Annotated in this window: 194 protein-coding genes, 1 tRNA gene and 1 riboswitch (2 of these 196 cut by a window edge); of the genes, 121 read left to right on the plus strand and 74 right to left on the minus strand. The window is 65.5% G+C overall.

Features of this window, described 5'->3' with window-relative positions:
• Positions 1 to 554, minus strand: partial view of a threonine ammonia-lyase, biosynthetic gene (gene ilvA, locus PXJ20_RS04545; protein ID WP_126877645.1) — the 5' portion only. Its footprint begins 970 nt before the window's first position; 554 of the gene's 1,524 nt are visible here — the first part of the coding sequence; its start codon is at positions 552 to 554; its stop codon lies off the left edge, out of view.
• A 465-nt stretch (positions 555 to 1,019) separates the two neighbouring features.
• On the opposite strand from ilvA, the gene PXJ20_RS04550 reads away from it, so the two are divergent.
• The 18 genes from PXJ20_RS04550 to PXJ20_RS04635 all read left to right on the plus strand — a co-directional run bounded on the left by PXJ20_RS04550 (position 1,020) and on the right by PXJ20_RS04635 (position 23,522).
• The gene (locus PXJ20_RS04550) at positions 1,020 to 5,132 is read left to right on the plus strand and encodes a DUF3683 domain-containing protein (protein WP_421030261.1); all 4,113 of its coding nucleotides are present in this window, start codon (positions 1,020 to 1,022) and stop codon (positions 5,130 to 5,132) included.
• A gap of 42 nt (positions 5,133 to 5,174) precedes the next feature.
• Positions 5,175 to 5,603, plus strand: a complete 429-nt coding sequence (locus tag PXJ20_RS04555; protein WP_017772686.1) for an HIT family protein — start codon at positions 5,175 to 5,177, stop codon at positions 5,601 to 5,603.
• Between the two features lie 8 nt (positions 5,604 to 5,611).
• The gene (locus PXJ20_RS04560; RefSeq protein ID WP_017772687.1) at positions 5,612 to 6,025 is read left to right on the plus strand and encodes a gamma-butyrobetaine hydroxylase-like domain-containing protein; all 414 of its coding nucleotides are present in this window, start codon (positions 5,612 to 5,614) and stop codon (positions 6,023 to 6,025) included.
• A gap of 88 nt (positions 6,026 to 6,113) precedes the next feature.
• On the plus strand, positions 6,114 to 6,845 hold the full coding sequence (gene ubiE / locus PXJ20_RS04565) for a bifunctional demethylmenaquinone methyltransferase/2-methoxy-6-polyprenyl-1,4-benzoquinol methylase UbiE (RefSeq protein ID WP_421030262.1): 732 nt from the start codon (positions 6,114 to 6,116) through the stop codon (positions 6,843 to 6,845).
• 36 nt (positions 6,846 to 6,881) lie between these two features.
• A complete protein-coding gene (locus PXJ20_RS04570; protein WP_126877641.1) occupies positions 6,882 to 7,922 on the plus strand; it encodes a Tim44 domain-containing protein in 1,041 nt (346 codons plus the stop codon).
• Positions 7,923 to 8,052: 130 nt separating this feature from the next.
• Positions 8,053 to 8,688 carry a ubiquinone biosynthesis accessory factor UbiJ gene (locus PXJ20_RS04575; protein ID WP_421030263.1) on the plus strand — a complete coding sequence of 212 codons (636 nt, stop codon included), beginning with the start codon at positions 8,053 to 8,055 and terminating at the stop codon, positions 8,686 to 8,688.
• Between the two features lie 15 nt (positions 8,689 to 8,703).
• A complete protein-coding gene (gene ubiB, locus PXJ20_RS04580; RefSeq protein WP_421030264.1) occupies positions 8,704 to 10,284 on the plus strand; it encodes a ubiquinone biosynthesis regulatory protein kinase UbiB in 1,581 nt (526 codons plus the stop codon).
• 52 nt (positions 10,285 to 10,336) lie between these two features.
• A complete protein-coding gene (locus PXJ20_RS04585) occupies positions 10,337 to 11,029 on the plus strand; it encodes a methyltransferase domain-containing protein (RefSeq protein ID WP_421030265.1) in 693 nt (230 codons plus the stop codon).
• Between the two features lie 141 nt (positions 11,030 to 11,170).
• Positions 11,171 to 11,536 (plus strand): FmdB family zinc ribbon protein, encoded by a 366-nt coding sequence (locus PXJ20_RS04590; protein ID WP_017772693.1) that lies wholly within the window; start codon positions 11,171 to 11,173, stop codon positions 11,534 to 11,536.
• A 76-nt stretch (positions 11,537 to 11,612) separates the two neighbouring features.
• Positions 11,613 to 12,272, plus strand: a complete 660-nt coding sequence (locus tag PXJ20_RS04595; RefSeq protein ID WP_017772694.1) for a DUF502 domain-containing protein — start codon at positions 11,613 to 11,615, stop codon at positions 12,270 to 12,272.
• A 66-nt stretch (positions 12,273 to 12,338) separates the two neighbouring features.
• Positions 12,339 to 14,141: an aspartate--tRNA ligase gene (aspS, locus tag PXJ20_RS04600; RefSeq protein ID WP_421030266.1), complete on the plus strand. Its 1,803-nt coding sequence runs from the start codon at positions 12,339 to 12,341 to the stop codon at positions 14,139 to 14,141.
• A 210-nt stretch (positions 14,142 to 14,351) separates the two neighbouring features.
• Positions 14,352 to 14,834: a dihydroneopterin triphosphate diphosphatase gene (nudB, locus tag PXJ20_RS04605; protein WP_277598179.1), complete on the plus strand. Its 483-nt coding sequence runs from the start codon at positions 14,352 to 14,354 to the stop codon at positions 14,832 to 14,834.
• Positions 14,831 to 16,126 carry a cardiolipin synthase ClsB gene (gene clsB, locus PXJ20_RS04610; RefSeq protein WP_421030267.1) on the plus strand — a complete coding sequence of 432 codons (1,296 nt, stop codon included), beginning with the start codon at positions 14,831 to 14,833 and terminating at the stop codon, positions 16,124 to 16,126. Before nudB ends, clsB begins: the two co-directional genes overlap by 4 nt.
• A 237-nt stretch (positions 16,127 to 16,363) precedes the next feature.
• Positions 16,364 to 16,963 carry a TetR/AcrR family transcriptional regulator gene (locus tag PXJ20_RS04615; RefSeq protein ID WP_017772698.1) on the plus strand — a complete coding sequence of 200 codons (600 nt, stop codon included), beginning with the start codon at positions 16,364 to 16,366 and terminating at the stop codon, positions 16,961 to 16,963.
• Positions 16,964 to 17,037: 74 nt separating this feature from the next.
• Entirely contained in the window at positions 17,038 to 18,825 is a 1,788-nt protein-coding gene (locus PXJ20_RS04620; protein ID WP_421030268.1) for an acyl-CoA dehydrogenase C-terminal domain-containing protein, read from the plus strand.
• A gap of 132 nt (positions 18,826 to 18,957) precedes the next feature.
• Positions 18,958 to 21,396, plus strand: a complete 2,439-nt coding sequence (locus PXJ20_RS04625; protein WP_413213015.1) for a 3-hydroxyacyl-CoA dehydrogenase/enoyl-CoA hydratase family protein — start codon at positions 18,958 to 18,960, stop codon at positions 21,394 to 21,396.
• Positions 21,397 to 21,426: 30 nt separating this feature from the next.
• On the plus strand, positions 21,427 to 22,626 hold the full coding sequence (locus PXJ20_RS04630) for an acetyl-CoA C-acyltransferase (protein ID WP_421030269.1): 1,200 nt from the start codon (positions 21,427 to 21,429) through the stop codon (positions 22,624 to 22,626).
• A gap of 122 nt (positions 22,627 to 22,748) precedes the next feature.
• Positions 22,749 to 23,522, plus strand: a complete 774-nt coding sequence (locus tag PXJ20_RS04635) for an enoyl-CoA hydratase (RefSeq protein WP_421030270.1) — start codon at positions 22,749 to 22,751, stop codon at positions 23,520 to 23,522.
• A gap of 97 nt (positions 23,523 to 23,619) precedes the next feature.
• Here the strand turns inward: PXJ20_RS04635 and fdhD are convergent, their stop codons facing one another.
• Complete coding sequence (gene fdhD, locus PXJ20_RS04640; protein ID WP_042299473.1) at positions 23,620 to 24,444, minus strand: formate dehydrogenase accessory sulfurtransferase FdhD; 825 nt, start codon at positions 24,442 to 24,444, stop codon at positions 23,620 to 23,622.
• 150 nt (positions 24,445 to 24,594) lie between these two features.
• Between fdhD and PXJ20_RS04645 the strand changes: the two genes are divergently transcribed.
• Together PXJ20_RS04645 and PXJ20_RS04650 are read left to right on the plus strand one after the other, a co-directional pair.
• Complete coding sequence (locus tag PXJ20_RS04645) at positions 24,595 to 25,077, plus strand: nitrate reductase associated protein (protein WP_199541712.1); 483 nt, start codon at positions 24,595 to 24,597, stop codon at positions 25,075 to 25,077.
• A 147-nt stretch (positions 25,078 to 25,224) separates the two neighbouring features.
• Positions 25,225 to 28,341 (plus strand): EAL and GGDEF domain-containing protein, encoded by a 3,117-nt coding sequence (locus PXJ20_RS04650; protein ID WP_421030271.1) that lies wholly within the window; start codon positions 25,225 to 25,227, stop codon positions 28,339 to 28,341.
• A gap of 37 nt (positions 28,342 to 28,378) precedes the next feature.
• On the opposite strand, the gene PXJ20_RS04655 is transcribed toward PXJ20_RS04650, so the two are convergent.
• On the minus strand, positions 28,379 to 28,774 hold the full coding sequence (locus PXJ20_RS04655; protein ID WP_017772706.1) for an acyl-CoA thioesterase: 396 nt from the start codon (positions 28,772 to 28,774) through the stop codon (positions 28,379 to 28,381).
• Between the two features lie 178 nt (positions 28,775 to 28,952).
• On the opposite strand from PXJ20_RS04655, the gene PXJ20_RS04660 reads away from it, so the two are divergent.
• Positions 28,953 to 30,887 carry an ABCB family ABC transporter ATP-binding protein/permease gene (locus PXJ20_RS04660; RefSeq protein ID WP_421030272.1) on the plus strand — a complete coding sequence of 645 codons (1,935 nt, stop codon included), beginning with the start codon at positions 28,953 to 28,955 and terminating at the stop codon, positions 30,885 to 30,887.
• Here the strand turns inward: PXJ20_RS04660 and murU are convergent.
• Positions 30,871 to 31,602 carry an N-acetylmuramate alpha-1-phosphate uridylyltransferase MurU gene (gene murU / locus PXJ20_RS04665; RefSeq protein WP_421030273.1) on the minus strand — a complete coding sequence of 244 codons (732 nt, stop codon included), beginning with the start codon at positions 31,600 to 31,602 and terminating at the stop codon, positions 30,871 to 30,873. The genes PXJ20_RS04660 and murU overlap by 17 nt on opposite strands.
• 16 nt (positions 31,603 to 31,618) lie before the next feature.
• A complete protein-coding gene (locus tag PXJ20_RS04670; protein WP_421030274.1) occupies positions 31,619 to 32,710 on the minus strand; it encodes an aminoglycoside phosphotransferase family protein in 1,092 nt (363 codons plus the stop codon).
• Between the two features lie 259 nt (positions 32,711 to 32,969).
• On the opposite strand from PXJ20_RS04670, the gene PXJ20_RS04675 reads away from it, so the two are divergent.
• From PXJ20_RS04675 to rsmA, 4 genes are all read left to right on the plus strand, one after another.
• Entirely contained in the window at positions 32,970 to 35,342 is a 2,373-nt protein-coding gene (locus PXJ20_RS04675; RefSeq protein ID WP_421030275.1) for an LPS-assembly protein LptD, read from the plus strand.
• 105 nt (positions 35,343 to 35,447) lie between these two features.
• Positions 35,448 to 36,806, plus strand: coding sequence for a peptidylprolyl isomerase (locus PXJ20_RS04680; protein ID WP_413213039.1), 1,359 nt, complete (start codon positions 35,448 to 35,450; stop codon positions 36,804 to 36,806).
• A 29-nt stretch (positions 36,807 to 36,835) separates the two neighbouring features.
• The gene (pdxA, locus tag PXJ20_RS04685) at positions 36,836 to 37,861 is read left to right on the plus strand and encodes a 4-hydroxythreonine-4-phosphate dehydrogenase PdxA (RefSeq protein WP_017772712.1); all 1,026 of its coding nucleotides are present in this window, start codon (positions 36,836 to 36,838) and stop codon (positions 37,859 to 37,861) included.
• Positions 37,862 to 37,920: 59 nt separating this feature from the next.
• On the plus strand, positions 37,921 to 38,766 hold the full coding sequence (gene rsmA, locus PXJ20_RS04690) for a 16S rRNA (adenine(1518)-N(6)/adenine(1519)-N(6))-dimethyltransferase RsmA (protein WP_277597289.1): 846 nt from the start codon (positions 37,921 to 37,923) through the stop codon (positions 38,764 to 38,766).
• Here rsmA and PXJ20_RS04695 read toward each other — a convergent pair.
• The 4 genes from PXJ20_RS04695 to PXJ20_RS04710 form a co-directional block, all read right to left on the minus strand.
• Positions 38,735 to 39,694 (minus strand): DMT family transporter, encoded by a 960-nt coding sequence (locus PXJ20_RS04695; RefSeq protein WP_421030276.1) that lies wholly within the window; start codon positions 39,692 to 39,694, stop codon positions 38,735 to 38,737. The two genes, rsmA and PXJ20_RS04695, sit on opposite strands and share 32 nt — an antisense overlap.
• Positions 39,695 to 39,849: 155 nt before the next feature.
• On the minus strand, positions 39,850 to 40,287 hold the full coding sequence (locus PXJ20_RS04700) for a MarR family winged helix-turn-helix transcriptional regulator (RefSeq protein WP_017772715.1): 438 nt from the start codon (positions 40,285 to 40,287) through the stop codon (positions 39,850 to 39,852).
• Positions 40,284 to 41,240, minus strand: a complete 957-nt coding sequence (gene panE, locus PXJ20_RS04705; protein ID WP_421030277.1) for a 2-dehydropantoate 2-reductase — start codon at positions 41,238 to 41,240, stop codon at positions 40,284 to 40,286. Before panE ends, PXJ20_RS04700 begins: the two co-directional genes overlap by 4 nt.
• 128 nt (positions 41,241 to 41,368) lie before the next feature.
• Positions 41,369 to 42,379 carry a LysR family transcriptional regulator gene (locus PXJ20_RS04710; protein ID WP_413213041.1) on the minus strand — a complete coding sequence of 337 codons (1,011 nt, stop codon included), beginning with the start codon at positions 42,377 to 42,379 and terminating at the stop codon, positions 41,369 to 41,371.
• A 214-nt stretch (positions 42,380 to 42,593) separates the two neighbouring features.
• Between PXJ20_RS04710 and gloA the strand changes: the two genes are divergently transcribed.
• The gene (gene gloA, locus PXJ20_RS04715; protein ID WP_017772718.1) at positions 42,594 to 42,980 is read left to right on the plus strand and encodes a lactoylglutathione lyase; all 387 of its coding nucleotides are present in this window, start codon (positions 42,594 to 42,596) and stop codon (positions 42,978 to 42,980) included.
• A 1-nt stretch (position 42,981) separates the two neighbouring features.
• On the opposite strand, the gene PXJ20_RS04720 is transcribed toward gloA, so the two are convergent.
• The 11 genes from PXJ20_RS04720 to miaB form a co-directional block, all read right to left on the minus strand.
• Positions 42,982 to 43,914: a M48 family metallopeptidase gene (locus tag PXJ20_RS04720; RefSeq protein WP_126877619.1), complete on the minus strand. Its 933-nt coding sequence runs from the start codon at positions 43,912 to 43,914 to the stop codon at positions 42,982 to 42,984.
• A gap of 82 nt (positions 43,915 to 43,996) precedes the next feature.
• Positions 43,997 to 44,758, minus strand: a complete 762-nt coding sequence (locus PXJ20_RS04725) for a lysophospholipid acyltransferase family protein (RefSeq protein ID WP_017772720.1) — start codon at positions 44,756 to 44,758, stop codon at positions 43,997 to 43,999.
• Positions 44,759 to 44,830: 72 nt separating this feature from the next.
• The gene (gene gmhB, locus PXJ20_RS04730; protein ID WP_421030278.1) at positions 44,831 to 45,394 is read right to left on the minus strand and encodes a D-glycero-beta-D-manno-heptose 1,7-bisphosphate 7-phosphatase; all 564 of its coding nucleotides are present in this window, start codon (positions 45,392 to 45,394) and stop codon (positions 44,831 to 44,833) included.
• Between the two features lie 7 nt (positions 45,395 to 45,401).
• Positions 45,402 to 47,507 carry a glycine--tRNA ligase subunit beta gene (gene glyS / locus PXJ20_RS04735; RefSeq protein ID WP_421030279.1) on the minus strand — a complete coding sequence of 702 codons (2,106 nt, stop codon included), beginning with the start codon at positions 47,505 to 47,507 and terminating at the stop codon, positions 45,402 to 45,404.
• Between the two features lie 16 nt (positions 47,508 to 47,523).
• Complete coding sequence (gene glyQ / locus PXJ20_RS04740) at positions 47,524 to 48,531, minus strand: glycine--tRNA ligase subunit alpha (RefSeq protein ID WP_081884822.1); 1,008 nt, start codon at positions 48,529 to 48,531, stop codon at positions 47,524 to 47,526.
• Positions 48,532 to 48,765: 234 nt separating this feature from the next.
• The gene (lnt, locus tag PXJ20_RS04745) at positions 48,766 to 50,490 is read right to left on the minus strand and encodes an apolipoprotein N-acyltransferase (protein WP_421030280.1); all 1,725 of its coding nucleotides are present in this window, start codon (positions 50,488 to 50,490) and stop codon (positions 48,766 to 48,768) included.
• 313 nt (positions 50,491 to 50,803) lie between these two features.
• Positions 50,804 to 51,697 carry an HlyC/CorC family transporter gene (locus PXJ20_RS04750; protein WP_026121025.1) on the minus strand — a complete coding sequence of 298 codons (894 nt, stop codon included), beginning with the start codon at positions 51,695 to 51,697 and terminating at the stop codon, positions 50,804 to 50,806.
• 342 nt (positions 51,698 to 52,039) lie between these two features.
• A complete protein-coding gene (locus PXJ20_RS04755; RefSeq protein WP_413213045.1) occupies positions 52,040 to 52,723 on the minus strand; it encodes a gamma-glutamylcyclotransferase in 684 nt (227 codons plus the stop codon).
• A 15-nt stretch (positions 52,724 to 52,738) separates the two neighbouring features.
• Positions 52,739 to 53,206 (minus strand): rRNA maturation RNase YbeY, encoded by a 468-nt coding sequence (ybeY, locus tag PXJ20_RS04760; protein WP_277597296.1) that lies wholly within the window; start codon positions 53,204 to 53,206, stop codon positions 52,739 to 52,741.
• Positions 53,203 to 54,249 carry a PhoH family protein gene (locus tag PXJ20_RS04765; protein ID WP_126877614.1) on the minus strand — a complete coding sequence of 349 codons (1,047 nt, stop codon included), beginning with the start codon at positions 54,247 to 54,249 and terminating at the stop codon, positions 53,203 to 53,205. The genes ybeY and PXJ20_RS04765 overlap by 4 nt, the downstream gene beginning before the upstream one ends.
• Positions 54,250 to 54,345: 96 nt before the next feature.
• A complete protein-coding gene (gene miaB, locus PXJ20_RS04770; RefSeq protein WP_421030281.1) occupies positions 54,346 to 55,779 on the minus strand; it encodes a tRNA (N6-isopentenyl adenosine(37)-C2)-methylthiotransferase MiaB in 1,434 nt (477 codons plus the stop codon).
• 482 nt (positions 55,780 to 56,261) lie between these two features.
• On the opposite strand from miaB, the gene PXJ20_RS04775 reads away from it, so the two are divergent.
• The 3 genes from PXJ20_RS04775 (at position 56,262) to ribB (ending at position 59,595) form a co-directional block, all read left to right on the plus strand.
• On the plus strand, positions 56,262 to 57,470 hold the full coding sequence (locus PXJ20_RS04775) for an MFS transporter (protein ID WP_017772730.1): 1,209 nt from the start codon (positions 56,262 to 56,264) through the stop codon (positions 57,468 to 57,470).
• Between the two features lie 248 nt (positions 57,471 to 57,718).
• Complete coding sequence (locus tag PXJ20_RS04780) at positions 57,719 to 58,390, plus strand: helix-turn-helix domain-containing protein (RefSeq protein WP_199541698.1); 672 nt, start codon at positions 57,719 to 57,721, stop codon at positions 58,388 to 58,390.
• Between the two features lie 89 nt (positions 58,391 to 58,479).
• A riboswitch (FMN riboswitch) is annotated at positions 58,480 to 58,672 on the plus strand.
• A 173-nt stretch (positions 58,673 to 58,845) separates the two neighbouring features.
• Entirely contained in the window at positions 58,846 to 59,595 is a 750-nt protein-coding gene (ribB, locus tag PXJ20_RS04785; RefSeq protein ID WP_421030282.1) for a 3,4-dihydroxy-2-butanone-4-phosphate synthase, read from the plus strand.
• Positions 59,596 to 59,692: 97 nt separating this feature from the next.
• Here ribB and PXJ20_RS04790 read toward each other — a convergent pair whose 3' ends face one another.
• The 4 genes from PXJ20_RS04790 to glpD form a co-directional block, all read right to left on the minus strand.
• A complete protein-coding gene (locus tag PXJ20_RS04790) occupies positions 59,693 to 60,379 on the minus strand; it encodes an HAD family hydrolase (protein WP_421030283.1) in 687 nt (228 codons plus the stop codon).
• Between the two features lie 249 nt (positions 60,380 to 60,628).
• The gene (locus PXJ20_RS04795; RefSeq protein ID WP_017772734.1) at positions 60,629 to 61,336 is read right to left on the minus strand and encodes an MIP/aquaporin family protein; all 708 of its coding nucleotides are present in this window, start codon (positions 61,334 to 61,336) and stop codon (positions 60,629 to 60,631) included.
• A 131-nt stretch (positions 61,337 to 61,467) separates the two neighbouring features.
• Positions 61,468 to 62,967: a glycerol kinase GlpK gene (gene glpK, locus PXJ20_RS04800; protein WP_421030973.1), complete on the minus strand. Its 1,500-nt coding sequence runs from the start codon at positions 62,965 to 62,967 to the stop codon at positions 61,468 to 61,470.
• 152 nt (positions 62,968 to 63,119) lie between these two features.
• On the minus strand, positions 63,120 to 64,649 hold the full coding sequence (glpD, locus tag PXJ20_RS04805; protein WP_421030284.1) for a glycerol-3-phosphate dehydrogenase: 1,530 nt from the start codon (positions 64,647 to 64,649) through the stop codon (positions 63,120 to 63,122).
• A gap of 293 nt (positions 64,650 to 64,942) precedes the next feature.
• On the opposite strand from glpD, the gene PXJ20_RS04810 reads away from it, so the two are divergent.
• Positions 64,943 to 65,305 carry a hypothetical protein gene (locus PXJ20_RS04810; protein WP_421030974.1) on the plus strand — a complete coding sequence of 121 codons (363 nt, stop codon included), beginning with the start codon at positions 64,943 to 64,945 and terminating at the stop codon, positions 65,303 to 65,305.
• A gap of 260 nt (positions 65,306 to 65,565) precedes the next feature.
• On the opposite strand, the gene PXJ20_RS04815 is transcribed toward PXJ20_RS04810, so the two are convergent.
• Positions 65,566 to 65,763, minus strand: coding sequence for a hypothetical protein (locus PXJ20_RS04815; RefSeq protein WP_017772738.1), 198 nt, complete (start codon positions 65,761 to 65,763; stop codon positions 65,566 to 65,568).
• 127 nt (positions 65,764 to 65,890) lie between these two features.
• Here PXJ20_RS04815 and PXJ20_RS04820 point away from each other — a divergent pair, with 127 nt between their 5' ends.
• Positions 65,891 to 66,076, plus strand: coding sequence for a hypothetical protein (locus tag PXJ20_RS04820; RefSeq protein ID WP_126877607.1), 186 nt, complete (start codon positions 65,891 to 65,893; stop codon positions 66,074 to 66,076).
• Between the two features lie 71 nt (positions 66,077 to 66,147).
• Here PXJ20_RS04820 and PXJ20_RS04825 read toward each other — a convergent pair whose 3' ends face one another.
• Complete coding sequence (locus PXJ20_RS04825) at positions 66,148 to 66,927, minus strand: DeoR/GlpR family DNA-binding transcription regulator (RefSeq protein ID WP_017772739.1); 780 nt, start codon at positions 66,925 to 66,927, stop codon at positions 66,148 to 66,150.
• A gap of 203 nt (positions 66,928 to 67,130) precedes the next feature.
• Between PXJ20_RS04825 and PXJ20_RS04830 the strand changes: the two genes are divergently transcribed.
• From PXJ20_RS04830 to PXJ20_RS04840, 3 genes are all read left to right on the plus strand, one after another.
• Positions 67,131 to 68,768, plus strand: coding sequence for a gamma-glutamyltransferase family protein (locus tag PXJ20_RS04830; protein WP_421030285.1), 1,638 nt, complete (start codon positions 67,131 to 67,133; stop codon positions 68,766 to 68,768).
• Positions 68,769 to 69,050: 282 nt separating this feature from the next.
• Positions 69,051 to 69,884, plus strand: a complete 834-nt coding sequence (locus PXJ20_RS04835; RefSeq protein ID WP_026121029.1) for a ferritin-like domain-containing protein — start codon at positions 69,051 to 69,053, stop codon at positions 69,882 to 69,884.
• Between the two features lie 58 nt (positions 69,885 to 69,942).
• Positions 69,943 to 70,461: a hypothetical protein gene (locus PXJ20_RS04840; RefSeq protein ID WP_421030286.1), complete on the plus strand. Its 519-nt coding sequence runs from the start codon at positions 69,943 to 69,945 to the stop codon at positions 70,459 to 70,461.
• An 85-nt stretch (positions 70,462 to 70,546) separates the two neighbouring features.
• On the opposite strand, the gene PXJ20_RS04845 is transcribed toward PXJ20_RS04840, so the two are convergent.
• From PXJ20_RS04845 to PXJ20_RS04860, 4 genes are all read right to left on the minus strand, one after another.
• A complete protein-coding gene (locus PXJ20_RS04845) occupies positions 70,547 to 72,169 on the minus strand; it encodes a DEAD/DEAH box helicase (RefSeq protein WP_421030287.1) in 1,623 nt (540 codons plus the stop codon).
• A gap of 304 nt (positions 72,170 to 72,473) precedes the next feature.
• Positions 72,474 to 73,094 carry a PAQR family membrane homeostasis protein TrhA gene (trhA, locus tag PXJ20_RS04850; protein WP_017772744.1) on the minus strand — a complete coding sequence of 207 codons (621 nt, stop codon included), beginning with the start codon at positions 73,092 to 73,094 and terminating at the stop codon, positions 72,474 to 72,476.
• A 180-nt stretch (positions 73,095 to 73,274) separates the two neighbouring features.
• Positions 73,275 to 74,570 carry a c-type cytochrome gene (locus tag PXJ20_RS04855; RefSeq protein WP_017772745.1) on the minus strand — a complete coding sequence of 432 codons (1,296 nt, stop codon included), beginning with the start codon at positions 74,568 to 74,570 and terminating at the stop codon, positions 73,275 to 73,277.
• A 21-nt stretch (positions 74,571 to 74,591) separates the two neighbouring features.
• Complete coding sequence (locus tag PXJ20_RS04860; protein WP_042299509.1) at positions 74,592 to 75,326, minus strand: c-type cytochrome; 735 nt, start codon at positions 75,324 to 75,326, stop codon at positions 74,592 to 74,594.
• Between the two features lie 450 nt (positions 75,327 to 75,776).
• On the opposite strand from PXJ20_RS04860, the gene PXJ20_RS04865 reads away from it, so the two are divergent.
• The gene (locus PXJ20_RS04865) at positions 75,777 to 76,706 is read left to right on the plus strand and encodes a CopD family protein (protein ID WP_421030288.1); all 930 of its coding nucleotides are present in this window, start codon (positions 75,777 to 75,779) and stop codon (positions 76,704 to 76,706) included.
• 30 nt (positions 76,707 to 76,736) lie between these two features.
• On the opposite strand, the gene PXJ20_RS04870 is transcribed toward PXJ20_RS04865, so the two are convergent.
• The 3 genes from PXJ20_RS04870 to dgoD form a co-directional block, all read right to left on the minus strand.
• Positions 76,737 to 76,964: a YodC family protein gene (locus PXJ20_RS04870; RefSeq protein ID WP_413213056.1), complete on the minus strand. Its 228-nt coding sequence runs from the start codon at positions 76,962 to 76,964 to the stop codon at positions 76,737 to 76,739.
• Positions 76,965 to 77,035: 71 nt separating this feature from the next.
• On the minus strand, positions 77,036 to 77,338 hold the full coding sequence (locus tag PXJ20_RS04875; RefSeq protein ID WP_017772749.1) for a hypothetical protein: 303 nt from the start codon (positions 77,336 to 77,338) through the stop codon (positions 77,036 to 77,038).
• Positions 77,339 to 77,589: 251 nt separating this feature from the next.
• The gene (gene dgoD, locus PXJ20_RS04880) at positions 77,590 to 78,738 is read right to left on the minus strand and encodes a galactonate dehydratase (protein WP_017772750.1); all 1,149 of its coding nucleotides are present in this window, start codon (positions 78,736 to 78,738) and stop codon (positions 77,590 to 77,592) included.
• Between the two features lie 310 nt (positions 78,739 to 79,048).
• On the opposite strand from dgoD, the gene PXJ20_RS04885 reads away from it, so the two are divergent.
• On the plus strand, positions 79,049 to 79,726 hold the full coding sequence (locus PXJ20_RS04885; protein WP_277598033.1) for a FadR/GntR family transcriptional regulator: 678 nt from the start codon (positions 79,049 to 79,051) through the stop codon (positions 79,724 to 79,726).
• Positions 79,727 to 79,741: 15 nt separating this feature from the next.
• Here PXJ20_RS04885 and PXJ20_RS04890 read toward each other — a convergent pair whose 3' ends face one another.
• Complete coding sequence (locus PXJ20_RS04890) at positions 79,742 to 81,040, minus strand: MFS transporter (protein WP_421030289.1); 1,299 nt, start codon at positions 81,038 to 81,040, stop codon at positions 79,742 to 79,744.
• Positions 81,041 to 81,164: 124 nt separating this feature from the next.
• Positions 81,165 to 82,259: a tartrate dehydrogenase gene (locus PXJ20_RS04895; RefSeq protein ID WP_017772753.1), complete on the minus strand. Its 1,095-nt coding sequence runs from the start codon at positions 82,257 to 82,259 to the stop codon at positions 81,165 to 81,167.
• Between the two features lie 150 nt (positions 82,260 to 82,409).
• Between PXJ20_RS04895 and PXJ20_RS04900 the strand changes: the two genes are divergently transcribed.
• Entirely contained in the window at positions 82,410 to 83,348 is a 939-nt protein-coding gene (locus PXJ20_RS04900; RefSeq protein WP_421030290.1) for a LysR family transcriptional regulator, read from the plus strand.
• A 106-nt stretch (positions 83,349 to 83,454) separates the two neighbouring features.
• Here PXJ20_RS04900 and PXJ20_RS04905 read toward each other — a convergent pair whose 3' ends face one another.
• Complete coding sequence (locus PXJ20_RS04905) at positions 83,455 to 84,018, minus strand: arsenate reductase ArsC (RefSeq protein ID WP_421030291.1); 564 nt, start codon at positions 84,016 to 84,018, stop codon at positions 83,455 to 83,457.
• A gap of 501 nt (positions 84,019 to 84,519) precedes the next feature.
• Between PXJ20_RS04905 and PXJ20_RS04910 the strand changes: the two genes are divergently transcribed.
• Positions 84,520 to 85,758, plus strand: a complete 1,239-nt coding sequence (locus tag PXJ20_RS04910; protein WP_421030292.1) for a GGDEF domain-containing protein — start codon at positions 84,520 to 84,522, stop codon at positions 85,756 to 85,758.
• A gap of 179 nt (positions 85,759 to 85,937) precedes the next feature.
• On the opposite strand, the gene PXJ20_RS04915 is transcribed toward PXJ20_RS04910, so the two are convergent.
• The gene (locus PXJ20_RS04915; RefSeq protein ID WP_421030293.1) at positions 85,938 to 87,032 is read right to left on the minus strand and encodes a type VI immunity family protein; all 1,095 of its coding nucleotides are present in this window, start codon (positions 87,030 to 87,032) and stop codon (positions 85,938 to 85,940) included.
• 149 nt (positions 87,033 to 87,181) lie between these two features.
• Between PXJ20_RS04915 and PXJ20_RS04920 the strand changes: the two genes are divergently transcribed.
• The 4 genes from PXJ20_RS04920 (at position 87,182) to PXJ20_RS04935 (ending at position 89,086) form a co-directional block, all read left to right on the plus strand.
• On the plus strand, positions 87,182 to 87,367 hold the full coding sequence (locus tag PXJ20_RS04920) for a hypothetical protein (protein ID WP_421030294.1): 186 nt from the start codon (positions 87,182 to 87,184) through the stop codon (positions 87,365 to 87,367).
• 361 nt (positions 87,368 to 87,728) lie between these two features.
• Complete coding sequence (locus tag PXJ20_RS04925) at positions 87,729 to 87,872, plus strand: hypothetical protein (protein WP_017772759.1); 144 nt, start codon at positions 87,729 to 87,731, stop codon at positions 87,870 to 87,872.
• 40 nt (positions 87,873 to 87,912) lie between these two features.
• Positions 87,913 to 88,221, plus strand: coding sequence for a helix-turn-helix domain-containing protein (locus tag PXJ20_RS04930; RefSeq protein WP_017772760.1), 309 nt, complete (start codon positions 87,913 to 87,915; stop codon positions 88,219 to 88,221).
• Positions 88,199 to 89,086: a reverse transcriptase family protein gene (locus tag PXJ20_RS04935; RefSeq protein WP_421030295.1), complete on the plus strand. Its 888-nt coding sequence runs from the start codon at positions 88,199 to 88,201 to the stop codon at positions 89,084 to 89,086. Before PXJ20_RS04930 ends, PXJ20_RS04935 begins: the two co-directional genes overlap by 23 nt.
• Positions 89,087 to 89,170: 84 nt before the next feature.
• Here the strand turns inward: PXJ20_RS04935 and PXJ20_RS04940 are convergent.
• The 4 genes from PXJ20_RS04940 to PXJ20_RS04955 all read right to left on the minus strand — a co-directional run bounded on the left by PXJ20_RS04940 (position 89,171) and on the right by PXJ20_RS04955 (position 93,924).
• A tRNA-Met gene (locus PXJ20_RS04940) sits at positions 89,171 to 89,247 on the minus strand.
• Between the two features lie 215 nt (positions 89,248 to 89,462).
• Entirely contained in the window at positions 89,463 to 91,121 is a 1,659-nt protein-coding gene (locus PXJ20_RS04945; protein ID WP_026121035.1) for an MFS transporter, read from the minus strand.
• A 291-nt stretch (positions 91,122 to 91,412) separates the two neighbouring features.
• Positions 91,413 to 92,993 carry a sensor histidine kinase gene (locus tag PXJ20_RS04950; protein WP_126876746.1) on the minus strand — a complete coding sequence of 527 codons (1,581 nt, stop codon included), beginning with the start codon at positions 92,991 to 92,993 and terminating at the stop codon, positions 91,413 to 91,415.
• A gap of 7 nt (positions 92,994 to 93,000) precedes the next feature.
• Complete coding sequence (locus tag PXJ20_RS04955) at positions 93,001 to 93,924, minus strand: response regulator (protein ID WP_421030296.1); 924 nt, start codon at positions 93,922 to 93,924, stop codon at positions 93,001 to 93,003.
• Between the two features lie 263 nt (positions 93,925 to 94,187).
• Here PXJ20_RS04955 and recA point away from each other — a divergent pair, with 263 nt between their 5' ends.
• The 8 genes from recA to PXJ20_RS04995 all read left to right on the plus strand — a co-directional run bounded on the left by recA (position 94,188) and on the right by PXJ20_RS04995 (position 102,594).
• Positions 94,188 to 95,267, plus strand: a complete 1,080-nt coding sequence (recA, locus tag PXJ20_RS04960) for a recombinase RecA (protein ID WP_199541685.1) — start codon at positions 94,188 to 94,190, stop codon at positions 95,265 to 95,267.
• Positions 95,221 to 95,901, plus strand: coding sequence for a recombination regulator RecX (recX, locus tag PXJ20_RS04965; RefSeq protein ID WP_421030975.1), 681 nt, complete (start codon positions 95,221 to 95,223; stop codon positions 95,899 to 95,901). Before recA ends, recX begins: the two co-directional genes overlap by 47 nt.
• 184 nt (positions 95,902 to 96,085) lie before the next feature.
• Positions 96,086 to 96,835 (plus strand): DUF2889 domain-containing protein, encoded by a 750-nt coding sequence (locus PXJ20_RS04970; RefSeq protein ID WP_421030297.1) that lies wholly within the window; start codon positions 96,086 to 96,088, stop codon positions 96,833 to 96,835.
• The gene (sucC, locus tag PXJ20_RS04975; protein WP_017772797.1) at positions 96,832 to 97,998 is read left to right on the plus strand and encodes an ADP-forming succinate--CoA ligase subunit beta; all 1,167 of its coding nucleotides are present in this window, start codon (positions 96,832 to 96,834) and stop codon (positions 97,996 to 97,998) included. Before PXJ20_RS04970 ends, sucC begins: the two co-directional genes overlap by 4 nt.
• Before the next feature lie 119 nt (positions 97,999 to 98,117).
• Positions 98,118 to 98,999 carry a succinate--CoA ligase subunit alpha gene (gene sucD, locus PXJ20_RS04980; protein WP_017772798.1) on the plus strand — a complete coding sequence of 294 codons (882 nt, stop codon included), beginning with the start codon at positions 98,118 to 98,120 and terminating at the stop codon, positions 98,997 to 98,999.
• 161 nt (positions 99,000 to 99,160) lie between these two features.
• Positions 99,161 to 99,883 carry a TerC family protein gene (locus PXJ20_RS04985; RefSeq protein ID WP_017772799.1) on the plus strand — a complete coding sequence of 241 codons (723 nt, stop codon included), beginning with the start codon at positions 99,161 to 99,163 and terminating at the stop codon, positions 99,881 to 99,883.
• A gap of 239 nt (positions 99,884 to 100,122) precedes the next feature.
• Positions 100,123 to 100,683 (plus strand): pilin, encoded by a 561-nt coding sequence (locus PXJ20_RS04990; protein ID WP_421030976.1) that lies wholly within the window; start codon positions 100,123 to 100,125, stop codon positions 100,681 to 100,683.
• 126 nt (positions 100,684 to 100,809) lie between these two features.
• Positions 100,810 to 102,594, plus strand: a complete 1,785-nt coding sequence (locus tag PXJ20_RS04995) for a PglL family O-oligosaccharyltransferase (protein ID WP_421030298.1) — start codon at positions 100,810 to 100,812, stop codon at positions 102,592 to 102,594.
• 97 nt (positions 102,595 to 102,691) lie between these two features.
• Here the strand turns inward: PXJ20_RS04995 and moaC are convergent, their stop codons facing one another.
• Positions 102,692 to 103,168 (minus strand): cyclic pyranopterin monophosphate synthase MoaC, encoded by a 477-nt coding sequence (gene moaC, locus PXJ20_RS05000; protein ID WP_421030299.1) that lies wholly within the window; start codon positions 103,166 to 103,168, stop codon positions 102,692 to 102,694.
• A 293-nt stretch (positions 103,169 to 103,461) separates the two neighbouring features.
• Here moaC and PXJ20_RS05005 point away from each other — a divergent pair, with 293 nt between their 5' ends.
• The gene (locus PXJ20_RS05005; RefSeq protein ID WP_421030300.1) at positions 103,462 to 105,342 is read left to right on the plus strand and encodes a M48 family metallopeptidase; all 1,881 of its coding nucleotides are present in this window, start codon (positions 103,462 to 103,464) and stop codon (positions 105,340 to 105,342) included.
• A gap of 158 nt (positions 105,343 to 105,500) precedes the next feature.
• Here PXJ20_RS05005 and PXJ20_RS05010 read toward each other — a convergent pair whose 3' ends face one another.
• The 6 genes from PXJ20_RS05010 to PXJ20_RS05035 form a co-directional block, all read right to left on the minus strand.
• Positions 105,501 to 106,088, minus strand: coding sequence for a DUF2946 family protein (locus PXJ20_RS05010; RefSeq protein WP_421030301.1), 588 nt, complete (start codon positions 106,086 to 106,088; stop codon positions 105,501 to 105,503).
• The gene (locus tag PXJ20_RS05015) at positions 106,081 to 107,157 is read right to left on the minus strand and encodes a YheT family hydrolase (protein ID WP_421030302.1); all 1,077 of its coding nucleotides are present in this window, start codon (positions 107,155 to 107,157) and stop codon (positions 106,081 to 106,083) included. The genes PXJ20_RS05010 and PXJ20_RS05015 overlap by 8 nt, the downstream gene beginning before the upstream one ends.
• Before the next feature lie 62 nt (positions 107,158 to 107,219).
• Positions 107,220 to 107,666 (minus strand): nuclear transport factor 2 family protein, encoded by a 447-nt coding sequence (locus tag PXJ20_RS05020; protein WP_017772806.1) that lies wholly within the window; start codon positions 107,664 to 107,666, stop codon positions 107,220 to 107,222.
• 170 nt (positions 107,667 to 107,836) lie between these two features.
• Positions 107,837 to 108,862 carry a lipopolysaccharide heptosyltransferase II gene (gene waaF, locus PXJ20_RS05025; protein ID WP_017772807.1) on the minus strand — a complete coding sequence of 342 codons (1,026 nt, stop codon included), beginning with the start codon at positions 108,860 to 108,862 and terminating at the stop codon, positions 107,837 to 107,839.
• A gap of 233 nt (positions 108,863 to 109,095) precedes the next feature.
• Positions 109,096 to 109,290, minus strand: coding sequence for a zinc-finger domain-containing protein (locus PXJ20_RS05030; protein ID WP_017772808.1), 195 nt, complete (start codon positions 109,288 to 109,290; stop codon positions 109,096 to 109,098).
• Positions 109,291 to 109,370: 80 nt separating this feature from the next.
• A complete protein-coding gene (locus tag PXJ20_RS05035; protein ID WP_114809197.1) occupies positions 109,371 to 110,294 on the minus strand; it encodes a branched-chain amino acid transaminase in 924 nt (307 codons plus the stop codon).
• A gap of 336 nt (positions 110,295 to 110,630) precedes the next feature.
• Between PXJ20_RS05035 and PXJ20_RS05040 the strand changes: the two genes are divergently transcribed.
• From PXJ20_RS05040 to PXJ20_RS05050, 3 genes are all read left to right on the plus strand, one after another.
• A complete protein-coding gene (locus PXJ20_RS05040; RefSeq protein ID WP_017772810.1) occupies positions 110,631 to 111,380 on the plus strand; it encodes an AzlC family ABC transporter permease in 750 nt (249 codons plus the stop codon).
• Positions 111,377 to 111,700, plus strand: a complete 324-nt coding sequence (locus PXJ20_RS05045) for an AzlD domain-containing protein (protein WP_017772811.1) — start codon at positions 111,377 to 111,379, stop codon at positions 111,698 to 111,700. The genes PXJ20_RS05040 and PXJ20_RS05045 overlap by 4 nt, the downstream gene beginning before the upstream one ends.
• A gap of 307 nt (positions 111,701 to 112,007) precedes the next feature.
• Positions 112,008 to 113,207, plus strand: a complete 1,200-nt coding sequence (locus tag PXJ20_RS05050; RefSeq protein WP_017772812.1) for a phosphoglycerate kinase — start codon at positions 112,008 to 112,010, stop codon at positions 113,205 to 113,207.
• Between the two features lie 69 nt (positions 113,208 to 113,276).
• On the opposite strand, the gene PXJ20_RS05055 is transcribed toward PXJ20_RS05050, so the two are convergent.
• Positions 113,277 to 113,546 carry a hypothetical protein gene (locus PXJ20_RS05055; RefSeq protein ID WP_421030303.1) on the minus strand — a complete coding sequence of 90 codons (270 nt, stop codon included), beginning with the start codon at positions 113,544 to 113,546 and terminating at the stop codon, positions 113,277 to 113,279.
• Here PXJ20_RS05055 and pyk point away from each other — a divergent pair.
• The 6 genes from pyk (at position 113,545) to PXJ20_RS05085 (ending at position 120,400) form a co-directional block, all read left to right on the plus strand.
• On the plus strand, positions 113,545 to 114,981 hold the full coding sequence (pyk, locus tag PXJ20_RS05060; protein ID WP_017772813.1) for a pyruvate kinase: 1,437 nt from the start codon (positions 113,545 to 113,547) through the stop codon (positions 114,979 to 114,981). The genes PXJ20_RS05055 and pyk overlap by 2 nt on opposite strands.
• A gap of 310 nt (positions 114,982 to 115,291) precedes the next feature.
• Positions 115,292 to 116,356, plus strand: coding sequence for a class II fructose-bisphosphate aldolase (gene fba / locus PXJ20_RS05065; protein ID WP_026121040.1), 1,065 nt, complete (start codon positions 115,292 to 115,294; stop codon positions 116,354 to 116,356).
• Positions 116,357 to 116,595: 239 nt separating this feature from the next.
• Entirely contained in the window at positions 116,596 to 117,486 is an 891-nt protein-coding gene (locus PXJ20_RS05070; RefSeq protein WP_413213071.1) for a phosphoribosylaminoimidazolesuccinocarboxamide synthase, read from the plus strand.
• Positions 117,487 to 117,518: 32 nt separating this feature from the next.
• The gene (gene purE, locus PXJ20_RS05075; protein ID WP_026121041.1) at positions 117,519 to 118,058 is read left to right on the plus strand and encodes a 5-(carboxyamino)imidazole ribonucleotide mutase; all 540 of its coding nucleotides are present in this window, start codon (positions 117,519 to 117,521) and stop codon (positions 118,056 to 118,058) included.
• 54 nt (positions 118,059 to 118,112) lie between these two features.
• Positions 118,113 to 119,324, plus strand: a complete 1,212-nt coding sequence (locus PXJ20_RS05080; protein WP_421030304.1) for a 5-(carboxyamino)imidazole ribonucleotide synthase — start codon at positions 118,113 to 118,115, stop codon at positions 119,322 to 119,324.
• A 14-nt stretch (positions 119,325 to 119,338) separates the two neighbouring features.
• Positions 119,339 to 120,400: an L-threonylcarbamoyladenylate synthase gene (locus tag PXJ20_RS05085; RefSeq protein WP_421030305.1), complete on the plus strand. Its 1,062-nt coding sequence runs from the start codon at positions 119,339 to 119,341 to the stop codon at positions 120,398 to 120,400.
• 182 nt (positions 120,401 to 120,582) lie between these two features.
• Here the strand turns inward: PXJ20_RS05085 and PXJ20_RS05090 are convergent, their stop codons facing one another.
• The 3 genes from PXJ20_RS05090 to dacB form a co-directional block, all read right to left on the minus strand.
• Positions 120,583 to 121,731 (minus strand): SGNH/GDSL hydrolase family protein, encoded by a 1,149-nt coding sequence (locus PXJ20_RS05090; RefSeq protein WP_199541676.1) that lies wholly within the window; start codon positions 121,729 to 121,731, stop codon positions 120,583 to 120,585.
• A 143-nt stretch (positions 121,732 to 121,874) separates the two neighbouring features.
• Entirely contained in the window at positions 121,875 to 122,822 is a 948-nt protein-coding gene (locus PXJ20_RS05095) for a sterol desaturase family protein (RefSeq protein ID WP_277597336.1), read from the minus strand.
• 239 nt (positions 122,823 to 123,061) lie between these two features.
• The gene (gene dacB, locus PXJ20_RS05100) at positions 123,062 to 124,771 is read right to left on the minus strand and encodes a D-alanyl-D-alanine carboxypeptidase/D-alanyl-D-alanine endopeptidase (protein WP_421030306.1); all 1,710 of its coding nucleotides are present in this window, start codon (positions 124,769 to 124,771) and stop codon (positions 123,062 to 123,064) included.
• Positions 124,772 to 125,031: 260 nt separating this feature from the next.
• On the opposite strand from dacB, the gene PXJ20_RS05105 reads away from it, so the two are divergent.
• From PXJ20_RS05105 to PXJ20_RS05135, 7 genes are all read left to right on the plus strand, one after another.
• Entirely contained in the window at positions 125,032 to 125,691 is a 660-nt protein-coding gene (locus tag PXJ20_RS05105) for a response regulator (RefSeq protein ID WP_042299729.1), read from the plus strand.
• A gap of 60 nt (positions 125,692 to 125,751) precedes the next feature.
• The gene (locus tag PXJ20_RS05110; protein ID WP_421030307.1) at positions 125,752 to 127,056 is read left to right on the plus strand and encodes an ATP-binding protein; all 1,305 of its coding nucleotides are present in this window, start codon (positions 125,752 to 125,754) and stop codon (positions 127,054 to 127,056) included.
• A 184-nt stretch (positions 127,057 to 127,240) separates the two neighbouring features.
• Positions 127,241 to 128,743, plus strand: coding sequence for a DegQ family serine endoprotease (locus PXJ20_RS05115; protein WP_017772825.1), 1,503 nt, complete (start codon positions 127,241 to 127,243; stop codon positions 128,741 to 128,743).
• A 205-nt stretch (positions 128,744 to 128,948) separates the two neighbouring features.
• Positions 128,949 to 129,455: a carboxypeptidase-like regulatory domain-containing protein gene (locus PXJ20_RS05120; RefSeq protein WP_421030308.1), complete on the plus strand. Its 507-nt coding sequence runs from the start codon at positions 128,949 to 128,951 to the stop codon at positions 129,453 to 129,455.
• 238 nt (positions 129,456 to 129,693) lie between these two features.
• Positions 129,694 to 130,059 (plus strand): DUF427 domain-containing protein, encoded by a 366-nt coding sequence (locus tag PXJ20_RS05125; RefSeq protein WP_033350233.1) that lies wholly within the window; start codon positions 129,694 to 129,696, stop codon positions 130,057 to 130,059.
• Positions 130,060 to 130,104: 45 nt separating this feature from the next.
• Entirely contained in the window at positions 130,105 to 130,842 is a 738-nt protein-coding gene (locus PXJ20_RS05130) for a CoxG family protein (RefSeq protein ID WP_199541672.1), read from the plus strand.
• A gap of 109 nt (positions 130,843 to 130,951) precedes the next feature.
• Positions 130,952 to 131,587 (plus strand): cysteine hydrolase family protein, encoded by a 636-nt coding sequence (locus tag PXJ20_RS05135; protein WP_421030309.1) that lies wholly within the window; start codon positions 130,952 to 130,954, stop codon positions 131,585 to 131,587.
• 54 nt (positions 131,588 to 131,641) lie between these two features.
• Here the strand turns inward: PXJ20_RS05135 and PXJ20_RS05140 are convergent, their stop codons facing one another.
• Entirely contained in the window at positions 131,642 to 132,307 is a 666-nt protein-coding gene (locus PXJ20_RS05140; RefSeq protein ID WP_421030310.1) for a TetR family transcriptional regulator, read from the minus strand.
• 426 nt (positions 132,308 to 132,733) lie between these two features.
• Here PXJ20_RS05140 and PXJ20_RS05145 point away from each other — a divergent pair, with 426 nt between their 5' ends.
• The 5 genes from PXJ20_RS05145 to PXJ20_RS05165 all read left to right on the plus strand — a co-directional run bounded on the left by PXJ20_RS05145 (position 132,734) and on the right by PXJ20_RS05165 (position 140,013).
• Complete coding sequence (locus PXJ20_RS05145) at positions 132,734 to 134,026, plus strand: efflux RND transporter periplasmic adaptor subunit (protein ID WP_277597340.1); 1,293 nt, start codon at positions 132,734 to 132,736, stop codon at positions 134,024 to 134,026.
• 18 nt (positions 134,027 to 134,044) lie between these two features.
• Complete coding sequence (locus PXJ20_RS05150) at positions 134,045 to 137,257, plus strand: efflux RND transporter permease subunit (RefSeq protein ID WP_413213081.1); 3,213 nt, start codon at positions 134,045 to 134,047, stop codon at positions 137,255 to 137,257.
• A gap of 1 nt (position 137,258) precedes the next feature.
• On the plus strand, positions 137,259 to 138,785 hold the full coding sequence (locus tag PXJ20_RS05155; protein WP_033350235.1) for an efflux transporter outer membrane subunit: 1,527 nt from the start codon (positions 137,259 to 137,261) through the stop codon (positions 138,783 to 138,785).
• Positions 138,786 to 139,192: 407 nt separating this feature from the next.
• Positions 139,193 to 139,486, plus strand: a complete 294-nt coding sequence (locus PXJ20_RS05160; RefSeq protein WP_421030311.1) for a hypothetical protein — start codon at positions 139,193 to 139,195, stop codon at positions 139,484 to 139,486.
• 2 nt (positions 139,487 to 139,488) lie between these two features.
• Positions 139,489 to 140,013 (plus strand): helix-turn-helix transcriptional regulator, encoded by a 525-nt coding sequence (locus tag PXJ20_RS05165; RefSeq protein ID WP_421030312.1) that lies wholly within the window; start codon positions 139,489 to 139,491, stop codon positions 140,011 to 140,013.
• 14 nt (positions 140,014 to 140,027) lie between these two features.
• Here PXJ20_RS05165 and PXJ20_RS05170 read toward each other — a convergent pair whose 3' ends face one another.
• Complete coding sequence (locus PXJ20_RS05170; protein WP_413213083.1) at positions 140,028 to 141,401, minus strand: nucleobase:cation symporter-2 family protein; 1,374 nt, start codon at positions 141,399 to 141,401, stop codon at positions 140,028 to 140,030.
• Positions 141,402 to 141,831: 430 nt separating this feature from the next.
• Here PXJ20_RS05170 and PXJ20_RS05175 point away from each other — a divergent pair, with 430 nt between their 5' ends.
• From PXJ20_RS05175 to fghA, 3 genes are all read left to right on the plus strand, one after another.
• Entirely contained in the window at positions 141,832 to 143,274 is a 1,443-nt protein-coding gene (locus PXJ20_RS05175; protein WP_421030313.1) for a xylulokinase, read from the plus strand.
• A gap of 87 nt (positions 143,275 to 143,361) precedes the next feature.
• Positions 143,362 to 144,468 (plus strand): S-(hydroxymethyl)glutathione dehydrogenase/class III alcohol dehydrogenase, encoded by a 1,107-nt coding sequence (locus PXJ20_RS05180; RefSeq protein WP_413213085.1) that lies wholly within the window; start codon positions 143,362 to 143,364, stop codon positions 144,466 to 144,468.
• 12 nt (positions 144,469 to 144,480) lie between these two features.
• The gene (gene fghA, locus PXJ20_RS05185; protein ID WP_421030314.1) at positions 144,481 to 145,335 is read left to right on the plus strand and encodes an S-formylglutathione hydrolase; all 855 of its coding nucleotides are present in this window, start codon (positions 144,481 to 144,483) and stop codon (positions 145,333 to 145,335) included.
• An 83-nt stretch (positions 145,336 to 145,418) separates the two neighbouring features.
• Here fghA and PXJ20_RS05190 read toward each other — a convergent pair whose 3' ends face one another.
• The 3 genes from PXJ20_RS05190 to PXJ20_RS05200 form a co-directional block, all read right to left on the minus strand.
• Entirely contained in the window at positions 145,419 to 146,201 is a 783-nt protein-coding gene (locus tag PXJ20_RS05190; RefSeq protein WP_026121045.1) for a metal ABC transporter permease, read from the minus strand.
• Positions 146,194 to 147,135: an ABC transporter ATP-binding protein gene (locus PXJ20_RS05195; protein ID WP_421030315.1), complete on the minus strand. Its 942-nt coding sequence runs from the start codon at positions 147,133 to 147,135 to the stop codon at positions 146,194 to 146,196. Before PXJ20_RS05195 ends, PXJ20_RS05190 begins: the two co-directional genes overlap by 8 nt.
• Before the next feature lie 80 nt (positions 147,136 to 147,215).
• Positions 147,216 to 148,142, minus strand: coding sequence for a metal ABC transporter solute-binding protein (locus tag PXJ20_RS05200; protein ID WP_421030316.1), 927 nt, complete (start codon positions 148,140 to 148,142; stop codon positions 147,216 to 147,218).
• Positions 148,143 to 148,465: 323 nt separating this feature from the next.
• Between PXJ20_RS05200 and PXJ20_RS05205 the strand changes: the two genes are divergently transcribed.
• The 6 genes from PXJ20_RS05205 (at position 148,466) to PXJ20_RS05230 (ending at position 154,584) form a co-directional block, all read left to right on the plus strand.
• Positions 148,466 to 149,248, plus strand: a complete 783-nt coding sequence (locus PXJ20_RS05205; RefSeq protein WP_421030317.1) for an L-iditol 2-dehydrogenase — start codon at positions 148,466 to 148,468, stop codon at positions 149,246 to 149,248.
• A gap of 137 nt (positions 149,249 to 149,385) precedes the next feature.
• A complete protein-coding gene (locus PXJ20_RS05210; protein ID WP_126876771.1) occupies positions 149,386 to 150,711 on the plus strand; it encodes an ABC transporter substrate-binding protein in 1,326 nt (441 codons plus the stop codon).
• A 133-nt stretch (positions 150,712 to 150,844) separates the two neighbouring features.
• A complete protein-coding gene (locus PXJ20_RS05215; RefSeq protein ID WP_420873211.1) occupies positions 150,845 to 151,795 on the plus strand; it encodes a carbohydrate ABC transporter permease in 951 nt (316 codons plus the stop codon).
• Positions 151,792 to 152,667, plus strand: coding sequence for a carbohydrate ABC transporter permease (locus tag PXJ20_RS05220; protein WP_421030318.1), 876 nt, complete (start codon positions 151,792 to 151,794; stop codon positions 152,665 to 152,667). Before PXJ20_RS05215 ends, PXJ20_RS05220 begins: the two co-directional genes overlap by 4 nt.
• Positions 152,664 to 153,380 (plus strand): HAD family hydrolase, encoded by a 717-nt coding sequence (locus PXJ20_RS05225; RefSeq protein ID WP_017772846.1) that lies wholly within the window; start codon positions 152,664 to 152,666, stop codon positions 153,378 to 153,380. Before PXJ20_RS05220 ends, PXJ20_RS05225 begins: the two co-directional genes overlap by 4 nt.
• Positions 153,381 to 153,474: 94 nt before the next feature.
• A complete protein-coding gene (locus PXJ20_RS05230) occupies positions 153,475 to 154,584 on the plus strand; it encodes an ABC transporter ATP-binding protein (protein WP_421030319.1) in 1,110 nt (369 codons plus the stop codon).
• 79 nt (positions 154,585 to 154,663) lie between these two features.
• On the opposite strand, the gene PXJ20_RS05235 is transcribed toward PXJ20_RS05230, so the two are convergent.
• The 3 genes from PXJ20_RS05235 to dalD form a co-directional block, all read right to left on the minus strand.
• Positions 154,664 to 155,617 carry a sugar-binding transcriptional regulator gene (locus tag PXJ20_RS05235; RefSeq protein WP_277597348.1) on the minus strand — a complete coding sequence of 318 codons (954 nt, stop codon included), beginning with the start codon at positions 155,615 to 155,617 and terminating at the stop codon, positions 154,664 to 154,666.
• 142 nt (positions 155,618 to 155,759) lie between these two features.
• Positions 155,760 to 157,241: a xylulokinase gene (xylB, locus tag PXJ20_RS05240; protein ID WP_421030320.1), complete on the minus strand. Its 1,482-nt coding sequence runs from the start codon at positions 157,239 to 157,241 to the stop codon at positions 155,760 to 155,762.
• Positions 157,242 to 157,330: 89 nt separating this feature from the next.
• A complete protein-coding gene (dalD, locus tag PXJ20_RS05245) occupies positions 157,331 to 158,758 on the minus strand; it encodes a D-arabinitol 4-dehydrogenase (RefSeq protein ID WP_421030321.1) in 1,428 nt (475 codons plus the stop codon).
• 136 nt (positions 158,759 to 158,894) lie between these two features.
• On the opposite strand from dalD, the gene PXJ20_RS05250 reads away from it, so the two are divergent.
• From PXJ20_RS05250 to PXJ20_RS05285, 8 genes are all read left to right on the plus strand, one after another.
• Entirely contained in the window at positions 158,895 to 159,167 is a 273-nt protein-coding gene (locus tag PXJ20_RS05250; RefSeq protein WP_421030322.1) for a hypothetical protein, read from the plus strand.
• Positions 159,168 to 159,225: 58 nt separating this feature from the next.
• The gene (locus PXJ20_RS05255; RefSeq protein WP_421030323.1) at positions 159,226 to 160,260 is read left to right on the plus strand and encodes an AraC family transcriptional regulator; all 1,035 of its coding nucleotides are present in this window, start codon (positions 159,226 to 159,228) and stop codon (positions 160,258 to 160,260) included.
• 99 nt (positions 160,261 to 160,359) lie between these two features.
• Positions 160,360 to 161,331, plus strand: coding sequence for an ABC transporter substrate-binding protein (locus PXJ20_RS05260; protein WP_421030324.1), 972 nt, complete (start codon positions 160,360 to 160,362; stop codon positions 161,329 to 161,331).
• 66 nt (positions 161,332 to 161,397) lie between these two features.
• Positions 161,398 to 162,927, plus strand: coding sequence for a sugar ABC transporter ATP-binding protein (locus tag PXJ20_RS05265; RefSeq protein ID WP_421030325.1), 1,530 nt, complete (start codon positions 161,398 to 161,400; stop codon positions 162,925 to 162,927).
• Positions 162,914 to 163,945: an ABC transporter permease gene (locus PXJ20_RS05270; RefSeq protein ID WP_421030326.1), complete on the plus strand. Its 1,032-nt coding sequence runs from the start codon at positions 162,914 to 162,916 to the stop codon at positions 163,943 to 163,945. The genes PXJ20_RS05265 and PXJ20_RS05270 overlap by 14 nt, the downstream gene beginning before the upstream one ends.
• 61 nt (positions 163,946 to 164,006) lie before the next feature.
• A complete protein-coding gene (locus PXJ20_RS05275) occupies positions 164,007 to 165,095 on the plus strand; it encodes an alcohol dehydrogenase catalytic domain-containing protein (RefSeq protein WP_421030327.1) in 1,089 nt (362 codons plus the stop codon).
• A gap of 18 nt (positions 165,096 to 165,113) precedes the next feature.
• Positions 165,114 to 166,658, plus strand: a complete 1,545-nt coding sequence (locus tag PXJ20_RS05280) for an FGGY-family carbohydrate kinase (RefSeq protein ID WP_421030328.1) — start codon at positions 165,114 to 165,116, stop codon at positions 166,656 to 166,658.
• Entirely contained in the window at positions 166,655 to 167,392 is a 738-nt protein-coding gene (locus PXJ20_RS05285) for an SDR family oxidoreductase (protein ID WP_421030329.1), read from the plus strand. The genes PXJ20_RS05280 and PXJ20_RS05285 overlap by 4 nt, the downstream gene beginning before the upstream one ends.
• A gap of 37 nt (positions 167,393 to 167,429) precedes the next feature.
• Here PXJ20_RS05285 and miaA read toward each other — a convergent pair whose 3' ends face one another.
• Entirely contained in the window at positions 167,430 to 168,413 is a 984-nt protein-coding gene (gene miaA, locus PXJ20_RS05290; protein ID WP_421030330.1) for a tRNA (adenosine(37)-N6)-dimethylallyltransferase MiaA, read from the minus strand.
• The gene (mutL, locus tag PXJ20_RS05295) at positions 168,410 to 170,470 is read right to left on the minus strand and encodes a DNA mismatch repair endonuclease MutL (RefSeq protein ID WP_421030331.1); all 2,061 of its coding nucleotides are present in this window, start codon (positions 170,468 to 170,470) and stop codon (positions 168,410 to 168,412) included. The genes miaA and mutL overlap by 4 nt, the downstream gene beginning before the upstream one ends.
• 479 nt (positions 170,471 to 170,949) lie before the next feature.
• Here mutL and PXJ20_RS05300 point away from each other — a divergent pair, with 479 nt between their 5' ends.
• A complete protein-coding gene (locus PXJ20_RS05300; RefSeq protein ID WP_017772861.1) occupies positions 170,950 to 171,639 on the plus strand; it encodes a VTT domain-containing protein in 690 nt (229 codons plus the stop codon).
• Between the two features lie 103 nt (positions 171,640 to 171,742).
• On the plus strand, positions 171,743 to 173,458 hold the full coding sequence (locus tag PXJ20_RS05305) for a SulP family inorganic anion transporter (protein ID WP_421030332.1): 1,716 nt from the start codon (positions 171,743 to 171,745) through the stop codon (positions 173,456 to 173,458).
• A 90-nt stretch (positions 173,459 to 173,548) separates the two neighbouring features.
• Here the strand turns inward: PXJ20_RS05305 and PXJ20_RS05310 are convergent, their stop codons facing one another.
• Positions 173,549 to 174,487 (minus strand): LysR family transcriptional regulator, encoded by a 939-nt coding sequence (locus PXJ20_RS05310; RefSeq protein ID WP_017772863.1) that lies wholly within the window; start codon positions 174,485 to 174,487, stop codon positions 173,549 to 173,551.
• A 106-nt stretch (positions 174,488 to 174,593) separates the two neighbouring features.
• Here PXJ20_RS05310 and PXJ20_RS05315 point away from each other — a divergent pair, with 106 nt between their 5' ends.
• The 3 genes from PXJ20_RS05315 (at position 174,594) to PXJ20_RS05325 (ending at position 176,475) form a co-directional block, all read left to right on the plus strand.
• Positions 174,594 to 175,202: a cytochrome b gene (locus PXJ20_RS05315; RefSeq protein ID WP_421030333.1), complete on the plus strand. Its 609-nt coding sequence runs from the start codon at positions 174,594 to 174,596 to the stop codon at positions 175,200 to 175,202.
• A 70-nt stretch (positions 175,203 to 175,272) separates the two neighbouring features.
• Complete coding sequence (locus tag PXJ20_RS05320) at positions 175,273 to 175,848, plus strand: YceI family protein (RefSeq protein WP_017772865.1); 576 nt, start codon at positions 175,273 to 175,275, stop codon at positions 175,846 to 175,848.
• A gap of 51 nt (positions 175,849 to 175,899) precedes the next feature.
• Complete coding sequence (locus tag PXJ20_RS05325; RefSeq protein ID WP_199541645.1) at positions 175,900 to 176,475, plus strand: YceI family protein; 576 nt, start codon at positions 175,900 to 175,902, stop codon at positions 176,473 to 176,475.
• Positions 176,476 to 176,654: 179 nt separating this feature from the next.
• On the opposite strand, the gene PXJ20_RS05330 is transcribed toward PXJ20_RS05325, so the two are convergent.
• Positions 176,655 to 177,371: a GntR family transcriptional regulator gene (locus PXJ20_RS05330; RefSeq protein WP_017772867.1), complete on the minus strand. Its 717-nt coding sequence runs from the start codon at positions 177,369 to 177,371 to the stop codon at positions 176,655 to 176,657.
• A 223-nt stretch (positions 177,372 to 177,594) separates the two neighbouring features.
• On the opposite strand from PXJ20_RS05330, the gene PXJ20_RS05335 reads away from it, so the two are divergent.
• The 7 genes from PXJ20_RS05335 (at position 177,595) to PXJ20_RS05365 (ending at position 187,044) form a co-directional block, all read left to right on the plus strand.
• Positions 177,595 to 178,815, plus strand: a complete 1,221-nt coding sequence (locus PXJ20_RS05335; RefSeq protein WP_421030334.1) for a pyridoxal-phosphate-dependent aminotransferase family protein — start codon at positions 177,595 to 177,597, stop codon at positions 178,813 to 178,815.
• A gap of 10 nt (positions 178,816 to 178,825) precedes the next feature.
• Entirely contained in the window at positions 178,826 to 179,638 is an 813-nt protein-coding gene (locus PXJ20_RS05340; protein ID WP_421030335.1) for a 2-keto-4-pentenoate hydratase, read from the plus strand.
• Positions 179,635 to 182,724 carry an FAD-binding and (Fe-S)-binding domain-containing protein gene (locus PXJ20_RS05345; RefSeq protein WP_421030336.1) on the plus strand — a complete coding sequence of 1,030 codons (3,090 nt, stop codon included), beginning with the start codon at positions 179,635 to 179,637 and terminating at the stop codon, positions 182,722 to 182,724. The genes PXJ20_RS05340 and PXJ20_RS05345 overlap by 4 nt, the downstream gene beginning before the upstream one ends.
• A 98-nt stretch (positions 182,725 to 182,822) precedes the next feature.
• A complete protein-coding gene (locus PXJ20_RS05350) occupies positions 182,823 to 184,106 on the plus strand; it encodes an MFS transporter (RefSeq protein ID WP_017772871.1) in 1,284 nt (427 codons plus the stop codon).
• Between the two features lie 40 nt (positions 184,107 to 184,146).
• Positions 184,147 to 184,929, plus strand: coding sequence for an enoyl-CoA hydratase/isomerase family protein (locus PXJ20_RS05355; protein WP_421030337.1), 783 nt, complete (start codon positions 184,147 to 184,149; stop codon positions 184,927 to 184,929).
• 56 nt (positions 184,930 to 184,985) lie between these two features.
• The gene (locus PXJ20_RS05360) at positions 184,986 to 186,245 is read left to right on the plus strand and encodes a CaiB/BaiF CoA transferase family protein (RefSeq protein WP_421030338.1); all 1,260 of its coding nucleotides are present in this window, start codon (positions 184,986 to 184,988) and stop codon (positions 186,243 to 186,245) included.
• A gap of 196 nt (positions 186,246 to 186,441) precedes the next feature.
• Positions 186,442 to 187,044, plus strand: a complete 603-nt coding sequence (locus PXJ20_RS05365) for a thioesterase family protein (RefSeq protein ID WP_421030339.1) — start codon at positions 186,442 to 186,444, stop codon at positions 187,042 to 187,044.
• A 54-nt stretch (positions 187,045 to 187,098) separates the two neighbouring features.
• On the opposite strand, the gene PXJ20_RS05370 is transcribed toward PXJ20_RS05365, so the two are convergent.
• Positions 187,099 to 187,452 carry a hypothetical protein gene (locus tag PXJ20_RS05370; RefSeq protein ID WP_421057410.1) on the minus strand — a complete coding sequence of 118 codons (354 nt, stop codon included), beginning with the start codon at positions 187,450 to 187,452 and terminating at the stop codon, positions 187,099 to 187,101.
• 417 nt (positions 187,453 to 187,869) lie between these two features.
• Between PXJ20_RS05370 and PXJ20_RS05375 the strand changes: the two genes are divergently transcribed.
• The 5 genes from PXJ20_RS05375 to PXJ20_RS05395 are packed head-to-tail and all read left to right on the plus strand — an operon-like array spanning position 187,870 to position 193,197.
• Positions 187,870 to 188,586 carry an acyltransferase gene (locus tag PXJ20_RS05375; RefSeq protein WP_233411565.1) on the plus strand — a complete coding sequence of 239 codons (717 nt, stop codon included), beginning with the start codon at positions 187,870 to 187,872 and terminating at the stop codon, positions 188,584 to 188,586.
• On the plus strand, positions 188,573 to 189,403 hold the full coding sequence (locus PXJ20_RS05380) for a hypothetical protein (RefSeq protein WP_421030341.1): 831 nt from the start codon (positions 188,573 to 188,575) through the stop codon (positions 189,401 to 189,403). The genes PXJ20_RS05375 and PXJ20_RS05380 overlap by 14 nt, the downstream gene beginning before the upstream one ends.
• Positions 189,400 to 190,563, plus strand: a complete 1,164-nt coding sequence (locus PXJ20_RS05385) for a glycosyltransferase (RefSeq protein WP_421030342.1) — start codon at positions 189,400 to 189,402, stop codon at positions 190,561 to 190,563. The genes PXJ20_RS05380 and PXJ20_RS05385 overlap by 4 nt, the downstream gene beginning before the upstream one ends.
• 16 nt (positions 190,564 to 190,579) lie before the next feature.
• Entirely contained in the window at positions 190,580 to 191,701 is a 1,122-nt protein-coding gene (locus PXJ20_RS05390) for a glycosyltransferase family 4 protein (protein ID WP_421030343.1), read from the plus strand.
• The gene (locus tag PXJ20_RS05395; RefSeq protein WP_421030344.1) at positions 191,698 to 193,197 is read left to right on the plus strand and encodes a lipopolysaccharide biosynthesis protein; all 1,500 of its coding nucleotides are present in this window, start codon (positions 191,698 to 191,700) and stop codon (positions 193,195 to 193,197) included. The genes PXJ20_RS05390 and PXJ20_RS05395 overlap by 4 nt, the downstream gene beginning before the upstream one ends.
• A gap of 95 nt (positions 193,198 to 193,292) precedes the next feature.
• On the opposite strand, the gene PXJ20_RS05400 is transcribed toward PXJ20_RS05395, so the two are convergent.
• Positions 193,293 to 194,582, minus strand: coding sequence for a DUF1972 domain-containing protein (locus PXJ20_RS05400; protein ID WP_421030345.1), 1,290 nt, complete (start codon positions 194,580 to 194,582; stop codon positions 193,293 to 193,295).
• A gap of 396 nt (positions 194,583 to 194,978) precedes the next feature.
• Here PXJ20_RS05400 and rfbB point away from each other — a divergent pair, with 396 nt between their 5' ends.
• The 7 genes from rfbB to PXJ20_RS05435 all read left to right on the plus strand — a co-directional run bounded on the left by rfbB (position 194,979) and on the right by PXJ20_RS05435 (position 202,288).
• A complete protein-coding gene (gene rfbB / locus PXJ20_RS05405; protein WP_421030346.1) occupies positions 194,979 to 196,040 on the plus strand; it encodes a dTDP-glucose 4,6-dehydratase in 1,062 nt (353 codons plus the stop codon).
• A gap of 3 nt (positions 196,041 to 196,043) precedes the next feature.
• Complete coding sequence (gene rfbA, locus PXJ20_RS05410; protein ID WP_421030347.1) at positions 196,044 to 196,955, plus strand: glucose-1-phosphate thymidylyltransferase RfbA; 912 nt, start codon at positions 196,044 to 196,046, stop codon at positions 196,953 to 196,955.
• A complete protein-coding gene (gene rfbC, locus PXJ20_RS05415) occupies positions 196,952 to 197,500 on the plus strand; it encodes a dTDP-4-dehydrorhamnose 3,5-epimerase (RefSeq protein ID WP_421030348.1) in 549 nt (182 codons plus the stop codon). The genes rfbA and rfbC overlap by 4 nt, the downstream gene beginning before the upstream one ends.
• A gap of 111 nt (positions 197,501 to 197,611) precedes the next feature.
• Entirely contained in the window at positions 197,612 to 198,796 is a 1,185-nt protein-coding gene (locus tag PXJ20_RS05420) for a polysaccharide biosynthesis/export family protein (protein WP_421030349.1), read from the plus strand.
• Positions 198,793 to 199,257, plus strand: a complete 465-nt coding sequence (locus tag PXJ20_RS05425; protein WP_421030350.1) for a low molecular weight phosphotyrosine protein phosphatase — start codon at positions 198,793 to 198,795, stop codon at positions 199,255 to 199,257. Before PXJ20_RS05420 ends, PXJ20_RS05425 begins: the two co-directional genes overlap by 4 nt.
• A 13-nt stretch (positions 199,258 to 199,270) precedes the next feature.
• Positions 199,271 to 201,532 carry a polysaccharide biosynthesis tyrosine autokinase gene (locus tag PXJ20_RS05430; protein WP_421057411.1) on the plus strand — a complete coding sequence of 754 codons (2,262 nt, stop codon included), beginning with the start codon at positions 199,271 to 199,273 and terminating at the stop codon, positions 201,530 to 201,532.
• Between the two features lie 177 nt (positions 201,533 to 201,709).
• Entirely contained in the window at positions 201,710 to 202,288 is a 579-nt protein-coding gene (locus PXJ20_RS05435; RefSeq protein WP_421030352.1) for a hypothetical protein, read from the plus strand.
• Between the two features lie 105 nt (positions 202,289 to 202,393).
• Here PXJ20_RS05435 and PXJ20_RS05440 read toward each other — a convergent pair whose 3' ends face one another.
• From PXJ20_RS05440 to PXJ20_RS05450, 3 genes are all read right to left on the minus strand, one after another.
• Positions 202,394 to 203,785 (minus strand): O-antigen ligase family protein, encoded by a 1,392-nt coding sequence (locus PXJ20_RS05440; RefSeq protein ID WP_421030353.1) that lies wholly within the window; start codon positions 203,783 to 203,785, stop codon positions 202,394 to 202,396.
• A 2,495-nt stretch (positions 203,786 to 206,280) separates the two neighbouring features.
• Positions 206,281 to 207,651 carry a UDP-glucose dehydrogenase family protein gene (locus PXJ20_RS05445; protein ID WP_421030355.1) on the minus strand — a complete coding sequence of 457 codons (1,371 nt, stop codon included), beginning with the start codon at positions 207,649 to 207,651 and terminating at the stop codon, positions 206,281 to 206,283.
• A 215-nt stretch (positions 207,652 to 207,866) separates the two neighbouring features.
• Positions 207,867 to 208,379 carry a hypothetical protein gene (locus PXJ20_RS05450; RefSeq protein ID WP_421030356.1) on the minus strand — a complete coding sequence of 171 codons (513 nt, stop codon included), beginning with the start codon at positions 208,377 to 208,379 and terminating at the stop codon, positions 207,867 to 207,869.
• 530 nt (positions 208,380 to 208,909) lie between these two features.
• Here PXJ20_RS05450 and PXJ20_RS05455 point away from each other — a divergent pair.
• The 8 genes from PXJ20_RS05455 to PXJ20_RS05490 all read left to right on the plus strand — a co-directional run bounded on the left by PXJ20_RS05455 (position 208,910) and on the right by PXJ20_RS05490 (position 226,694).
• A complete protein-coding gene (locus PXJ20_RS05455; protein WP_421030357.1) occupies positions 208,910 to 209,227 on the plus strand; it encodes a hypothetical protein in 318 nt (105 codons plus the stop codon).
• A 564-nt stretch (positions 209,228 to 209,791) separates the two neighbouring features.
• Positions 209,792 to 217,465, plus strand: a complete 7,674-nt coding sequence (locus PXJ20_RS05460) for a beta strand repeat-containing protein (protein ID WP_421030358.1) — start codon at positions 209,792 to 209,794, stop codon at positions 217,463 to 217,465.
• A 5-nt stretch (positions 217,466 to 217,470) separates the two neighbouring features.
• Positions 217,471 to 218,079, plus strand: coding sequence for a tetratricopeptide repeat protein (locus tag PXJ20_RS05465; protein ID WP_421030359.1), 609 nt, complete (start codon positions 217,471 to 217,473; stop codon positions 218,077 to 218,079).
• Positions 218,080 to 218,330: 251 nt separating this feature from the next.
• Positions 218,331 to 220,376, plus strand: coding sequence for a filamentous hemagglutinin N-terminal domain-containing protein (locus tag PXJ20_RS05470; RefSeq protein ID WP_421030360.1), 2,046 nt, complete (start codon positions 218,331 to 218,333; stop codon positions 220,374 to 220,376).
• A gap of 71 nt (positions 220,377 to 220,447) precedes the next feature.
• On the plus strand, positions 220,448 to 222,220 hold the full coding sequence (locus tag PXJ20_RS05475) for a ShlB/FhaC/HecB family hemolysin secretion/activation protein (RefSeq protein WP_421030977.1): 1,773 nt from the start codon (positions 220,448 to 220,450) through the stop codon (positions 222,218 to 222,220).
• Between the two features lie 10 nt (positions 222,221 to 222,230).
• Complete coding sequence (locus PXJ20_RS05480; protein ID WP_421030361.1) at positions 222,231 to 223,100, plus strand: peptidyl-prolyl cis-trans isomerase; 870 nt, start codon at positions 222,231 to 222,233, stop codon at positions 223,098 to 223,100.
• 81 nt (positions 223,101 to 223,181) lie between these two features.
• Entirely contained in the window at positions 223,182 to 224,612 is a 1,431-nt protein-coding gene (locus PXJ20_RS05485) for a hypothetical protein (RefSeq protein ID WP_421030362.1), read from the plus strand.
• A gap of 117 nt (positions 224,613 to 224,729) precedes the next feature.
• Positions 224,730 to 226,694, plus strand: coding sequence for an SPFH domain-containing protein (locus PXJ20_RS05490; protein WP_421030363.1), 1,965 nt, complete (start codon positions 224,730 to 224,732; stop codon positions 226,692 to 226,694).
• A gap of 382 nt (positions 226,695 to 227,076) precedes the next feature.
• Here PXJ20_RS05490 and PXJ20_RS05495 read toward each other — a convergent pair whose 3' ends face one another.
• From PXJ20_RS05495 to PXJ20_RS05515, 5 genes are all read right to left on the minus strand, one after another.
• Positions 227,077 to 227,925, minus strand: a complete 849-nt coding sequence (locus PXJ20_RS05495; protein WP_421030364.1) for an amino acid ABC transporter ATP-binding protein — start codon at positions 227,923 to 227,925, stop codon at positions 227,077 to 227,079.
• Complete coding sequence (locus PXJ20_RS05500; protein WP_421030365.1) at positions 227,922 to 228,575, minus strand: amino acid ABC transporter permease; 654 nt, start codon at positions 228,573 to 228,575, stop codon at positions 227,922 to 227,924. The genes PXJ20_RS05495 and PXJ20_RS05500 overlap by 4 nt, the downstream gene beginning before the upstream one ends.
• Before the next feature lie 21 nt (positions 228,576 to 228,596).
• Complete coding sequence (locus PXJ20_RS05505; RefSeq protein WP_413213138.1) at positions 228,597 to 229,259, minus strand: amino acid ABC transporter permease; 663 nt, start codon at positions 229,257 to 229,259, stop codon at positions 228,597 to 228,599.
• 56 nt (positions 229,260 to 229,315) lie between these two features.
• Positions 229,316 to 230,173 carry a transporter substrate-binding domain-containing protein gene (locus PXJ20_RS05510; RefSeq protein ID WP_421030366.1) on the minus strand — a complete coding sequence of 286 codons (858 nt, stop codon included), beginning with the start codon at positions 230,171 to 230,173 and terminating at the stop codon, positions 229,316 to 229,318.
• A gap of 346 nt (positions 230,174 to 230,519) precedes the next feature.
• Positions 230,520 to 230,686, minus strand: the 3' portion of a protein-coding gene (locus PXJ20_RS05515) for a LysR family transcriptional regulator (protein ID WP_421057412.1). 709 nt of this gene lie beyond the right edge of the window; the window shows 167 of its 876 coding nt (coding positions 710-876); the start codon falls outside the window, past its right edge; its stop codon occupies positions 230,520 to 230,522.

Here is a 230,686-nt window from a genome sequence, read left to right on the forward strand (position 1 = left end):
CCGCCGCCGCCGATCGGCACGAAGATCGCGTGGATGGGGCCCTGGTGCTGGCTCAACATTTCCATCGCGATCGTGCCCTGGCCGGCGATGACGTCGGGGTCGTCGAACGGGTGCACGAAGGCGAGCTGGCGCTCCTCCTGAATCTTCAGGGCATGCGCGTAGGCGTCGCTATACGATTCGCCGGCCTGCACCACCTCCACCGTCGGGCCGCCGTGGGCGCGCACCGCGTCAACCTTCACCTGCGGCGTGGTGACCGGCACCACGATGACCGCCTTCACGCCGAGCCGCGCGGCCGAGTAGGCGACGCCCTGCGCGTGGTTGCCCGCCGACGCCGTGATGACGCCGCGCGCCCGCACGTCGGCCGGCAGATTGATCATCTTGTTGTAGGCGCCGCGCAGCTTGAACGAGAACACCGGCTGGTTGTCTTCGCGCTTCAGGTAAATGGCGTTGCGCATCCGTGCCGAGAGGTTCGGCGCATGTTCGAGTTCGGTCTCGCGGGCCACGTCGTAGACGCGTGCGGTGAGGATCTTCTTGAGATAGTCGTGGGGAGCCATGCTGGGGACGCGCGCCGCGTTCGGTGAGGAAGGGAAAAGGTCAATGATAGCGCCATTGAGCACCGCTCAGGCCGCCGCCAGACGCCCCGCAAAGCCCTTGGCGGGGCAGGGTGGCGGTCGGCGCCGGCCTGGATCATGGGTTAGAATCGCGTTTTGGAACAAGGACCGAAAGATGCGCTGGCAGCCTCGGATCGCCCATTTGATGCCCGCGCGGCGCGAGACCCGCCCCGCGGCGCAGCGGCACGCCCGCCACGCACGATCGTGTAGCGGAATCTGAGCCAGCGAAGTCCCCGGCCAGTGCGGCAGCGTTCATCGCTCCAGCATGGCCGGCGCGGGCTTCACATCACGGTCGTCCGTAAATAGCAGACTATTTCGGACACGCTTCCCCAGAATGCGCCCCACGCGCACTGCCAGCCGGCGCTTACTGCACAGGTCCGCCGCGCTAGCCCACCGAGTCGTCCTAACATGAACGCACCTCAAGTTTTCGATCCCCACGGGGCCGCCGCGGCGGTGGCCGCCGATGCCGAGCCGCGCCTGCGCGAAATTCCCTATAACTACACGTCGTTCTCCGACCGCGAAATCGTCATCCGGCTACTCGGGGAAGACGCGTGGACGGCGCTCTCGGAACTGCGCGAGGAGCGCCGCACCGGCCGCTCGGCGCGCATGCTCTACGAGGTGCTGGGCGACATCTGGGTAGTGAGGCGTAACCCGTATCTGCAGGACGATCTGCTCGACAACCCGAAGCGGCGCGACCTGCTGATCGGGGCGCTCAATCACCGGCTCGCGGAAATCGAAAAGCGCCGCCGCGCCGATCTGCAGGAGCACAGCGACGAGGCGGGCATCGACCGCGCCGCGCGCGTCGAAACGCTGGTGGGCGCTACGCGTCGCGCCATTGACGACTTCGCCGCCGAATTCGCCCGGATGGCCGAGTTGCGCCGCCGCGCAACGAAGGTGCTGGGCCGCCGCACGCAGAAGGACAACATCCGCTTTGACGGCCTCGCGCGCGTGTCGCACGTGACGGACGCCACCGACTGGCGCGTCGAGTATCCGTTCGTCGTGCTCACGCCCGACACCGAAGCGGAGATCGCCGGCCTCGTGAAGGCCTGCTTCGAACTCGGTCTCACCGTGATTCCGCGCGGAGGCGGCACGGGCTACACGGGCGGCGCGGTGCCGCTCACGCCGTTCTCGGCCGTCATCAATACCGAAAAGCTGGAGCAGCTGGGCGCCGTCGAACTGACGGAACTGCCGGGCGTGGCCCGCAAGGTGCCCACCATCTATTCCGGCGCGGGCGTGGTCACGCGCCGCGTGACCGAGGCGGCCGAGCAGGCCGGCTACGTCTTCGCCGTGGACCCGACTTCGCTCGACGCGTCGTGCATCGGCGGCAACATTGCGATGAACGCGGGCGGCAAGAAGGCCGTGCTGTGGGGCACCGCGCTCGACAACCTGGCCTGGTGGCGCATGGTGGACCCGGAGGGCAACTGGCTCGAAGTCACGCGCCTCGAGCACAACCTCGGCAAGATCCACGACATCCCTGTGGCGCGCTTCGAACTGAAGTGGTTCGACGGCGAACACGCGCCGGGCGAAAAGCTGTTGCGCACGGAGACGCTCGACATCGAAGGCCGGCGTTTCCGCAAGGAAGGGCTTGGCAAGGACGTCACCGACAAGTTCCTCGCCGGCCTGCCCGGCATCCAGAAGGAAGGCTGCGACGGGCTCATCACGTCCGGGCGCTGGGTGCTGCACAAGATGCCCGCGCACACGCGCACCGTCTGCCTCGAATTCTTCGGCCAGGCGCGCGAGGCGATTCCGAGCATCGTCGAAATCAAGGACTACCTGTTCGAGACGTCGAAGCAGGGCGGCGCGATTCTGGCCGGCCTCGAACACCTCGACGAGCGCTATCTGCGCGCCGTCGGCTACGCGACCAAGTCGAAGCGCAACGCGTTTCCGAAGATGGTGCTGATCGGCGACATCGTGGGCGACGACGCCGACGCGGTGGCCGCCGCCACCTCGGAAGTGGTGCGCATGGCCAACGGCAAGAGCGGCGAAGGCTTCGTCGCCGTAAGCGCCGAGGCGCGCAAGCGCTTCTGGCTCGACCGCAGCCGCACGGCCGCCATCGCGAAGCACACCAACGCGTTCAAGATCAACGAAGACGTCGTGATTCCGCTCGACCGCATGGGCGAGTACACGGACGGCATCGAGCGCATCAACATCGAGCTGTCGATCAAGAACAAGCTGCAACTGCTGGGCGCGCTGGAAGCGTTCTTCAAGGCGGGCAAACTGCCGCTCGGCAAGAGCGACGACGCCAACGAGATTCCGAGCGCCGAGCTGCTGGAAGACCGCGTGCAGCAGGCGCTCGACCTGCTGCGGCACGTGCGCGCGCGCTGGGAATTCCTGCGCGATCACCTCGACATGCCGCTTGCCGAGGCGCAGCACCATCTGGTGCAACTGGGCTACGAGGCGCTGGCCGAAAAATTCGCCGACCGCGTGGACGTGCAGACCGACGCGAACGTCTTCCACGTCACCCAGGACCGGACGATCCGCGTGTCGTGGAAGCAGGAGATTCGCGCGGAACTGCGCCAGATCTTCAACGGCGGCGCGTTCAAGCCGATCCTCGACGAGGCTCAGGCCATCCACAAGCGGGTGCTGCGCGGCCGCGTGTTCGTCGCGCTGCACATGCACGCGGGCGACGGTAACGTCCACACGAACATCCCGGTCAACTCCGACAACTACGAGATGCTCCAGGACGCGCACGCCGCCGTGGCGCGCATCATGAAGCTCGCGCGTTCGCTGGATGGCGTGATTTCGGGCGAGCACGGCATCGGCATCACCAAGCTGGAATTCCTCACCGACGACGAGATCGCTGAATTCCGCGCGTACAAGCAGCGCGTCGATCCGCAAGGCCGCTTCAACGCGGGCAAGCTGCTCGACGGCGCGGACCTGCGCAACGCCTACACGCCGAGCTTCGGGCTCATGGGCTACGAGTCGCTCATCATGCAGCAGTCCGACATCGGCGCGATCTCCGCTTCGATCAAGGACTGCCTGCGCTGCGGCAAGTGCAAGCCGGTGTGCGCCACCCACGTGCCGCGCGCGAACCTGCTGTACAGCCCGCGCAACAAGATTCTCGCGACGTCGCTGCTGGTGGAGGCGTTCCTGTACGAGGAGCAGACGCGCCGCGGCGTGTCGATCAAGCATTGGGACGAGTTCAACGACGTGGCCGACCACTGCACGGTCTGCCACAAGTGCGTCACGCCCTGCCCGGTGAAGATCGACTTCGGCGATGTGTCCATGAACATGCGCAACCTGCTGCGCAAGATGGGCAAGAAGAAGTTCAACGCGGGCAGCGCGGCGGGCATGTTCTTCCTGAACGCCACCAACCCGCAGACCATCAACCTCGCGCGTACCGCGATGATGGGCTTCGGCTACAAGGCGCAGCGCCTCGGCAACGACCTGCTCAAGAAGGTCGTGAAGAAGCAGACGGCGCATCCGCCCGCCACCACCGGCAAGCCGCCCGTGGTGGAGCAGGTGATCCACTTCGTCAACAAGAAGATGCCGGGCAACCTGCCGAAGAAGACGGCGCGCGCGCTGCTCGACATCGAAGACAACAAGATCGTGCCGATCATCCGCAACCCGAAGACGACCACGGTCGATTCGGAAGCGGTGTTCTACTTCCCGGGCTGCGGCTCCGAGCGGCTGTTCTCGCAGGTGGGACTCGCCACCCAGGCCATGCTGTGGGAAGCGGGCGTGCAGACGGTGCTGCCGCCGGGCTACCTGTGCTGCGGTTACCCGCAGCGCGGCGCGGGCCAGTACGACAAGGCCGAGAAGATCGTCACCGACAACCGCGTGCTGTTCCACCGCGTGGCGAATACGCTGAACTATCTCGACATCAAGACCGTGGTGGTGTCGTGCGGCACCTGCTACGACCAGCTCGCGGGCTATGAATTCGAGAAGATCTTCCCGGGCTGCCGGATCATCGACATTCACGAGTTCCTGCTCGAAAAGGGCATCAAGCTCGACGGCGTGACGGGCACGCGCTACATGTACCACGACCCCTGCCACACGCCGATCAAGACGATCGACCCGGTGAAGCTCGTCAACGAACTCATGGGTTCGGAGAAGGACGGCTACCGCATCGAGAAGAACGACCGGTGCTGCGGCGAGTCGGGCACGCTGGCCGTCACGCGCCCGGACATTTCGACGCAGGTGCGCTTTCGCAAGGAAGAGGAAATCCGCAAGGGCGCGGCGAAGCTGCGCGGCATTCCGCTCGTGGCGCAAGCGGGCGCCAACGCGATCAACCCGGCCAACGCCGCAGCGGGGGCGGCCGGTGCCGCCGCGGGTTCGGTGCTCAAGGCCGGCGACGGTCCACAGCCGGCCGCGCCGCAAGCCAACAACGCCGCGGCGGACGTGAAGATCCTCACGAGCTGCCCGTCGTGTCTGCAAGGTCTCTCGCGCTACAACGAGGACGCCGGCATCGAGGCGGATTACATCGTCGTCGAAATCGCCCGCCATGTGCTGGGCGAAAACTGGATGGCGGATTATGTCGCGCGTGCGAACAATGGCGGAATCGAGCGCGTGCTGGTCTAATGGCACCGTTGCGGCATCCTGCCGATCTGCCTGAGGACAACGATGGATTGCGTATTCTGCCGTGAGGACGGCGGCGAGGTGCTTTGGCAGGACGACACCTTGCGTGTCGTCCTCGCCGACGAACTGGATTATCCCGGCTTTTGCCGGGTGATCTGGAACGCGCACGTTGCGGAGTTCTCCGATCTGGACGGCGGCGCGCGGGAACGGATCATGCACGCGGTGTACGCGGTCGAGCGCGCACTGCGCCGCGTGATGCAGCCCGTCAAGGTGAATCTCGCGAGCCTCGGCAACCAGGTGCCGCATGTGCACTGGCACGTCATTCCGCGCTATTCGAACGACGCCCATTTCCCCATGCCGGTGTGGGCGCCGCGCCAGCGCACCGTGTCCGAAAAACTTCTCGCCGCACGGCGCGCCCAAGCCACGTTGCTGCGCGACGCCGTGCGTAACGAAATCGAGCAGGCGCTCGCCTGAGGTCAATCATGAGTGGACTGAAACCCGATACGCCGGTGCCCACCGGCGTCGTCGTGCACGCGGTATCGCGCGTGCTGGAACTCCAATACGCCGATGGACGCAGCTACCGCGTGCCGTTCGAACTGATGCGCGTGTATTCGCCGTCGGCGGAAGTGCGCGGCCACGGGCCCGGCCAGGAGACGCTCCAGACCGGCAAGCGCGAAGTCACGATCACGGCGCTCGAAGGTGTGGGCAACTACGCGTTGCAGCCGACCTTCTCGGACGGTCACGCCACGGGCATCTATTCGTGGGACCTGCTCTATGACCTGGCCACGCGCCAGGACGAGCTGTGGGCCGAGTACTTCGCAAAACTGAAAGCAGCAGGCGTGGAGCGTGACGCGCCCATGCCCGCGCCCGCAGCCGCACACGGCCACTGTCATTAATACCGATCCGGCCGCGCCCTGATACGATGGCGCCTGCCGCGTATGGCGCGGCGCAACAATTCCGAACCCGCGACAAAGGACCAGCGCGATGAGCAAAACCCACTTCGGCTATCAGACCGTCGACGAACAGGAAAAAGCGAAGAAGGTGGCGGGCGTGTTCCACTCGGTCGCCTCGAACTACGACCTGATGAACGACCTGATGTCGGGCGGGCTGCATCGCGCCTGGAAGGCCTTCACGATCGCTCAGGCGAAGGTGCGCCCCGGCGCGAAGGTGCTCGACATCGCAGGCGGCACGGGCGATTTGTCGAAAGCATTCGCGAAACAGGCCGGCCCGACGGGCGAAGTCTGGCACACCGACATCAACGAATCGATGCTGCGCGTGGGCCGCGACCGGCTGCTGGACAAGGGGGTCATCACGCCGGCGCTGCTTTGCGACGCCGAGAAGATTCCCTTTCCGGACAACTACTTCGACGTGGTGACCGTCGCGTTCGGGCTGCGCAACATGACCCACAAGGACATGGCGCTTGCCGAAATGCGCCGCGTGCTGAAGCCGGGCGGCCGCGTGCTCGTGCTGGAGTTCTCGAAGGTATGGGAGCCGCTGCGCAAGTTCTACGACGTCTATTCGTTCAAGGTGCTGCCCTGGCTGGGCGACCGCTTCGCGAAAGACGCCGACAGCTACCGCTACCTGGCGGAATCGATCCGCATGCATCCGGACCAGGAAACTTTGAAGACGATGATGGAACAAGTCGGCCTCGATGCCGTCAAATATTACAATTTGTCAGCTGGCGTGGTAGCCTTGCATGTCGCGACAAAGTATTAGCGTTCTCAACTCGTTGTCTTAAAAGGAATTTCAGTCATGTCTGATGCGCGCTCGAAGTCTTTCAAAAGTCTTTCTCCCTCGTGGGCGGCGCGGATCGGACGGTTCGCGGTAGTCGGTCTGGTGGTCGTGGCGACATTCGCATCGCTCGATGCCGAAGCTCGGCGCATGGGTGGCGGTCGCACCATTGGCCGGCAGTCGTCTACCGTGACCCAGCGCCAGACTACGCCGCCGGCGCAGCAACCGGGGCAACCCTTGCAGCAGTCGGGCCAGACCGCTCAGGCGCAGCGGGCGCCCGCACCCACTCCCACGCCGGCCGCGGCGCCTTCGCGTTCGCGCTGGCTCGGCCCGCTCGCGGGGCTCGCCGCGGGTCTCGGCATTGCCGCGCTGCTGTCCCACTTTGGCCTGGGTGAAGCGTTCGCCGGCATGATGGCGAACATCATCGTGATCGCGCTCATCGCCATGATCGCGATCTGGCTGATCCGCAAGTTCATGGGCCGTCGCCGCGACGCGAACCAGCCCGCTTACGGCGCAGCGGGTGCCGGTCGTGCGGACGCTTATGCGGACGCCCATCGCGCCGGCGATTTCAATTCGGCGCGTGATGCAGCGGAGCCGCGATTCTCGGGCATGTCGTCGCTGCCTGCGGCTGCGAGCCCGGCCGCTGCGGCTGCAACGGCGTTCGAGCCGGCCTCTCGGGTCGCTGTGCCGGCCGGTTTCGACACCGAGGCGTTCCTGCGCAATGCAAAGGTCCACTTCGTGCGCCTCCAGGCCGCTTGGGACGCTGGCAACATGGACGACATTCGTGAATTCACCACGCCGGAAATGTTCGCCGAAGTGAAGATCGATCTCGACTCGCGCGGCGCGCAGGCGAACCAGACGGACGTGGTGCAACTCAACGCAGAACTGCTCGGCGTTGAAGACCGTGGCGGCGAGTATCTGGCCAGCGTGCAGTTCTCGGGCCTCATTCGCGAGACGGCGGGCGCGCCTGCCGAGCCGTTCCTCGAGGTATGGAACCTCTCGAAGTCGGCGCGTCGCGACGAAGGGTGGCTCCTCGCCGGCATCCAGCAGCTGACCCACTGAGCGCACTGACGCACGTCGTATCGTCCGTCTGGCCGACCCTCGGTACGGCCCGGTTCGGACGTGACGGACGTTACAATAGGAACCCGCGCGTGGCCTTCGCCCGCGCGGGTTTTTATTCCTCCACGTGCCGATGACCCTCGCCGCCAAGCCCTTTGCCGCTGCCGTCAATCACCTGCTCGCCCGCGAAACGTGGGCGCTCGAGCGTCTCGCTCCCTACGCCGGCAAGACAGCCCGGCTTGCCTGCCCGCCCGTCGTTCTCACCCTGCTCGTGAAGCCGGACGGCTACCTGGCGGCCGTGGACGAGAGCGACGCACATGCGTTCGACGTCACTGTTTCCGTGCCCGCTGATGCCGTGCCTGCGTTCCTGCAGGGCGGTCAGGCGGCCGTCATGAAGCACGTGAAAATCGAGGGCGATGCCGAATTCGCGACGACGATCGCGAAGCTGGCCGAACATCTGCGCTGGGAGCCGGAAGAAGATCTGGCGCAGTTGATCGGCGATGGTCCGGCGTGGCGCGTCTCGTCGTTGGTGCGCACAGCGGGCGAACACGCGCGCCGCGCGGGGCGCAATCTGCTCGACTCGGTGGCCGAATACCTGCTCGATGAAGACCCGCAACTGGTGCGCCGCGAGGCGCTTCAGGATTTCAGCGAGGAACTGGCGCGCGCGCGCGACACGCTTGCGCGCGTCGAGAAGCGCGTGGAGCGTCTGGAGCAGAAAATCGCTGGCGAGCGCTCGCGCACGACAGCTACATCGCGCCCGGCGCACTAGGTGATCGGGCCCGACATGCGTGTTCCGCGAGTTCTAAAGATCTTTTTCACCGTCATCCGTTTCGGACTCGACGAGATGATGCTCTCGCGCATCAACGACCGCCGCGTGCGGCTGTTGCTGCGTATCACCACTATCGGCCGGCGTTTCGACCAGCCGCCAGGGGTGCGGCTGCGGCTCGCGCTGGAAAGCCTGGGGCCGATCTTCGTCAAGTTCGGCCAGGTGCTGTCCACGCGCCGCGACCTGTTGCCCCTCGACATTGCCGATGAGCTGGCGCGCCTCCAGGACCAGGTGCCGCCGTTCGATTCGGACGTCGCCATCGGGCTCATCGAGAAGTCGCTGGGCGCGCCGGTGGGCGTGCTGTTCGACGACTTCGAGCGCGTGCCGGTGGCCAGCGCCTCGATCGCCCAGGTGCACTTCGCGAAGCTCAAGACCGGCGACCACGCGGGCAAGCCCGTGGCCATCAAGGTGCTGCGTCCCAACATGCGGCCCGTTATCGATTCCGACCTGGCGCTGCTGCGCGACCTCGCCGTGTGGGCCGAGCGGCTGTGGGCGGACGGCAAGCGGCTCAAGCCGCGCGAAGTGGTGGCCGAGTTCGACAAGTACCTGCACGACGAACTCGACCTCATGCGCGAGGCGGCCAACGGCAGCCAGTTGCGGCGCAATTTCGCGGGGCTCGACCTCCTGCTCGTTCCCGAGATGTACTGGGAGTTCTGCACGCCCACCGTGCTCGTCATGGAGCGCATGGTCGGGGTGCCCATCAGCCAGGTGGAGACGTTGCGCGCAGCCGGCGTGGACATTCCCAAGCTCGCCCGCGAAGGCGTGGAGATCTTCTTCACGCAGGTGTTTCGCGACGGCTTCTTCCACGCGGACATGCACCCCGGCAACATCCAGGTGAGCCTCGATCCGGCACACTTCGGCCGCTACATCGCGCTCGACTTCGGGATCATTGGCGCGCTTTCGGACTTCGACAAGAACTACCTCGCGCAAAACTTCCTCGCCTTCTTCAAGCGCGATTACCACCGCGTCGCGACGTTGCACCTGGAGTCGGGCTGGGTGCCGCCCAATACGCGCGTGGAAGAACTGGAAAGCGCCATTCGCGCCGTTTGCGAGCCGTACTTCGACCGGGCGCTGAAAGACATTTCACTCGGCCAGGTGCTGATGCGTCTCTTCTCGACCTCGCGCCGCTTCAACGTTGAAATCCAGCCGCAACTGGTACTGCTGCAAAAGACCATGCTCAACGTGGAAGGTCTGGGCCGCTCGCTCGATCCCGATCTCGACTTGTGGAAGACCGCGAAGCCGTACCTCGAACGCTGGATGAACGAGCAGATCGGCTTGCGGGGCTGGTACGAACGACTGAGAATCGAAGCGCCGCAGTGGAGCAAGACGCTGCCGCAGTTGCCGCGCCTGATTCATCACGTGCTGGCGCAGCGCCACGACAATCCCCATGCAGGCACGAGCGACGAAGCGATGCGGTTGATCCTGCTGGAGCAGAAGCGGACCAACCGGCTGCTTCAAGGGCTGCTCATGTTCGGCCTCGCCGTGGGCGCCGGTGCCGTGGCCGCCCGCTTGTGGCTCGCGCTCGCGTACGGCGGCTGAACGGGCGGCGCGGCTGCTCCAGATCCGACAGCACCGAGGGAACCAACACGCCATGACCGATCCGACCCATCCGGCTGTGCCACCCGGTGAACCGGGCAGTGCAGGAAAGACCGCCGCGCCAGCAGCTGCGCCGTCGGTCCCCGAATTCGAATCCCGCGATCCGCGCAACCCCGCGTTCTGGAACGAGCGCTTCGAGCAGGGCTTTACTCCTTGGGACCAGGCTGGCGTGCCGCCTGCGTTCGAAGCCTTCGCCGCGCGGCATCCGGGCGAGGCGATCGTGATCCCCGGCTGCGGCAGTGCCTGGGAAGCGTTGTGGCTCGCTCAACGTGGCCGCCAGGTGCGCGCCATCGATTTCTCACCGGCCGCCGTGGCCACGGCGCGCGCGCAGTTGGGCCCGCAGTACGCCCATGTCGTGGAGAAAGCGGACTTCTTCGCCTGGCAACCACCGTTTACGCCGGGTTGGGTCTACGAGCGCGCCTTTTTGTGCGCCCTGCCGCGGGATTTTTGGGCGCGTTACGCTGCGCGCATGGCCGACATCCTGCCGGAAGGCGGCTTGCTCGCGGGTTTCTTCTTCATTGGGGCTACACCTAAAGGGCCGCCGTTCGGCATCGACCGCGCCGAGCTCGAGGCTCTGCTCGAACCCAATTTCATGCTCGTGGAAGACGAGCCAGTGTCCGGCTCGATACCGGTCTTTGCCGGCCGCGAGCGCTGGATGACCTGGCAACGCCGCGCCGGCCGCTCTTGATCCGCGCGGTCTTCGCCCCCATCTGAAGCGCCGGTGGCCGCGCAACGCGCCGGCCGGTGAAATCGCCGGGCCGGCAGGCGTTTGCGGCTATAATTCAAGGCTTTGCAAGCGTTTATCAGATTTTCATCAGGGAACAGGATCATGCCGATCTACGCTTATCGTTGCGAATCGTGCGGCTTCCAGAAGGACGTGCTGCAAAAGATGAGCGATTCGCCTTTGACGCAGTGCCCCGAGTGCCAGAAGGACACCTTCCGCAAGCAGGTCACGGCGGCAGGCTTCCAGCTGAAAGGCTCCGGCTGGTACGTCACCGATTTTCGCGGCGGCAACAGTGGCGCCAGTGGCGCGAGCACGGGTGCGAAGAAGGAAACCGCGGCGGGGTCGTCGGAAACCGCTTCGGCCAGCAGCGACAGCGCGAGCGGCAGCAAGTCGGCCAGCGGTTCGGAAGGCACATCGGGCGCCGCACCGGCGACGACGTCCACCGCAGCCAGCACGACGGGCAGTCCCTGATACCCGAGCCGTCCCGTTCTGACCGAGGGGCGGCGCCCTCGCCGCGGCGCTTCGCCACGGCTCTCCGGCGGTACACATGACGACCAAGAAAGCGACGCTCAAATCGGTTTTCCTGACTGGCCTGCTCGTGCTGGTGCCTCTGGCCATCACGCTGTGGGTGCTCAATCTGATCATCGGCACGATGGATCAGACGTTGCTGCTGTTGCCGACAGCGTGGCAGCCGGAGCGCCTGTTCGGGTTCCATCTGCCGGGGCTCGGTGCGCTGCTTACGCTCGCGTTCGTCTTCGTCGTCGGCCTGCTGACCCAGAACCTCGTCGGGCAGAAGCTCGTGGAGGCGTGGAACGCCGTGGTGCGCCGCATTCCGGTGGTCGGTCCCATCTATACGAGCGTCAAGCAGGTGTCCGACACGCTGCTTTCCAGCAGTGGCAACGCGTTCCGCAAGGCGCTCCTGATCGAATACCCGCGCAAAGGTTCGTATACGATTGCGTTCTTGACCGGCATTCCCGGCGGCGACGTCGTGAATCACCTGAAGGAAGAATGCGTGAGCGTGTACGTGCCCACCACGCCTAATCCGACGTCGGGCTTTTTTCTCATGATCCCGCGCAGCGAGGTCGTCGAACTCGACATGACGGTCGACGCCGCGCTCAAGTACATCGTTTCGATGGGCGTCGTCGCGCCGTCGGCGCCGCATGTGGCGCCCGCGCCGCAGCGGCGCACCGTCGAGCCTCCGCTGTAACACCGGCTGGCGCCCGCCGTTGTGGGGCGCAGCCGTTCAATTCCTGAATAACGAAAGACGAACATCATGTCGATGAGATCTGAATACTGCGGTCTGGTGACCGAACACCTGCTGGGCCAAACCGTGTCGCTGTGCGGCTGGGTGAGCCGGCGCCGCGACCACGGCGGCGTTATCTTCATCGACCTGCGCGACCGGGAAGGCCTCGTTCAGGTTGTCTGCGACCCGGACCGCGCCGAGATGTTCAAGACGGCCGAAGGCGTGCGCAACGAGTTCTGCGTACAGGTGAAGGGCGTGGTGCGCAACCGTCCGGAAGGCACCACGAACGCGAACCTCACGAGCGGCAAGATCGAAGTGCTGTGCCACGAGCTGACCGTGCTGAATCCGTCGGTCACGCCCCCGTTCCAGCTCGATGACGACAACCTCTCGGAAACCACGCGCCTCACGCACCGCGTGCTCGACCTGCGCCGTCCGCAGATGCAGCACAACCTGCGCCTGCGCTACCGCGTGGCGATGGAAGTGCGCAAGTACCTCGACGCGAAGGGCTTCATCGACATCGAAACGCCGATGCTCACCAAGAGCACCCCGGAAGGTGCGCGCGACTACCTCGTGCCGTCGCGCGTGAACGCAGGCCAGTTCTTCGCGCTGCCGCAGTCGCCCCAGCTCTTCAAGCAGCTCCTGATGGTGGCGAACTTCGACCGCTATTACCAGATCGTGAAGTGCTTCCGCGACGAAGACCTGCGTGCCGACCGCCAGCCCGAGTTCACGCAGATCGACTGCGAAACGTCGTTCCTCGGCGAGCAGGAGATTCGCGACCTGTTCGAAGAGATGGCGCGCCACGTGTTCAAGGAAACGATCGGCGTGGAACTGGACACGAAGTTCCCGGTGATGCAGTACTCGGAAGCCATGAGCCGCTTCGGCTCGGACAAGCCCGACCTGCGCGTGAAGCTCGAATTCACCGAACTCACGGACGCCATGAAGGACGTCGACTTCAAGGTGTTCAGCACGCCGGCCAATACCAAGGACGGGCGCGTTGCAGCCCTGCGCGTGCCGAAGGGCGGTGAGCTCTCGCGTGGCGATATCGACAGCTACACGGAATTCGTGCGCATCTATGGCGCGAAGGGCCTGGCGTGGATCAAGGTCAACGAGGCTGCGAAGGGCCGCGACGGCCTGCAAAGCCCGATCGTGAAGAACCTGCATGATGCGGCCATCGCGGCGATCATCGAGCGCACTGGTGCTCAGGACGGCGACATCATCTTCTTTGCCGCGGACCGCGCGAAGGTGGTGAACGATAGCCTCGGCGCACTGCGCCTGAAGATCGGCCATTCGGAGTTCGGCAAGGCGAACGGTCTCGTCGAGGCCGGCTGGAAGCCGCTGTGGGTGATCGACTTCCCGATGTTCGAGTACGACGAGGAAGAGAACCGCTTCGTCGCTGCGCACCATCCGTTCACAAGCCCGAAGGACGAGCACATCGAGTATCTGGAAACGGATCCAGCCCGCTGCCTCGCGAAGGCCTACGACATGGTGCTGAACGGTTGGGAAATCGGCGGCGGTTCGGTGCGTATCCACCGCGAGGAAGTGCAGAGCAAGGTGTTCCGCGCGCTCAAGATCGGTCCGGAGGAAGCGCGCGCCAAGTTCGGCTTCCTGCTCGACGCGCTCCAGTATGGCGCGCCCCCGCACGGTGGCATTGCGTTCGGCCTCGACCGTATCGTCACGATGATGGCCGGCGCCGATTCGATCCGCGACGTGATCGCGTTCCCGAAGACGCAGCGTGCGCAGTGCCTGCTCACCCAGGCGCCGAGCGAAGTGGACGAGCGTCAGTTGCGCGAACTCCACATCCGCCTGCGCACGCCGGAACAGAAGGCGCAGTAAGCCGCTGGCGTGGCCGCACGCAAGCGGCACACCGTTTCCGCACAGCACAGAAAAGGCGCGTCACGCGCCTTTTCTGCTTTTTGCGCTACATTCGTACTGGCCGGCTGCCAGGCGCCGCAAGCATCGAATGCATGGCGCCGATAGACAGCCGGCTTTCCCCGATTTCACCGCCGACATGCCCGCGCGCGGTTCGCGCTGCGCCTCGCCACCATGCCGAAGAAGATTCCGGAATCCGTTCTCGTCGTCATTCACACTCCGCAGCTCGACGTGCTCATCATCGAGCGCGCCGATCGGCCGGGCTTCTGGCAATCCGTCACGGGTTCGAAAGACCGGCTCGACGAGCCGCTCACCGAAACCGCCGTGCGCGAGGTCGCCGAGGAAACGGGCATCGTCGTAGGATCGGCGGACGTGCCGTATACGTCGCTGTTCGACTGGCAGCATCAGATCGAGTACGAGATCTACCCCGTGTGGCGGCACCGCTATGAAGAGGGCGTGACGCGCAACGTCGAGCACTGGTTCAGCCTCGAAGTGCCGCAGCGGCTCGAAGTCACGCTCGCGCCGCGCGAACACACCGCATTCCTCTGGTTGCCGTGGCAGGAAGCCGCGAGCCGTTGCTTCTCGTCATCGAACCGGGACGCCATTCTCCAGTTGCCCGCGCGACTCGATGCGCGCCGCCAGGCGCCCGCCCGATGACGGCGACGCGCGAATCGTCGGTGCCCGCGCGCCTGCCGCGGCTCGAGCGGCTGGGCCGCACGTTGCTTGGCCGCCGCTACTGGTCGCGCTACCGCTTCACGGCGGGCAATACCGTGAAGCTCTTTTGCTCCGGGGACGAATACTTCGACGCGCTCGTTCAGCGTATCGACGCCGCCACGCGCGACGTCATGCTGGAAACCTACATCTTCTGCGACGACATGGCAGGCCGAGCCGTCTCGGACGCCCTGCTGCGCGCCGTGGGCCGCGGCGTGCGGGTGCGCGTCATTACCGACGGCATCGGCACCGGCCGGCTGCCGTTCTTCGACACCTGGGTGGCCGCGGGCATCGAGCATCGCATCTTCAATCCGCATCTATTCGGCCGCTTCGGCTTTGCGCGCACGCACCGCAAGCTCGCGGTGGTGGACGGCACGTTCGCCTGGTGCGGCGGCATCAATATCGTCGACGACTTCGACAACAATGGCACCCGTCTGCCGCACGCGCGCTGGGACTTCGCCGTCGAGTTGCGCGGCCCCGTGGTGGCGGACGTGCGCGAGGCGTTCGAACTGCAATGGCAGCGCATCGTGCTCGGCCACCGGCCACCCGTTCGGGCCGACGACGAGGGCGCGGCGATAGGCCCCGCATCGCACAGGCGATCCTCCTTTCTGCGCAACGCGTTCAGTGGCCGTTTCCGCGCGAGGCGCGTTCGTCCGAGAGGCGAGCCCTGCGTGGCCTTCGTCGCACGCGACAACGTCGTGAACCGGCGGGCCATCGAAAAGGCCTACCTCGCCGCGATCGGCCAGGCGCGCAAGGAAGTGCTGCTCGCGAATCCCTACTTCATGCCGGGGCGGCGCCTGCGACGGGCGTTGATCCACGCGGCGCGGCGCGGCGTGGAGGTGCGGCTCCTGATCGGCCGAAAGGAGTTCGCCGCGCTCGACTACGCGGTGCCGTTCCTGTACCACTCGCTGTTGAAGGCGGGCGTGCGCATTGCCGAGTATGAAAAGACGATGCTGCACGGAAAGGTGGCCGTGGTGGATTCGAACTGGGCCACGGTGGGTTCCTCGAACCTCGACGCGCTGAGCCTCGTGCTCAACAACGAGGCCAATGTGATGCTGGTGCTGCATCCGGAAATCGATGCATTACGCCATGCCATCCTCACCGCCTTCAACGAGTCGCGCCTGATCGACGAGGCCCGCTACGAAGCGCGGCCGGCCGCCGAGCGGCTGCTCAACTGGCTGGCCTACACGGCCTATCGGGCCACCATGAAGCTCCTGACGGTGGGCGGCTACGACTAGGCCGCGTCTAGATCAAACCCCTTTCCCCGCACTCATCCGACCCTGCACGCTGCCACACGCGACCCGGCACGCGCAATCGAGGAAATATCGGCTTCTGCTCGCCACCCCATGCGGCGCAGAATTAGAGTGCCTGTTAGACCCCGGTTTCTAATAAAGTCCTTGTTCAGCGGGCGGTCGTACCCAACAATAGTACGGCCGTTCGATTTTATTTCGGTCACATCGTAACGGTATAAAGCTATGCGAAAAGGCGAACAGACGCGAGCCGCAATTCTTGATGCAGCACTCGACCTGGCCAGCCGGGATGGACTCGAAGGTCTGACCATCGGTTTGCTGGCCGAGCGTATGCAGATGAGCAAGAGCGGGGTGTTCGCGCATTTCGGGTCGCGCGAAGACTTGCAGGTGGAAGTGGTGCGTGAGTATCACCGCCGTTTCGAGGAGGAAGTGTTCTTCCCGAGCCTGCGCGAACCACGCGGTCTGCCGCGTTTGCGCGCCATGCTGTCGCGCTGGATGGAGAAGCGCATTCAGGAAGTCACCACTGGATGCATCTACATCAGCGGTGCGGTCGAGTACGACGACCGTGCAGACAGCGCTGTGCGCGAGCAGTTGGTGGCCAGCGTCACGATGTGGCGCGCCGCGCTCATGCGGGCCATTTCGCAGGCAATGGAAGAAGGGCATCTGCGCGCCGATACCGATCCGCAGTTGATGCTCTTCGAGTTGTACAGCTTCACGCTCGGCCTGCATCACGACGCACGCTTCCTGCATCTGCCCGATGCCGTGCGCCTGACGTGGGCCGCGCTGGAAAAGCTGATCGTTTCGTATCAGAGCGAAAGCCGCTAGCGGGACACGGCGCGGTCGGCACCGCGCCGCAAGCAGCGGCGAGCTTGTCAGTCCTCATCCTTGGAGAAGAAGTCATGGGACAGTACGCCCCGCCGCTGCGCGATATGCAATTCGTGCTGCATGAACTGCTGAACGTCGAAGCCGAAGTGAAGCAAATGCCGAAGCACGCGGACCTCGACGCCGACACCGTCAACCAGGTGCTCGAAGAGGCCGGCAAGTTCTGCTCCGAAGTGCTGTTCCCGCTGAACCAGGTCGGCGACCGCGAAGGGTGCACCTACGCCGGCGACGGCGTGGTGACCACGCCTACAGGGTTCAAGGAGGCGTACCAGCAGTACGTCGAGGCCGGGTGGCCCGCGCTCGGTTGCGATCCCGAATTCGGCGGCCAGGGCCTGCCCGCGTTCGTGAACAACGCGCTCTACGAGATGCTGAACTCGTCCAACCAGGCGTGGACGATGTACCCCGGCCTCTCGCACGGCGCCTACGAATGCCTGCATGCGCACGGCACGCCGGAGCAGCAGAAGACCTATCTGCCGAAGATCGTCTCCGGCGTCTGGACCGGCACCATGTGCCTCACCGAGCCGCACTGCGGCACCGACCTCGGCATTCTGCGCACGAAGGCGGAGCCGAACGGCGACGGCTCGTATGCCATCACCGGCACCAAGATCTTCATCTCCGCGGGCGAACACGACCTCGCCGAGAACATCATTCACCTCGTGCTGGCCCGTCTGCCCGATGCGCCGGCCGGCACGAAGGGCATCTCGCTTTTCATCGTGCCGAAGTTCATTCCCGATGCAGCGGGCGAACCCGGCGAGCGCAACGGCGTGAAGTGCGGCTCCATCGAACACAAGATGGGCATTCACGGCAACGCCACGGCCGTAATCAATCTCGACAACGCAAAGGGCTGGCTCGTCGGCGAGCCGAACAAGGGCCTCAACGCGATGTTCGTGATGATGAACGCGGCGCGTCTTGGCGTCGGCATGCAAGGCCTCGGCCTCACCGAGGTCGCGTACCAGAACGCGCTGGTCTACGCGAAGGAACGCCTGCAGATGCGCTCGCTCACCGGCCCGAAGGCACCGGACAAGCCTGCGGATCCCATCATCGTGCACCCCGACGTGCGCCGCATTCTGCTCACGCAAAAGGCCTACCTGGAAGCGGGCCGCGCCTTCTCCTACTGGACCGCGCTGCAGATCGACCGCGAGCTGTCGCACAGCGACGAGTCCGTGCGCAAGGAAGCCGCCGACCTCGTCGCGCTCCTCACGCCGATCATCAAGGCGTTCCTCACCGACAACGCATTCGAGTGCACCAACCACGCGCTGCAGGTGTACGGCGGCCACGGCTTCATCTCCGAATGGGGCATGGAGCAATACGTGCGCGACGCCCGCATCAACATGATCTACGAAGGCACCAACGCCGTTCAGTCGCTGGACCTGCTCGGTCGCAAGGTGCTGGGCGACATGGGCGCCAAGCTGAAGAAGTTCGGCAAGCTCGTGAGCGACTTCGTGGAAGAGGAAGGCGTGAAGCCCGAGATGCAGGAATTCGTGAACCCGCTCGCCGACATCGGCGACAAGGTGCAGAAGCTCACCATGGAAATCGGCATGAAGGCGATGCAGAACCCCGACGAAGTGGGCGCCGCCGCCGTGCCGTATCTGCGCACCGTGGGCCACCTGGTGTTCTCGTACTTCTGGGCGCGCATGGCGCGCATCGCGCTGGACAAGGAAGCGTCCGGCGACCCGTTCTACAAGTCCAAGCTGGCTACCGCACGCTTCTACTTCGCGAAGCTGCTGCCTGAAACGGCGACCACGATCCGCCAGGCGCGCGCGGGCGCGAAGCCGCTGATGGATATCGACGAAGCGCTGTTCTAAGCGCTCGCTGGCCTGCCTCGCGTGTCCGACGGCGTGATCGCCGCGCCGCACGCGAGGCCGCCACGGTCCCGACATACCCCCGCACATTCCATTCAATTCGCTCGACATTGCACATTCCGCTGGAGGAACAACGTGAGCAATCTGATCATTCGCAAGGTGGCCGTGCTCGGCGCCGGCGTGATGGGCGCGCAGATCGCCGCGCACCTGATCAACGCCCGGGTGCCCGTGCTGCTGTTCGACCTGCCCGCCAAGGAAGGTCCGAAGAACGCGATCGCGCTGAAGGCGATCGAGAACCTCAAAAAGCTGTCGCCCGCGCCGTTCGGCGTGAAGGATGACGCGCAGTACATCGAGCCCGCCAACTACGAGGACGACCTCGCGAAGCTGGCCGAGTGCGACGTCGTGATCGAGGCCATTGCCGAGCGCATGGACTGGAAGCACGACCTCTACAAGAAGGTGGCGCCGCACATCGGCGCGAACGCGATCTTCGCGTCCAATACGTCGGGCCTCTCGATCACGGCGCTTTCCGACGGTTTTTCGGATGAATTGAAGGCGCGCTTCTGTGGTGTGCACTTCTTCAATCCGCCGCGCTACATGCATCTCGTGGAGTTGATCCCCACGGCGCACACGCGGCCCGAGATTCTCGACCAGCTCGAAACGTTCCTCACGAGCGCCGTGGGCAAGGGCGTGGTGCGGGCGAAAGACACGCCCAACTTCATCGCGAACCGCGTCGGCATCTTTTCGATTCTCGCGGTGGTGGCGGAAGCCCAGAAGTTCGGCCTGCGCTTCGACGAAGTGGACGACCTGACCGGCAGCCGGCTGGGCCGCGCGAAGTCGGCCACGTTCCGCACCGCAGACGTGGTGGGCCTCGACACCATGGCCCACGTCATCAAGACGATGCAGGACAACCTCGCAGACGACCCGTTCTATCCCGTCTACGAGACGCCCGCGGTGCTCGCCGCGCTCGTGCAGAAGGGCGCGCTCGGACAGAAGAGCGGCGCGGGCTTCTATCGCAAGGAAGGCAAGGCGATCAAGGTGCTCGACGCCAAAACGGGCGAGTACGTGGAAGCCGGCGCCAAAGCCGACGAACTGGTGGGCCGCATCCTCAAGCGCCCGCCGGCCGAACGCCTGAAGCTGCTGCGTGAATCCACGCATCCGCAGGCGCAGTTCCTGTGGTCGATTTTCCGCGACGTGTTCCACTACATCGCCGTGCATCTCGAATCCATTGCGGACAACGCGCGCGACGTCGATCTCGCTATCCGCTGGGGCTTCGGATGGAACGAAGGTCCGTTCGAAGGCTGGCAGACGGCGGGCTGGAAGCAGGTGGCCGAATGGGTGCAGGACGACATCACCGCGGGCAAGGCGCTCGCGAACGTGCCGCTGCCTGCGTGGGTGTTCGAAGGAGCAGTCGCCGAGAAGGGCGGCGTGCATACGGCCGAAGGCTCATGGTCGCCCGCGGCGAAGCGCTTCGTGCCGCGCTCGTCGCTTTCCGTCTACGAACGCCAGGTATTCCGCGCGCCGCTGCAAGGCGAAACGGGCGCGGACCCGAAGACCTTCGGCAAGACGCTCTTCGAGACCGACCACGTGCGTGCCTGGGTGGACGACCGCGCGGGCGAAGACGACGTCGTGATCGTTTCGTTCAAGAGCAAGATGAACACCATCGGCCCGGGCGTAATCGACGGGCTCACGCAGGCCATCGAACTCGCGGAGCAGTCGTATCGCGCGGTGGTGGTGTGGCAGCCCACCTCGCTCAAGCTCGGCGCGCCGGGCGGCCCGTTCTCGGCGGGTGCGAACCTCGAAGAAGCGATGCCGGCGTTCATGATGGGCGGCGCGAAAGGCATCGAGCCGTTCGTCAAAAAATTCCAGCAAGGCATGCTGCGCGTGAAGTACGCGAACGTGCCCGTGGTGTCCGCCGTGTCGGGCATCGCGCTCGGCGGTGGCTGCGAGTTGCTGCTGCATAGTGCGAAGCGCGTGGCGCACATCGAGAGCTACGTCGGCCTCGTCGAGGTGGGCGTGGGTCTCGTGCCCGCAGGCGGCGGCTTGAAGGAAGCGGCGCTGCGCGCGGCGCAAGCCGCAGACGCGGTGGGCGCGAACCCGAGCGATCTGCTGCGCTTCGTGCAGAAGTCGTTCGAAAACGCGGCGATGGCGAAGGTCTCGGCTTCCGCGCTCGAAGCGCGTGCGATGGGCTACCTGAAGCCTTCGGACACCATCGTCTTCAACGTGTTCGAGCTGCTCGACACGGCGAAGAAGGAAGCGCGTGCGCTCGCCGCCGCAGGCTATCGTGCGCCGCTGCGTGCGACGCAGGTGCCGGTGGCCGGCCGCTCGGCGATTGCGACCATCAAGGCGTCGCTCGTCAACATGCGCGACGGCCGCTTCATCAGCGATCACGATTTCCTGATTGCGAGCCGTATTGCCGAAGCGGTGTGCGGCGGCGACGTCGAAGCCGGCAGCCTTGTCGACGAAGAATGGCTGCTCGCGCTGGAGCGTCGCGCGTTCGTCGACCTGCTCGGCACGCAGAAGACGCAGGAACGGATCATGGGCATGTTGCAGACCGGCAAGCCGGTGCGCAACTGAAGCGGCGAGTCATTCGGATCGGAGTCTCACATGAGCAAACAGTTACAGGATGCATATATCGTCGCCGCGAGCCGCACGCCCATTGGCAAGGCGCCGCGCGGGGTGTTCCGGAACACGCGGCCTGACGAGCTGCTGGTGCACGCGATCAAGTCCGCGGTTGCGCAGGTGCCGGGGCTCGACACGAAGGTGATCGAAGACGCGATCATCGGCTGCGCCATTCCCGAAGCGGAGCAAGGCCTCAACGTGGCGCGTATGGGCGCGCTGCTCGCGGGCTTGCCGAACACGGTGGGCGGCGTCACGGTGAACCGCTTCTGCGCCTCCGGCGTAACGGCGCTCGCCATGGCGGCGGACCGCATTCGCGTGGGCGAGGCGGACGCGATGATCGCGGGCGGCTGCGAGTCGATGAGCATGGTGCCGATGATGGGCAACAAGCCTTCGATGTCGCCGCACATTTTCGACGCCAACGAGAACATCGGCATCGCCTACGGCATGGGCCTCACGGCCGAGCGCGTGGCCGAGCGCTGGAAGGTGAGCCGCGAAGCGCAGGATGCGTTCTCGCTCGAATCGCATCGCCGGGCGATTGCTGCGCAACAGGCGGGCGAGTTCAAGGACGAGATCGCGCCGTACACCGTGACCGAACGCGTGCCGGATCTCGCGAGCGGAGAGGTGAAGGTGAAGACGCGTGAAGTTGCGCTCGACGAAGGTCCGCGCGCCGACACGTCGCTGGAAGGCCTTGCGAAGCTGCGCACCGTGTTCGCCAACAAGGGATCGGTGACGGCGGGCAACAGCTCGCAGACCTCGGACGGCGCGGGCGCGCTCATCGTTGTCTCCGAGAAGATCCTGAAGCAGTTCAACCTCACGCCGCTCGCGCGCTTCGTGAGCTTTGCGGTGCGCGGCGTGCCGCCGGAGATCATGGGCATCGGGCCGAAGGAAGCCATTCCGGCGGCGCTGAAGGCCGCAGGCCTTACGCAGGACGACATCGACTGGATCGAGCTGAACGAGGCGTTCGCTGCGCAGTCGCTCGCCGTGATCCAGGACCTGGGCCTCGATCCCGCGAAGGTGAACCCGATGGGCGGCGCGATTGCGCTGGGCCACCCGCTCGGCGCCACGGGCGCGATTCGTGCGGCGACGGTCGTGCACGCGCTGCGCCGTCGCAACCTGCGCTACGGCATGGTGACGATGTGCGTGGGCACCGGCATGGGCGCGGCCGGCATCATCGAGCGCCTGTAAGGTGCAGGCCGCTTCTTCGCTTGCTCGCTTGTCCGGGCAGCGAGGAGGCGCCGTAAAGGCATGAACGGTTCGCAGGTCGCGAGGCTTGCGAACCGTTTTCGTTCAACGGAGGAGATCCGCGAATGACCACCGACATCCTGACCAGCCAGACCGACGACGGCGTGCTCGCCATCACCTTCAACCGGCCGGCGCGCAAGAACGCGATTACGGCCGCGATGTACCAGGCGATGGCCGACGCGCTCGTTGCCGCGCAGCGCGACAAGGCCGTGCGCGTCGTGCTGTTTCGCGGCAGCGAGGGCACGTTCTGCGCCGGCAACGACCTCGAAGACTTCATGAAGGCGCCGCCCGCAGGCGAGGACGCGCCAGTGTTCCAGTTCCTGCGCGCCATCAGCACGGCAGAGAAACCTGTGGTCGCGGCGGTGGCGGGCGCGGCCGTGGGCATCGGCACGACGCTGCTGTTGCATTGCGACCTTGTCTACGCAGCCGACACAGCGAAGTTCTCGCTGCCGTTCGCGCAGCTGGGGCTGTGCCCGGAGGCGGCATCGTCGCTGCTGTTGCCGCGCATAGCGGGCTATCCGCTCGCGGCCGAAAAGCTGCTGCTGGGCGACGCGTTCGACGCCCAGGAGGCGCTGCGCATGGGCTTCGTGAATCGCGTGCTGCCTGCCGGGGAGGTGGAGGCGTTTGCGCTGGCTCAGGCGAGCAAGCTGGCGGCGCTGCCGGCGTCGTCGCTGCGTGTGACCAAGGCGCTGATGAAGGGCGCGGCGCAGCACGAAGTCCATACGCGCATGACGGAAGAGGCCGTGCACTTCGGCAAGATGCTGCTCGCGCCCGAGGCGCGGGAGGCATTCAAGGCGTTTTTCGAGAAGCGGAAGCCGGATTTCAGGCAGTTCGATTGAGCGTGGGCGACGAGGCAAAAGGACGGCGCGTTATGCGCCGTTTTTTGTCCACACACCTTGCGTACACAACGCAGGTAACGCGTAGTAGCCCCTCCACTCACGCCGTCCCATACTCCACATACCCCGACTCCCGGCAAAAACTCACGAGCCGCAAGCCCGCTTTCCTCGCGATGGCAATGGCCAGCGACGACGGCGCCGAAATAGTCGCCACCAGCGGCACGCCCACGCGCGCGGCCTTGCGCACGAGTTCGTAGCTGGCGCGGCTGGAGAGAAACACGAAACCGTCCGTGGTGTCGGCGCGTTCCAGCACGAGCTGGCCGATCAGCTTGTCGAGCGCATTGTGGCGGCCCACGTCTTCGAAAGCGTGCAGAATCTCGCCCCGCGCGTTGCACCACGCCGCCGCGTGCAGTCCCCCTGTGAGCTTCGTGAGCGCCTGGTGCGCGGGCAGGTCGTGCGCGGCGCGGGCGAGCGCGTCGGGCGCGAGCCGCGCGAGAAATCCTGTATCCGGCACGCGCTCCGGTTGCAGATCGAGCAGATCGATGCTTTCGATGCCGCACACGCCGCAGCCCGTGCGTCCCGCCAGCGCGCGGCGCTTTTCCTTCAATCCCGCGAACGCCTGCTGCACGATCGTGAGTTGCACTTCGGCGTAAGGCAACTCGCCGTCTTCGCGAAATGCGACCTCGATGTCCTGAATGTCGGCGTTGCGGTCCACGATGCCTTCCGAAATGGCGAAGCCGACCGCGAAGGCTTCCAGGTCGCGCGGCGTGCACATCATCACCGCATGCGAGATGCCGTTGAACACGAGCGCTACGGGCCATTCCTGGCCGACGTGATCGACGAGCGTTTCGGCGCCGCCGCCGCGGTGGCGCGTGACGGGCAATTCGATGGCGCCGGGCTGGCCGGCGGTTTCCAGTGGGTTCAAGCGTGGACTCCTTGGCGCGCGGCCCGGACAAAACGCCCAGCCGGACGTGGGCTCGTGGGTCGCGCAGAAGGTTCTAAAATACCCCAAGCCGGCGCCCCGCGTGGCCGGCATCCGACAGAACCTGGCTGACAGAACCTGGGATATACCGCCATGGGACTCCACGAAGCGCCGCTGCTTTTCCAGTTCGAGGTCGCCTCTTCCGAGGACCTCACTTACATTCCGATGTCGGTCCGCTTCAACCTGGACCGCTTCGGCCTGCGTATCTCGCTCGCTCAATGGCAGATGCTGCCGTACGAGGACCGCAAGCTGCTCGCGCGCTTCCCGGTGGAGGAAGACGCACAGATCGAGCCGAATTTCGACCACGCGCTCTTCGAGATGCTGCGCACGCACGCCAACGTCGAGCCGGAATGGTTCACGCCCGACACTGCGCCGGTCTGGCGTGAAGCCGGCGCGGTGCCCGACGGCGTGCTGCACCAGGCGTCGATCGCGAGCCTGCCTGCGCCAACGAGCGAGCAATGGGCGCAGCTGGCCCCATTCAAGCGCTACGTTCTTGCCAAGCTCTCGCGCAAGCCGGAAGGCAATCACGATTTCCTGCCCGCCATGCGCGAATTTGGTTTGGCCAAACCGGCCTGAACGGAATTTTTTTCTTTTCCCTCAAACTGGTCCGGACGCTGCCGTTATCCATAGGTTGAGGCGCATCGCGCGCCTGCCCGTCGCAGATATGTGGTGAATAAAGCCCCGCAGGCACCCCGACCGCAGGACGAACGACGCCCGGAACCCATGAACTCTTTCTTCTCGAAGCGGCTGCTGATCAACGTGGCGGTCGTCGCCGCCGCTGTCGGCGCGAACGCGTTCGTCGCGTACACGCAGATACGCGGGCAGCGCGAGGCCGACGCCCGCACCTTGCGGGCCACGCACATCCGTCAGGATCTGGACACCTTTCGCGACACGCTCAACGACGAGCTGATGGCGCTCGGCCGCTACGAGACCGCGGGCGAGGGCGAAAGCGAGCCAGTGATGCGCGAGCGCACGGCAACGCTCGACCAGACCGTGGCGCGGCTGCGCACCGCCTTCGCCGACACGCCGGACATGGCGGCCGACTTCGACAACCTCGCCCTCGACGCTGATGCCTTCCAGCGTGATCTGCGCGTGGCGCTGGCGCGCACGGCGAGCCCCGGGCCGGCCGGCAGCGAAGACGCGCGTACATGGGTGGCGCCGGTGTACATGCGGCTTGACGTGCAGATGGGCCGCTTCGAATCGCAGTTCGCGGCATTGCAGCAGAAGCAGCGCATCGCGCTCGAAAAGGTGATCGACGATTCCATCGCCGAAAACCGCCGGGCCGTGGTGCTGCTCGTCATTTCGATGCTCGCGGGCGGCACGCTGCTCATCTATACCTTCGGCGTGCGCGAAAACGCCGCGCGCGAAAAGCTGCGCATCGCGCGGGCACTGCGCAGCAGCGACGAACGCTTTCACGGCCTGTTCGAAGCGCATCCTGTGCCCATGTACATCTTCGACCGCGACACGCTGCGCTTTCTCGCCGTCAATCTGGCCGCGATCCAGCAGTACGGCTACAGCGAAACCGAGTTCCTCGCGATGTCGGTGCGCGCCATTCATACGCCCGAGGACGCGACGCGGCTCGAATCGCATCTCACGCGCAGCGACCCGTCTTCGCACGGCGGCCGCACCATGGCCGGCATCTGGCATCACGTGCGGCGCGACGGCTCGCACGTGAGCGCGGACATCTCGTACCACACGCTCACGTTCATGGGCCGCCACGCGGTGTTCGTGCTCGCCGACGACGTGACCGAGCAGATCGCGGCCGAAGCCGAAGCCCAGCGCTCCAACCAGATGCTGGAGACGGTGATCGACAGCATTCCGCAGCGCATTTTCTGGAAGGACCGCGAGTTCCGCTACCTGGGCTGCAACATGGCGTTCGCGCGCGACGCAGGGCTTGCGTACCCGGAACAGGTGATCGGCAAGACCGACTATGACCTGCCCTGGCGCCAGTTCGCCGACACCGTGCGCGCGCACGACCGCGAGGTGATCGAGTCCGGCGTGCCCAAGCTCAACTTCGAAGTGGACCTCGTGATCGACGGCGTGCATCGCACCACCGTCACGAGCAAGCTGCCGTTCACGGCGGGCGACGGCAACGTGCTGGGCGTGCTCGGCTCCTACACCGACATCACGGAGCGCAAGCGCGCCGACCTCGCGCTGCGCCTGCAAAGCCGCGCGCTCGACGCGAGCGTGAACGCGATCATCATCACGGGCCCGGGGCCGGGCGGACATCTGATCGAGTACGCGAACCCGGCCTTCGCGCGCATCACGGGCTACGATCCCGCCGAAGTGGTGGGACAGGACTGCCGGCTGCTGCAGCGCGACGACCGCGACCAGGAAGGGCTGCACGCCATCCGCCAGGCGCTCGCCGCCAACCGCGAGGTGAGCGCCGTGCTGCGTAACTATCGCAAGGACGGCGCGCTGTTCTGGAATCAGCTGTTCATTGCGCCGGTGCCCGACGCGGACGGGCGCACCACGCACCACGTCGGCATCGTGAACGACGTGACCGAGCTGATGCGCTACCAGGAACAGCTCGAATACCAGGCGAACTACGACGGCCTCACGCGGTTGCCCAACCGTAACCTGCTGCGCGACCGGCTTCAGCAGGCGCTCGTCGCGGCGCAGCGGCGCGACCGCGGGCTCGCTGTCGTGTTCATCGACCTCGACGGCTTCAAGAACGTGAACGACAGCCTCGGCCACAGCATCGGCGACCGGCTGCTCTCCGTCGTGGCCGAACGCCTGGCGCGCTGCGCTCGCGCGAGCGACACGGTGGCGCGCCACGGCGGCGACGAATTCGTGATCGTGATGACGGATACGGTGGACGAGCAGTCGCTGATCGCGTGGATGGAGCGCGCGCGGGCCGCGATTTCGGAGCCGGTCTGGCTGGACGGCAACGAGCTCTACGTGGGTTGCAGCATGGGCGCGAGCCTCTTCCCGCAAGACGGCGACGACGCCGAAACGCTGATGAAGAAGGCCGACCTCGCGATGTACCGCGCGAAGGACATGGGGCGCAACACCTTCCAGTTCTTCCAGCCGGAGATGAACGCGAGCGCGACCGCGCGGCTTTCGCTGGAGCGGCGCCTGCGGCGGGCGCTGCGCGACAACGAATTCCTGCTGCACTACCAGCCGCAGATCGACATCGACACCGGCCGCATCGTGGGCATGGAAGCGCTCGTGCGCTGGCAGGACCCGGAAGCGGGGCTCGTCTCGCCGTCGGCGTTCATTCCGGTTGCCGAGGAAAGCGGGCTGATCGGGCCGCTTTCCGAATGGGTGCTGCGCGAGGCGTGCCGCCAGAACAAGGCGTGGCAGGCGGCGGGGCTGCCGCCGGCGCGCGTGTCGGTGAATCTCTCGGCGCGCGTGTTCCAGCAGCGCAACATCACGCGGCTTGTCATGCAGGTGCTCGAAGAGACCGGGCTTGATCCGCAGTACCTGGAACTCGAACTCACCGAAAGCACCATCATGCGCAACGCCGAGGAAGCGGTGATCATGCTCAACGATCTGCACGCGCTCGGCATTGGCCTCGCCATCGACGACTTCGGCACCGGCTATTCGAGCTTGAGCTACCTCAAGCGCTTCCCCGTGGACCGCCTCAAGATCGACCGCTCGTTCGTGTCCGACATCGGCATTTCGGGCGACGACGAGACGATCACGTCCGCGATCATCGCGCTCGCGCACTCGCTGGAACTGCAGGTGATTGCGGAAGGCGTGGAGACGTCGGCGCAGCTCGACTTCCTGAAGGAACGAGCCTGCGACGAGATGCAGGGGTTCTTCTTTGCCCGCCCGATGCCGCGCGACGCCATCGCGAATCTGCTGCAGGGCGGGATGGAGTGCGCCGAGGCTTAGCGCGCAAGCCCCGGCGGCGCGTTTCTCCGGCGCGTGCTCAGTCCAGCGCGGGCAGGGCGCGCGGGCGGCGGTCGGAGTCGGTGGCGACGTAGGTGAGCGTGGCTTCGGTCACCTTCACGACGTCTTGCGTGAGGCTCATGCGCTGCGCGTAAACCTCCACCGACACGGTGACCGACGTATTGCCCGTCTTCACGATGTCCGCGTAGAAGCTCAGCAGGTCGCCCACGAATACCGGCTGCTTGAAGATGAACGAGTTGACCGCGATGGTGGCGACCCGTCCGTTCGCGCGGCGGCTGGCCGGAATCGAGCCGGCAATGTCCACCTGCGCCATGATCCAGCCGCCGAACACGTCGCCGTGGACGTTCGCGTCCGAAGGCTGCGGCACCACGCGCAGCGCGGGCGGCTTCTGCGGAAGGTGGATGGACTCGGTCATGTGTTTATCCATGGAAAGGGCGCGTGTGGACGGATTCGTGTGTATGGAGGGAGGCGCGGCGGCCTGAAGCGGCGGCCGCGGCCTTCTGCGACAATACGGAAGATCAGAAATTGTACGGGAAAGTGCGCAGCGGCGAGGCGCGCAGAACCCGCCCGTCACGAACCCCACTCCAGAATCCATGCGTCGCCTTCCTCCTTCCGGCGAGCCTTCGCCGCTCGCAACCGGCCCGCGTAACGACTGGCAGACCATCGTTTCGCTGCTGCCCTACCTCGCGACCTACAAGTGGCGCGTGATCTTCGCGCTGACCTGCCTGATCGGTGCGAAGGTGGCGAATCTGGGCGTGCCGGTCGTGATGAAACGCATCGTCGACAGTCTTGCCTCCGTGCAGCAGCTCACGGCGCTCGGGCGCGCGGAGCATGCGCCGTCCATCGTGCTGGCGGGCGGCATCGGGCTGCTCGTGATCGCCTATGCGGTGGTGCGCCTCTCGACCTCGCTCTTCACCGAACTGCGCGAAATCCTGTTCTCGAAGGTGACCGAAAGCGCCGTGCGGCAACTCGCGCTGAAGGTGTTCCGGCATCTGCATGCGCTCTCGCTGCGCTTTCACCTGGACCGGCAGACGGGCGGCATGTCGCGCGATATCGAGCGCGGCACGCGCGGCATCACGCAGCTCATTTCGTACTCCCTCTACAGCATCCTGCCGACGCTCGTCGAAGTCGGGCTCGTGCTGGGCTTTTTCGTGGTGCGCTACGAGGCCTATTACGCGATCGTCACGCTCGTGGCGCTCGTCGCGTACATCGTGTTCACGGTGAAGGTGACGGAATGGCGCACGCACTTCCGGCGCACGATGAACGAACTCGACTCGCGCGCGAACTCGCGTGCCATCGATTCGCTGCTGAACTACGAAACCGTGAAGTACTTCGGCAACGAGGAATGGGAAGCGCAGCGCTACGACGAAAACCTCAAGCGCTATCGCGCGGCGGCCATCAAGTCGCAGAACTCGCTTTCGGCGCTGAACTTCGGGCAGCAGGCGATTATCGGCACCGGGCTCGTGTTCATTCTCTGGCGCGCGACGCAAGGCGTGATGGCGGGTCGCCTCACGCTGGGCGACCTCGTGCTCATCAACACGTTCATGTTGCAGCTCTACATCCCGCTCAATTTTCTGGGCGTGGTGTATCGCGAACTCAAGCAGAGCCTGACCGACATGGACCGCATGTTCTCCCTGATGGGCGTGATGCGCGAAGTGCCCGACGTGCCGAACGCGCCGCCGCTTGCAGTGCGCGGCGGCGAGGTGCGCTTCGATCACGTGAACTTTGCGTACGAGCCGTCGCGCCCCATCCTGCACGACGTGAGCTTCACGATTGCTGCGGGCACGACGACGGCGGTGGTGGGGCACAGCGGCTCGGGCAAATCGACGCTCGCACGGCTGCTGTTCCGCTTCTACGATCTGGACCGCGCGAGCCGCGGCGCGATTGCCATCGACGGCCAGGACATCCGCGATGTGGCGCAGGACACGCTGCGCGCCGCGATCGGCATCGTGCCGCAGGACACGGTGCTCTTCAACGACACGATCTACTACAACATCGCGTACGGCAGACCCTCGGCGTCGCGCGACGACGTGATCGCGGCGGCGCGTGCGGCCCACATCCACGAGTTCATCGAAGGTCTGCCGAAGGGCTACGAGACCTCGGTGGGCGAGCGCGGGCTCAAGCTCTCGGGCGGCGAAAAGCAGCGCGTGGCGATTGCGCGCACGCTGCTCAAGAACCCGCCGATCCTCGTGTTCGACGAAGCCACTTCGGCGCTCGATTCGCGCTCGGAACGCGCGATCCAGCACGAACTCGATCAGATCGCGCGCAATCGCACGACGCTGATCATCGCGCACCGGCTCTCCACGGTCGTGCACGCGCAGCAGATCATCGTGATGGACCACGGGCGCATCGTCGAGCAGGGCACGCACGCGGAGTTGCTGCGCGCGGGCGGCCTGTTTGCGCAGATGTGGGCGCTTCAGCAACAGCGCGCCGAGCAGGAAGCGCGGGATGGGAACGGCGCTGCTGAGGGTATCGAAACGCCGGATGCGTCCGCGTTGCCGCAGACGGAGACTACTGGGCGCGCTTGAGCCGCGCGTCCAGATCGGCCAGTTGCGCGGGCGTGCCCACGTTTTCCCACACGCCTTCGTAAAGCTCGCCCGTCACGAGCCCGCGCGCAATCGATTCGCGGTAGTACGGTTTGAGCGCACAGCGCGTGCCACGCGGCAGTGCGTGGAACATGCGCGTGTCGTACAGGCCGATATTGCCGAACGTGTAGCGCGGCGCGCCTTCAAGCGAGAGCGTGCCGCAGACGTGATCGTCCAGCGCGAAATCGCCGGACGGATGAAACGGCGGGTTCGGCACCATGACGAGATGCATGCCGGGCTCGGGCTGCGCGGCGAGCCGTTCGGCGTGCCGCGCGAGGTGCGCGTAGTCGAAGTCGCTGTAGACGTCGCCGCTCACGGCCAGAAAGATTTCAGGCGTGCCGGCGTCTTCGAGCAGCGGCAGCGCCTGCGCGATGCCCCCCGCGGTTTCCAATGCCTCGCGCTCCGCCGAATAGCGCAGCGCGACACCCCAACGCGAGCCGTCACCGAGCCGCGCTTCGATCTGCGCACCCAGCCACGCATGATTGACGACGATGGTCGTAAAGCCGGCCTGCGCGAGCCTTTCGATCTGCCATTCGATCAGCGCCTTGCCGCCTGCGGGCAAGAGCGGCTTCGGGCAGGTGTCGGTGAGCGGGCGCATGCGTTCGCCGCGGCCGGCGGCGAAGATCATCGCCTTGCGGTTGAAGAGCGGTTGCGTCATGGGTCGGAGCGATCGGTCAGAACGTGTAGCCGACTTCGGCGCCGCGTCCTTCGAGCGAATCGAGCAGCTTCGCGAACGGCGCGAGCGGCGCGTAGCGCTGCGTCACCTTGCGCGCGTAGTTCACGAAGCGCGGCAGGTCGGCCAAGTAATGCGGCTTGCCGTCGCGATAGTTGATGCGGCAGAACAGGCCGAGCACCTTGATGTGGCGCTGCAGGCCCATCCATTCGAGCTGGCGGTAGAACTCGCCGAAGTCCGCGTCGACGGGCAGGCCCGCCTTCTTCGCGCGCTCCCAGTACCAGGCGAAGCAGTCGAGTTCGAAGGCCTCGTCCCACGACAGGAACGCGTCACGCAGCAGCGAGACGACGTCGTAGGTGATCGGCCCGTACACCGCGTCCTGGAAGTCGAGCACGCCGGGGTTCGGCGTGGCGATCATCAGATTGCGTGGCATGAAGTCCCGCAGCATGAACACCTGAGGCTGCGAACGCGCGCTCGCCACCAGCAGCGCGAAGGTGCGGTCCAGCACGCCGCGCGTCGCCTCATCCACGGTGTGGCCCAAATGGCGGCCGATGTACCACTCGGGCATCAACTCCATCTCGCGGCGCAGGAACGCTTCGTCGAACGGCGGCAGTACGTCGGGACGCGACGCGAGTTGCCAGCGGATCAGCGTGTCGAGCGCGTCGCGCATCAGTTCGCGCGGCGCGGGGCGGCTGGCTTCTGTCGGGGACGCCGTGCCATCGGGCGCCGCGCCCTTGAGTGCATTCAGATACGAATCGGTGCCCAGATCGGTGACGAGCATGAAGCCCGCGTCGAAGTTCACTTCCAGCACGGTCGGCACGTGCACGCCGGCATCGGCCAGCAGGTGCGCCACCTGGGCGAACTCGCGGCATTTTTCGGGCGGCGGGGCGTCCACGGCAATCGCGGTTCCGCCAGGCTGGGTGCCGGCGGCAAGCCGGAAGTAGCGGCGAAAGCTGGCATCGGACGAAGCCGGCGCGAGGGTGGCCAGATTGAGCGCGTGGCGCGAGGCGAGGCCGCCAAGCCAGGCGGTAAGGAGATCGAGTCGAGGATCGGGGGCGCTGGAATGGCGGAGGGCGGCGGCGTCGAGCGTCATGAAAACCGGGCGAAAACGGGAGGGGACAACGTATTGCCATATAATACCCCACGACTTTTTTGACGCGACTCGCGCCAAAGCCCCGAACAAACGGTTCGCCCGCCCGCTTCATACCTTCATCGCCGTGCGATTGAGCGATTGCCCGATGAATTGTTAATGGTTGTGCACTCCAACTGTCACGGTTCGACGGTTCGATTGCGCGAGGCGGCTGATCGTGATCCGAAGGGCGCGCGGCCGGGCCGATCCGCCAAAACCTTACATGCCGCCCAGACAGTTTTTCCAGACGAACTCTTCCAGTGACGACTGCGTGCCGGGCAAAAGGCGGCTCATCGCGGCGCTCGTGGCCGTGCCGGGTTTCGTGCCCGTGTTCGCGCACGCCCAGCTCGCCGGGGACGCCGCGCAGCCGCAGCCGCTCGACGGCCCGTGGAGCCTGCGTCTCGCGCCCCAGCTCGAAGAGCATCCGGTGGCATCCGGCCAGCGTCCGGCCACCTTCGTGCTGGGCGACAGCACGACGGGCACGGCCAATCAGGACATCGCCGCGAAGGGTTCGGCCGAAGTGCGTCACAACACGGCCATCGTCAAGGCCGACGCGCTCCACTACGACGAAGACACCGACATGGCCGACGCGTACGGCCACGTCCGCATCACCCAGAACGGCAACACGTTCGTCGGCCCCGAGGCGCACCTCAAGGTGGAGTCGAGCGAAGGCTTCATGACCGCGCCGAAGTACCACTTCACGTTGACGGGCGGCTCGGGCAGCGCGGAACGCGTGGAGCTGATCGACAACGAGCGATCGGTGTTCACGAAGGGTACGTACACGGCGTGCCGCTGCGAGTCGGACCCGGCCTGGTACATCAAGGGCACCGAATTCGACTTCGATACCGGCGCCGACGAAGGCGTAGCCCACAACGGCGTGCTGTTCTTCCAGGGCGTGCCCATCTTTGCGAGCCCGTGGCTGTCGTTCCCGCTTTCCGGCGACCGGCGCAGCGGCCTGTTGCCGCCCACGTTCTCGCTCAGCTCGAACAACGGTTTCGAGCTTTCGGTGCCGTACTACTTCAACATCGCGCCGAACCGCGATGCCACGATCACCCCGCGCATCATCTCGAAGCGCGGCGTGCTCACGCAGGTCAACTACCGTTATCTGTCGCCCAACTATACCGGCCAGATCACAGGCGAATTCCTGCCGAACGACGCGATCACGAAGACCAACCGCTACGCGCTGTACATCCAGCACAACCAGAACTTCGGCGGCGGGTTCGGCGGGTACGTGTACTACAACAAGGTCTCGGACAACACGTATCCGGAAGACCTGTCGTCCACGTCCACGCAGTTCATCAACGGGCTGCAGACCACGTATCAACAGGAAGCGGGGCTCACGTACAACAACGGGCCGTGGTCGGTGCTCGCGCGCTGGCAGCACTGGCAGACGCTCGCGCCTTCGGCGCCGCCGTACGGCCGCGAGCCCGAGCTCAACGTGAAGTACGCGAAGTACAACGTGGGCGGCTTCGACTTCGGTGCGGAAGCCGACTACTCGCGCTTTCGCATCACGACGCAGGATGCGACCCAGGGCGACCGTATCGTCTTCAACCCGTACGTGTCGTACTCGGTCGTGGGGCCTGGGTACTTCGTCACGCCGAAGGTGCAGTGGCACTTTGCGTCGTACAACCTGAGCAATATCGGTACGGGTTCGCCCGTGGGACAGCCGAAGGACTTCACCGAGCAGGTGCCTACGTTCAGCTTCGACAGCGGGCTGATCTTCGACCGCTCGGTGCGCGTGTTCGGCGAGGACTACATCCAGACGCTGGAGCCGCGGCTCTATTACGTCTACACGCCGTATCACAACCAGAATTTCGCGCCGCTCTTCGACACCGCCGAATCGGACTTCGGGCTCGCGGAAATCTTCACGCCGAACACGTTCGTCGGCAACGACCGCATCGCCGACGCGAACCGCATCACCGCTGCGCTCACCACGCGCTTTCTCAACCCGGCCACGGGCGACGAGCGCGCGCGCTTCGTGATCGCGCAGCAGTACTACTTCCGCGACCAGCGCGTCACGTTGCTGCCGGGGCAGACCACGTCGGAAGCCACGACGCATTCGGACCTGATTCTCGGCGCGGCGCTCAAGCTGGGGGCCGGTTTCGCTTCGGAAACGGCGTTCCAATATAATGCCGACAACAATCAGCTGACGAAGGCGAGCGTGGGTTTCGGCTTCAGTCCGGGCACCTCGCGTGTCGTGAACGTCGCCTATCGCTACACGCGCCAGAACACGACGCTCACCAACGAGCCGATCAACCAGATTCTGATTTCGGGGCAATGGCCGCTCTCGCACCGTGTGTACGGTGTGGCCCGCTTCAATTACGACCTGGGCGGGCACCGGATCGTGGACGGCCTCGTCGGCATGCAGTACGACGCGGACTGCTGGGTACTCGGCGTGGGTATCCAGCGCTACGCGAACGGCGTGAACACCACGGGCAGCCAGACTACCGGCACGCGCTTTCTGGCGCAGCTCACGCTCAAGGGGCTGTCGAATGTCGACAACGGCCTCGTTGCAGCGTTCCGCGCGGGCGTGGCCGGTTACACGCCGCTGCCGCCGGCTCCGCCGCCCGATTCACGTTTCACCAACTACGAATGACACATGACTGCGGCGCAGCAGGCACGACAATGCGTGGGCAATGCGTCATCGAACGCGAGTAGACGGGCGAAGCGGCCCGCCATCTTTGGAGTATCTGTGGGAATCATGAAAAAGCTTCGCCTCGCAGCATGGGCTGCAACTTTCGCCGCTGCGGCGTATTTCCTGCCGGCCGCGCCGGCGAGTGCCCAGGCACTGAGCGCCGCGAGCAGCGGCCAGGTGGCCGATACGATTGCGGCAGTGGTCAACGACGGGGTCATCACGCAGCGCGAGCTCGACGAACGGGCGGGTCTCGTCGCGCGGCGTCTCACGCAGCAGGGCGCGCCCGTGCCGCCCACGGACCAGCTGCGCCTCCAGGTGCTCAACCAGATGGTGCTCGAACGCATCCAGCTGCAGAAGGCGAAGGAAGACGGCATCGTGATCGACGACGCCACCGTGCAGCGCACGCTCGCACGCCTCGCCCAGGCCAACAACATGGATCTCGCGACCTACCGCGCGCGGATCGAGGCCGAAGGCGTGAACTGGAGCACGTTCACGAACGACGCCCGCACCGAACTCACGCTCTCGAAGCTGCGCGAGAAGGAAGTGGACAGCAAGATCACCGTTTCGGACGGCGAGGTCGCGAACTACATCGCGAGCCAGCGCGGGCCGAACGCCGGTCTCACGAGCGATCTGCGCTTCGAGCACATCCTGCTCAAGGCACCGCAGAACGCGCCGCAAACCGAGATCGAAGCCGCGCAGCAGAAGGCGCAGGCGCTGCTGCAACAGGCGCTGGGCGGCGCCAGTTTCGAAAAGCTCGCGAAGTCCGATTCGCAGGCAAGCGATGCCGGCAAGGGCGGCGACATGGGCTTTCAGCCCACCTCGAAGCTGCCGGCCGAATTCGTGACGGCGGCTTCCACGCTGCGTCCGGGCCAGGTGAATCCGTCGGTGATCCGCACGGGCGACGGTTTCGAAATCGTGCGCCTGATGGAGCGCCGCTCGGGCCAGGGCGCGCCTTCGGCGGACGCCTCGCATCTCACGCAGACCCACGTGCGCCACATCCTGCTGCGCGTGGGCGACGGCATGTCGGAACCGCAGGCGCGCCAGAAGCTGCTCGATATTCGCCGTGAAGTGCTGGCGGGCGGCGATTTCGCCAAGTTCGCGCGCACCTACTCGCAAGACGGCTCGTCTTCGCAGGGCGGCGATCTGGGCTGGATCAGCCCGGGCGAGACGGTGCCTGAATTCGAGCGCGCCATGAATTCGCTGCAGGACGGCCAGGTGAGCGAGCCGGTGCGCACGGAGTACGGCTACCACCTGATCCAGGTGCTGGGCCGCCGCGAAGCGCAGGGCTCGGTTGCACAGCAGATCGACCTCGCGCGCCAGGCCATCGGCCAGCGCAAGGCGGAGCAGGCCTACGCCGACTGGCTGCGCCAGCTGCGCGACAGCGCCTACGTGGACTACAAGGTCGGCACGCCGTCCCTACAATAGACGGTCACTTCCGTCGTCCACTCCACGCCATGACCGCCGCCTCCACTTCCTCGCCTACAGCCGGCGCTGCGCAAGCGCCGCTGCAAATCGCCATCACGACCGGCGAGCCTGCCGGCGTCGGCCCCGAGCTGACGGCGGCGGCACTCGCGGGCGCGGCGGCGCACTGGCCGGACGCGCAGTTCGTGGTGATCGGCGACGCGCAGTTGCTGGCGCAGCGCGCGCGAGCCGTGGGCGTGGACTGGGCATCGCTCGTGGCAAGCGGGCGGGTTCGCGTGCAGCACGTGCCGCTCGTAGCGCCGTCCGAGGCGGGCAAGCTCGATGCCGCCAACGGCCGCTACGTGCTGACGCTGCTCGATACCGCCATCGACGGCGCGATGGCCGGCACGTTCGACGCCATCGTCACGGCGCCGCTGCAAAAAAGCACGATCAACGACGCCGGTGTGCCATTCACCGGCCACACCGAATATCTCGCCGAGCGCACTCACACGCCGCGCGTGGTCATGATGCTCGCGGGCACGGGCCAGCGGCCGCTGCGCGTGGCGCTCGCCACCACGCATCTGCCGCTCAAGGACGTCTCCGCCGCGCTCACCGTCGAAGGTCTGGTCGAGACGCTGCGTATCGTCAACAGCGACTTGCGCCGTCATTTCGGCGTGCCGCTGCCGCGCATTCTCGTGACGGGACTCAACCCGCACGCGGGCGAGAACGGCTACCTGGGGCGCGAGGAAATCGACGTGATCTCCCCGGCGCTGAATGCCGCGTGCGCCGAGGGTATCGACGCCCGCGGTCCGTACCCTGCCGACACGCTGTTCCAGCCGCGTTACCTGAAGGACGCCGACTGCGTGCTCGCCATGTTCCACGACCAGGGCTTGCCGGTGCTCAAGTACGCGACCTTCGGCGAGGGCATCAATGTCACGCTCGGCTTGCCGATCGTGCGGACCTCAGTCGATCACGGCACCGCACTCGATCTGGCCGGCACGGGCCGCGCGGACGCGGGCAGCATGATCGCCGCGGTGGACGCCGCGGTTTCCATGGCGCGGCACCGTCGCGCGGCCTGATACCTGATACGTAACGGGTAACGGCGCTTCGCTTTCACTCTTTTCCGGTTTCTCCATCGATGTCCACCAGCCGACAGCACCAGGGCCATTTCGCGCGCAAGCGTTTCGGGCAGAACTTTCTGGTCGACATGGGCGTGATCGACGCCATCGTCCGATTGATTCGCCCGCAACGCGGCGAGCGCATGGTGGAAATCGGGCCGGGGCTGGGCGCGCTCACGGAGCCGCTCGTCGAGTGCGTGGCCACGCCGGAGCAACCGCTGCATGCGGTCGAACTGGACCGCGATCTGATCGACCGCCTGAAAAAGAAGTTCGGCGAGCGGCTCGCGCTGCATGCGGGCGACGCGCTCGAATTCGACTTCGGCTCGCTTGCCGCGCCGGGCGACAAGCCGACGCTGCGCATCGTCGGCAACCTGCCGTACAACATTTCGAGTCCGCTGCTGTTTCACCTCACCACGTTCGCGCATTGCGTGATCGACCAGCACTTCATGCTGCAGAACGAGGTGGTGGAGCGGATGGTCGCGCAGCCCGGCAGCAAGGCGTTCAGCCGGCTCAGCGTGATGCTGCAGTACCGCTACGCGATCGAAAAGATGCTGGACGTGCCGCCCGAATCGTTCCAGCCGCCGCCGAAGGTGGATTCCGCGATCGTGCGCATGATTCCGTACGCGCCGCACGAACTGCCGGACGTCGATGAACGCGTGCTGGGCGAAGTGGTGACCGCCGCGTTCTCGCAGCGGCGCAAGATGCTGCGCAACACGCTGGGCGCATTCCGCGACCGCGTGGATTTCGACGCGCTGGGGTTCGATCTTGCGCGGCGCGCCGAAGACGTGCCGGTGGAGGAATACGTGCGCGTTGCGCAGGCAGTGAGCGGCGCGGCTAGGACGCCTCGCGGCGAGCCGGCGCGTTGACCAGCGCGATGCCCGCGAGCACCATGGCCGCGGCCACGAGAAAGCGCGAACTGAACGATTCGCCGAGCAGCAGCACGCCGAAGGTCACGCCGAAAAGCGGCGTGAGAAACGAGAAGACGGAAAGCCGCGACGCCATATAGCGCGTGAGCAGCCAGAACCAGAGCAGATAGCTCACGAAGGCCACGATCACCGCCTGATACGCGAGGCTCGCGAGCGTGAGCGGCGTGATCGATGCGATGGCCTCGAAGCGCGCCTGGCCGACGCCGGCCGCCAGTCCGAGCAACACCACTGCCGATACTGCGAGCTGATAGAAGAGCGTCTTGCTCGCGCTTGTATGCGCGAGCTTCGTTGCACGCACCACCACTGTCGTAGCAGCCCAGGCGATGCCGGCGAGCACGCCGAGCGCGTCCCCGGCCACGCCGGCCAGCATCGAATGCGTGCTGTCCGCGGCGCCGGCGGGCGCGTGGCGCGCGAAGCCGTCGGCGAAGGCGAGAGCCATGCCTGCGAACGCCACGCCGATGCCCGTCCACTGCGTGCGGCGCAGCTTTTCACCCCCCACGAACCAATGCAGTCCGAGCGCCGTGAAGCACGGCGCCGTGTACAGAAACACGGCCATGCGCGAGGCGCTGGTGAGCGAGAGACCGACGAAGATGCAGACGAACTCCGTGGCAAACAGCACGCCCGCGAGCAGGCCTGCGCCCAGCGTGCCGTCGTCGCGAAAGAGCGGTGTGCCGCGCATGCGGGCCCAGCCCCACACGAGCAGCGTGGCCATGGCCGAGCGCAGCCCCGCCTGGAAAAGAGGCGGGAGCACCACATTCGTGCTCTTGATGGCGACCTGCTGAAAGCCCCAGATCGCGCACAGCACGATCATCAGTATCGTGGCGAAGCCGTCCAGCGGACGGCGGGCCGGCAGCGCGGCGGTGCTCATGCGTGATCGTTCCGGCAAGGAAAAGGAGCCTCACGATAGCAAAAAGGCCACGCTCGCAGGGACCATGACCCCACGCGTCGCATGTGCTTGCTGCGGTGCATCGCGTGGTTTCCGCGTACGGTCGCTGCTGCTTGCGCCCGTCGAGCGGACGCCGCTTATCGATGCGCCATCGCCTGCGTGATGTCGAACAGTTCGCCGCGCAGCGCCTTGGCCCGCTCGCGTCCGAAATGTTGCTCGAACTCGGTTTGTGCTGCGCGCCAGGCCACACACGCCTTCTCGAATACGCGGGCGCCTTTCGCGGTGAGGGTGTAGACCAGCGCACGCGCGTCTTCGTCGGAAGGCTCCGCGGCCGCGAGGCCGTCGCGTTGCAGCGGCTTCAGCGCGCGCACGAGGGTCGTGCGGTCCATCACCATGGCCTCGGCGAGGGCGAGCATGGTGGAGCCCGGCTTGCGCGAGAGGCGCGCGAGAATCGCGAACTGCGCGGCCGAGAGACCCGAGGGCGCCAGATGCCGCTCGTAGATCTGCGTGACGTAGCGCGAGGCCTGGCGCAGCGCGAAGCAGTTGCAGGCGTCGTAGGACGGGGCTTTGCTCATGATGCGGCTCCCGCCTGCGGCTGCGCCGCGCGGCGCACTTCGTAGGCTTTCAGATGGCTGTAAGCGAGCCGCAGTACGGAGAGCGCCGCGTCGTCTCGCTGGCGATCGTCGCCGCGACGGATCAGGTCGCCGAGCACGTGGTCTGCTTCGATGCGCGAGCCTGCCTGAAGATCGCGCAGCATCGAGGCCGTGAGCGGCGAGCCGGCCGCAAACAGGATCGCGCGCATCCGCGCGTTGAATTCGGGCCGCACCGCGTAGCCGTTGTGGGCCGCAACGGCCGAGCACTCGGCAAACAGATTCGCGATGGCACGCTCGCCGTCCGGCGTCGCCAGAATTTCGCCGATCGAGGCCCGGAAGAGGCACGTAATGCCGGCGAGCGTCGCGAGAAACACCCACTTTTCCCACAGCTCCTGGACGATGTTCGCGCTTGCGGTGACGTCGAAACCGGCGTTGCCCATCGCTTCGGCTACGGCCTGCGCGCGTTCGGATACGCCGCCCGCCAGCTCGCCGAACACGATGGCCTGCATGTCGTTGAGATGCACGATTTCGCGTTCGGCGTTCAATGTGGCCGCGATCAGGCACAGGCCGCCCATCACCTTGGAGGTGCCGAAGCGGCGTTGCAGTTCGTCGACGTGCTGCATGCCGTTCAGGAGCGGCAGGATCACGGTGGAGGGGCCTACCGCGGCCTGGAACGAGTCGATGGCGTCTGCCAGATCGTAGGCTTTGCAGCTGAGCAGGATCAGGTCGAACGGCTCGCGCAGGTCGCCCTTCACCACCGTCTTCACGTCGCGCAGCGTGAGATCGCCGTACCGGCTGCGCACGACGAGGCCCGCGCGGCGCAGTTCTTCGGCGCGCTGCGGCCGCACGAGGAACGTGACGTCGCGCCCGGCATGCGCCATACGCGCCCCAAAATATCCGCCGACACCGCCGGCGCCCACGACCAGAATTCGCATGCTTCGAGTCTCCTTGCAGGTTGCTTGCGGAAATCCGCGTCGCCATGCATCAGGTGGGATACCAAAGCCGCACGGCGTATGAGTTGTGCATATGCATGCACATGCGTCCGTATGGTAGTGCAGCCTGCTCAGATCTGCTGCGCGGTGCTCGTGCGACTGCGCTTGCGGGGAGGCGTCAATGCCGGCGAGGCGGCAGGCGCAGGCGGCGCGGTGAAGAACGTGGTCGCGAAATCCACGAAGGCTCGCACCTTCGCCGCCATGAGCCGGCGGTCGCGCCACGCAAGCTGTAGCTCGATCTCGCTGTCCACGAGTTCGAACTCGGGCAGGATTCGCACCAGCCGGCCGTTCGCGAGTTCGCGCTCGATCATCGAGCGCGGCAGTATGCCCAATCCCGCGCCGCCCAAAACCAGTTCCTTGTTGAACGCCGCACTGTTCGTCGAGATGTCGTATCGCAGCGGCACGACGATCTCGTGTTTCGCGTGGCCATCATCAGCGGATGCATCTCTCGCATGAGACGCGCAGCTGCGAAAGCGCAGCTTCGGCTCGCGAATCGACGTGAGCATGGTGACGAAGTCGAGCATCGCGAGGTCTTCGGGTGTCTTCGGCGCTTCGCGGCCTTTCATGTACTCGGCGGAAGCCGCGACCACGAGCGGAATGCGATTGATGACGCGCGTAATGGTCTGGTCGCTCGTCAGCATGTAGGGCAGCACGATGCCAAGGTCGTAGCCTTCCTCCACCAGATCCACGGGGCGCTCGGCCAGGGTGAGTTCGACCTGCACGTTCGGACAGGCGACGCGAAACCCGTTGATGAGCGCAGGCAATAGCTGCACGGCCGCGGTAGCGTGCGCGACGAGCCGCAGCACGCCCGAGGGGTCGCGGCTGTGCTGGCCTGCGTCGGCTTCCAGCGCATCGAGTTCGTTGATCACGCGCGAGCAGCCGGTGTAGAAATGTTCGGCTGCTTCGGTGAGGGCGATATGCCGCGTGGTGCGGTGAAAGAGGCGCACGCCGAGCCGCTCTTCGAGGTCCGATATCGACCGCGAGACCGCCGGCGTCGACAGTCCCATTGCTTGCGCTGCGCGCGTGAAGCTTCTCGCGTCCACGACGGCGCAGAAGATTCGCAATGACTCAAGGTGATCCATACCGCCTCCTGATGCTTGCCCGCCGCACGGGATTGAATCATCGCAGAACCGCGGATTTCGCGCGCAAGACGCGGCAAGTGGCCGTAAGAACGCGTAATGCGCCGGGAGCTGCAGCGCGGCGCAAACTGGCGCGTTCACGCGTGGAGCGCCGGCGGCAGGCAGTGCGCATTTTTGGTAACCTGCGCGTTTTCACGAAGGCAAAACGGAGTACGCGATGCGCTTGCTGCACACGATGATCCGGGTCGGCAATCTCGACCGCTCGATCAAGTTCTACACAGAGCTGCTCGGCATGAAACTGCTGCGCCGCGAAGATTATCCCGAAGGCAAATTCACGCTCGCGTTCGTCGGCTACACCGATGAACGCGACGGCACCGTCATCGAATTAACCCACAACTGGGACACCGGGTCGTACGATCTGGGCGGCGGCTTTGGCCACCTCGCCGTTGAAGTGGAAGACGCCTACGCCGCGTGCGAGAAGATCAAGGCGCAGGGTGGCACGGTGGTGCGCGAAGCGGGTCCGATGAAGCACGGCACGACCGTGATCGCGTTCGTCACGGACCCGGACGGCTACAAGATCGAGTTCATCCAGAAAAAGAAGTAACTCACATCACCGGCAGCAGCTCGGGCGGGTGCTGGCGCAGCGCCTCCCGCGCTTCGCGGAACTCGGGAAAGATCGACTCCACGGTCTGCCAGAAGCGCGGGCTGTGGTTCATCTCGCGCAGATGCGAGAGTTCGTGCGCGACGACGTAGTCGATGACCGAGAGCGGGAAGTGGATGAGCCGCCAGTTGAGGCGGATGCGTCCGTCGCTCGAGCAACTGCCCCAGCGCGTCGCCGCCGACGACAGCGCATACGCGCGGTACGTCACCCCCAACTTGTCCGCATAGACCTCGAGCCGCTCGCCGAAGAGCCGCTTCGCCTCGTTCTGCAGCCAGCCCTGCACGCGGTCTTTGATCTGCTGCGGGTCCGCGTGCAGCGGCAGCGGCAGTGCGAGCGCTCTCGCCGCTTCATCGAATGCGAGCGTGCCGTGTGGCGCGGCGAGCGTCACGCTGACAGGCTTGCCGAGATAGGGCACCTCGGCGCCGTCTTTCCATTCCACCTGAGGCAGCGCGCGCTGTTCCGTGCGAGTCTGCCATTCCGAAAGCTTCGCGAAAATCCAGCGTTCCTTGCCTGCGATGGCCGCTTCGATGTCCGCGAGCGTCACCCAGCGCGGCGCCGTGATGGTGAGCCCCGTGCCGTCGATCGTGAAGCCGATGGAGCGGCGCGAGGAGCGCTTGAGCCGGTAGTGCAGCGTCTTCGCACCGAGCGTGAGCGCGCGCAGCTTCGTGCCGTCCGGCGCGCGCGGCGGTGTAGCCGGTGCTGGCGTCAACGGGTCAAGGGCAGAGGCAGGGGACGTTGGCGCGAGCGGCTTGACCGACGTGAGCGGCGCAAGCGACTGCGGCGTGAGCGGCACCTGAACCGGCTCGGGAAAGAGCGGCAGGTCGAGTTGCCGGCTGTCGAGCGCCGCGGCGTGCCGCGGCCTGGGAGGCTTGTGCATCGAATTCGGCTTGGGCGAAACGCTCGCAATTTGCGCGTCATGCGCGCCTCGCGGCGAGGCGCGAACGCACAGGGGTGGCGCGTCAGATCCGGGCAGTGGTGGCGGGCGAAGCGTCCGTCACGTTGTACGCGGCAGGATCGATGCGGCGCATCTCGGCTTCGATCCATGCTTCCACGCGCGTATTCACTTCGTCGGCCGTTAGCCCTGCAGTATCAATGGGTTGGCCGATCGACACCGTGACTATACCCGGATATTTATAAAACGAGTTGCGAGGCCACACGCGCCCTGCGTTGTGCGCGATGGGCACCACGGGCGCGCCGGTCGCAATCGCAAAGCGCGCGCCGCCGGTCTTGTACTTGCCCTGCTTGCCCACCGGCGTGCGCGTGCCTTCGGGGAACATGATCACCCACGCGCCTTCGCTCATCCGCTGCTTGCCCTGGCGCGTGACGGAATCGAACGCGTGCTTGCCTTCCTTGCGATCGATGTGAACCATCTTCAGCATGCCCAGCGCCCAGCCGAAGAACGGCACGTAGAGCAGTTCGCGCTTGAACACGTAGCAGAGCGGCCGCGGCATCACGGCGGGAAACGCAACCGTCTCCCATGCGGACTGGTGCTTTGAAAGCAGCACCGCCGGGCCGTCCGGCAGGTTTTCCATGCCCTGCACGCGATAGCGGATGCCGTTGAGCCAGCGCGTGACGAAGATCGTCGTACGGCACCAGCCCACGGCCATCCAGTAGCGCCGGTCGGCGCGCATGAATGGGAAGGCGATGAAGCAGGCGGTCGCGTACGGCACCGTGAACACGGCGAAGTACACGAGCAGCAACAGGGAACGGACAAAAAGCATGGGTGTGATCCTGCAAACAGGCGTCCAGCTTCCACTGGCAAACCGCAAGCGGCTAGCGCGGCGCTGACGGCGTTACTCGTGTCGGCTCGAAAGAAAGTCGAGCGCGAAGGCGCGCAGGTCGTCATGGACCTTCGTGCCTTCGGGCAGCCCCCCACTGGCGAGCGTCTTCGTACCCTTGCCGGTGCGCACGAGATGCAGCTGAAAGCCGAGTATGGCGCCGGCCTGCAAGTCGCGCAGCGCGTCGCCGACCACCGGCGTGTCTTCCGGGCTGATCTCGAAGCGCTCGGCAATCATCTTCAGCATGCCCGGCTTCGGCTTGCGGCATTCGCACTGGTCTTCGGCCGTGTGCGGGCAGAAGAACACGGCGTCGATACGGCCGCCCACCGCGGCGGCCATGCGGTGCATCTTGAGATGCATCGCGTTGAGCGCCGCCATGTCGAAGAGGCCGCGGCCGATGCCCGACTGGTTCGACGCCACCGCCACGCGATAGCCCGCCTGGTTCAGGCGTGCGATGGCTTCGAGGCTGCCCGGAATGGCGACCCATTCGTCGGGCGACTTGATGAAGGCGTCCGAGTCGAGGTTGATTACGCCGTCGCGGTCGAGAATGACGAGCTTTCTGCTGGCACTGGTCGGCATGGCAGGCTCAGGCGGCGAGCCGCGAAATGTCTGCCACGCAGTTCATCTGCTGGTGCAGCGCGCCGAGCAGGGCGAGGCGATTCGCGCGCAGCGCCGCGTCTTCGGCGTTCACCATGACGTCGTTGAAGAACGTGTCCACCGGCTCGCGCAGCGCGGCAAGCGCGGTGAGCGCGCCCGTGTACTGCCGCTCGGCCAGCTGCGACTGCACGCGCGGGGCCACCTGTTCGAGCTGCGCGTGCAACGCCTTTTCCGCAGCTTCCACGAGGAGCGCGGTTTGCACGCCACCGGCTGCGCCGCTTTCGGACTTCTTCAAGATGTTCGAGATGCGCTTGTTCGCCGCTGCAAGCGATGCCGCTTCGGCCAGGGCCGCGAATTCGCGCACCGCATCGAGGCGCGCGACGACGTCGTCGAGCCGCGTGGGATTGAGCGCCAGCACGGCGTCGATTTCGCTCGCCGCGTAGCCGCGCTCGCGCAGCAGGCCGCGCAGGCGGTCCATGAAGAACGCGTAGAGGGCGTCCGTCGAATCGGCTACGTTCGGTACCGCGGCGAACTGCGCGTAAGCGGCGCGCAGCAGCGCGACGATATCGAGCGGCAACTGCTTTTCCACGAGAATGCGCAGCACGCCGAGCGCGTGACGGCGCAGCGCGAACGGGTCTTTCTCGCCCGTGGGCTGAAGCCCGACGCCCCAGATGCCCACGAGCGTTTCGAGCTTGTCCGCGAGCGCGACCACGGTGCCCGTGGTGGTGGCGGGCAGCGCGTCGCCGGAGAAGCGCGGCTGGTAGTGCTCGCTGCACGCAAGCGCCACTTCTTCCGGCTCGCCGTCGTGGCGCGCGTAGTACGTGCCCATCGTGCCTTGCAGCTCGGGGAACTCGCCCACCATGTCGGTGAGCAGGTCCGCCTTGGCGAGCCGCGCGCCGAGCGTGGCGAGCGCGATGTCGGCGCCCATCATCTGCGCGATCGTGCCGGCAAGGCCTTCCAGCCGCTCCACGCGCTGCAGCTGCGAGCCGAGCTTGTTGTGATACACGACGTTCGCGAGCAGCGGAACGCGGTCCGAGAGGCGCTTCTTCTTGTCGTGCTCGAAGAAGAACTTGGCGTCGGCGAGGCGCGGACGCACCACGCGCTCGTTGCCTTCCACGATGTCGTCCGGCGTCTTCGTTTCGATGTTCGAGACGATGAGAAAGCGCGAGCGCAGCTTGCCCGCGGCGTCGGTGAGCGCGAAGTATTTCTGGTTCGTCTGCATGGTGAGGATCAAACATTCCTGCGGCACCTGCAGGAATTCGTCCTCGAAGCGGCAGGCGTAGACCACCGGCCATTCGACGAGCGCTGTCACTTCGTCGAGCAGCGCTTCGGGCATCACCACCTGGTCGCCGTTCGCCTGCGCGAGCAGGTGCGTGCGGATGGTTTCCTTGCGGTCGGCGAAGCTCGCCACAACGTGACCCTTGTGCAGCAGCGTTTGCGCGTAGGCGTCCGCATTCGGAATGGCGACGAGCCCTTCCGAGAGAAAGCGGTGGCCGCGCGTGGTGTCGCCTGCGTCCACACCGAATGCGGTGACGGGCACGACGTCCGCGCCATGCAGCACCGTGAGCCGATGCACGGGCCGCACGAACTGGATGTTGCTGCCGTCCGGGCGCTGGTACGTCATGACCTTCGGAATGGGCAGCTTCGAGATGGCGAGCGCTTCGTCCAGCACGGCTTGCAGCCCCTCGGCGAGCGTCGCGCCCGGGGCCGAGTAGTTGAGGAAGAACGCTTCGTTCTTGCCGTCCGTGGCGCGTTCGAGTTCCGCGACGGGGAAGTCGGGAAAGCCGAGCGCCGCGAGCTTCTTCGCGAGCGGCGCGGTGGGCTGGCCGTTCGCATCGAGCGCGACGGAGACGGGCAGCACTTTCTCGCGCACGCGCTTTTCGGGCGCGACGCTGCGCACGTTCTTCACGACGACGGCGAGGCGCCGCGGCGTGGCATAGCGTTCGAACGACAGTTCGCCTTCGATCAGGTCACGCGCGGCGAGGCGCTGCGCAATGCCTTCGGCGAACGCGTCGCCAAGGCGCGCGAGGGCCTTCGGCGGCAGCTCTTCGGTCAGCAGTTCGACGAGCAGGGTAGCTTGGTGAGCGTGTGTCATGGAGTTCTTGATCCCGTCATTCCTCGTCGAACTTGCGTTCGACTTTCAGCGGCGGCGCCCAGGCGGGCATTGCGGCGTCTTGTGCATCGGTCGTGAGGCCGGGCACGCCGTGCACGGGATTGCCGAGCATCGGGAAGCCGAGCCGCTCGCGCGAGTCGTAATACGCCTGCGCCACGAGCCGCGAGAGCGCACGAATGCGGCCGATGTAGGCAGCACGCTCCGTGACCGAAATGGCGCCGCGCGCATCGAGCAGGTTGAACGTGTGGCCGGCCTTGAGCACGAGTTCGTAGGCGGGCAGCGGGAGCGCGTTGTCCATCATCCGCTTCGCTTCCGCTTCGTAGCTGTTGAAGAACGTGAAGAGCAGATCGACGTTCGCGTGCTCGAAGTTGTACTTCGACTGTTCGACCTCGTTCTGGTGATAGACGTCGCCGTAGGTGAGGCGGCGCACCTCGGGGCCGTTCGGGCCTGGCTCTTCCCACTCGGTCCACACGAGGTCGTAGACGTTCTCGACCTTCTGCAGATACATGGCGAGGCGCTCCAGGCCGTAGGTGATTTCGCCCAGCACCGGCTTGCAGTCGATGCCGCCCACCTGCTGGAAGTACGTGAATTGCGTCACTTCCATGCCGTTGAGCCAGACCTCCCAGCCGAGGCCCCAGGCGCCGAGCGTGGGGTTTTCCCAGTCGTCTTCCACGAAGCGCACGTCGTTCTGTTTCAGGTCGAAGCCGAGCGCTTCGAGCGAGCCGAGATAGAGATCGAGGATGTTTTCCGGCGCCGGCTTCAGCACCGCCTGGTACTGGTAGTAGTGCTGCAGGCGGTTCGGGTTTTCGCCGTAACGGCCGTCTTTCGGACGGCGCGACGGCTGCACGTACGCGGCGCGCCAGGGCTCGGGACCGATTGCGCGCAGGAAGGTATGGACGTGCGAGGTGCCCGCGCCGACTTCCATGTCGATGGGCTGGAGCAGCGCGCAGCCCTGCTTGTCCCAGTAGGACTGCAGCGTCAGGATGATTTGCTGAAACGTGAGCATGAAGTGCCTTTCGGGCAGATGGCGCCCCGCGGCCCGGCGCCGTGCGGACCCTCCGCAGCGCGAGCCGGCTGGTATGCGGCCGGGGGCTAAAACGTTGAATTTTACCGGATTGGCGGTGGGTTGAGACTTCCAGCGGGGTAGGCCGCCTGGCTGATTCGCTCGGGCGACTCACGAGGGCAAACGCCCTCGTGTCCGATTCGCGACATCGTGCCGCCGTCGTGCCGCCGTCGCCCCTTACTTTTTCCTCGACGTCCGCCGCCCCGGCCCAAACGCAAACCCGAACGCGAGCAACAGCAGCGACACCGCGAGCACCGTGTTGTTGCCGCTCGTCACGTAGGGCGTGAAGCCCGAGGTGCCTTGCACGTCGACGTCGAGCGTGCCTTCGGTGAAGGTGGGCAGGCGGGCGATCACGCGGCCGCGGGCGTCGATGGCGGCGGTCGCGCCCGTGTTGGTGGCGCGCAGCATCGGCCGCCCGGTTTCGAGCGAGCGCATGCGCGCGATCTGCAGATGCTGGTCGAGCGCGATGGTGTTGCCGAACCACGCCAGATTGGTCGTGTTGACGAGCACGCCCGCGGGCGTCGCGCTGTCGCGAATGCTGCGCGCAATCTCTTCGCCGAAGATGTCTTCGTAGCAGATGTCGACGGCCACGGGCTGGTTGTGCACGACGAACGGCTGCTGCACCGGCGTGCCGCGCGCGAAGTCGCCCAGCGGAATGTTCATGAGGTTCACGAACCAGCGGAAGCCCCAAGGCACGAACTCGCCGAATGGCACGAGGTGATGCTTGTCGTAGCGGTACAGTTCGCGCGAGCCCGGCGTGATGCCGTAGAGGCTGTTCGTGTAGTCGACGATGCGTCCATCAGGCGTGACCGTACCGCCGATCGCACCGAACAGGATCGCCGTGCCCGTGGAGTCCGCGAACTGGCGGACCGCCGTAGCGAAGCGGTCGGGCACCTGCTGCACGAGCACGGGAATCGCGGTTTCGGGCGTCACGACGAGGTCGGCCGGTTTCGCGGTGATCATCTGCTGGTATTCGTTGATGGCCTGCAGTACGCCCGCTTCTTCGAATTTCATGTCCTGCTTGACGTTGCCTTGCAGCAGCCGTACGTGCAGCGGTGCGTTGGCGGGCACGGTCCACGTGACAAACGAGAGCGCCATGCCGGCGGCGACGAGCGCGATCGCGATGCCGCCCGACACGGCCACGCCAGCAGCGGGCTTTGCTGCGTCAAGCGACGCAGGCGCGCCGCTCACGCCATTCGTCTTGCCGCTTGCGGACGAACGGCCCGACTGCGCGGCGCGCGTGACGGCCTGCACGATCAGCGCGGCCACGAGCGCCAGCATCCAGCCCACGCCGTACACGCCGACCACCGGCGCGAATCCGGCGAGCGGTCCGTCCACCTGCGCGTAGCCGCTCGCGAGCCACGGAAAGCCCGTGAACACCGTGCCGCGCAGCCACTCACCGAGCGCCCAGGCGCTGGCGAAGGCGAACGCGCCGTGCCATGTCGGCGAAAACGGCCGGTCGCCCGCTTTGCCGTTGTTCGCGTGGCCGGCGCAAAACGACCAGATACCGGCCGCGAGCGCGGGATAGAAGCCGAGGTACAGCGAGAACAGCGCGAGCGCCGCGCCCGCGAGCGGCGCGGGCATGCCACCGTAGAAATGCATGCTGACGTAGAGCCACCACACGCCGGTCACGAGGTTGCCGAAGCCGAAGGCCCAGCCGGTGAGGGCGGCGCTCTTCCAGCCCGTGGTGCGCGTGAGCCAGAAATAGAAGAACGCGAAGATCGCGATTTCGAGCCAGCCGCCGTGCGGCGTGGGCGCGAATGAAAGTGTGTTGGCGGCTCCTGCTGCGAGGGCGGCGAGGTAATGCCAGCGCGGCAGCGCGCGACCGCCTGCCGATTCGGCGGCATCAGGGGCGGTGGGCGCCGCGCCGGAACGCAGGCGCGAGGAAATGGGGTCGGCCATGGTCGAATTCAGTGAGTGCCAGTGTGGCTCGTGTAAGTGCTCGGGGCGCGGCCGATGGCCGGCGAGCGATTGTTGCATAAGGTTGTGACGCGATGCGGCTTGGCGAGGTTCGCGCCACGCCGCATGTCGGGGGCGGGACGCGGGATGTGCCGCGAGTCGCGCCGCGGCTATCCGGGGTATCGGCGAGGTGTGTGGCGTTGGAGCGAAGCGCTGCGTTATCTGGCGGGTTTGGCCGGGTTGCGGCCGGATGTCTGCCGAGTCAGCCTGCCCGGTGGTCCGGAGGGAACACCGTGGCCCCGCCAGGGCGCCGGCTTCAGGTCCCCGGCGGTTGCAGCGCCGCCTCGCGCTGGCCGGCCATCGCGTCGCGACGTACCAGCAGCATGTGGAGTTGCCGTGCGTCGGCGCGCAGTACTTCGAAGATCAGATCGTCGATACGCACTTTTTCGCCGCGATGCGGCACGTGCCCGAAGTGGTGCGTGACGAGCCCGCCGATGGTATCCACTTCCTCGTCGGGGAAATGCGTGCCGAAGACCTCGTTGAACTGGCCGATTTCGGTAAGCGCGCGCACGCGAAAACGCCCGTCGGGCGATTCGATAATGTTGCCGCTTTCCTCGTCGAAGTCGTACTCGTCTTCGATGTCGCCCACGATCTGTTCGAGCACGTCTTCGATCGTGATGAGGCCGGCTACGCCGCCGTACTCGTCCACGACGATGGCGATGTGGTTGCGGTTCATGCGGAAGTCGCGCAGCAGCACGTTGAGGCGCTTCGACTCCGGAATGAACACCGCGGGGCGCAGCATGCCGCGCACGTCGAACTCTTCTTCGGCGTAGTAGCGCAGCAGGTCTTTCGCGAGCAGCACACCGATCACGTTGTCGCGATTGCCTTCGTAGACCGGATAGCGCGAGTGCGCCTTTTCCAGCACGTATGGAATGAATTCGTCGGGATTGTCCGCGATGTTGATCGCGTCCATCTGCGCGCGCGGAACCATGATGTCGCGGGCGCACAGTTCGGAGACCTGGAACACGCCTTCGATCATCGAGAGCGAATCCGCGTCGATGAGGTTGCGTTCGTGCGCGTCCTGGAGAATCTCGAGAAGCTCGCCGCGGGAATCGGGCTCGGGCGAGATGAAGTCGGTCAGTCGCTCGAGCAGCGAGCGCTTTTCGTGAGGTTTGCCGGTTTGTCGTCGACTGGGATAAGAGTCGTTCATGGTGGTGCGCCCCGCCATGCCGGGCGCGCTGTTGCGGAGGGTTAAGGATACACCACGCGGGTGGCGCGACCGTGTAGCCAGGCGGCCAGCGCGTTGGCCAGGGGCGCTGCCGGCGTGGCCGCCGTGGTTGGGCACGGCGCCTTGCCGAGTGGCCGTGAACCGTCTGGCCGATGCCGCTGCGCGCGGGCAACGTCGTTCAATGCTATCGCAGAAACCCGCGCGGCTGCGGGTGGACAAATTTCGGCGCGAGTGCGAAGCGAGCGTGGCCCCGTCGTCCCCTTCGCCCCCATCGCCCCCCTCGCACTTTCCGGCCGTGGCTGCTGGGGTGATTCAGGCACCGCATCAAGGCGCCGACGCCGCAGCGTCCGCCGCGCAGCGCCGCAGCAACGCTTCCAGCGCGCGGTCCGGCATGCCGATTTCGCGCAGCGCGATGACCGTGCGCCGCACGTAGTCGAGCGTCGATCCGTAGCGGCCGCAAGCGCATCCCAGCACAGTGCGAACCGTCTCGTCGGACAATTTGCCGGTGTAGCTGGGCACGTCGCGCCGCATCACGAAGGCCAGCGCTTCCACGAAGCGCCCGTCGGCCAGCTTGCACGGCAGCCAGGCCGGACGATACGAGCCCATCGGCATTTCGCGCCGCCACAGTGCTTCGAGATGCGGCATCACGCCCGTGGCGGCCAGTCGAAACGCCATGCCCTGGCACGAGCCGCCGCGGTCGAGCGCGAGCACGAGGCCCGGCTGCTCGGGCGTGCCGCGGTTCACCCGCGACCACAGATAAAGCCCGCGATGGTAGCCATGCACGCGCGAGCGCACGCTTTCCACGGTGGGCAGGCCCGGGTTCCAGATCAGCGATCCATAGCCGAACAGCCACAGGTCGCTTTGGCCGTCCCATTGCTGCAAGGTGCAGTCGAGCGAGGCGCGGAGTTCTTCGTCCGTGAGCAGGCGCGAGGCGCCGAGCGACGGCGGATAGTCAGGACACGGAGCCGCCCCGGCGGCAAGTGGTGTCGAGAGATAGCGGGGGCTCACTTGAGGGCGGCGGGTTCAGTCGGCGCGGTACGGATCGGGGAAACCGAGGGAGTTCATGATATCGGTTTCAATGCCTTCCATCTCTTCGGCCTCGTCGTCGGTTTCGTGGTCGTAGCCCTGGGCGTGGAGCGCGCCGTGCACCAGCAGATGCGCGTAGTGAGCGGCGAGCGGCTTGCCCTGCTCGGCGGCTTCACGCTCGACCACCGGGCAGCACAGGATGAGGTCGCCCGTCACCGGGTCTTCTTCGCTTTGCGCGTAGGCGAAGGTGAGCACGTTGGTGGCGTAGTCCTTGCCGCGGTAGGTGCGGTTCAAGGTGCGGCCTTCCTCGGCGTCGACGAAGCGCACGGTGAGTTCCGCGTCCGCGAACAGGGCCGCCTTGACCCAGTTCGCGACCGTGGCGCGCGGCAGCATCGCCTTGTGTTGCGGGAATGCCTTCGCGGCCGGAAATTGCAGCGTCAGTTTCAGTTTGGGCGCGCGCGTCATGCTTCTTCTTGTTTCGCGTGCTCGTCGTAGGCCTCGACAATGCGCGCGACGAGCGGATGGCGCACCACGTCCGCGCTCGTAAAGCGAGTGAGCGCGATGCCGCGCACGTTCGCGAGCACCTGCTGCGCTTCCACGAGGCCGCTCTTCTGCGCGCGCGGCAGGTCGATCTGCGTCGTGTCGCCCGTCACCACGGCCTTCGATCCGAAGCCGATGCGCGTGAGGAACATCTTCATCTGCTCGGGCGTGGTGTTCTGCGCCTCGTCGAGGATGATGAACGCGTGGTTCAGCGTGCGGCCGCGCATGTAGGCGAGCGGCGCGATTTCGATCATCTGGCGCTCGAACATCTTGGCGGTCTTGTCGAAGCCGAGCAGGTCGTAGAGCGCGTCGTAGAGCGGACGCAGGTACGGGTCCACTTTCTGCGCGAGGTCGCCGGGCAGAAAGCCGAGCCGCTCGCCCGCCTCGACGGCCGGGCGCGTCAGCACGATGCGCTTGACCTGGTCGCGTTCGAGCGCGTCCACGGCGCAGGCCACGGCCAGATAGGTCTTGCCTGTGCCGGCCGGACCCACGCCGAACGTCACGTCGTGCGACACGATCTGCTTGAGGTATTCGCGCTGGGCCGGCGTGCGGCCGCGCAGGTCGGCGCGGCGCGTGTAGAGCTTAGGTCCCGGTTCTTCGGCCTCGCCGTCGGCGTGTGCGGGTTCGTCGAACGGATGGTCGGGGTCGCCGCGAAAACGCGGGTCCAGTTCCTCGTTGCCGTTCGTGCCCGTGCCCGTGGTGGCCGGGTGCCGGGCTTCGACGAGCGCCAGCTGGATGTCGTCGACGGAAAGCGGCTCGCGCGCGCGGTTGTAGAAGTTTTCGAGGGCAGCCATGGCGACTTTCGCGCCGCGCCCGCGAATTGCGATGCGGTGGCCGCGCCTTGATAGCGTCACGTCGAGCGCCTGTTCGATCTGGCGCAGGTTTTCGTCGAGCGGCCCGCAGAGATTGGCGAGCCGGGCGTTGTCGTCGCGCGGGGCGGTGAATTCCAGTTGCTGGGTGGTCTTCAAGGTGTCTGGCTACTCCTGCCGGTTAGCGGCCGTGGATTCGGGCGGTGGCGGGCGCGCGCCGCGGTTCGGGGCACGCGCGCGCCAGGCGCTGCAGGTTCAATGCGCCGCGGCCGGTTTGCCGCCATGCGCTTTGTCGTGGGCTTTCTCGTGAGTTTCGTCGTGGGATTCGTCTTGCGTCAGCAGCAACTCGCCACGCAGCGAATGTGGGTACGCGTGGCCGATTTTCACGTCGATCATCTGGCCGATCAGCCGCGCGTGCGACGCGACGGGCGCCGGGAAGTTGACCACGCGGTTGTTCTCGGTGCGGCCCGCGAGTTCGGTCGGGTCTTTGCGCGACGGTCCTTCCACGAGAATGCGCTCCACGTTGCCGACCATCGACGCGCTGATGCGCGCCACGTTTTCCTCGATGGTGGCCTGCAGGTGCTGCAGGCGCTTCAGCTTGACCTCGCGCGGCGTGTCGTCGTGCAGGTTCGCCGCAGGGGTGCCTGGCCGCGGGCTGTAGATGAACGAGAAGCTCGTGTCATAGCTCATCTCGTCGACGAGCGCCATGGTCTTCTCGAAGTCCGCTTCGGTTTCGCCGGGAAAGCCGACGATGATGTCCGTAGAGAGCGACAGATCGGGCCGGATGGCACGCAGGCGGCGGATTACCGACTTGTATTCGAGCACCGTGTAGCCGCGCTTCATCGCCATCAGGATGCGGTCGGAGCCGTGCTGCACGGGCAGGTGCAGGTGGCTCACGAGCTTGGGCACCTTCGCGTAGGTGTCGATCAGGCGCTGCGTGAATTCCTTCGGATGCGACGTCGTATAGCGGATGCGTTCGATGCCCGGCACGTCGGCCACGTATTCGATCAGCGTGGCGAAGTCCGCGACTTCGTGTGAGCCGGCGCTCAGCGCTCCTCCGAATTTTCCACGATAAGCGTTCACGTTCTGGCCGAGCAGCGTGACCTCGCGCACGCCCTGGTCGGCGAGGCCGGCGATTTCGGTCAGCACGTCGTCGAGCGGGCGCGACACTTCCTCGCCGCGCGTGTACGGCACCACGCAATAGCTGCAGTACTTGCTGCAGCCTTCCATGATGGAGACGAACGCGCTCGGACCTTCGACGCGCGCGGGCGGCAGGTGGTCGAACTTCTCGATTTCGGGGAACGTGATGTCCACTTGCGCACGACCGCTTGCGCGACGGGCGTCGATCATCTGCGGCAGGCGGTGCAGCGTCTGCGGGCCGAACACGAGGTCGACGTAAGGCGCGCGTGCGACGATGGCCGCGCCTTCCTGGCTCGCGACGCAACCGCCCACGCCGATTAGCAGGCTGGGGTTCGCTTCCTTGAGTTCGCGCACGCGGCCGAGATCGGAGAAGACTTTTTCCTGCGCTTTTTCGCGCACGGAACAGGTGTTGAAGAGAATGACGTCCGCGTCTTCGGGGGAGTCGGTCTTGACGAGGCCTTCAGCGGCGCCGAGCACGTCGACCATCTTGTCGGAGTCGTACTCGTTCATCTGGCAGCCAAAGGTCTTTACATAAACTTTCTTGGTCATCGGGTTTCGCCGTTCGCAGTGGTTGACCTGGGGGCGTTGTTCAAAAAGGTGGAGAGCCTCGCGCCGGGCTTGTTCGAATGATGATTGCCGGAGTGCGGGCGAGGCCGGGAAGAGCAAGGAAGGGCCGCGCCGCGGCGGCTGGGGCGCGCGGTGGAATTGCATATTATAGCCCGCCGCCGTTTCCGCTTTGCGACCCGCGAGCCGCTTGGGCAGGGCGTTGGCGCGGTGCGCGGGGCGCTGCATGCCGCAATCTCGACAGGACCGGCGCGAGCCTGCCATTCGCCCCGATTTACCCTCCGCCTCTTCCCGTCCGGTGCCGGCGAAGTCTGCTGCCTCCTCGATCCCTATTCTTCGGTTTTGTTTGAAAATGTTTTCGATTCCGGGCCGATTATCAAATTGACGCGGCGCAGCCACAATGCGCGCCTTGTCGGGTCGTTGCGCGCACGGCGCGTCGGCCTTTTGCACCGGTTCAGGAGATTTCCATGCCCATTCCCTTACTGGCGCTCGCCATCAGCGCGTTCGCCATCGGCACCACCGAGTTCGTCATCATGGGGCTGTTGCCCGACGTGGCGCGCGATCTCGCGGTCTCGATTCCGTCGGCCGGTCTGCTCGTCACGGGCTACGCGCTGGGCGTTGCCGTGGGTGCGCCGCTGCTTGCCGTCGTGACGAGCCGCATGCCGCGCAAACTCGCGCTGCAACTGCTCATGGGCGTGTTCGTCGCGGGCAATGTGCTCTGCGCGGTCGCGTCGGACTATTCGCTGCTGATGGTGGCGCGCGTCGTGGCGTCGTTTGCGCACGGCTCGTTCTTCGGCATCGGCTCCGTGGTGGCCGCTTCGCTCGTGGCGCAGGAAAAGCGCGCGAGCGCCATCGCGTTGATGTTCACCGGTCTTACGCTCGCGAACGTGCTGGGCGTGCCGTTCGGCACCTTCATTGGCCAGGAGTTCGGCTGGCGCATGGCGTTCTGGATCGTGAGCGTGCTGGGCGTGCTCTCGCTCGTGGGCATTACGGCGCTCGTGCCGAACCGGCATGACGCCGGTCCCGCGGGACTCGGCCACGAGGTGCGCGTGCTGCGCGAGCCGCAGGTGTGGCTTGCGCTCGCCATGACGATTCTGGGCTTCGGCGGCGTGTTCGTCGTGTTCACGTACATCACGCCCATTCTCGAAAACGTCGCGGGTTTCTCGCCGCGCGCCGTGACGTTGATTCTCGTGCTGTTCGGCGCGGGGCTCACGCTCGGCAACACGGTGGGCGGCAAGCTCGCCGACCGCGCGCTGATGCCCTCGCTCATGGGCATTCTCGCAATGCTCGCCGTGGTGATGGCGGTGTTCACGAAGACGAGCCATTCGCAGATTGCGGCCGCCGTCACCGTGTTCGTCTGGGGCGTGGCCGCGTTCGCAACGGTGCCGCCGCTGCAGATGCGCGTGGTGGAGAAAGCCGCCGCCGCACCGAACCTCGCATCGACGCTGAACATCGGCGCGTTCAATGTCGGCAACGCGGGCGGCGCGTGGCTGGGCGGTCTCGCCATCTCGCACGGCCTCGGTTACGACGCGCTGCCGTGGGTGGCCGCGGCGGTCTCTGTCGCGGCACTGTTCGTCACGTGGATCGCGGCGCGTCTGGATGCGCAGCGATCCGGCGTTCGCGGGCAAGCGGCTGGTCGTGCGGCGCCTGTAACGGTGCGCGAAGACGCGTGCTGAACGCGAGGCGCATCGGGCGCGCCGCAACGAACGAGCGCTTATGACGAGCGATTCGAAGCTTTCCCGAAACCGCCGTCCGCGATAGTGATAACGGTGTGAAGATAACTTCGTTGGCGCGGGCACAAGCCGATGCGACGATAGCCTCCATTCGAGTTTCAGCTGCCCGATCCGTGCGCGATCCGTGCGCGATCCATGCGCGATCCATGCGCGATCCGGATGCGCGGCAGAACGAAGGAAAGGAGGCGATCATGCATTCCCCGCTTGCGCTTGTCCGCGATGCCGCCGACGAGACCCCCGACGCCCACGCAGGGCAGTTCGATCTGCTGGAACATCTCGTCGGAGTGAATCTTGCGCGGCTGCGTGCCGAGCGCCAGCTTTCGCTCGACGCACTCGCTCGCGCGTCCGGCGTTTCGCGAGCGATGCTCGCGCAGATCGAATCGGCGCGCAGCGTGCCGTCCATCAAGGTGCTGAGCAAGATTGCCGCGGCCCTGAAGGTCTCGGTCGCGGCGTTCCTGCGCCGCCACGCGGTGAACGGTTTCGAACACCTGCCGGCCAGTCGCGCGCGGCGCGTGGTGAGCGCGGACGGCGGCTATGCCGAACGCGCGCTCTATCCCGAAGGCGAGCCCGTTGCCGCCGAGTTCCACGAGCTGCGCATCGCGCCGCTGCATACCGAGTACGGCACGCGCCGCACGCCGGGCACGCTGGTGAATCTCGTGGTGAGCGTGGGGACGCTCGAACTCAGCGTGCACGACCAGCGCCAGTTGCTCGCAACCGGCGACGCCATCGTGTTTGATGCGGACCAGCCGCACAGCCTGCGCAATCCCGGCGACACGGAGGCGCGTGCGTTTCGCGTCACCGTGAACGCGGAGACGCCGCCGCGCTGGGACGCTCCGCCCGATGCGGCACGGCACGAGGGATGAGCGGTGCCGTGCGCGGCATCGCGGCGCAGGTCCGCTGCGCCATCGTCGCGGTTGTTGTATGCTTTGCCCGCCGGATTTTCCGGCAATCAGTGCGTCTTCAGGGCGGGGTGAAATTCCCCACCGGCGGTAGGTCGGCCTGCCTTCACGGCAAAGCCGGCAAGCCCGCGAGCGCCCGCTAGTCAGTACGAACGCCTGCGGCCTGTGTGCCGCGGCATGGCGGGGTCAGCAGATCTGGTGCGATGCCAGAGCCGACGGTCATAGTCCGGATGGAAGAAGATGTGCAGATGGTCACTCTGCCCGCCGTTGCCGGCGCGCGTCTGCGCGCGTGCGGCATGGCGTTCCATGTCGTTGCGGGGCGCTGTGGTTGGCCGCTTGCGGCTTGCCTGTGCGGGTGCTTGTCTGTTTGCAATGCCCTGAAACGTTTTTCGCCCAACTTTTTGCGAGGAGCGTTTCACATGTCCCACTCTCCGTTGTCTTTCGGGAACTCCACCCGCCTTCAAGGCCAGACCGATGCGGCGCGTCCGCTCGACGCCTCGGCCGATCTTCCGTTGCTGGCCACCGAACCCATCCCGCCACGCATTGCCGCCGCGTTGCAGGCCATGCGCGATGGCCGCCCCGTCGTGCTTCAGGACGACGACGACCGCGAGAACGAAGCGGATCTCGTCGTGGCCGCCGAGCGGCTCAGCGTCGAAACCATGGCGCTTCTGATCCGCGAATGCAGCGGCATCGTGTGTCTGTGCCTGCCGGACGAGAAGGTTCGCGCGCTCGAATTGCCGCCCATGGTGGCGCACAACGAGAGCCGCCACGGCACGGCATTCACGGTTTCCATCGAGGCGCGCGAAGGCGTGACCACGGGCGTTTCGGCGGCGGACCGGCTCACGACCATCCGCACTGCGATTGCGGACCACGCGAAGCCGGCCGACATCGCTCGCCCTGGCCACGTGTTTCCGCTGCGTGCGGCGCCTGGCGGGGTGCTGGCGCGACGCGGCCATACCGAAGGCACGGTCGATCTGGCCGTGTTGGCTGGCCTCAAGCCGGCGGGTGTGCTCTGCGAGTTGATGAACGCCGACGGCACGATGGCGCGCGGCGCCGAGGTGGAGCGTTTTGCCGCTCAGCATCGTCTGCCGATGCTGACGATTGCGGAACTCGTCCAGTTTCGCGAGGCGCTTGCGGCCGCGCGCGAGTGTTGTACGGATGAGGCGTAAGGCCGGGTAGTGTGAGTTGGCGGCGCGGCGTCCGGCCTACGGACGCCGCGCGCCGGCCTTGCTTGGCCGGCCACGCCGGCGCACCTCGCAGTCACCCTCAGGACTGCACGTCCCCAAACTCGCCGCGCACGCCGCTTTCGATCAGTGCGGGCAGCGCGTCCATGTGTTCGATGATCCGCGTGAGGCCCATTTCACGCAGCACGTCCGCGTAGCCGTGCGGAATGTGGCTTGCGCCCACGAACGCGATGGTCTTCATGCCCGCGGCACGCGCCGCGTTGAGCCCCGCGATGCTGTCTTCCACGACGATACAGCGCGCCGGCGCGACGCCGAGCTGCTGCGCCGCGTACAGGTAGATATCGGGAAAGGGCTTGGGCCGCGGCACCTGCTCGGCGCTGAACACGCGCGGCCCGAAGAGATTGGCGAGCCCCGCGCGCCGCACCGACGCGCTTACGCGGGCAAGCCGGCTGTTCGATACCACGGCGGCGGGCAGCGGCACGCGCTGCAAGGCATCGCGCACGCCGTTGATGGGGCTCAGCGATTCCGCGAGCGCGCGCTCCACGTTATGTTCGATCGTCTCGAGAAAGTCGGGCGGCAGCTGAAGGTTGAACTCGCTCGCGACGTTCGACAGAAAGCGCGAGGTCTGCTGGCCAAATGCCGTTTTCACGACGGGACCGAAGTCGATGCCGGGGAAGGTGGTGGTGAGGGTCTCGGCGAGCACGCGGTCGGCAATGACTTCGCTGTCGACGAGCACGCCGTCGCAGTCGCAGATGAGATGGTCGATCATGCAGGAAACCGGATGAAGCGCGTCCGGCGGTGGCGCGCGCGGGAATGGGAAGGCGCCATGATACGTCCTTCGGACTGCACGTCTTCATCGCGATGCACACACGCGGCCGCATGCGGCCTCGCGCTGCAAGCCAATGCTCAGCCATCCTGAAATGTCGGGAATGTCGGGAAACGGGCGGCCGTCCTGCCGTCACGGGCGGCGCGCGTCTCGCCGCAAACGCCGCCCTTGGCCCTCAGCGATGCGCGCCCGTTAATGCGCGTGCAGGTAGATCCACGCAGCCATCGAACCGCCTGCGAGCGGCCCCACCACGGGAATCCACGCGTAGTGCCAGTCGCTGTCGCGCTTGCCGGGAATAGGCAGCAGTGCGTGCACGAGCCGCGGCGACAGGTCGCGCGCCGGGCTCATCGCGTAGCCGGTCGGCCCGCCCAGCGAGATGCCGATGCCGAGCACGAGCAGACCCACGGGCAGCGCGTCGAGCGCACCGAGCCCCACCTGCGGCGAGGCGAGATACAGCACGCCCAGAATCAGCACGAAGGTACAGATCATTTCGGTGAGGAAGTTGTGCGGCACGCTGCGAATGGCGGGGGCCGTGCAGAACACGCCGAGCTTCACGTCGGGATCGGCTTCTTTCGCGAAGTGTTGCCGGTAGGCGAGCCACACGAGCAGCGCGCCGGCCATGCCGCCCAGCATCTGCGCCGCCACGTAGCCGGGCACCTTGCTCCAGGCGAACTTGCCCGCGAGCGCGAGCGCCACGGTGACGACGGGATTCAGATGCGCGCCGCTGAACGACGCCGTGATGTACACGGCCACGAACACCGCCATCGCCCAACCCATCACGATGACGATGAGGTCCGCGCCCTTGCCCTTGGTGCGCGCGAGCAGCACGTTGGCGACGGCGCCGTCGCCTAGCAGCACGAGCATGGCCGTGCCCACGAACTCCGCAATATAGGGTGACATTCTTGTTCTCCTGAGCCATTGGGGAGACGGTCCGCCGTTGCGACGGACCGCTGTTTCACCGGGCTGCCGCGAGCCGGTCGTGCTCGCGATGCAGCCAGCGCGCAGCGGGAAGCTGCGTCAGACGAGGGGGATCAGGGCGCGTCGGCCCAGGCCTTCGCGGCGCGCACGGCGCGCTGCCAGCCGTCGAGGCACTGCTTGACGTCGCGTGGCTCCATGGCGGGCGAGAAGCGGCGATCGAGCTGCCATTGCTGCTGCAACTCGCCCACGTCCTTCCAGTAGCCCACGGCGAGGCCTGCCAGATAGGCGGCGCCGAGCGCCGTGGTTTCGCTCACTTGCGGACGGACCGCATCCACGCCGAGCATGTCGGCCTGGAACTGCATGAGCAGATTGTTGGCGCAGGCGCCGCCGTCCACGCGCAGCTCGCCGATGCGGATGCCCGAGTCGGCTTCCATGGCCTTCAGCACGTCGACGGACTGATACGCGATGGAGTCGAGCGCCGCGCGCGCGATATGTGCCGACGTGGTGCCGCGCGTGATGCCGAAGAGCGTGCCGCGCGCGCGGGCATTCCAGTGCGGCGCGCCGAGTCCGGCGAATGCGGGCACGAGATAGACGCCGTCGCAATGCGGCACGCTGCGCGCGAGGCTTTCGATTTCAGCGGCGCTCTTGATGATGCCGAGCCCATCGCGCAGCCATTGCACCACGGCGCCCGCGATGAAGATGCTGCCTTCCAGCGCGTAGTTGATCTGGTCGCCGATCTGCCAGGCGATGGTCGTGACGAGATTGTTCTTCGACTCGATCGGCTTGCTGCCCGTGTTCATCACGAGGAAGCAGCCTGTGCCGTAGGTGTTCTTCACCATGCCCGATTCCGTGCACATCTGGCCGAAGAGCGCGGCGTGCTGGTCGCCGGCGATGCCGCCAATCGGAATCTTCGAGGCGAACACGGTGGTCACGGTCGGTCCGTACACCTCGGACGACGGGCGCACCTCGGGCAGCATGCTGCGCGGAATGTCGAGCGCTTCGAGCAGTTCGTCGTCCCACTTCAACGTATGGATGTTGAAGAGCATGGTGCGCGACGCGTTGGTGACGTCGGTGATGTGCAGGCTGTGCTTCGTGAAGTTCCACACGAGCCAGCTGTCCACGGTGCCGAACGCGAGGCGGCCTTGCCTGGCCTTTTCGCGCGCGCCTTCCACGTTGTCCAGAATCCAGCGGATTTTCGTGGCGGAGAAGTAGGCGTCGATAGGCAAACCGGTCTTCGCGCGCACCTTCTCTTCGAGCCCCTGCGCTTTCAGCTGGTCGCAGAAGTCGGCGGTGCGGCGGTCCTGCCAGACGATGGCGTTGTAGATGGGATGCCCCGTCTCGCGGTCCCACACGATGGTGGTCTCACGCTGGTTCGTGATGCCGATGCCGGCAATCGACGTGCCGTTCAGGCCGGCGCGCGTCACCGCTTCGGCCGCGACACCGGCCTGGGTCGACCAGATTTCCTGGGGATCGTGCTCTACCCAGCCCGGCTTCGGGTAGATCTGTTGGAATTCCTTTTGCGCCGTGGAAACGATGTTTCCCTGACGGTCGAACAGAATGGCGCGCGAGCTGGTTGTGCCCTGGTCGAGTGCGAGGATGTACTGGTCCGTCATGTGTCTCTTCTCCATGCGTTTTCGTGAATCGCGAGCGGGGACTCGCGACGGGAAAAGCCTGTTGTTCTGCGTACCGCTCGGCGGCGGTCCGATTACTGAGTGACTGCATTACTGGCCGGTCGACTGCGCGCGCCGGCCTCAAGCCTTTAACCTCACGCCGCCCGTGCCGCCGGCTCTTGCGCCAACCATGCGTCGATGTCGGTCGTGACTGCGGCGAGCGTGCCGGGCTCCACGTGCAGGCCGAGCTTCGAGCGGCGCCACAGCACGTCCTGCGCGCTGCGCGCCCATTCGACGTCGCGCAGATAGCGCAGTTCGGCTTCGTAGAGCCCCGGCGCGAAGGCCCGGCCAAGCTCGGCCAGCGAGTGCGCATGGCCGATCACGTTCGTCGCGCGCGTGCCATAGGCGCGCGCGTAGCGCCGCGCGAGATCGGCGGGCAGCCATGCGTGCTCGCGCTGAAAGCGCGCGAGGAAACCTTCGAAGTTCGCGCGTTCGATGTCGCCGCCCGGCAGCGGCGCACCCGCGGTCCAAGTCGGCGCTTGCTGGCCAAGTGCACCCGCGAGCGTATCGACGGCCTCTTCGGCCAGCTTGCGAAACGTCGTGATCTTGCCGCCGAACACCGAGAGCAGCGGCGCGGTGCCTTCGGGCGCGTCGAGTTCGAGCTTGTAGTCGCGCGTGACGGCCGACGGGTTGTCGGCGTTTTCGTCTTCCAGCAGCGGACGCACGCCCGAGTAGGTCCAGCAGACATCCGCCGGCGCAATGTGGCGCTTGAAATAGCGGTTGATCGAATCGCAGAGGTACTGCACTTCGTTTGCGTCGATGGCCACGCGCGCCGGATCGTCGCGATATTCGATGTCCGTCGTGCCGATCAGCGTGAACTCGCGCTCGTACGGAATCGCGAAAATGATCCGCTTGTCCGGGTTCTGGAAGATGTAGGCGTGGTCGTGATCGAAGAGGCGCCGCGTGACGATGTGGCTGCCTTTCACGAGCCGCACGCTGTGCTGCGCGCCGCGCCCCAGCGCGCCGTGCAGCAGTTCGGCGACCCACGGGCCGGCGGCATTGGCGATGGCGCCGGCGCGCACGTCGAAGGAGGTGCCGTCGGTACGTTGCAGTTTCGCGTGCCACTCGTTGCCCGCGCGCACGGCGCTTACGAGCTTCGTGCGTGTCATGACGCGCGCGCCGTGTTCGCTCGCGTCGAGCGCGTTGAGCACGACAAGGCGAGCGTCGTCCACCCAGCCGTCCGAATACACGAAGCCGCGCCGGATCGAGTCGACGAGCGGCGCGCCCGCAGGATGCCGGCGCATGTCGATGCCGCGCGAGCCGGGCAGCAGTTCGCGCCTGGCGAGGTGATCGTAGAGGAAGAGACCGGCGCGGATCAGCCAGGCCGGGCGCAGATCCGGCATGTGCGGCATGACGAAGCGCAGGGGCCACATGATGTGCGGCGCCGCGCGCAGCAGCGTTTCGCGCTCCTGCAGCGCTTTGCGCACGAGCCCGAACTCGCGGTACTCCAGATAGCGCAGGCCGCCGTGGATCAGCTTCGTGCTGGCCGACGAGGTGTGCGCGGCGAGGTCGTCCTGTTCACAGAGCAGTACCGAAAAGCCGCGGCCCGCGGCGTCGCGCGCGATGCCCGCGCCGTTGATGCCGCCGCCTACGACGAGCAGATCGAACCTTGATCCTTGCGTCACCTGCTGTGTCTCCGCGTGAGGGCCGGCGCTGCAATCGGACGATCGCCGGCGGGCCAGATGCCTGTTAGATGGGGATGAAGCGAAAAGCTATCGAACCGATAGTTTTCGTTTTCGAACTTTAGTGAACAAATTCGAAAATGTAAAGTTCGAATCTGATGAATCCTGCCCTGCCGGTGGCACGCCGGGGCGCGAGCGGCGATACTCGGTGCCGTAGCCGCGCCTCGCCGTGTGGGAGGCCGCGAACCACGAGGCAAAGGAGGATTGAGGTGAAGACGATCTGGGCAATGGCGGGAATGGTGGGCGCCGCGGCGCTGCTGAGCGGGTGCATCAGCACGTCGGCGAACGTGGCGGGCGGGTGGGGCGCGCCGTCGCTCGCGTCGTTGCAGGAGATGTGCGGCGCGCCGTCCACCGATTACGGCAACGACGCGCAACCGGTCTACTCGACGCTGCTGGACGCTTATGTGGCGAGCCGGCACCGCCGCATCTCGAAGGACGAATACTGCGCGTTCCAGACGCTGATCGCGCAGCGCTACGCGACGCTGGCCGCGAGCGGCGATCCGAAGCTGCGCAACCAATGGGTGATGTTCTTCAACGATCAGCGGGCCAACGCGCTCAGCTGGCGCGCGGCCGTGGACCCGACGCTGCGGGCGGGGTGAGCCGAAGGATAGATGAGGGCCTGGACGCAAAAAAAGTCACGCGACCTCGAAGCGCGCGGGCCGCGTGACTGTCATTGCAGGCGCACGTGCGCACTGACTGTCGTGCGCCTGCGTCGGGGAAGGCCGTGCAGCAAACCGGCATCTGGGCAGGAAGCCACTGCACGGATTCGAAAAGGGACTACCGGCTCGCAGGTCACCCGCCGGCCACACGCAGGGCGACCGGCAAGGCGGTGCGGGCGAAGCCCGCGCCAGCCAGCAGATCAGGAAAGACGCTTGATGGCGCGTAGGGCGGTATCGCCCGTTTCCGTGAGACGCCACCGCTGGTTGCCTGAAGCGAGCTTTTCGAGCTGAACGAGTTGTCGCTCGAGCAGCGCGTCCAGTTCTTCGCGCTCCATGTCGAGCTGGTTCGGAGCGTCCTTCACGAGCAGTAGCGTGGCGAATTCATGCGGGCTCAGCATCGTCGTCCTCTCCAGTGGGCCGGACCCGGCAGTCTCGCCGCGGCAACAGCCGGGGGCGAGGTGAACGGATACGGCGGAAGGCTTCGGCAGTGCCGCTGTCCGGCGTGAGAGCCGGGCGGGTGGGCCAATGCGCAACGCGCGTGGCCGCATGGCGGCGGGGAACTGGAGTGTAGTCAACCGCACACTGTTGTACAAACCGTGCCCTGAAAATTTTCCCTTTGACAAGCAGGCCATCGACAAGCGGTTTGGTCGCGCGGGCAAATCCTTGATTTCACTCGAAGTATTGCGTGCGGTGCAGCAAGCGCTCAGGTGAGTCGGCGCGCTGCGCAGTGGCTCACGTCGGCATTGGCGCATTTTGCCTGGGTGAAGCGCTCACTTCGGTGCTCACTTCGCCACGTACACCTGGGTGCCGGTCTGCGTGAGCGTCTCGGTCATGTCGGCGGGCGGGGCTTCGTCGGTGAAAAGGGCGTGGACCTGGCTCAGGTGGCCCTGGCGCACGAGCGCCGGGCGGCCGAACTTCGAATGGTCGGTCACGAGGAAGACCGTGCGCGCATGCGACATGATGGCTTCGGCCACGCGCACCTCGCGCGTGTCGAAGTCGCGCAGCGTGCCGTCGGTCTCGATTCCCGAGGTGCCGATGATCGCGAAGTCCACCTTGAACTGGCGGATGAAGTCGATGGCTAGCTCCCCCACGATCCCCTTGTCCCACGGGCGCACGATACCGCCTGTGATCAGCACCTCACAGTCCGGGTAGCCGCTCATCATGCTGGCCACGTTGAGGTTGTTCGTGATGACGCGCAGGCCGCGATGACGGTTCAGCGCGCGCGCCACTTCCTCGGTCGTGGTGCCCAGGTTGATGAAGAGCGACGCCTGGTCGGGAATGTGCGTGGCGGCGAGCGCGGCGATGCGGCGTTTTTCCTCGTGGAACATGCGCTGGCGCGCGGTGTAGGAGACGTTCTCCGAACTCGTGGGCAGGGTGGCGCCGCCGTGGTAGCGCCGCAGGAGGTTCAGGTCGGCGAGCCAGTTGACGTCGCGCCGGATGGTTTGCGGCGTGACGTCGAAATGTGCCGCCAGGTCGTCCACGGTGACGAAGCCGTCGCGCTGCACCCATTCGAGCAGTTCCTGTTGGCGTGCGTTCAGGGTGAGGCGGGGGTCTCGTGTCATGGTGTCTGTGCCGGTGGCGCGTTACAGGCGCATCTCGTTGTTGTGCGGGTCGGCGTATTTTAAGACTTCCCCGCCTTGCGCCGGATTCAGATGCAACCCGCATTTATTCATGCCATAAATGAATTTGCGCTTTGAACGGCTTCACGCTGCAATGTTCGGTTTCGCTGCTCCGCCTTCCGCCACCTGGCCACACTGGAAACAACATGACACGCTTTAACTGGCACAACCCCTATCCCACGCCCCGCCTGCCTGTGTTCGCCCGCAACATCGTGTCCACCTCGCATCCGCTGGCCGCGCAGGCCGGACTGCGCATGCTGTGGAAAGGCGGCAATGCGGTGGACGCGGCGATTGCCGCCGCAGCCGCCATTACCGTGGTCGAGCCCGTTTCGTGCGGCCTGGGCGGCGATGCCTTTGCGCTGGTCTGGGATGGCGCCAGGCTGCATGGCCTCAATGCGTCGGGTGTGGCGCCGGCCGCGTGGAACGTCGATTACTTCCGGCGCCGCTACGGCGAGGAAAACGGCCTTGCGATGCAACCCAAGCGCGGCTGGGACGCCGTGACGGTGCCCGGCGTGATTGCCGGCTGGGAGGCGTTGCACGCGAAGTTCGGCTCCCTGCCGTTCGCGGACCTGATGGAGCCCGCCATCGAGATTGCCGAGCGCGGCCATGCGGTGGCGAGCATCGTCGCCTACAAATGGGCGGCCGCAGTGCCGGACCTCAAAGATCAGCCCGGTTTTGCCGCCGCGTTCATGCCGCACGGCCGCGCGCCCGAGGTGAGCGAACTCGTGCGTTTTCCCGGCCACGCGAAGACCTTGCGCATGCTGGCGGCCCAAGGTCCGCGCGCCTACTACGAGGGCGAGATCGCCGAACGCATTGCCGCGTTCGCGCGCGAGGGCGGCGGCGCGCTGACGCTGGACGACCTGCGCAACTACCGCGCCGACTGGGTCGAGCCCATTTCCAAAGACTATCGCGGCTACACCGTGCACGAAATTCCGCCGAACGGCCAGGGCATCGCGGCGTTGATCGCGCTCGGCATCCTCGCCCAGTTCGACGTGAGCGCGATCCAGGTGGACAGCGTCGAGTCGCAGCATCTGCAGATCGAGGCCATGAAGCTCGCGTTCGCCGACGTGTACCGCTACGTGGCGGACCCGCGTTCCATGGAGGTCACGCCGCAGCAGATGCTCGACGACGCGTATCTCGCCGGGCGTGCGAAGCTGATCGACCCGAAGCGCGCGACGCAGTTCGACTTCGGCATGCCGAAGGCGGGCGGCACGATCTACCTCAGCGCCGCCGACGAGCGCGGCATGATGGTGAGCTTCATCCAGTCGAACTACATGGGCTTCGGGTCGGGCATCGTGGTGCCGGACATGGGCATTTCGATGCAGAACCGCGGCTGTGGATTCTCGATGGACCCGAAGTCGCCGAACGTCGTGGAAGGTGGCAAGCGGCCGTTCCACACCATCATCCCGGCGTTCCTCACGCAGCGCGTGGAAGGCCGTGAGGAAGCGGTGATGAGCTTCGGCGTGATGGGCGGCGACATGCAGCCGCAAGGGCACCTGCAGTCCATCGTGCGGATGCTCGACTACGGCCAGCAGCCGCAGGCTGCGTGCGACGCGCCGCGCTGGAAGGTGAACCGCGACTTCACGCTCGACGTCGAAGCCACGCTCGACCCCGCCTGCGCCCGCGCGCTCGAGGCGCGCGGCCATACGATCAAGTCCGTCGACGACCCGTACATGGATTTCGGCTCCGGCCAGTACATCTGGCGTCTCGACCGCAACGAGCCGGAGCGCGGCTACGTCGCCGCGAGCGACAGCCGCCGCGACGGCCTTGCCGCCGGGTTCTGAGTTCGGGAGCGGGCCCGAGGCCGAAAGCCAGGGCCGGGCCCGCTCTCCACAGAGAAACCTTCTCCATTACAACGGAATATTTCAAACAGCTTCTTGCCGGAACTGCCGTGCGTAGGTACGGTCTGTGCTCTTTAACTGCAGATTCGCGAAACAACAGCTAAGATGCAGCATGAAAGGGTATGACGTTTCAATGACGTTTCACCGGCGGAAGCGGACCACCGTGCGAACCAACCCGGTGGCGTTTGCGCTCTTCTGCCGGTGTCGCCTTGGGAGCACGAAACAATGCGCACTGACATCGAACCTCGCCATGTAATGACCTGGCGTATCGAAGACATCGACCTCTCCCGTATAGACCGACAGCGTGCCGCTGCCAACGAAGACCTGCTGCTGCTGTTGTGTGCGGCTTCGTTCATCGAGAGCGGCACCGACCTCTACACGCGCAACCTGAGTTTGTTCTTCGACGACGACCCGGAAGTCTCGGCGTGGCTCAACAACGAATGGGAGCACGAAGAGCTCCAGCACGGCCGCGCGCTGAAGACTTACATCGCGCACGTGTGGCCGGAGTTCGACTGGGACACCGCGTTCCACAACTTCTTCGACGAATACTCGAAGACCTGCAGCGTCGAGGAATTTGAGAAGACGCGGGCGCTGGAAATGGTGGCACGCTGCGTCGTGGAAACGGGCACCGCCACGCTGTATCGCGCGATCAACGAGTGTTCGGACGAGCCCGTGCTCAAAGAGATCACGGACAACATCCGCACCGACGAAGTGCGCCACTACAAGCACTTTTTCAAGTACTTCAAGAAGTACAACAAGATCGAGGGTAACGGCCGGCTCGCCGTGCTCGGCGCGCTGATGCGTCGGGTCATGGAGATCAAGAACGAGGACTCGGAGATCGCGCTGCGCCACGTCTTTGCGATTCGCTATCCCGAGCGCGTGCACGACTCCGCCTATAACCGCGAGCGCTCGGCGCGCGTGAACGCGCTCGTGCGGCGCAATCTGTCTGCGGACATGTGCGTGAAGATGCTGCTCAAGCCGCTGGAGTTGCCCGCGAAAATCCAGCCCGGCGTGCATTACCCGCTCGCCAAGATCACGCAGCACGTGTTCTTCCGATGAGGGCTGCTTGCCTCGGGCGGGGCGTTTATCGGCAGGCGAGGCAACGCGGCACGGCATCATGAGCGACCCGACTACGCGCAACAACGCGCTGCAACAGCAGACCTTCGACGTCTGGCCGGATGTGCTGCGTGCACTCTTCGACGGTACGTCGCTCGCCGGCAAGGTCGGGTTCACGGCATCGCTCGTGACCCTCGGCGAGGGCGGACGTCCGCGCACGGCGTTGCTGGGTATCGGAGAACTCTACGCGCCGGGGCCGCGCACGCTTTGCCTCGCATTGTGGCCGCAGTCGCGGGCAGCGCAAGCGCTGGCCGTGCGAGGCACTGCCGCGCTCACGTTCGTGTTCGAGGGCGCCTTCTATCAGGCGCAGCTCGATGTCGAGCCCATGCAACGCGCAAGCGAAGCCGCACTGCCGCTGGCCTGTTTCAAGGGCACGCTTGCCGCGGGCGAAGTGCAGCGCGTGAACTATGCGCGGCTCACGAGCGGGATTCGTTTCGAACTCGAAGAAGGGATGCGGGAAGCGGCGTTGCGCCGCTGGGAAGAACAGATCGCGCTGCTCAGGCGCGCATCGGAAGGGTAGAGCGCTGGACGCATGACATGGCGTCCAGCGCGTTCAGCAACGCGCCGCGGTCGGCGCGTGCTTCACGACATCACACCGTAGACGATCAACGATTGCCCGAGGCGTTGCCGCGTGCCTTGCCGCCGAGCAACGCGCCGGGGTTGCCTTGCGGCTTGCGCGAACCGCGCGCCGCGCCGCCGTCTTGATCGCGGCGGGGTGCGTCCTTGCGAGCGTTGCCGGCGCCGTATCCGTTCGATCCGCCATGTCCTTGCTTGACGGGCTTGACGGGCTTGGCGGTACGCGGTTCCTGCGCGCGCGCGTGGCCGCTGCTGTTCCCGTTGGCGCGTGCGTCGCTCTGTCCATTCGCGCCCTGGCCGCTTCGGCCCGTGCCGCCCTGTGCGTTGCCGCGCGGATGCGCGGCGCCCTTTTGCGCGGGCTTGGCAGCGGGCGCGGCTCCGCGCGGCGCTTCTCGTGCAGCTTCCCGCTTCGGCGCGCGCGGTGCGCCGCCTTGCGGCCGCGCTTGTCCGTCGCGCGGCTGGGAACGTCCGCCGCCCTGGCCGCGGCGCAGGATAGGTTCCGGCTTCGCGTCCGGATCCGGCTCGAAGCCGGGAATCACTTCCTGCGGCACCGGGCGCTTGATGAGCCGCTCGATGTCCTTCAGCAACTGCAACTCGTCCACGCAGACGAGCGACACCGCCTCGCCCGTCGCGCCCGCGCGCCCCGTGCGGCCGATACGGTGGACGTAATCTTCCGGCACGTTGGGCAGGTCGAAGTTGACGACGTGCGGCAACTGATCGATGTCGATGCCGCGTGCCGCGATGTCTGTCGCGACCAGCACCTGGAGCGTGCCGTCCTTGAACTCGGCCAGCGCCCGCGTGCGCGCGGACTGACTCTTGTTGCCGTGAATGGCCAGCGCGGTGATGCCGTCCTTCGTGAGCTGTTCCGCGAGGCGGTTCGCGCCGTGTTTCGTACGCGTGAACACGAGCACCTGGAACCAGTTGTGTTGGCGGATGAGGTGCGTGAGCAGTTCGCGCTTGCGATCGCGGTCCACGGGGTGCACCTTCTGCGCGACCGTTTCCGCGGTCGTATTGCGACGCGCGACCTCGATCAGCGCGGGCGAGTCGAGCAGATTGTCGGCGAGCGCCTTGATCTCGTCGGAGAAGGTGGCCGAGAACAGCAGGTTCTGGCGCTTCGCGGGCAGCTTCGCGAGCACGCGCTTGATGTCGTGGATGAAGCCCATGTCGAGCATGCGATCGGCCTCGTCGAGCACGAGGATCTCGAGATGCGAGACGTCGATCGTCTTCTGCTGCATGTGATCGAGCAGGCGGCCCGGCGTGGCCACGACGATATCGACGCCACGCCTGAGCGCATCGATCTGCGGATTGATGCCGACGCCGCCGAACATCACCGTCGACTTCAGCTTCAGATACTTGCCGTAGGCGCGCACGCTCTCTTCGACCTGAGCCGCGAGTTCGCGCGTCGGCGTGAGGATCAGCGCGCGCACGACGCGTTTGCCGCCGGGCGCGGGCGGCATGGTGGAAAGGCGCTGCAGGATGGGCAGCGTAAAGCCGGCCGTCTTGCCGGTGCCGGTCTGTGCGCCGGCGAGCAGGTCGCCGCCGCCGAGCACGGCCGGAATGGCCTGGGTCTGGATCGGAGTGGGCGACGTATAGCCGAGTTCGTGTACGGCGCGGACGAGCGGTTCGGACAAGCCGAGAGAATCGAAAGACATAAACACCTGTTTGCAATGCAGTGACGCGAAGGGCGACGCGCGCAGCGTCTCGCATGACAGCCGCGCGTCGCCGCTGCACAGCCTGAATACGGTCTGAACGAGGCTGTGGCGGCGTGCGCGGTGGCATGCCTTGTCGTGCGCGGCGATGCGTAAAAGCACCCGCCCTTCGCGGTAAAAACCGGGCGGCACGCCAGTGCGCGTGCCGAAGAAGTCGACGGCCTATCGAGACACGTCGGCTGGCTTTAAGTTGCATCGCGCTGCCGCTGACACTGCGGCGGCCGCGCGAGGGTTGGGCCGTGGCGCCTTACGCGACGTAGCGCGCGACGCTCACGAACTGGCAGAGGCTGCCGGCGAGGACGAACAGATGCCAGATTCCGTGTCCGTGCCGGATGCGCTCGTCGTTGATGAAGAAGTAGATCCCAAGGCTGTATATCACACCGCCGGCCACGAGCCATGCGGTGCCGCCGGCGGGCAGGGCATGCACGAGCGGCTTGACTGCGACGAGCGCAAGCCATCCCATCGCCACATACAGCACCATCGATACAGCCCGCGTGCGCCGCCCGAGCGTCAGCTCCTGCACGATGCCGAGCGCGGCGAGCCCCCAGCTTACGCCGAACAGCGACCAGCCCCACGGCCCGCGCAGCGTGACGAGCGTGAACGGCGTGTAGCTGCCCGCGATCAGCAGATAGATGGCCGAGTGATCGCACTTTTGCAGCACGGCTTTGAGCTTCGGCCCGCGCGCTACGTGGTACAGCGTGGAAATGGTGTAGAGCGCGACGAGCATCGCGCCGTACACGCTGAAGCTGACGATCTTGTACGCGTCGCCGTCCACCGCGCCCATCGTGACGAGCGTTGCCAGTCCGGCGGCGGAGAGTACGGCGCCGACGAGGTGCGTAATGCTGTTGAAACGCTCGCCGGTGTGCATGCTGGTTCCTTCTTCCTTTCTGTGATGGCTGCAGACCTTACGCGCCAATGGTTCCGGTGCGGCGGACCGCTGTTCCACGGTCCGTAATGCATCAAACAAGCCCCACAAAAAACAGGGGGCGCCGCCTGCGATATCCGCCGGCCGCGCCCCCGGGTACTGCGATTGGCGTCAGCGCGTCGCTCAGTCGAGCGGCGCCGAACGCAGATCGGCTACCTGCTGCGGCGACACCGGCGCGCCCTTGTTACCCCAGGACATGCGGATGTAGGTGACCACCGCGGCCACTTCCTGATTCGACAGCGCCTGCGCGAAGGGCGGCATCCCATACGGCTTCGGATTGACCGAGGTGCTCGGCGGATAGCCGCCGTTGAGCACCATGCGGATCGGGTTGACCGCCGACTGCATCTGGATCGACTGGTTGTTCGCGAGCGGCGGGAACGCAGGCGGTTTGCCAAGACCGTTCTCCGCGTGGCACTTCGCACACTGGTCGTTGTAGATCTTCTTGCCTTGCTCCAACAGTTCGCTGCCGTACGCTTGCGACGTTTCCAGCTGGAGCGGTTCGGGTGCTTCGCTCTTCTGCGGGATCGTCTTCAGGTACGTGGACATGGCGTGAATGTCGTCGTCCGAGAGGTACTGCAAGCTGTTGTGCACGACTTCGGCCATCGGACCGAACACGGCGCCGCGCTGCGACACGCCCGTCTTCAGCAGATCGGCGACGTCCTTGATGTCCCAGGCGCCGAGGCCGCCTTCACTCGACGTGAGCGAAGGCGCATACCAGTTCTGCAGCGGAATCAGGCCGCCTGCGAAGGCCGCCGAGTTCACCGGACCGCCCATCATGTTGATGGAGGTGTGGCACATGCCGCAGTGGCCGAGGCCTTCAACCAGATACGCGCCGCGGTTCCATTCCACCGAGCGGGTCGGGTCCGGCTTGTATTCGCCTTCGCGGAAGAAGAGCGTGCGCCAGCCGATCAGCAGGTTACGGTTGTTGAACGGGAACTTGAGCTCATGCGGACGGCTCGGCACGGAAACCGGCGGCACCGAACGCAGGTAAGCGTAGATGGCGTCCGAATCCGCGCGCGAAACCTTCGTGTAGCTCGTGAACGGGAACGCCGGATAGAGCAGGCTGCCGTCCTTCGAGCGGCCCGTGTGCATGGCGCGGTAGAAGTCGTCAGAACTCCACTTGCCGATACCGTACTGGTCGTCGGGCGTGATGTTGGGCGTGTAGAGCGTGCCGAACGGCGTGGCCATCGGCAGGCCGCCTGCGAACTGCTTGCCGCCGCGCACCGTGTGGCAGGCGATACAGTCGCCCGCGCGGGCCAGGTACTCGCCCTTCTTGATGAGCTCGGCCTGGTCGGCGGGCGTGGCGGCAACGGCGACGCCGTTGTGCAGATTGTCGCCGCCGGACCACAGCACCGGGACGAGTGCCGCGGCCGCCACGGCGACCACAGCGGAGAGTGCGAACAGGGACTTGCGTTTCATTTGGTTGTCTCTCCCGGCGCCTTATTGCGGTTCGCTGCCGCACGCGAGCGGCGTCTTCATCGAGCGGGCCGGAGCCGGAACGGGGTTTTGCGGAGCCGGCTGCGTGGAGAGCCACGCGGCCACGGCGTTCACGTCTTCATCCGAAAGGCGCGTTGCAATGGTGTGCATGCAGTCCGGCGCCACGGCATGACGCGAGCCCGAGCGCCATGCGCCCAACTGCGCGCTGATGTAGTCGGAGTGCAGGCCGACGAGACCCGGAATGGCGGGCTCCATGCCGGTCAGCGCCTTGCCGTGGCAAGCCGCGCAGGCCGGAATCTGCTTGCCGGCGTCGCCGTTCAGCACGATCTGGCGGCCGCGTTCGAGCGTCGAGGCGGGCACCGTCGGCTTTGCCGGCGTCGGGTACGGCGGACGCTGCTGGGAGAAGTACGTCGCGATCTCGTGGAGGTAGTCGTCCGAGAGATACGTGACGAGGTAATTCATGGGCGGATACTTCCGGCGGCCTTCGCGGAAGTTCTGCAGCTGGTTGTACAGATACTGGGCCGGCTTGCCCGCGAGGCGCGGGAAGTAGTCGTTGTCGGTACCCTGGCCATGCGAGCCGTGGCACGCCGTGCAGCCTTGCACGCGAGCTTCCATCGTATCGGGGGCTTTGGGCTGGGTCGTCTGCGCATTCGCAGCACTGTAGACGCCTGCCGTGCCGGCCAGCAGAAGGGCGACGAGCGGGCGGAAAATGCGTCTTGAAGACACGCGTAACTCCATCAAGGGCGGGAACCTGACCGAGCTTCGATTGGCTCGGAATGAAGGCTGCGCGCGCCAGATGAAAGACGGCGGCGCTGCGGCGACGCAGCATTCTATCATCGATGGGTGAAGGTGACTATTTGCCACAGGCAACAGAGTTCCAGAGGGTGCGGCTATGCGACAGTTTGACGCAGCGCCCACCGCAAGCCGGTTTGAGCGGTCTGCATGTTCGGCATCCGGTGCCGCTTGCGTGACGCGATAGCCGCAGCAGTCGTGCCTGCCACAACGGCGCCGTTCATCGCTACCATCTTGGGCCGCAGTCTTGTCCGCGGTCGTTTTGCTCACCTTGCCGTTGTTTCCCGCTCCAGCCCATTACCTCATGACGCCATTCGACTCCCTCCTGCCGCCGCGCACGACGTTGCGTGCCACGCTTTTCTCCCGTCAGCGTTTTGCAATGGCGGAGCGTGACCAATGACGATGGACTGGCTCTGGTTCGGGCAGGTCACGATGGCTGCCCTTGTCGACGTGGCATTCGCCTTTGCCGTGGGTTCGGCCCTGCTCGGCGCGTGGCTCGATAAAGACGGCCGGGCCGTGGCGGCGCCTGCGCATGTTGCCTCGATGCGTGCGCAACGCTCCGCGGTGGCGGCCGCCGTCGCGCTGCTTCTCGCGCAACTGGGATGGCTGCTGTACGAAGCCGCAGCCGTGACCGGCGCGACGTTGACGGATGCCCTGGCCGCCGTGCCGACGCTGCTCGCGCAGACGCACGTGGGTCACGCGTGGGCGTTCGCGTTCGCGGCGTCCCTCGTGCTGCTCGTGACGACGCTTGTGCCGCATGCGGGCCGTTTGCGCGACGCGCTGTTGTGGCTTGCCGTGATCGCGGTGGCGGCAGGCCGGGCCGCGTCTGGCCATGCCGCCGATGACGGCCTTGCGTCGGCCGCGCTCGGTATCCAGACGCTCCATGTGCTCACGACCGGCGTCTGGGGCGGCCTCGTAATGTCGGCCGGATTCGCGGTGTTGCCCGCGCTCGGCGCGTCGACGGCGCGCGGCGTGTTGATTCGCATCGCCGGCCAGTTGTCGTCCACGTCGTTCGTTGCCGTGCTGTTCGTGATCGCGACGGGCGTGTTCCGTGCGGTGCGCGGGACGGGCGGATCGCTTGCGCCGCTCACGGGCAGCACGTGGGGTCATCTGCTCATCTTCAAGCTCACGCTCGTTGCGCTGGCCGTGGTGCTGGGCGGCCTCAACCGCTTCCAGGCGCTGCCGCGCCTGCGCCGCACGGCATCGACCATGGACGCCCATACGTTCGCCAACGTGCTGTATCTCGAAGCGCTGGCCATCACGGGCGCGTTCATCGCAGCGGCCGCGCTCGCGCACAGCATGCCCGGCGCAATGGCGATGGGTTGAGAGAGAAAAGCCTCAGCGCGTGTGCGCAGATCAGGAGGCGAGCGACCAATGCGCGGCCACGAGCATGGCCTCGGGAAACATCTCCTGGCACAGCTCGCCCGCGTCGTCGAACCACTGGCAGATCGCCCAACGGCCCGCGTCGAAGAGCACGGGCCCGGCCCACATGACGGTCATCGTGCGTCCGGCCGACTTGAGCGCGACGACATCGCCGGCACGATACGCCGACTGCGCCGCCGCAGCAGTGGGTTTCGCAGCCACGGCAGGCGCGGTCCGCTCGATACACGGCGACCGCGTAGCCCCGGCGGCGCGCCGGTTGCGATGCGAGGCCCTCATTCGAAGCCGAGCCGATGACCGAGAATCGGCGCGCAGAAAAGCGCCACGGCGCAGCCTGCCGCCTTGCCTTCGAGTTCCGCGAGCGCCACGCGCGACCCGTACATCTGCGTGAGCAGATCGAACAGTTGCGGCAGGCAGTACAGCACCGCCGCCGCGACGAAGCACTTGCCGACCAGACCGATCTGCCAGCCGCGCTCGAACGCGACGGCCGCGCCGATCACGCGCAGCACGCCGAACGCGAACAGCGCGCCGACTGCCGCCTGTTCGCGGATCAGATAGTCCGGAAGGAACTCGCCCATGTGTACTCCCTGTTTTTGCTGTCGTTTGCACGCAGGTCAGCAAGGAGTGGGCCAGAGGTGCGCCGCGCGTCACGGGCGCAGTCGCAAAGCCTTATGGGACAAGCAAAGCCGGTGAGCCCTCCGGCCAACACGCGTGTGTGAGCCGGCGAACACAGGCCTGAAAAAACGCGGGATACGTTACGTAACCGAAACGTGTCCCGCGCGATGTCACGTAACGGGCGAGCCCCGCAATCGCGCTCGCCCGCGCAGCGTCACCACTCGGCGACGCTGCCGTCGGAATGGCGCCACACGGGATTGCGCCAGCGGTGGCCCACCTTCGCCATCTCGCGGACCTTCTCCTCGTTCACGTCGATGCCGAGGCCCGGGCCCTGCGGAATCGAAACGAAGCCGTCTTCGTAGCGGAACACTTCGGGGTTGCGGATGTAGTCGAGCAGGTCGTTGCCCTGGTTGTAGTGAATGCCGAGGCTCTGCTCCTGGATGAACGCGTTGTAGCTCACCGCGTCGATCTGCAGGCACGTGGCGAGCGCGATGGGGCCGAGCGGGCAATGCAGCGCGAGCGCGACGTCGTAGGCTTCCGCCATCGACGCGATCTTGCGGCACTCGGTGATGCCGCCCGCGTGCGACGCGTCGGGCTGAATGATGTCGACGTAGCCGCCCGCCAGAATGTGCTTGAAGTCCCAGCGCGAGTAGAGCCGCTCGCCGAGCGCAATGGGCGTGTTGGTCTGGTTGACGATGTCGCGCAACGCTTCCACGTTCTCGGAGAGTACCGGCTCTTCGATGAAGAGCAGACGATACGGGTCCAGCTCTTTCGCGAGCACTTTGGCCATGGGCTTGTGCACGCGGCCATGGAAGTCGACGCCGATACCCACATGCGGGCCCACGGCTTCGCGCACGGCCGCCACGTTGGCGATCACGCCTTCCACCTTCTCGAAGGTGTCGATGATCTGCAGCTCTTCGGAGCCGTTCATCTTCACCGCCTTGAAGCCGCGCTCCACCACGGCGCGCGCGTTGTTCGCGACGTCGTGCGGACGGTCGCCGCCAATCCACGAATAGACCTTGATACGGTCGCGCACCTGGCCGCCCAGCAGCGCATGCACGGGCACGCCGTGGTGCTTGCCTTTGATGTCCCACAGCGCCTGGTCGATGCCCGCAATCGCGCTCATCGAAATCGGACCGCCCCGGTAGAAGCCGGCGCGGTACATGACCTGCCAGTGGTCTTCGATCAGCAGCGGGTCTTTGCCGACGAGATAGTCCGCGAGTTCGTGGACGGCCGCTTCCACGGTATGGGCGCGCCCTTCGACAACGGGCTCGCCCCAGCCGACGATGCCTTCGTCCGTTTCGATCTTGAGGAAGAGCCAGCGCGGCGGGACGATGAACGTTTCGAGGCGGGTGATCTTCATGGCGATGTCTCCTTGCGAATGCCGTGACTGCGCGGCGGCCGTTGGCGTGAGGAAGGCAGCGGCGCCGCGTCGAGTGGCGATATCCTAGCGCAAAACTTAAAACAGTACTATTAATAGTATTATTAGATCGCGCGATACTGGGCCGGGCTGCGTCTTGCGGGCGCGCATGCTCCACGAGCCGCGGATGTCCGATAATCGCGGTCGTTTTCACCCGGCTGCGGGTGCAAGACCGGCCGCCGGCAAACGGTGGCCCAGCCAGGACCGGCGCTGCGAGCCGGCCGTACAAGTACAAGCACAACGGAGAACAGCCATTCAGAACGATCTGCACGGCCGCGTGGCATACGAACTTGCCACGGCCATTCTGCGCGGCGACTATGCGCCGGGATCGGTCCTTCCGCGTGAGGCGGAACTCATGGAGACCTTTGGCGTGAGCCGCACGGTGTTGCGCGAGGCGCTGCGCACGCTGACGTCGAAGGGATTGGTGGAGTCGCGGCCGCGGGTGGGCACGCGGGTGCGTCCGCGCGACGCGTGGAATCTGCTCGATGCCGACCTGCTCAACTGGTACGCGCGCGTGGCGCCGCCGCTCAAGTTCGCGATGAAGCTGCAGGAGATGCGCGAAATGATCGAGCCTTACGCCGCCGCGCTCGCCGCCGCCGCGCACGACGAAGCCAAGCTCGCCGCGATTGCCGACGCGCACGCCGCGATGGCGGCCGCCCGCAACGAGGACGAATGGGTGCGTGCGGACCTGCAATTCCATCTGAGCGTGCTGGACGCGTGCTGCAACGAGCTGCTCATTCCGCTGGGCGCGTTGATCGAGCGCACGCTGGAGGCCCAGTTGCGTGTGAACGCCAAGCGCGCCGACGTGTTCAACGCCGCGTTGCCCGACCACACCGCTGTGCTCGAAGCCATTCAGGCCCGCGACACGGTGCGCGCGCGAGAAACCATGACGGCGTTGCTCTCCACCACGCGTGCCCGCATGGAGGAGTAAGCCACGAGGCTGCGCCTACTGCACAGCTTGCGGATGTCTGCGCAAACCGCTGCGTGCAATCGCAAGCGTGAGCACGGCCGACAGGCCAAGACTCGCCGCGACGACATAGAGGCCCGCGGCGTAGCCGCCCGTCACGGACTTGAGCCAGCCGATGGCGAACGGCCCGACGAAGCCGCCCAGGTTGCCGATCGAATTGATCATCGCGATGCCTGCCGCCGCGCCCGCTCCCGAGAGGAACGAGGCCGGCATGGCCCACAGCGGCGCTTTCGCAGCGCTGATGCCCACGTTCACGACGACAAGCGCCAGCACGACCTGGGCCGCCGTCTGCGCGACGCCGCAGAATGCGAGCCCCGCGGCGGCGGCCACGCATGGGATGGCAACGTGCCACGTGCGTTCACGTGCCCGGTCCGAATGGCGTGCCCACGCGATCATGCCCACCACCGCGAGCACGCTGGGTATCGCGTTGAGCATGCCCGTGCCGAACGCGCTGAAGCCGAACTGGCGGATGATGAGCGGCGCCCACAACCCAAGCGTATAAAGCCCCGCGGACGTGCCGAAGTAGATCAGCGCCATGACCAGCACGCGCGGATCGCGCAGCGCCCGCAGCGCGCCTTCGGTGTGGCCCGCCTGCGACTCGCGTTCGCGGTGCTCGTCACGCAGCGTGGCGACGAGCCAGGCCTTCTCCTCGGGCGCAAGCCACTTGGCCTTTTCCGGCGAATCCGTGAGCGCGCGCAGCACCACGAAGCCGAGCACGATGGCAGGCAGCGCTTCGATCAGAAAGAGCCATTGCCAGTTGCTGAGGCCAAGCATGGGCGGCAACTCCATCAACGCGCCGGAAACGGGCGAGCCGATCGCCGTGGAGAGCGGCGCCGCGGCCATGAACGCGGCGGCGGCCAGCGCGCGCTGGCGAGCGGGAAACCACTGGCTCAGATAAAGAATGATGCCGGGGAAGAAACCGGCTTCTGCCACACCGAGCAGAAAACGCAGCGCATAGAACGAGTGCGGCCCGCTCACGAACGCCGACGCCGCGGATACGAGCCCCCATGTGACCATCACGCGCGCGATCCACACCCGCGCGCCGACCTTGTTGAGGATGAGGTTCGACGGCACCTCGAAGAGGAAATAGCCCAGAAAGAAGATGCCGCCGCCCAGACCGAACATGGCCGGCGTGAGCCCGATGGCCTTGTTCATCGAGATTGCGGCAAAGCCCACGTTCACGCGGTCCAGAAAGCTTACGAAGTAAAGGAGCATCACGAACGGCAGGATGCGCCACGTCAGCTTGCGCACGACGCGGGCGGGCAGGTCGGAAGTCATGGTTGTCTCCGGTGGAGGCCGCCTGCCGTGCGCAGCATCGCGCACGACGGCAGCTCTTCGTATGGTTGGTGTTGCTGAGTGTTGCCCTTGACTCGTGAGGTCAGAGCAACAAGCGGCAATACGCTCAGGCAGCCTGCTGGATAAGCCCTGCGTGTTGCGCGATGTACGCACAGACGGCGTCCGTCACCTGTGCCGTGGTCGCGTTGCCGCCCAGGTCGCGCGTATGGAGCGCGGGGCTGGCGGTGACGTGCTCGATGGCCGACATCAGCACGCGGGCCGCAGCGGTTTCGCCGAGGTGTTCGAGCAGCATGACCGCCGACCAGAACGTGCCGATCGGATTGGCGAGCCCCTTGCCCATGATGTCGAATGCTGAGCCATGAATGGGCTCGAACATCGACGGGTAGCGGCGTTCGGGATCGAGGTTCGCCGTGGGCGCGATGCCGAGGCTGCCGGCCAGCGCGGCAGCCAGGTCGCTCAGGATGTCCGCATGCAGGTTGGTCGCGACGATGGTGTCGAGCGACGCGGGGCGGTTCACCATGCGCGCGGTGGCGGCATCCACGAGTTCCTTGTCCCAACTGACGTCGGGAAATTCCTTCGAGATCTGCACCGCGATCTCGTCCCACATCACCATGGCGTGGCGCTGCGCGTTGCTCTTCGTGATCACCGTGAGATGCTTGCGCGGACGCGATTGCGCGAGACGAAACGCGAAACGCAGAATCCGTTCGACGCCCGCGCGCGTCATCATCGAGACGTCGGTTGCCACCTCGATGGGGTGCCCCTGGTGTGCGCGGCCGCCCACGCCCGAATACTCGCCTTCCGAGTTTTCCCGCACGATCACCCAGTCGAGGTCGGCAGGCGTGCAGCGTTTCAGCGGCGCGTCGATGCCGGGCAGGATGCGTGTGGGGCGCACGTTCGCGTACTGGTCGAAGCCCTGGCAGATCTTGAGGCGCAAGCCCCACAGCGTGATGTGGTCGGCAATGTGCGGGTCGCCGGCTGAACCGAACAGAATGGCGTCCTTGTTGCGCAGCGCGTCGAGCCCGTCGGCCGGCATCATGACGCCGTGTTCGCGATAGTAGTCGCCGCCCCAGTCGAAGTTCTCGAACTCGAATGCGAACGCGTCGGAACGCTGCGCGAGGGCTTCGAGCACGCGCTGGCCCGCCGGGACCACCTCCTTGCCGATGCCGTCGCCGGGAATGGTGGCAATGCGCCAGGTTTTCATGTCCGTGTGTCTCCATCAACGCTGTAGAAGTGGCGGCTATCGTCGCGCAGAAAGCCCCGCTGGGAACGATGCTAGACTGAAACCGCTTTTAACCTCAGGTTAAGGATCGGTGCTCTTCGCCACCGTTCTTCACGCCGTCCACTTCGCTTCATGGCCACCATCCAGCCCGACGATTTCGGTTTCTTCTCGACGCTCGCCGGCAGCGGCAGCCTCACCGCCGCCGCGCGCGAACTCGGTCTTTCCACGGCAGCGGTGAGCAAACATCTCGCGCAGATGGAAGCGCGCGCAGGCGTCGCGCTCGTGAATCGCACCACGCGCCGTATGAGCCTCACACCCGAAGGCGAGCTGTATCTCGCCCGGGCGCGCCAGATTCTCAGCGAGATGGACGAACTTGCCGAGCTGCTGGGCGGCTCGCGCGCGGTGCCGAAGGGCCTCTTGCGCGTGAACGCGACGCTTGGCTTCGGCCGCAGTCACGTGGCGCCCGCGATCTCGCGATTCGTCGAGCGCTATCCCGAGGTGGAGGCGCAGTTGCAGCTTTCCGTCGACCCGCCACCGCTCAGCGACGACGCGTTCGACGTCTGCGTCCGTTTCGGCGAGCCGCCCGACGCGCGCGTGATGGCGCGACGCGTGGCGCCGAACCGGCGGCTGTTGTGCGCGTCGCCGGCGTATCTACGGCGGCACGCGGCGCCGAAGAGTCCGCGCGAACTCGCGCAGCACAACTGCATCGGCATTCGTCAGGGCGGGGACGGCTATGGCGTGTGGCGACTCACGAGCGGCCGCGGTGCCGCTCAGAAAACAGAGACGGTGAGGGTGCGCGGCAATCTCACGACGAACGACGGCGAGATCGCGGTGAAGTGGGCGCTCGACGGCCACGGCATCCTGATGCGCGCGGAGTGGGACATCGCGCCGTACCTGCGTGACGGGACGCTCGTGCAGGTGCTACCCGAGTACCGTACGCCGGGCGCCGACATCTATGCGGTCTACGCGCCGCATCATCAACTGTCGGCGCGCGTGCGGGCATTCGTGGATTTTCTCGCCGTGGAACTGACGCGGCCGGTGGGCAAGGGGAGGAAGCGGCGGGCAGCGTGAGGCGACGACGCTGGTTCAGTCGCGCTGCGTGCGCGGCACACTAGCGTAGTCGTCGCGCCAGCCGCGCCAAATGTCGCGAAGCTGGCGTGATCGATAGAAAAGAGACCTACGCACAAGCCGGCTGGTGCGAGCCGGTATGACGGTCCAGCGAGGGCGGGGCGATGTCGTCGCTTGCATCGAGCAATTGCGCTGCCGCAGCTGCCGACGTTCCGCGTGCCGACGAACCATCGCAGTACTGCGGCAACGAGATGAACACGCTCACGCGGCGCAGGATCTGCCAGAAGACCCGTTCGAACGCACGCGAGCGTTCGGCTTCTGACATGCCATCGGCGAGCGGGTCCGGGAAACTCCATTCGCAGAACTCGGGCTCACCGGGAAAGACAGGCGCATGGTATTCGGCGACGCGGCCGTCCAGCGCGATGACGATGTCCATGCGAGGCGCCCACTGTCCCGTGAACTCGTGCCAGCTCTTCGGATTAAGCCGGCCCAGTTCCGATATGCCGGGGCGTAGCTGGGCAAGCGCCAGGGGGTGCACCCTCGCTGCCGGATCGGCTCCGGCGCTGAACGGTGCGAAACGATCGCCCGCCAGTTCCCGCAACAAGGCTTCCGCCATGATGCTGCGTGCCGAATTCTCCTTGCAGAGAAACAGCACCTTGTATTTTTCGGTCACAGCACTACCCCGTAACATGCATTTTTCGTTGTGTGCGCCACATTGTGCAGTCGGACTCTTGCACATGGGTGACGGAATTGTGACATGGCAATATCGTCGCCGGTGAGACGCACGCGCCGCGCGGAGCCTGGTGTTTTGCCTGGCTTTTCCTGGAGCCGGGCCTGGACCGGCGGCGAAAAGGTCGCAAAGGATACAGGAAGCCGGCGCGCTTGTTGAGAGGTATGGGTGCGCGGTGCAAACGGTGCTTGAGCGCGAGCATGGTGTGCAAGGTTCGGTCGTCGTGCGACGCAGCCGAACACTGAGTACACCGTATGAGGTGCGTTGCGAAGTCAGGTATTCGAGCCGGTTGTTGTTACCGCGCGCTTGGGCGAAATCGCGGCAGATCTCGGTAAAGGTTGCGATACCATACGAAGGTTCCACGGGGAGGGCAGTCAATGGACTGCGGTTGCCTCGCGGACGCCTTTCTTCTGCTTTTTCCCGGCGCCCCACTCGCATAGAGCCATGTTCAGCCCTGTCGCATTTATCGGCATTGCGATTATGTCCTGCGTGATGAGCGTGGCGGTGCTGGGCTCACTGCTGCAGGCACGCATTCCGGGGCTTGGCCGCTGGTGCGCCGCGTATGTGGTGCTCGCCGTCGCGCTCTCGCTGCTGCTCGTGCAGCGCGATGCACCGCCCGCCATCGTCACGGCCACTGTTGGTGTGATGCTCGTTTTTGCGGCGCTGCTCGTCGTGCAGGGCTTCCGTCAGTTCTTCTTTCTTCGACCATCGTTTTTCCCTGAGTATCTGCTCGCGGGCGCAGTGGTGTCGGGCTTCGTCTACTGGACGTTTGCCGCGGTCGATCTCGACGCCCGCGTGTCGTTGCTCTCTGCGTTTCTGGGCTACGTGCGCATCGCGGTGGGCTGGATGGCCTACCGGTTCCGCCCGCCCGGCCGGCCGAGGTACAGCTATCTCTTCGTGGCGGTCTCTGCCCTGGCAGGTGCGGTAATTCACGTCGGACGGGGTCTTGCCTATGGCTTCGGCTTCGCGCACCAGACCACATTCCTTGAAGCCACGCCGCTCAATACCGCGTTTCTCGGCATGGGCATCCTCACGCTGCCGTGCCTCTCGATCGGCATGGTGATGCTCGCGCACGACAGAATGGCCGAGCGCATGGAGCGTATGGCCACCATCGACGAACTCACCGGCACGCTTGTACGCCGCGCGTTCCTGGCCCGGGGCAAGACGTTGCTGGACGCAACGCGCGCGTCGGGCAAGCGGCTTTCCATTGCGATCCTCGATATCGACAACTTCAAGACGATCAACGACCGCTACGGCCACGCGGCCGGCGACAGAACCCTGGCGTGTTTTGCCGCAGCGATCTCGAAGGGCATTCGCCGTACCGATCTCTTCGGGCGACTGGGCGGCGAGGAATTCGGCGTGCTCTTCGCTGACGCCAGCAAGGCGGAAGCAGCGAAGCTTGCCGACCAGTTGAGGGCATCGATTGCCGTGCTGATGCCACAGCAGGACGGTCGCGCGAAGTGCACGTTCAGCGCAGGCGTTGCCGAGTTCGGCGACGGCGATACCTTTGCGGATGCGATGGCGCGCGCCGATGCCGCGCTCTATGCGGCGAAGGACTATGGCCGCAATTGCGTGATGGCTGCGCCCGTGGCAAATGGTGAAGCGGGAGGGGCGTGCGAGGTGGTGGGCGCTGAAGGCGACGTGCTGGTTCAGCGGTTGGGTCCGCGCGTGAAGGCGGTTTAGAGGCGGTGGGGTTTGGCCTTCACTGACGCACTCGCTGCCTGTCAAGGCAAAACTTCCGTCCGAAGCCTTGACGGAAGAAGGCGGATTTCCGGTGCATCAAAAGCAGTGCTCGATGGCGGGCGAAGGCGCGCGGCCTCCAACCCGTGGCGTTTTTTGTCGGTGAGCGCGCGGGGCGTGTGTCAAAGTGGGTTCGGAAGCGCGTTGGCGGGTGTGAGGGGCGGGGTGTCGAGCAAGGCGGCCTTCGCGGCGAACAAGCCGTTTTCGTCGGTCTCGAAGCGGCGGAGCCAGGCGACGGTCGACGCCTTGGTGTTGTAGACCGGCGCGTCGCCGTTCACAGTGCCGCGTTGCAAGCTGTCCATTTCGCTCACACGGATCGACCGCAATGCTGCGTCGAGAATCACGTAGGCGGGCGGATTGAAAGGCGGCTTGCCCTCTTCGTCCGATATACCGCTTTCGGGCAGGACGCCGGCCCGGATGACAACGCCTTGGCCGTAGTCGCCGATCGCGAACCAATTTGGCGGCAGATGAGCGCGCAGCCCGCCTAGGCCGCCCGCCGCTTCGAGCATCGGCTTGCTGATCGCTGTAAGCCAATCGATCGTTTTCAGTTGTTCTTTGAGCATGCGGACAGACAGGTCGGCGGGAAAGCCAACATCTTGGCCGGGCATTGTCTGGCTAGCCCAATACTCGGTGGCTTCGTTTTCTTCGCGTCCGGTCGGCGAGAGATTGACCGCGACGCCGGCATGGCCCCATGGCGCCTTGAGGCGCTCGACCGCGTCGAAGAACAGCTTCGCGAACGCGTCGGGGCGCTCCTGGACAGCGAAAACGGGCCACGAGAACCACAAGGCGTTGAAGCCGCGGTTGCCGAGCTTCTCTTGCCATCGGCGCTGGCCGCCGACATGGAATTCCCACAGGCTCGCGTCGGTTGGGCGCTCGCCGCTCATGAAATCGAAGTCAAACCGATCTTCGGGGCCAAGCCCGGCTGCGGCCGCGCGCAACGATTTCGCCTTTGACATGGGCTGCGCGGGTTTGCCGTTGCTCCACATGTAAGTCAGCTTTTCGTCGCCCATCGACGCGGCGAACTCGTCGAACGTCTGGGCGAGCGCTTCGCGGACGGCCGGATCGGCGGCTTGCTCAAAGTAGACGCAGGCACGGATGACAAAAGCCGCGCCGATTCCGTCGTGCGGATATCGAGGTTCCAGAAGGGCGTTCGCCACCAGCGCTTTGGACTGGTTGGCCTTGGCCCATTTCAGAAAGTCTTGCGTTATGGCAGTCATGGGGCGAATGGGGATGAGCCTGGCGACACAGGCTATCAGGGAACCGGAAGCGGGGGAACGGGCGGCGGCAGGCCGAAGCCTGGCGTCGGCGGCCTCGCGGTGAAAATCGATTTCAGCGAGCGTTGGTGATCCGACGAAGTGAGGGTGATATGGCGGAAAAGCTGAATTCGATCGAGCGCCAGCGTGAGCTGCGGGAGCGGTTTCGTCAGGCGGACGCGACTTCGCTGTTGGAGGGGTACGAGCCGGGCCATTTCGAGGAGTCTAAGAAAGAACGGTTGATCGCTGGGGAGAGGAGTTCATCACTGCTATGGCTGCTCACATCCGTGGCAATGTGACAGATCGGTGAGCCGTGCAATCAGCGCGCGAACATATTTCGCTGACAGCGAAATATTTCTTGAAATGGCGAACTCGATTGACTATATTGGTGGTGAGGCTAACAGAGACAACTGTCGTGTCTGTGGGGTGTTTAAGCACCCTGTGGGGCCGCAAGGTCCTGTCTTTCGCTAGGCCGTGCGCCGTGGAGCCGAGTATCTGGACGGACCATGACGATGCTGCCGATGCGAGCATGCCCGGGACGACACCGGGCATGCATTGGGAATAGAGGGGAAAACCTGCCGTTTGCTCTGCTTGGTTACGGACGACAGCCATGGTCTGTGCATTTCGCTCAGACCGGTGGTGTAGCCAAGGAGAACAACCATGCATCATGTTCGAAAGCCTCCCAAACGGCGGGGGCCGAGGAGCCGGGTCAAGTCGTGGTTGACGCGTCCGGAGACGATCAAGGTGGCTGTCGCTATCCTGCAATTGATCGATCTGGTCGTGAAGATTTTCGACAAGTCCTGAGGCGATTCGGCACCCCTTTATTTCAAACTGGGAATGAACCATGTTGTGCCGAGCGTTGAAACTACTGAGGACGTACCATCAGCTCACGCAGGTCGAGCTGGCGAAGCGTCTTGGCATTTCGAACTCGTACCTAAGTGAGATCGAGAAGGGTGATAAAGCACCTGGCTTGGACTTGCTTGGCAAGTATTCGGAAGTGTTCAAGATGCCGACGTCGTCCATTTTGCTCTTCTCCGAAACCATGGAAGAGGAACGGACGCGTGGCAGTAAGCTGCGTATTGCCGCTGCGGACAAGATTCTGCGTCTCCTTGAATGGTTGGAAGAGCGCGATGAAATCGAAAAACACGCCTGAGCGATATCCGCTCCATCAGTCCCCGCTCTATCGTTTGAGGGGGAAAGGGCAGTTCGAGAAGGTACTGGGTGTTGAGTGGAGCGCAGTCAACAAGCTGCTTGCCCCCGATAACTACCGAGTCTGGGAGAACGACAAGGGGCGGGAGATCCAGCAGCCGCTGGGGTGGCTGGCTCATGTTCATGGTCGCATTGGTAAGCTGCTTTCCCGGATCGAACTGCCCGACTATCTGTATTCGCAGAAAGGGCGCTCCTACGCCGATAACGCTAGGGAGCATGTCGGGTCGACGCCTCTCGTCAAGACTGATATCCATAAGTTCTATCCGAGCACCACGCGGCAGATGGTCTACCGGATGTTCGTCGTAGACTTTCTATGCGCAGAGGACATTGCTCATTGTCTAGCCGATATTTGTTGCTATCGTCAGGAGCATCTTCCGACCGGAAGTGCGTTGAGTGGCCGGGTCGCTTTCTTTGCGGCAAGGCATATGTTCGACGATATCGCTGAACTGGCAAAGAGTGAGCGATGCCGGATGACGGCTTATGTGGACGATGTGACCATTTCGGGGACGGCCGCCACGAAGAAGTTGTTGGGCGAGGTTCGGAAGCTGATTAGCAGGCACGGCTATAAGACCAAGCAGAAGAAATCGAAGACCTATGCCGCGACTTCCGTCAAGGTCGTCACAGGCGCCGTTGTAGTTGGTCCAGAGCTGCGACTTCCAAACGAACGGCATCGCAAGATATGGCAAGCGAAGCAGGAGCTGTTGCGTTGTGGGCGTGAGCAAAAGGCACCGCTATTGCGGGCATTGAGGGGCCGGCTACAGGAGGCAAGTCAGATTTTGGATAACCCGTGCGTGGAGCCGCGTGGCTAGGATTGGCGATGCCGGTGTTGCCGCAGCATGCTGTTTGCGGAGCAAAGAAAAAGGGCCCAGCTTGCGCTGGGCCCTTTCTGCATTTGGTGGCGAATCAGGGATTCGAACCCCGGACCTGCGGATTATGATTCCGTCGCTCTAACCGACTGAGCTAATTCGCCGAAAGAAGGCGGATTATGAAGGTGCCGGTCGTGGCTGTCAACCCCCCATGCCGGCATCCTCTTCGCCCCTTCAGTGCTTTGACCGAACTTCTACGCCAACGAGAGGGCGCCCAAGACACCCAAAATATTGGCGCCTCCAATGAGATGAGGCTTCGGGAACCCCATCCCGATCCATCCTGGCACGTCACACAGTCGAACCCCCGTTCGCTGTGCCCTCAATCCTGGGCGTAGATGTCCGAGTCTTTGGTCTCCTTCACGAACAGCATGCCGATCACGAACGTCGCGAGTGCGATCACGACCGGATACCACAACCCCGAATAGATATCGCCCTTGGTGGCCACAATCGCGAAGGCCGTGGCCGGCAGGAAGCCGCCGAACCAGCCGTTGCCGATGTGATACGGCAGCGACATGGACGTATAGCGAATCCGCGTCGGGAACATTTCCACCAGCATCGCGGCGATCGGGCCGTACACCATCGTCACGTAGATGACGAGAATCGTCAGGATCACCACCGACATGGGCCAGTTGATCTGCGACGGGTCGGCCTTCGGCGGGTAGCCGGCGGCCTTCAGCGTAGAGCCGAGCGACTTGTCGAACGCGGTGCCTTTTTCCTTTGCGTCGGTCGCCTTGCCGTCATACGCCTCGACCACGGTATCGCCCACCTTGATCTGCGCCATCGTGCCGGCCGGCGCTGCCACGTTGGTGTAGTTCAAACCGGCCTTCGAGAGCGCGCCCTTCGCGATATCGCAAGACGACGTGAACTTCGCCGTTCCCACCGGGTTGAACTGGAACGAGCATTCGTCCGGGTTCGCGACCACGACGATCGGCGACTTCTGGGTCGCGGCGTCGAGCGCCGGGTTGGCGTAGTGCGTGAGCGCCTTGAAGAGCGGGAAATACGTGAGCGCCGCGATCAGGCAGCCGGCCATGATGATCGGCTTGCGGCCGATGCGGTCCGAGAGCGAGCCGAAGAACAGGAAGAACGGCGTGCCGATCAGGAGCGCGATCGCAATCAGGATGTTGGCGCTTGCGCCGTCCACCTTCAGCGTCTGTGTCAGGAAGAAGAGCGCATAGAACTGCCCGGTGTACCACACCACGGCCTGGCCGGCGGTCAGGCCGATCAGCGCGAGGATCACGAGCTTGAGGTTTTTCCACTGGCCAAACGCTTCGGTCAGCGGGGCCTTCGACGTCTTGCCCTCCGCCTTGATGCGCGCGAACACGGGCGACTCGTTCAGTTGCAGCCGGATCCACACCGAAACGGCGAGCAGGAGGATCGACGCGATGAACGGAATGCGCCATGCCCACGCGCCGAACTGCTCTTCGCCCACGAACGTGCGCACGCCGAGAATCACGAGCAGCGACAGGAACAGGCCCAGCGTCGCGGTGGTCTGGATCCACGCGGTGTAGAAGCCGCGTCGGCCGGCCGGCGCGTGCTCTGCCACGTAGGTTGCCGCGCCGCCGTACTCGCCGCCAAGCGCGAGACCTTGCGCAAGCCGCATCACGATAAAGATGACGGGCGAAGCGATGCCTATGGACGCATAACCCGGCAGGAAGCCGACCACGAACGTCGACAGACCCATGATGACGATGGTGACGAGGAACGTGTACTTGCGTCCGACCAGGTCACCCAGGCGTCCGAAGACGATGGCGCCGAACGGTCGGACGGCGAAACCCGCGGCAAAGCCGAGCAGCGTGAAGATGAAGCCAGCTGTCGGATTGACGCCGGAGAAGAAACTCTTGCTGATGAAAGCCGCCAGCGAACCGGCGAGATAAAAGTCGTACCACTCGAAAACCGTGCCCAGCGACGAGGCGAAAATCACCCGTTTTTCTGCGCCTGTCATGGGTGCGTGCGATAGCTGTCCGCCTACGGTTGCCATAAGTCGTCTCCGTTTTGATATTCGTGAGGCGCGCCCGGACAGACGCACCTGCGGCTCATTATTGGAACGCAAACTTACTGGTTACTGACGCGCAATGGGGGCTTTGGCGGAGTTTTGCGTCGGGTGCGATTACGTCTTTGTCGGATAAATTCACAGAAAATGGCTTCAACGGACGTTTATGTCGCTAATTCTGCTGTGCCATTTCCGGTTGCAAACCTTGTCCGTAAGGGTAAGTCCTTGGGGTATTCGCAAGTGCCGCTGAGGGTTCCCTGAGCGTGCGTTGAGCAAGCTTCAGGACGCATTCGTCTGCATCGCTTCCCGTATGCGCAGCGTAATGCGCACGAGCGTGCCCGCCATGCGCGGCGTTTCCTGGTACACGTTGTCTTCGATCGTGAGCGTGCCGCCGTGCATCGTCGCGATTTCTTTGACGATGGCAAGGCCCAGCCCGCTGCCGTCGCCCTCGCGGCCGAGAATCCGGTAAAAGCGCTCCGTTACCCGCTCGCGTTCGGCGAGGGGGATGCCAGGCCCCGTGTCCTCGACCTCGAGGTGCACGACGCCCGCCGCCGCATCCGGGCGTACCCGCACGGTGATGCGGCCACCGGCGGGTGTATAGCGCATCGCGTTGTCGATCAGGTTCGACAGCATCTCGCGCAGCATCACCGGGTGTCCTTCCACCTCGATCTTCGGGTCCGCGCTGTCGGGCCCTTCGTAGCCCAGGTCCATCTGCTTCACGAGCGCCGCCTGCACCCAGTCGCGCACGGCGTTGCGTGCCACCTCACCTACGTCCACCGCCGTGAAGATCTGTCCGGACAGGCGGTTCTCGGCGCGCGCGAGCGCCAGCAGCTGCGTGACGAGCCGCGCCGCGTGCTCGGAACTCGTCGCGATCTGCTGGAGCGAGCGATGAACTTCCGCGGGCGCTTCCTGGCGCAACGCGAGTTCGGCCTGGGTGCGCAGGCCGGCAAGCGGGGTTTTCATCTGATGCGCGGCGTCGGCGATGAAGCGCTTTTGCAGCTCCATGTTCTGTTCGAGGCGCGTAAGCAGGTCGTTGAACGACGTGACGAGCGGCTCGATTTCGGGTGGCGCGCGGCGTGCCTCGAGCGGCGAAAGGTCGTCCGGTCGGCGCGCGCGGATATTCGACTGCAGCGCATGCAACGGCGCGAGCCCGCGCGAGAGGCCGAACCAGACAAGCACGATGGCGAGCGGCAGAATCACGAACTGCGGGAGGATCACGCCCTTGATGATGTCGTTGGCCAGCTGGCGGCGCTTGTCGAGTGTTTCGGCGACCTGCACGAGCACCGGCTGTGCACCGGGCGTCTGCGGAAATTCGACGGTCGTGTAGGCCACGCGGATATCGTTGCCGCGCAGCATGTCGTCGCGAAATTCGACGATGCCGGGCTGCGGGCGATCGTCTTCGTGCGGCAGCGGCATGTCGCGCTCGCCTGCCACCAGTTCGCCGCGCGTGCCGAGCACCTGGAAGAACACGCTGTCGATGTTGTCTGCGCGCAGGAAGTCACGCGTGGACTCGGGCAGCGTGAGTTCGGCGACGCCGTTGACGGGATGGATCTGCCGCGCGAGCACGTAGGCATCGGTTTCCAGCGCGCGGTCGAACGGCCCGTTGGCAATCGACTTTGCCACGAGGTAGGTGACGGCGATGCTCATCGGCCACAGCAGCAGCAGCGGCGCCAGCATCCAGTCGAGAATCTCGCCGAAGAGCGAGCGCGGACGTGCCTGCGCGGCGCTCTCGGTTTCGTCGGGCGGCGCGAAAGGGTTCTCGTAGCGCGCGTCGCGCGTGTCGTCATCGAGCGGTACGGGAGCGGACGGCGAAGGCGGGGGCGAACCGGCAGCGCGCCGGACATCGAGAGGCGCGGCCATGCTGTCCTTACTTATATGGATGGGTTGCCGGCATTGCGGGCTTGCTGGTGGGCGTGACGGCGGCGGGCGAGCCGGTGGCGGCCGATGCCGGGGGTGGGACGGCGGATGCGGCGAGTCCGCTTGCCGCTGAGGTCTCTCCGGCTTCAACGCTCGCTGCCGAGCCCTCTACCGGCTTCGACGACGCCGATGGGTCGTTCGCGGCAGGCGCGCCGAGCGCAGCCGCCGAAGCCGCGGCCGATGCCGCCGACGCCGGTACGGGCGCCTGAGCCGCTTTTTCGAGGCAGTAGCCGAGCCCGCGCACCGTCGCGATGCGCACGCCGCCCGGCTCCAGCTTCTTGCGCAGCCGGTGCACGTAGACCTCGATCGCGTTGTTGCTGACCTCCTCGCCCCACTCGCACAGGTGATCGACGAGCTGTTCCTTCGATACCAGCCGGCCAATCCGCTGCAGCAGCACTTCGAGCACGCCGAGTTCGCGCGCGGACAAATCGAGCACCTGGTCGTTGATGCACGCAATGCGGCCGACCTGATCGAACGACAGCGCGCCATGACGCACGACCGTCGGTCCGCCGCCGGCGCCGCGGCGCGTCAGCGCGCGCACACGCGCTTCGAGTTCGTTGAGGGCGAACGGCTTGGCCATGTAGTCGTCGGCGCCGAGGTCGAGCCCTTTGACGCGTTCGTCCACGCTGTCCGCGGCCGTGAGGATCAGCACGGGCAGATTCGAGTTGCGGGCGCGCAGGCGGCGCAGCACCTCGAGCCCGGGCATGCGCGGCAGGCCGAGATCGAGTATCAGGAGGTCGAAAGACTGCATCGACAGCGCGGTATCCGCCTCCACGCCGTTCTTGACGTGGTCGACCGCATAGGCCGATTGGCGGAGTGATCGGACAAGACCGTCCGCGAGTATGCTGTCGTCTTCGGCAATGAGAATTCGCATGATGCGCCCAGCGTTGCTTGGGCCGGCGCCGTGTTGTCGCGCGGCGCTCAGCGCGGTCTCCAAAAGTGTCGTGGCGGCGGCGAGTGTCGGCTCCGGTACGAAGCCCGAACTCAAGAATCCGGCTTGCCGGGCTTGCCAAAACTACTGTTTTTTTATACAGTGCCTGAGATTCATGTGCAATCGCAGCGGCGCGTGTACCAACGTGTCCCGCAGCGGCCTGCACATCTGCCTCAGACGCCGTTCATCATAGCAAAGGACGATTCATGGAAGAAAGCAAGAAAGGCTCGGCTGGACTGACTGCTGAAAAGAGCAAGGCGCTTGCTGCTGCGCTCGCGCAGATCGAAAAGCAGTTCGGCAAAGGGTCGATCATGCGGCTCGGCGACGGCGAGGTAGTGGAAAACATCCAGGTGGTGTCTACCGGCTCGCTCGGCCTCGACATCGCATTGGGTGTCGGTGGCTTGCCGCGCGGTCGGGTGGTCGAAATCTACGGTCCTGAGTCGTCGGGCAAGACCACGCTCACGCTGCAGGTGATCGCCGAAATGCAGAAGCTGGGCGGCACGGCGGCGTTCATCGACGCGGAACACGCGCTCGACGTTCAGTACGCAAGCAAGCTTGGCGTCAACGTGCCGGAACTGCTGATCTCGCAGCCCGACACCGGCGAACAGGCGCTGGAAATAGCTGATGCGCTGGTGCGCTCGGGTTCGATCGACATGATCGTGATCGACTCGGTCGCGGCACTTGTGCCGAAGGCCGAAATCGAAGGCGAAATGGGCGACTCGCTGCCCGGTTTGCAAGCGCGTCTGATGTCGCAGGCGCTGCGCAAGCTCACCGGCACGATCAAACGTACGAACTGCCTCGTGATCTTCATCAACCAGATTCGCATGAAGATCGGCGTGATGTTCGGCAATCCGGAAACCACCACGGGCGGCAACGCGCTGAAGTTCTACTCGTCGGTGCGCCTGGACATTCGCCGTATCGGTTCGATCAAGAAGAACGATGAGGTGATCGGTAACGAAACGCGCGTGAAGGTCGTCAAGAACAAGGTGTCGCCGCCGTTCCGCGAAGCGGTGTTCGACATCCTGTACGGTGAAGGCATTTCACGCCAGGGCGAGATCATCGATCTTGGCGTGCAGGCCAAGATCGTCGACAAGGCAGGTGCGTGGTACAGCTATAACGGCGAACGCATTGGCCAGGGCAAGGACAACGCGCGTGAATTCTTGCGCGAAAATCCGGACATCGCCCGGGAAATCGAAAACCGTATTCGCGAATCCCTCGGCGTGGTTGCGATGCCGGCTGATGCGGGGCTGTCGGACGACGTCGAAGTCGCAGGCGAAGAGGAGTGATCGTCACGTGATGCGCAAGGGTCCGTCCGCGCCAGCGCCGCCTGCGCGGCTTGATCCACATGCCGCGGACCCCGCGCATCCAGGCGACGACACCACCGATGGGCCGGCGTTCAGCCGGTCCTCGGAACGCGCACGGTCCACGACCGCGCGCCCAAATTCATCGGCTGGCACCCAGCAGCGCCCCGGCCGTTCGCCCAAGGCGCGTGCGCTGGCTTACCTCTCTCGCCGCGAGTACAGCCGTTCAGAACTTTCCCGCAAGCTGATGCCGTTCGTCGAGGACGTCGGCGAACTGGATGCGCTGCTGGCATCGCTCGAGCGGGAAGGCTGGCTTTCGGATTCGCGCTTCGCCGAGAGTCTCGTTCATCGGCGGGCATCCCGGCTTGGCACCGGCCGTATTGTTGGCGAACTGAAACGGCACGCTGTGGGCGACACGCTTATCGAGCAGGTCAGCGCCCAACTTCGCGAAACTGAACTGGCGCGCGCTCAATCCGTATGGCGCCGAAGGTACGGCCAGCTTCCCGAAACGCCCGCCGAGCGGGCGCGTCAGGCGCGCTTCCTGGCCGCGCGTGGCTTTTCTCACGCCACCATCGCGAAAATCCTGAAGGGCATGGAAGACGACTGGCCCGAACCTTGATCCAGCCCTTCACGGAGTCCTCGCTGAGCCTTTTAGTCCGCGCCTGAATCTGGCACTCGGCTTCCGGTCTCGCGCGCCTCAACGCCTGCAGGAGTGATGCGATACCTCCACGGGGTTTCCCCAAGTGGGAAATACCCGCTATGCTAAAATCGTAGGGTTTCTCAACACAGCCTCGCCTTTCCGCATGCCGCTTCCCCCGCCTGCCTCCCGCAACTTGCGCCATACGCGTGCGATTCGGGCAGAGGCCTACGAGCGCGAAGACGGTTTATGGGATATCGAGGCATGCCTGACCGACCAGAAGCCGCGCGATGTGGCCCTTGCGTCGGGTGTCCGTCGCAACGGTCTGCCAATTCATGAACTCTGGCTTCGCATCACGATCGATCGGGAGCTCAATGTCGTCGACGCCGTCGCGTCGTCCGACTGGGTGCCCTATCCTGGTCAATGCGAAGCCGCCAATCCCGCCTACCGCGCCCTCATCGGGCTCAATCTGCTCCGTAATTTTCGTCGCGATGCTGCCCAACTGCTGGCCGGCACGGCGGGTTGCACGCATCTCACCGAGCTTTGTGCGGTACTTCCCACCGCCGCCATTCAGGCGTTCGCCGGCGACGTGTGGCATACGGGCGACAGCGCGCCGGAGCAGGGAAGCGGCAAGCGCGAGTCCGCTCACAACACAGGCGACGACGGGCGCACCGCAGACAACCCGCCTTTCCAGCTCGGTCGCTGCCACGCGCTGCGATTCGACGGCGAGGCGGTTCGACAGTTCTATCCGCGCTGGTACGGGCATGCGCCGCGCGACACGGTGCGCGCGGCGGACTCCATTGAAACCGGCAGGCAGACGGACCGCGGCGGCGACGCCGACGGCGCGTCCGGCCTGAACAAGAAAAGCGGAAACGAAGTTCAATCCAACTCTCAGACTGAAGGGAATCACGCATGAAGATTCACGAGTACCAGGGTAAGGAAATCCTGCGGAAATTCGGAGTCGCGGTACCGCGCGGCAAGCCGGTCTTCTCGGTGGACGACGCCGTCAAGGCTGCTGAAGAGCTGGGTGGCCCGGTGTGGGTCGTCAAGGCGCAGATCCACGCGGGCGGTCGCGGCAAGGGCGGTGGCGTGAAGGTCGCGAAGTCGCTGGATCAGGTGCGTGAGTACGCGAACCAGATTCTCGGCATGCAGCTCGTGACGCACCAGACCGGTCCGGAAGGCCAGAAGGTGAACCGCCTGCTGATCGAAGAAGGCGCGGACATCAAGAAGGAACTGTACGTCGGTATCGTGATCGATCGCGTGTCGCAGAAGGTCGTCGTGATGGCCTCGAGCGAAGGCGGCATGGATATCGAAGAAGTGGCCGCCAAGACGCCGGAAGCCATCCACAAGGTCGCGGTGGAGCCGTCCACGGGCCTGACCGACGCCGAAGCCGACGGCCTCGCGAAGCAGATCGGCATTCCCGACGCTTCGATTCCCCAGGCACGCGCCATTCTTCAGGGCCTCTACAAGGGCTTCTGGGAGACGGACGCATCGCTCGCCGAAATCAACCCGCTGATCCTGACCGGCGACGGCAAGGTCATCGCGCTCGACGCCAAGTTCAACTTCGACTCGAACGCGCTCTTCCGTCATCCGGAGATCGTGGCGTACCGCGATCTGGACGAAGAAGACCCGGCTGAAGTGGAAGCGTCGAAGTTCGACCTCGCCTACATTTCGCTCGACGGCAACATCGGCTGTCTCGTGAACGGCGCAGGCCTTGCGATGGCCACGATGGATACGATCAAGCTGTTCGGCGGCGAGCCCGCGAACTTCCTCGACGTCGGCGGCGGCGCCACGACGGAGAAGGTCACGGAAGCCTTCAAGCTGATGCTGAAGAACCCGGGCCTGAAGGCCATTCTGGTCAACATCTTCGGCGGCATCATGCGTTGCGACGTGATCGCCGAAGGCGTGATCGCTGCGTCCAAGGCCGTGCATCTGCAAGTGCCGCTCGTCGTGCGCATGAAAGGCACGAACGAGGACCTCGGCAAGAAGATGCTGGCCGATTCCGGCCTGCCGATCATCTCGGCAGACAGCATGGAAGAGGCTGCGCAGAAGGTCGTCGCGGCAGCCGAAGGCAAGTAAAGGGCGCTTCACCGAACACGCATGGCGGCGCGACGCGCGTGAGCCGGCCAGCCTGCCGCAAGGTGCGGGCAGGCCGGACGGGGCGCATGGCGCGACGCCAAACGAACAGAGGTCAATACATGTCGATTCTGATCAACAAGGACACCAAGGTCATCACGCAGGGCATTACCGGCAAGACCGGTCAATTCCATACCCGTGCGTGCCGCGAATACGCAAACGGCCGTGAGGCGTTTGTTGCAGGCGTGAACCCCAAAAAGGCCGGCGAAGACTTCGAAGGCATTCCCATCTACGCGAGCGTCAAGGAAGCGAAGGCCGAAACGGGCGCGACCGTCTCGGTCATCTACGTGCCGCCCGCAGGCGCTGCCGCTGCGATCTGGGAAGCCGTCGAGGCCGACCTCGATCTCGCGATCTGTATCACGGAAGGCATTCCCGTGCGCGACATGATTGAAGTGAAGGACCGCATGCGCCGCGAGAACCGCAAGACGCTGCTGCTCGGACCGAACTGCCCCGGCACCATCACGCCGGACGAACTGAAGATCGGCATCATGCCGGGTCACATCCACCGCAAGGGCCGCATCGGCGTGGTGTCGCGCTCGGGCACGCTGACGTACGAAGCGGTTGGCCAACTGACGGCGCTCGGCCTTGGCCAGTCGTCGGCAGTCGGTATCGGCGGCGACCCGATCAACGGTCTCAAGCACATCGACGTCATGAAGATGTTCAACGACGATCCGGACACGGACGCCGTCATCATGATCGGTGAGATCGGTGGTCCGGACGAAGCAAACGCCGCTTACTGGATCAAGGACAACATGAAGAAGCCGGTGGTGGGCTTCATCGCGGGCGTGACGGCGCCTCCGGGCAAGCGCATGGGCCACGCCGGCGCGCTGATCTCCGGCGGTGCGGATACCGCCGAAGCGAAGCTCGAGATCATGGAAGCCTGCGGCATCAAGGTCACGAAGAACCCGTCGGAAATGGGCCGCCTGCTGAAGTCGGTGCTGTAACCAGTAACGCGCCGGCCGCGCAACAGCGCGCCGCCGCGTTTTTCTGATACGCTTACGGAACCCTTTCGTGGCGTAACAAGACAGAGCGAGGGAGCGAAGATTGCTTCCTCGCTTTTTTTGTTGGCCGCGCGTTCGCCTTCTCCCACTCTCATTGCCTGTCCATGCTCGAGTTTTTCACGACACTCCATTGGCCCGCAGTCTTTCAGATCGTCATCATCGACATCCTGCTAGGCGGCGACAACGCAGTCGTCATTGCGCTCGCCTGCCGCGATCTGCCGGCCAGCCAGCGCATGCGCGGCGTCATCTGGGGCACCGCTGGCGCCATCGTGCTGCGGGTGGCGCTCATCGCGTTTGCGGTCGTGCTGCTCGACGTTCCGCTGCTGAAGTTCGCGGGCGGCCTGCTGCTGCTGTGGATCGGCGTGCGCCTCGTCGCGCCTTCGCAGGAGGGCCACTCCAACGTCAAGCCGGCGGACAAGCTGATCTCGGCCATCAAGACCATCATCGTCGCCGACGCGGTGATGAGCCTCGACAACGTGATCGCCATTGCCGGCGCGGCGGAGCAGGCCGACCCGCAGCACCGCATCGCGCTCGTGATCTTCGGGCTCATCGTGAGCATTCCGCTCATCGTGTGGGGTAGCCAGCTCGTGCTGAAGCTGCTGGACCGCTTCCCGATTGTGGTGACGCTAGGCGCGGCGCTGCTCGGCTGGATCGCGGGGGGACTCATCATCAACGACCCTGCCGGCGACCGCTGGCCGATACTGGACACGCCTGTCGCGGAATACGGCGCTTCTATCGGCTGCGCAGTCTTTGTCGTAGTACTCGGATACGTGCTGAAGCGCCGCAACGAGCGACGAGCGACAGCGGGTTCCTCCGGCACGCATTGAGCCCGTCGCGGCTGAGCGAGGCGCGACGCATACGGAGCCGACCTCGCGGCATGGCCGTCCGGCCGACTGCCGCGGCATGAGGTGGCTGGATACGATCAACGCCTGTCTCCATACGGAGGCAGGCGTTTTTCGTTCCAGGAGTTCGCCCGATGACCGTTCCCGTTTCCCTCTGCGTGCCGCCGCTCGCGCACGCCTCGATGCAGATCTCGCTGTCACATCGAGGCCGCTGCCGCCGCCTTATGTCGAGCCGGTCCACACGAGCCGTTCGTCACGCACGCGCCTTCGTCAACGCCGGATTCACGCTGATCGAACTGATGATCGTGCTTGCGATCGTCGGCGTGATCGCCGCGTATGCGATTCCCGCCTACCAGGACTATCTCGCGCGCAGTCGGGTAGGCGAGGGCTTGTCGCTGGCAGCGTCGGCGCGCCTCGCGGTGGCGGAGAACGCCGCGAGCGGCAACGCGTTCGGCGCGGGCTTCGCCTCGCCGCCCGCCACACGCAATGTGGAATCCATTCGCGTGGATGAGAACACGGGCCAAATCGCGATCACCTTCACCCCACGCGTGGCCGCTGCGGGCGCCAACACGCTGGTGCTCGTGCCCTCGGTGCCTGACAACGCCGACGCTCCCACCGCCCGCGTCGCGCTCGTTCAAGGCACAGCCCAGGCAGGCGCCATCACGTGGGAATGTTTCGCGGGCGGCAAGGCGGCGTCCTCGCTACCGGCACCGGGCTCGGGGCCTATGCCTGTCGATGCCGCCACGCTTGCAGGCAACCTTGCACCACCGGAGTGCCGTGCCTGAGGAAGGGGCAGCAAACGCGCGAAGGGGGCATGGTGCTGAAATGGTCGCCGTATTCGCACCACGGCAACCGCACAGCCCGGGAAAAGTTTTGTATAGTGCGCCGGTTGCTGATGCCGCCGGTTACTCATGCCCTCTTCCTTTGCGCGTTTTCTTTCTCTCGTTCTGCTTGCTGCCGCGTTGATTCTTCCGTACGCGGTCGTCAACCATACGTACCCCATCCCGACCTTCTATGCCGAATTCACCGCGCTGGCGCTCTACCTGCTAACCGCGGGGGCCATGGTGCTGCTCGTCGGCACGTCGCGGCCGCGTATCGCATTTGCCTCACCGGCCGTCGCGCTTGTGCCGCTGTTGTTCGGTGCGTTGCTCATTGCGCAGTCGTTCGTACTTCCAGTGCAGCAGCCCTCGATGAACTGGCTGGGAGGCGGCTTCCTGCTCGCGGCATTCGTAGCCGCACACACGGGCTACGGCTTTGCGCGCGCGGACATGGCGGACACGGCGTTGCGCTGGGGCGCATACGCGTTGCTGCTCGGCGGCCTGTTTGCCGTGTTCTGCCAGGTCGTGCAGCTGTTTCATCTGGAAGCGAAGGTCTCGCCCTTTGTCGTGGCCTACAACATCACGGTGGATCGTCGTCCGTTCGGCAACATGGCGCAGGCCAACCACCTCGCGACCTACATCGCGTTCGCGATGGCCGCCGCGCTCTATCTGGTGCAGACGAGGCGCCTGCCCGTCCTGCTCTGGGGACTCCTTTCGGTGATCTATGCCACTGGACTCGCTTTGACGGTTTCCCGCGGTCCGTGGCTGCAAATGGGCGTGATCGTGGTGGCCGGGTTCTGGATGGCGTTTGCCGAGGCGAAGCAGCACCTCGCGTTTCGGCGCAGCAGCCGGGCGTGGCTGATTCCGGTCGTGCTCGCCGTGCTGTTCGTCGTCGTCAACGCAGCGGTGCGCTGGGCCAACGTGCATTACCACCTCGAACTCGGGGAGTCGGCGGCCGACCGGTTCCGCGACGCCGGACAGATCGCGCCACGCCTCGCGCTCTGGAAATACGGCTGGACGATGTTCAAGATGCACCCGCTCTTCGGCGTGGGTTGGGGCGAGTTCCCAGGCTATCAGTACCAGTTGGTCAAGACGCTCGGCGGCGTGGAGATCGCGAACAACTCGCACGACATCTTCATCGACCTGCTGGCGAAGACCGGCGTGGCCGGCTTCGTGGTGGCCGTGGTCGGGCTTGTCGCGTGGCTCGTGCGGGTGCTGCGCGCGCCGCATACCGCGGGACGGGTCTTCGGCGTCGCGCTGATCGGTGTGCTGGTGATGCACGCGCTTGTGGAGTACCCGCAGCAGTACATGTTCTTCCTGCTGCCCGCGATGTTCGTCTTCGGGTTGCTCGAAACGAAGCCGTTGCGGCTTGTTCCGGAAAGGGCGTCGTTTGGTCTCTACACGGTGATCGTGTTCGGCGGACTGGCTGCGCTTTATCCGGTCTATCGCGACTACACCCGCGCCGAGGTGCTGTACTACGGCTCGCGTCCCGCCGAGCAGTATCGTGCGGATCCGTCGTTCCTGTTCGGCGCGTGGGGTGAGTACGGTCTCGCGACGCTTCTGCCCGTCGACGCCAACGACTTGCCGCACAAGCTCGCCATGCACCGCCGGGCGATCGCGCTATTGCCCGGCGAAACGGTATTGCGCCGCTATGCCGTGCTGCAGGCCCTGAACGGCGATACGGCGGCGGCCTTCGATACGGTTGGGCGTCTGAAGATCTTCGCGCAGGAACTGCACGACTGGCCGTCGCAACTGGCGTCGCTGTACGACCTGTGCGACGAACAGCCGTCGCTTGCGGGTTTCAAGGCGGAGCTGGTCAAGAAGTACGGTACGCCGCCTCCGGGCGCGAACCAGCAGGACGACGAAGAGGACGATTAATCCGCCACGCCGGCCACGACGGCGGCTTCAGGGCCGCCGCTGCCGCGGCCGGCGGGTTTGCGCCTGAGGCTGCATAAGCCTGCGCCTCGGGCTACGGTTAAGCCGCCACCCAATCTCCTGACTTTCCCCCATGCTTTTCCATCACTTTCACGTCGGTGATGGTCATGCCCCGATCCACCGCCTTGCACATGTCGTAGACGGTCAGCAGACCGACCTGCACGGCCGTGAGCGCCTCCATTTCCACGCCGGTGCGCCCGAACGTCTCGACCTGCGCCGTGCAATGCACGCCGGGTAGCGTTTCGTCGAGCACGAAATCCACCGCAACGCGGGTGAGCGCGAGCGGATGGCACAGCGGGATCAGGTCCGCGGTGCGCTTTGCGCCCTGGATCGCCGCGATACGGGCCACGCCGATCACGTCGCCCTTTTTCGCGCCGCCGTCGCGGATCAGCGCGAACGTCTCGGGCAGCATGCGGATCGAGCCGCGCGCCACGGCGATGCGTTTGGTTTCCGCCTTGGCGCCCACGTCCACCATATGCGCTTTGCCGGAGTCGTCGAAATGGGTGAGTTCTGACATCGTCTGGCTCCTTGAAAGGGCGCCTATCATAGCAGCGCCCGGCGTTTCCGACGGTGTGCCACGGTGCCATCGGGGCATGGTCCAGCGGCTACCAGCGGCTACAATAGCCGTGCTTTCCGAACACCTTCAAGCCGGCCTCTGCGAGCGGACAAGCTCGCGAAAAGCGCACTGGGGTTTCATGCCGCATCGTCGTGCGTGGTGAGGCGCCCGGCCGGTTTCATCGAACACTGCCAATGCGTCCAGACAGGCTCCTTGCTGCATGGTTGTGCGCTGCCCTCGCGGTGCCGCCGGGCATGTTCGCGCAAGCCCAGCCCGTCGTTGCGCCTCGCGCGGCGGTTCAGTCGACCAGCGGTGGCACCGGGTCCGGCACCGCGACAGCAGGAGCCGGCGCGTCCGCCACCACCAGCGCCGCTGCAACTACCACCGACGCCCCCCACGCCCCCCACGCCCCCGACGCCTCAGCGACCGCCCGCGCCGCAGCGCCCATCGGCACCAACGCCATCACGCGCCCAGTCGCACCAGGCAACCTCACTTTCGGCAAGACTCTTCCTCGCGAAGCGGCTGTCTCCAGCGAAGCGCCGCTCGAAAGCGCGTTGTCCGCCAGCTACGCCGAACCGCTCCTGCCGCCCGACATCGCCCAGGGCGTATTCGGCACCTATGGTGGCGCCCAGGCGCGGCTGTCCGGCCGGCCGGGCGCCAACGCCAGTCTGCGCGCGCCGACCTGGTACCAGCAACTGCCGGACCTCGGCGACGGCTCCGGGGGCTCGCTCTCTCCCGAGGCCGAACGAAAGCTCGGCGAGCGCGTCATGCGCGAGATTCGGCGCGACCCCGACTACGTCGACGACTGGCTCGTCACCGATTACCTGAACGCCATTGCGACGAAGCTCGCCTCGGCCGCAAGCGACCAGTTCATCGGCGGTTACCGGCCGGACTTCGAAGTCTTTGCCGTGCGCGATGGCCAGATCAACGCGTTTTCCATGCCCGGCGGCTTTATCGGTGTGAACACCGGGCTCATTGCATCGACGCAGACGGAGTCCGAACTGGCGTCCGTGATCGGGCACGAGATGGGCCACGTGCTGCAGCGGCACATCGCCCGCATGCTCGCCGCCAACGAGCGCAGCGGCTACGCGGCGCTCGCGGCGACCCTGTTCGGCGTGCTTGCCGGCGTGCTCGCGCGCAGCGGCGATCTGGGCAGTGCGATCGTGCTGGGCGGCCAGGCGTACGCGGTCGACAATCAGCTGCGCTTTTCGCGTTCCGCGGAGCGCGAAGCGGACCGCGTCGGTTTTCGCCTGCTCACGGGCGCCGGCTACGATCCCTACGGCATGGTGACCTTCTTCGAGCGGCTCGATCGCTCGGCGATGGGCGATACGGGCGTGCCGGCTTACGCTCGCACGCATCCGCTCACCGTGGAGCGCATCGCCGACATGGAGGACCGCGCACGCCGGTCGCCGTATCGGCAGCCGCGGCAGTCGGCGGAGTACGGGTTCGTGAGGGCGCGCGTGCGCGTCATGCAGGACCGCTCGCGCAGCGACTACGCCGACGCGATCGCCCGTTTGCGCTCCGAGATCGAAGACCGCACGGCCATCAACGTGGCGTCGAACTGGTACGGCATGGCCTACGCGCAACTGCAACTGGAGCAGTACGATGCCGCCGCCGCGTCGCTTGCGAATGCGCGCAAGGCATTCACGACGTTCGAGGTGCATGAGGGCGACGGCACGCGCAGCTCGCCGAGCCTCGACGTGCTCGCCGTCGAAATTGCGAGCCATGCCGGCCATAACGATGAAGCGTTGAAGCTCGCGGCCGCCGCGCAACGCGCCTGGCCGGCGTCGCATGCAGCCGTAGACGCGCGGCTCAAGGCGCTGCTCGCGGCGCACCGTTTCGCCGACGCCCAGGAACTTGCGGCAAACGAAACGAAAGCGGAGCCGCAGCAGTCCGCGTGGTGGTTCTACCTGGCGCAGGCGAGCGTGGGAACGGGCGATGCGCTCACGCAGCATCGCGCGCTCGCCGAGAAGTTCGCGCTGGAAGGCGCCTGGCCTTCGGCCATCCGCCAGTTGAAGGAGGCACGCGATCTGAAGTCGGTGGGGTACTACGATCTCGCGACCATCGACGCCCGCTTGCACGATTTCGAGCAGCGCTACAAGGAAGAGCGCGAGGACGAGAAGAAGAACGGTTGACGCGCGCGGGCGAATTGGCGGCTTCGCGACTCCAGCGATTCACCGGGTCGGCCCGAGCCGCTAAACCTCCTACGGCCGCGAGGCCCGGTTCGCGCGGCCCTGCTCGCGAGGCTGACGCGCACGACCGTTATCCCGGCCATTGTCCGCGCCGCCTCCTGCTAACTCCGCTCCCGCTTTTCAGCATCCGCCGGACTCGCAACGAACCCGAACCGCGCAGCCACCTCGTCGCGGCGGATCGGCCGCAGCGTGAGCGCCTGGTCGGCACGCCAGTGGAACGTGCCGCTCGCGCCGTCATCGGCCAAGGTGGCGTGCGTGGAGAACAGCTCCAGATCGTGATCGTGGAGCACGGCCACCTTCGGCGGCTGGGATGCATCCGAAAACAGCACGCCGCCCGTGTCGTCGATGAACGCGGTTGCGGGCTCGAAGGCCGAGCCCGTCTGATCGGCGAGCATGAGCTTGCCGTCCGCGCCGCAGTGAAGCCGTACTACCCACGGTGTATAGCCGAGTTCGACGTAGACGCGCTGCGGCCCGTTCTGGAAGAACCACTGGCCCTTCCCGTCGCACGCGTAGTTGCGGTTGATGAACCCGAGCAGCGCCGTGTGGCGGATCGGGTCGCCGGCCGCGCCCTGGGCCTGGGCGGCCTCGTCGCGCATGCGCCATTGGCCGCGCGCGTCGAGCAGCAGCCACCCCGTGCAATGCGGGACGTTGGGCCAGCGCGCGAGCGCCTGCTTGACGATGTCATCCATGATCGACAAACGATTCGAGATAGCTCAGCACGTGCGTCGCGAGCCAGCCGTAGCGGCCCGGAAACGGGCCGGTCATGAAGCCGACGTGGCCGCCGTGCAAAGGCTGTTCGAGCCGGACCGACGCGGCCACGTCTTTCTGCGCGGGCAACGCGGTGCCGGGCAGGAACGGGTCGTTGCGCGCGTTGAGCACGAGCGTCGGCACTTTGATCTCGCCGAGCAAGGGACGTACCGTGGCGCGCGTCCAGTAGTCGTCGGCGTTGCGAAAGCCGTGTAGCGGCGCGGTGACCACGTCGTCGAACTCGTACATGTTGCGCGCGCTGAGCATGGCGTAGCCGTCGAAGAGCCCCGGATACTGCGTGAGTTTTTGCTGGGCCTTCGCCTTGAGTGTCTTCAGGAAGCTGCGTGTGTAGATCATGCCGAAGCCTTCGGCCAGCATCTTGCCGCCGGCATGCACGTCCAGCGGCGCGGAGATCGCGGCGGCAGCGGTCACGATGGATGCGTCTTCGCGCCGTTGACCGAGCCAGTGCAGCAGCACGTTGCCGCCCAGCGAGACGCCCGCGGCCACGAGCGGCCCGCGATGCTGCCGACGCAGACGCCGCAGCACCCAGTCGACCTCGCTCGAATCGGCGAGGTGATAGAAGCGCGGCATCAGGTTCAGCGGCCCGCTGCAGCTACGGAAGTGGGGCACCACAGCACGCCAGCCGCGCTCGCGTGCGGCGGCCGCCATGGCACGCGCGTAATGCGAGGCGGAGCTGCCCTCCAGACCGTGGAACAGCACGAGGAGCGGGGCGTCCGCCGCAACGGGCGCGGCACTCCCGTGGTCGAGCCAGTCGAGTTCGATGAAGTCACCGTCTGGCGTGTCCCAGCGCTCGCGCCGGTACGTGACGACGGGCAGCCGCGCGAACAACGCGGGAACGATGGTTTGAGCATGGCCGCCTGGCAGCCAGAAAGGCGCGCGATAGCCGCTTGCGGCGGTGTTTTGCGCGAGAGACGGCTCGATCCCGTCGGCGCGTAACGTCGGGTTGGATGAATTCGTGGGAGCGGAAGCGGGATCGCGCATGGTGCTCATGGTACTGGCAGCGGCGCCGTGGGCGAACGCGAGCGTCGGCGGTCAGTGACGCCTCGTGGCGCTCAGTGCAACGCGCCCTGGCCGTGGCGCATTTTTGCGGCGAACTGGCTCGCGGCGTCGTCGGGCATGCGGCTCGCGTGGATGTGCGCCATGCGCCATTCGCCGCGTTCGTGAACCATCACGTAGGTCGTGAAGACCATTTGCGGCGTGGCGACCGGATCGGCCGGCCGGTGCGCTTCCGCAATTGCGTAGACCACGGTGCCGAGGCTGTCGTAGACGCGCACGTCGAGCGGTTCGATGGAAACCGGCTGGGCTCCCAGCTGCGCCGCGAGGCCCGTGCGGATGGCGTCGAGCCCGTGCAGATGCGAGCCGTCCGCGCAGATGTAGCTCACGAACTCTTCATCGATCCACATGCCCATCAGGCTGTCGATGTTGACTTCCGCGACGGCCTGGTACCAGGCGTTGAGGGTATCGGCAGCGGCTTCGAAGATGTGGGCAAAACGTGGCATGGCTCGTCGTTCGTATGCGCAGAGGGCGCGTGGGTTGCGGGCGGCGGTCAGCGGGCCAGCCGCGAGCATGCCAGCGCTGCGAGACGCGAACATGACGCTGGCACGACGGCCGGTAATTGCCTCGGGACACGGCCGCGCCGCGGCCCGGTCCCCATTGCGGCTGCTCGCCGCTAGCGTTGCGCGAGCAGCATGCCGCGCAGGTCGCTGAACACCTGTTCGGCGCTGAGCTGACGCAGGCAGTTCAGGTGGCCGAGCGGACATTCGCGCTGAAAACAGGGGCTACATTCGAGATGGAGCCATTGTACCTTCGCGAGCTCCGAGAGGGGCGGGGTGTGGCGCGGATCGGTCGACCCGTACACCGCGACGAGCGGGCGGCGCAGCGCTGCGGCCACGTGCATCAGGCCCGAGTCGTTGGTCACTACGGCGCTCGCGCGTGAAATTAGCGCGCACGCCTCGCCGAGCGCGGTCTGGCCGCACAGGTTGCGCACGTTCGGCGCCTCGTCGGCAATGGCTTGAGCGAGCGGGGCGTCTTTCGGCGAGCCGAGCGCGACGATCTGCGTATACGGAAATGAGCGGGCGATGATCTGCGCGAGCGCCGCGAAGTGCTCGGGCGGCCAGCGTTTGGCGGGGCCGTATTCGGCGCCGGGGCAGAACACGACGAGCGGCACGCGCGTGTCCAGATTGAAGCGAGCCGAGACGCGCGAGGCCTCGTTCAGGTCCGATTCGAGCCGCGGCATGGGCAGGTCGTCGGGTATCTTCGCGCCGGGCGCGTAGGCGAGCGCGGCGTAGTGGGCGGCCATGGGCGGACGCTCGTCCTTGCGCGGATTCGCGTGGCGCACGTTGAGCAGCCCGTAGCGGCTCTCGCCCGTGTAGCCGATGCGCAGCGGAACGTGCGCGAGCCACGGCACGAGCGCCGACTTGAACGAGTTGGGCAGGACGTAAGCGGCGTCGTAGCCCACATCGCGCAGGTCGCTCGCCAGTTGCCAGCGGCGCAGCATCTGCAGCTTGCCGTGGGCGAGGTCGGTGGCGTAGACGTCGCGAATCTCGGGCATGCGCTCGAGCACGGGCGCGACCCAGGTGGGCGCGACGGCATCGATCTGGAGGCGCGGATGCAGTTTCACGAGCCGCGAGAGAAGCGGCTGCGCCATGAGTGCGTCGCCAATCCAGTTCGGTGCGATAACGAGCGCGCGGCGCATCAGTAGAAGTATCCGGAAATGAGCAAACGCGCCGCACTGGAGGGTGCGGCGCGTGGGTAGTGGGAAGGACGCGGGTGCGGGCCGTGGGCAGTACGAGTCCCGTACGACCCTCGCGCGAAGCCCGCGGTGTAGCAGCGCGGGCCGTGCGTCCGGCGGGGCGCCTCAGCGCGCCCGGCGAGTAGTGGCCCCAGAGCAAGCGCCCGGTGGAGCCCTCGCGGGCGCTCAGTGGCCTCTCAGTGGCCCTTCACGACCTCGCCGTCACGCAGCTTGTAGCGCGTGCCGCAGTAGGGGCAGCGCGCTTCGCCGTGGGTCACGTCGATGAAGACGCGCGGATGCGTGCTCCAGCGCGGCATCGACGGATTCGGGCAGTACGCCGGAAGATCTTTTGCCGACAGTTCGACCAGCGGCATTTCCTTGATTTCACTCATGGGGACGTTTCTCGTTGTTGCTGTAGCCAGGCCTCAGCCGGCGGCGCGTTGCAGGCGCGCGGCGCCGCTGTGAACCTGCGTCAGATTTTCGTGAGCCAGTCTGCGTATTGGGCGTTCTTGCCCGAGACGACGTCGAAGAACATCGACTGGAGCTTTTCCGTGATCGGTCCGCGCGAGCCGCTGCCGATCGTGCGGTTGTCGAGTTCACGGATCGGCGTGACTTCGGCGGCCGTGCCCGTGAAGAAGGCTTCGTCGGCGATGTACACCTCGTCGCGCGTGATGCGCTTCTCGATGACCTCGATGCCGGCGTCTTTCGCGAAACGGATCACCGTGTCGCGCGTGATGCCGTCGAGGCACGACGAGAGGTCCGGCGTGTAGAGCTTGCCGTTGTTCACGAGGAAGAAGTTTTCGCCCGAGCCTTCGGAGACGTAGCCGTCCACGTCGAGCAGCAGCGCTTCGTCATAGCCGTCGGCGGTGGCTTCCTGGTTGGCGAGAATCGAGTTCACGTACCAGCCCGATGCCTTCGCGCGAACCATCGAGATGTTCACGTGATGGCGCGTGAACGACGACGTCTTCACGCGGATACCCTTCCTGATGCCGTCTTCGCCGAGGTAGGCGCCCCACGGCCAGGCCGCGATGGCGACGTGGATGGTGTTGCCCTTGGCCGAGACGCCGAGCTTTTCCGAGCCGACCCAGATGATGGGGCGCAGGTAGCACGATTCCAGCTTGTTCTCGCGCACCACTTCGCATTGCGCGGCCGCGAGCGTCTCGTGGTCGAACGGCACGTCCATCTGGAAAATCTTCGCCGAGTTCAGCAGGCGCTTCGTGTGCTCTTTCAGGCGGAAGATCGCGGTGCTGCCGTCGGCCGTCTTGTAGGCGCGCACGCCCTCGAATACGCCCATGCCGTAGTGCAGGGTGTGGGTGAGCACGTGGATGGTGGCGTCGCGCCATTCGATCAGCTTGCCATCCATCCAGATCTTGCCGTCGCGGTCGGCCATTGACATACGATTCTCCAGGCGGTGCGGTTACGGATGTGTCCTGCGGGAAAGCCGCCTTGCGCGGAAGGCACGGCGGGCGCACCTCAAGCGGCCCCGTGCGAACGGGCGAGGCGCGGCGCGACAGCGTGACACGTGAATCCGGCGAGCGGCGAAGACCGCCATTTTAGCGTCTTTTGCCCAAAGAACGGGCATTTCGCCCGCTGCCGACGCTATAATTCTGCGTCCACATAAGACAAATTCCGACGCGCGGACGGGCGCTGCAAGACACGGCGCCCTCAGAACGGCTGCCGCGCGTGCACCTTGCGCTGCCTCGCGCGGCGCTTGCTCCGCTCCCGCTTCCTCATGTCCTGCGCCCGTTTCACCGAAGTCGATCGCCGTGCCTTCAAGGAAGGCTTGCGCGCCTATTCGCCCACGCTGATGGCGATCTTCTCGTGGGGCCTCGTCACGGGCATCGCGATGAGCAAGTCGGTCATGACGATTCCACAGGCGCTCGGCATGTCGCTGCTCGTCTATGCGGGCTCGTCGCAGCTGGCCGTGCTGCCGCTGCTCGCCGCGAAGCTGCCCATCTGGACCGTGCTGCTCACGGCCGCCATGGTCAATACGCGATTCGTGATCTTCAGCGCCGGCCTTGCGCCGCATTTCTCGTATTTGCCGCTGTGGCGGCGTCTGTTGATCGGCTATTTCAACGGCGACGTGATTTTCCTGCTGTTCCAGAAAAAGAGCTTCCAGCACGGCTACGTGCCGGGCAAGGAGGCGTACTTCTGGGGCATGGCCGGCGCGAGCTGGCTGTCGTGGCAGGTGTCGTCGGTGGCGGGCATTCTGCTCGCGAGCCTCATCCCGGATAACTGGGGCCTCGCGCTCGCCGGCACGCTCGCGCTCATTCCGATCATGGTGTCGGCCATTGCCACGCGCTCCACGCTCGTTGCCGTGACGATCGCAGGCGTCGTCGCGCTGATCGCGTTCGACCTGCCGTACCGGCTCGCCCTGCCGCTCGCCGTGCTGGCGGCGCTCGCAGCGGGCGCCGCGGCGGACATGCTGATCGAGCGCGCGGACCTGCGCCGCATCCACGACGGCACCGGAGGTTCGTCATGAGCGCAACGCAGATGTGGCTCGTCATCGCGGGCATGACGGTTGTCACGGCGATTACTCGCGCGCTGTTCCTGCTGGGCGGCGAGCGCACGGTGCTGCCCGAGCGTGCGCAGCGCGCGCTGCGCTATGCGCCGGCTGCGGCGCTGGCCGCCGTGGTGCTGCCCGACGTGCTGGAAACGTCAGAGGGACTCTCGTTCGCGCTTTCCAACCACGAGTTTTACGCCACGGTTGCAGGTCTTGCCTGGTTCTTGTGGCGCCGCAGCATGCTCGGCACGATCGTGACCGGCATGCTGGCATTCACTGCGCTGCGTCTCCTGTTCTGATTGGGTCGGAAGGCGTGCTGCATTGCGTCATGCGGGGCGATCCCAAATAGGGGGCATGCGGCGCAGCCGGTCTCAGAACGACATGGCTATCGGCTAAAATGCCCTTCTTGCGGACCGATGCAGCGAGACGCCGGTGCGGCGGCTCGGGGCTGCGCGAGGGCACCTGAATCGTGCGCCCCATGCGAGGCGCGCCGGGTTGCCCGGAACTGCGCGAGGCCGTCCGAAGTCGTCCGAGGCCGTGAATGGCCCAACCGCCGGGCTGCACGTCGTCCGCCACCGCCTTCCCACCATCAACGCACTGTCAATCATGAACCAGGTACTGCGTCTCTCCGATCTGATCTCCGAAGGCAAGCTGTCCGGCAAGCGCGTGTTCATCCGTGCCGATCTCAACGTGCCGCAAGACGATGCGGGCAACATCACCGAAGACACGCGCATCCGCGCCTCGGTGCCCGCCATCCGCGCCGCGCTTGACGCCGGTGCGGCCGTGATGGTCACGTCGCACCTCGGCCGTCCCACGGAAGGCGAGTTCAAGCCCGAAGATTCGCTCGCGCCGGTGGCGAAGCGCCTTGCCGAACTGCTGGGCCGCGACGTGCCGCTCGTTGCGAATTGGGTGGAGAACGGCGTGAGCGTGACCCCGGGCAACGTGGTGCTGCTCGAGAACTGCCGCGTGAACAAGGGCGAAAAGAAGAATTCGGACGAGCTCGCGCAGAAGATGGCGAAGCTCTGTGACATCTACGTCAACGACGCCTTCGGCACCGCGCACCGCGCCGAGGCCACCACGCACGGCATCGCGAAATACGCGCCGGTGGCGTGCGCCGGCCCGCTGCTTGCGGCGGAACTGGACGCTCTCGGCAAGGCGCTCGGCGCGCCGAAGCGCCCGCTCGTGGCGATCGTCGCGGGCTCGAAGGTCTCTACCAAGCTCACCATCCTGAAGTCGCTCGCCGAAAAGGTGGACCAGTTGATCGTGGGCGGCGGCATTGCCAACACGTTCATGCTCGCGGCCGGTCTGAAGATCGGCAAGTCGCTGGCCGAAGCCGATCTGGTCGAAGAAGCGAAGGCGATCATCGAGGCAGCGAAGGCGCGCGGCGCGTCGGTGCCCATTCCTGTGGACGTCGTGACGGCGAAGGAATTCGCGGCCACGGCGAAGGCCGAGATCAAGGCCGTGGCGGACGTCGCCGACGACGACATGATTCTCGACATCGGACCGGAAACGGCGAAAACGCTCGCTGCGCAGCTGGAGAAGGCCGGCACGATCGTCTGGAACGGCCCGGTCGGCGTGTTCGAGTTCGACCAGTTCGGCAACGGCACGAAGACGCTCGCGCAAGCCATCGCCAATTCGCCGGCGTTTTCCATTGCGGGCGGCGGCGATACGCTCGCGGCCATCGCCAAGTACGGCATCCACGACAAGGTCAGCTACATCTCCACGGGCGGCGGCGCGTTCCTCGAGTTCCTCGAAGGCAAGAAGCTGCCCGCCGTCGAAGTGCTCGAATCGCGCGCGGCGGCCTGAGATGGCCTCACGCGCCCGTGCAGCGAAGCCGGCTTCGGCCGGCACGCGCGCGTCACGCCCGGCCGCCGCTCACGGGCGCACCGCTTCAGCTTCATCCACGAAGTCATCGACCAGGAAAACCGCCCGCGCGGCGGCTGCCCCCGGCGCCGTCACGCAGGCGCTCGCAGAACCCGCAACGACAGCAACAACGGCAACGACAGCAACAAGCGCCACACCAACACACAAAGCGACGCCGGCCCGAACCGGCGCGCAACCCATGGCGGTGCCCGCAACGGCACTGCCTGCACGCCCGACTCTCAGCGCACTTCCTAGTGATCTCACCCAGACGAGGAGTTTCATGCATCGCGCCACCAAGATTGTCGCCACCATCGGACCGGCTTCCAGCACGCCGGAGATCCTGCTGCAAATGATGCAGGCAGGGCTCGACGTGGTGCGCCTCAACTTCTCGCACGGCACGGCCGACGACCATCGCCAGCGCGCCGAATTCGTGCGCGAGTGTGCGCGCCAGGCCGGTCGCGAAGTCGCCATCATGGCCGACCTGCAAGGGCCGAAGATTCGCGTGGGCAAGTTCGAGAAGGGCAAGACCACGCTGGTGCCAGGCAGCGCGTTCGTGCTCGACGCAGACTGCGAGCTTGGCAACGACGAGCGCGTCGGCCTCGACTACAAGGACCTGACGCGCGACCTCAAGCCCGGCGACGTGCTGCTGCTGAACGACGGCCTGATTGTGCTCGACGTGGTGCGCGTGATCGGCAGCGAGATTCACACGACGGTGCGCGTGGGTGGCGACCTGTCGAACAACAAGGGCATCAACCGCCAGGGCGGCGGGCTGTCGGCGCCCGCGCTCACGGCGAAAGACATGGAAGACATCCGCACGGCGATGTCGCTCGGCGCGGACTTCATCGCGGTGTCGTTCCCCAAGAACGCCACGGACATGGAGATGGCCCGTCAGCTCGCGAACATCGCGGGCGCGCCTTATGGGCTCAAGCCGAAGATGATCGCGAAGATCGAGCGCGCCGAGGCGATCCCGGCGCTGCAAGGCATCCTGGACGCCTCGGACGGCATCATGGTGGCGCGCGGCGACCTCGCAGTCGAAGTAGGCAACGCCGCGGTGCCCGCGCTGCAAAAGCGCATGATCCGCATGGCGCGCGAGTCGAACAAGCTCGTCATCACGGCCACGCAGATGATGGAGTCGATGATCCACGCGCCGGTGCCCACGCGCGCGGAAGTGTCGGACGTGGCGAACGCCGTGCTCGACGGCACGGACGCCGTGATGCTCTCGGCCGAATCCGCGGCGGGCAAGTATCCGGTGCAGACCATCGAAACGATGGCCGCCATTTGCGTCGAGGCCGAGAAGTCCGAGCACGTGGAACTCGACAAGGACTTCCTCGACCGCACGTTCACCCGCATCGACCAGTCCATCGCGATGGGCGCGCTCTTCACCGCTTACCACCTGGGCGCGAAGGCGATCGTCGCGCTCACGGAATCGGGGTCCACGGCGCTGTGGTTGTCGCGTCACTGGACCCATGTGCCGATCTTCGGTCTCACGTCGCGCGTGGGCAGCGAGCGCGCAATGGCGCTGTACCGCAACGTCACGCCGCTGCACCTCGAAACCAGCCACGACCGCGATGTCGCGTTGCAGCAGGCGCTCGAAGTCGTCGTGGCGAAGGGTTTTGCGTCGCGCGGCGATATGGTCGTGCTCACGGTCGGCGAGCCGATGGGCCAGGCGGGCGGCACGAACACGCTGAAGATCGTGCGGGTGGGTGCGCCGTACTAAGTTCGTAGCGGAGCCGGGGTACGAGCGAACAAGAGGCGGCGCGCGAGAGGCCGTGCCAACCGCTCGTCGCCCGGCTTCGTCGCGCAGCCGGCGCTGCGGCTGTCGCCCGAAGCGATAGCCAGCGCACGTTCCGGACCCGCGAGAGTGCCCAGGCAGGCGGAACGCCGATTGCTTCGCGATAAAATCGCCCTTATTCGGATGAGCGGCAGCGTGTAACACGGCGCCGCGGCGGTTGAGAAACCCGCCCAGACCGGCCGCGACAGACGGCCGGCAGCACGACAGATTCGTTTCAAATCAAAGGAGTAACACCATGCCTCTCGTATCAATGCGTCAGTTGCTGGACCACGCCGCCGAAAACGGCTACGGCCTGCCGGCATTCAACGTCAACAATCTGGAGCAGGTGCAGGCGATCATGGCGGCGGCGGACCAGGTGGGCGCGCCGGTCATCATGCAGGCGTCCGCCGGTGCCCGTAAGTACGCGGGCGAAGCGTTCCTGCGCCACCTGATCGAGGCGGCCGTGGAGGCGTATCCGCACATTCCGGTGGTGATGCACCAGGATCACGGCCAGTCGCCCGCGGTGTGCCTCACGGCCATCCGCAGCGGCTTCACGAGCGTCATGATGGACGGCTCGCTGCAGGCCGACGGCAAGACGGTGGCCACGTACGAGTACAACGTCGACGTGTCGCGCAAGGTGGTGGAGATGGCGCACTCGATCGGCGTGACGGTGGAAGCGGAGCTGGGTGTGCTGGGCTCGCTCGAAACCATGAAGGGTGACAAGGAAGACGGCCACGGCGCCGAAGGCACGATGACGCGCGAGCAGCTGCTCACCGACGTCGAGCAGGCCGCCGACTTCGTGAAGCTCACGCAGTGCGACGCGCTCGCCATCGCGATCGGCACCTCGCACGGCGCCTACAAGTTCTCGAAGAAGCCGACGGGCGACATCCTCTCGATCCAGCGCATCAAGGAAATTCACGCACGCATTCCGAACACGCACCTCGTGATGCACGGTTCGTCGTCGGTGCCGCAGGAACTGCTCGCCGAGATCCGCGAATTCGGCGGGGACATGAAGGAAACCTACGGCGTGCCGGTGGAAGAGATTCAGGAAGGCATCAAGCACGGCGTGCGCAAGGTCAACATCGACACCGACCTGCGTCTTGCCATCACCGGCGCGATTCGCCGCTATTTCGCCGAAAACCCGTCGAAGTTCGACCCGCGCGACTACCTGAAGCCGGCGCGCGAAGCCGCGAAGAAGGTGTGTGTGGACCGTTATCTGGCCTTCGGCTGCGAAGGTCAGGCCGCGAAGATCAAGCCCGTTTCGCTCGAAAAGATGGCGCAGAAGTATGTCGCCGGCGAACTGGCGCAGGTCGTCCGGTAAAATACGGCGTTTGGCGGCGCCCTGATTCAGGGCGTCCAGCTTCCCGGCTGGGCGTTCCAGGGGTTCGCCGCCTGGCGTGGGCTGGCCGCAGGGCCCGCAGCCACGCGCAGTTGTTACCCGTGCCGCCGTTCCCGCCTGACCGTGGGAACGGCGTCTGGCTTTTGAACAGCCTCGGTTTTTCCCCGTTTCCGCCAGCTCCCGGGCGCCACTTTTTGCAAATCACGACGATGTCTACCCCGATGTCTACTCTCTACGAATCCACGCTCCGCTCGCTGCCGCTGCTTGGCCGCGGCAAGGTCCGCGACAACTACGCGGTGGGCAACGACAAGTTGCTGATCGTCACGACCGACCGCCTCTCGGCGTTCGACGTGATCATGGGCGAGCCGATTCCGGGCAAGGGCCGCGTGCTGAACCAGATGGCCAACTTCTGGTTCGCGAAGCTCGCGCACGTCGTGCCGAATCACCTCACGGACGTCGCGCCGGAAAGCGTCGTCGCCGCGGACGAAGCCGAGCAGGTGCGCGGTCGCGCGGTGGTCGTGAAGCGTCTCGAACCGATCCTCGTGGAAGCGGTGGTGCGCGGCTACCTGGCCGGCAGCGGCTGGAAGGACTATCAGGCCACCGGTTCGGTGTGCGGCGTGCAGTTGCCGCCGGGCCTGCGTAACGCCGAGAAGCTGCCCGAGCCCATCTTCACGCCCGCGGCCAAGGCCGAAATGGGCCACCACGACGAGAACATCACGTTCGACGAGATGGAACGCCGCATCGGCACCGAGCTTTCGGCCACCATCCGCGATATCTCGATCAAGCTGTACAAGGAAGCCGCCGACTACGCGGCCACGCGCGGCATCATCATCGCGGACACGAAGTTCGAGTTCGGCCTCGACAACCAGGGCAAGCTCTACCTGATGGACGAGGCGCTCACCGCCGACTCCTCGCGCTTCTGGCCGGCCGACCAGTACCAGGTGGGCACGAACCCGCCCTCGTTCGACAAGCAGTTCGTGCGCGACTGGCTCGAAACGCAGAACTGGAAGAAAGAACCGCCCGCGCCGAAGCTGCCCGACGACGTGATCGAAAAGACGTCGCAGAAGTACCAGGAGGCGCTGGAGCGGCTGACTGGCCAGAAGCTCGCGTGACCCACCGCGAAGCGCCAGAGGAAGCCAGCACGATGAGCGAAGTCCAGCCAGCCCAGACGACCCACCCGCACGCCCACCAGCATGCCGCGCCCATCGTCGGCGTGCTGATGGGATCGAGTTCCGACTGGGAAGTCATGAAGCATGCCGTTGCGATCCTGCAGGAGTTCGGCGTGCCGTACGAAGCGAAGGTGGTGTCCGCCCACCGCATGCCCGACGAAATGTTCGCCTATGCCGAGAGCGCGCGTTCGCGCGGCCTTGCCGCGATCATCGCGGGCGCGGGCGGCGCGGCGCACCTGCCGGGCATGCTCGCCGCGAAGACCACGGTGCCGGTGCTCGGCGTGCCGGTGGCTAGCAAGTACCTGAAGGGCGTCGATTCGCTCCACTCGATCGTGCAGATGCCCAAGGGCGTGCCGGTTGCAACCTTCGCCATCGGCGAGGCGGGCGCGGCCAATGCGGCGCTCTTTGCGGTGTCGATTCTGAGCGTCACTTCTGCCGAGTACGCGGACAAACTCGCGGCTTTCCGCGTGAAGCAGAACCAGGCTGCGCACGCCATGGTATTGCCCGCGCTCTGATTTCCCGCCGGCCGCGCACGAGCGTCGCGCCGCCGGCCGTGACCGACCACTGAGATGAATCCAGACAACGCACCCGTTTCTCCCATCCTGCCCGGCGCGTGGCTCGGCATGGTGGGCGGCGGCCAGCTTGGCCGCATGTTCTGCTTTGCCGCCCAGGCAATGGGGTACCGCGTCGCGGTGCTCGATCCCGACGAAAGCAGCCCGGCGGGCTCCGTCGCGGACCGCCATCTGCGCGCCGCCTACGACGACGAAGCCGCGCTCACCGAACTGGCGCGCCTGTGCGCGGCCGTTTCCACCGAGTTCGAGAACGTGCCTTCCGCAAGTCTCGACTTCCTCGCTCGCACCACGTTCGTGAGCCCGGCCGGCCGGTGTGTCGCCGTGGCGCAGGACCGCATCGCCGAAAAGCGCTTTATCGCGGCGGCCGGGGTGCCGGTGGCGCCGCACGTCGTGATCGAGTCGTCGGAGGCGCTTGCCGCCATCGACGATGCCGCGCTCGAAGCCGTGCTGCCCGGCATTCTGAAGACGGCGCGGCTCGGCTACGACGGCAAGGGCCAGGTGAGCGTGGCGAGCGCCCACGACGTGCGCGAAGCGCATGCGTCGCTGGGTGGCGTGGCGTGCGTGCTGGAGAAGCGGCTGCCGCTGAAGTTCGAGGTGTCCGCACTGATCGCGCGCGGCGCAAACGGTGCCACCGCCGTCTATCCGCTCGCCCAGAATACGCACCGGCACGGCGTGCTCTCGCACACCATCGTGCCCGCGCCCGACGCGAACCCGCAACTCGTGGAACAGGCGCAGCAGGCGGCGCTCGATATCGCTGCAAAGCTCGGCTACGTCGGCGTGCTGTGCGTCGAGTTCTTCGTGCTCGAAGACGGCTCGCTCGTGGCCAACGAAATGGCGCCGCGTCCGCACAACTCCGGTCACTATACGGTGGATGCCTGCGCGACGAGCCAGTTCGAGCAGCAGGTGCGCGCCATGACCGGCATGCCGCTCGGCGATACACGCCAGCATTCGCCCGCTGTGATGCTCAACATTCTCGGCGACGTGTGGTTTCCCGATGCGGGCAAGACCGGCAAGGGCCCCGGCGCGCCCGTGACGCCGCCCTGGCACGAGGTGGCCGCGATGCCTGCGGCGCGCCTGCATCTGTACGGCAAGGAAGAGGCGCGGCCGGGCCGCAAGATGGGGCACGTGAATTTTACGGCGGCCACGCTCGACGAAGCACGCACCGCGGCGCGCGATTGCGCTCGCCTGCTGCACATCGCCACGAGCTGAGGCACCTCATCACCATGCCGGACCGAGACAAGCCTGTCGCCGCTTCTACCGCTGTGCCCGCCGCTGCACCGACCGTCAGCCGCGAGGCGATCGAACACGCTGCGGCGTTGCTCGATGCAGGCGAACTCGTCGCGTTTCCCACGGAGACGGTGTACGGCCTCGGCGCGGACGCGCAGAACCCTGAGGCCGTGGCGCGCATTTACGCAGCGAAGGGACGGCCGGCCAATCATCCGGTGATCGTGCATCTGCCGCCGGGCGGCGACCCCGCGTTCTGGGTGGAGTCGTTGCCTGCAGAGGCGCAGAAGTTGATCGATGCCTTCTGGCCCGGCCCGCTTACGCTGATCCTCAAGCGCGCCGCGCACATTCCGGCCGCCGTGAGCGGCGGCCAGGATTCGGTGGGACTGCGTTGTCCGTCGCATCCGGTTGCGCAGGCACTGCTCACGGCCTTTTCGGCGCGCAGGCACGGGCACGGCGGCGTAGCGGCGCCCTCTGCCAACCGCTTCGGCCACGTGAGTCCCACCACCGCGCAGCACGTGCGCGAAGAATTCGGCGACAGCGTCTACGTGCTGGACGGCGGTCCGTCGGACGTGGGTATCGAATCGACCATCCTCGATCTCTCACGCGGCTTTCCGGCGCTGCTGCGTCCCGGCCGCGTCACGCCGCAGGAGATTGCCGACGTGCTGGGCGAAGCGCCGCGTCTGCCCGACGGTTCCGATGCCACGGCGCCGCGCGCCTCGGGCACGCTGAAGGCGCACTACGCGCCGCGCACGCCGCTCGTGTTGCTGCCGTTTGACGCCCTGGAAGCGCTGCTTGCAAAGCGACCCGCCGACGAACGTATCGCGCTGGTGGCCCGCGCTTCGCGAGCAGGCGCGTGGGCGACGGCAGAAGGCGTGCATTTCGTGGCGGCGCCCGAAGACCCGCACGTCTATGCGCGCGAACTCTACGGCTTGCTGCGGGCGCTGGATCGCGCCAACGTTGCGCGCATCCTCGTCGAGAAACTGCCCGACACCATCGAGTGGATCGCCGTGAACGACCGGCTCGGGCGCGCTGCGGCGGCGTTTGAAGCGCGCGAATAAGCGCAACGGACGCGAATAGGCGCAACAGGCGCAACACGGATAACGCGCGTCGCAGCCCGCGATTCAAGCCACGACGCAACCCATCCTGAGAGACTCAACGAAACGCCCATCAAAAAAAGGCCCGGCCATTTAGATGGCCGGGCCTTTTTGCTGCTCGCGAGAAGCGCTTCTTATCTGTCGACTTATTTGCCGAGCCCGGATGCCGCGATCTGCTTCTCCACCTGCTGTGCGAAGAGCGCGTGCAGGTGCGTGGTCGGGTGAACCGTGTCCGCGTACATGTACGTCTGGTCCGCACCCGCGACCGTGTAGGTCTGCGGCGAGCAGAACAGCGACGAAGCAAACGCCTGCGGATTGGTCACGCCGTACTTCGCGGCATTGGTCGCCATCGCGGTGAGGTTACAGGCCGTGCCCGTGTTCGACACCGTGAAGCCGTTGGCCTGAAAGTTGGCCTGAATGCCGTCCTGCCACTGGTCGGCCTGCACGAAGATCACCTTGCTCATCAGGCCCGTCGCCTGCAGCGTGCCCGCGAGCGTCTGGTTGTACGCGGTCACGAGGCCGGCGAAGAGTTGCTGGGTCGCCGCGCCGCCCGAGAGACCCTGCGGCGTTTGCGCGATGTCCGGCACGTTCGAGACCACGACGTGCGTGGCGCCCGCGGCGAGCACCGGCGCCACGACGTTCTGCACGAATTGCGTGGCCGCCAGCCCGACTGCGGTCACGGCTTGCTGGACCGCGGTGGACTGGCTCTGGCCAGCGGCTACGGCGGCTTGGACGACGCCGGCCTGGTAGAAGATGTCGTTCGCGCCGCCGTTCAGCAGCACGAGTTGCCCCGAATTGAAGCTCGTGTGCGCGGAGAGGTACTCCTGAACCTGCGTGACGATCGGCACGGTGGTGGCCTGTGCGTAGTCGGGCTGGCCCGCGGGTGCATGGCCGATGCCGTTCGGGTCCGTCACGCGCGAGCCGCCCTGCGCGTAGCCGAGGCCGGTGGATGCCTGCAGCGGCTGGCCGAAGCCACCCAGGTAGGCCGGCGTGAGCGAGCCGCCGTAGTATTCGGCGACCTTCTGCGTCCAGATTTCGCCGGGGTTCGTCGTGAAGCGGCCGCCGCCGAAGTCGAGCGCGATCACGGGCGAATACGTACCGACGTCCGAGAGGCTATCGCCGAACGATACGACCTGAAGCGTGACGCCGCCCGCCGGTCCGGACGACGACGAATTGCTGCTGCCGCCTCCGCCGCCGCAGGCTGCAAGCAGTGCGAACGCGGCACTGGCGATGGCAGCTTTCGCGAAGCGTGTACGGCTGGCCCGTTTTTGCGGCTGGATTGTCTTGTGGTTCATGTTGACTACATCTCCTCGTATGTTGGCTTTGCGCCAGTGGTGCACGCAGCGTCCCGCCAGGATGAATCCGCGACGACGGGCGCCCGCTTACAGAAACCTCGCTTGCTCAAGGATTGCTCCTTGATTGTTCCCGGATACCTCGTTCACGCGTTGCGCACGGTGCCGGCTTTCGTGTCCGAACCCGCTGCGCTGCTCACGATGCCTGTCGTGGCATTTGTTTGTTCTTGCGCGGCATCGCGCGCCGCGTGCCATTGTGCCGCCCAGGCGGGCGGCGCGAACAGGGCCTTGAGGCGATTGCGCCACCCTTTCATGCGCGCCGCATCGACGAGCATCGACGCCCATTCATGGAACGTCGCCTTGAGCGGGTTGTACGTGTGCAGCGGTTCGACGATGCCGTAGACCGGCGGCTCGGCCGGATCTTCGGCTACGTAGCTGCCGAACAGGCGGTCCCAGATCACGAGTACGCCAGCGTAGTTACGGTCGATGTAGCGGTCGTTGCGCGCGTGATGTACACGATGGATCGACGGCGTATTGAAGACGTATTCGAGCCAGCCCAGCTTGCCGATGGCCTGCGTGTGCACAAAGAACTGGAAGGCGAGATTGATGAGCACGATCGCGACGATCTGCGACGGAGGAAAGCCGAGTACCGCGAGCGGAATCCAGAAGACCCACATGCCCGCGACCGGGTACATCAGGCTCTGACGGAAAGCTGTAGAGAGATTGAGCCGTTCGGACGAGTGATGCACGACGTGCGCGGCCCACAGCCATCGCACGCGATGGCTCGCGCGGTGGAACGCGTAGTAGAGCAGGTCTTGAGCCACGAAAAGCAGCACGAACGAGGCCCAGCCCGGCTGTAGCGTGAACAGCCTGAAATGCGCGTAGAAGAACGCGTAGACGGGAATGACGAAGAGCCACGCTACCTTGTCGGCTGCCTGGTGCATGAGCGCGAGCGCAGCGTTGCAGAGTGTGTCGCGCCAGCTGTAGATGCCGCTGCCGGGCTGCGCGCGCGACAGATGCCAGGCTTCCCAGCCGATGCAGCCCACGAAGACGGGCGCCATGGCAAGCAGAAGCAATTCGGCATCGAACCGCATGAGAATGTCTCCCTCCTGGTCTCGGGCATGCGCGGCGGTGGCGCATGCCGGGTCTCGTATTCGTTTGGTGTTTTAAACGCCGCGGCAGGTGCAGCAGAAAGTGCAGTGAAAAGACCTCCGCTGCCGCGTGCTGCCCGACAGGGTACACGCTCCCACGCCCCCGGCGCGAGGCTTTGCTAGAGGGATTCTTCCACGTGCGCCCAGGCCCGGAGCGGGCCCGTAACCGGCGTGAGCGGGCGCTAATGCGCGCCGCTCCGCGGGACGGTTCGAGCCGGTGCCTTGCGGCGCTTCGCGTGTTCGGTCACGTTGACCGTGGTGGCCTGCGGCATGCCCTGGTAGACCCATTCGAGCAGCGCGTCGTGAGCGGCGCGGGCCGCTTCGGAGTGCGGATCGTTGATCAGGCTGACCACGACGTAGGTCTCGCCGTCCGCGGCGGCTACGTAGCCCGCAATCGCGCGCACGTCGCGCAGCGTGCCGGTCTTGATATGCGCGTTGCCGCCCACGGGCAGGTCCGTGAGGCGGTGGCGCATGGTGCCGTCCACGCCGGCCACCGGCAGCGATTCGACGAACGGTTGCGCAACCGGGCTCGCATTGGCCGCCTGCAGCAGATTGGCCATCGAGAGCGCGCTGATGTGCTCGTCGCGCGACAGCCCCGAGCCGTTCTGCATTGCGAGGTCCGGCATGTCGAGGCCGCTGCGCCGCAGGAAGGCCGCGATGGCACGCGCGGATTTCTCCGGCGTGGCGGGCGGTTTGTTCGTCACCGCGCCGATCGTCAGAAACAGGTTGCGCGCCATTACGTTGTTGCTGAACTTGTTGATGTCGCGAACGATGTCCGCGAGCACGGGGCCTTCGTGCGTGGCGACGAGCCGCGCACCCGCGGGCACGGCGCCTTCACGGATGGCGCCCGCGCCGCCGTCGGGCCTTGTGAACGTGCCGCCTGTCTGTCGCCACAAGGCGAGGAAACCGCCGGCGAAAAAGGCCGAATGGTCCAGCACCGCGACGTTGATCGTGCGCGCGCCGCAGCGCAACGGATAGTCGCCCGCGAAAGTGGCGGCCACGGTGCCGTTGGTCTCGGGCTCCACGGACGGCGCAAGCGCCGACGCGGCGCCCGTGCAGGGTCCGCGCGTGGCACGCAAACGGTCGTCGATCTGAAGTTGCGCGAGCGCGGGCAGCACGTCGACGGCTACGGAGCCGTCCGGCGACGGCGTAAGCGTGAACGCGAGCGACTTGAACGCGTAGAGCAGCGGATCGGGGCCCACGTTGTAGGGCGCGGTGGCGTCGTCGTCGAAGGGCGGCAGGTCGCGCGTGGAAGGATCGAAGAAGCGTTTGTCGAGCACGAGCGCGCCATCGATGCCGTTGATGCCGGCCTTGTGGATCTTCTGCACGAGGTCGATCAATTCTTCCGGCACGAGCTTCGGGTCGCCGGTGCCCTGGATGTAGAGGCTGCCGTGCAGCACGCCGTTCGCGTCCGTTTCGCCGTCCGCGTAGGCGCTCGTGCGCCAGCGGTAGTCGGGGCCGAGAATCGAGAGGCCCGACCACGTCGTGACGAGCTTCATCGTGGAGGCGGGCATCATCGGTTCGGCCGCGTTGAGCGCCACGACGGGCGTGCGGCTGCCTACCTTTTCGATCACGACGCTGATGGACGAGAGCGGCACGCGGGCGCGCTCGAGTCCGACCATGACCGAGGGCGGCAGCACCGTCGAGACGTTGACCGACGGATGCCGCGCCTTTGCGGGACGCGCGTCGGCGGGCGTTGTAGCGAGGAACCCGGCGCCCGTCGCACACGTGGCGAACAGCGTCGTGACGGTCACCGTGCGGGCTACGTGCGCGTTGCGTGTGGCTCGCGGATGCTTCGGTGCGGTACTCGTCTGCTCGCGTGATGGCGAGTGAGGGCGGAGCAGATGGCGCACGGACAGGACGACGAGCGAGGCAAGGCGGACGAGCGGCATGGAAGGCGAAATCGGGCAGTCGGCGAACCGCCAGGCTGGCCGGCGCGGTGGCGCGTGCGGCAGGCAGGCGAGCGGTCCGGTGATTCGGACGAAGCGCTCATTGTAGAGACATGCCGCGGCGCTGCGTCAAAAGCCCGGCGCCTTCTTGCGACCTTCCGTTGCCGCAACCGTCAGGCGCGGGCGCTAGAATGCGGGACTATTCGTCGAGACCTGCCGCGCGCCGCGTGCCGGCTCGACGCCACCGTTTCTTCTCGATCACCATGCGCATATTGCTAGTGGAAGACGACCGCATGATCGCCGAGGGCGTGCGCAAGGCGTTGCGCGGCGAGGGCTTCGCGGTCGATTGGGTGCAGGACGGCGAGGCCGCGCTTTCAGCCGCGTCCGGCGAGCCTTACGATCTCCTGCTGCTCGATCTGGGCTTGCCGAAGCGCGACGGGCTCGACGTGCTGCGCACTCTGCGCGCGCGGGGCCACGCGTTGCCGGTGCTGATCGTCACGGCGCGCGACGCGGTGGCCGACCGCGTGAAGGGCCTCGACGCCGGCGCGGACGACTATCTGATCAAGCCCTTCGATCTCGACGAACTGGGTGCGCGGATGCGCGCGCTGATCCGGCGGCAGTCCGGGCGCTCCGAGTCGGTCATCCGGCATGGCGGGCTCACGCTCGATCCGGCCGCACACCAGGTGACGCTCGACGGCGCGCCCGTCGCGCTTTCCGCGCGCGAGTTCGCGCTGCTCGAGGCGCTGCTCGCGCGCCCTGGCGCTGTGCTCTCGAAGAGCCAACTTGAAGAGAAGATGTACGGCTGGGGCGAAGAGATCGGCAGCAACACCGTCGAGGTGTACATCCACGCCTTGCGCAAGAAGCTTGGCGCCGACCTGATCCGCAACGTGCGCGGCCTCGGCTACATGATCGCGAAGGACTGACTGGCGCGCACGTCCGCGCATTTCTCCACGTACACCGGAAACCACGGAAACCTCAGGTCGATGCATTCGATTCGCCGTCAATTGCTGTTCTGGCTGCTTGCGCTCGTCGTGGCCGGGGTGGGCGCCGCGGGCTGGCTGATTTATCGCCAGGCGCTCGCCGAAGCCAACGAGCTGTTCGATTACCAGCTGCAGGAAATTGCGGCCGCGCTGCCGTCCGAGCCGTTCTCGCAGGTTCTCGGTTCGCGCGATACCGGCGACGAGGGCATCGTGCTGCAGATCTGGAACCGCAACGGCGTGCTCATGTACTACTCGCATCCGCGCGCGCCGCTTGCGCCGCGTGCCGAGCTCGGTTTTTCCACCGAGCGCACGGACCGCGGCGACTGGCGCGTGTATGGCGCGATCGTCGGCGATAACGTGGTGCAGCTTGCGCAGCCCATCTCGGTGCGCAACCGGCTCGCCGCAAACGTGGCGCTGCGTACGCTGTGGCCGCTCATCGTGCTGCTGCCGTTTCTGGGCCTCGCGGTGTGGACGGTGGTGGGGCGCGGCCTGGCGCCGCTCGCACGCGTGACGCGCGCGCTCGATACGCGTCATCCGGAAGCGCTCGACCCGTTGCCCGAAGGGCGCTTGCCGCACGAAGTGCAACCGCTCGTGCGCGCGCTCAACGCCTTGCTCGAACGGCTCGCCCAGGCGCTGGATACGCAACGCGCTTTCGTGGCCGACGCAGCCCACGAACTGCGCACGCCGCTTGCGGCCGTGCAGATCCAGGCGCAACTGGTTGCGCGCGCAAAGGACGACGAAACCCGCCGCGAGTCGCTGGCGGATCTGCAGGCAGGCGTGATGCGTGCCACCCGGCTCGCGGAGCAACTGCTCGCGTTGGCCCGTTCCGAGCCGGACAATCGCGCGTCGGCGCACAACGCAGTCGACCTGCATGGTCTGCTCGACGACTGCGTGGCAGCTTACGCGCCGCTTGCGCAGCAACGCGGCGTGGACCTCGGCATCGAAGACAGTGTGCCCGCCACCATCAACGGCAATGCGGAAGCGCTGCGGGTCATGTTCAACAACCTGCTCGACAACGCAACGAAGTACACGCCGGCCGGCGGCCGCGTGGACGTGAGCCTGCGTCTCGCAGAGGGCCATCCTGTCGTGTGTATTGCCGATAGCGGGCCCGGCATTCCCGCGGAGGAACGGCCCCGCGTGTTCGACCGCTTCTATCGCGTCGGCGCCGGCGAGTCGCGCGCGCGCACCGACATATCGGGCAGCGGCCTGGGTCTTGCCATCGTGCGGCGCATTGCGAGCCAGCACGACGCCGAGATCATGCTCGGCGACTCGCCCGCGGGCGGCCTGCTCGTGACCGTGCGGTTCTGACGGGCGACGGGCCATCGGCAGGCCTGCGCGGCCACCGCGCGACTCACCTACGGCGCAGGTCGCCAAAGCCGTCTGCGCCAGTCTGCAAGCGGCTCCCAGCCCGCGAATGCTTTAAGACTCCTTTAAGCGATACCCCTTACGCTTCGAGGCATCAAAAAGCATTCCTCTCGACAGGAGCCCTGCAATGAAAGCCAAGATTCTTACCCGCAGTGCCGTTGCCGTGGCAGTTGCCGTCGCGTTGTCGGCGGGTTACGTCGCGGGCCAGCGCAACGTGACGCCGCCTCAGGTCATCACGCCCGCGCAAGCCGCCGCGCTGATGCCGGCCGAAGCCGCCGCGAAGACCGGCATTCCCGATTTCTCCGGCCTCGTGGAAACCTACGGGCCGGCGGTGGTGAACATCAGCGCCAAGCACGTCGTGCGGCATACCGCGCAGCGCGGCGGCAACATGCAGTTGCCCATCGACCCGAGCGACCCGTTCTACCAGTTCTTCCGCCACTTCTACGGCAACATGCCCGGCATGCAGGGCGACGATGGCGGCGACGGCGGCGACCAGGCCGACGTGCCCAGCACGAGCCTCGGTTCGGGCTTCATCATCAGCAACGACGGCTACATCCTCACCAACGCGCACGTGGTGGACGGCGCGAACGTCGTGACGGTCAAGCTCACCGACAAGCGCGAGTTCCGCGCGAAAGTGATCGGTGCGGACAAGCAGTCCGACGTGGCGGTGCTCAAGATCGATGCGAAGGGCTTGCCCACCGTGAAGATCGGCGATCCGCGTCAGAGCAAGGTGGGGCAGTGGGTGGTGGCCATCGGCTCGCCCTACGGCTTCGACAACACGGTGACCTCGGGCATCATCAGCGCGAAGTCGCGCTCGCTGCCCAACGAGAACTACACGCCGTTCATCCAGACCGACGTGCCAGTGAACCCGGGCAACTCCGGTGGGCCGCTGTTCAATCTGCAGGGCGAAGTAATCGGCATCAACTCGATGATCTATTCGCAGACGGGTGGCTTCCAGGGCCTTTCGTTCGCTATCCCGATCAATGAGGCGATAAAGGTCAAGGACGACCTCGTGAAGACGGGCCATGTGAGCCGCGGCCGGCTCGGCGTGTCGGTGCAGTCGATGAACCAGACGCTCGCCAACTCGTTCGGCATGCAAAAGCCGCAGGGCGCGCTGGTGAGCTCGGTGGACCCGGGCGGCCCGGCTGCGAAGGCCGGCTTGCAGCCCGGCGACGTGATTCTTTCGGTGAACGGCACGCCGGTGACCGATTCGGCCGACCTGCCCTCGCAGATCGCGGGCATCAAGCCGGGTACGAAGGCCGACATCCAGGTGTGGCGCGACAAGGGCACCAAAAACCTCAGCGTGACCATCGGCACGCTGAACGACACGAAGGTGGCGTCGAACGATTCCACGCCGCAGATGCAGGGCCGCCTCGGCGTCGCTGTGCGTCCGCTTACGCCGCAGGAGAAGAGCGGCACGTCGCTCACGCACGGCCTGCTCGTGCAGCAGGCGGGCGGTGCGGCGGCGAGCGCCGGCATCCAGCCGGGCGACGTGATTCTCGCCGTGAACGGCCGGCCCGTGACCTCGGTGGAGCAGTTGAAGCAGATGGTGGCCCAGGCTGGCAGCAGCATCGCGCTGCTGATCCAGCGCGACGACGCACAGATCTTCGTGCCGGTCGATCTGAGCTGACGCTGCAAGCCTCAGCGGCCAGGCGGCGGACGGCGCAATCCGCAGCCCGTTCGCCCGGTTGCACCGCGTTACATCTTCCCGTGACGCTTCGGGAACCCGGCCGGCGAACCGCCGGTCGGTCTAACGTTAGGTTTTGACAGGAGGCGGGCATGCCATGTGCGACTATGTCCGGCTGAAGCCAACAACCACGTCAGGAGCGTAAAAGATGAATACCCAACGCAAACTACGATCCTTCGCCGCGGTGGCCGCCGTAGCCGGGCTGGCCACCATTGCGTCGGGCGGCTTCGCCACCTCTGCCTGGTCCCAGGCCAGCGACGTGACGGGTGGCAGCGCCACCGACAACACGAGCGCGGGCAACGCCAACGGCGGTGGTCTGCCGCAAGTCCAGCAGCAGGGCGACGTGTCGTTCGTCTCGGGCGGCGTGGGTCTGGACGAATCGAAGGCGCTTGAGCGCGCGCAGAGCGAGTGGCCGCTCGCCTTGCGCTTCACCGGCCCCACAGCGGACTATCTCGCGGATGTGCGCGTGCGCATCGTCGATTCGCACGGCGGCGACGCACTCTCCACCACTTCGCGCGGCCCGTTCATGCTGGTGCGGCTGCGTCCCGGCCGCTACACCGTGCACGCAAGCTACAAGGGCGAGGAAAAGGTGAGCGCCGTGACGATACCGGCCAAGGGCACGGCCCGCGCCGGCTTCCACTGGAACACGCAGTAGGTGCGCTGGTTCGTGCGGCTGCGCGCATGAACGCCGCGCAGCCGATTTAACTTTCGTCGATAATGAAGCCACGAATTTGCAGCGTGGCTTTTTCGTTTGGTGTGCCGCAGCATGCGTGCGTTGGTGCAGTGTCTTGCATGGCGCGCGGGCGCCCCGGCAAAGGCGCCCGTCGGTGCGGCGCTGCAACATGCCGACGCCTGCGACGCGGCGGCGACGGTTGACGAACAGGGGATCGAATATGGCTGTGGAACCGGCTGCCGATCATCGCATCGATATTGCGGCCAATTCTCATCGCGTGCGAGTCATCCATCAGGGCATTACCGTGGCCGACACGCATCAGGGGCTCACGCTTTCCGAGAGCGGGCTGCCCGACGTCTTCTATTTCCCGCGCGCCGACGTCAACATGGCGCGGCTCGAGCGGTCCGATCACACATCGCACTGTCCGTACAAGGGCAACGCCTCGTACTTCCATCTGCGTACCGAAGACGGCTTGATCGAAAATGCCGCGTGGAGCTACGAGCAACCGTTCGAGAAGGTGAAGGACATTACCGGCTATCTGGCGTTTTACGCTTCGCGCGTCGATCGCATCGACCAGACATCGTGATCGGCGAGGCCGCGCGCTGAAGGGGGAGAAAAGGGGGAGGCCGCCATGGAACTGAACGACGCGTTACGGATTCCACTCGCCCCGTCCGCCGTATGGGACGCGCTGCAGGATATCGCCCTGCTGCGCGCAAGCATGGAGAATTGCGAGTCGTTCCGCCAGCTCGGGCCCGGCGAATACGAACTCACGCTGACCGTGCCGCTCGGGCCGCTGCGCGCGCGCTACGAAATCCGCGTGCATGTGGTGCCGAAGGAAGGGCAGGAGCCCTATGCGCCTGAACGTACGTTGAGCTTCAAGGCGCGTGCCGACGGCGTCGGCTCGCTGCGCGGGCAGATCGACGTCTCGCTGCGTGCGGACGACCATCCCGCGGGGCCGGCGGGTCTCTCGAAGGGTGCGAGCACGCGCGTCGATTACTCGGTGTGGGCGACGCTCGCGGGACCGCTTGCGCAGTTGCCGCCGCGGCAACTCGAAAATGCGCTGCACGATCTCGCCGACGACTTCTTCACCGAGTTCTGCGCAGTCGTTCAAGCCAAGCACGGCCAGGGGCCGAACCGCGCGCGCGGCACGACTGCGCGGCGTCAGCATGTGTTCCTTCGACCCATCAGTCTCGCGGGTGTCGCCCGCCGCGCGCATCTCGCCCAACACGGCGGCACGTTGAGCGGACGCGCCGCGAGCACGCTGCGCCACGAAAGTGCGCCGCATGCGGTGCCGACCTGGGCCTGGGCCGCCATGATTTTCTTCGTCGCGCTGCTGTTGTACGTGGCGCGCTGGTTCGCGCAAGGGTGAACGCGCCGAGGACTCAGGCGCTTTGAACTTGAGCCGTCGCGTGCGCTCTGGCATGCTGCCCGCCGCATTGCACGCCGCACACCCATCCCGTTACGCAAGGAGCGTTTCCATGTCGCTGCCGCCCCGTCGCGCGCTCATCGTTATCGACGTACAGAACGAGTACGTCGATGGCAACCTGCTGATCGAGTATCCCGACATCAATCATTCGCTCGCGAACATCGGCCGCGCCATCGACGCCGCCCGTTCGGCGCGCGTGCCCGTGATCGTCGTGCAGAACTTTGCGCCTGCCGGTGCGCCGATCTTCGCTCGCGGCAGCCGCGGCGCGGAACTGCACGAGGTGGTGGCGTCGCGCGCGCATGACCACTACGTGGAGAAGTCGCTGCCAAGCGCATTTGCCGGCACGGACCTCGCCGACTGGCTGGCCGCCCGCGAGATCGACACGCTCACCGTCGTTGGGTACATGACGCACAACTGCGATGCGTCCACCGTCTACCATGCTGTCCACGCGGGCCTGACGGTGGAATTTCTCGCCGATGCAACGGGCTCATTGTCGTACGAGAACAGCGCGGGTTTCGCTTCGGCGGAGGAGATTCATCGCGTGTTCTGCGTGGTGTTCCAGTCGCGCTTTGCGGCGGTGGCGAACACCGACGAGTGGATTGCGGCGGTGGAGGCCGGCGCGCCGCTCGAGCGCGGCACCATCTACGCCTCAAACCAGAAAGCGCGGGCCGGGCGCGAAGCCGCCTGAGCGGCGCGTTGGCTGCAGCGGCTGCCGGGCGCGCGCCCGGCGAGCCGTCGGCGTTCAGGCTACCGGCTGGTCCGTGGATGGTGCGGGCGCAACCCGCAACGCAGGGCTGTAGCGGATCGCGTCGAGCATGGCATCGACGGTGCGCTCGGCGCCTTGGGCCATGTCGAACAGATCGGGCGACATCAGCATGTCGCGCAGCGCGCCGCCAATCACCGAATGAAGCAGCCGCGCCGCGCGCGCGGCATCGAGATCCGCGGGCAGCTGCCCCTTGGACATGGCGTTGAGCAGACCGCCTTCGATGTTGACGAGCGCTTCTCGTATGTTGGTCTGGTGACGTTCCACGACCGGACCCATTTCTTCCACGAACTCGCACTTCAGAAACAGGATGTCGAACACGCGCCGACGATGTTCGTCGGTGGCCGTGCCGTGCAGGCATAGCACGCACAGGTCGCGTATGCGGCCGAGCGGATCGGGTTCGCTGGGGTCGCGCGACGCGGCCTTCAGTTCGTCGAACGGCAGCAGCACGCGATCGAACATGGCGGTGAACAGGTCGCCCTTGTTGGCGAAGTGCCAGTAGATGGCACCGCGCGTGACGCCGGCGGCGTGAGCGATGTCGGCGAGCGAAGTGCGCGACACGCCCTTCTCGAAGAAGACGCGCTCCGCGGCGTCGAGGATGCCGTTGCGTGTTTCCAGCGCTTCCTCTTTCGTACGTCGAACCATAATCGTCTGACCTGCTCTGATTGCGTTGCTGCGGGGGCTGCTTGAACGATCGTCGCAACAATTGGATTGTTGCGACACAAGAAAGCGAAACAATCGGGCGGAAATTTTGTGCTCGCCACCCATCCACGCTTTTACATTCGTTCATGAATGTATCTATAATAGCACCCCATCGGCCGGTTGCCGAGGCAGGGATGACCCGGTAATCGGTTAATATCCGTCACTGTTGCTTACGGAAGTATTCGCGCCGGCCGGTTCCGGCGGCGCATGGGTGTCTCCCTTTCAGTCGGGGAGCTCCACCCGATATCCCTGCGTGATCGCCTTCAGGCGTCCGGTCACTGTGTCGTCTCACACGCTTGTGTGCGTGCCCGTCTCCCGCACGAGACGGACGCACTTTTTGTGTTCCCAGTCATAGACAGAGGTTGCTCCATGCGCGTCGAACGGGTTCCATTCCGCTTAATCAGTGTCGCGACCGCTGCCGTGGTGTTGGCAGCATGCGGACAAAAACAATCGGCACCGCCGCAACAAACTCCCGAGGTCGGCGTGGTGACGGTCCAGCCGACCGCCGTGCCGGTCACCACGGAATTGCCGGGCCGCACGAGCGCCTACCTCGTCGCGCAGGTGCGCGCGCGGGTGGACGGCATCGTGCTGCGCCGGGAATTCACCGAAGGCAGCATCGTGAAGGCCGGCCAGCGCCTGTACAAGATCGATCCGGCGCCTTACATCGCTTCGCTCAATAGCGCGAAGGCGACGCTCGCGAAGGCGCAGGCGAACCTCGCCACGCAGAACGCGTTGGTGGCGCGCTACAAGGTGCTCGTCGCGGCGAACGCCGTGAGCAAGCAGAACTACGACGACGCCGTGGCCGCGCAAGGGCAGGCCGCCGCGGACGTCGCTTCGGGCAAGGCCGCAGTCGAAACGGCCCAGATCAATCTGGGCTATACGGATGTGACCTCGCCCATCACGGGCCAGGTCGGCATCTCGCAGGTCACGCCGGGCGCTTACGTGCAGGCGAGCGCGGCCACGCTGATGTCCACCGTGCAGCAGATCGATCCCGTCTACGTCGACCTCACGCAGTCGAGCCTCGAAGGGCTCGAGCTGCGCCGGCAGATTCAGGAAGGCAAGATCAAGACCGCCGGTCCGCATGCCGCCAAGGTCACGCTGCTGCTGGAAGACGGCCGCGCCTATTCGCAGCCGGGCAAGCTCCAGTTCTCGGACGTCACCGTCGACCAGACCACCGGTTCGGTCACGGTTCGCGCCATCTTCCCGAACCCCGACCGCGTGCTGCTGCCCGGCATGTTCGTGCGCGCGCGCATCGAAGAGGGCATGAACGAAAACGCCTTCCTCGTGCCGCAGGTGGGCGTGACGCACAACGCGTCGGGCCAGGCCACGACACTCGTGGTGGGCGCCGACAACAAGGTGGCGATCCGCACCATCGTGACGGGCGGCACGCAAGGCACGAACTGGATCGTCGAGAGCGGACTGAACCCGGGTGACCGCGTGATCGTCCAGGGCACCGAGAAGGTTCGTCCGGGCGCCGAGGTGAAGGCCGTGCCGGCGCAGTTGCCGGCCGCGCCGGCCTCTGGTGCGCAAGCGGGCGGGGCGCCAGGTGTGCCAGGCGCACCGGGTGCAACGGGTGCCGCCGCGGGCTCGGGCGCTGCCGCCGGTTCCGCCGCGCAGCCAGGTGCCGCTGCTTCCGCGGCGTCTGCTGCGTCGGGCGCGTAATAACAGGGAGCCTGCTTCATGGCAAAGTTCTTTATCGATCGCCCGATCTTCGCGTGGGTGATCGCCATCATCTTGATGCTCGCCGGCATCGCGTCGATCTTCACCTTGCCGGTGGCGCAATATCCGACCATTGCGCCGCCCGCGGTCCAGATCAGCGCGAGCTATCCGGGCGCCTCGGCGGACACGGTGCAAAACACCGTCACGCAGGTGATCGAGCAGCAGATGAGCGGTCTCGACCACCTGCTGTATCTGTCCTCCACGTCCGACGACTCCGGCACGGCCACCATCACGCTCACGTTCGCCGCGGGTACCAACCCCGACATCGCGCAGGTGCAGGTGCAGAACAAGCTGCAGCTCGCCACGCCGCTTCTGCCGCAGGTCGTGCAGCAGCTCGGCACGAAGGTGACGAAGTCGAGCAGCAGCTTCCTGCTCGTGCTCGCCTTCAACTCCGAAAACGGCAGCATGAGCCGCTACGACCTGGCGAACTACGTCGCGTCGAACGTCCAGGACCCGATCAGCCGGATCGACGGCGTGGGCACGGTGACGCTGTTCGGCTCGCAGTACGCCATGCGCATCTGGCTCGACCCGAACAAGCTGACGAACTACAGCCTGACGCCCGTCGATGTGTCGAACGCCATTTCGGCGCAGAACGTACAGGTGTCCGCCGGTCAGCTGGGCGGCACGCCTGCGGTGCCGGGCCAGGCGCTGCAGGCCACCATCACTGAAGCGACGCTGCTGCGCACGCCCGAGCAGTTCGGCAACATCCTGCTGAAGGTGAATCAGGACGGCTCCCAGGTGCGGCTGAAGGACGTGGCGCGCATCGAGCTGGGCGGCGAAACCTACAACTTCGACACGAAGTACAACGGTCAGCCTACGGCCGGCTTCGGTATCCAGCTCGCCACGGGCGCGAACGCGCTGCAGACGGCCAAGCTCGTGCGCCAGAAGGTCGACGAGCTGTCGAAGTACTTCCCGCCGGGCCTCGTCGTGAAGTATCCGTACGACACGACGCCGTTCGTGCGGCTTTCGATCGAGGAAGTGGTGAAGACGCTGCTGGAAGGTATCGTCCTCGTGTTCCTCGTGATGTACCTGTTCCTGCAGAACCTGCGCGCCACGCTCATTCCGACCATCGCGGTGCCGGTCGTGCTCCTGGGCACGTTCGCGATCATGGCGCTGGTGGGTTTCTCCATCAACACGCTGTCGATGTTCGGCCTCGTGCTCGCCATCGGTCTGCTGGTGGACGATGCGATCGTGGTGGTGGAGAACGTGGAGCGCGTGATGGCCGAAGAAGGGCTCTCACCGCGCGAAGCGACGCGCAAGGCAATGGACCAGATCACCGGCGCGCTGGTGGGCGTGGCGCTCGTGCTTTCGGCCGTGTTCGTGCCGGTGGCATTCTCGGGCGGTTCGGTGGGCGCCATCTACCGGCAGTTCTCGCTCACGATCGTGGCGGCCATGGTGCTCTCCGTGCTGGTCGCGCTGATCCTGACCCCGGCGCTCTGCGCAACGATCCTCAAGCCGATTCCGAAGGGCCACCACGAAGAGAAGAAGGGCTTCTTCGGCTGGTTCAACCGCACCTTCGACAAGAGCCGCGAGAAGTACCACACGGGCGTGCACCACGTGATCAAGCGCTCGGGCCGCTGGCTCGTGATCTATCTGGTGGTGATCGTGGCGGTGGGGCTGCTGTTCGTGCGCCTGCCCAAGTCGTTCCTGCCCGACGAGGATCAGGGCTCGATGTTCGTGCTCGTGCAGACGCCGTCCGGCTCGACGCAGGAAACCACGGCGCGCACGCTGGCGAACATCTCGAACTACCTGCTCACGGACGAGAAGAGCATCGTCGAAGCCGTGTTTACGGTGAACGGCTTCAGCTTCGCGGGCCGTGGCCAGAACTCGGGCCTCGTGTTCGTGCGGATGAAGGACTACTCCGAGCGGCAGCACGCCGACCAGAAGGTGCAGGCGCTCGTGGGCCGCATGTTCGCGCGCTATGCGGGTTACAAGGATGCGATGGTGATTCCGGTGAATCCGCCGTCCATTCCGGAACTCGGTACGGCCTCGGGCTTCGACTTCGAACTGCAGGATCGCGGCGGCCTCGGGCACACGGCGCTCATGGCGGCTCGCAACCAGTTGCTCGGTATGGCCGCGAAGGACCCGAACCTCGCGCTCGTGCGTCCGAACGGCCTGAACGACACGCCACAGTTCAAGGTGGACATCGACCGTGAAAAGGCGCTGGCGCTGGGCGTATCGGCATCCACAGTCGACCAGACGTTCTCGATTGCGTGGGCGTCGCAGTACGTGAACAACTTCCTCGATACGGACAACCGGATCAAGAAGGTCTACGTGCAAAGCGATGCGCCGTTCCGCATGACGCCGGGCGACCTGAACATCTGGTACGTGCGCAATGGCTCGGGCGGGATGGTGCCGTTCAGCTCCTTCGCCACCGGCCACTGGACCTACGGCTCGCCGAAGCTCGAACGCTATAACGGCATTTCGTCCGTCGAAATCCAGGGCGCGGCGGGGCCGGGCAAGAGTACCGGCCAGGCCATGCAGGCCATGCAGCAGATCGCGGCGAAGCTGCCCGCGGGTATCGGCTACGAGTGGACCGGCTTGTCGTTCCAGGAAATCCAGTCCGGCTCGCAAGCGCCTATCCTTTACGGTATCTCGATCCTCGTGGTGTTCCTGTGTCTCGCGGCGCTCTATGAGAGCTGGTCGATTCCGTTCGCGGTGATCATGGTGGTGCCGCTCGGTGTGCTCGGTGCGCTGCTCGCGGTGACATTGCGCGGCCTCGAGAACGACGTGTTCTTCCAGGTGGGTCTGCTCACCACCGTGGGTCTGTCGGCCAAGAACGCGATTCTGATCGTGGAGTTCGCACGCGAGCTGCAGCAGGGTGAAGGCATGGGACCGATCGAGGCGGCGCTGGAAGCCGCGCGGCTGCGGCTGCGTCCTATCCTGATGACGTCGCTTGCGTTCATTCTCGGCGTGCTGCCGCTTGCCATCAGTAACGGCGCGGGTTCGGCGAGCCAGCACGCAATTGGTACCGGCGTGATCGGCGGGATGCTGACGGCGACGTTCCTCGCCATCTTCATGATCCCGATGTTCTTCGTGGTGATCCGCGCGCGGTTCGCCGGCGAGAAGGAAGATCCGGACGAGGCGCTCGCCCATTACGACGAGCATCACCCGCACGGCCCGCAAGGCGGTAGCGGCAACGATGGCAACGGTTCGGGCAAGGAAGGACACTGAGATGCATAAACACGCTTTGATTGCAGCGGCGGTCGCCTTGCTTGCCGCCGGCTGCACGATGGCGCCGAGGTACGAACGGCCAGCGGCGCCCGTGGCGTCGTCGTTCCCGACCGGCGGCGTCTACGAGACCCAGCCGGGCATGAGCGGCACGTCGACGAACGGGCGCAGCGCGAGCGGCGCTACGGCCACGGACATCGGCTGGCGCGACTTCTTCGTCGATCCGCGTCTGCAGCGGCTCGTGGAAATCGCGCTCAAGAACAACCGGGACCTGCGGGTCTCGGTGCTCAACATCGACGCCGCACGGGCGCAGTATCAGATCACGCGCGCAGACCTGTTCCCCGCCATCAACGGCGTGGCAACCGACTCGCGCACCCGTGTGCCCAGTGCGTTGCAGACCGGTCCCTCGAATCCGTACAGCGTCTATAACGTCGGGTTGTCGGCGTCGTGGGAAATCGACTTCTGGGGGCGCATCCGCAGCCTGAAGGACCAGGCGCTTGCGCAATACCTGTCCACGGCGCAGGCGCGCAAGGCAGCGGAAATTTCGCTCGTGTCGCAGGTGGCGGACCAGTACCTCACCATGCTCGCCGACGACGACCTGCTTCAGGTGACCCAGTCCACGCTCAAGACGGCGCAGGACTCGTACAACCTGACGAAGGTGCAGTTCGAAAACGGCACGGGTACGGAACTCGATCTGCGTCAGGCCGAGAGCGTGCTCGAGACGGCGAAGGCCAATCTGCAGGCTCAGGAGCGTGCTCGTGCGCAAGCGGAGAACGCGCTTGTTCTGCTGATCGGGGAGCCGTTGCCAGGCGATCTGCCGCAAGGCTTGCCGCTTGGCGCGCAGAACCTGCTGACCGACATTCCGGCCGGTTTGCCGTCGGACCTGCTCACGCGGCGTCCCGACATCATGGAAGCGGAGGAAACGCTGCTCGCCGCGAACGCGAACATCGGCGCGGCGCGGGCCGCGTTCTTTCCGAAGATCTCGCTCACGAGCACGTTCGGTACCGAGAGCCTGACGCTGGGCGGACTCTTCAAGGCGGGCACTGCAGCCTGGACGTTCGTGCCGCAGGTCACGCTGCCGATCTTCCAGGGCGGTGCGAACGTGGCGAACCTGAACCTCGCGAACGTGCAGAAGCGCATCGAGATTGCGAACTACGAGAAGGCGATCCAGTCGGCGTTCCGCGAAGTGGCCGACGGGCTCGCTGCGCGCGGCACCTACGATCAGCAGATCGCCGCACTCGAGCGCAACACGTTTGCCAACCAGCGTCGGCTGGATCTGTCCGATCTGCGTTACCGCAACGGCGTGGACAGCTACCTGACGGTGCTGACGGCGCAAACGGACCTGTACTCGTCGCAGCAATCGCTGATCTCGGCACGGCTTGCACGGTGGACGAATCTCGTGGATCTGTATCGTGCGCTGGGCGGCGGCTGGATCGAACGGGCAGGAGAGCCGCCGCGTCCGGCAGACGCACCGGTCGACTACGGCGCGGCGAGCGCGCCCGTGGCGGCTTCGTCCGCGTCGGCGGGATGAGGTGCCGCGCCACGTGCGGCGATCGGGATACGTGACGTAGTGCGTCGTGCGAGAGCGGGAAATCCGCGGTCGCGCATGACGGGTTGAAGACCTCGCAGGTTGAGGTGGATAGACAAAGAGACAAAAGCCCTCGTTGGTCAAAATGACTGGCGAGGGCTTTTTCTTTTGGGTCGATGGGGTCGCCGAGTATTGGGCTTCGCTCCAGATCTCGCTTGGGCCCCTCGTCCGGATGGCCAAACTTGATTGGCAGTCCATCATTTTGGTGTCTGTAGCGGCTAGCATCTCCTTTAGCCGGATCGATGTGCGGGGCGTGTAGTGAGTGGTGAGCATACCTGCGCAAAACGTCCGGTTCGATCACAGTTGTCAGTTGACAACGAGTAATAATCACTGGAGAATTGAGGCCGTTGATGGTTCGTGGAACACACTCGAAAAAGGACGTAGAAGAGGCGCTGGCCTACGCGGAAGAACAGGGCTGGCGTGTGCAAAGTGGCGGCAAGGGGCATGCGTGGGGCAGGTTGTACTGTCCGTATAACGACGCTGAATGCCGTTGCGGCGAATTTTGCATCACGAGTATCTGGAGCACGCCGAAGAATCCGGGCAATCATGCGAAGCACTTGCGGCGGGTCGTCGACAATTGCACGACGCACCGTCAAAAGCGTGAGGCGAAGGAAGTGGACACGTGCGGCACAAAGCAGGAGTAAAGATGGAATACGTTTTCACGCTGAAGTATCGGCTGGCTGCGCAAGATTTCGATTACGACGAGATCGTCGAGCGGCTTGGCGAAGCAGGCTGCGACGACGCAACGGTTGGCATCGGGCAACCGGGTCGCATCGCGTTGCTGTTTACGCGCGAAGCGAAGAGCGCGCGCGAGGCGTTGGTGAGCGCGCTGGAAGACGTGAAGCGCGCCATTCCCACAGCGCGTCTCATCGAGGCGGCACCCGACTTCGTCGGGCTCACCGACGTTGCGGAAGTGGCGGGCGTATCTCGTCAGAACATGCGCAAGCTCATGGTCGGTCACGCACACAATTTTCCGATGCCGGTTCACGAAGGCAGCGCCTCGGTGTGGCATCTCGCGGACGTGCTGGGCTGGCTGTATAACCGCGGCGGCTACGACATCAAGCCCGAGGTGCTGGAAGTGGCGGAGCTGGCCAAGCAGATCAATCTGGCGAGAGACGCACGCGATCTCAAGCCGCAGATGACCCGGGCGTTGGCGCAGCTCGTAGGGTAGCGGTACGCAGGCAGTCAATGCACGTCGGCGGCGCGTCCGTCGAAGTCGTGTCCCGAGCGTCGAATTTCGCACTGCGCTGCTTTTTCACTTTTCACGCCGTTGAACACGAGATTGAGCAGCACTGCGGAAAGCGACGCGAGCAGAATGCCGCTGTGCAAGATGGGCGAGAGCGCAGGCGGCAGCTTCGAGAAGAAGTGGGGCGACACGACCGGCACGAGCCCGAGGCCCACGCTCACGGCCACGATGAAGAGATTGTGGTGGTTCTTCACGAAGTCGACCTTCGCGAGCACCTTGATGCCGTTAGCCGCCACCATGCCGAACATTACGATGCCGGCGCCGCCCAGCACGAACGCCGGCACGGAAGCCACAACCTGCGCCATCTTCGGGAACAGCCCGAGCAGCACCAGAATCACACCGCCGGTCGCGCAGACGAAGCGGCTCTTCACGCCGGTTACACCAATCAGCCCGACGTTTTGCGAGAACGATGTGTGCGGGAACGAGTTGAAGATGCCGCCTATCAGTGTGCCGAGTCCATCTACGCGCAGTCCTCGCACCAGCGTTGCCTGATCGACGGGACGGTCCACCATGTCGCCGACCGCGAGGAACATGCCGGTCGACTCGATGAACGTGACGAACATCACCGTCACCATCGTCGCGATAGAGAGCGGATCGAAGTGCGGCAGCCCGAAGTGGAACGGCATGACGAAGCCGACCCACGGCGCGCTCGTCACGCCGGCCATGTTCACGCGTCCCAGCAGTGCGGCGATCACGAAGCCGGCCACCATGCCAAGCAGCACCGAGATGTTGGCCACAAAGCCTTTGCCGAACCGGTTGATCAGCAGAATCAGCATCAGCACTACGAGCGACAGACCGAGATAGACCGGATTGCCATAGTCCGGATTACCGACGCCGCCCGCGGCCCAGTTGATGCCCACTTCCATCAGCGAAAGCCCGATCACGGCAATCACGGTGCCCACCACCACGGGCGGGAAGAACCGCAGCAGCTTGCCGATCATGGGCGCAAGCAGAATGCCGATCACGCCCGCCGCGATGGTCGAGCCGAAGATGTCGAGAATGCCCAGCGATGGATTCGTGCCGATCGCGATCATGGGGCCCACGGCCGCGAACGTGCAGCCCATGATGACGGGCAGGCGAATGCCGAAGATCCACACGCCGAGTGTCTGGATCAAGGTGGCGATACCGCACGAAAACAGGTCGGCGCTGATGAGAAACGCGACCTGGTCTTTCGGCAACTTGAGCGCGCTGCCAACGATGAGCGGCACAGCAACGGCGCCCGCATACATGACAAGCACATGCTGAATGCCGAGCGTGAGCAACTGGCCGGCCGGCAGTCGCTCGTCGCAGGGATGGACGGTGTTCGGGGGCATCGCGGCTGTCTCCACATCTCGTTGGGAATGACCTCCACGGTATGCCGGACGAAAAGGCCCAACAAGACTGCTCGTTTCTATTCCCCGCCTCCGGGTGACGATATGGCACCGCGCGGCGGGCGAGCGCGAGAGATCTGCGCGCACCGGTAGGCAGCGCCCGGGTGCCGCCATGACGTCTCGGCAAGGTCCAAGGCGCCGGCACGCCGTATGATCCGCGCCCACGCGCGTGCAGTGCCCGTTATGATCTCTATTCCGCGCGCCATATGGGTGGTCCCGGGTGGTCCCGGACGGTCCCGCACGGTCGTCCGTCTGGTCCGTCGATCTTCTGCACGCAAGTGGCCGCCGTGCCTCGCGCTCCGGCTTGCGAATCTCGTCACGCGGCCCTTGCCGGGTGGTTATCATCGTCGTCATTTTTCTTCACGGAGCGTTCATGAGCCTGCCCGTTGCGCGCTTTCTCGGCATCGATCTGGGCACCGGCTCGCTGAAGCTCGCGATCATCGATGCCGAAGGTCGCGAGCGTGCCGCGTCCAGCGTGGCCTATGGCATCGAGACGCCGCACCCGGGCTGGGCCGAGATCTCCGTGGACACGTGGTGGCGCGCGTTGTGCGAGGCCGCCGGCAAGCTGCCCGCCGACGAGCGTGCTGCCGTGTGTGCCATCGGTTTCTCGGGGCAGATGCACGGCGTAGTGTTGACCGATGACGAGGGCCGCGCCGTGCGTCCCGCCATGCTCTGGCCCGACACGCGCGCGCTCGCCCTGCTCGATGCATGGCCCGATCCGCAGCCGAACCCTGTCGCCCCTGGCATGGCGGGGCCGCTGCTGCGCTGGATCGCGCTCAACGATCCGCATGCATTGCGTGCCGCGCGCTGGGCACTGCAACCGAAAGACTGGCTGCGCGTCGCGCTGGGCGGCGTGATAGCGGCCGACCCTTCGGACGCTTGCGCCACCGCGCTTGCCGACGCCGGCGGCACATGGAACCTCGACCTGCTCGACACGCTCGGATTGCCGCGTCGATGGTTCGCGGCGTTGTCGCCGTCGTATGCCGCGGGCGGCACGCTCGCCGACGAAGCCGCACGCCAGCTCGGGCTGACGCCTGGCATCGCACTCGCCATCGGCGCGGCCGACACCCCGTGCGCCGCGCTCGGCAGCGGACTCGCGAACGACGGCGATGCGTTGCTCACCACGGGCACGGGCGGCCAGATCGTGGTGCTGTCGACACGCGAGCCCGCGAAGGTGCGCGGCCTGCATGCCTACCGTGCCGCGACGGACCACTGGTACCGGATGGCTGCGATGCAAAACGTGGGCGTGGCGCTGGAAGCTGTGCGCGGCTGGCTCGCGTACGAGTGGCAAGACGCCTATCGCGACGCCTTCGCGGTAGACGCCGCGCGAGGCCTCACCTTCTTGCCCTATCTGACCGGCGAACGTTCGCCGTGGCTCGACCCCGCGGCACGCGGCGGCTGGCTGGGCCTCGCGCTCGGACACACGCGCGGCACGATGATGCGCGCGGCCTTCGAGGGCGTTGCATTTGCGCTGCGAGCGGGCCTCGACGCGATTCGCGCGAGCGGTGCCGAGGTGCCGTCGCTCAGGCTCGCGGGCGGCGGATCGGTGGATGCGCGCTGGCGCCAGCTGCTCGCCGACGCATTGCAGGCCGAACTCCATGCCGTGGACAGTCCGAACGCCGCGGCGCGCGGCGCGGCGATGCTGGGAGGCGTCGCGTGTGGCCATTGGTCCGCAGCCGACCTGCCGGCACTTGCGCCGGCGGCAACACGGGTGGCCACACCGAGCGGCGACGTCGGGCTGGAAGAACGCCATGCCCGCTTCGTCGATCTGTACGGACGGGTGAAAGGCTGGTTCGATGGCGCAGGGCCGTCATGAAGCAGCAAGAAAGAATGCAGCCTGGCGCGTAAGGTCACACGCACGCCAGGCACTCACGAACTCAACGACTCAAAGGAGCGAAACACAATGAAGACGAAAGCAGCCGTTGCATGGAAGGCGGGCGCCCCGCTGACGATCGAAGAAGTCGACCTCGAAGGCCCGCGTGCGGGCGAGGTGCTGATCGAGGTGAAGGCCACCGGTATCTGTCACACCGACTACTACACGCTCTCGGGCGCCGACCCCGAAGGGCTTTTCCCCGCGATTCTCGGTCACGAAGGCGCGGGCATTGTCGTGGACGTGGGGCCTGGCGTCGGCACGCTGAAGAAGGGCGACCACGTGATTCCGCTCTACACGCCCGAATGCCGTCAGTGCAAGTTTTGCCTCTCGCGCAAGACGAACCTGTGCCAGGCCATTCGCGCCACGCAGGGCAAGGGCTTGATGCCCGACGCGACCTCGCGCTTCTCGCTCGGCGGCAAGCCCCTCTTTCACTACATGGGTACCTCGACGTTCTCGAACTACATCGTCGTGCCCGAGATCGCGGTGGCGAAGATCCGCGAAGACGCACCGTTCGACAAGGTCTGCTATATCGGCTGCGGCGTGACCACGGGCGTGGGCGCGGTGGTCTATTCGGCGAAGGTCGAGGCGGGCGCGAACGTCGTCGTGTTCGGGCTGGGCGGCATTGGCCTCAACGTGATCCAGGGCGCGAAGATGGTGGGCGCGGACAAGATCATCGGTGTCGACATCAACCCGAAGCGCGTGGAACTCGCGAAGAAGTTCGGCATGACGCACTTCGTGAATCCGAACGAAGTGGCGAACGTGGTCGATCACATCGTGCAACTCACCGACGGCGGCGCCGACTACTCGTTCGAGTGCGTGGGCAACGTGAAGCTGATGCGCGAGGCGCTGGAATGCACGCACAAGGGCTGGGGGCAGTCGTTCATCATCGGCGTGGCGGCGGCGGGCGAGGAAATCAGCACGCGTCCGTTCCAGCTCGTGACGGGCCGCCAGTGGAAGGGCTCGGCGTTCGGCGGCGCGCGCGGCCGCACGGACGTGCCGAAGATCGTCGACTGGTACATGGAAGGCAAGCTCAACATCGACGACCTCATCACGCACACGCTGCCGCTCGAGAAGATCAACGAAGGCTTCGATCTGATGAAGCGGGGCGAGTCGATCCGTTCAGTGGTGCTGTACTGACAGGAGCACGCGATGCTGGAACTCGTTGAAACGCACGGCTGCCACGGCGGCGTGCAGCGCATCTACCGTCACGCGTCCGCGGCCATCGGGCTGCCGATGCGCTTCTCGGTCTACCTGCCGCCGCAGGCGTTGCAGGCGGGCGCGCCGCGCGTGCCGGCGCTGTTCTATCTGGCCGGGCTCACCTGCACGGAAGAAACTTTTCCGATCAAGGCCGGCGCGCAGCGCGTCGCGGCGCAGCACGGCATCGTGCTGATCGCGCCGGACACGAGTCCGCGCGGCGCCGGTGTGCCCGGCGAGACCGATTCGTGGGACTTCGGCGTGGGCGCGGGCTTCTACGTGGATGCCACGCGCGAGCCGTGGGCGAAGCACTATCGCATGTACTCGTACGTGCGCGACGAGTTGCGGCAGACCGTGCTGGCCGAGTTGCCCGTGGATGGCGCGCGGCTTGGCATCTTCGGGCATTCCATGGGCGGGCACGGTGCGCTGATGCTGGCGTTGCGCAATCCGGAGATCTATCGGTCGGTATCGGCGTTCGCGCCCATTGCCGCGCCCATGCGCTGCCCGTGGGGCGAGAAGGCGTTCGGCGGCTACCTGGGCGACGACCGCGAGGTGTGGCGCGACTACGACGCGAGCGAACTCGTAACGAAGCTGGGCGCGCGGTTTAGCGAGGGCATTCTGGTCGATCAGGGGCTCGACGATCAGTTCCTTGCGAACCAGCTCAATCCCGACGTGTTCGAGGCCGCGTGCAAGCAGGCGGGGCAGCCGCTCACGCTGCGCCGTCACGCGGGCTATGACCACGGGTACTTCTTCATCTCGACGTTCATCAAAGACCATCTGGCGCATCACGCCAAGGCGCTCTGTCGTTGAAGGTTGCTGAGGGGCCCCGCTCAGGGCTAAGGGAGCGCGCGGCTTTCACGCCGCGCGCTTCCGCATATGACGGCGTCTGACTTCTAGCGCCTGCGCAACAGGCTCGCACCGTAGACCGCCGCCGCAAGCGCGGTGATCCAGAAGCTCGTGGGCCAGTCGGTATAGAAGGCGAGCGTCACGCCCAGCCACGCCTGGGCGAGCGCGAACAGCGCGGCGAGCGCAAGCCCGGTGGAAAGCCGCGTCGTGAGGTTTTGCGCCGCGGCAGCCGGGCCCACCATCAGCGTGAACACGAGCAGCACGCCCACGATCTGCGTGCACGCGGCCACGGCGAGCGCCGTCACGGCGAGAAACAGCGTCGAGACGAGTCGCAGCGATACGCCCTTCGCCTCCGCAAGCTCAGGCTGGAGCGAGGCAAACAGCAAGGGCCGCGCGATGGCCGCCAGCGCGGCAAGGCTCACCACGGCGAGCGCCGCCAGCACGACGAGCGTCGGTCCGCTCACGCCCAGCACGTTGCCGAACAGCAGCGCTGTCACTTGCGTTGCGTACTGCGTGAAGAAGTGCAGGAACAGCAGCCCGAAGCCCAGTGCGAGCGAGAGCGTGACGCCGATCGCGACGTCGCGGCCGGCCAGCCGTTCGCCGAGCGCGCCCATGCACATGCCCGCTGCGAACGTGAAGCCCACCATGCCCCAGAGCGGCGAGATGCCGAGCAGCACCGCGCCCGTCGCACCAGTGAAGCCGACGTGCGAGAGCGCGTGACCCGCGAACGTCTGGCCTCGCAGCACGAGGAAGTAGCCGACCACGCCCGCCAGCACCGCGACAATCCCCGACGCCGCGAAGGCGTTCACCATGAAGTCGTATTCAAACATCGTGCGTGTGATCGTGTGGATGGCTGCCGTGACCATGATCGTGCCCGTGATCGTGGCGGTGGCTTTCGTGGCCCGGCGCATGTTCGTGCTCGTCTTCGTGGCCGTGGTCGTGTTTTTCGATTTCGACGTCGCCGGACATCACGAAGATGCGGCCCTTCACGCGCATCACGTCGATGGGCGAACCGTAGAGCCGCGTGAGCACGGGCGCGGTGATGACTTCATCGACGGTGCCGAGCGCCGCCACGCTGTTGCCGAGATACAGCACGCGGTCGAGCGCATTCAGTAGCGGGTTGAGTTCATGCGCCGAAAACAGCACCGCGATGCCGAGTTCGCGCTGCACCTCGCGTACGAGTTCGACGACGCTGCGCTGGTGATGTGGATCGAGGCTGATGAGCGGTTCGTCGAGCAGCAGCAGTTGCGGTTTGCCGAGCAGACATTGCGCGAGCAGCAGGCGCTGCCGCTCGCCACCGGATAGCTCGAAGAGCGGACGCTTCGCCAGCGAGCGGGCGCCCACGAGTTCGAGCACGCGGTCGACGTCGGCGCGCGTGGCGGCATCCGTATGAGGCAGGCCCCAGCGGTGACCGTCCGCGGCCATTGCGACGAATTCGCGGCCGCGAATGCGCCGGCCCGCAAGCGCGCTGCGCGTCTGCGGCATATAGCCGATCGACGCGTTGCCGCGCATCACCGGCTCGCCCAGTACGCGAATCGTGCCTTGCGCCGCGGGCACGAGACCGAGCACGGCGCGCATCAACGTGGTCTTGCCGGCGCCGTTCGACCCCAGCACGCCAATGAACTCGCCCTGGTTCACGGTGAAGCTCGTGTCGCGCAGAATGACGCGCCCACCCAGCTCGATGGTGACGCGATCGAGTTCGAGCACGGGCGCAATGGCCGGATCGCGAGCGCTTTCGGATGGCGCGCGGCCAGTCACGTTCATGTATGGGTTCCCTTTGCTACTGCCTGGTGCTGCTTTGCTGCATTGGCTGCCGGCTGCTGACCGTTGCGGGCTACCGCGAGCTACTTTGCCGCGGCGCCCGAGGCCAGCGCCTTGTCGAGCGCGGTCAGCTGCGCCAGCATCCACTGCTGGAACGTCATGCCGGCCGGCTCCGTTTCGGTGACGCTCACGCTCGGCACGTGTGAATCCTGCGCGAGTTTCAGCATGCGTTTCGTGAGCGCCTCGGTGGCCTGACTGTTATAGATCAGCACCCGGACTTGCCGCTCGCGCAGATCGCGTTCGAAGGCGGCAATGTCCGAGGGGCTCGCTTCCGTGTCGTTCATCGTGGCGAGCTGGAAGCGCTGGTTGCGCATTGCAAGCCCGATCGCGTCGGACATATAGCCGAACACCGGCTCCGTGGCCGTCACCGGCTGGCCCGCGTAGCGCGCGTGCATGGCCGCGACCTTGTCGTTGATGCCCTTCAGCGACCCGAGAAACGTTGCAAGGTTGGCATCGTACACGTTCTTGTGCGAGGGGTCTGCGGCCGAGAGCGCCGAGCCGATGGCGCGCGCCACGGCCGGCATCGTCGCCGGGTCGTACCAGAGGTGCGGATTGTCGCCGGCCTTCTTGCCGACGAGATCGGCGGCCACGATCGTCGCCCGCTTGCTGTTCTTCGACACGGCGAGGAGCTTCGTCATCCACGGGTCGTAGTCGGCGCCGTTGTAGACCACGATGCTGGCCTGCTGGAGCGCGCGCGCCGTCTTCGGGCTGGCCTCGAAGAGATGCGGATCCTGGTCCGGATTCGAGAGGATGCTGGTCACGTCCACGTAGCGGCCACCGATCTGCCGCACCACGTCGCCGTAGAAGTTTTCCGCTGCCACGACGGGCACTTTGCTTTCCTGCGCGAGCGCCGCATGGCTCAGGGCAAGGGCCGCGGCGCTGGCCGCGAGGAGGGCGGGCAGGCGCATGCTGCGACGCAGCAGATTCCACAGCGAGTGGGCTGTCTTCATGGTTGTTCCCGGGCTTCGAGGTTGAGGAAGGATTGCGTTCGCTACGGCGTTCCCGCCGCGCCGTGGCGTTGCATTCGCCGTTTTCCGGCATGGGCTCGTGACGGCGCGCGACACGAAATCGGGATGATATAACGTATCACTGTCTTTCGGCACCTCTGCCGTACAGCCATGTCTCGGACCTTGCGCGCTGCACCATCGAAATGTCACGTCGCGCCTTGACATGATCCGACTCGTATCCGATCATTCGACCACAAACAGAGCAATTGTTCGCGTGATGGGCGTTCGCTCGCTGCGTGGACGGCAGAACGATCAGGAGACAGCGAGTGGCAGCGCGATTGCAGGACAAGGTTGCGATTCTGACCGGCGCAGCAAGCGGCATCGGCGAAGCGGTGGCCCGGCGCTATCTGGAAGAAGGTGCGCGTTGCGCGCTCGTGGACCTGAAGCCGGCCGAAGGCATCGCCCCCCAGCTTGCCCGCGAGTACGGCGACCGCTTGCTCCCCCTTCATGCAGACGTCACGCGGCGCGAAGATATTGAGCGCATCGTTGCCGCCACCGTGGCGCGCTTCGGCCGCATCGACGTGCTCTTCAACAACGCGGCGCTCTTCGACATGCGGCCGCTGCTCGACGAATCCTGGGACATCTTCGACAAGCTCTTCGCCGTCAACGTGAAGGGCCTGTTCTTCCTCATGCAGGCCGTGGCGCGCCAGATGGTGAGCCAGGGCGACGGCGGCAAGATCATCAATATGTCGTCGCAGGCCGGGCGCCGCGGCGAGGCGCTGGTCTCGCACTACTGCGCGACCAAGGCCGCTGTCATCAGCTACACGCAGTCCGCGGCGCTTGCGCTTGCGCCGCACAGAATCAACGTGAACGGCATTGCGCCGGGCGTGGTCGATACCCCGATGTGGGATCAGGTCGATGCGCTCTTCGCCCGCTACGAGAACCGTCCCGTGGGCGAGAAGAAGCGGCTCGTGGGCGAAGCCGTGCCGCTTGGCCGCATGGGGCTGCCCGGCGACCTCACGGGCGCGGCGCTGTTTCTCGCTTCCGCCGACGCCGACTACCTCACCGCCCAGACGCTGAACGTCGACGGCGGCAACTGGATGAGTTGAGTCCGAAGTCGAGGCCGAAGTCAGGTCCGAAGTTGAATCCAGATCGCGCCGCGCGCGGCCGCGGCGTCTGTTGTTCCGTCCATCAAGAAGGGCCTTGCGACGGCCCGCCATAACGCAGTCCATACAGGAGACAAGTCATGAAACGAGCCTTGAGAACCGCGCTTCGGGCGTTCGCCGTCGGCGCCGTCGGATGCGCCGCGGCCGCGAGCGCCTCTGCCGCGACGGTGACGATCGCCATGTTGAACAACCCCGACATGATCGAGCTGAAGAAGCTCTCGCCCGCGTTCGAAAAGGCGAATCCGGACATCAAGCTCAACTGGGTGATTCTCGAAGAGAACGTGCTGCGCCAGCGCGCCACCACGGACATCACGACCAACAGCGGCCAGTTCGACGTGATGATGATCGGCACCTACGAAACGCCGCAGTGGGGCAAACGCGGCTGGCTTTCGCCGATGTCGAACCTGCCCGCCGACTACGACCTCAACGACGTCGTGAAGACCGCGCGCGACGGTCTCTCGTACAACGGCACGCTCTACGCGCTGCCGTTCTACGTCGAAAGCTCCATGACGTTCTATCGCAAGGACCTGTTCGCGGCGAAGGGCCTCAAGATGCCCGACCAGCCCACCTACGACCAGATCGCCCAGTTTGCCGACAAGCTCACGGACAAGGCCAGCGGCACCTACGGCATCTGCCTGCGCGGCAAGGCCGGCTGGGGCGAGAACATGGCTTACGTCACGACGCTCGTGAACACCTTCGGCGGCCGCTGGTTCGACGAGAAGTGGAACGCGCAGCTCACCTCGCCCGAGTGGAAGAAGGCGGTGAACTTCTACGTCGACCTGCTGAAGAAGGACGGCCCCCCGGGAGCCAGCTCGAACGGCTTCAACGAAAACCTCACGCTGATGTCGTCGGGCAAGTGCGCCATGTGGATCGACGCGACCGTGGCGGCCGGCATGCTCTACAACAAGCAGCAGTCGCAGGTGGCCGACAAGATCGGCTTTGCCGCGGCGCCGGTCGAAGTCACGCCGAAGGGCTCGCACTGGCTGTGGTCGTGGGCGCTCGCCATTCCGAAGTCCTCGAAGCAGCAGGACGCGGCGAAGAAGTTCATCACGTGGGCCACGTCGAAGGGCTACATCGAGATGGTGGCCAAGGACGAGGGCTGGGCGTCGGTGCCGCCGGGTACGCGTGAATCCACCTATCAGCGCGCCGAGTACAAGCAGGCGGCGCCGTTCTCCGAGTTCGTGCTGAAGGCGATCCAGACCGCCGACCCGAATTCGCCGACCGCGCAAAAGGTGCCGTACACGGGCGTGCAATTCGTTGGCATCCCTGAGTTCCAGTCGTTCGGTACCGTGGTGGGCCAGAGCATTGCCGGTGCGCTGGCAGGCCAGATGTCGGTCGACCAGGCACTGCAGGCAGGCAACGCCACGGCGGATCGCGCCGTGCGCCAGGCCGGCTATCTGAAGTAACTTGAAGTGACTTGAAGTAACCCGCAGCAAGCGTTCCGGCAGCGGCGCAATCGTACTTGGCATGTTGCGTCGCAGCCGGAACCCGTAGCACCCGAGCGGGCCGCAGCACTTCCGGGTCCGTTCCAACCGAAGGGTGGTCACGATCATGCGTCATCTCCATCTCCCCCTCATGCACGTCCACCGCGAAACCACCGTAGAGGCGAGCGAAGTCGGCAAGCGCCGGCCGTCGCGCTGGCTGATGACGCCGTCCGTCGCAGTCCTGCTGCTCTGGATGGCCATTCCGCTCGCGATGACCATCTGGTATTCGTTCTCGCGCTACAACCTGCTGAACCCTGATGTGAAGGGCTTCGCGGGCCTCGACAACTACCGTTTTCTCGCCACCGATCCGTCGTTCCTGCCGTCCATCGCCCACACGCTCGAACTGATCGGCGCGGTGCTGGTGATTACCGTGGTGGGCGGCGTGCTGATGGCGGTGCTGTTCGACCGCAAGTTCTACGGCCAGGGCGTGGCGCGGCTGCTCGCCATCGCGCCGTTCTTCGTGATGCCCACGGTGAGCGCGCTGATCTGGAAGAACATGATCCTGCACCCGGTCTACGGACTCGTGGCCGCGGGCATGCGCGCGCTGGGCCTCACGCCCATCGACTGGTTCGCCCAGTACCCGCTCACGGCCGTCATCATGATCGTGGCGTGGCAGTGGCTGCCGTTCGCGTTCCTGATCCTTTTCACGGCCATCCAGTCGCTCGACCAGGAACAGAAGGAAGCGGCGCGCATCGATGGCGCCGGGGCTTTCTCGATGTTCTTCTACATCACGCTGCCGCACCTGAAACGCGCCATCGCCGTGGTGGTCATGATGGAGACCATCTTCCTGCTCTCGATCTTCGCGGAGATCTACACGACGACAGGCGGCGGTCCCGGCAACGCCACGACCAACCTCTCGTATCTGATCTATTCGATGGGCCTGCAGCAGTTCGACGTCGGCATTGCGTCGGCGGGCGGCATTCTCGCCGTGGTGCTCGCGAACATCGTGTCGTTCTTCCTCGTGCGCATGCTCGCGAGGAACCTGAAAGGGGAGTACGAAAAATGAGCCAGCTTACCGCTTCTTCCACGCCTTCCGCTGCGGTGGCGCGCGCGCCCGGCGCTTCGCCGCTCGCCATGATCCGCCGCAGCATTCCGGGCATTCTCGCGTGGCTGATCGCGCTGCTGCTGTTCTTCCCGATCTTCTGGATGGCCATTACGGCGTTCAAGACCGAACAGCAGGCGTATGCGTCGACGCTTTTCTTCATGCCGACGCTGGAGAGCTTCCGCGAGGTCTTCGCACGCAGCGATTACTTCGCGTTCGCCTGGAATTCGGTGCTGATCTCCGTGGGCGTCACCGTGATCTGCCTGCTGTTCGCGGTGCCCGCGGCTTACGCGATGGCGTTCTTCCCCGACCACCGCACGCAGAAGATCCTGCTGTGGATGCTCTCGACGAAGATGATGCCGTCCGTCGGCGTGCTCGTGCCCATCTACGTGCTCTGGAAAAACAGCGGCCTGCTGGATACGGTGTGGGGCCTCGTGATCGTCTACTCGCTCATCAATCTGCCCATTGCGGTGTGGATGGCCTTCACGTACTTCAACGAGATACCGCGCGACATCCTGGAAGCGGGCCGCATCGACGGCGCCGCGACCTGGCAGGAAATCGTCTATCTGCTGATGCCGATGGCGTTGCCGGGGCTCGCCTCGACGGCGCTCTTGCTCGTGATCCTCTCGTGGAACGAGGCGTTCTGGAGCATCAATCTGTCGAGTTCTCACGCGGCGCCGTTGACCGTATTCATCGCGTCGTATTCGAGCCCTGAAGGGTTGTTCTGGGCGAAGCTTTCGGCCGCTTCGCTGCTCGCGGTGGCGCCCATTCTGATCGTCGGCTGGCTTTCGCAGAAGCAGCTGGTGCGCGGCCTCACGTTCGGGGCGGTCAAATGACGGCAGCGGTAACGACGGCAGCGCGCGATGCCACTGCGCTCGCGCTGATCTGCGACTGCGACGGCGTGCTGATCGACAGCGAAGCCGTGGCGGCGCGCGTGCTGGTGCGCGAACTCGAAGCGCGCTGGCCCGACGCCGCAGTGGAGCCGGTCGTCATGCCGCTGCTCGGCCTGCGTATCGAGCGTGTGCTGCAAGGCGCGGCGGGCCAGCTTGGCAGAACGTTGGGCGACGACGAAGTGGCGGCCATCCGCAGCACCGTGGAAGCCGCCGCCGTGGATGCGCCCACCGTGCAAGGCGTGGCCGCCGCGCTCGAGCAGATTCCGTTCACCAAGGCCTGCGCGAGCAACAGCTACCGCGCCTACGTGCGCACCGTGCTGACGCGCACAGGGCTCGCCACGTTTTTCGGCGAGCGGCTTTTTTGCGCGGACGCCGTTGCGCAGCCCAAGCCCGCCCCCGACGTTTATCTGGCTGCGGCGCAAGGGCTCGGTCTCGCGCCGCACGCGTGCCTCGTGGTGGAAGACAGCGTGACGGGCGTGACGGCCGCGAGCGCGGCCGGCATGACGGTGCTGGGTTTCATCGGCGGCACGCATGTGGGCGGGCACCAGGCGAGCGCGCTGCAGTCCGCCGGCGCGCATTACGTATTCGACGACATGCGCGAGCTGCCCGCGCTTGCCGCGCAGTGGCAGCAGCGTGCGGCAGTGGGCTCGTATTGAGTCTCGCGAGACAGCGCCTCAGTGCGAGACGACGGAAAGTGCAACGGGCAGTACAAGCAGTACCCGCAACACCCGCAAAATTCGGAGACACATCATGGCAAGCGTGACCCTGCGTAACGTGAACAAGCGCTACGACGACAACGAAGTGCTGCGCAACGTGAACCTCGACATCGCCGACGGCGAGTTCGTCGTGTTCGTCGGCCCGAGCGGATGCGGGAAATCCACGCTGATGCGCATGATCGCGGGGCTCGAAGAAATCAGCGGGGGCGACCTCATGATCGACGGCTCGCGCATGAACGAAGTGCCGCCCGCCAAGCGCGGCATCGCGATGGTGTTCCAGTCGTACGCGCTCTATCCGCACATGACGCTCTACGACAACATGGCGTTCGGCCTCAAGCTCGCGGGCGCGAAGAAGCCCGAGATCGATGCGGCCGTGAAGAACGCCGCGAAGATCCTGCACATCGACCATCTGCTCGACCGCAAGCCGAAGCAGCTGTCGGGCGGCCAGCGTCAACGCGTCGCCATTGGCCGCGCGATCACGCGCAAGCCGAAGGTCTTCCTGTTCGACGAGCCGCTTTCGAATCTCGACGCCGCGCTGCGCGTGAAGATGCGCCTCGAGTTCGCGCGTCTGCACGACGAGCTGAAGACCACGATGATCTACGTGACGCACGACCAGGTGGAAGCCATGACGCTCGCCGACAAGATCGTCGTGCTCTCCGCGGGCAACGTCGAACAGGTGGGTTCGCCGAACCTGCTCTATCACGCGCCGGCCAATCGCTTCGTGGCGGGCTTCATCGGCTCGCCGAAGATGAATTTCCTCGACGGCGTGGTGCGGTCCGTATCGCGCGATGGCGTACTCGTGGCCTTTGCGACGGGCGAGACGCAGAAGGTTGCCGTAGAGCCGGGCATGGCGCGCGAGGGCGACAAGGTGTCCGTGGGCATTCGGCCCGAGCACCTGCACGTGGGCGCGGGCGAGTACGGCGTGAGCGCCCGCACGATGACGGTGGAATCGCTCGGCGACGCGGCTTATCTGTACGCGGAGTCGTCGGTGGCGCCGGAAGGGCTGATTGCACGCATTCCGCCGCTCGAAAAGCACGAGCACGGCGAGACGCTGATGCTGGGCGCCGCCCCCGAGCATTGCCATCTGTTCGATGCAAACGGGCAGGCGTTCGCGCGCAAGATCGTGGAGGTGCTGGCGGCTTGATACGAGCTTGATACCGGCTTAGCCGGCGCTATGGAGAGGGCCCCGTTAAAGAGCGATTAAAGGGCCGTTAAAGAGCCCGTTAAAGGCTCTCTTCCAGCGCCGCCTGGGCCGAAAGCTCGTCTGTGACGAGCCCCGAGAGCCAGCCGCCCTTGAGCGCCGCGAGCACCGCCTGGCGTTTGCGCTCGCCGCCCGCAAAGCCGATGGTGGGGCGGAGAGGCGGCGAATCCAGCCGGATGCTCGTCACGCGCCGTCCCGTGGGCGATTCCACGCGACGGCCGGAAGCGTCGATCGGCAAGCCCAGCATTTCTGCAACCGCGCCCAGTTGCGTCAACTCGCGCACTTCGGCTGACGTAATGAAGCCGTCTTCGTGCAGCGGACAGTTCGGCCCGATGTTGCCGATGCCCACGAACGCCACGTCCGCTTCACCCGAAAGCCCTTCCACGATCCGATAGAGCCGGTGATTGCACCACTGCGCGCGTTCGGCCTCGTTGTCGGCAATGAGCGGCGCCGGCAGCAGAAAGTGCTTGCCGCCCGTCTTCTCCGAAATATGCAGCGCGACGTCGTAGCGGTTCGACGAGCCGTCTTGCGCAATCGCGCCCACCATCGAAACGAGCCGATGCTGCGGACGGTCGAGCTGCGCGATCTGATCGACGGCGGCCTTCAGCGTGCGGCCGCTGCTCACGGCGATCACCATCGGCTTTTCTTCGGTGAGGTAGCGCTCCATGACCTGGGCGCCGGCCACGGCGAGCTTGCGGTCGATCTCTTCGGGGCTGTCGTCGTCTACGGGCACCACCTCGCACACGGCGAGGCCGTAGCGTTTCGAGAGACGGTCGGCAAGCGCGAGGCAATCGGCGAGCCGATGATCCACGCGCACCCGAATGAGGTTCTTTTCGACCGCGAAAGCCACGAGCCGCTGCGCGACAGGCCGCGAGACCTGCAACTTCTCGGCAATTTCGTTCTGCGTGTTGCCCGCCACGTAGTAGAGCCACGCGGCGCGAGTAGCGAGGTCGAGTTTTTCGGATGACTTGGGCACGATGATTCGTCTCGAAAGACCTGGGCGGCGCCTGCTGGCTTTACCGGATGCGGGACTATACCAGCGGCGGGAAGGGCGTCTTCGGTGCTTCGGAAGCACTCGCGTCACGTTGCGCGTGGCAGCTACGTGACGCGAGGCCGGGCTATGCGAGCCGCTCGCGTGACGGATCGAAGAGTGGACGCACATGCCGGTACAACGCGCGAAAACTGTCGAGCCGCGCGCGCAAGGCGACATGGCGCTCGCGATTCGGCGTGAATTCCGCTAGCACGGGCGGCTTCGTCAGCACCACGTGCGGGTCGCCGCCGGCCGCGAGCCAGCCGAGGCGCGCCGCGCCCAGTGCCGCACCCGTTTCGCCGCCGCCGTGCTGGCGCGTGGGCGTGTCGAACGCGTCGGCGAGCAGTTGCGCCCAGTAGCGGCTGCGCGCGCCGCCGCCCAGCATCGAAAGCGGACCTGTTTCGGTGCCCGCGGCACGCAGCGCGTCGAGACCGTCGGTGAGCGCGAGCGTCACGCCTTCCAGCACGGCGTAGCCGAGCAGCGCGCGGTCCGTTGCGTGCGTCATGCCGAAGAACACGCCCTGCGCATACGGGTCGTTGTGCGGCGTGCGCTCGCCCGAGAGGTAAGGCAAAAAGAGCGGCGCGGTGGCGAGCGCGTCGGACGAAAGCTGCTCGACTTCGGCGAGCAGCGTGGGTTCGTCGGTGGAGGTGAGTTTGCAGACCCAGCGCAGGCAGCTTGCGGCGGAAAGCACCACGCTCATCTGATGCCAGCGGTCGGGAATCGCGTGACAGAACGCATGCACGGCCGACGCGGGATTGGGCCGGAAACGGTCGCCCACCACGCAGAGCACGCCCGAGGTGCCGAGTGAAACGAAGCCGTCGCCCGGTTGCGTGGCGCCGATGCCGATGGCGCTCGTCGCGTTGTCGCCGCCGCCCGCCGCGACGATCACTTCCGGCGAGAGGCCCAGTTCGCGCGCGACGTTGGGCAGCAACGTGCCCGAAGGCGCGCTGCCTTCGGCAAGACGCGGCATCTGCGAGCGGCGCATGTCGCAGGCCGCGAGCAGCGCGTCAGACCAGTCGCGCTTGGCGACGTCGAGCCAGAGCGTGCCGGCGGCGTCGGACGGATCGGACACCTTGCCGCCTGTCAGCTTGAGACGCAGATAGTCTTTCGGCAGCAGCACGCAGGCCGTTTCGCGAAAGACGTGCGGCTCGTGGCGCGCCACCCATAGCAGCTTTGGCGCGGTGAAGCCGGGCATGGCGAGATTGCCCGCGATGTCGTGCAGCTTCGGCGTGCGCGCGGTGAGTTCCGCGCATTCGTCCACGCTGCGCATGTCGTTCCAGAGAATCGCGGGACGCAGCACGCGGTCGTGCGCATCGAGCAGCACGGCGCCGTGCATCTGTCCCGAAAGGCCGATGCCGCGCACCTGCGCATACGCCTGCGGATGCCGCTCGCGCAGCGTGCGCAGCGCGCTGAGCGTGCCGGCCCACCAGTCCGCGGGATTCTGTTCGGACCAGCGCGGACGCGGGCGCGAGACCGAAAACGGCGTGCCCGCCGTACCGACCACGCGGCCGTCGGCGGCGAGCAGCAGGACTTTCACTTCGGACGTGCCGAGGTCGATGCCGAGGTACATGAGCGCTCAAACTTCGTCGTGGGAGAGATGCGCTACTTTAGCCGCATGCCGTGCGTGTCGCCATGCGCATTCACCCCATTCGGCGCATTTCAGTCCGCCCCGCGGCCAGTCGCGCTGCGCTTCGCGAGCCACGCGTCCACGCGCGCGAGCGCCACACGCAGCGCACCTTCAAGCGCTGCCGTGCCCGCCATGCGGCCCCATAGCAGACGGTCCGCGGCGAACGCGGCGAGCGGGTCGGCTGCGGCGAATACGGCGCGCACCGCGCGTTCGTCCATCACGCCGTCCTGATACGTGTACGGCAATTCGCCACGCTGCCAGCGCTCGAGGAAGCGGAAGAACAGCGCGGGCAATACCGCGGTTGCGGTGGGCTGCATGCCCGCGTCGATGCGTTGCGCGAGCGTGGGTGCAATGAAGCCGGGAATCTTCGAGAAGCCGTCTGCGGCCACGCGCTGGTTCGTGTCCTGAATGAACGGATTGCCGAAGCGTTCGAGCACCACGTCGCGATAGCGCGCGAGGTCGATCGGGCTGGGCGTGAGGCACGGGATCACGTCTTCGGTCACGTAGTCGTGCGCGAACTGGCGGATCTCGGCATCGGCGGTGCCTTCGTGGATGTAGGCGAGGCCCACGAGCGTGCCCGCCCACGCAATGCAGCTATGGCTCGCGTTGAGAATGCGGATCTTCGCTTCCTCGTAAGGCATGACCGACTCGACCAGCTCCGCGCCCGCGCGCTCCCACGCGGGCCGCCCCGCGATGAAATGATCTTCGATCACCCACTGGATGAACGCCTCGCCCATCACGGGGCACGCGTCGTCCACGCCGGTTGCCGCGAGCACGCGTTCGCGCACGTCGGGCGTGGGGCGTGGCGTGATGCGGTCCACCATCGATTCGGGGCACGCCGTGTGGCTGTCGAACCACTGACGCAGCGCGGTCGCGCCGCGGCGGTCGAGAAACTCCGTCATGCCCGCGCGAAAGCGCTTGCCGTTGCTGCGCAGGTTGTCGCAGCTTTGCAGCGTGACGGGGCCCGCGTTGCGGCGCATGCGCTCTTCGAGGATGACGGCGAGCGCGCCGTAGATCGTGGTGCTTCCACCGGCGAGGTCTGCTGCGAGATCGGGGTTCGCCGTGTCGAGCCGATCGTGTTCGTCGAGGTAGTAGCCGCCTTCCGTCACCGTGAACGAAATGATCTTGCAGGCCGGGTCCGCGCCCGCTTCGACGAGCGGCGCGAGGTCCGCGGCCCAGGGCAGGACACGGCGAATCGAGCGGATCGTCTCGTACGCGCGCTCGCCCTGCGGCGTCACGGTTTCCAGCGTGTAGACGCCGGACTGCGCGGCGAGTGCGTCGAGCACGGCGTTCATGTCGCCGCGAATGTTGCCGACGGTGAGCGACCAGTCGGGCTCGTCGGGCTGGTTGGGCGTGCGCGACTCGTTCACGCGATGCAGATACCAGGCCTGATGCGCGCGATGAAACGATCCTGCACCGATGTGCAGGATCACGTTCGCACCGCTGCGTTCGGTGTTCATGAGCGTCTCCTGAAGGGCATGCGCACGTGATGACGCACGACCGGCGTGCGTCTGTGCGTTCTATGGCGAATTGAGCGTGAGGTTCGCGAGCGGGCAAGTTGCGCGCAATCAGAACAATTGCTCTACGTTTGAACGAATGATCGTATTCGCCGATACGAAAGTCAAGGCGCGGCCGGCCAGTTTCGGTGGCGCAGCGCGGCGCAGAAGCGTCTGCGAGGCTTGGCTGGATGGAGAGGAAACCGACGAAGGCGAGATGCACACGCAGCAATCCGGCGCGCTGCACAGGCTGCTGCATTGCACCAAATTTGACCTGAAACGCGTCGGGACTAACCCGAATGCAAAAAAGTATCGGTCCGGGGTCTCATTTCGAGTGGCCCCGCGCGCGCCCGGCGACTACCTTTTCGCCTAACAGAAAGCCACCGCGCTCGATGCGCTGGCCGGTCGACGAGAGACATCAGGAGGAACGCGTGCAACCCGATCTGGAGGTAGTCGACGTACGCCGGGACGAATCGTTCAAGGTGTGGTCGCATGGCTATCCGTACCGCACGGTACGTTGGCACTTTCATCCCGAATTCGAGATCCATCTGATCGTCGCGACCACCGGCAAGATGTTCGTGGGCGACTATATCGGCGGCTTCACGCCCGGCAATCTCGTGCTGATGGGGCCGAACCTGCCGCACAACTGGGTGAGCGACGTGCCCGAAGGCGAGACCATCGCGCAACGCAATCTCGTCGTGCAGTTTGGCCAGGCGTTCGTCTCGCACTGCGCCGAGAGCTTTCCCGAGTGGCGTCAGCTTCAGCCGCTGCTCGACGACTCGCGCCGCGGCGTGCAGTTCGGGCTTGCTACGAGCGCTGCGATCCAGCCGCTTTTCGCCGAATTGCTCGAGGCGCGCGGACTGCGCCGCATCGTGCTGTTCCTCTCGATGATGCAGATGCTCTTCGACGCCACAGACCGCCAGTTGCTCGCGAGCCCCGCGTACCAGATCGACCCGGCGAGCTTCGCCTCCACGCGCATCAACCACGTGCTCTCGTACATCGGCAAGAACCTCGCCACCGACTTGCGCGAAGGCGAACTCGCGCGCCTCGCGGGCCAGAGTCCGAGTGCGTTTTCGCGTTACTTCCGTCGCCACACGGGACTGCCGTTCGTGCAGTACGTGAACCGCATGCGCATCAACCTCGCGTGCGAGTTGCTGATGGACCCCGAACTGAGCGTCACGGACATCTGCTTCAAGACCGGCTTCAACAACCTCTCGAACTTCAACCGCCAATTCCTCGCCGCCAAGGGCATGGCGCCTTCCATGTTCCGCCGCTACCAGCAGATGAACGACGCAAGCCGCGCCGCATCCGAAGAAGCTGCCGCGCGCGGCACGGGCATCGCCGGGGCGCCTGACATCGTGCCGGCTCCGCAGGCCAGCACGCGCTCGCCAGGCTCCCCTGGCCTGCCGGGGTCGCTCGGCTTGCGCGCGCCGGGTGCCTTGTCAGGCGCCGCTCCACCGGGCTGAGCGCCCGCCCGCGCTTTCCTTTCTTCACCGCAGTTGCACCACCTCGCGCTGCCGCCGGCCGCGCGACGGGATGACTCACACTCAAAAACGGAGACGACCATGACGCATCTTTCTTCCACTGCATCGCCCGCGCGCCCTTCCTTGCATCGGCTGCGCTCGCTGCGCCCGCTTGCTGCATGCGCCGCGCTCGCGCTCGGCCTCATGGCGGGCGCCGTGCCCGCTGCGAACGCCGCGCCGCTCAAGATCGGCATGACGTTCCAGGAACTCAACAACCCGTACTTCGTGACGATGCAAAAGGCGCTCAACGACGCGGCTGCCACCATCGGCGCGCAGGTCGTGGTGACGGACGCGCATCACGACGTGAGCAAGCAGGTGAGCGACGTGGAAGACATGCTGCAGAAGAAGATCGACATCCTGCTCGTGAACCCGACGGATTCCACGGGCATTCAGTCCGCCGTCACGTCGGCGAAGAAGGCGGGCGTCGTGGTGGTGGCCGTGGACGCCAACGCGAACGGCCCCGTCGATTCGTTCGTCGGCTCGCGCAATTTCGACGCGGGCGCCATGTCGTGCGAGTACCTCGCAAAAGCGATTGGCGGCAGCGGTGAAGTGGCGATTCTCGACGGCATTCCCGTGGTGCCTATTCTCGAACGCGTGCGCGGCTGCAAGTCCGCGCTCGCGAAGTTCCCGAACGTGAAGGTGGTGGATACGCAGAACGGCAAGCAGGAGCGCGCCACGGCGCTCTCCGTCACGGAGAACATGATCCAGGCGCATTCGAACCTGAAGGGCATCTTCAGCGTGAACGACGGCGGGTCGATGGGCGCGCTCTCGGCCATCGAATCCTCGGGCAAGGACATCAAGCTCACGAGCGTGGACGGCGCGCCCGAAGCGATCGCCGCCATCCAGAAGCCGAACTCGAAGTTCATCGAAACCTCCGCGCAGTTTCCGCGCGACCAGATCCGCATTGCCATCGGCATCGCGCTCGCGAAGAAGTGGGGCGCCAATGTGCCGAAGACGATTCCGGTGGACGTGAAGCTCGTCGACAAGGACAACGCGAAGGGCTTTAGCTGGTAAGCGTGAACGCCTGCGGCGCGCTGCGTGAACCCGCGCGCCGCAGGCAAAGCGAGAGGTGAAGAGGCGATGGAACCGATATTGCAGCTCGACGGCATCACGAAGCGCTTTCCCGGCGTGACGGCGCTGCAGGACATTCACCTGCGCGTTGCGCCCGGCGAAATTCACGCGCTGCTCGGCGAAAACGGCGCGGGCAAATCGACGCTCATGAAGATTCTGTGCGGCATCTATCAACCGGATGCGGGCAGCATCGTGATCGACGGCGAGGCGCGCCAGTTCGCGAACTATCACGACGCCGTGGCGGCGGGCGTGGGCATCGTGTTTCAGGAGTTCAGCCTGATTCCGTACCTCAACCCCGTGGAGAACATGTTTCTGGGACGCGAGCTGCGCAACCGCTTCGGCATGATGGAGCGCGCCCGCATGCGTCGCGCGGCCGCGGAGATCTTCGCGCGGCTCGACGTCGATATCGATCTCTCGGTGCCGGTGCGCGAGCTCTCGGTGGCGCAGCAGCAGTTCGTGGAAATCGGCAAGGCGCTCTCGCTCGATGCGCGCATCCTGATTCTCGACGAGCCCACGGCGACGCTTACGCCCGCCGAGGCCGGGCATCTCTTCACGATCATGCGTGAGTTGCGGCAGCAGGGCGTGGCGATGATCTTCATCTCGCACCACCTCGACGAGATCTTCGAGGTATGCGACCGAATCACCGTGCTGCGCGACGGCCAGTACGTCGGCACGACCGAAGTGCACGACACCGACGTGGGCCGGCTCGTGGAGATGATGGTGGGGCGGCGCATCGAAAACAGCTTTCCGCCGAAGCCCGTCACGCCGCCGCATGCGCGCCGCGCGAAGCCGGTGCTCGAAGTGGAGGCGCTGCAACTGCATCGCGACGGACCGGTCAACCGCTTCACGCTGCACGAAGGCGAGATTCTGGGTTTCGCGGGACTCGTGGGATCGGGGCGAACGGAAACGGCGCTCGCCGTGATCGGCGCCGAGCCCGCGCACGTGAGGGAAGTGCGTGTACGCGGCGAGGCTGCGCACTTCACCGACCCGGCCGATGCGCTCGCCGCGGGCATCGGCATCCTGCCGGAAAGCCGCAAGACCGAAGGGCTCATTACAGACTTCTCGATTCGCCACAACATCTCCATCAACAACCTCGGCAAGTACCGCAGCCTGCGCTTCTTCGTGGACCGGCGCGGCGAGGCGCGCACCACCGCGGACGTGGTGAAGCGCGTAGGCGTGAAGGCGCCTTCCATCGACACGCGCGTGGAAACGCTTTCGGGCGGCAACCAGCAGAAGGTGGTGATTGCGCGCTGGCTCAACCACCACGCCGACATCCTCATCTTCGACGAACCCACGCGCGGCATCGACGTGGGCGCGAAGGCCGAGATCTATCAGCTGATGCGCGAACTCACGGCGCGCGGCTATTCGATCGTGATGATTTCGTCGGAGCTGCCCGAGATCGTGGGCATGTGCGACCGCGTCGCCGTATTCCGGCAAGGCCGCATCGAAGCGACGCTCGAAGGCGACGACATCGATCCGAACATCGTGATGACTTATGCGACCTCTGGCGCATCCGGAGTGCAACATGAATCTGCGTAACGAACCTTCTTCATCAGCATCGACATCCGGCACAGGTGCATCGACCTTGTCGGTGCGCCGCGAACCAGAGCCGCTTTCGTTGCATCGCATCTGGCACGCGCTGCGGCGCTCCACGCTGTTCTATCCGTTCGTCGGACTCGTCGTGGTCTGCGTCGCGATGATGTTCGCGAGCAGCAGCTTTCTCTCCGCGTCGAACCTCGAAAACGTGCTGCGACAAGTCTCCATCAACGCGATCATCGCGGTGGGCATGACCTGCGTGATTCTGACGGGCGGCATCGACCTCTCGGTGGGCTCCGTGATGGCGCTCTCCGGCACGTTGGCCGCAGGGCTCATGGTGGCCGGCATGAACGCGGTGGCGGCGCTCGTGGTGGGCATTGCCGTGGGGCTCGGGTTCGGCGTGGCCAACGGCTTCTTCGTCGCCTTCGCGGGCATGCCGCCCATCATCGTGACGCTGGCCACCATGGGCGTGGCGCGCGGTCTCGCGCTCATCTACACAGGCGGCTATCCCATCGACGGCCTGCCCGACTGGGTCGGCTTCTTCGGCAGCGGCAAGGTGTTCGGCATCCAGGCGCCCGTGCTCATCATGCTCGTGGTCTATCTGCTCGCGTGGCTGCTGCTCGAACGCATGCCGTTTGGCCGCTACGTCTACGCGATTGGCGGCAACGAACAGGCCACGCGGCTTTCCGGCGTGCGCGTGGCACGCGTGAAGCTGATCGTGTACACGCTCTCTGGCCTCACCTCTGCGTTCGCGGCCATCGTGCTCACCGCGCGCCTCATGAGCGGCCAGCCGAATGCGGGCGTGGGGTTCGAGCTGGACGCCATCGCGGCCGTCGTGATGGGCGGCACGTCCATTTCGGGCGGACGCGGATCGATTGTCGGCACGCTGATTGGCGCGCTGTTGCTCGGCGTGCTGAACAACGGCCTGAACATGGTGGGCGTGAATCCATACGTGCAGAACGTCATCAAGGGCGGAATCATCCTGCTCGCCATCTACATCAGCCGCGAACGTCGCAAGTAAGGGCGCGGTGCTCTCTCAATCTCTTTCGTTTGAACGTGAACTGGACACAACAGGCAAACCCATGACGACTCAAGACAACGATCAGCAGATGACGGCCATCGTGTGCCACGCACCGAAGGACTATCGCGTGGAGCAGGTGCGCAGGCCGCGCGCGGGGGCGCACGAACTCGTGATTCGCATTGCGGCGTGCGGCATCTGCGCGAGCGACTGCAAGTGCCATTCGGGCGCAAAGATGTTCTGGGGCGGCCCGAGCCCGTGGGTGAAGGCACCCGTCATTCCGGGCCACGAGTTCTTCGGCTACGTGGAAGAAGTGGGCGAGGGCGCCGCCGAGCACTTCGGCATGAAAGTGGGCGAACGCGTGATCGCCGAGCAGATCGTGCCGTGCGGCAAGTGCCGCTATTGCCGCTCGGGCCAGTACTGGATGTGCGAGGTGCACAACATCTTCGGCTTTCAGCGCGAAGTGGCCGACGGCGGCATGGCCGAATACATGCGCATTCCGCCCACGGCCATCGTGCACAAGATTCCCGACGGCATTTCGCTCGAAGACGCCGCGATCATCGAACCGCTCGCGTGCGCGATTCACACCGTCAATCGCGGCGACATCCAGTTGGACGACGTGGTGGTGATCGCGGGTGCCGGGCCGCTCGGGCTCATGATGACGCAGGTGGCGCACCTTAAGACGCCGAAGAAACTCGTCGTGATCGACCTCGTGGAAGAGCGGCTCGCATTGGCCCGCGAATACGGCGCGGACGTCACGATCAATCCCACGCGCGAAGATGCGCTCGCCATCGTGCGCTCGCTCACCAACGACTACGGCTGCGATGTCTACATCGAAACCACGGGCGTGCCCGCGGGCGTGAACCAGGGCATGGACCTGATCCGCAAGCTGGGCCGCTTCGTGGAGTTCTCCGTATTCGGCAGCGACGCCACGGTGGACTGGTCGATCATCGGCGACCGCAAGGAACTCGATGTGCGCGGCGCGCACCTGGGGCCGTACTGCTACCCGGTCGCCATCGACCTGCTTGCACGCGGGCTCGTCACGTCGAAGGGGATTGTCACGCACGGCTTTTCGCTGGAAGAATGGGACGAGGCGATCAAGGTGGCGAACTCGCTCGATTCGATCAAGGTGCTCATGAAGCCACGCAAATAGCAGAACTACGGAGACAGCATGGAATATGTCATCGGCGTGGACATCGGCACGCAAAGCACCAAGGCGCTGCTCGTGGACCGCAACGGCGCGATCGTGGCGCAGCATGCCTCGGCCTACCAGCCCGATACGCCGAAGCCGCTCTGGGCCGAGCAATGGCCTTCGGTGTGGCTCAAGGCCGTGAGCGAGTGCATTGCGCGTTGCGTGGCGACCGCGCGCGAAGCAGGCGTGGCCGCGGCGGACATCAAGGCGGTATGCGTGAGCAGCCTGTACGGTGGATCGGGCATTGCCGTGGACAACGAGATGCGCCCGCTGCACCCGTGCCTCATCTGGATGGACCGTCGCGCCACGGCCGAAGCGGAATGGGTACGCGAGCACGTGGACCTCGAACGGCTCTACGCAATTACGGGCAACGGCGTGGACAGCTACTACGGTTACACGAAGATCCTGTGGCTGCGCGAGCATCAGCCGGACGTGTGGGCCAACACGCGCTACTTCCTGCCGCCGAACGCGTACATCATCTATTTGCTCACGGGCGAGGTCGCCGTGGATCACAGCTCGGCGGGCAACATCGGCGGGGTCTACGACATCGCACGGCGCGACTGGTCCGACGAGGCGCTCGACATGCTCGGCATTCCGGCCACGATGATGCCCGAGCGGCTCGTGGAGTCGTCCGAGGTGGTGGGCGGGTTGCTCTCGCAATGGTGCGAGTCGCTCGGACTCGAAGCGGGCACGGCCGTGGTGGCGGGCGGCGTGGACGCGGCCGTGGCCACCTTCGCGGCCGGCGTGACGAAGCCGGGCCAGCACGTGGCGATGATCGGTACCAGCATGTGCTGGGGCTACCTCAACCAGCAGGTGGACGCGCATCACGGGCTCGTGGCCATGCCGCACGTGTTCAACGCGCAGCGCGACCTCTACGTGTTCGGTGGCGCGATTACGGCGGGTGCGTCGGTCACGTGGTATCGCGAGCAGTTCTGCCACGCGGAGATCGAGGCCGCGCGCGCCACGTCGCACGGCGACGCGCATCGTCTGCTCGAAGAGGCCGCGTCCAGCGTGCCCGCAGGCTCGGACGGCGTGACGTTCCTGCCGTATCTGATGGGCGAGCGCAGCCCCGTGTGGGACGCGAAGGCGAGCGGCGCGTTCGTCGGCTTGAGTCTCTTTCATACGCGGGCGCATCTGTATCGCGCGGTGCTCGAAGGCGTGTCGTTCGCGTTGCAGCACAACATCGAGGCGGGCCGCCAAGGCGCGCGCTCGCTCGACGACCGGCTCATCGTAGTAGGCGGCGCCGCGCATTCGAACCTCTGGATGCAGATCATCGCGGACGTCACGGGCTATCGCGTTTTCACCATCGAGCAGGACGTGGAGGCCGCGATGGGCGCCGCGCTGCTCGCGGCGGTGGGTGCGGGCGTGACCTCGCACGAAGCCGCGGAGCGCGGCTGGATCACGCTCGTGGAGCGCGCGCAGCCGGACGCCGCGCGCAAGGCGCTCTACGCCGAACGCTACGCCGTCTACAAAGACCTCTACCCGGCGCTCAAGCCGATCATGCACAGACTGCAACCCACATGAACACGCAATTCGATTTCAGCGGACGCTCGATCCTCGTGACGGGTGCATCGAGCGGCATTGGACGCACGACCGTGGAGCGCCTGTGCGCCAGCGGCGCGAAGGTAGTCGCGGCGGCGCGCAACGTGGAGGCGCTCGCACAACTGGCCGGGCAAACGGGCTGCGAGCCGCTCGCGCTCGACGTGAGCGACGAAGCCGCGATAGCCGACGCCTTCGCCGCGCTCGGTCCGTTCGATGGCCTCGTGAACTGCGCAGGCGTGACGGAGCTTGCGCCCGCGCTCGACACCACCGCCGAAGGCTTCGACCATCTGATGGCCGTGAACGCGCGCGGCGCGGCCCTGGTGGCGCGGCACGTGGCGCGCGGCATGATCGATGCGAAACGCGCGGGCAGTATCGTGAACGTGTCGAGCCAGGCGTCGCTTGCCGCGCTCGATCAGCATCTGGCTTACTGCGCGTCGAAGGCGGCGCTCGATGCGATTACGCGCGTGTTGTGCCTCGAACTCGGGCCGTACGGCATTCGCGTGAATAGCGTCAATCCCACGGTGACGCTCACGCCAATGGCGGTCGAGGCCTGGAGCGAGCCGACGAAGCGCGCGGCGGCGCTCGAACGCATTCCGCTCAAGCGCTTCGCCGAGCCGCACGAAGTGGCCGCGCCGGTGATGTTTCTGTTGAGCGATGCTGCTTCGATGATCAGCGGCGTGGCGTTGCCGGTGGACGGCGGGTTTCTCGCGCAGTGAAGCGTGTGCCCGGCGTGCGCCCGTTATGGGCTGCTCGTTATGCGTTGCTCAGTGCCTGCTCGATGGCGAGCACCGCGCGTTCGGTTGCATCGCTCGCGCAGCAGTCGATCACGATGCGCTCGGGCATGGAGCGCAGCCACGTGAGCTGCCGTTTGCAGAGTTGCCGCGTGGCGAAGATGCCTTTGTCGCGCATCGTCGCGTAGTCGATGGTGCCGTCCAGATATTCCCAGGCCTGGCGGTAGCCGACGCAGCGCATCGAAGGCAGGCCCGGATGCAGGTCGCCGCGCGCGCGCAGCGCTTTCACTTCGTCGATGAAGCCCGCGGCCAGCATCGCGTCGAAACGCGCTGCGATGCGCGCGTGCAGTACGGCGCGGTCTGAGGGTTCCAACGCAATGGGCACGAAGCGAAACGCGCGCGCGGGGTCGTCTTCGTTCGCTTGCGTGGGCGCTGAGAGCAGCGCGGACATCGGCTGCCCGGTCAGCATGAAGACTTCGAGTGCGCGCTGGATGCGCTGCGAGTCGTTGGGCGCGAGGCGCGCGGCCGTGGCCGGGTCCACCGCGGCGAGCCGCGCGTGCAGCGCGGGCCAGCCTTCGCGTGCGGCGTCGGCGTCGAGCGCGGCGCGAACCGTGGGGTTCGCGGCGGGCAGGTCGTTGAGTCCGTGCGTGAGGGCGCGGTAGTAGAGCATCGTGCCGCCCACCAGCAGCGGTACGTGTCCGCGCGCAACGATCTCGGCAATGACGCGTAGCGCGTCGGCGCGAAAATCGGCGGCGGAGTAGGCGTCGGTGGGGTCGACGATATCGATCAGATGATGCGCCACCGCTGCGCGCTCTTCGGGCGTGGGCTTCGCGGTGCCGATGTCCATGCCGCGATAGACCAGCGCCGAATCCACGCTGACGATTTCCACCGTGCGCCCGCTCGCCGCGGCGCGCGCCGCGAAGGCGAGTGCAGCCGCGGTCTTGCCGGAGGCGGTGGGGCCGAGCAGGCACGCCACCTGGGTGACGGCTTCAGGCTGCACGCTCATTGACCGCGCATGAAGAGGCGGTCGAGGTCGGCGAGCGTGAGCTGATACCACGTGGGCCGCCCGTGGTTGCACTGGTCGGCGCGTTCGGTGGCTTCCATCTGGCGCAGCAGCGCGTTCATCTCGTCGAGCGTGAGGCGCCGGTTCGCGCGCACGGCGTGATGGCACGCCAGCGTGCCGAGCAGTTCGTGCTGGCGTTCCGTGAGCACGCGCGAGCCGCCGTAAGCGTGCAGGTCGGCGAGCACGGCGCGCGCGAGCGCTTGCAGGTCCGCGTCTTTGAGCAGCGCGGGCACGGCGCGGATGGCGAGCGTGGTGGGCGAGAGCACAGCGATGTCGAAGCCGAGCGCATCCAGCGTGGCGCGCTCTTCTTCCGCAGTGCCGATTTCGACGGCGTCCGCGTGCATGGAAAGCGGAATCAGCAGGGGCTGCACGGCCACGGCGCGTTCGGCGAGCGCGTGCTTGAACTGCTCGTAGAGAATGCGCTCGTGCGCGGCGTGCATATCGACGATCACGAGGCCGCGCGCATTCTGCGCGAGCACGTAGATGCCGTGGATCTGGCCCAGCGCGAAACCGAGCGGTTGTTCGTCGGAGGCGGAAAAGGTCGCGGCGTTGCCGGCGTAGGCACCGAATGCGCCGGTATCGCTTTCGGTCGGCGCGTCGCGCGCTTCGAGTACGGTGCTGCCCGCGTCGGTGCCGGCGCCCACGTCTTTGCGGCCGAACAGCGCGTCGTAGAGCGCGAGCGGCTGGGCGACCGGCAACGAGCCCTGCGTCATGCGGCTGTCGCGCAGCCAGGTCGTGCCGGAAGACTGTCCGCGTGCGGCGGCGCCTGCGCCGAATCCATTGCCAGGCGTGCCACCGAAAGAAGCCGCCGACGACCCCAACGGCGTGGAGCCGAACGATGCCGGCGCACCGAGCACGCCGAGGTCGGCTGCATGTCCGCCCGCCGTCGTTTCCGGCGACGCGCCCGCATGCCGCGCAAGCGCACGCTGCACGGCATGAAACACGAACTGGTGAATGGAGCGCGAGTCGCGAAAGCGCACTTCGATCTTCGACGGATGCACGTTCACGTCCACCGCTTCGGGCGGCAGGTCGAGGAACAGCACGTACGACGGGTAACGGTCGCCGTGCAGCACATCTTCGTAGGCGGAGCGCACGGCGTGCGTGAGCAGCTTGTCGCGCACGAAGCGGCCGTTCACGAAGAAATACTGCTGGTCCGCGCGGCCGCGGCTCGCGGTGGGCAGCCCCGCGCAGCCGTACACCGCGAGCGGCCCGGCCGATTCGTCGAGCGGCAGATGCGCCGTGGCGAACGTCTCGCCGAGAATCTTCGCGACGCGCGCCGGCGGCTCGCTCGCGTTCCAGTGCTCGACGGCGCGGCCGTTGTGGAGCACCGAAATCGCCACGTCGGGCCGCGCGAGCGCCGCGCGCCGGATCATCTCCAGGCAGTGGCCCAGTTCCGTCTGCTCGCTCTTCAGGAATTTGCGGCGCGCGGGCGTGTTGAAGTACAGCTCGCGCACTTCGATGGTCGTGCCGCGTGTGCCCGCGGCGGGCGCGAGCACGCCGGTCTGCGCGTCGATGCGGATGGCGTGCGGTGCGTCGTCGGTGCGGCTCGTGATGTACATCTGCGCCACCGACGCAATGGACGCCAGCGCCTCGCCCCGAAACCCGAGCGTGGCCACCGCTTCGAGTTCGGCGAGCGAGCGGATCTTGCTCGTGGCGTGGCGCATCAGCGCGAGCGGCAGTTCGGCTTCGGGAATGCCGCAGCCGTCGTCGGTAATCGAGATGCGTTTGACGCCGCCTTCGTCGAGCAGGATGCGCAGCGTGGTGGCGCCGGCATCCAGCGCGTTTTCGACGAGTTCCTTGACGACCGACGCCGGCCGCTCCACCACTTCACCAGCGGCGATCTGGCTGATGAGCTGGTCGGGCAGCGGCTGGATGGCGCGCGGCGGCTGCGCGGGACGGGGCGCTGCGCTGGCTACGCGCGCGCTTTCGCCGTCTGTGGCCGCTGGGGTGGCCGCGCTGGCGGCGGAGTCGAGATTTTGGGACTGGGACATGCGGGCCATTATATAAGCGCAGCTTTGGACGGACTTGTGCTGCGAGGGTGCGGGGCTGGGCGGCTCGACTCGACTCGGCTTGACGCGGTGGGGCTCGGTTCAATGCGGCTCGACTTCGCCACCCGTCACCCGGCACAGCTTCGCCCCCGCACACTTTTGCCCGGGCATGTCTTCCCATCGCACAGCCGCCCGGCCAGGCACGGCACGCAACGGCGGGACTCCGCCCGCCCGGCGTCTGGCGCGCAGCGAAGTCGCCTTCTTGCCCCTCATTTGCGCCCCTTTTGCCCTCTTTTGCCCTCTTTCGCCCCCCAAGCGCGACTTCGCACATTGGTGAGGTGCCCCGGCCTGGTATCATGGCGCCGTCAGCGCGCCGGCTCGCGATGCCCGCCCTCGCCAGCAGCCAAGCCAGGGCCGACGATGCAGGGTTCAGGGCCCGATCATGCCGCGCGCCGCGCTTCACTCCTCTATCCGCTCAATAAGGGACGCCTTTGGATACGCTGCTGCAGTTCGTCAATCTTGTCTTGCACATCGACAAGTTCCTCGGAGTTTTCATCCAGCAATACGGCGCCTGGGTCTACGCGGTGCTGTTTCTGATCGTGTTCTGCGAAACGGGTCTCGTCGTGCTGCCGTTCCTGCCGGGCGACTCGCTGCTGTTCATCGGCGGGGCCTTCGCCGCTGCGCACGAGATGGATCTGGCTGCGCTGATCGTGCTGCTGCTCGTGGCGGCCGTGACGGGCAACACGGTGAACTATCTGGTGGGGCGTGCCATCGGCCCGAAGGTGTTCAGTACGCACATACCGGTGCTGGAACGCTTCCTGGACCGCGCCGCGCTGCAGAAGACCCACGACTTCTACGACCGCCACGGCGGCAAGACTATCGTGCTCGCGCGCTTCATTCCCGTGGTGCGCACGTTTGCGCCGTTCGTGGCGGGCGTGTCGGGCATGTCGATGAAGCGCTTCCAGCTGTTCAACTTCACGGGCGCGCTGTTCTGGGTGCTGCTGCTCGTGCTGCTCGGCTACTTCTTCGGCAACATTCCGTTCATTCGCCAGTACCTGAACGTGATCGTGCTGGTGGGCGTGGGCGCGGCGGTGGTGCCCGTCGCGCTCGGCGCGCTGTGGAAGCTCATGAGCCGCAATGCGTCGGCTGGCTCGGCGCGCAAGCCGGGTGGCGGACGTTAAGCGCACGTTAAGCGGACGTTGAGCGAACATTAAGCGGACGCCAGAAGCGCACGTTAAAGAGAGCCCGCATTGAAAGCGACGATTGCCTGATTCCGGACCTGTCATGTTCATTTCGCCGCAACGCTCTCCCGCCGACCTCCAGCATCCCGAGCAGTTTTCCGCGCGCGAAGAACCGCCGCTGCCGCGGCCCCAGGGCGTGCGGCGCGACGTGCTGGCGGGTCTTTCCATCGCCGGGCTGCTGTTGCCCGAAGCGGTCGCCTACGCGGGCATCGCGAACCTGCCGCCGCAGGCGGGCCTCATCGCGCTGCTCGCGGGGCTCGTGATCTACGCGCTTGTCGGGACAAGCCGCTTTGCGATTGTCTCGGCGACGTCGTCTTCAGCGGCCGTGCTGGCTGCGACGGTGCTCTCCGAGCCTGCGTCCAACGCGGTTGCGCAGCTTTCGCTTGCCGCGGCGCTGGTGGCCACCACGGGCGTGCTCTTCATGCTGGCGGGCGCGGCGCGTCTGGGCGGCATGTCGGACTTCATTGCGCGGCCCGTGCTGCGCGGCTTCACGTTCGGCCTCGCGCTCACCATTCTCATCAAGGAATTGCCGAAGATCGCCGCGGTGCCCGTCAAGCACAGCGATGCCCCGCGCATCCTCGTCGAGTTCTTCCAGCAGACCGCGCACTGGAACCTGTACAGCGTGGCCGTGGGCGCCGTGGCGCTCGCGATTCTGTTCGGCCTTGGGCGCCGCACGCGGCTGCCGGCGTCGGTGGTCGTGATCGTGCTCAGCATTGCCGCGAGCTATGGGCTCGACTGGCATCGCTACGGCATTGCGTCGGTGGGCGAGATCGATCTGCAGAACATTTCGTTCGGCCTGCCCGTGCTCGGGCGTTCGCAATGGATGCAATCGGCGGAACTCGGCTTCGCCCTGATGCTGATTCTCTATGCCGAGTCGTATGGCTCCATTCGCAACTTCGCGCTCAAGCACGGCGATACGGTGTCGGCCAATCGCGACCTCGTGGCGCTCGGCTGCGCCAACCTGGTGTCGGGGCTGCTGCATGGCATGCCCGTGGGCGCGGGCTATTCGGCCACCTCGGCCAATGAGGCCGCAGGCGCGCAAAGCCGGCTCGCGGGCGTGTGCGCTGCCGTGGTGGTCGGCATCATCGTGCTGGTGCTGCTGCCCGAACTCGCGCGCACGCCGGAGCCGGTGCTGGCCGCCATCGTGATCTTCGCGGTGAGCCATTCGCTGCATCCTTCGGTGTTCAAGCCGTATTGGACCTGGCATCGCGACCGGCTCGTGGTGATCGCGGCGCTGGCCGCGGTGCTCGTGCTCGGCGTGCTGCACGGGTTGCTGGCTGCGATCGGCGTGAGCCTGCTGCTTACGCTGCGCAAGCTTTCCGAGCCCAACGTGAGCGTGCTGGGTCGGCTGCGCGGCACGCACGATTTCGTCGACATCTCGGCCCACCCCGACGCGCAACCCATACCGGGCCTGCTGATCGTGCGTCCCGAGGTGCCGCTCTTCTTCGCCAATACGGAACGCGTGCTGGGCCAGGTGCGCGCGCTGCTGCGCGAGGCGGCGCCGGTGCAGACGGTGATGATGAGCCTGGAAGAAACGCCTGACGTCGATGGGTCCGCCATCGAGGCGCTGCGCATCTTCGCGGCGGAATGCCGCTCGCGCAATCTGAAGCTGATGCTGGTGCGGCTGAAGCCGAGAGCGCTGCGCGCGTTGCAGCGCGCAGCCGACGACGTGATGCCCGCCGACACGCTGCACGAACTGAGCGTGGACGAATGCGTGTCGTCGGTGAATGGAGCGCAGGCGCCGGCTGCTTCCACGTAGACGTGAGTTGCAAGATCCGGCGACCATCGCGTGCCGGCCGGCGCCGGCAACACCGTCTAGTCCTGCCATGCCCACGATGCCCGCATGAGACTACCGCGCGCCCGGCAGCGGCATGTCGGCCGGCGCGCCTTCGCAGAGGTGGTCGCAGAGCCACCGCGTAGCGGGGCCCGTCGCCGTATCGGTGCGATGGATCAGCGACACGTTGTAGTTCACCCCGCGCCGGTCCGCCAGTTCGACGCGCACGAGCCGTCCCGCATCGAGGTCGGCTTGCACGAGGTGGCGCGGCATCGACCCCCAGCCCAGCCCCGCCAGCAACAGACGATGCTTCGCGCCCAGGTCGCCGAGCTTCCAGGTGCGTGTGCCGTACACGCCGAAGCTTTGGCCCTCGGTGAGGCGGCTGCGGTCGGTCAGTACGAGCTGGGTGTGCTCGCGCGCTTCGGAAACGCGAATGGGCTGCGCGAGGCGCGCGAGCGGATGGTCGGGCGCCGCTACGTGCACCAGTTCCACGGACCAGATCGTTTCGGCTTCTATCACGTGCGGCCAGTTCTGGTTGGGCCCGCTGATACCCACGAGGCACTCGCCGTCCAGCACGAGCTTGAGCACGCCGCCGAGCGCCTCCATCGTGAGGTTCAGCGCGACGGTGGGAAACTCGCGCGCGAACGCCTGGAGCGCTTCGACAAGCCGCTCGGAGGGGAACATCACGTCCACCGCCAGCGACACCTCGCTCTCCAGCCCGCGTTGCAGGCCGGCCGCCTTGGCGCTCAGCTGGCCGGCGAGCAGGTCGAGGCGCCGGGCGTCCGCCAGAATCGCGCGGCCCGCCGCGGTGAGCTGCGGACGCCGCTTGCCGCGCTCGAAGAGCGCGACGCCCAGCTGCGTTTCGAGGCTCGCAATGGCGTAGCTCACGACCGACTGCGCGCGCCCGAGCCGCTCGGCCGCGGCGGAGAAACTGCCGGTCTCGCTGACGGCGATAAGCGTGCGCAGTTGATCGAGGCTCGGGCTGCGGTCTTGCGGTTGGGTAGGGCGGCTCACGCGATGTATCGAAAAATTGGATATGAATGATCTAGTTTAGCCGGTTGTTTGAATAGGAGGCGTTCGGTACAGTCCGCCAACCTGTTTTCATTGCGTGCCGATTGCCTTGTCCATTTCCCGTTCCCGTCCGCTTTCCGACGCCACTTCGTCCGTCGCGCCCGCGAGCCGTTACAGCGCCGTGGCCATGCTGCTCCATTGGAGCGTGGCCGCGCTGATCGTCTGGGGCTTCGCGCTCGGCTGGATCATGACCGACATCCCGGGCATCACGCCCACCAAGCTGCGCTATTTCTCGTGGCACAAGTGGATCGGCGTCACGGTGCTCGTGCTCGCACTCGCGCGCGTTGTCTGGCGTGCCACGCACCGTCCCCCCGCGCTGCCCGACGCGATGCACGGCTGGGAGAAGCTGGCCGCTCACGCGGGCCACGCCGCGCTCTACGTGCTGATGTTCGCGGTGCCGGTGAGCGGCTATCTCTATAGCTCGGCGGCTGGCATTCAAGTGGTCTATCTGGGCGTGCTGCCGCTGCCCACGCTGATCGGCCCCGACGACGCGCTCAAGGTCCTGCTGAAGACCGTGCATATCGCGCTCGATTACGCGCTGGCCGCCGTCGTTGCCGCGCATCTGCTTGCCGTGGTCAAACACGAACTGCTCGACAGGCAGCGCATCGTGGCTCGCATGCTGCCGTTCGGCGGGCGGGGCGGGGCGTCGGGTCGCTGACCGCCAGGCCGCGATCCCTTCGCTTCACCGCTCATCACTCACCACACAACATTCACCGCACTCACCCGACATGAACCGACGTCTCGTTTCGCTTTGCGCGCTCGCCGCATCCGCCGCCTTCGTGGCGGGCGCCGCCGCGCTTTCGCTTCCCGCGCTCGCCGCTACCGATGCCTCGAAGACCAGCGTCAGCGCCGTTTTCAAGCAGATGAACGTGCCCGTGGAAGGCAAGTTCAACCGCATCAACGCGGCCATCCGCTTCGACCCGGCGAACGCCGCCGCGGGCAGCGCGAAGATCGACATCGACGTGGCGAGCTTCGATCTCGGCTCGCCCGAATACAACAAGGAAGTGGCGGGCAAGGAATGGTTCGACGCCGCTGCCTGGCCCCACGCTACCTTCGTTTCCACGCAGATCAAGCCGGCGGCCAATGGCGCCTACAGCGTGGCCGGCAAGCTCACCATCAAGGGCAAGACCACCGACGTCGTGGTGCCCGTGCAATTTCGCAAGGACGGCGCGAACGAGGTGTTCGACGGCACGCTGCCCATCAAGCGCCTGGCCTACGGCATTGGCGACGGCGAATGGAAAGACACCTCCGTCGTGGCCGACGACGTGCAGATCAAGTTTCACATCGTCAGCGCGGGCAAGTGACGCGCTCGATCTTTTGTCTCAACCGTTTTCCGCAAACCAGGAAGTGAACACATGAAGACCCGCCTTTCGCTCATCGCCGCACTCGCCGCCGTTCTCTCCGCACCGGCGTTCGCGACCACCTACAACCTCGATCCGACCCACACGTACCCGAGCTTCGAAACCGACCACTTCGGCGGCGTTTCGGTGTGGCGCGGCAAGTTCACGAAGTCGAGCGGCACGGTGGTGCTGGACCGCGCAGCGAAGACCGGTACCGTGGACGTGACCATCGACGCATCGTCCATCGACACCGGCAACGGCGCGCTCGACAAGCACGTGCGCTCGGCCGAAATGCTCGACGTCGAGAAGTACCCGACGGCGGTCTACAAGGGCACGTCGATCCGCTTCGACGGCGACAAGCCCGTGGAAGTGATCGGCACCTTCACGCTGCATGGCGTGACCAAGCCGCTGAACCTGAAGATCGATTCGTTCAAGTGCTTCACGAACCCGATGCTCAAGCGCGAAGTGTGCGGCGCGGACGCCACGGCCCAGTTCGACCGTGCCGACTTCGGCGTGAACTACGGCCAGGCCTATGGCTTCAAGATGGCCACCACGCTGCAGATCCAGGTGGAAGGCGTGAAGGCTGACTGAGGCTGGCTTAGCTCGACCGAATGCGGCGTTAGCGCGGTTGCTTGCGCGCCGCATCGGTCAACAGACGCAGGCAGTGAAAAGCCCGTGTCCTCTTTCGAGGCACACGGGCTTTTTTCATTCCCTGCGGACTTTCTCGTCAACCTCAACTGCCCTGACGCACCCCCTTACGGGGCACCCTCTTACGCCCCACTGACCGCCTGCTGCTGCGCATCCTGGAGCAGCACCGCGTCGCGCTTGTCGAGCAGATGCTGGCGCAGGATCGTGGCGAGCCGCTTGCCATCGCGTGATTCGAGCGCCTTGATCATCTCTTCGTGATCGTGCACGGCGTGGTCCCACTTCGACGCCGAGAAGTTCGAGCGAAACCGCAGCGCCTGCAAACGCCGGTTGATCGAAAGCCACGTCTGTCGGAGTGCCGAATTGCGCGCAGCCTCGTTGATGCGGTCGTGAATCTGCATGTTGCGGCTGTAGTAGCCGGGCAGGTCGTTCTGTGCGTGGCAGGCCAGCATTTCGTAGTGCAGCGCCTTGATCTGCGCGAGTTCCGCAGGCGTGATGCGCTCGCAGGCCAGTTCGCCCGAGAACGCTTCGAGCCCGCTCATCAGTTCGAACATCTCGCGAATCTCGGCGGCCGACATGCGCGACACCGACGCGCCGCGATTCGGCGAAATATCGATCAGCCCTTCCGCTGCCAGCACCTTCAGTGCCTCGCGCAGCGGCGTGCGCGAGATGCCCAGCATTTCGCAGAGTTCGCGTTCGTTGAGCTTCACGCCGGGCGCGAGCCGCCCCTCCACGATGAAGTTGCGCAAGTGCTCCACCACCGTGTCGTGCAGACGCAGCCGCTCGACGCGCGGCAAGGTGGGCGTGAAAGAGGCGTCGTCGGCAATATCTGTATTTCGCATGCAATTTCCCGTCATCGAATCGCGTCAGCCGGCGGCTTGGCCAGACGCGAGCGGTATTTTACCAACGCGGACCGGATGTTCGGATTCTAGTGCCAGACAAGGCGTGACGCGGCCTCTGCGAGGCTAAGGGTTTGTCCTGGCCGCTGTGATGCACATTGCGCCTTCCCAGAGACCTATTCGTGCTCTAAAGTATTTTGCATGCAAAATTCAAAAAGGACGCGCAATGCTTGAACTGGACTTTCATCCCGCCGGCCGTCACTTCCTGCAGATTCCCGGGCCCAGCCCCGTGCCCGACCGGATTCTGCGCGCGATGAGCTATCCCACTATCGACCATCGCGGCCCGGAGTTCGGCGCGCTCGGCCTGCGGGTGCTGTCCGGCATCAAGAAGGTGTTTCAGACCGCGCAGCCCGTCGTGATCTATCCGGCCTCGGGCACCGGCGCCTGGGAGGCCGCGCTGTGCAACACGCTGAGTCCCGGCGACACGGTGCTGATGTACGAGACCGGCCACTTCGCCACGCTCTGGAAGAAGATGGCTGAGAGCCTCGGTCTGAAGCCCGAGTTTCTCGGGCTGCCCGGCGTGGAAGGCTGGCGGCGCGGCGTGCAGGCGCCCATGATCGAAGCGCGGTTGCGCGAAGACACGCAGCACGCCATCAAGGCCGTGTGCGTGGTGCACAACGAGACCTCGACGGGCGTGACCTCGGACATCGCCGCGGTGCGCCGCGCCATCGACGCCGCGGGCCACCCCGCGCTGCTGATGGTCGACACGATCTCGGGCCTCGCCTCCGCCGACTATCGCCATGACGAATGGGGCGTGGACGTGACCGTGTCCGGTTCGCAGAAGGGCTTGATGCTGCCGCCCGGCATCAGCTTCAACGCGGTGTCGCAAAAGGCGCTGGAAGCGAGCCGCCACGCCAAGCTGCCGCGCGCGTTCTGGGGCTGGACCGAGATCATCGAGATGAATCGCACCGGCTACTGGCCCTACACGCCGAACACGAACCTGCTCTACGGCCTTGCCGAAGCGCTCGACATGATCTTCAGCGAGGGGCTCGACAACGTCTTCGCACGTCACCAGCGCCTCGCCGAAGCGTGCCGCCAGGCGGTGCGCGCGTGGGGCCTCGAAATTCAATGTGCCGACCCGGCTGTCTACTCGCCGGTGCTCACGGGCGTCGTGATGCCCGAGGGCGTAGATGCCGACGCCGTGCGCAAGCTGATCTACGAGCGCTTCGACATGTCGTTGGGCACGGGGCTCGGCAAGGTGAAGGGGCGCATGTTCCGCATCGGCCACCTGGGCGACTGCAACGACCTCACGCTGATGGCCACGCTCGCCGGCTGCGAGATGGGGCTGAAGCTGGGCGGCGTGAAGCTTGCGGGCAGCGGCGTGCAGGCGGCCATGGAATATCTCGGCACGCACGCGCCGGCGCGTGCGCTGCGCGTAGCCGCGTGAGGGCCGCGCGATGAATCGTCCCGAAACCCTCGACTTCGCAGCGGCCGGCAGCAGCCCCGCTCGTACCGCTGCACGCGCCCAGTGGCTTGCCGATGCGCGCGCCGATCACTCACCCATCGTGCGCGTGCCCGACGAACTCGCGCCTGCCACCGCCGAGGACGCCTTCGACACCCAGCACGAGACGCTGCGCCGCCTGAAGTACGGCATCGGCGGCTGGAAGGTGGGCGCGAAGTCGCCCGACGCACCCGCGCAAGGCGCGCCGTTGCCCGACGCGTTGCTCTACGCGAGCCCCGCGCGTTTGCACTTCGACGCGCACGCGCCGTTCGCGCTCGAACTCGAGATCGCGTTTCGTCTTGGCCGCACGTTTGAAGCGAGCAGCACGCCCTATGCCGCGCAAGACGTGATGTCGTCCATCGAATCGATGTGCGCGACCATCGAAGTGGTGACGAGCCGCTTCGCCGCGTGGCCCGACGTGGACCGCCTGTGGCAGCTTGCCGATCTGCTCAATCACGGCGCGCTGATTGCGGGCGCGCCCGTGCCGTATCGCGACGACTTCCCGTTCGCCGCGCCGTCGCTGCGCTTCACCTATAACGGCGCGAGCGTGTTCGGTTCTGAGCCGGCGAACCCGGCGGGCGATCCGCGGCGGCTGCTCACGTGGGTCGTGAATCACAGCACCGGTCGCGGCATCGCGGTCGCAGCGGGCGCGGTCATCACTACCGGCAGTTTCATCGGCATGTGGAGCGCACGCGAGCCGGGCGTTGCCGTGGGCGAGATCGAAGGGCTGCCGCCCGTGCAGGTGCAGTTCGACGGAGCCGCCCGATGACATCGGCGCCGCGCAGCGCAACGCTCGTGCGGCCGGTGCGGCTCATGCCGTCGCACCCTGGCGGCACGGCAGGCGGTGCGATGGCGCCCACGCCGCTCGCGGTCCAGTTGGGCAATGCGCTGCGCGGCGACGTGTTGTTCGACCGTGCCTCGCGCGGCCGCTATGCCACGGACGCCTCGATCTACCAGATCACGCCCGTCGGCGTAGCGGTGCCGCGCGACGAAGACGACCTGCTCACAGCATTGCAGATTGCCCGCGAAAACCATGTGCCCGTGCTCGCGCGCGGCGCGGGCACGAGCCAGTGCGGTCAGACCGTGGGCGAAGCGCTCGTGATCGATACGTCGAAGTGGCTCAACCGCGTGAAGCACTTCGATGCTGAAGCGCTGACGGTGACGGTCGAGCCCGGCATGGTGCTCGATCATCTGAACGCGTGGTTGAAGCCGCACGGGCTCTGGTTTCCCGTGGACGTCTCCACAGGTGCGCAATGCACGCTAGGCGGCATGGCCGGCAACAACTCGTGCGGGTCGCGTTCCATCCAGTACGGCAACATGGTCCACAACGTGGCCGCCATCGATGCCGTGCTCGCCGACGGCACGCTCGCACGCTTCGGCCCGCTTGCGCAGATGGAAGCGGCGGCCTCTCGCGTGCGCGCCATCGTGGACGGTCTGCGCAACATCGCTTCACGCGAGCGCGACGAGATCGTGGCGCGCGTGCCCAAGGTGCTGCGCCGCGTGGCGGGCTACAACCTCGACGTGTTCGACTGCCAGAACCCGATGCCCTACAGCGCGGACGGCGAGCCGAATCTGGCGCACGTGCTGGTGGGCTCCGAAGGCACGCTCGCGTTCAGCCGCGAACTCGCGCTGAAGCTCGCGCCGCTGCCCGCGCACAAGGTGCTCGGTGTCGTGAGCTTTCCCACCTTTTACCAGGCGATGGACCTCACCCAGCACATCGTGCGGCTCGGTCCCTCGGCGGTGGAGCTGGTCGATCGCATCATGATCGATCTCTCGCTCGGCAACCCGGCTTTTAGGCCCGTGATCGAAGCCGCGCTCGTGGGGCGTCCGCAAGCGGTGTTGCTGGTCGAATTCGCGGGCAGCGAGCAGGCGCCGTTACTGCGCCTGCTGGAAGATCTTGTCGCGCTGATGGGCGACCTCGGCCTGCCGGGCTCGGTCGTACGCATGACCGATGCGGGTCCGCAGAAAGCGCTGTGGGACGTCCGCAAGGCCGGGCTCAACATCATGATGAGCATGAAGGGCGACGGCAAACCGGTGTCTTTCATCGAAGACTGCGCGGTGCCGCTCGACCATCTCGCGCAGTACACGAGCCGCCTGACCGAGGTGTTCCATCGGCACGGCACGGAAGGCACGTGGTACGCGCACGCGAGCGTGGGCACCTTGCACGTGCGACCCATTCTCGACATGCGCCGCGACGGCGCCGCGAAGATGCGCGCCATTGCCGAAGAAGCGGCGGCGCTTGTGCGCGAGTACAAGGGTGCCTATTCGGGCGAGCACGGCGACGGCCTGTGCCGCGGCGAATGGATCTCGTGGCAGTACGGACCGCAGCTGACGCGCGCATTCGGCGAAGTCAAAGCGCTGTTCGATCCCGACAACCTGTTCAGCCCGGACCGCATCGTTGCGCCGCCGAAGATGGACGACGCGCGTCACTTCCGCTTTGCACCGGGCTACGCAGAAACACCGTTCGAACCGAAGCTCGACTGGTCGGCGTGGAACGTGACGCGCGACCCCCTCACGGGCGCCGAAGGCATGCCGGGCAGCGGCGGCGACCGCACACACGGACTCGCGAAGGCCGTGGAGATGTGCAACAACAACGGCCACTGCCGCAAGTTCGACGCGGGCACGATGTGCCCAAGCTATCGCGTGACGCGCGACGAGCAGCACGTCACGCGCGGTCGCGCGAATACGTTGCGGCTGGCGTTGAGCGGGCAGGTAGGGGAGGCGGGCCTCGCAAGCGCCGAGGTGCGCGAGGCGCTCGATCTCTGCGTGTCCTGCAAGGGCTGCAAGCGCGACTGCCCAACGGGCGTCGATATGGCGAAGGTGAAGATCGAGGCGCGCGCGGCCTGGTATGCGCGGCATCCCATGCGCTGGCGCGATCGGCTCGTCGCGTTTCTGCCGCGCTATGCGGCGCTCGCCGGCGGGTTTGCGCCGGTGACGGCGTTCGTCACGCGTTCGTCGGCGGCGCGCGCGCTGCTGGCACGCTTCGGCATTGCGCCCGAGCGCAGCCTGCCGCGTTTCACGAAGAGCTTCCTTGCGAGCGTGCGAGGCGAGCGTCGCGGGCAGGAGACCACTGCCGGTGCAGGCAGGTCAGCCACGCGCGAAGTCCTGCTCTTCGTCGATACCTTCAACAACCACATGGAGCCCGAGAACGCGCGCGCGGCGCGGCGCGTGCTCGAAGCGGCCGGCTACACCGTGCACGTCGATCCGTTCCCGGCCCAGGGTGCCGCGGCGCGCAGCGAGCGCCCGTTGTGCTGCGGCCGCACGTTCCTCGCCGCGGGACTCGTGGACGAAGCGAAGGCCGAAGCGCGCCGCACGCTGGATGCGCTGCGGCCGTTCGTCGAGCGCGGCGTGCCCATCGTCGGGCTGGAACCGTCGTGTCTTTTCACACTGCGCGACGAGTTCCTCGCGTATGGTTTCGGCGACGTGGCACAGCGGCTCGCGCAGTCCGCGCTGCTGTTCGAAGAATTTCTCGTGCGCGAGCGCGAGGCCGGCCGCATGCAGTTGCCGCTGAAGACGCCTCATGGCATGAAGCGCGCGCTGCTGCACGGCCATTGCCACCAGAAGGCGTTCGGGGCGTTTGCGCCTTCGCGCACGGTGCTCGGCTGGATTCCCGGCATCGACGTGGCCGTGATCGAATCGTCGTGCTGCGGCATGGCCGGCAGCTTCGGTTACGAGGCCGAGCATTACGAGGTGTCGATGGCGATGGCCGAACTCTCGCTGCTGCCCGCCGTTCGCGCGGCGGAGCCGGGCACCGTGATCGTGGCGGACGGTACGAGCTGCCGCCACCAGATTGCCGATGGGGCCGGCGCGAAGGCGCGCCACGTGGCCCACATTCTCGAGGAGGCATTGATGTAGCAAAACGGGCAGTCATTCCAACCACACCTGACCACGCACGGCGCGCTACCTCGATGCAGCGCTAGAGCGCAGCCGGCACCGGAGATAAGGAGACAGCGATGTTCCGTCGAGTCACGACGCGCGTTCTGCTGCTGTTGTGTGCGATGTACCTCATCACCTACGTTGACCGCGTCAACGTGAGCACGGCGGCGAGCCAGTTCGGCGCCGAGCTTGGCCTGACCCATACGCAGGTCGGCTTTGTCTTTTCCGCGTTCGCGTATCCGTATCTCGTATTCCAGATCATCGGCGGGTGGCTGGGCGACCGCTTCGGGCCGCGCCGCACGCTCGCCGTGTGCGCCATCATCTGGGCCGGCGCCACCGTGCTCACGGGCCTCGCGGGCGGCTTCGTGTCGCTCGTGATCGCGCGGCTGCTGCTGGGTCTGGGCGAAGGCGCCACGTTCCCCACCGCCACGCGCGCCATGTCGAACTGGACCACGCCCGAGCGGCGCGGCTTCGCGCAGGGCATCACGCACGCGGCCTCGCGCATCGGCAACGCGGTGGCGCCGCCGCTCATCACGTGGCTCATGCTCGCCACGTCGTGGCGCGGCTCGTTCGTGGTGACGGGCGTGATCAGCTTCCTGTGGGCGCTCGTGTGGATCTGGTATTTCCGCGACGACCCGCGCGAGCATCCGCGCATCAGTAACGCCGAGAGCGACCGCCTGCCCGCCTACAGCGGCTTCAAGGAACGCAAGCCGGTGCCCTGGCGCGCGCTGGTGGGCCGCATGGCGCCCGTCACCCTCGTGTACTTCTGCTACGGCTGGGTGCTGTGGCTCTTCCTCGGCTGGATTCCGCAGTACTTCCTGCACAACTATCACCTGCAATTGAGCAAGTCGGCGCTCTTCGCGTCGGGCGTGTTCTTCGCGGGCGTGCTGGGCGACTGGCTGGGCGGCGAAGTGACCGACAAGATTCTCAAGCGCACCGGTCGCCCGCGTCTTGCGCGCAGCGCGATGGTGGCCATCTGCATGTTCGCGACGCTGCTCTCGCTCATGCCCATCATGCTGGTGCCGAACATGTCGATCACGCTCGCGGCGGTGTGCCTGAGCCTCGGCTTCTTCTTCAACGAAATGACCATCGGACCGATGTGGGCCGTGCCGATGGACATCGCGCCGAAGCACGCCGGCACCGCGAGCGGCGTGATGAACACGGGCTCGGCGCTCGCCGCGATCATCAGCCCCGTGGTGGGCGGCTGGATGATCGACGTGACGGGCAACTGGAACCTGCCGTTCATCGCGTCGATGGCGTTGATGGCAGCGGGCATCGTGCTCTCCATCGCGATGCGGCCGGACCGCCGGCTCGAAGAGCAGGCCGACGAAGCGATCAAGCCGGCAGCCGGGCTCGTCTGATTGCCGGCAGCCTGGTGGCATAGCGGCATAGGGAGACGCCATGAACGAAGCAGGCATTGTGGTTGAGCGTGACGGTTTCATCGCGACCGTCACGATCAACCGGCCGCACAAGTTGAACGCGATGACGAAGACGCTGTGGCGCGAGCTGGGCGAAACTATCGACGCGTTGTCCGCCGAAGACAGCCTGCGCTGCATCGTGCTGCGCGGCGCGGGCGAGAAGGCGTTTTCGCCGGGCAACGACATCGGCGAATTCGCTACGGACCGCGCAAACGTGGAGCAGGCGCGTGAGTACGGCGCGCTGATGCATCGCACGCTCGACGCGTTCGGGCGCTGCCGCCATCCGCTCGTCGCGATGATTCACGGCATCTGCGTGGGCGGCGGCCTCGAGATTGCGTCGATGTGCGACCTGCGCATCTGCGGCGAGTCGAGCCGCTTCGGTGTGCCCATCAAGAACCTCGGGCTCGTGATGGCGCACGCCGAACTCGCGGGGCTCGTGAAGCTGGCGGGGCCGGCCGTGGCGCTCGAAATTCTGCTGGAAGGGCGCATTTTCGGCGCGCAGGAGGCCCTGCAAAAAGGACTCGTCACGCGCGTGGTTGCGGATGCCGAAGTCACTGGCGAAGCCTGGGCGTGCGCCACGCGCATCGCCGAAGGCGCGCCGCTCGTCGCGCGCTGGCACAAGCAGTTCGTGCGGCGCGTGATGAACCCGGCGCCGCTCACTGCCGCCGAGCGCGACGAAGGCTTCGCGTGCTTCGGCACCGAAGACTTTCGCATCGGCTACCAGGCGTTTCTCGCGAAGACGAAGCCGGCATTTGAAGGCAAATGAGGCAAATGAGGCAAACGAGGTAGATGCCGGAAACGAGGCAAACGAGGGGACACGAGATGGCACAAAAAGCAGGCCCGCTGGCCGGCATGCGCGTGATCGAACTCGCGCACATCATGTCGGGCCCCGTGTGCGGCATGATGCTTGCCGACATGGGCGCGGACGTCATCAAGGTGGAGAAGGTGCCGGGCGGCGATGACTCGCGCCGCTTCGCGCCCATCATGGCGCACGGCGAGTCGGCGTCGTTCATGATCGTCAACCGCAACAAGCGCGGCATCGCGCTGAACCTGAAAACCGCGGGCGGGCGCGAGGTGCTGCAACGGCTGCTGGCGAGCGCGGACGTGGTGACCGAGAACTATCGCAAGGGCACCATGGAGAAGCTCGGCATGGGCTACGACGTGCTCAAGGCGATGAACCCCGGGCTCATCTACTGCGCGATCTCGGGTTACGGACGCAGCGGGCCGCTGGCCGACAAGGCCGGCTTCGACCTTATCGCGCAGGGCATGAGCGGCCTCATGAGCATGACGGGCGAGCCGGGCCAGGCGCCCATCAAGGCAGGCTCGCCCGTTACCGACATCAACGCGGGCATTCTCGCCGCGCTCGGCATCTGCGCCGCGTATGCCGAGAAGCAGCGCACGGGCCGCGGCCAGATGGTGGATACATCGCTCTTCGAAGCAGGCCTGCAGCAGATGTACTGGGCCTTCGCCAACTACTTCGCCGACGGCACCGTGCTGCCCAAGATGGGCTCGGCCAACCCCACCAGCGCGCCGTATCAGGCGTTTCGTACGCTGGATGGCTGGATCAACGTGGGCGCCGCGAACCAGAGCAATTACGAGCGTCTGGTGAACGTGCTCGGCATGCCGGAACTGGCAAGCGACGCGCGCTTCAGCACCAACGCGGCGCGCATGGCCAATCGCGCGGCGCTCGTGGAAGTCCTGGGCGTGCGGCTCGCGCAGAAGACCACGGACGAATGGCTCGTCGCATTCGACGCTATCGGCTTGCCGTGCGGACCGGTGCTCGACGTGCCGCAGGTCGCCACGCATGAGCAGACGCTTGCGCGCGCAATGGTGGTGGAGTCTGACCATCCGCTTGCGGGGCGCACGCGTGGCATCGGTTTGCCGATCCACTTTTCGGCAGGGGACGAGGCGGATGGCGCCACGCCGGAACACGAGCCGATGCCGCGCTCGCGGCCCGCGCCGCTCTATGGCGAACATACGCGTGCAGTGCTGCGCGAATATGGATTCGATAACGAGCGTATCGATGCGCTCGTTGCCGAGGGCGCCGTGCTCGCGCACGATGCGCAGCGGGCGGCGGCTTGAATCGCGCTCGCGCTGTGCCCTCGAATCCGTAGCGGAAATTCGGCTATTGGGGGCAGAGGCCCCGCACGCAGGGTGCCGCCTCGCCGTGCTCAGGCGAGAGGAGGTGCTCTAGGTCTATCCCGCCGCCTGAGCGCGTGCTGCGCGCGCAGGCCGACTACCATGCAGACTCTCGCGCATCGTCCGGTGCGCGCTTTCCTTGTTACCGATCGAATCGGCCATTGCGATGAGTCTGCTGCTGCGTCTTCTCACAACCTTGTTGTTCTCGGCACGTCGGGGCCCACTGAACGTGCTGGATACCTGCGTCACGCCGTTTCGCGTGTGGCTCAACGACCTCGATGTGCTGCGTCACATGACGAACAGCCGTTACTTCGCGATTCTGGACCTCGCGCGCGTGGACCTGATGATCCGCAGCGGGCTTTTCAAGCGGCTCAACGCACGGGGCTGGTATCCGGTGGTCACGCTCGAAACGCTGCGCTTTCATCGCTCGCTCGAACTGGGCGAACGCTACGAAGTGGCGACGCGTGTGATCGGCTGGGACGAGAAAAACATCTTCCTCGAACAAGGTTTCGTGCGCGACGGCGCACAGGTTGCGCTCGGCGTTGTGCGTGCGCGCTTTCTCAAGCGCAGCGGCGGGACCGTATCCACCGCGGAGCTGATGGAGCTGGCCGGTATCACGCAGCCGTCGCCGCCCTTGCCGGAATGGGTCCGGCAATGGAGCGCGGCGGAGGGCGGGATGGCGGTGAACCAGGCGGCGGCGCGCGAAGACGAGGAGATTGACACAGCGTTCAAGGACGTCTGATCCCGATTTCCGATACCACGGGATGCCTGGCGCAACGTCTTCGCACGTTCGCCTTTACGACGGAAACGCGCGCTCCACCGCTCCCAGCGCACGGCGAATCAACTGATGCTCGACAGGACCGAGCGATTCCGTATGAAGCCGCTGCAACTCGCGCAAAACGATTGCCACTCTACGGGCGAGGTCTACTGATGTCCCGGGAAGAGGCCATACGTGCATGAGGTAAGCGAGCGGCACCACATGCCGGGTCTCGCACCAGCGGTCGAACAGCGCGGCGCAGCAGTCCTCGATTTCGGCGAGCACCATAGCGTTGTCGTGGGAAAGCTGTTCTGTTGCGGCCGGCAGCGCAACGCGTCTGTTGGGCTCGTGCAGGAATCGCGTTGCGCGCTTGAACGGATAGATTTCCGACATGACTGGAACCGAAAGGTGACGCAGAGTGGACGACGCGCTCGCCACCCCGCGATGGCCGCCGATCGATGATCGGCGCGCAACGTGGCGTCTTGCCGGGACATTCATCGCGCATCGTAAATTTTTTCCGCTGGCGAGAGCGCGACCTGGCCGATTGAAACCATACCTCGGCGGTTTCTCGCCAACGTCGCCGCCACTCGACCCCGCGTCGTCGCGCAACGACTCGCTGCGTGACGCTATCCGCCAACATCGTGGCGCGATCGGCCAGCCCTATATGGCTAGTGAAGCGCATGCTTATGATGTGCCGCAATCGATGCAGGAAGCTGCGCAATGGCGGGCACACAGACCGTGTTCGTTGTCGCCTTGAACCTGCGTATTCATTGAACGGCTCGGCAGCGGCGAGCCATTGCGGGTACTGGCATGTTGAGTGCGTTGGTCAATCAGGCGTTGCGGCGCATTCGTCCAGGCAAGGCGCTCGCGCCCGATCTGGGGGCGCTGGACGTGCTTCTCTTTCTCGCGGAGCAGTGCGCGAATCTGATGCGCGGCACGGCGCTTTCGTTGCGTTCGCGCCGGCCTGTACCGTGCTTCGTCGGTCGACGCGTCAGATTGCGATTCGCACGCAAGGTCGAGATCGGACGGTACGCGGTCATTGGCGACGGCGCCATTCTGAGCGGACTGGGGCGCGACGGATTGCGCATCGGTGCACGCGCGAATATCGGCGCTTATACGCGGCTCGTGGTGGGCACCGATCTGCAGCGGCCCGGCGCTCACATCGTGATTGGCGAAGGCTGCGGCATCGGCGAGTTTTCGAGTGTGGGCGGCTCGGGCGGCGTCACCATCGGTCGCAACACGATCATCGGGCAATACTTCAGCGCGCACCCGGAAAACCACAATTTCGCGGACCTGACGCGGCCCATTCGCGAACAGGGCACGACGCGCAAGCCGATCGCCATCGGCGAGGACTGCTGGTTCGGCGCACGCGTGACCGTGCTGGGCGGCGTCACGATCGGCCGGGGTTGCGTGGTTGCCGCGGGCGCGGTGGTGACGCGCGACGTGCCGCCCTACTCGATCGTGGCAGGCATTCCCGCGCGCGTGGTCGGCAGCAGGCAGGGAGCAGAAGCCCATGCATGCGCTTGATCTCATCGTCGTACTGTATCGGCGCGATCCTGAGGCATCCGAAACACTCGCCACACTCAGCCGGATCGACTTCGCGAAGCTGGGCATCGACATCGAAGTCCATATCTGGGACAACGCGCGCGAGCAACCGGCGCCGCCCGATCCGGGCTTCCTGCCTTTTCCGTGGCGCTATTGGTCGTCGCCGGAAAACGAGTCACTCGCGAAGATCTACAACATGCTGGTCCGGCAGTCGAATCGCCCGTACGTCGTCATCTTCGATCAGGATTCGAGCGTCGATGCCGCGTTCTTTCGCGAGCTGACGGCGAGCATCGACACGGGCAACGCCGAAGTCTTCACGCCGCGCATCCGGCACGGCGATACGACGATCAGCCCGGGCTGCCTCAAGTGGATCAAGGGGGCTGCGCTCGCGCGGGTACGCGACCGCGCGCTTTTGCCGGCCAACTTCACCGCGATGATGAGCGGCATGTGCATCAGCCGCGCGCTGCTCACGCGCCTCGGGCCGCGACCATTCGACGAGCGGCTGCGGCTTTACGGCGTGGATACGCGCTTTTGCCGCGACATTGCGCGCCTCGGCTCGCGCGCGTGGCTCACCGGCGCGCATCTCGAGCACGACTCCGCATTGCGCAGCACGACGGACCCCGCCGCGGCATTGCAGCGTCAGATCTGGCTCTGGCAATCGTGGGTTCACGTCTTCGACCGCAATCTGATGGAGAAACTCGCGATTCGCTGCTACGTGGTGTGGAAGGCGTGGCGCGTGTCGGCTGGCGCCCATGCGCGTGGCCGATTCTTCCAGGTCGTTGCGGAGGTGTTTCGTTGAAGAAGCCGCTAGCCATCGTCATGGTGCACCAGGGCGCGGAGCTGTACGGTTCCGACCGCAGCTTTCTTTCCGCACTGCGTGCACTGCGCGAGCAGCATCCCGATGCCTCCATCGACGTCGTGCTGCCCGAACCCGGGCCTATCGTCGATCACGTCGCGCGATACGCGAGCCGGATTCAGTACGACGAGAACGGTGTGTTGCGCAAGAAGAAGCTCAAGGCGCGACCGCTGGGTACGCTGGCGAACATGGCACGCGCGTGGCGACGCTATTGCCGCCTGTTCGAACGCTACGACGTTTGCTATGTGAACACCGTGGTGTGCGTCGCTGCGATTGCGGCCCTGCGTGGGCGGCGCGCCGGGTGCTACGTGCACGTGCGCGAAATACCTTCGCGTGTGGCGCTGCGCGTGTTCAGAGCGTTGTTGCGTTTCTCGCGCGCTGCGTTGATCTACAACTCGAACGCGACGGCAGCGGCGTTTCGTATGCCCGGCACGGTGATCCACAACGGCGTCGAAGTAGCGGGCAACATTGCGCCCGTGCCGGTGCGTGGTGCGCGGCCGCTGCGGCTTGCCATCATCGGACGCATCAATCCGTGGAAGGGGCAGCAATTCGTGCTGGATGCGCTGCGCACATTGGGCCGTGCCTTGCCGCTGGAGCTGCGCATCGTCGGCGACGTGTTTCCCGGATACGAGGCGGTGCTTGGCCAGTTGCGCGACACCGCGCACGCGTGCGCGCAGAGCGTCGAGATACACGGCTTCACGGATGACCCTGCGGAGCACTACGCATGGGCCGATTACGCGCTGGTGCCGTCGGTGTTGCCGGAGCCGTTCGGGCGTGTGGCGATAGAAAGCTTCGCAAGCGGCCGCCCCGTGATTGCAGCGGCCACGGGCGGCCTTACGGAGATCGTGACGCACGGCGTGACCGGCTTTCTGTTCGAACCGAACGACGCGCAGAACTTGCTGCACGTACTCAAGCATGCACTCGCACTTCCGGACGACGACTACGTGCGGCTCGCGAACGCGGCCCGAGCGTGCTACGTGAACGGATTCACGGTGGAGACCTATATGCGCGCCATTGCGCAGACAGTACAGGCGCCCCACGCCACGGCAGCAGATGCATCCATCCCGCACGACGCCGTCGCGCTTCAGCGCGAATCCCGCTGACGAAACGGCGCTCGTCATGAAAATCACCTTCGTTCTGCCGCGTCTCATGCCACGCCCCACAGGCGGCGGCAAGATCGTCTATCAATATGCCAACGCGCTCGCCGAAGCCGGACACGAGGTCGAGGTTCTGCATCCGCGCACGCTGTTTCTGTGGCGCTTCCGGCACACGCCGGCCGCACGGCTGCGTTCGCTCGCGGCTGACTGCGCGAAGCTGATGGGCGTGGGCCGGGCCATGGCCGGGCAGGGACACCGCGCCTGCGTGCCGTGGATGAAGATGCATCCCCGCGTGAAGATTAGCGTCGTGCCCGCGCTGTATCCGCGTTACGTACCGCAGGCGGACGTGATCGTGGCGACGCTATGGCGTACCGCCGAATACGTGGAGCGTCTGCCGGCACGTAGCGGAGAGAAGTTCTATTTCATTCAGCATCACGAAACGTGGGCCGGCCCTGAGGCGCGCGTCAATCGCACTTTGCAATCGCGCATGAAGAAGATCGTGATCTCAGGATGGCTGAAAGACCTTGTGCACGAGCTGTCCGGCGATACGGCCTGGCAGGTGCCCAATCCCGTCGATCACGCGGAGTTCTTCCTCACGTCTGCGCCCGCTCAGCGCGCCCGCACGGTGAGCATGCTGTACTCGCCGCACGCGTGGAAGGGTGCGGCGGAAGGCGTGGCCGCACTCGAACTGGCGAAGGCGTCGTTTCCCGATCTGCAAGCGGTGCTCTTCGGCACAGCCCCACGGCCGGACTTCCTGCCCGCGTGGATCGCGTATGTCCAGGATCCCGCGAGGCAGGTGTTGCGCGAGACCGTCTACAACGCGTCGTCCATCTATCTGTGCCCCAGCTGGAGCGAAGGCTGGGGGCTCCCGGCGCTGGAGGCCATGGCGTGCGGATGCGCCGTGGTCACCGCGGACAACGGCGGCACACGCGACTTCGTGATAGACGGGCAGAACGGTATCGTCGTGCCGCCGAAGTCGGCACAACCGCTCGCCGACGCGCTCGTTGCGCTGCTGGGCGACGATGCGCGGCGCACGGCCTACGCCGACCGTTCGGTGCGCCTTGCTCAACAGTTCACGCTGCAGGCCTCGGTGGAACGACTCGTCGATGCACTCTCGCAACGTTCGCCGGCGGTTGCGTCATGAGGGTGGGCGGGCAGGGGGGCGTGGGGCGGTTGCGCAAGACGTGGTCGACGTACGTGCCCTACGCGCTCGGAATAGGCAGCAACGCGGGACTCAACATCGTGCTGCTCTCCCTGCTGACGCGCCGTCTTGAACCCACGCTTTATGGGGGCTACACGGTTGCAATCACGGTGATCGTGCTCGCGAGTTCCGTGGCGGGACAGTGGCTGCAGCAGGCCACGGGACGCTACCTCGCAGGCGCGAGCCGGCGCGCGGCCAGCTACGCGAAGGCGGCCGTGCTGCGCGGCGGCGGCGCGATTTTCCTGGGGCTTGCCGCGCTGTACGTGCTCGCGCGCGTAGCGCAGTGGTTTGATGTTCCGGACGGCGCGCTGTGGCCCCTCTGCGTCATCGCGATCGCCGCGCAAACGCTCTTCACGCTTGTCGGCACCGCATTGCAGTCGGAGCAGCGCGCGTGGCCCTACGCAATCCAGCAGGCGGGCGCGAGTGCGTTGAAGATCGTGTTTTCGCTGCTCGTGTGTGGGATTGCGCCGAACGACGTCGGTGCGCTGCTGCTCGCCGTGGCCGCCGCGCAATGCCTGGGCGCCGCGTTCGGTGCGTTGCGGGCGGGCCTCTTCGCCCGCGACGTGCGTGACAAGCTGCTTTCGCGCCGCACGCGCATGGTCTTTCACAAGCTGCGCGTCTACGGTGGCGCGATGACGCTGTGGTTCATCTTCATGAACCTCGCCATGTATTGCGACCGGCTGCTCGTTCGCGCACTCGCCGGGCCGGAAATGGCGGGCCTGTACGGTGCGGCGTCGACGCTCGTGGTGGGCTCGGTGAATCTCGTGATGGCGCCGATTCTTGCCGCCGCCTGGCCGCAGTTGATGGGCGCGTGGAACGCCAGGAACGGGCAGGCGGCAGCGCGCCAACTGGGCGACCTGCTCACGTGGCTGTTGTGCGCGGGTACGGTTCTCGTTGCGCTCGTCGATGCTGTGGCCGTGCCGGCCACGCGCCTCTTTCTCGGCGACAAATTCGGCGCGGCGGCGACGCTTCTGCCGTTGCTGGTCGCTTCGTCGTTCTGCTTTTCGCTCGGGCCGTTCTTTCACAAGCCGCTCGAATTCAAGGAACGCAAGGCGGTGATGTGCACGGTTGCGGCGCTCGCATTGCTGTTGAACGGCGTGCTGAGTCTCGTGCTGACGCCACGCTTCGGTGGCATTGGCGCGGGGTGCGCGGCACTCACGGCGGGCGCTTCGTATTGCGCGGTGAGCGGGTTCGTCGGGCGCAGCATCGTGCCGTGGCGCATCCGCTTCGACTTGCTGGCCGCACTCGCGAGCGTGGCGGTGCTCGCAGCTTTGGCGACGCACCAACTAGCCTGGTTGTGGCGCGATGCCGGCAAGTTCTGGGCGCTGGTCGCGGCGAGCGGGATCTTTGCTGCGCTGTTTGCTTTTGCAGTAGCGGCTGTCTGGACTGCGAGCAGAGCGCGCCGCAGGTTCTATGGCAGCGCGCTCAAGGGCCGGTAATACGGTTCATGGTTCGTTCGGCTTGAGCACTGCCGCGTGTCTTGCGGCGATGTTCGCGGCGGTACGCGTGGAAAGCGCCCGCCGCGAATCCGCGCTCACTCGACTTGCGTGCCCGCGTGCTCGGCGTTCAACGCCACAGCACGATCTGCTTTCGAACGTTCCGCGCGTACGCGGGCATCGAGCGCTGCGGCCGGTTGTGCCGCAACCGCAGCGGCAGCCGTAACCGGCGAGACACGCGGCACGACCGCGACGTGCTGCCGGTCGGTTCGAGCATGACGGTCCAGTAGCGCCTCGTACTGCGCGAGCACGCTGTCCCAGCGAAACGCGCTGCGAAAGCGCTGCGCACTCGCAAGGCCCATGGCGCTCGCCGTGGCCGGGTCGCCGATCAATGCGGAGATGTGCATGTCGCAATCGGCTTCCGTGGCGAAGAAGCGTGCGTCCGGGCCGGCTACCCAGCGATTGAAGACGTTGTCGTGCGCAATGACCGCGCAGCCGGCGCCCAGCGCCTCCACGAGCGAGGGATTGGTGCCGCCCACACGATGACCGTGCAGATAGAAGTTGGCGTGGTAGCGCAGCGCGCGTACGACGTGCTGGTCATAGATGGCGCCGGGAAACATGACTTCGTCGCTGGCGGCGTCGAGCACCGCGCGCTGATACGGATGTGTCGCATCGTACTTGCCCAGCACGACGAGGCGTGCGCCGCGCGGTCTGCGCGAAAACGCCGTGACGATCTCCAGCACCGAGTTCTCCGGTTCGGGCCGCGCGATGACGAGTCCGTAGCGAACGTCCTCGAGGTCGAACGCTCTCAGCGGTACCGCGCTCATGCTCTCGATGGGGTCCGCACCGTAGGGGATGGTCGTGATCTTGCGGCGCTTCACGCGCGTGGCCAGATGCGCGGCGATGGCGGGGTGGTCGGCGATCAGATGGTTGCCGGCCCAGCATCCCACGCGCTCGTTGAGCCACAGCCACAGGCGCTCGTGCAGCTTCCACTTTTCGCGCCGCCATTCGAGGCCGTCCATGTTGATGATGTTCGTGATGCCTCGCCATCGCAGGTACGTGCAGAACACGGCCGTGTTGTAGCCGAGCGTGAGCACGAGGCCGGGGTCGCGTCCCGCCACGTCGCGAATGGATTTCCAGTCGAACTCCATGGTGCCGAGGGCACCGGCACGCGTCACCGGCACGATGATGCGGCGCACGCCTTGCCACGTGTCTTCGCCGATGTCTTCGTTGATCGCGCCTTCAGCCGCATCGCTCTGGCAATAGACCGTGACCTCCCAGCCGCGTTGTGTCAGGTAGAGCGCAAGGCGCTCTGCGAACGTCTCGAAGCCGCCGTGGCGCGCGGGAATGCCGCGCGTGCCGAGAATGAAAAGCTGTCTGACTGCCATGTCGTCGAACCCCGTCGTTATGCATGTGGCGATGCTGCGGTGAATGAGTTGCCTCGTGCAAAAGCGTATGCGAACAGAAATGGCAGATTCGGCCACCGTCTTCATCGATTCGGACAAACTGGGTGGATACCTCTTGCGGCAGCCGTGTGTCGCGCGAAGCCTTGATTGAAGGGCCGCTCGCGGGCCTGCGTGAAGAGCGGCGCGTTGCCGGATGATGTCGGAACGCGCCAACCATATGGCCGAATCCGATCAATCGGGAACCCTAACATAGCGATCCTCTGGCCTATGTTTTTCGTGCAGTGCGGCATCGCGGATCGGGGCATTCGTGTGCAGCCTGACAGCAAAGACACTGGGTAACACGCCAGTGCGGCAATCCCCCACACCCGAGGGCACGACATGATTCTTGTGACCGGTGGCGCCGGCTTTATCGGAGCCAACTTCGTCATCGACTGGCTGGCGCGTCACGACGAGCCTGTCGTCAACGTCGACAAGCTGACGTATGCGGGCAATTACGAAACGCTGCGGCAAGTGAGCGACGATCCGCGCCACGTCTTCGTGCACGCCGATATCACCGACCGCGCGGCGCTCGACGCGCTGATGCAAACGCATCGTCCGCGTGCGGTGCTGCATTTCGCGGCGGAAAGCCACGTGGACCGCTCCATCCACCAGCCGGGCGACTTCGTTTCCACGAACGTGGTGGGCACCGCGACGCTGCTCGAAGCAGCGCGCGCGTATTGGGATGGCCTTTCCGGCGCGCAGCGTGAAGCCTTCCGCTTCCTGCACGTCTCGACCGACGAGGTCTACGGTTCGCTCGGCCCGCACGATCCCGCGTTCAGCGAAACCACGCCGTATGCGCCGAACAGTCCCTACGCGGCGTCGAAGGCCGGCTCCGACCATCTGGTGCGCGCCTGGCACCACACCTACGGCATGCCGACTCTCACGACGAATTGTTCGAACAACTACGGGCCGTACCAGTTTCCCGAGAAGCTCATCCCGCTGATGATCCAGCGCGCCTTGCGCGGCGAGCCGTTGCCGGTGTACGGCGATGGCCTCAACGTGCGCGACTGGCTCTATGTGGGCGACCATTGCGACGCGATCCGCACCGTGCTCGCGCGCGGCACGCCGGGGCAGACGTACAACGTGGGCGGCTGCAACGAGCAGACGAACGTCGATGTCGTGCACCGCATCTGCGCGCTGCTGGACGCGGCGAAACCGCGTGCGGCGGGCAGCTATCGCGAGCAGATCGCCTATGTCACCGACCGCAAGGGTCACGACCGCCGCTACGCGGTGGATGCGACGAAGCTCGCACGCGAACTCGGCTGGCGGCCGCAGCAGACCTTCGCGAGCGGACTCGCGCGCACGGTGCAGTGGTACGTGGACAACGAAGCGTGGGTCGAGGCGGTGCTTTCGGGCGAATACCGGCGCGCGTACTTTTCCAATCCATTGGTGCAGGTATAAGCCATGATCTCGACACGTATCTCGACGCATATCTCGACACGTAAGGGCATCGTCCTCGCGGGCGGCTCCGGCACCCGGCTCTATCCGATCACGCAGGTCATCTCGAAACAGATGCTGCCCGTGTACGACAAGCCGATGATCTACTACTCGCTCTCCACGCTCATGATGGCGGGCATCAACGACATTCTGCTGATCTCCACGCCCGCCGACACGCCGCGCTTTTCGGCGATGCTCGGCGACGGGCATCAGTGGGGCGTGAGCATCCGTTACGCGGTGCAGCCGTCGCCGGACGGGCTCGCGCAGGCGTTCGTGATTGGGCGCGACTTCATCGACAACCGGCCCTCTGCGCTGATACTGGGCGACAACATTTTCTACGGCGCCGATCTAGGCACGCATCTGCGCGCCGCCGACAGGCGCGATGCCGGCGCCACGGTGTTCGGGTACCACGTTCACGACCCACAGCGTTATGGCGTGGTGGAATTCGATGCGGCCGGCCGCGTGCTCTCGATCGAGGAAAAGCCCGCCAAGCCGCGCTCGAACTACGCGGTCACGGGGCTTTACTTCTACGACCGCGACGTGTGCGATATCGCAGCAAGCATCGAACCGTCGGCGCGCGGCGAACTGGAGATCACCGACGTCAACCGCTGTTACCTCGCGCGCGGCGACCTGCGGCTCGAGACGTTGAGCCGCGGCTTTGCGTGGTTCGACACGGGCACGCATCAATCGCTGATCGACGCGGGCATGTTCATTGCCACGGTGCAGCAGCGCCAGGCGCTGCTCGTGTCGAGCCCCGAGGAAATCGCGTTCCGGCAGGGCTGGATCGACGCGGAACAATTGAATCGCCTCGCCGAACCGTTGCGCAAGACCGCTTACGGCCATTACCTCACTTCGCTGCTGGGCGCTGTTGCCTCATGACCATCACCGTGCGGCCAACGGCCATTCCCGAGGTGAAGCTGCTGGAGCCTGCTGCATTCGGTGACGCGCGCGGTCTTTTCTTCGAGAGCTTCAATCTGCGCGCATTCGAGGACAAGGTGGCAGCTGGATTCCACTTCGTTCAGGACAACCACTCGGTTTCGTCGCGCAACGTGCTGCGTGGTCTGCACTACCAGGTGGTGCGTCCGCAGGGCAAGCTCGTGCGCGTCGTAGCGGGCGAAGTGTTCGACGTGGCAGTCGATCTGCGTCGCACGTCGCCCACCTTCGGACAATGGACAGGCGCGCGGCTTTCTGCCGAAAACCGCCTGCAACTGTGGATTCCGCCCGGATTCGCCCACGGCTTCGCGGTACTTTCCGAGCGCGCGGAGTTTCTCTACAAGACCACGGACTTCTGGTACCCCGAGCACGAACGCACGCTGCTGTGGAACGACCCGGCGCTCGGCATCGACTGGGGCCTCGATGGCGATCCGCTGGTGGCCGCGAAGGACGCGGCGGGCGCAACGCTCGCAAACGCAGAAGTCTATTGATCGGCGGCGGCAGGTCCGCACGCGTCAGACCGCGAATGGAAGGACATCCAATTGATTGAGCAAAGCATGGTGCGTCGTGTTTCGAACCGGATTTCCAGCGGCCGTCCATGTATGGCGTTGAAGACGGCGTGGGCGTGGTTGGCAACAGCCGCGCTGGGTGGCTGTGCGTTGGCGCCGGGGCCCTACATGGGCGTGGCGCCGCGCGAGGACACGACGGTGCAGGCCAACGGGCAGGCGGAGCCCGCCGAGATCGTGCAGAACGGCATCACGTTCCGGCTGCATGCGCTCGACGGCAGACTCATCGCGCAACTGGCTGCGCAGGCCGCAGCGCAGCCGCCCCAAGACGCTGCGCTGCCGCGCGTCGCGTCTTCTGTGTACCGCGTGCGCAGCGGCGACGTGCTGCGTGTGATCGTCTGGGATCATCCGGAACTCAACAATCCGGGCTTCTCGTCGGTGAACAACTCGATCGTGTCGGTAGGCGCAACGCAGAGCACCGCGTTGCCGGCCGCGACGACGGGCGGCAATCTCGATCCGAACGGCCGTGTCGTGCAGGCCGACGGCACGATCTACTACCCGTACATCGGTCAGGTGAAGGTGGCGGGCGAAACCATCGAGGCGATCCGCCGCAATCTGTTCACGCGGCTCGACAAGTCGGTTGCGAAGCCGCAGGTTGACGTTTCGATTGCGTCCTATCGCAGCCAGAAAATTTACGTGTCGGGCGCCGTGCGCGCGCCGGGAACCATCTCGCTCACGGATACGCCGGAGACCGTTTCCGATGCGATCTCGGGCGCGGGCGGCTACGGCGAGGGCGCCGATCTCTCCGGCGCCACGCTTAATCGCGGCGGCAAGGTCTATCCGCTCGACCTGTACGCCTTTTTCTACGGCGGCGACGTTTCGCAGAACGTGGTGCTGCAGGACGGCGACGTGATCAACGTGCCCGAGCGCCGGCTCAAGAAGGTGTTCGTGCTGGGCGAGGTCAACAGGCCTGTTTCGCAGATCATGCCGGTCGGACCATTTTCGTTATCCGAAGCACTTTCCGACGCGGGCGGTCTCAACGGCACGTCGGCGAACGCCTCGCAGGTTTACGTGTTCCGGCAAGGGGCAGACCGCACCGTGGACGTGTTCCATCTCGACGCGAGTTCGCCGGGCATGCTCGTGCTGGGCGACCGCTTCGAGCTGCAACCGCGCGACGTGGTGTTTGTCGACGCCGCGCACGTGACGCGTTTTTACCGCGTCGTCGCGCAGGTGTTGCCGTTCGCGAGTTCGCTCTACCTCGGCGCCCAGGCCTTCAAATGACACGGCGTCCGTTGAAGCTGCTGGTGGTCTGCCACGCGAACGTGTGCCGAAGCCCGATGGCCGAAAGCGTGTTTCGTCACGTGCTGGATGACGTGATAGAAGCGGAGGTCGAGTCGGCCGGACTCGCCGCGCTGAGCGGCGTGCCGATGCATCCGCTCGCATGCGAGGTGCTCGACGCACGCGGATACGGCCGGCGCGGCGACACCAACGCGATGCGGCTCGTGAAGCCGATGCTCGACTGGGCGGACCTGGTGCTCACGATGGAAAGCGGCCAGCGGCTGGAGATCATTCGCCGGTTTCCGCTCGCGGCGCTCAACGTGTGGACGCTCGGACACTGGATGGACCGCGAGATCGACGACCCGGTGGGCGGCGACCTGGCGCGCTTCGAGTCGGCGCTGAACCTCATCGAACTGTGTGCGAGGAGTTGGCTACCCGTGCTCACCCAGCAACCTTCCCTTTGATCCGACCATGGACATGAAGTCAGAACCGACACTGCCCAACATGCTGGTGAACGGCGCGGCCCCCGGTCAAACCGACGACGACGTCAGCCTGTTGACGCTCTGGCACAACGTGCAGAGCCATCGGCGTCTGTTCTGCGGCGTGGCTGCGGGCGTCGTTGCGCTCGCGCTGGCCTATCTGATCGTCGCCGCGCCGGTCTACAAGGCAGACGCCCTGATTCAGGTCGATGAGCAACAGGGCTCCGCGCTCGGCGCGCTCTCCGACGTGGCGAGCGCGTTGAGCCTCAACAAACCGATCGACGGCGAACTCGACATCCTCTCTTCGCGCGCGGTGCTGGAGCCCGCGGTCGACGCCACCCAGGCGCGCACCACCATCTTCGTGGCGAACCGCGTGCCGCTGCTGGGGCGCCTGTATGGCCGCTACAAGACGCCGCCGAACGGGCTCGCCGAGGCGCCGCTGGGACTCACGGGTTTCGCGTGGGGCGGCGAACGCCTTGCTGTGGCCGCATTCGATGCACCGCGCGTGCTCTACGGCGAGAAATTTCGCGTGCGCGTGCAGCCCGGCAACCGCTGGACACTCGAAGACCCGGACGGCGTGACGGTGGCAAACGGCGGGCTGCACGAGCGCGTGAAGTTCACGGTGCAGACCGACTTCGGTCCCGCGCCCGGCGTGATCGAGATTCGCGAGATGCGCGGGCGGCCGGGCACCTCGTTCAAGCTCGTGGAAGCGTCGTTGCAGGACACGATCGACGCCATGCGCAAACGCATGACGGTGCAAGAGACCACCAAGGGCTCTTCGATGATCCAGCTTTCGGTGAAGAACAGCGATCCTGCACTTGCCGCGGCATTCGCCAACGAAGTTGCGCACGCTTATGTGGCGCTCAACATCAAGCATCGCGCGGAGCAGTCGCGGCTGAGTCTCGAGTTCCTGAATCGCAAGCTGCCCGCATTTCGAGAGGAACTGGCGCAGTCCGAAGACCGGCTCAACGCGTTCCGCATTCGCACCAAGACCATCGACATCGAGCAGCAGACCGAGGCCTTGCTCACGCGCGCAGTGGACCTGACCAAGCAGAAGACGCTCATCGACCTGAACCTGCAGGCCACGCGCGAGCAGTTCCGTCCGGGCCATCCGGCAGTGCAGACACTGGAGGCGCAGGACTCGGCGCTCCAAAGCGCGCTGCACGACGTGGAGAAGCAGGTGCAGGCGCTGCCCTCCACGCAGCAGGACTATCTGCGCCTTGCGCGCAACGTCGCCGTGGATACGCAGCTCTACACCGCGCTCGTGGCCAACGCCCAGCAACTCGAAGTGGCGGAGGCCGGTACGACCGGCAACGTGTCGGTGATCGATTTCGCTGTGCGGCCTGATTCCGCAGCGTGGCCGCGCGTGCCGCTCGTGCTCGCGGGCGGCGTGCTGGGCGGCCTGTTCCTCGCGTTCGTCGTCACGCAGGCCGTGGCCGCGCTGCACGATGCATTGCGCAGTCCGCTCGACGTCGAGCGTGTCGGCCAGGCGCCTATCTTCGCCGTCGTGCCGGTCAGTGCGACCGAGCAGCAAGTGGCGAAGCTGCGTCGTGGCGCGTCGGACGGTCCACGTCAGGAGACCGCGCTGCTGGCAAGCCAGAGTCCATCGGACCCGAGCGTGGAGGCGCTGCGTTCGCTGCGCGCGGCGCTCCGCTTTTCGATGGTGGGCAAGGCGGGTGGCTCGATCCTCTTCACCGGCCCGACCGAAGGCGTGGGCAAAACGTTCGTGGCGCTCAACTTCGCGTATGTGCTGGCGCTCAAGGGGCTGCGCGTACTGATCGTCGATGCGGACCTGCGGCGCGCCGGCGCACGCCGTTACTTCACGCTGGGGCACGCGTATGCGGGGCTCGCCAATGTGCTCTCGGGCGACGCGACACTCGACGGGGCGATCATTGCGACGGGCCTGCGCGGCCTCGACATGCTGCCGGCCGGCAGCGCGTTGCCGCCGAACCCGGGCGAACTGCTGGAACGTCCTGCGTTTGCCGCCATGCTCAAGGAAGCCGCCGCGCGCTACGACTACGTCGTCATCGATTCGCCGCCCGTGCTGCCGGTGAGCGATGCGATTACGCTCGCGCAGGTGTGCGATGCGACCTTCGTCGTCTCGCGCGCGGAAACGACGAACCGTCACCAGCTCGCAGAGACGATGACGCGGCTCAGCCAGTCCGGGGTGCGCGTGACAGGGCAGGTATTCAACGGCGTGCAAACGACGCGCTATGGCTACGGGTACGGATACGGCTATCGGTATCAGGCGCAAGCCTGAGGGCGCGGGGTTGTCCATGCGCTTCGGTGGGCGACGTGTGGGTGTGCTTCGTCGCATGAACGTGACGCGGCAGGTTGGGTTCCGGACGGCCTGCACGTGGGGCGGTGCTTATGCGGGTCTTGTCAACGGGCCGGCCGCTTCGGTGCGGCGGGCCCTCTTTTGTTGGGACAGGTCATCATGAATTCCTCGGCGTGTCTTTGGCGGCGCGGCTTTTTGCCGATCATCTGCGCCTCGGCGGTTGCCGTACTGCTCGGTGCGCCTGCCGCCGAGGCGCAGATGATCGGCGATGCGTTTCGCTCACCGCTTACGTCGTCGCTGCTGCAAACGAGCCAGCAGCGCGACCGGCGTCGTCTGCACCGTTCGAGCGATCCGTACATCGCGTTGATCGAGCAGAGTTCGCCGGACGCGTATCTGCGCCGTCTACAGGCGAGTAGCGATCCTTATTCTGCGGCGACGTCGGCGGCCGCGTTGACTGCTCCGACGCCGTCGCCACGTGCCGGTATGCGCATGGGCGTTGCTGGAGATCCGCTGGGGATCGGGCAGGTAGCGGCAGAGGCCGGCGTGCCGGCGGGCGTGATGCCGACGGCGAGCGGGTTCAAGGTTGGCGCGCCGAATGCCGCGGCGTTGGGTCGGTCGATGAGCGTGGTGCCTGGTGCGGGCAGGCTCGGGATGGCGGGAATGGCGGCCGGTGTGTCTGGGGCCGGGTGCTCGGGGTCGCTTGCGGGAATCGGCGTGGCGGGCGGGGGATGTCGATAGCGGGGAGTGCGCCGCACAAGCGTACAAGACCGATCTGAACGACTGATGTTGTTCGCTCAGGCAGGGCATCGAATGGCGAGCTTCACCACTGGTATCGCCTCGTCGTCACCTGGGCAGACCGAAATCGTGGTCGGGCCCAGCGGCCGTGTTCGTATTCACGAGAGCGCGCGCCAGGTAGCGCGGAAATTCCCTCGCGGTAACGCGATTTCCAGGTCCTTCGGCGATGAACATCAACACGACGACGATCAGGAAAAACTGCATCGTTTCAAGCACGCCTGTCGAGATCACGAAGACGATATAACCCGCCGTCATGCCGTAGACGACGGCTCTGGCGGATCGGTCCGCAAGGCGCCTCGCGGTGGCGAAGATCTTCGCGAACAGGGCGCAGAACGCGATCAACCCAAATGTACCCATGTCGATTGCCCACTGGAATATCGCGCTTTCCGCACCGTAGAAGTCGGGGTACGCGCCGGAGCTGAGAATGGAGCGCGTCATGGAGACACCACCACCAAAAAATGGCGCATCGGAAAAAAATCGATAAGCGATGAGCGCCTGCCCGATGCGCATCTCGAGAGAACTTCCCGTCTGACTGGCGGTATCGGTTTGACTGAATACCGAGAGCGCGAAGTTCATCACCTTCTCGATGTATTGAAGCCCGACCACGCTGGCCAATGCGCAGATCACTACACCGACCTGAACCACGATGACCTTGTCGCGGGTGCGTGCAAACGTAATGAAGGTCAACATGGAGAACAACACGAAGACCAGCGGCGTGCGCGAACTCGTCGCGACAATTCCGACGAGCAGTATGAGTTGGCCACACACGTACCAGAGTAGTCGCGAGGTGGATCGATTGGCCCGCAGCAGAAAGATGCCAACCAGAAAAGTGATGGCTTGAAACGCGCCGAACGTGATGGCATTGGACATCGTGCCGACAGCGCGGGCGCCACGCACGGAACCGCTGTAATCGGCTGCTTGCACGCGTCCGGTGGGTGTCGTGAGCTTAATGTAATCGAAGAATGGATTGAAGTGCGTGAGGAACGCTACGACTCCGTAAAGGGATACGATGAGCCCGGCAATGTAGACCAGTTTGAGTGTGCGTTCCGCCTGTGCCGGCGAGTCGCAAAACTGCCAGATCAGATAGCACGGGAAAAATATCTCGGAGAAGAGCATGAACGTCGTAACGGCATCCGAAGACCAGGTTGCCGGATTGGCCGCCAACGATCCAAAGTACGAAAGGCCCAAAAGCGTGAATGCGGTTCGAAGTGGAAAGCGGGAATTCTTGATCTTGAAATTGCACGCCATCACATACAGAGCGAAGCACGCGATCATGAACAAGACGATTGCCCGGTTCACTGAAAGATAAGGCAGGCTGGAGACGTCGACCAGTCCGAAGCCTTTGGGTGTGATGAAACAGAGAATGGGAAAGAGTAGAGCCATTTTTCGCTGGCGTAATAGTGCGAGCGACAGGCACCAGACAGAAATGAGATAGTTCATCGGGAAAGAGGTCGTTCCTGAAGAGCGCTTTGTGTCGCGTCAGTCCGACGCGGAAAGCTCGAACCATGGAGAGGGCGTTTGCGCCGGGGCTTGCAGGTCGATCGCAAAGCCGTCGCGCGTTTTTCTGACGAAGCGCGGGTCGAGCGCGGCAAGACGATGTCCGTTTGCGTCCAGTGGGTAGACGCGAAGCGATGCGGCACTGGAAGAAAACGAGAGCGTGCACGGCACCCGCTCCATCCACACCGGCGGTTTGATCGCACGAAGGCTGATGATCTCGTGGGTGGCCGGAGCAAACAGAGTCCAGCGTGGCGACGGCGCTTCGAATACGTGCTTGAGCGAATAGTCGAGCGGCGCCGACGTGCCCGAGAGATCCTGCGGGACGGGACCTCGGCTCGACATGGCCGAACCCACCGTATAGCCGGGTACGGTGAGAAGCAGCGATCGCGATTGTCGAATCTCGCGATTGTCGCGAGCCGAAAGCGTGAGCGAGATGAAGCCGCGCGCGGCGGGATCGAGCTTGATCTGAAATGTGCCGTAGTCGTAGCGCCGACCCGGTTGCAGATAGCCGGTCACGCCTTCGACGCCGGGCGCGTTAATGACGACGTTCCGCGCGCGAAGATCGAAATGCGCGTGCGGTTCGGTCGCGGGAGCGGTCGTGGGGGCGGTCGTTTGGGTGGCGGGCGCGTCAGCGGCGTAGCCCACGCGTGCCGAGAATGGGCTCGATGCGTTGATGACGCCGTGTTGTTCGAGTAGTGCGGCGAGTCCATCGGTCGTTCTCGCTCGCGTGGCGTCGAGGATCAGTGCGTCGTCAATGCCATAAGGCATGACGGCATCCAGTCGCGCAATGGCGCCGGTGCGATAGATCCACGCGGCTTGGCCGAACTGGACCAGCTTCGTAGCGTCTCCGACAAGGCTGAACTCAAGCGGAGAGTCGGTGGTGTAGGTGTCGCGCGTCTGCGCGTAATCGTGGAAAACCAGGCCGCTCCAGTCCTGGAGACTCGCAAACGCGACGGTCTCCGGCAATATTTCCGACGACTGACGGTTCGGCCATGGCTGATTGAACTCGGTAATCAGGAAAGGCTTGTCGAACGACCGATAGAAGGCTGCGCCCAGCAGGGGCACAAGACCGGTCGCGATGTTCGAGCGGTCGGTGATCTGCCAGTTGTCCCAACGCCACATGCCGCGCGGGAACTGATATTGATCCACGTAGAAGTGATCGTCGAGCACGTCCATCGCAGAGAACGAGCGGAAATTGGCGAGACTGCCGAAATTCATCTGCGAGCCGATCACCAGTAGATCGGGATTGACATGCTTCACCGCGGCCGCGACCGTGTCGACGTATTGCTTGTCTTTTTCGCTGAGGAACTGGAGGAACGCCGCAGCCTTCGATGAGTCGCCTGTATTGAATGGAACGATGCCGTTGTCCTCGGCGCAGCGTGCGACGCCGTGCGCCTGGCAGTATCGGCGCCACTCGGCAACCAGCGTTGCCTGAAGCCGACCGGTCACCAGACGTTCGAGCGTGCCGTCCATCCAGTGATAGACCAGTGAGCTTTCGTTGTTGATCTCGACCAGTGCCAGCGCTGGTTCGCCCGCGCCGCGCAGGCGTTCGAGCAGCATGTGCGCGTAGCGAGCCTGGAGTGCGATCGCCGTTTCGTCGATCAATAGCAGGGGCTTGGACTGATTCGGCCACGGGCCGCCGTTTGGCAGCGCTTGCGTGTGATCGATCGCCGGGCGGAACTGATACGAGACGTGGAGATTGAGGTCGGCGTAAATGCCGTTTTCCCGCAGTTGCTCGAGGAAGTCGCGCAGTCGATCGACCGCTTGCTGGTCGAGTGTGGGAAACGGGCCGGACGTGAGCAGGCCGGTGGGTCCGCCGTCACCCGCCGATGAGAGAGCGTCGAGCCCATGCAGGCGAACGAGGTTGACACCCAGGGCCCGCAAACGCCGCGCGAGTTGCGCGGCCTGCCCGGCATCGGGCAACGCGGCGCCGAACAGCAGATTGACGCCAAAGAGCCGTACCGACGTGGGCGAGCTGACTGTACACAGCACGGGGCCGCATGCTTTCAGTCGATCGCCGGTTTGCAGGGGGGTGTTGAGCGAACCAAAGTCGGCGATTGAGGCAGGTGCGATCTGCGGAATGTCGAAGCGGAAAAATGAGGGTTGTGCTGCGAAGCTCCATCCACTTGAAAGGAGTAGCAACACGAGCATCAAGCGCCGGAGCGCGGCGCGGGTACGCCGATTCACCGGAAGCGCGGATTCGAACGTCGAGCGATGCATCCTGGACATAGGCATGTTGGCGAGTTCCATCGTGCCCGTAGCGTATGACAGCCGCAATGGCGTATTCCGACACTGTCGCTGTCGAATCGGACAAAGTGGCTGGGTGCCAGGCGAACTTCGTGCAGTCGACGTGTTGCGCGTTTTTGCGGCGAGGCGATCTGCGGCGCGCCCGGCGATGTTCGACCGTCGCACCGCCAACGGCACCACCTCTGAGCCGCTTAAACAGCGGCGCTGGCCTTGTCCCGCCCGATCGTGTAGTAGCGCCAACCGTTTTCGCGCATCACTGCCGGCTCGTAGAGATTGCGTCCGTCGAACACCACGGGCTGTGCGAGCGAGGCTCGCATCTGCTCGAAGTCCGGGCTGCGGAATTCCTTCCATTCGGTGAGGATTACGAGCGCATCGGCATGGAGCAGCGCGGTGTCGCGCTCACGGCAGAAATGGACGTGCTCGAAGAGGTCCGGGCCCAGATCGTCGGCCAGCACGCGCCGCGCCTCCTCCAGCGCGACGGGATCGTAGACGTTGACCATCGCGCCCGATCGAACCAGGTCGGCAATCAGCACGCGGCTGGTCGCCGCGCGCATGTCGTCGGTGTTCGGCTTGAAGGCGAGACCCCAGATCGCGAAGCGTCGCCCCGCGAGTTTGTCGTCGTAGTGCCGGCGGATCTTGTCGAACAGCATGCTCTTTTGCCGCTCGTTCACGCGCTCAACCGACGTGAGCACGTCGAGCTGCATGTCGTACTCGGCTGCGGTGCGCACGAGCGCCTGCACGTCCTTGGGGAAGCACGAGCCGCCGTAGCCGCAGCCTGCGTAGAGGAAGCTGTAGCCGATACGCGGGTCGGAGCCGATGCCGCGCCTCACCTGCTCGATGTCGGCACCCACGCGGTCCGCGAGATTGGCGAGTTCGTTGATGAACGAGATGCGCGTGGCGAGCATGGCGTTCGCCGCGTACTTGGTGAATTCGGCGGAGCGCACGTCCATGTGCAGCGTGCGTTCGTGATTGCGGTTGAACGGCGCGTACAACTGGTCCACCAGGCTTTTCGCGCGCAGCCCCGGAACGTCCGGCTCGTAGCCGATCACGATGCGGTCGGGCCGCATGAAATCTTCCACCGCCGCGCCTTCCTTGAGGAATTCGGGATTGGAAATCACGGCGAATTCCGTGTGTTCGCCGCGCTGCGCGAGTTCTTCCGCGATGGCGTCGCGCACCTTGTCGGCGGTGCCGACCGGCACGGTCGATTTATCGATGACGACCTTGAACGACGTCATGTGCCGCCCGATGTTGCGCGCGGCTGCCAGCACGTACTGGAGATCGGCCGAGCCGTCTTCGTCCGGCGGCGTGCCCACGGCAATGAACTGGATATCGCCGTGCGCGACGGCGTGCGCGATGTCGGTCGAAAAGCGCAGACGCCCTGCGTCCCGGTTGCGGGCGATGACGTCGGCGAGACCCGGCTCGTAGATGGGCACGGCGCCGCTGTTCAAGAGGTCGATTTTCGAGGCATCGACATCGAGGCAGAGCACCTGATTGCCGAGTTCCGCGAGGCACGCCCCGGTGACGAGTCCAACGTATCCTGTTCCAACGATCGTGACTTTCATGGCTCTGGGTAAAAAGATTCAAGCGGGTTCAAGCGATGTTTGCCGCGAGGTGCGGGGAACAGACCTCAGCACGGTTTCTCGACGGCAGGACTGCATGATTGACTCGCGCCAACGCCGTGGGGCGAAGCTGGCGTGAGATGACCAGATATTCTCCGTTTTGGACATCGGTGGCGCGGCTTGCCTGATGACCCGAACCGTACCTCGGTGCAGTGAAGTTACCGGAGGGCATGATGCAATGTCCCGCGTTCGGGAAGGGCAGGGCGCACCGTGCTATAGCCGCCGAACTGTGTGCCGAGCGTGCCGGCCAGCACGGCCACGAGGGCCGTCAACGGGCTGGCCAGCAGCCAGAAATGCGACTCCGTCACGCCGAACAGAAGGCCGCTCCAGAGCGCGACGCCGAAGAACGCGCCGCAACGCGCGTCTTTACCCGACACACGACGAAAGCCGAGCATCGCGATCACGAAGATCGCGAGGCCCACGTAGCCTTCGCCATAGATCAGGTTGGTGTAGAGCCCGTCGATGCCCGCGCCGCGCGAGGCGTTGTCGGCGATCAGATTGCCTCCGGGCGGCAGGAGCCCCACGCCGAGGACCAGGTCCTTCGCAGACAGCAGCACCTCGACTGCAAACGATAGTCGACCGCTGAAGTCCGCGTCGATTTTCTGGGCACCTATTGACAGAAACGCGGCATACATTCCGGCGACGATGACGACGAACGCTGCGAACTTCAATGCGACTCTCAGCGCACGGACATTGCAGCGAGGCGCCGGGGCGCGGTGCAATTGACGTAGGAGGCCTGTTTGTCGGTGGAGTGGACGCAGCAGGAAAGGCGGGTGAAGCGGCGAATTTAGCGAGCAAGGTCGGAGAGGCGGCGAACGTTGCAGGCAAGACTGGTGAGGTCGCGAATGTTGCCGCGAAAGCCGGAGAAGCAACCGAGATTGCGAATATCGCAGGCAAAACAGGAGAGGTCGCGGACGCAGCGGCTGTGGGCGCCAGGGCAGTCAGATGGCTGAAGGAACAGCTGATGTGTCGCGGGCGGCTAAGCAGTCGAGAATACGAAGCCCGCGGAAGACGGCATAAAAGTACTTCCAAAGAAGCATCCAGAGCGGATTGACTATACCCAAAGGCGCCGACATTACGGCGTACGTTAGGCATGCCGCTGAACAGGGGGCAAAACGGGTGACCATTTCCTCGGTCAGGGCCTGCAATATCGATTTAAAGATTTTGATCTTTCCTGGATCGTTGAAACACGGAAGATCCCATGATTACCTCTGACGCGAATCTAGAGGAGTTTGTGCGCTGGCTAGAGAGTGTGATTTCGATGATGAACGAAAAAAGGAGGAAATTTATGTCCAGCAGTGGTGCAGACTGGCAAATAGGGTCGTACGATACTCTTATAAAGAATTTAACCGACTTACGCGATACCGCAGTAGCGGATAAGTTGCGTAGACCTTCACGAGGGGAAACACTGCCGGGGACTGGTTTGGGTTTAAGCCATGTGGTGGGTGAGTGGTGTGAAGATGATGAGCTGCTTAACCACGTGCGAAGCGTTGAAGACTATTTTCGCCATGTTCTTTAAAGTGCGTTGGCAGGGATAATCGAATCGATCGTTCGCATAGAGCATGGCAAATTCGTTGACGGCAGCCGTGTAATCGCGAGCAGCGCCTCCATCGGCGGTGGAGGCGAGCAGTCTGTTGATGTCCACGCAGAACTGGAGGTTACAGCTCACGTCAAACGCAACGCCATCCAATCGTCGAAGCCGATGCCGGAGGTTTTCGCTGCCATATTCACACCAACCCATTCATCACGGGATTTGGCGGCAGGAACGGCCTGCTCGATGTTGGCAACGGCGAGACGGCAGAGCTACCGGAAATGGCCGCGCCCGGGTGCGTGATATGTGGCGCAAGAATTCCGGAATCGCGACTGAGCGTGGGGCAGAGATATACCACGCTACGGACATATAGCGCGGAGGCTTCTGCTCGGAGGTCGCAGGCTATTGTTTTACCTATCAAGCATATTCTTCGCGGGGCGTTGTAAAAACCCCATCGGTGACCCTTCCTGACAGTGTTTTGGCGGTTTTGGCTGTAAATTTGCTGCCGTGCGGTAAGAGCCGGTAAGAAAAAACAAGCAGCTTACAGAAACCATGCGAACCACGGGGAAAGACATCCTCCGCCGCGCGATGCAGCGCACGGCGGCAAGGGACAGTGCGCGCTTCGCGCACGCTGAAGACCTAAACACGGCGCGGCCCGCACTGTGGCGCAGGGTCACGGCCATCGTCATGGTCGTGGTGACGTACTTCGCTCCTGCAGTGTTCTCGGCCGACGCAACGGCGCATGCCGCGCCCATCGTCGACCCGCGCGCCCCCATCGCCTTCCAGCCCACCATCACGCAGAGTTCGGCGGGCGTCCCGGTTATCAACATTCCCGCACCCAATTCGCAGGGCATTTCGGCCTCGCAGTTCCAGAACCTGTCGGTCGGCAGTGAAGGTTTGATTTTCAACAACAGCCTGGTTCCGGGGACTTCGCTCATCGGCGGCCAGGTCGGCGCGAACCCGAACCTGGGTGGGCGCACCGCCTCCATCATCCTCGCGCAGGTCACCTCAACCGGTAGCCAGTACGCTTCCGTAATTGCCGGACCACTGGAGATTTTCGGGAATTCTGCATCCCTTATCATCGCGAACCCCAACGGTGTTAGCGTACCAGGCGGCACGGCGCTCACCAACATCTCGAACCTCACGCTCACCACCGGCACGCCGCAGTTCATCACGGCGGCAGGCGGCACGCCGACCGACTTCGCCCACGCCGGCGCGCTCGCATGGAGCGTGAACGGCGGCAACATTTCCATCAACGGGCCACCGGGCAACGATGGTACGCCCGGTGCGGGCATCGAGGGCACTGTTGGCAACATTGATCTGATCGGCGAAACGGTTTCACTGTCCGCGCCCTTGAACGCGAACAACCGCGTCAACATCGTGACGGGCGACCAGCTTGTCACACCCACCTCCTCGGGTACGACCGGCACCACTTGGGCCACCTCATCGAACGGCAGCGCCAACACCGCCACCAGCAGCGGCGCCGTCGCCATCGATGCGAGCCGGTACGGTTCGGTAACCTCCGGACAGGTGTATATCGTGTCCACCGCAGCCGGCATGGGCGTCAACATGCAGGGGTCGCTTGCTGCGACTGCCGGCAACGTGACGGTCACCTCGAACGGCGACATTGTGGTGGGCGGCACATCCGCGACCGGGAACGTCAGCCTCGCGAGCCAGGGCAACAGCACGGTCTCTGGCACCGGCGTCGCGAACCAGAACTACACCGTTTCGGCGACGGGCGACATCAACGTAACGGGTAGCGCATCGGCCGGACAGGACGCCACGCTCTCTGCGGGCGGTAATCTCAATGCCGCATCGGTTGCGGCCAACGGCAACAGCACACTTACGGCCGGCAACTCGATGACGGTGGGTTCGGTCTCCGGCCAGAACCTTTCGCTCAAAACCACCACCGGCGACATCACGGTCAGTTCGGGACTCACGGCACCCGGCACGATCGCAGCGAACGCGGGCCGCGACCTCACCGTGAACGGCGCGGTCAATGGTGGCAGCACGGTGGATCTCACTGCCGCGCGCAACGCGGCCATCAATGGCGCGGTGTCGGGCGTAGGCGACACGACGATCATTGCGCAGGCCGGCACCGCAAACGTTTCCGGTAGCGCGACAGGCAACGGTGCACTCACCGTCTCCTCGGCACAGGGCACGACGCTGGGCGGCACGGCCCAGGCGCAGGGACCGGTCACCATCAGCTCGCAGTCAGGCTCGGTCACGGGTAGTGGCAACGTCTCCTCGTCGCAGGACGCGGTCTCGATCACGGCGGGGCAGGACATCGGGCTCACGGGTTCGGTGCAGGCCGGCGCTACGGTGACGGCAAACGCCGGTCGCAACGCTTCGTTTGGCGGAACGGTGACGGCGCCGGGAGCGATCTCGGTGACCGCGGGTGGGAACAGCACGCTCGGCGGCAACGCGACCAGCGGCAGCACGCTGACGGTGACATCCGGTGGCAGTACGGCCATCAGTGGATCGGCCGCGTCGGTGGGCGACATGAGCCTCGCCGCGAACGGCGGCACGCTCTCCACGACCGGTAGCGTGACGACGCTCGGCAACTTCACCGCGAACGGCCAGCAGGGCGTGAATCTCGGCGGGAACGTCTACAGCCAGGGTAATGCGCAGATCAGCTCCAGCGCAAGCAGCGTGACAGTCGCGGGGACACTTACGACTCCTGGCACGGCCACCATCAGTGCTGGACAGGACGTCACCGTCTCTGGTAACGCGCACAGCGGCGGCAGCACGTCCATTGCGGCCACGCGCGACGTGACCCTGAACGGCGGGCTCGAAGCCGACGGCACCAGCAATGCGACCGTCACCGCAGGCCGCGACATTACCGGCAGCGGCGCGGTCAGCGTCGCGAACGACACGATGCTCTCGGCGGGCCGCAACATCGGCATCACGGGCGCGATCCAGACCGGCAACAACCTCGCGGCGACGGCGGGCACGGACCTGTCGGTGGGCGCGACCACCGCGGTCGGCAACGAAACGCTGACGGCCACGAACGGCGGCGCGACCCTCGGAGGCAACGCGCTGTCCGGCGGAGCGATGAACGTCACGGCGGGCACCGGCATCAGCGCGCAGGGCAGCGTCCAGAGTCTGGGCGATCTCGCCATGAACGCGAAGGGCGGTGACCTGACGGCCGCCGGCGCGGTGTCGACAGCGGGCAATGCCACGCTCAACACCAGCGGCACCCTGTACCTGAACGGCCAGACCACCGTCTCGAAGGATGCCACGCTCACGGCCGCGAACATCACCACGCAGGGTGTGGCGGTGGGCGGCAACCTGAACGCGACCGCTACACAGGACCTCAACACGTCAGCGGGGCAGCTGAACGCCACGTACAGCTCGAGCGCGCCGGCACTCAGTGTGAACGGCGACGCGACGCTGAAGGGTGCGAACGTCACCACGGCCAACGCGGTCATCGGCGGAACGTACAGCGCGACCGGCACCACAGGCCTGACGACGGGCGGTACCGCGGCGTACATGGGCAACGCGACGCTCGCCGGCGGCACGGTGACGAACGTTGGCTCACAGATGGCGAAGGGTAATCTGACCGTCTCCGGCTCGAACGTCAGTAACCAGGGTTCGCTGTCGTCGCTTGCCACCACGACAGTCAACGCGGCGAACCTCAATAACGCGGGCTCCATCTACGGTCCCACCAGCACGCTCAACGTCAGCGGCGGCACCACGAACACGGGCGCGCTGCTGGCAACCAACGCACTCAACCTCACCACGAATTCGCTCGCGAACAGCGGCCTCATTTTCGCGGGCGATGTAAACAACCCCACCGCGGCGACGGGCAACACGTCAGTCACCGTGACGGGTGGCAATGGTTCGTACAACAACACGAACGGCCAGATCCTGGCCCAGAACATCGCGACACTCGCGCTGCCCAACCAGGCCATCGATCCGTCGTCGGCTGCCTACGGCACGGTGAACGGCGGCAACGGCCTGAACCTCTCCGCGCAGTCGGTGAACAACACGGGCACTTGGACCCTGCCGGGCACCACGGTCAATGTCTCGGCCTCGCAGGGCATCAGCAACAGCGGCACGATCAACCAGGGAAGCGGCTCGCTCGCGCTCAACGGCGCGGTGACGAATGCGGGAACCGTCAACGCGAATGATCTGACCGTCAACGGGTCGCTCGCCAACCAGGCGGGTGGCACGGTCACGGCGAATGACGCGTTCACGCTGAACGGCTCCGGCATCAACGCGGGGACCGTTGAGGCGGTCAACACGCTCACGGTCAAGGGTTCGAGCTACGACAACTCGAACGGCGTCACGAAGGCGGGCAGCAGCGCGAGCGCGGCGGGGCAGGGCAACGCCACCATCAACCTGACAGGTGACCTCACCAATGCCGGCGGTACGCTGACGGCGGCCAATGATCTCTCGATCACCGCGGCCAACGTCAACAACTCGACGTCGTCCGGAACAACTACGACCACCACAACGACGGTCATCAACAACACGCCGCTGCTCATGGCGCTTGTGGTGGGCTCCGACACCTTGGACTACGCCACGCTGTACGGTGGCGAGAACGGGTTCTGTTGCGACATTGCACAGACTCCGCAGACCGTTACGCTTGCTGATGCCCTCTCGCCGGATGGCACGACGACCGGGACCGCCATACCCAGCAGCCCGCCAATTACGACCTCGGGGGCAGTCACGTTCGTGCTGGTCCCGACCGTGGTCGGCAGCAATGCCAACGGCAACAATATCGTCCAGAACCTGTGGTTCGTGCGCACGCCGCAGAACGCGAGCCTCGCGATTGCCACTAAGACGGCCGTGCTGCCGTCGGTTACCGAAACAACGACGACGACAGGTTCGCAGCCGGGCTCGGCGTCGGTCATTGCCGCTGGCTACAACCTGGACATTACTGCGAACAGCCTCAACAACCAGGGCGGCACGGTGAGCGCTGGCAACGACGCGAACCTCAATGTGCAGTCACTCTCCAACGGCGGGTCAACGTACAGTTCGACGGTCACCGACGGAATCGATCTCGCGTCGATCAACACCTTCCTGTCGCAGGCGCCGTCAACGATTTCCATCTGGAACAACTTCAACGGCACCACTGCCGTCGGTCCGTATACGCAGGGTCCCTACATCGATCCGGCCGGCATCGCGATGAAGGCGCCAGGCACGGCGGTTCCGCTGTCGACCTCATCCTCGGTCAGCGTGCAGGGGCCGACCGGCCAGATCGTTGCCGGCCACAACCTGAACCTGTCGGGGGGCAGTCTCACCAACGCTGGAACACTGGCCGCGGTGAACAACGTCAATATCACCGCATCGGCCTTCACGAACCAGGGCACCAATACCGGGACGATGACGACCACCGCTGGCTGCGCGCCCGGTTACTCGGGCTGCGCCAGCAGTTCCACCTCGAATCCCAATTCGCAGAGCTACAGCTACCAGCAGAACAACGCCACGGTCACGGCCGGCAACGACATCGTGATTGCTGCCGGTACCGTCAACAATACCTACGGCAACCTGGTCGCGAGACGCAATGTCGTGATCGGTGGAGCGGGCACGGCCGCCACCGATGGCTCCGCAACACCGTCGTCGCTCACGCAGGCGGCAGCCGTAACGAATATGTCCGGTTCGATCACGGCAGGAAACGACGTCGACATCAATGCGGCGACGCTGACCAGCACCATTGCCGCGCCGGTCCAGGTCCACCAGAACTACGGCACTGGCACGCCATTTACCGGTTGCACCAGCAACTGCGAGGCCTACGTCGACGTACAGTCGGCAAGCCCGGCAACCATCACGGCCAACCACAACGTCAACCTCACGGCGGGCACGTTCGGCAATACCGGCAGCCTCGTCACGGCACTGAACAACGTCACGATCAATGCGTCGGGTTCGGCGGCCAGCAGCAACCAGTACCTGAATGCGTACTGGAGCAGCGGGCTGGTGCACTACGGCACCGTGTATGCGACCTGGGGCTGCGCGAACAATCCGTCGCTGTGCGCGTCGCTCTACGGCAGCGCATACAGCAGCAGCGCCACACAGGACCCGGCGGGCCTGCCGTCGTCGGTGGGCCTGCCCGACTTCGTGCCCGGCACGATCCAGGCGGGCAATACGCTGTCGGTGAATTCGCCGACGCTGACGAACACGGGCAACGTGATCGGCCAGAGTGTCGCGCTGTCCGGTTCGCAGCTCGTCAACGGGATCACGAATCCGAACGTCTATACGCCTCCTCCCGCAGTCTCGGGACAGGTCATCACGCTCGGACCGCCTTTGGTACCGGCTTCCGCAGCCACGACCGTCAACAGTGCGGGCCTGGTCACGAACCTCAGCGGCCAGCCAGTCTCGGTGACAGGGGCCGCAGGGCTGCCGTCCAGCACGCCGATCGGTGTGCAGACGGTCGGAACGCCTGTGCCGCCGACCGTCGTGAAGTCCTCCACGCCGTCCGGTTCGACCGTGAAAACCGTCGACGGCCAGACGGTATCGGTCTCGTATCTGGTCAACAACCCCGCATCGCAGGTTACCGGCGACCTGTCGCCGGCGGCCCTGCTCGCCGCGCTGCCGGCAAGTCTCCAGCCGTCGGTCACACAGTTCTACTATGACCCGTACACGCAGGCGCAGCAGGTCGAGCAGGCAGCGCTTCAGGCCACGGGCAAGGCCAGCTTCTACAGCACCACGGGCGCCACCGACAGCACGAGCCAGGCGTCGATCAGCAACCTCGACACGGCCGCCCTGTACGGCGCGGCCCTGCAGTATGCGAAAGATCACAACGTCGCGCTCGGCACGCAGCTGGACCAGGCGCAGCTCGCGCAGGTCAATGCGCCGATGCTCTGGTACGTCGAGCAGTCGGTGCCCGAACCGGGCTGCACGGTAACGGGGAACGGCGCGTGTCCGACCGTCCAGGCACTCGTGCCCGAAGTGCTGCTGCCGCAGAACTACGCGGTGGTGAATGCGGACGGCGAGATCGCGGGCACCAACGTCGCGCTCAACTACGCAAACAGCATTCTCAATACGGGTTCGGTGTCAGCGCAGAACCTGACGGTCAACACGGACACGCTCACGAACGAGCAGCGCTCGACCAACATCGGCACGATCTACCAGAACGTCGATGGCGGCGTAGCGGTAACGACCGGCACGGTGGTGCAGCAGGGCGGCTTCATGTCGGCGATGAACTACGACATGAACGTGCAGACGCTGGACCAGATCGGCGGAGCGCTCCAGAAGCTCAACACGGACGGCACTGCCGACGCGGCGGGCACGCAGGCCATGCTGGCAAGCCTCAAGAACCAGCTGGGCGGCAACTTCACCCAGAGCTCGGTCAGCAATCATCTGGACACGACGGTCATTGCCGACGGCGGCATGGGGCCGATCATCGTCCTCCAGCAGGTGATGAGCATCGCCATTTCGATCGTCGCCAGCCCGGTACTCGGCGCGCTGGTGAGCGCGGCGATGAGCCAGGCCGACAGCGGACAGTTCAGCCTGGCGGGGATCGCCAAGTCGGTTGCTGTTGCGTATCTGACGCAGGGCGTGGACGAGGGTCTTGGTCTCAACGATTTCAGTTCGCTGGGTTCGAACATCGTGTCGTCCGACGCAGCTGTCACGCTGGAGAACCTTGGCAATATAGCGCTTCAAATTGGTGAGCAGAGCGTCGTCAATGCGGCGATCTCGACGTCGATCGAGGGTGGCAGCTTCCTGACCGCGCTGAAGAACAACGTCGTTACCGACATCGCTGCGGTTGGTGCGAATGCCATCGGTACAGCTGGCCAAGACCCGGGCTCGCTACTCGCGAAAGGCTCGATTGGCTACGACCTTGCGCATGCTGCTTTGGGGTGCGCGAGTTCCGCGGCGCTTGGCACGGGATGCGCGGGAGGGGCCATTGGTGCGGTCACGAGCGCCGTTGTCTCGCCATACGTGATTGACCAGATCGACCCCAGCGGCGCAGCGCTCGACGCAGGACAGCAGGCAGCCATCATGGCAATAGCGATGCTGGCCGGCGCTGGCGTGGCGGGAGCTCTCGGTCAAAATGTGGCAGGAGCCACGACAGCCGCAGAAAATCAGGTAGAAAATAATGACCTGAAGCACCTTCTTTGCGTGCTATGTCTTATTTCGCCGTTTGCGAAGGGCGGCGATGTGGTCGATGATATTAGCTGGGGAGCTACTAATACAACAGAGGTTTTACAAGAAGAGTTAAAGGACAATGTGCAGCCTCTCGTTCGAGATCCTTTTACGCAAAAGCCACCGGGAAAATGATCGATATGGCTAAGTCAGTGCTTTCTAAAGAAAGGCAGGAATGGGATAACGAACCAGACGCGACAGCTCTGGAGCATGCGGGTGCGATTTCAGATTTCCATGCAGCCGAAGCAGCGTACAGATTGCTCGTTGATAAAGGGTCTATATTAAGCATGGCAAATTTGGGGAGCCGGTATGAATTTAGGTCAAAGGGTGACGGTGGGCCAGACTTTGCGCAGGCCGAATTTTGGTATCGAAAAGCAGTAGACTCTGGTTCTGCCGTTTCAACTCTTCCTGCTGGTTACTTTTATTTGCGTAGAAAAGATTACGATAAAGCTCGCGAGATATTCTCCATCGGAATGGAGCGTGATTATGCGCCATCTATAACAAGACTTGGTGATTTGTACGTCAAAGGAATTGGAGTGGAGCGCGACTACGATATCGCGAGGGCGTTGTTTAATCGGGCCAGTGACCTTGGAAATCTTTGGGCGCAGGCTGCAATTGCGGCTATGACTATTAGTCTAGCAACCAATCAATGGGATAAGTTAAAGGGCGTATTGATGATGGTGGTCGCGGGCTTGAAGATTAGATTGCAACGGTGGCGTGAACCAAGGAGTGAGCGCCTGAAGAAATAGTTATTTATTAGGGGATAATTTGGAATTTTAAAAATAAAAATTATGGGTGGCCAATTTTTATTGGCATAAATTCGGTTAATGAAATTTATTCGATGCGGGGTGAGATCGAGGAGGCTGAATCGGCCACAAAGACAATTGCCGAACTGAAGTACACCAGACCGGCTGGTTCGCACGACGACACACCGCAACAGAAGAAGAACTGAACGTGCTTCACGGGTAGCACAGGGATACGACTAAAAATGAAGATCCGCATGACCGTCCCCGCGCGCACGCGGGGCGTCGGGGCAGGCCTGCTGCTGGTTTCTCTCGCAGGCATTGCACATGCTGCCGGCATCGTCGCCGACGGCGGCACCGCAACATCAGTGAGCTCAGCCGCAAACGGCCACCAGACCGTTGCCATTGCCCCCGCCACGGGCGGCGTCTCGCACAACACCTATTCATCGTTCAACGTGTCGTCGGCCGGCGCGGACCTGAACAACGCCGGCATCAACGCCCGCACGATCGTCAACGAGGTGACGAGCACGAACCCGTCGCTCATCCAGGGAGCGATTGCCGTGCTCGGCCCGCGCGCGAACGTGATTCTGGCCAACCCCAACGGCATTACCGTGGATGGCGGGAGTTTCGTGAACGCCGGCCATGTGGTGCTGTCGACGGGGCAGGTGAGCTTCAGCGACCTCACGCTCTCGCCGGGCAACATCCAGCGCAACGTTGTGCTCGCCACCAGCGGCGGCACCATCACCATCGGTCCCGGCGGCCTGTCCGGCACGCTCGTGAACCTCGATCTCGTGGCGAAGCGCCTCGCGGTCAACGGTCCGGTCACGAACAGTTTCACCAGCTCGGCGGGCGGCGTGCGCGCCACCATCGGCAGCAGTACGACCAAGTGGGATACCGGCTTCTCGCCTTCGGACAACGGCCACGACTGGCTCATCGGCACCACCACTCCTGGCAGCGCCGCCTCGGGACTTGCCGTCGACATCACGGCCGCCGGCGGCCTCACGGGCGGACGCGTACAGCTCATCGTGACGGACCAGGGCGCGGGCGTGCGCAACCTCGGCAAACTCTACGCGAGCGCGGGTGACGTGGTGGTCTCGACCAGCGGCGACATCACCACGGTGGACGGCTCCATCCGGGCCGAACACGACGTCGCCCTCACCACGCCCGGCACCGTCTCGCTGCAGGGCGCGCAGATGACCGCGGCGAACAGCATCACGGTGAAGACCGGCTCGATGGCGCTTTCCGACGACGCCACAGGCCCCTCGACGCTGGCCGCCGCAGCCGGATCGGTCAGCCTCACCGCAACAGGTGACATCTCGAACACCGGCAGCGTGATCCAGGCCGGCGGCGTCGCGGCGGACGGTACGGCCACGGGCGGCAACATCACGCTCACCGCGGGCGGCAGCATCACGAACCGCTCGACGCATGACAACCTCGGCATCGTCTTCGCCGCGAACGGCGATGCCCAGCTCACCGCCCAGGGCGACATCGTCAACGACAACGCCCGCATCCTCTCCAACCAGGGCGTGACGCTCGCCGCGCAGGGCGATGTGCTCAACATCATCGACCACACGGGCGGCACCAATGGCGGACAGCCCGTCGCGTACTCACGTCAGGGCGGCAGCTTCCTGTTCCTGACCCACACCACCAGCGGTTTCGACGTTGACTACGGCACCGTGACCGAGCCCTCGCAGCTGGCCTACGTCGCCTCGACGGCGGGGCCCGTCACGATCTCCGGGCACAACGTCACCAACTCGGGCGGCATCATCCAGTCGAACGGCGGCGACATCACGATCCACGCGGACGATGCCTTCACCAACGCCGCCGTGTTCTCCGGGCAGGCAAGCTACTCGCGAGGCTGCTGGATCTTCTGCCACGCGAGTGCATCGAGCACGGTGCAGCCGTATGGCGGCACGATCCAGTCAGGCAGCAACATCGCGATCACCGCGGGCAGCGTCGCGCGCAACATCGGCGGCAACGTGTTCGCGCAGGGCGACATCGACGTCACCGCACCCGTCACCTACGCGCAGGGCGTGACGGGCTATTCGGCGATCAGCCAGCAGCGCGGCTTCAAGGCGTTCTTCGGCAGCACGTGGGCGCAGATCATCGCGGCCGACGTCGGGGGCGGGTTCGCCGCGAACGGCGCCGTGCACCTGACGGGCGACGCGATCATCGACGGCGGCTCGATCAGCGCGCTGAAGGGCGTGTCCGCCACGGGCACCATCACGACGGTGCGCGCGCCATCGCGCACGCCGGTGCAGATCGGCCAGCACCTGGGACTGACGACGTGGATCGGATACTGATGCTGGCCATGCGCGCGCGTAGCCGGCAGAACCGGTCCCTGATCCTGCTGGTGACGCTGGCTGTCCTGCTGGTGGCGCTGCCGGCGTTCGCACAGACGCCGCCTGCGGCTCCTCCGGCACTCCCGCCCGGCGCAGCACCACGGCCCATCCAGGACCCCGGCCAGCAACTGATCGACGAGCAGCGCGAACAGGCGCGCCAGCGCCAGCTCGCCCAGCCGCCCGCGTCGATCTCGGTGGCGCCGCAGGCGCCGGAGACTACGCTCGACATCCCGGTCGACACGCCGGTCGACCAGATCGTGGAGACTGGTCCTACCTTCCCGGTCAGCCGCATCGTGCTCGCGGAACCGGACGGCCACCCGTACACGCCGCTGCCCGGCGTGCCGCGCGCGAAGCTTGAAGCCATCGTCGCGCCGTTCACTGGCCATGCGCTGGGCTCGCACCGCGTCAACGTGCTGCTGAAACGCCTGACCGATGCGTTTGTCGCCGAAGGCTACGTCACCACACGCGCGCTGCTCGGTCCGCAGAACCTGGGCTCGGGCACGCTCACGGTGACCATCCAGGTGGGCCGCATCGGCGGCTTCAGGGTGAACGGCGAGCCGGTCCACCGCCTGAAGAAGAACGAGAGTGCAGCCGGCGGCGGCTGGATCACCGACGCCGGCTACGAAAACGCCTTTCCCGTGGTACCTGGCGACGCACTGCGGCTGGAGGACATTGACCAGGGCGTCTCGCAGATCAACCGGCTGCGCCGCAACCAGGCAGAAGTCCAGATCCTGCCCGGCCAGAGCCCCGGCGAGTCGGTGGTGGCGGTCGGCAACCGGTCCGGCGACCGGCTCTACTACAGCCTGGGGGTCGACAACTACGGCAGTTCCACGACCGGCGTGACACGCTACCGGGCCGGTGTCGAGGCGGACAACCTCATCGGCCTGCAGGAGTCGCTGAGCCTGAACTTCATCGACAGCCTGGACAGCAACGCGCTGGTGGGCTCGCTCGCCATCCCGTTCGGGCGACATACCTTCAGCTACACGCTGTCGGACTCGGAATACCAGCAGGTGGTGGGCACGACCGCGCTGCTGTGGGGCCGCACGCTGAGTCACATCCTGGGCTGGAACTACACGCTGCTGCGCTCGCAGGCCGACATCGTGAATTTCGATGCGACGCTGTCGTGGCGGCGCACGGACCGCGAACTGAACGGCAGCATCGACCTGAACCCGCAGCGCATCGCGGTGCTGCGCACGGGGGCTAACTGGCTCCACAGATTCGCGCTCAACGGGTCGGCCGGCAACGTCACGCTCGATGGTGGCGTATCGCAGGGCCTGCCGTGGCTGGAGGCCGACCACGACGCACACGGCATCGCGCGCACCGATGCGCACAGCCAGTTCACGAAGTTCGACATGACGGCCACCTATACGCTGCCGCTGCCGGCCATCTCACGTGTACAGCTGGCGTACCGCGGCGCGCTCGGCGGCCAGTACACGAACGTGGCGCTGTTCGGCTCGGAGCAGCTGTACCTGGGCGGCATGGACACGATCCGCGGCTTCCGCTCGGGCGAGATTGCGGGCGACCGGGGCATCTGGTCGCGCAACGAACTCGCGTGGGTGAATACGCCCGCGTGGCACGATGGCCGCGTCGAACCCTACGTGTTTCTCGATGCGGGCAAGGCGAACCTGGTTGCCGTGCCGGGTTTCCCGTCGCTGGTGGGGGTAGGCGCGGGCCTGCGCGCGCAGTGGCAGTGGCATAAGCAGATGCTGTCGGGCGAGCTGCTCGCAGGACGCGCACTCACGCAGCCGGCTGCCCTCGGGCCGAAGGCGACCCTCGTTCTTGGAACACTCAACTGGACTTACTGAAGGCACAACGATGAACAGAATCTCACTGCGGATCAAGGCGGCTGCCGTCCTTATGCTTGCGGCCGGCATCGCTGCACCCGCAATGGCGCAGACCGCGTCTGCCCCCGCTGCCACGCTGCCCGTCGGTACGGTGGCCGCCGTCAATGGCATAGCGATCCCGCAGTCGCAGCTTGATGAAGCGGTACGCATCGCGGCCCAGGTGGCGCACCAGCCCGACACACCCCAGCTGCGCCAGGCGCTCAAACAGCAGCTGATCGCGCGCGAGCTGTTCCGGCAGAACGCGGAGAAGGCGGGCTACGGTTCGAAGCCCGAGGTGCAGCAGGCGATGGAAGCGGCAAAGACCAACGCCGAAACACAGCTGTACCTGAAGGACAGCATCCATGCCGCGCCGGTGACCGATGAACAGGTGAAGGCGCGCTACGACCAGATCGTGGCGTCGCTCGGCAAGGAGGAGTACAAGCCGCGGGTGATTGCGGTACCCGACGCGATGACCGCGGCGACGGTGCTCAGCGAGCTGAAGTCGGGCAAACCGTTCGACGTGCTGGCGCAGCAGTACAGCGTGGCGCCCAGCAAGGCGAATGGTGGTGAGCTGCCGTGGGTGAGCTTCAAGACGCCCGTCACCGAGGGCAAGACGCAGGGTCTGCCGCTGCCTGTTGCTCAGGCCATCACGCAGCTGCCGGTGGGAGGCGTGACACCGGACTCGATTCCGGTGGGCAACGTGCGCCTGATCGTCAAGCTCGATGCTAAGCGGCCGACGCAGATTCCCGCGTTCGACGCGGTGAAGGAGACGATCCGCAAACAGCTTGAGGCGCTGGCGCTGGAGAAGGCCGCGGCTGACTTCACGGCCGGGCTGCTGAAGGGCGCGACGGTCCAGCAGTAGGCGGCCCATGGCCATGAGATGTGTACCGTCTGACCTGACGAGCCGTGCTGAAACAAGACATATCGGAACTTAATGAATCAAATGCATACAGCCAAAATACCTCCAGCACAAACCATTTTTGCGATATTTGCGTCGACTTTCCTGATCGCGGGGTGCGCAACCAGGCACGCGGCATCACACAGGGCTGGGGAGCAGGAAGCGCAAAAAGAGGTCGCGCGGACGGAGATCGTGGCCGACGCCCCCAAAGACGGGGCAAAGGTTGTGTTCACAACCAGCGGGATGCCTATGCCGGTGAATTTCTCAACAAGTACATCGGACGAAGCATGCACCGGATTCCAGAGAGTCGGAAGCGTGTTCGATAGCGGTCGTGGAATACTGCTGCCGTCAATTGCGCGCCTGACCGAGAAGCTCAACAAGGCCGTCATGAAAGCCGAGACGTCGCGAACCGTGAGCGTCGAGCCCGGCATGCAGCTACAGGTAAAGGGACTCTACGGTGACGACATGGATTCCCGTTCGGCTTCGTGTGGCCCGTTCGTCACGTCCTTCGTCCCTGAAAAAGGGCATACCTACCACGTAAATTTCGCGTTCAACGGTACGCAGAGCTGCTCGCAGAGCATGACCGACATCACGGTTCACGACCACCCTGTTTCGGTCGGACGCCCGCTTTATTGCGGTCTGCGGGACATGGCAGCGACTGTTACCGGCAATCCGCTCAGAACGAAACACGAGCAAGACCTCGAGGCGGCACGGAAGAAGGAGGCCGCAGCGACTTCGCCATTCGAGAGAGCATCTGCATTGCAGGATGAGGCTGCCGCTCTCGATTCCCTTGGCAAACCGGATGAGGCTCTTGCCCGGATCGACGACGCCTTACGACTGGCCGATCCGTCCAGAAGCAAGGATCTGATTGCCACAAAAGCGGGCATAGAGTTCTCGCTGAACAACCCGCAGCAGGCGCTTGCGCTCCTTGCTCCGGAAATCGGGAAGATCCGCGAGTTTGCCGCTCACAACCCCCAGCTCACGCGCGCTGGTGTCCTGGGTACCTACACCGAAGGATTCGTCACAGCCACTTTCGCCCATATTCAACTGGAGCAATGGAAGGCGGCGATCGATACGCTGGCAGATGCCGAGTCGCCACTGGAGGGGCCGGGCTTCTATGCGTACCGGGCGCTCGTGTACCGCTACATCATGGCCAGAGCCCATGATGCCTCGTTGACGAATCCGCAACTCGAACGGGACGCGAGCTACTACGCTGCGAACGACAAGAACCAGTACGGCGCATTGCTGCGCGCATGGCAAGGCGAAAATATCGTGAGAGAGCTTTCGATCATCAATGCCGGGCTGTCGGGTGACGAACGTCAGGACGCGGAAGCAGAAGAGCAGTTCTATCTCGGCGCGTATGCGAAGTTCGTCAAGGGCGATGCCGCCGAAGGGCGAAGCAGGCTGGGTATCCTCGACCAGCTTGCGCCTTACGGCAGTATCGAATGGATCTACGGCAAGCGGGTCCTTCAATGAGGCTACGACAAAGGTGCCAGTTTTTGGGGTGAGCGATGGGGCTAATCGATCATCTGCGGTGGCATTACGACGCTACAGCAGGAAAGGCCCGGCAACTGGAAGAAGGGGAAAACACATATGGACCATTTGATGCAGGTGGGGCAAACGATCGCTATCGGTCTGGCAGTGCTGCTCGTAGTTGCGGTGCTGGTTTGGGTATCGGGCATCATCCGTTACATACCTAACGACCGGGTAGGCGTGGTGGAGAAGCTGTGGAGCCTGAGCGGCTCGGTACAGTCGGGGCTGCTTGCGCTGGCAGGCGAAGCCGGCTTCCAGCCGGAACTGCTGCGGGGTGGTTTCCACTTCTTCGCGCCGTTCCAGTACCGCGTGCATATCCACCCGATGGTCTCGGTAACGCAGGGCAAGATTGGGTACGTGTTTGCCCGCGACGGCCGCGATCTGCCCGCCGGCCAAACACTCGCTGACAATGCCAACGTCGACGATTTCCGGGACGTTCGGGCATTTCTGGAAAAGGGGGGCGAGAAGGGACCCCAGCGCAAGGTACTGCGCGAGGGCACACACATTCTCAACCCCGCGCTCTTCGTGGTGATGACGGAGGAAGCAACGTATTCCCTGTCGCTCAACTCCCAGGAAAAGGCGTATTACGAGACGATGCGCGCACTTCTGGATGAGCGTGGCGGATTCTCGCCTGTCGTCATCAAGGGCGCGGAAGGCGAGCACGACTCCGACCTGCTGGCGATCGTGACGGTCCAGGACGGACCCGCACTGCCGAAGGACGAACTGCTCGCGCCCGATGTCGGCGACGTCCATAACTCGTATCAGGAGCCGGAGAAGTTCCTTGCTGCCGGTGGCCGCCGCGGCCGGCAGGAGCGTGTCCTGGTCGAAGGCACCTGGTACATCAACCGCCTCTTCGCAACGGTCGAATTCATCCGCAAGACGGTGATCCCGGTCGGCTATGTGGGCGTGGTGGTTTCGTACACCGGGCGTCGCGGTGACGACCTGTCCGGCAGCGACTACAGCCACGGCGAACTGGTCGAGAACGGTTGCCGGGGCGTCTGGCGCGATCCGCTGATGCCGGGCAAGTACGCTTTCAACACCTATGCCGGCAAGATCGAACTCGTACCTACCACCAACTTCGTACTGATGTGGAAGTCGGGTGAGAGCGGATCGAGCTTCGATTCGAACCTGCGCGAAATCACGCTGATCACGAAGGATGCGTTCGAGCCACTGCTGCCGCTCTCAGTCGTGGTGCACATCGACTACCGGAAAGCGCCCATGGTCGTGCAGCGCTTCGGCAACATTGAGCAGCTCGTCGAGCAGACGCTCGACCCGATGGTGTCGTCGTACTTCAAGAACGTGTCGCAGACCAAGACGTTCATCGAGCTGATCCAGTCGCGCAGCGAACTGCAGGTCAATGCATCGAACGACATGCGTGAACGCTTCCAGGCGTATTCGCTCGAGTTCGAGGAAGTGCTGATCGGCACGCCCAAGGCGCAGGTCGGTGACGTACAGATCGAGAACATCATGGCGCAACTGCGCGACCGGCAGATCGCCCGCGAACAGGTGGAGACGTTCGCACAGAAACAGATCGCAGCGGACAAGCAGCGCGAGCTGAACGAGGCCGAGCAGCGGGCGGCAAAGCAGAAGGAGCTGACGGGCTCGCTGGTCGACATCAGCATCAAGGAGAACCAGGGTTCCGCGAGCGTGAAGGCGGCCGAGAAGCGCCGGCAGGAAATCGAGGCACTGGCGCAGGCGGAGAAGTTCCGGCAGGAAATGGAAGGTTCGGGGCGTGCGTCGGCGATCCGCTCGGTGGGTGAGGCGGAGGCATCCGCCATCAAGGCGAAGTCCGAAGCGCTTCAGGGAGAGGGCGCCGACAAGCAGCTGATGCAGACCGTCATGCTGCGGCTGGCCGAGGCGTTCGAAACCGCGAAGGTGCCGCTGGTTCCACAGATCCAGCTTGGCGGTGGTAACGATGGGAATGCGTTTTCCACCCTGATGTCTCTCATGGGTTCGCTCAAGGCGCTTGAGCTTTCGCAGTCACAGGGGCGCCCCGGGGCAGTCGCTGGCGGGCCGAAGCCCTGACACGGCGGTACCGGTCGCCCGCGGGATTGATCTCCCCTGGCATTAAACGCGGCCGGGCCGGCAGAACCCTATGCTGACGGCGCGAACTGATGTGACTGACTGCAAGAGAAACAGGAAAACGAAATGAGTGATGGCGTATTGAACGCGCGGCTACGGCGATTTCTGCTGCCGCCCCTTCTGCCTGTGCCGGTTCCTGTCAGCGCGTGTGCAACCGTTGTTTCCGACGACTATTCTCGGGGGCTTCGGCGATTGATGTTTCGGGATATGCGCCGAGGCCCGCGTCGCGCCGCTTGCCCGTCACCGGGCAAACGCGCATGGAGCGCCGGTGGCGCTTATAGCAATGAGCCGGTGGTTGTTGGCACGGCGTAGCTGACCGCTTCGCTCATGACAGGGGTACGTGGTTCGACGACATCACTTCGTGCCCCGGTCGCGCCATTCCCTCTGCGAGCGAAAGACTACGGTCAAGCCATGGCTTGAGGAATTGCCGGAGTCGGGGCGTACGGGTATTGCCGAACAACTGTGCCGGCGATCCCGTTTCGATAATCTGGCCGGCCTCCATGAACACCACCTTGTTCGATATCTTGGCTGCAAAGCTCATTTCGTGAGTGACCATCACCATCGTGAGGCCCTCCTGCGCGAGCATGCGGATGACACTCAGCACCTCTTCAACCAGTTCCGGGTCGAGTGCCGACGTTGGTTCGTCGAGCAGCATGACCTCCGGTTCGATTGCAAGTGCCCGCGCAATGCCGACGCGCTGCTGTTGACCGCCGCTCAGTTGTGCGGGGTACGCCTGGGCCTTGTGGGCGAGTCCGACGTGATCGAGTGCGGCCTTCGCCTTCTGCTCGGCCTCGGCTTTTCTGCATTTGCGCGAAAGCACGAGCGGCGCCGCCACGTTGGCCAGCACGGTCATGTGCGGCCACAGATTGAATTGCTGAAACACCATGGCGATGGGCCGGCGTACCTCGGCGATGTTCGCGTCGGTATCGCGCACACGCCCGTTGCCGGTCGATGCACGGTAGCCGAGCAACCTGCCCTTCACTCGCACTTCGCCTTCTTCATACGTCTCCAGAAAGTTCATGCAGCGCAATGCCGTCGTCTTGCCGGAGCCGGAGGGGCCGATCAGCGAGACGATTTCGCCGCGCATCACATCGAGATCGAAGCCTTTCAGGACGCGCAGTTCGCCGTATGACTTGCCGACGCCGCGAAGCTGGAGAATGGGGGAATCGCTCACGATATTTTCCTCAGGAGTGGAGTCAGTGCGGCCATGCGTCTCGCCAGCAGCGCGACAGATTGGGTCAGCAGCCAGTAGCACGAAATCAGCATCGCGTATGGGCCGATATACGTATATGTCGACGAGACCAGGTCACTCGCTGTCATCGTCAATTCGGGCACCGTAATGATGGACGCGACGGAGCTTTCCTTGATCACGAGAATGACCATGTTGGTCAGCAGCGGTACGGCAAACGCAATGGCCTGCGGGCACTCGATCACGCGAAACGACGCCCAGCGCCCGATGCCGAACGCTCTCACTGCTTCCATCTGTCCGCGCGGAATGCTCGCCCACGATGTGCGGAATATCTCCGCGAAGTACGCCGCCGAGTACATGGCAAGCGAGACGACGGTTGCCTGTACCGCCGTCATGGTCAGACCGAGCGCTGGCAAGCCGAAGTAGACGATCACCAGTTGCGACAGGTACGGCATGCCGCGTACGAGCCAGACATACAGGCGGTACGGTGTGGCCACGACTTGAGGAAAGCGCAGGCGCAGCACATTGAGCGCGAAGCCGCCCATCATCCCCGTGAACGCGGCAAGCAGGCTGACTTCCAGCGTCACGAGCATGCCCGCGGCGAAGCGCGGCAAGAGGGAAAACAAGGAGTTCATCTGAATTTGCCGTCCTTCGTGTCAGGCGCGCCGGCTGATGCGTCGCTCGTAGCGGTGCCCCGCAAGCGAGAGAAGCGTCGTGATGGCGAGGTACATCAGTGCGCCAAGCGTGTAGGTCTCAAGCGGCCGGTAGGTGGCGGAAGCGAGTTGCTGGCTCACGCGCATCAGGTCGGTAACAGAGATCACGGAGATCACGGCCGACGCCTTTACGATATCGATCATCTCCGAGACGAGCGCGGGCAAGGTGGCGGCCACGACCTGTGGAACCTCGACGTGCCACAACGTCTGCCACCGCGTGAGACCGAACGCGCCGGCTGCCTCGCGTTGACCCTTCGGGATCGAATGGAAGCCGGCGCTCAGAATCTGCGACTGGTAGGCCGCGGTGTTGAGCGAGAGTCCGATCACTGCGGCGACGGGGCTCGGCAAACCGAGCCCGAGCGCGGCGGGCACGTAGTAGAACACCAGCAGTTGCGCGAGCATGGGCGTGCCCCTGAACACGCTCACGTACACGCGCGCGGCCGCAGCCAGCCAGCGGTTCCGGCTCGCCAGCATCGTGTAGGCGAAGACGCCGGCGAAAAAGCCGCACAGAACGGCAATGGCCGATAACGCCAGGGTGGTGAGCGCGCCATCGAGCAGAGGAGGCAGGTAGTCCAGGCTGCGGGTGAGGAAGGTTGGCTCGTTCATATCGTTTCAACGCTCGTGGCTCGTGGTAAGGCGGGACCGTCGCGCGCGCCGCTTCGTTACATGGCGGGTGCGGTCAATGCCTGGGCCGGCACGTCCATGGTCGTACCGAACCACTTCAGCTGGAGCTGTTTCATCGTGCCGTCGCGGTTGGCGCGCGCGATGCCGTCGCTGAACAGCTTGACCAGCGCGGCGCTGTCAGCGTCCTTGCGGGCCACCCAGGCGAAGTACGTTTTCGGACCAATTGTTTCCGGCATGATGGCGAAAACCCCGGGGCGCGATTTCATGAGCGGGCCAAGGTTGGCAAGCGACTGCGCAACGGCATCGAGACGTCCCACGGCCAGGTCGGCGTAGGCCTCGTCGAAGGCGACGTATTGCCTGATTTCCTTGAGTCCGGAACCGCCCGCGGCCTTCAGCTTCTGGTCGAGCGCGATGGCTGCCTGCAACTGTGCGGTGCCTGCCTGGGTGCCGACGATCTTGCCGTTCAGGTCCTCGGGCTTCTTGATGGACGGCTCATTGGAGCGCAGCAGTACGCCGGTCGTTGCGTCGGCCACGGGGAACGTGAACGCAAAGTGCTCGAGGCGCTCCTTGTTGATGGTGACGGCGGTCACGACGATATCGAAGCGCTTCGCGTCGAGGCCAGGCAGAAGCCCCTGAAAAGGCAGATCGAGCTGATCCACCTTGACGCCCTGCAGCGGCTTCAACACGTACTGCATCAGGTCCGCGTCGTAGCCCACGATCTTGCCGTTCTCGATGTACTCGAACGGCGCATAACGCGCTTCGGTGCCGATGGTGATCTGGCCGTTGGTTCTGATACGGGACAGCAGATCGTTGCTCTCGGACCAACTGGGTGTCGATACGAGGACGGCACACGCGCCGGCCAACGACAGGAGGAGGGTACGGAAGGATATCAGCATGACATTTCCATCGGCGCAGGCGCCTCGAAGGGATAACGATAGGCAGGCTGCGATACGGGCAGCCTCTCAATTCAGGAAACAGGCGTTGGGCGATTCCGGTCGGGTTGTGTTGCCACCTCCCTCACGATCGAATTGCCGTGACCTCAATGTAGGAGGGGCCTGTTGGTGCATCAATGCTGGTCAAAAAAACCCAACTTGCGGGGATTGGAAAGCATGCAGCGGGGTGCCGAGGCCGCTTGCCACGCGACCGGAATCACGACGCGAAGTGAGCGTGAAGTGAAACTGCGCGGAAGAGGGAAGTGGTCGACGCACCCGCGCCGCGGGCGATGGCCAAGCCGCTCGCGGATTACTCGGCCGAGCGTGGAAAGCTGTCGAGCATCATCTGTGTGGTGGCGTCGAGGGCTTTGCCCTGACGCGTGACGATGCTGAAAAGAGAGCGGTAGGTGAAGGCAGACGGCACGAGCGCAAACAGCCGCCCTTCGTCTTCCCAGCGCCTCGCGAAGTGCGTTGGAA

The sequence above is a fragment of the Paraburkholderia sp. A1RI_3L genome (assembly GCF_048957895.1).
Lineage (GTDB): Bacteria > Pseudomonadota > Gammaproteobacteria > Burkholderiales > Burkholderiaceae > Paraburkholderia > Paraburkholderia kururiensis.

Bases quoted from the DNA above. Each gene is read 5' to 3' on its own strand.
- PXJ20_RS04935 (WP_421030295.1), top strand. From the start codon at position 88,199: ATGAAATCGAAAAACACGCCTGAGCGATATCCGCTCCATCAGTCCCCG.
- PXJ20_RS04555 (WP_017772686.1), top strand. From the start codon at position 5,175: ATGGATTGCGTATTCTGCCGTGAGGACGGCGGCGAGGTGCTTTGGCAG.
- PXJ20_RS05335 (WP_421030334.1), top strand. From the start codon at position 177,595: ATGCTTGAACTGGACTTTCATCCCGCCGGCCGTCACTTCCTGCAGATT.
- PXJ20_RS04925 (WP_017772759.1), top strand. From the start codon at position 87,729: ATGCATCATGTTCGAAAGCCTCCCAAACGGCGGGGGCCGAGGAGCCGG.
- PXJ20_RS04955 (WP_421030296.1), bottom strand. From the start codon at position 93,924: ATGCGAATTCTCATTGCCGAAGACGACAGCATACTCGCGGACGGTCTT.
- PXJ20_RS05150 (WP_413213081.1), top strand. From the start codon at position 134,045: ATGGCAAAGTTCTTTATCGATCGCCCGATCTTCGCGTGGGTGATCGCC.
- PXJ20_RS05270 (WP_421030326.1), top strand. From the start codon at position 162,914: ATGAATCTGCGTAACGAACCTTCTTCATCAGCATCGACATCCGGCACA.
- PXJ20_RS05055 (WP_421030303.1), bottom strand. From the start codon at position 113,546: ATGAAACTCCTCGTCTGGGTGAGATCACTAGGAAGTGCGCTGAGAGTC.
- PXJ20_RS05145 (WP_277597340.1), top strand. From the start codon at position 132,734: ATGCGCGTCGAACGGGTTCCATTCCGCTTAATCAGTGTCGCGACCGCT.
- dgoD (WP_017772750.1), bottom strand. From the start codon at position 78,738: ATGAAGATCACCCGCCTCGAAACGTTCATCGTCCCGCCGCGCTGGCTC.
- PXJ20_RS04950 (WP_126876746.1), bottom strand. From the start codon at position 92,993: ATGGCCGCGCCTCTCGATGTCCGGCGCGCTGCCGGTTCGCCCCCGCCT.
- PXJ20_RS05510 (WP_421030366.1), bottom strand. From the start codon at position 230,173: ATGCTGATATCCTTCCGTACCCTCCTCCTGTCGTTGGCCGGCGCGTGT.
- PXJ20_RS04695 (WP_421030276.1), bottom strand. From the start codon at position 39,694: ATGAGCACCGCCGCGCTGCCGGCCCGCCGTCCGCTGGACGGCTTCGCC.
- PXJ20_RS05015 (WP_421030302.1), bottom strand. From the start codon at position 107,157: ATGAGCACCATGCGCGATCCCGCTTCCGCTCCCACGAATTCATCCAAC.
- pdxA (WP_017772712.1), top strand. From the start codon at position 36,836: ATGACCGCCGCCTCCACTTCCTCGCCTACAGCCGGCGCTGCGCAAGCG.
- ribB (WP_421030282.1), top strand. From the start codon at position 58,846: ATGTCCCACTCTCCGTTGTCTTTCGGGAACTCCACCCGCCTTCAAGGC.
- PXJ20_RS05500 (WP_421030365.1), bottom strand. From the start codon at position 228,575: ATGAACTCCTTGTTTTCCCTCTTGCCGCGCTTCGCCGCGGGCATGCTC.
- ybeY (WP_277597296.1), bottom strand. From the start codon at position 53,206: ATGACGCGCGCGCCCAAACTGAAACTGACGCTGCAATTTCCGGCCGCG.
- PXJ20_RS04720 (WP_126877619.1), bottom strand. From the start codon at position 43,914: ATGCACAAGCCTCCCAGGCCGCGGCACGCCGCGGCGCTCGACAGCCGG.
- rfbB (WP_421030346.1), top strand. From the start codon at position 194,979: ATGATTCTTGTGACCGGTGGCGCCGGCTTTATCGGAGCCAACTTCGTC.
- PXJ20_RS05020 (WP_017772806.1), bottom strand. From the start codon at position 107,666: ATGCCACGTTTTGCCCACATCTTCGAAGCCGCTGCCGATACCCTCAAC.
- PXJ20_RS05105 (WP_042299729.1), top strand. From the start codon at position 125,032: ATGCGCATATTGCTAGTGGAAGACGACCGCATGATCGCCGAGGGCGTG.
- PXJ20_RS05220 (WP_421030318.1), top strand. From the start codon at position 151,792: ATGAGCCAGCTTACCGCTTCTTCCACGCCTTCCGCTGCGGTGGCGCGC.
- miaB (WP_421030281.1), bottom strand. From the start codon at position 55,779: ATGACCAAGAAAGTTTATGTAAAGACCTTTGGCTGCCAGATGAACGAG.
- PXJ20_RS05440 (WP_421030353.1), bottom strand. From the start codon at position 203,785: ATGAACTATCTCATTTCTGTCTGGTGCCTGTCGCTCGCACTATTACGC.
- PXJ20_RS04920 (WP_421030294.1), top strand. From the start codon at position 87,182: ATGGCGGAAAAGCTGAATTCGATCGAGCGCCAGCGTGAGCTGCGGGAG.
- PXJ20_RS04585 (WP_421030265.1), top strand. From the start codon at position 10,337: ATGACCGATCCGACCCATCCGGCTGTGCCACCCGGTGAACCGGGCAGT.
- PXJ20_RS05080 (WP_421030304.1), top strand. From the start codon at position 118,113: ATGAATCCAGACAACGCACCCGTTTCTCCCATCCTGCCCGGCGCGTGG.
- aspS (WP_421030266.1), top strand. From the start codon at position 12,339: ATGTCGATGAGATCTGAATACTGCGGTCTGGTGACCGAACACCTGCTG.
- PXJ20_RS04875 (WP_017772749.1), bottom strand. From the start codon at position 77,338: ATGGGCGAGTTCCTTCCGGACTATCTGATCCGCGAACAGGCGGCAGTC.
- PXJ20_RS05050 (WP_017772812.1), top strand. From the start codon at position 112,008: ATGAACCAGGTACTGCGTCTCTCCGATCTGATCTCCGAAGGCAAGCTG.
- PXJ20_RS05305 (WP_421030332.1), top strand. From the start codon at position 171,743: ATGTTCATTTCGCCGCAACGCTCTCCCGCCGACCTCCAGCATCCCGAG.
- dacB (WP_421030306.1), bottom strand. From the start codon at position 124,771: ATGCCGCTCGTCCGCCTTGCCTCGCTCGTCGTCCTGTCCGTGCGCCAT.
- PXJ20_RS05260 (WP_421030324.1), top strand. From the start codon at position 160,360: ATGACGCATCTTTCTTCCACTGCATCGCCCGCGCGCCCTTCCTTGCAT.
- PXJ20_RS04945 (WP_026121035.1), bottom strand. From the start codon at position 91,121: ATGGCAACCGTAGGCGGACAGCTATCGCACGCACCCATGACAGGCGCA.
- gmhB (WP_421030278.1), bottom strand. From the start codon at position 45,394: ATGCCGACCAGTGCCAGCAGAAAGCTCGTCATTCTCGACCGCGACGGC.
- nudB (WP_277598179.1), top strand. From the start codon at position 14,352: ATGCCGAAGAAGATTCCGGAATCCGTTCTCGTCGTCATTCACACTCCG.
- PXJ20_RS05375 (WP_233411565.1), top strand. From the start codon at position 187,870: ATGTTGAGTGCGTTGGTCAATCAGGCGTTGCGGCGCATTCGTCCAGGC.
- PXJ20_RS04700 (WP_017772715.1), bottom strand. From the start codon at position 40,287: ATGAGCAAAGCCCCGTCCTACGACGCCTGCAACTGCTTCGCGCTGCGC.
- PXJ20_RS04595 (WP_017772694.1), top strand. From the start codon at position 11,613: ATGACGACCAAGAAAGCGACGCTCAAATCGGTTTTCCTGACTGGCCTG.
- PXJ20_RS05195 (WP_421030315.1), bottom strand. From the start codon at position 147,135: ATGAACGTGACTGGCCGCGCGCCATCCGAAAGCGCTCGCGATCCGGCC.
- recX (WP_421030975.1), top strand. From the start codon at position 95,221: ATGCGGGGCTGTCGGACGACGTCGAAGTCGCAGGCGAAGAGGAGTGAT.
- PXJ20_RS05135 (WP_421030309.1), top strand. From the start codon at position 130,952: ATGTCGCTGCCGCCCCGTCGCGCGCTCATCGTTATCGACGTACAGAAC.
- PXJ20_RS04810 (WP_421030974.1), top strand. From the start codon at position 64,943: ATGGTGGGCGCCGCGGCGCTGCTGAGCGGGTGCATCAGCACGTCGGCG.
- PXJ20_RS04575 (WP_421030263.1), top strand. From the start codon at position 8,053: ATGACCCTCGCCGCCAAGCCCTTTGCCGCTGCCGTCAATCACCTGCTC.
- PXJ20_RS04845 (WP_421030287.1), bottom strand. From the start codon at position 72,169: ATGTCTTTCGATTCTCTCGGCTTGTCCGAACCGCTCGTCCGCGCCGTA.
- PXJ20_RS04750 (WP_026121025.1), bottom strand. From the start codon at position 51,697: ATGAACGACTCTTATCCCAGTCGACGACAAACCGGCAAACCTCACGAA.
- PXJ20_RS04820 (WP_126877607.1), top strand. From the start codon at position 65,891: ATGCGCAACGCGCGTGGCCGCATGGCGGCGGGGAACTGGAGTGTAGTC.
- PXJ20_RS04835 (WP_026121029.1), top strand. From the start codon at position 69,051: ATGCGCACTGACATCGAACCTCGCCATGTAATGACCTGGCGTATCGAA.
- PXJ20_RS05345 (WP_421030336.1), top strand. From the start codon at position 179,635: ATGACATCGGCGCCGCGCAGCGCAACGCTCGTGCGGCCGGTGCGGCTC.
- PXJ20_RS05325 (WP_199541645.1), top strand. From the start codon at position 175,900: ATGAAGACCCGCCTTTCGCTCATCGCCGCACTCGCCGCCGTTCTCTCC.
- PXJ20_RS04550 (WP_421030261.1), top strand. From the start codon at position 1,020: ATGAACGCACCTCAAGTTTTCGATCCCCACGGGGCCGCCGCGGCGGTG.
- PXJ20_RS05095 (WP_277597336.1), bottom strand. From the start codon at position 122,822: ATGCGGTTCGATGCCGAATTGCTTCTGCTTGCCATGGCGCCCGTCTTC.
- purE (WP_026121041.1), top strand. From the start codon at position 117,519: ATGAGCGAAGTCCAGCCAGCCCAGACGACCCACCCGCACGCCCACCAG.
- PXJ20_RS05355 (WP_421030337.1), top strand. From the start codon at position 184,147: ATGAACGAAGCAGGCATTGTGGTTGAGCGTGACGGTTTCATCGCGACC.
- PXJ20_RS04655 (WP_017772706.1), bottom strand. From the start codon at position 28,774: ATGACCGAGTCCATCCACCTTCCGCAGAAGCCGCCCGCGCTGCGCGTG.
- PXJ20_RS04570 (WP_126877641.1), top strand. From the start codon at position 6,882: ATGTCTGATGCGCGCTCGAAGTCTTTCAAAAGTCTTTCTCCCTCGTGG.
- PXJ20_RS04990 (WP_421030976.1), top strand. From the start codon at position 100,123: ATGTCGAGCCGGTCCACACGAGCCGTTCGTCACGCACGCGCCTTCGTC.
- PXJ20_RS04985 (WP_017772799.1), top strand. From the start codon at position 99,161: ATGCTCGAGTTTTTCACGACACTCCATTGGCCCGCAGTCTTTCAGATC.
- PXJ20_RS05425 (WP_421030350.1), top strand. From the start codon at position 198,793: ATGACACGGCGTCCGTTGAAGCTGCTGGTGGTCTGCCACGCGAACGTG.
- PXJ20_RS04840 (WP_421030286.1), top strand. From the start codon at position 69,943: ATGAGCGACCCGACTACGCGCAACAACGCGCTGCAACAGCAGACCTTC.
- PXJ20_RS05130 (WP_199541672.1), top strand. From the start codon at position 130,105: ATGGAACTGAACGACGCGTTACGGATTCCACTCGCCCCGTCCGCCGTA.
- rfbA (WP_421030347.1), top strand. From the start codon at position 196,044: ATGATCTCGACACGTATCTCGACGCATATCTCGACACGTAAGGGCATC.
- PXJ20_RS04930 (WP_017772760.1), top strand. From the start codon at position 87,913: ATGTTGTGCCGAGCGTTGAAACTACTGAGGACGTACCATCAGCTCACG.
- PXJ20_RS05505 (WP_413213138.1), bottom strand. From the start codon at position 229,259: ATGAACGAGCCAACCTTCCTCACCCGCAGCCTGGACTACCTGCCTCCT.
- PXJ20_RS04915 (WP_421030293.1), bottom strand. From the start codon at position 87,032: ATGACTGCCATAACGCAAGACTTTCTGAAATGGGCCAAGGCCAACCAG.
- PXJ20_RS05285 (WP_421030329.1), top strand. From the start codon at position 166,655: ATGAACACGCAATTCGATTTCAGCGGACGCTCGATCCTCGTGACGGGT.
- PXJ20_RS04680 (WP_413213039.1), top strand. From the start codon at position 35,448: ATGAAAAAGCTTCGCCTCGCAGCATGGGCTGCAACTTTCGCCGCTGCG.
- lnt (WP_421030280.1), bottom strand. From the start codon at position 50,490: ATGGCCGACCCCATTTCCTCGCGCCTGCGTTCCGGCGCGGCGCCCACC.
- PXJ20_RS05250 (WP_421030322.1), top strand. From the start codon at position 158,895: ATGATCGTATTCGCCGATACGAAAGTCAAGGCGCGGCCGGCCAGTTTC.
- PXJ20_RS05280 (WP_421030328.1), top strand. From the start codon at position 165,114: ATGGAATATGTCATCGGCGTGGACATCGGCACGCAAAGCACCAAGGCG.
- PXJ20_RS04710 (WP_413213041.1), bottom strand. From the start codon at position 42,379: ATGGATCACCTTGAGTCATTGCGAATCTTCTGCGCCGTCGTGGACGCG.
- murU (WP_421030273.1), bottom strand. From the start codon at position 31,602: ATGACGCAACCGCTCTTCAACCGCAAGGCGATGATCTTCGCCGCCGGC.
- PXJ20_RS04620 (WP_421030268.1), top strand. From the start codon at position 17,038: ATGGGACAGTACGCCCCGCCGCTGCGCGATATGCAATTCGTGCTGCAT.
- PXJ20_RS05470 (WP_421030360.1), top strand. From the start codon at position 218,331: ATGACCGTCCCCGCGCGCACGCGGGGCGTCGGGGCAGGCCTGCTGCTG.
- PXJ20_RS05275 (WP_421030327.1), top strand. From the start codon at position 164,007: ATGACGACTCAAGACAACGATCAGCAGATGACGGCCATCGTGTGCCAC.
- rsmA (WP_277597289.1), top strand. From the start codon at position 37,921: ATGTCCACCAGCCGACAGCACCAGGGCCATTTCGCGCGCAAGCGTTTC.
- PXJ20_RS04860 (WP_042299509.1), bottom strand. From the start codon at position 75,326: ATGGAGTTACGCGTGTCTTCAAGACGCATTTTCCGCCCGCTCGTCGCC.
- PXJ20_RS04790 (WP_421030283.1), bottom strand. From the start codon at position 60,379: ATGATCGACCATCTCATCTGCGACTGCGACGGCGTGCTCGTCGACAGC.
- PXJ20_RS05175 (WP_421030313.1), top strand. From the start codon at position 141,832: ATGAGCCTGCCCGTTGCGCGCTTTCTCGGCATCGATCTGGGCACCGGC.
- moaC (WP_421030299.1), bottom strand. From the start codon at position 103,168: ATGTCAGAACTCACCCATTTCGACGACTCCGGCAAAGCGCATATGGTG.
- PXJ20_RS05210 (WP_126876771.1), top strand. From the start codon at position 149,386: ATGAAACGAGCCTTGAGAACCGCGCTTCGGGCGTTCGCCGTCGGCGCC.
- PXJ20_RS05085 (WP_421030305.1), top strand. From the start codon at position 119,339: ATGCCGGACCGAGACAAGCCTGTCGCCGCTTCTACCGCTGTGCCCGCC.
- clsB (WP_421030267.1), top strand. From the start codon at position 14,831: ATGACGGCGACGCGCGAATCGTCGGTGCCCGCGCGCCTGCCGCGGCTC.
- PXJ20_RS05360 (WP_421030338.1), top strand. From the start codon at position 184,986: ATGGCACAAAAAGCAGGCCCGCTGGCCGGCATGCGCGTGATCGAACTC.
- miaA (WP_421030330.1), bottom strand. From the start codon at position 168,413: ATGAGCGTGCAGCCTGAAGCCGTCACCCAGGTGGCGTGCCTGCTCGGC.
- PXJ20_RS05465 (WP_421030359.1), top strand. From the start codon at position 217,471: ATGGCTAAGTCAGTGCTTTCTAAAGAAAGGCAGGAATGGGATAACGAA.
- dalD (WP_421030321.1), bottom strand. From the start codon at position 158,758: ATGAACACCGAACGCAGCGGTGCGAACGTGATCCTGCACATCGGTGCA.
- glpK (WP_421030973.1), bottom strand. From the start codon at position 62,967: ATGACGGACCAGTACATCCTCGCACTCGACCAGGGCACAACCAGCTCG.
- PXJ20_RS05035 (WP_114809197.1), bottom strand. From the start codon at position 110,294: ATGTCAATGGCCGACCGCGACGGCAAGATCTGGATGGATGGCAAGCTG.
- PXJ20_RS05190 (WP_026121045.1), bottom strand. From the start codon at position 146,201: ATGTTTGAATACGACTTCATGGTGAACGCCTTCGCGGCGTCGGGGATT.
- PXJ20_RS05485 (WP_421030362.1), top strand. From the start codon at position 223,182: ATGCATACAGCCAAAATACCTCCAGCACAAACCATTTTTGCGATATTT.
- PXJ20_RS04995 (WP_421030298.1), top strand. From the start codon at position 100,810: ATGCCCTCTTCCTTTGCGCGTTTTCTTTCTCTCGTTCTGCTTGCTGCC.
- PXJ20_RS05045 (WP_017772811.1), top strand. From the start codon at position 111,377: ATGAGCGCAACGCAGATGTGGCTCGTCATCGCGGGCATGACGGTTGTC.
- PXJ20_RS05225 (WP_017772846.1), top strand. From the start codon at position 152,664: ATGACGGCAGCGGTAACGACGGCAGCGCGCGATGCCACTGCGCTCGCG.
- recA (WP_199541685.1), top strand. From the start codon at position 94,188: ATGGAAGAAAGCAAGAAAGGCTCGGCTGGACTGACTGCTGAAAAGAGC.
- PXJ20_RS05180 (WP_413213085.1), top strand. From the start codon at position 143,362: ATGAAGACGAAAGCAGCCGTTGCATGGAAGGCGGGCGCCCCGCTGACG.
- PXJ20_RS05445 (WP_421030355.1), bottom strand. From the start codon at position 207,651: ATGAAAGTCACGATCGTTGGAACAGGATACGTTGGACTCGTCACCGGG.
- PXJ20_RS05005 (WP_421030300.1), top strand. From the start codon at position 103,462: ATGTTCGCGCAAGCCCAGCCCGTCGTTGCGCCTCGCGCGGCGGTTCAG.
- PXJ20_RS04775 (WP_017772730.1), top strand. From the start codon at position 56,262: ATGCCCATTCCCTTACTGGCGCTCGCCATCAGCGCGTTCGCCATCGGC.
- PXJ20_RS05435 (WP_421030352.1), top strand. From the start codon at position 201,710: ATGAATTCCTCGGCGTGTCTTTGGCGGCGCGGCTTTTTGCCGATCATC.
- PXJ20_RS04635 (WP_421030270.1), top strand. From the start codon at position 22,749: ATGACCACCGACATCCTGACCAGCCAGACCGACGACGGCGTGCTCGCC.
- xylB (WP_421030320.1), bottom strand. From the start codon at position 157,241: ATGTACCTCGGCATCGACCTCGGCACGTCCGAAGTGAAAGTCCTGCTG.
- PXJ20_RS05460 (WP_421030358.1), top strand. From the start codon at position 209,792: ATGCGAACCACGGGGAAAGACATCCTCCGCCGCGCGATGCAGCGCACG.
- PXJ20_RS04900 (WP_421030290.1), top strand. From the start codon at position 82,410: ATGGCCACCATCCAGCCCGACGATTTCGGTTTCTTCTCGACGCTCGCC.
- PXJ20_RS04825 (WP_017772739.1), bottom strand. From the start codon at position 66,927: ATGACACGAGACCCCCGCCTCACCCTGAACGCACGCCAACAGGAACTG.
- PXJ20_RS05395 (WP_421030344.1), top strand. From the start codon at position 191,698: ATGAGGGTGGGCGGGCAGGGGGGCGTGGGGCGGTTGCGCAAGACGTGG.
- PXJ20_RS05420 (WP_421030349.1), top strand. From the start codon at position 197,612: ATGGCGTTGAAGACGGCGTGGGCGTGGTTGGCAACAGCCGCGCTGGGT.
- PXJ20_RS05320 (WP_017772865.1), top strand. From the start codon at position 175,273: ATGAACCGACGTCTCGTTTCGCTTTGCGCGCTCGCCGCATCCGCCGCC.
- PXJ20_RS05390 (WP_421030343.1), top strand. From the start codon at position 190,580: ATGAAAATCACCTTCGTTCTGCCGCGTCTCATGCCACGCCCCACAGGC.
- PXJ20_RS05370 (WP_421057410.1), bottom strand. From the start codon at position 187,452: ATGTCGGAAATCTATCCGTTCAAGCGCGCAACGCGATTCCTGCACGAG.
- PXJ20_RS05040 (WP_017772810.1), top strand. From the start codon at position 110,631: ATGTCCTGCGCCCGTTTCACCGAAGTCGATCGCCGTGCCTTCAAGGAA.
- PXJ20_RS05110 (WP_421030307.1), top strand. From the start codon at position 125,752: ATGCATTCGATTCGCCGTCAATTGCTGTTCTGGCTGCTTGCGCTCGTC.
- PXJ20_RS04675 (WP_421030275.1), top strand. From the start codon at position 32,970: ATGCCGCCCAGACAGTTTTTCCAGACGAACTCTTCCAGTGACGACTGC.
- PXJ20_RS04660 (WP_421030272.1), top strand. From the start codon at position 28,953: ATGCGTCGCCTTCCTCCTTCCGGCGAGCCTTCGCCGCTCGCAACCGGC.
- PXJ20_RS05230 (WP_421030319.1), top strand. From the start codon at position 153,475: ATGGCAAGCGTGACCCTGCGTAACGTGAACAAGCGCTACGACGACAAC.
- ubiB (WP_421030264.1), top strand. From the start codon at position 8,704: ATGCGTGTTCCGCGAGTTCTAAAGATCTTTTTCACCGTCATCCGTTTC.
- PXJ20_RS04645 (WP_199541712.1), top strand. From the start codon at position 24,595: ATGGGACTCCACGAAGCGCCGCTGCTTTTCCAGTTCGAGGTCGCCTCT.
- PXJ20_RS05140 (WP_421030310.1), bottom strand. From the start codon at position 132,307: ATGGTTCGACGTACGAAAGAGGAAGCGCTGGAAACACGCAACGGCATC.
- PXJ20_RS04650 (WP_421030271.1), top strand. From the start codon at position 25,225: ATGAACTCTTTCTTCTCGAAGCGGCTGCTGATCAACGTGGCGGTCGTC.
- PXJ20_RS04970 (WP_421030297.1), top strand. From the start codon at position 96,086: ATGCCGCTTCCCCCGCCTGCCTCCCGCAACTTGCGCCATACGCGTGCG.
- PXJ20_RS05330 (WP_017772867.1), bottom strand. From the start codon at position 177,371: ATGCGAAATACAGATATTGCCGACGACGCCTCTTTCACGCCCACCTTG.
- waaF (WP_017772807.1), bottom strand. From the start codon at position 108,862: ATGCGCCGCGCGCTCGTTATCGCACCGAACTGGATTGGCGACGCACTC.
- PXJ20_RS04630 (WP_421030269.1), top strand. From the start codon at position 21,427: ATGAGCAAACAGTTACAGGATGCATATATCGTCGCCGCGAGCCGCACG.
- PXJ20_RS04795 (WP_017772734.1), bottom strand. From the start codon at position 61,336: ATGTCACCCTATATTGCGGAGTTCGTGGGCACGGCCATGCTCGTGCTG.
- PXJ20_RS05030 (WP_017772808.1), bottom strand. From the start codon at position 109,290: ATGAGTGAAATCAAGGAAATGCCGCTGGTCGAACTGTCGGCAAAAGAT.
- PXJ20_RS04780 (WP_199541698.1), top strand. From the start codon at position 57,719: ATGCATTCCCCGCTTGCGCTTGTCCGCGATGCCGCCGACGAGACCCCC.
- PXJ20_RS05160 (WP_421030311.1), top strand. From the start codon at position 139,193: ATGGTTCGTGGAACACACTCGAAAAAGGACGTAGAAGAGGCGCTGGCC.
- PXJ20_RS05170 (WP_413213083.1), bottom strand. From the start codon at position 141,401: ATGCCCCCGAACACCGTCCATCCCTGCGACGAGCGACTGCCGGCCGGC.
- mutL (WP_421030331.1), bottom strand. From the start codon at position 170,470: ATGGCCCGCATGTCCCAGTCCCAAAATCTCGACTCCGCCGCCAGCGCG.
- PXJ20_RS04615 (WP_017772698.1), top strand. From the start codon at position 16,364: ATGCGAAAAGGCGAACAGACGCGAGCCGCAATTCTTGATGCAGCACTC.
- PXJ20_RS04910 (WP_421030292.1), top strand. From the start codon at position 84,520: ATGTTCAGCCCTGTCGCATTTATCGGCATTGCGATTATGTCCTGCGTG.
- PXJ20_RS04855 (WP_017772745.1), bottom strand. From the start codon at position 74,570: ATGAAACGCAAGTCCCTGTTCGCACTCTCCGCTGTGGTCGCCGTGGCG.
- glyS (WP_421030279.1), bottom strand. From the start codon at position 47,507: ATGACACACGCTCACCAAGCTACCCTGCTCGTCGAACTGCTGACCGAA.
- PXJ20_RS04815 (WP_017772738.1), bottom strand. From the start codon at position 65,763: ATGCTGAGCCCGCATGAATTCGCCACGCTACTGCTCGTGAAGGACGCT.
- PXJ20_RS04890 (WP_421030289.1), bottom strand. From the start codon at position 81,040: ATGACTTCCGACCTGCCCGCCCGCGTCGTGCGCAAGCTGACGTGGCGC.
- PXJ20_RS05125 (WP_033350233.1), top strand. From the start codon at position 129,694: ATGGCTGTGGAACCGGCTGCCGATCATCGCATCGATATTGCGGCCAAT.
- PXJ20_RS04725 (WP_017772720.1), bottom strand. From the start codon at position 44,758: ATGCTTTTTGTCCGTTCCCTGTTGCTGCTCGTGTACTTCGCCGTGTTC.
- panE (WP_421030277.1), bottom strand. From the start codon at position 41,240: ATGCGAATTCTGGTCGTGGGCGCCGGCGGTGTCGGCGGATATTTTGGG.
- sucC (WP_017772797.1), top strand. From the start codon at position 96,832: ATGAAGATTCACGAGTACCAGGGTAAGGAAATCCTGCGGAAATTCGGA.
- PXJ20_RS05165 (WP_421030312.1), top strand. From the start codon at position 139,489: ATGGAATACGTTTTCACGCTGAAGTATCGGCTGGCTGCGCAAGATTTC.
- PXJ20_RS04830 (WP_421030285.1), top strand. From the start codon at position 67,131: ATGACACGCTTTAACTGGCACAACCCCTATCCCACGCCCCGCCTGCCT.
- sucD (WP_017772798.1), top strand. From the start codon at position 98,118: ATGTCGATTCTGATCAACAAGGACACCAAGGTCATCACGCAGGGCATT.
- PXJ20_RS05380 (WP_421030341.1), top strand. From the start codon at position 188,573: ATGCATGCGCTTGATCTCATCGTCGTACTGTATCGGCGCGATCCTGAG.
- PXJ20_RS05480 (WP_421030361.1), top strand. From the start codon at position 222,231: ATGAACAGAATCTCACTGCGGATCAAGGCGGCTGCCGTCCTTATGCTT.
- fghA (WP_421030314.1), top strand. From the start codon at position 144,481: ATGCTGGAACTCGTTGAAACGCACGGCTGCCACGGCGGCGTGCAGCGC.
- PXJ20_RS05340 (WP_421030335.1), top strand. From the start codon at position 178,826: ATGAATCGTCCCGAAACCCTCGACTTCGCAGCGGCCGGCAGCAGCCCC.
- PXJ20_RS05115 (WP_017772825.1), top strand. From the start codon at position 127,241: ATGAAAGCCAAGATTCTTACCCGCAGTGCCGTTGCCGTGGCAGTTGCC.
- PXJ20_RS05200 (WP_421030316.1), bottom strand. From the start codon at position 148,142: ATGAAGACAGCCCACTCGCTGTGGAATCTGCTGCGTCGCAGCATGCGC.
- pyk (WP_017772813.1), top strand. From the start codon at position 113,545: ATGCATCGCGCCACCAAGATTGTCGCCACCATCGGACCGGCTTCCAGC.
- PXJ20_RS05430 (WP_421057411.1), top strand. From the start codon at position 199,271: ATGAAGTCAGAACCGACACTGCCCAACATGCTGGTGAACGGCGCGGCC.
- ubiE (WP_421030262.1), top strand. From the start codon at position 6,114: ATGAGCAAAACCCACTTCGGCTATCAGACCGTCGACGAACAGGAAAAA.
- trhA (WP_017772744.1), bottom strand. From the start codon at position 73,094: ATGCACACCGGCGAGCGTTTCAACAGCATTACGCACCTCGTCGGCGCC.
- PXJ20_RS05010 (WP_421030301.1), bottom strand. From the start codon at position 106,088: ATGGATGACATCGTCAAGCAGGCGCTCGCGCGCTGGCCCAACGTCCCG.
- fba (WP_026121040.1), top strand. From the start codon at position 115,292: ATGCCTCTCGTATCAATGCGTCAGTTGCTGGACCACGCCGCCGAAAAC.
- gloA (WP_017772718.1), top strand. From the start codon at position 42,594: ATGCGCTTGCTGCACACGATGATCCGGGTCGGCAATCTCGACCGCTCG.
- PXJ20_RS05490 (WP_421030363.1), top strand. From the start codon at position 224,730: ATGGACCATTTGATGCAGGTGGGGCAAACGATCGCTATCGGTCTGGCA.
- PXJ20_RS05265 (WP_421030325.1), top strand. From the start codon at position 161,398: ATGGAACCGATATTGCAGCTCGACGGCATCACGAAGCGCTTTCCCGGC.
- PXJ20_RS05350 (WP_017772871.1), top strand. From the start codon at position 182,823: ATGTTCCGTCGAGTCACGACGCGCGTTCTGCTGCTGTTGTGTGCGATG.
- PXJ20_RS04670 (WP_421030274.1), bottom strand. From the start codon at position 32,710: ATGACGCTCGACGCCGCCGCCCTCCGCCATTCCAGCGCCCCCGATCCT.
- PXJ20_RS05090 (WP_199541676.1), bottom strand. From the start codon at position 121,731: ATGAACCACAAGACAATCCAGCCGCAAAAACGGGCCAGCCGTACACGC.
- PXJ20_RS04590 (WP_017772693.1), top strand. From the start codon at position 11,171: ATGCCGATCTACGCTTATCGTTGCGAATCGTGCGGCTTCCAGAAGGAC.
- PXJ20_RS05400 (WP_421030345.1), bottom strand. From the start codon at position 194,582: ATGGCAGTCAGACAGCTTTTCATTCTCGGCACGCGCGGCATTCCCGCG.
- PXJ20_RS04895 (WP_017772753.1), bottom strand. From the start codon at position 82,259: ATGAAAACCTGGCGCATTGCCACCATTCCCGGCGACGGCATCGGCAAG.
- PXJ20_RS05455 (WP_421030357.1), top strand. From the start codon at position 208,910: ATGATTACCTCTGACGCGAATCTAGAGGAGTTTGTGCGCTGGCTAGAG.
- PXJ20_RS05155 (WP_033350235.1), top strand. From the start codon at position 137,259: ATGCATAAACACGCTTTGATTGCAGCGGCGGTCGCCTTGCTTGCCGCC.
- PXJ20_RS04560 (WP_017772687.1), top strand. From the start codon at position 5,612: ATGAGTGGACTGAAACCCGATACGCCGGTGCCCACCGGCGTCGTCGTG.
- PXJ20_RS04865 (WP_421030288.1), top strand. From the start codon at position 75,777: ATGACGATGGACTGGCTCTGGTTCGGGCAGGTCACGATGGCTGCCCTT.
- PXJ20_RS05120 (WP_421030308.1), top strand. From the start codon at position 128,949: ATGAATACCCAACGCAAACTACGATCCTTCGCCGCGGTGGCCGCCGTA.
- PXJ20_RS05070 (WP_413213071.1), top strand. From the start codon at position 116,596: ATGTCTACTCTCTACGAATCCACGCTCCGCTCGCTGCCGCTGCTTGGC.
- rfbC (WP_421030348.1), top strand. From the start codon at position 196,952: ATGACCATCACCGTGCGGCCAACGGCCATTCCCGAGGTGAAGCTGCTG.
- glyQ (WP_081884822.1), bottom strand. From the start codon at position 48,531: ATGCTCACGTTTCAGCAAATCATCCTGACGCTGCAGTCCTACTGGGAC.